Source organism: Nostoc sp., assembly GCF_036917275.1.
Taxonomy (GTDB): Bacteria; Cyanobacteriota; Cyanobacteriia; order Cyanobacteriales; family Nostocaceae; genus Nostoc.
This window is the reverse complement of the sequence record NZ_JBALDF010000006.1, coordinates 1-230,686: the sequence shown is the minus strand read 5'-3', so window position 1 is coordinate 230,686 and position 230,686 is coordinate 1. Positions and strand designations below refer to the sequence as shown.

The 230,686-nt window shown below is 41.8% G+C and carries 192 protein-coding genes, 1 tRNA gene and 8 pseudogenes; 93 read left to right on the top strand and 108 right to left on the bottom strand.

Annotation, left to right across the window (positions count from 1 at the left end; genetic code table 11):
- Positions 1-64 precede the first annotated feature (64 nt).
- Positions 65-1,234, top strand: a complete 1,170-nt coding sequence (locus tag V7K35_RS02595) for an EcsC family protein (protein WP_335076117.1) — start codon at positions 65-67, stop codon at positions 1,232-1,234.
- A 137-nt stretch (positions 1,235-1,371) separates the two neighbouring features.
- Here the strand turns inward: V7K35_RS02595 and V7K35_RS02590 are convergent, their stop codons facing one another.
- Both V7K35_RS02590 and V7K35_RS02585 read right to left on the bottom strand, forming a co-directional pair.
- The gene (locus V7K35_RS02590; protein WP_335076115.1) at positions 1,372-1,557 is read right to left on the bottom strand and encodes a hypothetical protein; all 186 of its coding nucleotides are present in this window, start codon (positions 1,555-1,557) and stop codon (positions 1,372-1,374) included.
- A 59-nt stretch (positions 1,558-1,616) separates the two neighbouring features.
- Positions 1,617-1,922 carry a type II toxin-antitoxin system RelE/ParE family toxin gene (locus tag V7K35_RS02585; RefSeq protein ID WP_335076113.1) on the bottom strand — a complete coding sequence of 102 codons (306 nt, stop codon included), beginning with the start codon at positions 1,920-1,922 and terminating at the stop codon, positions 1,617-1,619.
- Positions 1,923-2,095: 173 nt separating this feature from the next.
- Here V7K35_RS02585 and V7K35_RS02580 point away from each other — a divergent pair, with 173 nt between their 5' ends.
- The 4 genes from V7K35_RS02580 (at position 2,096) to fabD (ending at position 7,007) form a co-directional block, all read left to right on the top strand.
- Positions 2,096-3,577 carry a leucyl aminopeptidase gene (locus V7K35_RS02580; protein WP_335076111.1) on the top strand — a complete coding sequence of 494 codons (1,482 nt, stop codon included), beginning with the start codon at positions 2,096-2,098 and terminating at the stop codon, positions 3,575-3,577.
- 237 nt (positions 3,578-3,814) lie between these two features.
- Positions 3,815-4,837, top strand: a complete 1,023-nt coding sequence (gene plsX / locus V7K35_RS02575) for a phosphate acyltransferase PlsX (protein ID WP_335076109.1) — start codon at positions 3,815-3,817, stop codon at positions 4,835-4,837.
- 106 nt (positions 4,838-4,943) lie between these two features.
- Entirely contained in the window at positions 4,944-5,936 is a 993-nt protein-coding gene (locus V7K35_RS02570) for a beta-ketoacyl-ACP synthase 3 (protein WP_335076107.1), read from the top strand.
- Positions 5,937-6,125: 189 nt separating this feature from the next.
- The gene (gene fabD, locus V7K35_RS02565; protein ID WP_335076104.1) at positions 6,126-7,007 is read left to right on the top strand and encodes an ACP S-malonyltransferase; all 882 of its coding nucleotides are present in this window, start codon (positions 6,126-6,128) and stop codon (positions 7,005-7,007) included.
- 5 nt (positions 7,008-7,012) lie between these two features.
- Here the strand turns inward: fabD and V7K35_RS02560 are convergent, their stop codons facing one another.
- Positions 7,013-12,460, bottom strand: coding sequence for an ATP-binding sensor histidine kinase (locus V7K35_RS02560; protein WP_335076102.1), 5,448 nt, complete (start codon positions 12,458-12,460; stop codon positions 7,013-7,015).
- A 362-nt stretch (positions 12,461-12,822) separates the two neighbouring features.
- On the opposite strand from V7K35_RS02560, the gene V7K35_RS02555 reads away from it, so the two are divergent.
- The 6 genes and pseudogenes from V7K35_RS02555 (at position 12,823) to V7K35_RS02530 (ending at position 19,362) form a co-directional block, all read left to right on the top strand.
- Entirely contained in the window at positions 12,823-13,461 is a 639-nt protein-coding gene (locus tag V7K35_RS02555; RefSeq protein WP_335076101.1) for a lysophospholipid acyltransferase family protein, read from the top strand.
- A 171-nt stretch (positions 13,462-13,632) separates the two neighbouring features.
- Positions 13,633-14,669, top strand: a pseudogene (locus V7K35_RS02550) (AI-2E family transporter).
- Between the two features lie 101 nt (positions 14,670-14,770).
- On the top strand, positions 14,771-15,067 hold the full coding sequence (locus V7K35_RS02545; protein WP_273766399.1) for a DUF2288 domain-containing protein: 297 nt from the start codon (positions 14,771-14,773) through the stop codon (positions 15,065-15,067).
- Between the two features lie 197 nt (positions 15,068-15,264).
- Positions 15,265-17,667: an endonuclease MutS2 gene (locus V7K35_RS02540; protein ID WP_335076099.1), complete on the top strand. Its 2,403-nt coding sequence runs from the start codon at positions 15,265-15,267 to the stop codon at positions 17,665-17,667.
- 394 nt (positions 17,668-18,061) lie between these two features.
- A complete protein-coding gene (locus V7K35_RS02535) occupies positions 18,062-18,526 on the top strand; it encodes a hypothetical protein (RefSeq protein WP_335076097.1) in 465 nt (154 codons plus the stop codon).
- 185 nt (positions 18,527-18,711) lie between these two features.
- On the top strand, positions 18,712-19,362 hold the full coding sequence (locus tag V7K35_RS02530; protein ID WP_335076095.1) for a Uma2 family endonuclease: 651 nt from the start codon (positions 18,712-18,714) through the stop codon (positions 19,360-19,362).
- Between the two features lie 116 nt (positions 19,363-19,478).
- On the opposite strand, the gene V7K35_RS02525 is transcribed toward V7K35_RS02530, so the two are convergent.
- On the bottom strand, positions 19,479-20,426 hold the full coding sequence (locus V7K35_RS02525; RefSeq protein WP_335076094.1) for a molybdate ABC transporter substrate-binding protein: 948 nt from the start codon (positions 20,424-20,426) through the stop codon (positions 19,479-19,481).
- 925 nt (positions 20,427-21,351) lie between these two features.
- On the opposite strand from V7K35_RS02525, the gene V7K35_RS02520 reads away from it, so the two are divergent.
- From V7K35_RS02520 to V7K35_RS02510, 3 genes are all read left to right on the top strand, one after another.
- The gene (locus V7K35_RS02520) at positions 21,352-21,957 is read left to right on the top strand and encodes a DUF3038 domain-containing protein (protein WP_334800976.1); all 606 of its coding nucleotides are present in this window, start codon (positions 21,352-21,354) and stop codon (positions 21,955-21,957) included.
- A 249-nt stretch (positions 21,958-22,206) separates the two neighbouring features.
- Positions 22,207-23,886, top strand: coding sequence for a DUF4335 domain-containing protein (locus tag V7K35_RS02515; RefSeq protein ID WP_335076092.1), 1,680 nt, complete (start codon positions 22,207-22,209; stop codon positions 23,884-23,886).
- 637 nt (positions 23,887-24,523) lie between these two features.
- Entirely contained in the window at positions 24,524-24,808 is a 285-nt protein-coding gene (locus V7K35_RS02510) for a YiaA/YiaB family inner membrane protein (RefSeq protein ID WP_335076090.1), read from the top strand.
- A gap of 183 nt (positions 24,809-24,991) precedes the next feature.
- Here the strand turns inward: V7K35_RS02510 and V7K35_RS02505 are convergent, their stop codons facing one another.
- The 5 genes from V7K35_RS02505 to V7K35_RS02485 form a co-directional block, all read right to left on the bottom strand.
- Positions 24,992-25,453 (bottom strand): ferredoxin, encoded by a 462-nt coding sequence (locus V7K35_RS02505; RefSeq protein WP_335076089.1) that lies wholly within the window; start codon positions 25,451-25,453, stop codon positions 24,992-24,994.
- Positions 25,453-25,839: a DUF1257 domain-containing protein gene (locus V7K35_RS02500; protein WP_334794066.1), complete on the bottom strand. Its 387-nt coding sequence runs from the start codon at positions 25,837-25,839 to the stop codon at positions 25,453-25,455. The genes V7K35_RS02505 and V7K35_RS02500 overlap by 1 nt, the downstream gene beginning before the upstream one ends.
- Before the next feature lie 39 nt (positions 25,840-25,878).
- Positions 25,879-26,088 (bottom strand): DUF2997 domain-containing protein, encoded by a 210-nt coding sequence (locus tag V7K35_RS02495; protein ID WP_273766383.1) that lies wholly within the window; start codon positions 26,086-26,088, stop codon positions 25,879-25,881.
- A gap of 742 nt (positions 26,089-26,830) precedes the next feature.
- A complete protein-coding gene (locus tag V7K35_RS02490; protein WP_335076087.1) occupies positions 26,831-27,019 on the bottom strand; it encodes a DUF5615 family PIN-like protein in 189 nt (62 codons plus the stop codon).
- A complete protein-coding gene (locus V7K35_RS02485) occupies positions 27,003-27,227 on the bottom strand; it encodes a DUF433 domain-containing protein (protein WP_335076199.1) in 225 nt (74 codons plus the stop codon). The genes V7K35_RS02490 and V7K35_RS02485 overlap by 17 nt, the downstream gene beginning before the upstream one ends.
- Before the next feature lie 536 nt (positions 27,228-27,763).
- Here V7K35_RS02485 and bioU point away from each other — a divergent pair.
- Positions 27,764-28,768, top strand: coding sequence for a (S)-8-amino-7-oxononanoate synthase BioU (bioU, locus tag V7K35_RS02480; RefSeq protein WP_335076085.1), 1,005 nt, complete (start codon positions 27,764-27,766; stop codon positions 28,766-28,768).
- 104 nt (positions 28,769-28,872) lie between these two features.
- On the opposite strand, the gene V7K35_RS02475 is transcribed toward bioU, so the two are convergent.
- The 4 genes and pseudogenes from V7K35_RS02475 to V7K35_RS02460 all read right to left on the bottom strand — a co-directional run bounded on the left by V7K35_RS02475 (position 28,873) and on the right by V7K35_RS02460 (position 34,114).
- Entirely contained in the window at positions 28,873-29,433 is a 561-nt protein-coding gene (locus tag V7K35_RS02475; protein WP_335076082.1) for a hypothetical protein, read from the bottom strand.
- A gap of 113 nt (positions 29,434-29,546) precedes the next feature.
- Positions 29,547-30,773, bottom strand: a complete 1,227-nt coding sequence (locus V7K35_RS02470) for a type II secretion system F family protein (protein ID WP_335076080.1) — start codon at positions 30,771-30,773, stop codon at positions 29,547-29,549.
- Between the two features lie 75 nt (positions 30,774-30,848).
- Positions 30,849-31,976: pseudogene (locus tag V7K35_RS02465) on the bottom strand (type IV pilus twitching motility protein PilT); the annotation flags it as partial.
- Positions 31,977-32,101: 125 nt separating this feature from the next.
- Positions 32,102-34,114 (bottom strand): GspE/PulE family protein, encoded by a 2,013-nt coding sequence (locus V7K35_RS02460; protein ID WP_335076078.1) that lies wholly within the window; start codon positions 34,112-34,114, stop codon positions 32,102-32,104.
- 812 nt (positions 34,115-34,926) lie between these two features.
- Here V7K35_RS02460 and grpE point away from each other — a divergent pair.
- From grpE to V7K35_RS29585, 8 genes are all read left to right on the top strand, one after another.
- Positions 34,927-35,676: a nucleotide exchange factor GrpE gene (gene grpE, locus V7K35_RS02455; protein ID WP_335076076.1), complete on the top strand. Its 750-nt coding sequence runs from the start codon at positions 34,927-34,929 to the stop codon at positions 35,674-35,676.
- Between the two features lie 246 nt (positions 35,677-35,922).
- On the top strand, positions 35,923-37,881 hold the full coding sequence (gene dnaK / locus V7K35_RS02450; RefSeq protein ID WP_335076074.1) for a molecular chaperone DnaK: 1,959 nt from the start codon (positions 35,923-35,925) through the stop codon (positions 37,879-37,881).
- Between the two features lie 936 nt (positions 37,882-38,817).
- Positions 38,818-39,948 (top strand): molecular chaperone DnaJ, encoded by a 1,131-nt coding sequence (gene dnaJ, locus V7K35_RS02445; protein ID WP_335076072.1) that lies wholly within the window; start codon positions 38,818-38,820, stop codon positions 39,946-39,948.
- Positions 39,948-40,205, top strand: coding sequence for a sulfurtransferase TusA family protein (locus tag V7K35_RS02440; RefSeq protein ID WP_335076070.1), 258 nt, complete (start codon positions 39,948-39,950; stop codon positions 40,203-40,205). Before dnaJ ends, V7K35_RS02440 begins: the two co-directional genes overlap by 1 nt.
- Positions 40,202-41,302: a small ribosomal subunit biogenesis GTPase RsgA gene (gene rsgA, locus V7K35_RS02435; RefSeq protein ID WP_335076068.1), complete on the top strand. Its 1,101-nt coding sequence runs from the start codon at positions 40,202-40,204 to the stop codon at positions 41,300-41,302. Before V7K35_RS02440 ends, rsgA begins: the two co-directional genes overlap by 4 nt.
- 337 nt (positions 41,303-41,639) lie before the next feature.
- Positions 41,640-42,041 (top strand): VOC family protein, encoded by a 402-nt coding sequence (locus V7K35_RS02430; protein ID WP_335076197.1) that lies wholly within the window; start codon positions 41,640-41,642, stop codon positions 42,039-42,041.
- A gap of 357 nt (positions 42,042-42,398) precedes the next feature.
- Positions 42,399-43,988, top strand: coding sequence for a glycoside hydrolase family 57 protein (locus V7K35_RS02425; protein ID WP_335076066.1), 1,590 nt, complete (start codon positions 42,399-42,401; stop codon positions 43,986-43,988).
- 73 nt (positions 43,989-44,061) lie between these two features.
- Positions 44,062-44,169, top strand: a complete 108-nt coding sequence (locus tag V7K35_RS29585; protein ID WP_416211867.1) for a DUF6888 family protein — start codon at positions 44,062-44,064, stop codon at positions 44,167-44,169.
- A gap of 78 nt (positions 44,170-44,247) precedes the next feature.
- On the opposite strand, the gene V7K35_RS02420 is transcribed toward V7K35_RS29585, so the two are convergent.
- The 5 genes from V7K35_RS02420 to petC form a co-directional block, all read right to left on the bottom strand.
- Positions 44,248-44,451, bottom strand: a complete 204-nt coding sequence (locus V7K35_RS02420; RefSeq protein WP_335076064.1) for a hypothetical protein — start codon at positions 44,449-44,451, stop codon at positions 44,248-44,250.
- A 94-nt stretch (positions 44,452-44,545) separates the two neighbouring features.
- Positions 44,546-44,962 (bottom strand): hypothetical protein, encoded by a 417-nt coding sequence (locus V7K35_RS02415; RefSeq protein ID WP_335076062.1) that lies wholly within the window; start codon positions 44,960-44,962, stop codon positions 44,546-44,548.
- A gap of 646 nt (positions 44,963-45,608) precedes the next feature.
- Positions 45,609-46,676, bottom strand: a complete 1,068-nt coding sequence (locus V7K35_RS02410; RefSeq protein ID WP_335076060.1) for an SDR family oxidoreductase — start codon at positions 46,674-46,676, stop codon at positions 45,609-45,611.
- 121 nt (positions 46,677-46,797) lie between these two features.
- Complete coding sequence (petA, locus tag V7K35_RS02405) at positions 46,798-47,799, bottom strand: cytochrome f (protein WP_335076058.1); 1,002 nt, start codon at positions 47,797-47,799, stop codon at positions 46,798-46,800.
- Positions 47,800-47,958: 159 nt separating this feature from the next.
- A complete protein-coding gene (gene petC, locus V7K35_RS02400) occupies positions 47,959-48,498 on the bottom strand; it encodes a cytochrome b6-f complex iron-sulfur subunit (protein ID WP_335076057.1) in 540 nt (179 codons plus the stop codon).
- A gap of 229 nt (positions 48,499-48,727) precedes the next feature.
- On the opposite strand from petC, the gene V7K35_RS02395 reads away from it, so the two are divergent.
- The gene (locus V7K35_RS02395) at positions 48,728-49,036 is read left to right on the top strand and encodes a DUF3067 family protein (protein WP_334794086.1); all 309 of its coding nucleotides are present in this window, start codon (positions 48,728-48,730) and stop codon (positions 49,034-49,036) included.
- Positions 49,037-49,581: 545 nt separating this feature from the next.
- Here V7K35_RS02395 and tatC read toward each other — a convergent pair.
- A complete protein-coding gene (gene tatC / locus V7K35_RS02390; RefSeq protein WP_335076055.1) occupies positions 49,582-50,376 on the bottom strand; it encodes a twin-arginine translocase subunit TatC in 795 nt (264 codons plus the stop codon).
- A 502-nt stretch (positions 50,377-50,878) separates the two neighbouring features.
- Between tatC and V7K35_RS02385 the strand changes: the two genes are divergently transcribed.
- From V7K35_RS02385 to V7K35_RS02360, 6 genes are all read left to right on the top strand, one after another.
- The gene (locus V7K35_RS02385) at positions 50,879-51,109 is read left to right on the top strand and encodes a hypothetical protein (RefSeq protein WP_334724643.1); all 231 of its coding nucleotides are present in this window, start codon (positions 50,879-50,881) and stop codon (positions 51,107-51,109) included.
- 53 nt (positions 51,110-51,162) lie between these two features.
- Positions 51,163-52,020: an SDR family oxidoreductase gene (locus V7K35_RS02380; protein WP_335076053.1), complete on the top strand. Its 858-nt coding sequence runs from the start codon at positions 51,163-51,165 to the stop codon at positions 52,018-52,020.
- Positions 52,021-52,733: 713 nt separating this feature from the next.
- A complete protein-coding gene (locus V7K35_RS02375; RefSeq protein ID WP_335076051.1) occupies positions 52,734-54,071 on the top strand; it encodes a P-loop NTPase fold protein in 1,338 nt (445 codons plus the stop codon).
- Positions 54,041-59,320 (top strand): nSTAND1 domain-containing NTPase, encoded by a 5,280-nt coding sequence (locus V7K35_RS02370; RefSeq protein WP_335076049.1) that lies wholly within the window; start codon positions 54,041-54,043, stop codon positions 59,318-59,320. The genes V7K35_RS02375 and V7K35_RS02370 overlap by 31 nt, the downstream gene beginning before the upstream one ends.
- Positions 59,321-59,484: 164 nt before the next feature.
- Entirely contained in the window at positions 59,485-59,715 is a 231-nt protein-coding gene (locus V7K35_RS02365) for a DUF433 domain-containing protein (RefSeq protein WP_196515002.1), read from the top strand.
- A complete protein-coding gene (locus V7K35_RS02360; protein WP_335076047.1) occupies positions 59,712-59,954 on the top strand; it encodes a DUF5615 family PIN-like protein in 243 nt (80 codons plus the stop codon). The genes V7K35_RS02365 and V7K35_RS02360 overlap by 4 nt, the downstream gene beginning before the upstream one ends.
- Positions 59,955-60,164: 210 nt before the next feature.
- Here the strand turns inward: V7K35_RS02360 and V7K35_RS02355 are convergent.
- Both V7K35_RS02355 and V7K35_RS02350 read right to left on the bottom strand, forming a co-directional pair.
- Positions 60,165-60,238: transfer RNA gene (locus V7K35_RS02355), tRNA-Arg, on the bottom strand.
- Between the two features lie 33 nt (positions 60,239-60,271).
- Positions 60,272-61,369 (bottom strand): tocopherol cyclase family protein, encoded by a 1,098-nt coding sequence (locus V7K35_RS02350; protein ID WP_335076045.1) that lies wholly within the window; start codon positions 61,367-61,369, stop codon positions 60,272-60,274.
- Positions 61,370-61,398: 29 nt separating this feature from the next.
- Between V7K35_RS02350 and V7K35_RS02345 the strand changes: the two genes are divergently transcribed.
- The 3 genes from V7K35_RS02345 (at position 61,399) to V7K35_RS02335 (ending at position 64,678) form a co-directional block, all read left to right on the top strand.
- Positions 61,399-62,010 (top strand): J domain-containing protein, encoded by a 612-nt coding sequence (locus tag V7K35_RS02345; protein ID WP_335076043.1) that lies wholly within the window; start codon positions 61,399-61,401, stop codon positions 62,008-62,010.
- Between the two features lie 148 nt (positions 62,011-62,158).
- Complete coding sequence (locus tag V7K35_RS02340) at positions 62,159-63,616, top strand: DnaJ domain-containing protein (RefSeq protein ID WP_335076041.1); 1,458 nt, start codon at positions 62,159-62,161, stop codon at positions 63,614-63,616.
- Between the two features lie 288 nt (positions 63,617-63,904).
- Entirely contained in the window at positions 63,905-64,678 is a 774-nt protein-coding gene (locus V7K35_RS02335) for a hypothetical protein (protein WP_335076039.1), read from the top strand.
- Positions 64,679-65,330: 652 nt separating this feature from the next.
- Here the strand turns inward: V7K35_RS02335 and V7K35_RS02330 are convergent.
- Both V7K35_RS02330 and V7K35_RS02325 read right to left on the bottom strand, forming a co-directional pair.
- The gene (locus V7K35_RS02330; protein WP_335076037.1) at positions 65,331-66,164 is read right to left on the bottom strand and encodes a metallophosphoesterase; all 834 of its coding nucleotides are present in this window, start codon (positions 66,162-66,164) and stop codon (positions 65,331-65,333) included.
- A gap of 217 nt (positions 66,165-66,381) precedes the next feature.
- A complete protein-coding gene (locus tag V7K35_RS02325) occupies positions 66,382-67,212 on the bottom strand; it encodes a metallophosphoesterase (RefSeq protein WP_335076035.1) in 831 nt (276 codons plus the stop codon).
- A 431-nt stretch (positions 67,213-67,643) separates the two neighbouring features.
- Here V7K35_RS02325 and V7K35_RS02320 point away from each other — a divergent pair, with 431 nt between their 5' ends.
- Both V7K35_RS02320 and V7K35_RS29580 read left to right on the top strand, forming a co-directional pair.
- On the top strand, positions 67,644-68,033 hold the full coding sequence (locus V7K35_RS02320; RefSeq protein ID WP_335076033.1) for a hypothetical protein: 390 nt from the start codon (positions 67,644-67,646) through the stop codon (positions 68,031-68,033).
- Positions 67,958-68,125, top strand: a complete 168-nt coding sequence (locus V7K35_RS29580; RefSeq protein ID WP_442939668.1) for a hypothetical protein — start codon at positions 67,958-67,960, stop codon at positions 68,123-68,125. Before V7K35_RS02320 ends, V7K35_RS29580 begins: the two co-directional genes overlap by 76 nt.
- A gap of 65 nt (positions 68,126-68,190) precedes the next feature.
- On the opposite strand, the gene ccmS is transcribed toward V7K35_RS29580, so the two are convergent.
- Positions 68,191-68,619 (bottom strand): beta-carboxysome assembly chaperone CcmS, encoded by a 429-nt coding sequence (ccmS, locus tag V7K35_RS02315; RefSeq protein ID WP_335076031.1) that lies wholly within the window; start codon positions 68,617-68,619, stop codon positions 68,191-68,193.
- A 39-nt stretch (positions 68,620-68,658) separates the two neighbouring features.
- Positions 68,659-70,467, bottom strand: coding sequence for an ABC transporter ATP-binding protein (locus V7K35_RS02310; protein ID WP_335076030.1), 1,809 nt, complete (start codon positions 70,465-70,467; stop codon positions 68,659-68,661).
- Positions 70,468-70,918: 451 nt separating this feature from the next.
- On the opposite strand from V7K35_RS02310, the gene V7K35_RS02305 reads away from it, so the two are divergent.
- The 3 genes from V7K35_RS02305 to rbsK all read left to right on the top strand — a co-directional run bounded on the left by V7K35_RS02305 (position 70,919) and on the right by rbsK (position 75,285).
- Positions 70,919-72,601, top strand: a complete 1,683-nt coding sequence (locus V7K35_RS02305; protein WP_335076028.1) for a SulP family inorganic anion transporter — start codon at positions 70,919-70,921, stop codon at positions 72,599-72,601.
- A 255-nt stretch (positions 72,602-72,856) separates the two neighbouring features.
- On the top strand, positions 72,857-74,164 hold the full coding sequence (locus tag V7K35_RS02300; RefSeq protein ID WP_335076026.1) for an Nramp family divalent metal transporter: 1,308 nt from the start codon (positions 72,857-72,859) through the stop codon (positions 74,162-74,164).
- Positions 74,165-74,352: 188 nt separating this feature from the next.
- Positions 74,353-75,285 carry a ribokinase gene (rbsK, locus tag V7K35_RS02295; protein ID WP_335076024.1) on the top strand — a complete coding sequence of 311 codons (933 nt, stop codon included), beginning with the start codon at positions 74,353-74,355 and terminating at the stop codon, positions 75,283-75,285.
- Positions 75,286-75,422: 137 nt separating this feature from the next.
- Here rbsK and V7K35_RS02290 read toward each other — a convergent pair whose 3' ends face one another.
- The 3 genes from V7K35_RS02290 to V7K35_RS02280 form a co-directional block, all read right to left on the bottom strand.
- On the bottom strand, positions 75,423-76,544 hold the full coding sequence (locus V7K35_RS02290) for a hypothetical protein (RefSeq protein WP_335076023.1): 1,122 nt from the start codon (positions 76,542-76,544) through the stop codon (positions 75,423-75,425).
- A gap of 214 nt (positions 76,545-76,758) precedes the next feature.
- On the bottom strand, positions 76,759-78,246 hold the full coding sequence (locus V7K35_RS02285; RefSeq protein WP_335076021.1) for a galactose oxidase-like domain-containing protein: 1,488 nt from the start codon (positions 78,244-78,246) through the stop codon (positions 76,759-76,761).
- A gap of 492 nt (positions 78,247-78,738) precedes the next feature.
- Entirely contained in the window at positions 78,739-78,945 is a 207-nt protein-coding gene (locus tag V7K35_RS02280; RefSeq protein ID WP_335076019.1) for a hypothetical protein, read from the bottom strand.
- Between V7K35_RS02280 and V7K35_RS02275 the strand changes: the two genes are divergently transcribed.
- The 7 genes from V7K35_RS02275 to V7K35_RS02245 all read left to right on the top strand — a co-directional run bounded on the left by V7K35_RS02275 (position 78,944) and on the right by V7K35_RS02245 (position 85,785).
- Positions 78,944-79,993, top strand: coding sequence for a glutathione S-transferase family protein (locus V7K35_RS02275; RefSeq protein WP_335076017.1), 1,050 nt, complete (start codon positions 78,944-78,946; stop codon positions 79,991-79,993). The two genes, V7K35_RS02280 and V7K35_RS02275, sit on opposite strands and share 2 nt — an antisense overlap.
- A 114-nt stretch (positions 79,994-80,107) precedes the next feature.
- Complete coding sequence (locus V7K35_RS02270) at positions 80,108-80,998, top strand: aspartoacylase (RefSeq protein ID WP_335076015.1); 891 nt, start codon at positions 80,108-80,110, stop codon at positions 80,996-80,998.
- Between the two features lie 333 nt (positions 80,999-81,331).
- Positions 81,332-82,315, top strand: coding sequence for a polysaccharide deacetylase family protein (locus tag V7K35_RS02265; RefSeq protein WP_335076013.1), 984 nt, complete (start codon positions 81,332-81,334; stop codon positions 82,313-82,315).
- Positions 82,316-82,520: 205 nt separating this feature from the next.
- Positions 82,521-82,760, top strand: coding sequence for a hypothetical protein (locus V7K35_RS02260; RefSeq protein ID WP_273766307.1), 240 nt, complete (start codon positions 82,521-82,523; stop codon positions 82,758-82,760).
- A gap of 438 nt (positions 82,761-83,198) precedes the next feature.
- The gene (locus V7K35_RS02255) at positions 83,199-83,450 is read left to right on the top strand and encodes a hypothetical protein (protein WP_335076011.1); all 252 of its coding nucleotides are present in this window, start codon (positions 83,199-83,201) and stop codon (positions 83,448-83,450) included.
- Entirely contained in the window at positions 83,447-83,869 is a 423-nt protein-coding gene (locus V7K35_RS02250) for a type II toxin-antitoxin system VapC family toxin (protein WP_335076009.1), read from the top strand. Before V7K35_RS02255 ends, V7K35_RS02250 begins: the two co-directional genes overlap by 4 nt.
- Positions 83,870-84,186: 317 nt before the next feature.
- Positions 84,187-85,785, top strand: coding sequence for an Hsp70 family protein (locus V7K35_RS02245; protein WP_335076007.1), 1,599 nt, complete (start codon positions 84,187-84,189; stop codon positions 85,783-85,785).
- A gap of 185 nt (positions 85,786-85,970) precedes the next feature.
- Here the strand turns inward: V7K35_RS02245 and V7K35_RS02240 are convergent, their stop codons facing one another.
- The 5 genes from V7K35_RS02240 to V7K35_RS02220 all read right to left on the bottom strand — a co-directional run bounded on the left by V7K35_RS02240 (position 85,971) and on the right by V7K35_RS02220 (position 91,354).
- Positions 85,971-86,534: a Uma2 family endonuclease gene (locus V7K35_RS02240; protein ID WP_335076005.1), complete on the bottom strand. Its 564-nt coding sequence runs from the start codon at positions 86,532-86,534 to the stop codon at positions 85,971-85,973.
- Between the two features lie 110 nt (positions 86,535-86,644).
- On the bottom strand, positions 86,645-87,187 hold the full coding sequence (locus tag V7K35_RS02235; RefSeq protein ID WP_335076003.1) for a L,D-transpeptidase: 543 nt from the start codon (positions 87,185-87,187) through the stop codon (positions 86,645-86,647).
- Positions 87,188-87,935: 748 nt separating this feature from the next.
- Positions 87,936-88,451, bottom strand: a complete 516-nt coding sequence (locus V7K35_RS02230; protein WP_335076001.1) for a L,D-transpeptidase — start codon at positions 88,449-88,451, stop codon at positions 87,936-87,938.
- A gap of 113 nt (positions 88,452-88,564) precedes the next feature.
- Complete coding sequence (locus V7K35_RS02225) at positions 88,565-89,197, bottom strand: bifunctional 4-hydroxy-2-oxoglutarate aldolase/2-dehydro-3-deoxy-phosphogluconate aldolase (protein ID WP_335076000.1); 633 nt, start codon at positions 89,195-89,197, stop codon at positions 88,565-88,567.
- Between the two features lie 774 nt (positions 89,198-89,971).
- Positions 89,972-91,354 (bottom strand): cytochrome P450, encoded by a 1,383-nt coding sequence (locus V7K35_RS02220; RefSeq protein ID WP_335075998.1) that lies wholly within the window; start codon positions 91,352-91,354, stop codon positions 89,972-89,974.
- 258 nt (positions 91,355-91,612) lie between these two features.
- On the opposite strand from V7K35_RS02220, the gene V7K35_RS02215 reads away from it, so the two are divergent.
- Positions 91,613-92,245, top strand: a complete 633-nt coding sequence (locus V7K35_RS02215; RefSeq protein WP_334792718.1) for a ParA family protein — start codon at positions 91,613-91,615, stop codon at positions 92,243-92,245.
- Positions 92,245-92,985: a hypothetical protein gene (locus tag V7K35_RS02210; RefSeq protein ID WP_335075996.1), complete on the top strand. Its 741-nt coding sequence runs from the start codon at positions 92,245-92,247 to the stop codon at positions 92,983-92,985. The genes V7K35_RS02215 and V7K35_RS02210 overlap by 1 nt, the downstream gene beginning before the upstream one ends.
- 590 nt (positions 92,986-93,575) lie before the next feature.
- Here the strand turns inward: V7K35_RS02210 and V7K35_RS02205 are convergent.
- A pseudogene (locus V7K35_RS02205) lies at positions 93,576-94,159 on the bottom strand (alpha/beta fold hydrolase); the annotation flags it as partial.
- A gap of 295 nt (positions 94,160-94,454) precedes the next feature.
- Here V7K35_RS02205 and V7K35_RS02200 point away from each other — a divergent pair.
- The 4 genes from V7K35_RS02200 (at position 94,455) to V7K35_RS02185 (ending at position 98,757) form a co-directional block, all read left to right on the top strand.
- On the top strand, positions 94,455-94,766 hold the full coding sequence (locus tag V7K35_RS02200; RefSeq protein ID WP_334792720.1) for a BMC domain-containing protein: 312 nt from the start codon (positions 94,455-94,457) through the stop codon (positions 94,764-94,766).
- An 85-nt stretch (positions 94,767-94,851) separates the two neighbouring features.
- Positions 94,852-95,202: a carbon dioxide-concentrating mechanism protein CcmK gene (locus tag V7K35_RS02195; protein WP_334792721.1), complete on the top strand. Its 351-nt coding sequence runs from the start codon at positions 94,852-94,854 to the stop codon at positions 95,200-95,202.
- Positions 95,203-96,169: 967 nt separating this feature from the next.
- On the top strand, positions 96,170-97,357 hold the full coding sequence (locus V7K35_RS02190; RefSeq protein WP_334792723.1) for a HetZ-related protein 2: 1,188 nt from the start codon (positions 96,170-96,172) through the stop codon (positions 97,355-97,357).
- Between the two features lie 716 nt (positions 97,358-98,073).
- The gene (locus V7K35_RS02185) at positions 98,074-98,757 is read left to right on the top strand and encodes a Crp/Fnr family transcriptional regulator (RefSeq protein WP_334792724.1); all 684 of its coding nucleotides are present in this window, start codon (positions 98,074-98,076) and stop codon (positions 98,755-98,757) included.
- A gap of 343 nt (positions 98,758-99,100) precedes the next feature.
- Here V7K35_RS02185 and bcsA read toward each other — a convergent pair whose 3' ends face one another.
- The 5 genes from bcsA to V7K35_RS02160 form a co-directional block, all read right to left on the bottom strand.
- Complete coding sequence (gene bcsA, locus V7K35_RS02180) at positions 99,101-101,713, bottom strand: UDP-forming cellulose synthase catalytic subunit (protein WP_335075994.1); 2,613 nt, start codon at positions 101,711-101,713, stop codon at positions 99,101-99,103.
- A 57-nt stretch (positions 101,714-101,770) separates the two neighbouring features.
- Positions 101,771-104,110, bottom strand: a complete 2,340-nt coding sequence (locus V7K35_RS02175) for a cellulose biosynthesis cyclic di-GMP-binding regulatory protein BcsB (protein WP_335075992.1) — start codon at positions 104,108-104,110, stop codon at positions 101,771-101,773.
- Positions 104,111-104,292: 182 nt separating this feature from the next.
- Positions 104,293-105,552, bottom strand: coding sequence for a glycosyl hydrolase family 8 (locus V7K35_RS02170; RefSeq protein WP_335075990.1), 1,260 nt, complete (start codon positions 105,550-105,552; stop codon positions 104,293-104,295).
- Positions 105,553-105,677: 125 nt separating this feature from the next.
- Positions 105,678-108,035 carry a tetratricopeptide repeat protein gene (locus tag V7K35_RS02165; protein WP_335075988.1) on the bottom strand — a complete coding sequence of 786 codons (2,358 nt, stop codon included), beginning with the start codon at positions 108,033-108,035 and terminating at the stop codon, positions 105,678-105,680.
- Positions 108,032-109,684 (bottom strand): porin, encoded by a 1,653-nt coding sequence (locus tag V7K35_RS02160; RefSeq protein WP_335075987.1) that lies wholly within the window; start codon positions 109,682-109,684, stop codon positions 108,032-108,034. Before V7K35_RS02160 ends, V7K35_RS02165 begins: the two co-directional genes overlap by 4 nt.
- A 321-nt stretch (positions 109,685-110,005) precedes the next feature.
- On the opposite strand from V7K35_RS02160, the gene V7K35_RS02155 reads away from it, so the two are divergent.
- Positions 110,006-110,800: a hypothetical protein gene (locus tag V7K35_RS02155; protein WP_335075985.1), complete on the top strand. Its 795-nt coding sequence runs from the start codon at positions 110,006-110,008 to the stop codon at positions 110,798-110,800.
- Between the two features lie 579 nt (positions 110,801-111,379).
- Here V7K35_RS02155 and V7K35_RS02150 read toward each other — a convergent pair.
- Positions 111,380-112,174, bottom strand: coding sequence for a hypothetical protein (locus V7K35_RS02150; protein WP_335075983.1), 795 nt, complete (start codon positions 112,172-112,174; stop codon positions 111,380-111,382).
- A 572-nt stretch (positions 112,175-112,746) separates the two neighbouring features.
- Between V7K35_RS02150 and V7K35_RS02145 the strand changes: the two genes are divergently transcribed.
- Together V7K35_RS02145 and V7K35_RS02140 are read left to right on the top strand one after the other, a co-directional pair.
- Entirely contained in the window at positions 112,747-114,345 is a 1,599-nt protein-coding gene (locus tag V7K35_RS02145; protein WP_335075982.1) for a cellulase family glycosylhydrolase, read from the top strand.
- An 83-nt stretch (positions 114,346-114,428) separates the two neighbouring features.
- Complete coding sequence (locus V7K35_RS02140; RefSeq protein ID WP_335075980.1) at positions 114,429-116,210, top strand: M61 family metallopeptidase; 1,782 nt, start codon at positions 114,429-114,431, stop codon at positions 116,208-116,210.
- A 50-nt stretch (positions 116,211-116,260) separates the two neighbouring features.
- On the opposite strand, the gene pyk is transcribed toward V7K35_RS02140, so the two are convergent.
- On the bottom strand, positions 116,261-118,030 hold the full coding sequence (gene pyk / locus V7K35_RS02135) for a pyruvate kinase (protein ID WP_335075978.1): 1,770 nt from the start codon (positions 118,028-118,030) through the stop codon (positions 116,261-116,263).
- Between the two features lie 379 nt (positions 118,031-118,409).
- Here pyk and crtR point away from each other — a divergent pair, with 379 nt between their 5' ends.
- Positions 118,410-119,300 (top strand): beta-carotene hydroxylase, encoded by an 891-nt coding sequence (gene crtR, locus V7K35_RS02130; RefSeq protein WP_335076195.1) that lies wholly within the window; start codon positions 118,410-118,412, stop codon positions 119,298-119,300.
- Positions 119,301-119,391: 91 nt separating this feature from the next.
- Here the strand turns inward: crtR and V7K35_RS02125 are convergent, their stop codons facing one another.
- The 6 genes from V7K35_RS02125 to V7K35_RS02100 form a co-directional block, all read right to left on the bottom strand.
- The gene (locus tag V7K35_RS02125) at positions 119,392-120,123 is read right to left on the bottom strand and encodes a DUF4352 domain-containing protein (protein ID WP_335075976.1); all 732 of its coding nucleotides are present in this window, start codon (positions 120,121-120,123) and stop codon (positions 119,392-119,394) included.
- A 91-nt stretch (positions 120,124-120,214) separates the two neighbouring features.
- Positions 120,215-120,622: a type II toxin-antitoxin system VapC family toxin gene (locus V7K35_RS02120; RefSeq protein ID WP_335075974.1), complete on the bottom strand. Its 408-nt coding sequence runs from the start codon at positions 120,620-120,622 to the stop codon at positions 120,215-120,217.
- On the bottom strand, positions 120,619-120,873 hold the full coding sequence (locus tag V7K35_RS02115; RefSeq protein ID WP_335075973.1) for a hypothetical protein: 255 nt from the start codon (positions 120,871-120,873) through the stop codon (positions 120,619-120,621). The genes V7K35_RS02120 and V7K35_RS02115 overlap by 4 nt, the downstream gene beginning before the upstream one ends.
- A 183-nt stretch (positions 120,874-121,056) precedes the next feature.
- Positions 121,057-121,470, bottom strand: a complete 414-nt coding sequence (gene aroH / locus V7K35_RS02110; protein WP_334792735.1) for a chorismate mutase — start codon at positions 121,468-121,470, stop codon at positions 121,057-121,059.
- A 102-nt stretch (positions 121,471-121,572) separates the two neighbouring features.
- On the bottom strand, positions 121,573-122,394 hold the full coding sequence (gene sppA / locus V7K35_RS02105) for a signal peptide peptidase SppA (RefSeq protein ID WP_334792736.1): 822 nt from the start codon (positions 122,392-122,394) through the stop codon (positions 121,573-121,575).
- A 544-nt stretch (positions 122,395-122,938) separates the two neighbouring features.
- Positions 122,939-123,235: a hypothetical protein gene (locus V7K35_RS02100; RefSeq protein ID WP_335075971.1), complete on the bottom strand. Its 297-nt coding sequence runs from the start codon at positions 123,233-123,235 to the stop codon at positions 122,939-122,941.
- Between the two features lie 418 nt (positions 123,236-123,653).
- On the opposite strand from V7K35_RS02100, the gene V7K35_RS02095 reads away from it, so the two are divergent.
- Together V7K35_RS02095 and V7K35_RS02090 are read left to right on the top strand one after the other, a co-directional pair.
- Positions 123,654-124,451 (top strand): MlaE family lipid ABC transporter permease subunit, encoded by a 798-nt coding sequence (locus tag V7K35_RS02095; protein WP_335075970.1) that lies wholly within the window; start codon positions 123,654-123,656, stop codon positions 124,449-124,451.
- 87 nt (positions 124,452-124,538) lie between these two features.
- Positions 124,539-124,955 carry a DUF3119 family protein gene (locus V7K35_RS02090; protein ID WP_334792739.1) on the top strand — a complete coding sequence of 139 codons (417 nt, stop codon included), beginning with the start codon at positions 124,539-124,541 and terminating at the stop codon, positions 124,953-124,955.
- Between the two features lie 8 nt (positions 124,956-124,963).
- Here V7K35_RS02090 and V7K35_RS02085 read toward each other — a convergent pair whose 3' ends face one another.
- Positions 124,964-125,092: a hypothetical protein gene (locus tag V7K35_RS02085; RefSeq protein ID WP_335075968.1), complete on the bottom strand. Its 129-nt coding sequence runs from the start codon at positions 125,090-125,092 to the stop codon at positions 124,964-124,966.
- 94 nt (positions 125,093-125,186) lie between these two features.
- Here V7K35_RS02085 and V7K35_RS02080 point away from each other — a divergent pair, with 94 nt between their 5' ends.
- Both V7K35_RS02080 and plsY read left to right on the top strand, forming a co-directional pair.
- Positions 125,187-126,461, top strand: a complete 1,275-nt coding sequence (locus tag V7K35_RS02080) for a DUF3086 domain-containing protein (RefSeq protein WP_335075966.1) — start codon at positions 125,187-125,189, stop codon at positions 126,459-126,461.
- 77 nt (positions 126,462-126,538) lie between these two features.
- Positions 126,539-127,216: a glycerol-3-phosphate 1-O-acyltransferase PlsY gene (plsY, locus tag V7K35_RS02075; protein WP_335075964.1), complete on the top strand. Its 678-nt coding sequence runs from the start codon at positions 126,539-126,541 to the stop codon at positions 127,214-127,216.
- A gap of 50 nt (positions 127,217-127,266) precedes the next feature.
- On the opposite strand, the gene V7K35_RS02070 is transcribed toward plsY, so the two are convergent.
- The 12 genes from V7K35_RS02070 to V7K35_RS02015 all read right to left on the bottom strand — a co-directional run bounded on the left by V7K35_RS02070 (position 127,267) and on the right by V7K35_RS02015 (position 140,516).
- Entirely contained in the window at positions 127,267-127,524 is a 258-nt protein-coding gene (locus tag V7K35_RS02070; RefSeq protein WP_335075962.1) for a hypothetical protein, read from the bottom strand.
- A gap of 63 nt (positions 127,525-127,587) precedes the next feature.
- Positions 127,588-127,827, bottom strand: coding sequence for a hypothetical protein (locus V7K35_RS02065; protein ID WP_334792744.1), 240 nt, complete (start codon positions 127,825-127,827; stop codon positions 127,588-127,590).
- 351 nt (positions 127,828-128,178) lie between these two features.
- Complete coding sequence (locus V7K35_RS02060) at positions 128,179-128,751, bottom strand: hypothetical protein (RefSeq protein WP_335075960.1); 573 nt, start codon at positions 128,749-128,751, stop codon at positions 128,179-128,181.
- A gap of 118 nt (positions 128,752-128,869) precedes the next feature.
- The gene (locus tag V7K35_RS02055) at positions 128,870-130,495 is read right to left on the bottom strand and encodes a hypothetical protein (protein WP_335075958.1); all 1,626 of its coding nucleotides are present in this window, start codon (positions 130,493-130,495) and stop codon (positions 128,870-128,872) included.
- A complete protein-coding gene (locus V7K35_RS02050; protein ID WP_335075956.1) occupies positions 130,492-131,196 on the bottom strand; it encodes a hypothetical protein in 705 nt (234 codons plus the stop codon). The genes V7K35_RS02055 and V7K35_RS02050 overlap by 4 nt, the downstream gene beginning before the upstream one ends.
- Positions 131,197-131,246: 50 nt before the next feature.
- The gene (locus V7K35_RS02045) at positions 131,247-132,071 is read right to left on the bottom strand and encodes a hypothetical protein (protein WP_335075954.1); all 825 of its coding nucleotides are present in this window, start codon (positions 132,069-132,071) and stop codon (positions 131,247-131,249) included.
- A 113-nt stretch (positions 132,072-132,184) separates the two neighbouring features.
- The gene (locus tag V7K35_RS02040) at positions 132,185-133,246 is read right to left on the bottom strand and encodes a hypothetical protein (protein WP_335075952.1); all 1,062 of its coding nucleotides are present in this window, start codon (positions 133,244-133,246) and stop codon (positions 132,185-132,187) included.
- Between the two features lie 137 nt (positions 133,247-133,383).
- Positions 133,384-134,256, bottom strand: a complete 873-nt coding sequence (locus tag V7K35_RS02035; RefSeq protein WP_335075950.1) for a hypothetical protein — start codon at positions 134,254-134,256, stop codon at positions 133,384-133,386.
- 110 nt (positions 134,257-134,366) lie between these two features.
- Complete coding sequence (locus tag V7K35_RS02030) at positions 134,367-137,114, bottom strand: hypothetical protein (protein WP_335075948.1); 2,748 nt, start codon at positions 137,112-137,114, stop codon at positions 134,367-134,369.
- Positions 137,068-137,439: a hypothetical protein gene (locus V7K35_RS02025; RefSeq protein ID WP_273766249.1), complete on the bottom strand. Its 372-nt coding sequence runs from the start codon at positions 137,437-137,439 to the stop codon at positions 137,068-137,070. Before V7K35_RS02025 ends, V7K35_RS02030 begins: the two co-directional genes overlap by 47 nt.
- Before the next feature lie 18 nt (positions 137,440-137,457).
- Positions 137,458-138,075 (bottom strand): hypothetical protein, encoded by a 618-nt coding sequence (locus V7K35_RS02020; RefSeq protein ID WP_335075946.1) that lies wholly within the window; start codon positions 138,073-138,075, stop codon positions 137,458-137,460.
- Between the two features lie 1,211 nt (positions 138,076-139,286).
- Complete coding sequence (locus V7K35_RS02015; RefSeq protein ID WP_335075944.1) at positions 139,287-140,516, bottom strand: choice-of-anchor tandem repeat GloVer-containing protein; 1,230 nt, start codon at positions 140,514-140,516, stop codon at positions 139,287-139,289.
- Between the two features lie 1,765 nt (positions 140,517-142,281).
- Between V7K35_RS02015 and V7K35_RS02010 the strand changes: the two genes are divergently transcribed.
- The 4 genes and pseudogenes from V7K35_RS02010 to V7K35_RS02000 all read left to right on the top strand — a co-directional run bounded on the left by V7K35_RS02010 (position 142,282) and on the right by V7K35_RS02000 (position 145,678).
- Positions 142,282-143,316, top strand: a complete 1,035-nt coding sequence (locus tag V7K35_RS02010) for a substrate-binding domain-containing protein (protein ID WP_335075943.1) — start codon at positions 142,282-142,284, stop codon at positions 143,314-143,316.
- Between the two features lie 724 nt (positions 143,317-144,040).
- Positions 144,041-144,121, top strand: a pseudogene (locus V7K35_RS29575) (DUF4114 domain-containing protein); the annotation flags it as partial.
- A gap of 692 nt (positions 144,122-144,813) precedes the next feature.
- Positions 144,814-145,242, top strand: coding sequence for a hypothetical protein (locus V7K35_RS02005; protein ID WP_335075941.1), 429 nt, complete (start codon positions 144,814-144,816; stop codon positions 145,240-145,242).
- 202 nt (positions 145,243-145,444) lie between these two features.
- Positions 145,445-145,678, top strand: a complete 234-nt coding sequence (locus V7K35_RS02000; protein ID WP_179074150.1) for a DUF3134 domain-containing protein — start codon at positions 145,445-145,447, stop codon at positions 145,676-145,678.
- A gap of 243 nt (positions 145,679-145,921) precedes the next feature.
- On the opposite strand, the gene mltA is transcribed toward V7K35_RS02000, so the two are convergent.
- A complete protein-coding gene (mltA, locus tag V7K35_RS01995) occupies positions 145,922-147,205 on the bottom strand; it encodes a murein transglycosylase A (RefSeq protein ID WP_335075939.1) in 1,284 nt (427 codons plus the stop codon).
- 380 nt (positions 147,206-147,585) lie between these two features.
- The gene (locus tag V7K35_RS01990) at positions 147,586-148,926 is read right to left on the bottom strand and encodes a proton extrusion protein PcxA (protein ID WP_442939663.1); all 1,341 of its coding nucleotides are present in this window, start codon (positions 148,924-148,926) and stop codon (positions 147,586-147,588) included.
- Between the two features lie 87 nt (positions 148,927-149,013).
- Here V7K35_RS01990 and V7K35_RS01985 point away from each other — a divergent pair, with 87 nt between their 5' ends.
- On the top strand, positions 149,014-151,191 hold the full coding sequence (locus V7K35_RS01985) for a recombinase family protein (RefSeq protein ID WP_335075935.1): 2,178 nt from the start codon (positions 149,014-149,016) through the stop codon (positions 151,189-151,191).
- 437 nt (positions 151,192-151,628) lie between these two features.
- Here V7K35_RS01985 and V7K35_RS01980 read toward each other — a convergent pair whose 3' ends face one another.
- Together V7K35_RS01980 and V7K35_RS01975 are read right to left on the bottom strand one after the other, a co-directional pair.
- Positions 151,629-152,534 carry a beta-1,6-N-acetylglucosaminyltransferase gene (locus V7K35_RS01980; protein WP_335075933.1) on the bottom strand — a complete coding sequence of 302 codons (906 nt, stop codon included), beginning with the start codon at positions 152,532-152,534 and terminating at the stop codon, positions 151,629-151,631.
- Between the two features lie 163 nt (positions 152,535-152,697).
- Positions 152,698-153,132: pseudogene (locus V7K35_RS01975) on the bottom strand (YidH family protein); the annotation flags it as partial.
- 168 nt (positions 153,133-153,300) lie between these two features.
- Here V7K35_RS01975 and msrA point away from each other — a divergent pair.
- Complete coding sequence (gene msrA / locus V7K35_RS01970; RefSeq protein ID WP_335075932.1) at positions 153,301-153,969, top strand: peptide-methionine (S)-S-oxide reductase MsrA; 669 nt, start codon at positions 153,301-153,303, stop codon at positions 153,967-153,969.
- 214 nt (positions 153,970-154,183) lie between these two features.
- Here the strand turns inward: msrA and V7K35_RS01965 are convergent, their stop codons facing one another.
- Complete coding sequence (locus V7K35_RS01965; RefSeq protein ID WP_335075930.1) at positions 154,184-155,377, bottom strand: serine/threonine protein kinase; 1,194 nt, start codon at positions 155,375-155,377, stop codon at positions 154,184-154,186.
- 325 nt (positions 155,378-155,702) lie between these two features.
- Between V7K35_RS01965 and V7K35_RS01960 the strand changes: the two genes are divergently transcribed.
- Complete coding sequence (locus tag V7K35_RS01960; protein ID WP_335075929.1) at positions 155,703-156,362, top strand: hypothetical protein; 660 nt, start codon at positions 155,703-155,705, stop codon at positions 156,360-156,362.
- A 340-nt stretch (positions 156,363-156,702) separates the two neighbouring features.
- On the opposite strand, the gene rfbB is transcribed toward V7K35_RS01960, so the two are convergent.
- The 4 genes from rfbB to V7K35_RS01940 all read right to left on the bottom strand — a co-directional run bounded on the left by rfbB (position 156,703) and on the right by V7K35_RS01940 (position 160,432).
- Positions 156,703-157,764 carry a dTDP-glucose 4,6-dehydratase gene (rfbB, locus tag V7K35_RS01955; RefSeq protein WP_335075927.1) on the bottom strand — a complete coding sequence of 354 codons (1,062 nt, stop codon included), beginning with the start codon at positions 157,762-157,764 and terminating at the stop codon, positions 156,703-156,705.
- A 49-nt stretch (positions 157,765-157,813) separates the two neighbouring features.
- Positions 157,814-158,812 (bottom strand): glycosyltransferase, encoded by a 999-nt coding sequence (locus V7K35_RS01950; RefSeq protein ID WP_335075925.1) that lies wholly within the window; start codon positions 158,810-158,812, stop codon positions 157,814-157,816.
- A gap of 194 nt (positions 158,813-159,006) precedes the next feature.
- Positions 159,007-159,708 carry a DUF6391 domain-containing protein gene (locus V7K35_RS01945; RefSeq protein ID WP_335075923.1) on the bottom strand — a complete coding sequence of 234 codons (702 nt, stop codon included), beginning with the start codon at positions 159,706-159,708 and terminating at the stop codon, positions 159,007-159,009.
- Between the two features lie 460 nt (positions 159,709-160,168).
- On the bottom strand, positions 160,169-160,432 hold the full coding sequence (locus tag V7K35_RS01940; protein WP_273766227.1) for a helix-turn-helix domain-containing protein: 264 nt from the start codon (positions 160,430-160,432) through the stop codon (positions 160,169-160,171).
- Positions 160,433-160,795: 363 nt separating this feature from the next.
- Here V7K35_RS01940 and V7K35_RS01935 point away from each other — a divergent pair, with 363 nt between their 5' ends.
- Positions 160,796-161,770, top strand: coding sequence for a carbohydrate kinase family protein (locus tag V7K35_RS01935; protein ID WP_335075921.1), 975 nt, complete (start codon positions 160,796-160,798; stop codon positions 161,768-161,770).
- Here V7K35_RS01935 and V7K35_RS01930 read toward each other — a convergent pair.
- The 3 genes from V7K35_RS01930 to V7K35_RS01920 all read right to left on the bottom strand — a co-directional run bounded on the left by V7K35_RS01930 (position 161,764) and on the right by V7K35_RS01920 (position 164,185).
- Complete coding sequence (locus V7K35_RS01930) at positions 161,764-162,531, bottom strand: HIRAN domain-containing protein (RefSeq protein ID WP_335075919.1); 768 nt, start codon at positions 162,529-162,531, stop codon at positions 161,764-161,766. The two genes, V7K35_RS01935 and V7K35_RS01930, sit on opposite strands and share 7 nt — an antisense overlap.
- Positions 162,528-163,439, bottom strand: coding sequence for a HipA-like protein (locus tag V7K35_RS01925; RefSeq protein ID WP_335075917.1), 912 nt, complete (start codon positions 163,437-163,439; stop codon positions 162,528-162,530). The genes V7K35_RS01930 and V7K35_RS01925 overlap by 4 nt, the downstream gene beginning before the upstream one ends.
- Positions 163,440-163,504: 65 nt before the next feature.
- A complete protein-coding gene (locus V7K35_RS01920; protein WP_335075915.1) occupies positions 163,505-164,185 on the bottom strand; it encodes a polysaccharide deacetylase family protein in 681 nt (226 codons plus the stop codon).
- A 388-nt stretch (positions 164,186-164,573) separates the two neighbouring features.
- Between V7K35_RS01920 and V7K35_RS01915 the strand changes: the two genes are divergently transcribed.
- The 8 genes and pseudogenes from V7K35_RS01915 to V7K35_RS01880 all read left to right on the top strand — a co-directional run bounded on the left by V7K35_RS01915 (position 164,574) and on the right by V7K35_RS01880 (position 176,678).
- Positions 164,574-165,449: an RnfABCDGE type electron transport complex subunit D gene (locus V7K35_RS01915; RefSeq protein ID WP_335075914.1), complete on the top strand. Its 876-nt coding sequence runs from the start codon at positions 164,574-164,576 to the stop codon at positions 165,447-165,449.
- 9 nt (positions 165,450-165,458) lie between these two features.
- Positions 165,459-166,835, top strand: coding sequence for a DUF2330 domain-containing protein (locus V7K35_RS01910; protein ID WP_335075912.1), 1,377 nt, complete (start codon positions 165,459-165,461; stop codon positions 166,833-166,835).
- Between the two features lie 100 nt (positions 166,836-166,935).
- On the top strand, positions 166,936-167,586 hold the full coding sequence (locus V7K35_RS01905) for a sigma-70 family RNA polymerase sigma factor (protein ID WP_335075910.1): 651 nt from the start codon (positions 166,936-166,938) through the stop codon (positions 167,584-167,586).
- Positions 167,587-168,084: 498 nt separating this feature from the next.
- A complete protein-coding gene (locus tag V7K35_RS01900; protein WP_335075908.1) occupies positions 168,085-168,702 on the top strand; it encodes a cytochrome C in 618 nt (205 codons plus the stop codon).
- 715 nt (positions 168,703-169,417) lie between these two features.
- Positions 169,418-172,210, top strand: a complete 2,793-nt coding sequence (secA, locus tag V7K35_RS01895; protein WP_335075906.1) for a preprotein translocase subunit SecA — start codon at positions 169,418-169,420, stop codon at positions 172,208-172,210.
- A 241-nt stretch (positions 172,211-172,451) separates the two neighbouring features.
- A pseudogene (locus V7K35_RS01890) lies at positions 172,452-173,488 on the top strand (IS630 family transposase); the annotation flags it as partial.
- Positions 173,489-173,681: 193 nt separating this feature from the next.
- A complete protein-coding gene (locus tag V7K35_RS01885) occupies positions 173,682-175,811 on the top strand; it encodes a pentapeptide repeat-containing protein (protein WP_335075904.1) in 2,130 nt (709 codons plus the stop codon).
- 387 nt (positions 175,812-176,198) lie between these two features.
- On the top strand, positions 176,199-176,678 hold the full coding sequence (locus V7K35_RS01880) for a class I SAM-dependent methyltransferase (RefSeq protein WP_335076193.1): 480 nt from the start codon (positions 176,199-176,201) through the stop codon (positions 176,676-176,678).
- Positions 176,679-176,878: 200 nt separating this feature from the next.
- Here the strand turns inward: V7K35_RS01880 and V7K35_RS01875 are convergent, their stop codons facing one another.
- The 8 genes from V7K35_RS01875 to bchM form a co-directional block, all read right to left on the bottom strand.
- On the bottom strand, positions 176,879-177,028 hold the full coding sequence (locus V7K35_RS01875) for a hypothetical protein (protein ID WP_335075902.1): 150 nt from the start codon (positions 177,026-177,028) through the stop codon (positions 176,879-176,881).
- Between the two features lie 15 nt (positions 177,029-177,043).
- Positions 177,044-177,580 (bottom strand): anthrone oxygenase family protein, encoded by a 537-nt coding sequence (locus V7K35_RS01870; RefSeq protein ID WP_335075900.1) that lies wholly within the window; start codon positions 177,578-177,580, stop codon positions 177,044-177,046.
- A 334-nt stretch (positions 177,581-177,914) separates the two neighbouring features.
- Complete coding sequence (gene argC / locus V7K35_RS01865) at positions 177,915-178,883, bottom strand: N-acetyl-gamma-glutamyl-phosphate reductase (RefSeq protein WP_335076191.1); 969 nt, start codon at positions 178,881-178,883, stop codon at positions 177,915-177,917.
- Positions 178,884-179,365: 482 nt separating this feature from the next.
- Complete coding sequence (gene glpK, locus V7K35_RS01860) at positions 179,366-180,880, bottom strand: glycerol kinase GlpK (protein WP_335075898.1); 1,515 nt, start codon at positions 180,878-180,880, stop codon at positions 179,366-179,368.
- Positions 180,881-181,331: 451 nt separating this feature from the next.
- Complete coding sequence (gene egtD / locus V7K35_RS01855) at positions 181,332-182,366, bottom strand: L-histidine N(alpha)-methyltransferase (RefSeq protein WP_335075896.1); 1,035 nt, start codon at positions 182,364-182,366, stop codon at positions 181,332-181,334.
- 622 nt (positions 182,367-182,988) lie between these two features.
- Positions 182,989-183,369 (bottom strand): DUF423 domain-containing protein, encoded by a 381-nt coding sequence (locus V7K35_RS01850; protein WP_335075894.1) that lies wholly within the window; start codon positions 183,367-183,369, stop codon positions 182,989-182,991.
- Positions 183,370-183,419: 50 nt separating this feature from the next.
- The gene (locus V7K35_RS01845; RefSeq protein ID WP_335075892.1) at positions 183,420-183,899 is read right to left on the bottom strand and encodes a hypothetical protein; all 480 of its coding nucleotides are present in this window, start codon (positions 183,897-183,899) and stop codon (positions 183,420-183,422) included.
- Between the two features lie 455 nt (positions 183,900-184,354).
- A complete protein-coding gene (bchM, locus tag V7K35_RS01840; protein ID WP_335075890.1) occupies positions 184,355-185,041 on the bottom strand; it encodes a magnesium protoporphyrin IX methyltransferase in 687 nt (228 codons plus the stop codon).
- A gap of 66 nt (positions 185,042-185,107) precedes the next feature.
- On the opposite strand from bchM, the gene V7K35_RS01835 reads away from it, so the two are divergent.
- Entirely contained in the window at positions 185,108-185,257 is a 150-nt protein-coding gene (locus tag V7K35_RS01835; RefSeq protein WP_335075888.1) for a hypothetical protein, read from the top strand.
- Positions 185,258-185,276: 19 nt separating this feature from the next.
- Here the strand turns inward: V7K35_RS01835 and V7K35_RS01830 are convergent, their stop codons facing one another.
- The 7 genes from V7K35_RS01830 to V7K35_RS01800 all read right to left on the bottom strand — a co-directional run bounded on the left by V7K35_RS01830 (position 185,277) and on the right by V7K35_RS01800 (position 191,011).
- A complete protein-coding gene (locus V7K35_RS01830; RefSeq protein WP_335075886.1) occupies positions 185,277-185,651 on the bottom strand; it encodes a DUF4288 domain-containing protein in 375 nt (124 codons plus the stop codon).
- A gap of 19 nt (positions 185,652-185,670) precedes the next feature.
- On the bottom strand, positions 185,671-185,958 hold the full coding sequence (locus V7K35_RS01825) for a DUF5615 family PIN-like protein (protein ID WP_335076189.1): 288 nt from the start codon (positions 185,956-185,958) through the stop codon (positions 185,671-185,673).
- 56 nt (positions 185,959-186,014) lie between these two features.
- The gene (locus V7K35_RS01820) at positions 186,015-186,335 is read right to left on the bottom strand and encodes a DUF433 domain-containing protein (RefSeq protein ID WP_335075884.1); all 321 of its coding nucleotides are present in this window, start codon (positions 186,333-186,335) and stop codon (positions 186,015-186,017) included.
- 100 nt (positions 186,336-186,435) lie between these two features.
- Positions 186,436-189,558, bottom strand: coding sequence for a tetratricopeptide repeat protein (locus V7K35_RS01815; RefSeq protein WP_335075882.1), 3,123 nt, complete (start codon positions 189,556-189,558; stop codon positions 186,436-186,438).
- Positions 189,533-189,667 (bottom strand): hypothetical protein, encoded by a 135-nt coding sequence (locus tag V7K35_RS01810; RefSeq protein ID WP_335075880.1) that lies wholly within the window; start codon positions 189,665-189,667, stop codon positions 189,533-189,535. Before V7K35_RS01810 ends, V7K35_RS01815 begins: the two co-directional genes overlap by 26 nt.
- Positions 189,668-190,052: 385 nt before the next feature.
- On the bottom strand, positions 190,053-190,460 hold the full coding sequence (locus V7K35_RS01805) for a hypothetical protein (RefSeq protein WP_335075878.1): 408 nt from the start codon (positions 190,458-190,460) through the stop codon (positions 190,053-190,055).
- A 158-nt stretch (positions 190,461-190,618) separates the two neighbouring features.
- On the bottom strand, positions 190,619-191,011 hold the full coding sequence (locus V7K35_RS01800) for a hypothetical protein (RefSeq protein ID WP_335075876.1): 393 nt from the start codon (positions 191,009-191,011) through the stop codon (positions 190,619-190,621).
- Between the two features lie 125 nt (positions 191,012-191,136).
- Between V7K35_RS01800 and V7K35_RS01795 the strand changes: the two genes are divergently transcribed.
- Positions 191,137-194,163 carry an SMC family ATPase gene (locus V7K35_RS01795; RefSeq protein WP_335075873.1) on the top strand — a complete coding sequence of 1,009 codons (3,027 nt, stop codon included), beginning with the start codon at positions 191,137-191,139 and terminating at the stop codon, positions 194,161-194,163.
- On the opposite strand, the gene V7K35_RS01790 is transcribed toward V7K35_RS01795, so the two are convergent.
- Positions 194,160-195,626, bottom strand: a complete 1,467-nt coding sequence (locus tag V7K35_RS01790) for a peptidoglycan-binding domain-containing protein (protein WP_335075871.1) — start codon at positions 195,624-195,626, stop codon at positions 194,160-194,162. The two genes, V7K35_RS01795 and V7K35_RS01790, sit on opposite strands and share 4 nt — an antisense overlap.
- A gap of 267 nt (positions 195,627-195,893) precedes the next feature.
- On the opposite strand from V7K35_RS01790, the gene V7K35_RS01785 reads away from it, so the two are divergent.
- Positions 195,894-197,681, top strand: coding sequence for an MHYT domain-containing protein (locus tag V7K35_RS01785; protein ID WP_335075869.1), 1,788 nt, complete (start codon positions 195,894-195,896; stop codon positions 197,679-197,681).
- Between the two features lie 76 nt (positions 197,682-197,757).
- Here the strand turns inward: V7K35_RS01785 and V7K35_RS01780 are convergent, their stop codons facing one another.
- The 9 genes from V7K35_RS01780 to V7K35_RS01740 form a co-directional block, all read right to left on the bottom strand.
- On the bottom strand, positions 197,758-198,261 hold the full coding sequence (locus tag V7K35_RS01780; protein ID WP_335075867.1) for an SH3 domain-containing protein: 504 nt from the start codon (positions 198,259-198,261) through the stop codon (positions 197,758-197,760).
- Between the two features lie 257 nt (positions 198,262-198,518).
- Entirely contained in the window at positions 198,519-200,030 is a 1,512-nt protein-coding gene (locus tag V7K35_RS01775) for an AAA family ATPase (RefSeq protein ID WP_335075865.1), read from the bottom strand.
- A 543-nt stretch (positions 200,031-200,573) separates the two neighbouring features.
- A complete protein-coding gene (locus V7K35_RS01770; protein ID WP_335075863.1) occupies positions 200,574-201,089 on the bottom strand; it encodes a YceD family protein in 516 nt (171 codons plus the stop codon).
- A 209-nt stretch (positions 201,090-201,298) separates the two neighbouring features.
- Entirely contained in the window at positions 201,299-201,826 is a 528-nt protein-coding gene (locus V7K35_RS01765) for a Jag family protein (protein ID WP_335075862.1), read from the bottom strand.
- A complete protein-coding gene (gene yidC, locus V7K35_RS01760; protein ID WP_298909319.1) occupies positions 201,823-202,974 on the bottom strand; it encodes a membrane protein insertase YidC in 1,152 nt (383 codons plus the stop codon). Before yidC ends, V7K35_RS01765 begins: the two co-directional genes overlap by 4 nt.
- Positions 202,975-203,194: 220 nt before the next feature.
- Positions 203,195-203,587, bottom strand: coding sequence for a PH domain-containing protein (locus tag V7K35_RS01755; protein WP_334797543.1), 393 nt, complete (start codon positions 203,585-203,587; stop codon positions 203,195-203,197).
- Complete coding sequence (gene rnpA, locus V7K35_RS01750; RefSeq protein WP_335075860.1) at positions 203,574-203,996, bottom strand: ribonuclease P protein component; 423 nt, start codon at positions 203,994-203,996, stop codon at positions 203,574-203,576. The genes V7K35_RS01755 and rnpA overlap by 14 nt, the downstream gene beginning before the upstream one ends.
- Positions 203,997-204,021: 25 nt before the next feature.
- Positions 204,022-204,156 (bottom strand): 50S ribosomal protein L34, encoded by a 135-nt coding sequence (gene rpmH / locus V7K35_RS01745; RefSeq protein WP_099102484.1) that lies wholly within the window; start codon positions 204,154-204,156, stop codon positions 204,022-204,024.
- A gap of 307 nt (positions 204,157-204,463) precedes the next feature.
- On the bottom strand, positions 204,464-204,976 hold the full coding sequence (locus V7K35_RS01740; protein WP_335075857.1) for a DUF2808 domain-containing protein: 513 nt from the start codon (positions 204,974-204,976) through the stop codon (positions 204,464-204,466).
- Positions 204,977-205,737: 761 nt separating this feature from the next.
- Here V7K35_RS01740 and V7K35_RS01735 point away from each other — a divergent pair.
- From V7K35_RS01735 to V7K35_RS01720, 4 genes are all read left to right on the top strand, one after another.
- Positions 205,738-206,910, top strand: coding sequence for a Re/Si-specific NAD(P)(+) transhydrogenase subunit alpha (locus V7K35_RS01735; RefSeq protein ID WP_334797539.1), 1,173 nt, complete (start codon positions 205,738-205,740; stop codon positions 206,908-206,910).
- Positions 206,911-207,055: 145 nt separating this feature from the next.
- Positions 207,056-207,349 (top strand): NAD(P) transhydrogenase subunit alpha, encoded by a 294-nt coding sequence (locus tag V7K35_RS01730; protein WP_273766159.1) that lies wholly within the window; start codon positions 207,056-207,058, stop codon positions 207,347-207,349.
- Entirely contained in the window at positions 207,346-208,752 is a 1,407-nt protein-coding gene (locus tag V7K35_RS01725; RefSeq protein WP_335075855.1) for an NAD(P)(+) transhydrogenase (Re/Si-specific) subunit beta, read from the top strand. The genes V7K35_RS01730 and V7K35_RS01725 overlap by 4 nt, the downstream gene beginning before the upstream one ends.
- Positions 208,753-208,961: 209 nt before the next feature.
- The gene (locus tag V7K35_RS01720; RefSeq protein WP_335075853.1) at positions 208,962-210,794 is read left to right on the top strand and encodes a pentapeptide repeat-containing protein; all 1,833 of its coding nucleotides are present in this window, start codon (positions 208,962-208,964) and stop codon (positions 210,792-210,794) included.
- A gap of 243 nt (positions 210,795-211,037) precedes the next feature.
- Here V7K35_RS01720 and V7K35_RS01715 read toward each other — a convergent pair whose 3' ends face one another.
- Entirely contained in the window at positions 211,038-211,811 is a 774-nt protein-coding gene (locus tag V7K35_RS01715; RefSeq protein WP_335076187.1) for a DUF3800 domain-containing protein, read from the bottom strand.
- An 89-nt stretch (positions 211,812-211,900) separates the two neighbouring features.
- On the opposite strand from V7K35_RS01715, the gene V7K35_RS01710 reads away from it, so the two are divergent.
- The 4 genes from V7K35_RS01710 to V7K35_RS01695 all read left to right on the top strand — a co-directional run bounded on the left by V7K35_RS01710 (position 211,901) and on the right by V7K35_RS01695 (position 212,932).
- On the top strand, positions 211,901-212,041 hold the full coding sequence (locus V7K35_RS01710; RefSeq protein WP_335075851.1) for a hypothetical protein: 141 nt from the start codon (positions 211,901-211,903) through the stop codon (positions 212,039-212,041).
- Positions 212,042-212,129: 88 nt separating this feature from the next.
- Complete coding sequence (locus V7K35_RS01705; protein WP_335075848.1) at positions 212,130-212,384, top strand: type II toxin-antitoxin system ParD family antitoxin; 255 nt, start codon at positions 212,130-212,132, stop codon at positions 212,382-212,384.
- Positions 212,381-212,680 (top strand): type II toxin-antitoxin system RelE/ParE family toxin, encoded by a 300-nt coding sequence (locus tag V7K35_RS01700; RefSeq protein WP_335075846.1) that lies wholly within the window; start codon positions 212,381-212,383, stop codon positions 212,678-212,680. Before V7K35_RS01705 ends, V7K35_RS01700 begins: the two co-directional genes overlap by 4 nt.
- Positions 212,681-212,779: 99 nt before the next feature.
- A complete protein-coding gene (locus V7K35_RS01695) occupies positions 212,780-212,932 on the top strand; it encodes a hypothetical protein (protein ID WP_335075844.1) in 153 nt (50 codons plus the stop codon).
- A 105-nt stretch (positions 212,933-213,037) separates the two neighbouring features.
- On the opposite strand, the gene V7K35_RS01690 is transcribed toward V7K35_RS01695, so the two are convergent.
- The 4 genes and pseudogenes from V7K35_RS01690 to petN form a co-directional block, all read right to left on the bottom strand.
- A complete protein-coding gene (locus V7K35_RS01690; RefSeq protein WP_335075842.1) occupies positions 213,038-213,793 on the bottom strand; it encodes a hypothetical protein in 756 nt (251 codons plus the stop codon).
- 242 nt (positions 213,794-214,035) lie between these two features.
- A pseudogene (locus tag V7K35_RS01685) lies at positions 214,036-214,422 on the bottom strand (GAF domain-containing protein); the annotation flags it as partial.
- Positions 214,423-214,641: 219 nt separating this feature from the next.
- On the bottom strand, positions 214,642-214,806 hold the full coding sequence (locus V7K35_RS01680; RefSeq protein ID WP_298909391.1) for a hypothetical protein: 165 nt from the start codon (positions 214,804-214,806) through the stop codon (positions 214,642-214,644).
- Positions 214,807-214,810: 4 nt separating this feature from the next.
- Positions 214,811-214,900, bottom strand: coding sequence for a cytochrome b6-f complex subunit PetN (gene petN / locus V7K35_RS01675; RefSeq protein WP_012408302.1), 90 nt, complete (start codon positions 214,898-214,900; stop codon positions 214,811-214,813).
- 278 nt (positions 214,901-215,178) lie between these two features.
- Here petN and V7K35_RS01670 point away from each other — a divergent pair, with 278 nt between their 5' ends.
- The 4 genes from V7K35_RS01670 to V7K35_RS01655 all read left to right on the top strand — a co-directional run bounded on the left by V7K35_RS01670 (position 215,179) and on the right by V7K35_RS01655 (position 220,686).
- The gene (locus tag V7K35_RS01670) at positions 215,179-217,065 is read left to right on the top strand and encodes an ATP-binding protein (RefSeq protein ID WP_335075840.1); all 1,887 of its coding nucleotides are present in this window, start codon (positions 215,179-215,181) and stop codon (positions 217,063-217,065) included.
- Between the two features lie 30 nt (positions 217,066-217,095).
- Positions 217,096-218,358 carry a sensor histidine kinase gene (locus tag V7K35_RS01665; protein WP_335075838.1) on the top strand — a complete coding sequence of 421 codons (1,263 nt, stop codon included), beginning with the start codon at positions 217,096-217,098 and terminating at the stop codon, positions 218,356-218,358.
- Positions 218,359-218,478: 120 nt separating this feature from the next.
- Positions 218,479-218,913, top strand: coding sequence for a hypothetical protein (locus V7K35_RS01660; protein WP_335076185.1), 435 nt, complete (start codon positions 218,479-218,481; stop codon positions 218,911-218,913).
- 993 nt (positions 218,914-219,906) lie between these two features.
- On the top strand, positions 219,907-220,686 hold the full coding sequence (locus V7K35_RS01655; RefSeq protein WP_335075837.1) for a superoxide dismutase: 780 nt from the start codon (positions 219,907-219,909) through the stop codon (positions 220,684-220,686).
- Positions 220,687-220,815: 129 nt separating this feature from the next.
- Here V7K35_RS01655 and V7K35_RS01650 read toward each other — a convergent pair whose 3' ends face one another.
- Both V7K35_RS01650 and V7K35_RS01645 read right to left on the bottom strand, forming a co-directional pair.
- A complete protein-coding gene (locus V7K35_RS01650) occupies positions 220,816-222,141 on the bottom strand; it encodes a hypothetical protein (RefSeq protein WP_335075835.1) in 1,326 nt (441 codons plus the stop codon).
- 244 nt (positions 222,142-222,385) lie between these two features.
- Positions 222,386-223,027: a hypothetical protein gene (locus V7K35_RS01645; protein ID WP_334793139.1), complete on the bottom strand. Its 642-nt coding sequence runs from the start codon at positions 223,025-223,027 to the stop codon at positions 222,386-222,388.
- 1,024 nt (positions 223,028-224,051) lie between these two features.
- On the opposite strand from V7K35_RS01645, the pseudogene V7K35_RS01640 reads away from it, so the two are divergent.
- Positions 224,052-224,490: pseudogene (locus V7K35_RS01640) on the top strand (glycoside hydrolase 100 family protein); the annotation flags it as partial.
- A gap of 265 nt (positions 224,491-224,755) precedes the next feature.
- Positions 224,756-225,058, top strand: a complete 303-nt coding sequence (locus tag V7K35_RS01635) for a hypothetical protein (RefSeq protein WP_334793140.1) — start codon at positions 224,756-224,758, stop codon at positions 225,056-225,058.
- A gap of 911 nt (positions 225,059-225,969) precedes the next feature.
- Here V7K35_RS01635 and V7K35_RS01630 read toward each other — a convergent pair.
- Genes V7K35_RS01630 through V7K35_RS01620 form a run of 3 tightly spaced genes read right to left on the bottom strand, consistent with a single transcriptional unit; the run spans position 225,970 to position 229,449 of the window.
- Positions 225,970-228,984, bottom strand: coding sequence for a UPF0182 family protein (locus V7K35_RS01630; protein WP_335075833.1), 3,015 nt, complete (start codon positions 228,982-228,984; stop codon positions 225,970-225,972).
- Positions 228,985-229,004: 20 nt separating this feature from the next.
- A complete protein-coding gene (locus tag V7K35_RS01625) occupies positions 229,005-229,169 on the bottom strand; it encodes a type II toxin-antitoxin system HicA family toxin (protein ID WP_335075831.1) in 165 nt (54 codons plus the stop codon).
- A 34-nt stretch (positions 229,170-229,203) separates the two neighbouring features.
- A complete protein-coding gene (locus V7K35_RS01620; RefSeq protein WP_335075830.1) occupies positions 229,204-229,449 on the bottom strand; it encodes a DUF1902 domain-containing protein in 246 nt (81 codons plus the stop codon).
- A gap of 412 nt (positions 229,450-229,861) precedes the next feature.
- On the opposite strand from V7K35_RS01620, the gene V7K35_RS01615 reads away from it, so the two are divergent.
- Positions 229,862-229,996, top strand: coding sequence for a hypothetical protein (locus V7K35_RS01615; RefSeq protein WP_335075828.1), 135 nt, complete (start codon positions 229,862-229,864; stop codon positions 229,994-229,996).
- Between the two features lie 102 nt (positions 229,997-230,098).
- Here V7K35_RS01615 and V7K35_RS01610 read toward each other — a convergent pair.
- Positions 230,099-230,686, bottom strand: a 588-nt coding sequence (locus tag V7K35_RS01610) for a WD40 repeat domain-containing protein (RefSeq protein ID WP_335075826.1), incomplete at its 5' end; no start/stop codon positions are given.

Sequence of the window (230,686 nt, the reverse complement as noted above, 5' to 3'; positions counted from 1 at the left end):
TGTCAAGCCGCTCATACTTCGCTACAACTTTAAAGAGAGAGGCTTTACAGGATAGGATCAAGCAATGGCAGACAAACCTCAACAGGAAATAGAGGCGAACAAATTAGTTAATTTACCCAAAGAAAGTTCACAAGTAAAAATCCAGGCTCAATCATCGGTAGAAAATGAACCGTCTGGATTAGAGTCTTTTGTTGAAACTGTTGCTCAGACTGGCAAAGTAGTTTTTGACACAGCAGTAGGGGTGGGAGAAGCGACAGCGAAACAAACACACAAGTTTATTGAGCAAACAACTCAAACCAGTGGTGAGGTTGTGAATCGCCTCAGCGAAAATTGGCTGGTTAGAAAACTATCTGGAGTGTTAAATCTAAATTGGCTAATTAGTGATACTAATCTTGTTGATTTGGAAAAAGCAGAAATTACGGTAAACAAGCTCAAACAAAAGTATCCAAATGAATCACCTAGCCAGATTGCTCACCGAATCATGGTGGAGAAAGCAACTCAAGCAGGCACAGTTGGACTAGCCACTAGTATTTTACCAGGAATAGCAGTGGCGCTGTTGGCAATTGATTTAACAGCCACAACCAAATTGCAGTCAGAAATGCTTTATCAAATTGCATCTGTCTACGGGCTAGATTTAAAAAATCCTGCCCGTAAAGGTGAAATTTTGGCAATTTTTGGGTTGGCTTTGGGTGGAGGACGTTTGTTGAAAGCTGCGGGATTAGGCTTGTTGCGAAATGTACCCTTGGCGGGTGCAGCGATCGCAGCTAGTTCAAATGCGACGATGATCTATTCATTGGGCTATGCTGCTTGTCGATTTTACGAAGCCAAGCTGGATGAATCAACTTCCCTGGAATCGCCACAGACATTGGCAACATTAAAAGCAGAGAGTGAAAAGTATCTTCAAAGTGCGATCGCTCAAGAAGCCGTCATGGATCAAATATTAGTTCACATGATCCTAGCTAGCCATCCAGACAAGACTTTGAAAGAAATTTTGCCAGAATTACAAGCTGTAAACCTCAGTCATAACTCGTTAGATACCATTGCCCAAAATATCAAATCACTTAAGTCTTTAGATATACTGATCAATCAGCTAAATCGTGATTTTGCTATCCCCTTGTTGGCTCAGTGTTACAAAATTGCCCAGCTTGACAATCAGATTACACCATCTGAGCAAGGAATAATAGAGGCGATCGCTAAGAAATTTGACATTGACACAAATGGAATTGGGGCATAGGCATTAGGCAGAGGAGGTAAAAAAGTGGAGTTATCAGCGGAGTTCACTAGTATTAGACACAAAACTAGCCATTTTTAATAACTTTAAAGCCTGCCAAACTCCAACGGCTTGGCAGGCTTTTCTAGTGTTTTACTAAATTAATGTTCTATCATTAATTTTTTTCCAAATATAACTACTTCTCTTTTTTTAAACCTTTTCCTTTTATCTAATCTAAGTTTTTGCCTAGTTAATTCCTGAGCTATTAATTCCTGAGCGCGGCTTTCAATTTTTATTTGGCTTTCTATTGGCTGTTCTTTAATTTTTTCTCTTAGGCTTTTACCCATTCTTCTTATCCTTCCTCTTTTAATTTTTTAAGATGACTCTTATAGCGTGCATCAGCCTTTTAAATTAAGTGTTTGTAAAAAAGTTTTTGGCTAATACCGGATTTGTCACCTGCAACCAATAAAATGGCTTGTCTCAATGGATCAAAAGCAAACGCCACACGCCAAACACCACCAAAAGCTGAAAATATTAACTCTTTCATGTTTCCGTACTTCGACCCTTTGAGCGTATCAAGATGAGGACGTTTTGCTTGTGGGCCTAACATTTCTAATACCTGAACCGTAGCAAGCAACTCATTTTTTACTTCTTGAGGTAGAGCATCGAACTCAGACTCGAAATCATCATGAAACTCAATTTGCCATTCCACTAATTTATTATGGTTAAAATATCATGCATTTTCAAGAAGATTATCGATTGACACTCTCAGCACTAACATTATAGCTACTGGCCCCTGCTCCCTCACTCCCCACTTCCCTTATACTGAAACAAGAATTTTGAGCAATACTGGTACAAGAAGGAATATTTACACAAAATCCCAAAATGAAAATTCAACCTAGTGATAAGCCTTTGCTAGAGTGGGCAGGCGATAGTTTGGCAATTGGATTATTTGAAGATGCAGTAGAGTTAACCGGAGAACTAGCTACTTTAGATCAAAAGTTTTCCGGTGTCTTAAAAGAACTGATTGCTGAAGAAGAATTTAAAGGTAAAGCCAACAGTACCATCTTCACTCGTGTAAATGCTGGTAGCCCAGTGCGGAAATTGATTTTGGTAGGTTTAGGAAAACCAGATGCACTACAACCAGATACTCTGCGCCGCGCTGCTGCTGCTGTAGCCAGGGTAGGAAAAAAGCAAAAAAGCAAAATTCTGGGATTTAGTTTTCCATTGTGGAATAACGATCCAGCAGCCAGCGCCCAAGCGATCGCAGAAGGCATCGAATTGGCGCTTTACCAAGATATTCGCTTTAAATCAGAACCAGAAGAAAAAGGATCACAAATAGAAACCGTAGATTTACTAGGTTTCGGTGGACAAGAAGCAGCCATCACCCGCGCCAATCAAATCGTTGCCGGGGTAAATTTGGCACGCCAGTTAGTAGCCGCACCAGCCAATGCAGTAACACCGCTTACTTTGGCAGAAACTGCTCAAGCGATCGCTAACGATCACGGTTTACAAGTGGAAATTCTGGAACGAGAAGACTGTGAAAAGTTAGGCATGGGTGCATTTTTGGGAGTATCGCAAGGTTCCGAGTTGCCACCTAAATTCATTCACTTAACTTACAAGCCAGAAGGTACACCCAAAAAGAAACTAGCAATTATTGGCAAAGGTGTAACCTTCGATTCCGGGGGACTCAACATTAAAGGTGCTGGTAGCGGCATCGAAACCATGAAAATGGATATGGGCGGTGCAGCTGCTACCTTGGGCGCGGCAAAAGCAATTGCTCAAATTAAGCCAGATGTTGAGGTTCACTTTATCTCGGCGGTGGCTGAAAACATGATTAGCGGTCACGCCATGCACCCTGGAGACATTCTCACAGCATCAAATGGCAAAACAATCGAAGTGAACAACACCGACGCTGAAGGACGTTTGACCCTAGCAGATGCTTTGGTGTATGCCGACAAATTGGGATTAGATGCGATCGTGGATTTAGCCACCCTGACTGGTGCCAACGTCATTGCCTTGGGTGACGATATTGCTGGTTTGTACACTCCCGATGATGCTGTAGCTTCCCAGCTAGAGAAAGCTGCCCAAACATCAGGCGAAAAGATTTGGCGGATGCCAATGGAAGAAAAATATTTTGAAGGGTTAAAGTCTGGTATCGCGGACATGAAGAATACAGGCCCGCGTCCGGGTGGTGCAATTACCGCCGCCCTTTTCCTCAAGCAATTCGTCAAAGAAACCCCTTGGGCGCACTTAGATATTGCAGGTCCAGTGTGGACAGATAAAGAAAATGGCTACAACGGCGCGGGGGCAACTGGCTACGGCGTTCGGGCGCTAGTTGACTGGGTAGTAGGGAGTGGGGAGTAAGAATTTTGATTTTAGATTTTGGAGTTGAGATTAAATTTCAATCTAAAATCAAAAATCTAAAATCCAAAATTGAATTGCCTAATGCCCAATGCCCAGTCACAAACAATTCGTGCTATCTTGAGCTTGCCAGCAAAAATTGTTGCAATAGTAACAGAAATAATTTGGCGGTCAGAAAGTTAAGCTTTTTCGGGCATTGCCATCTGGTAAAATTTATAAGGTTTCTAAAAGCTCTGAGCAATGGGATCGACTCGTGTAAGGATCGCAATTGACGCAATGGGAGGGGATCACGCACCCGGTGAAATTGTTGCTGGCGCACTGCGAGCACGAGAAGAATTGGGTGTAAATATATTGTTGGTAGGTGATCCCCAACAAATAGAAGCTGCCTTGCCGCCAAAAACGAATTTAGGGCAGGTAGAGATCGTCACTGCTGAGGAAGCGATCGCTATGGATGAGGAGCCTTTAAACGCAGTTAGACGCAAACGCAAGGCTTCGATCAATGTGGCGATGGATTTAGTCAAGCAGCAGCAGGCAGATGCCGTATTTTCTGCCGGTCACTCTGGGGCAGCTATGGCATCCGCTTTGCTCCGCTTAGGACGATTGCCAGGAATCGACCGCCCAGCCATAGGGACAGTTTTTCCCACGATTATTGCTGGGAAGCCAGTATTAGTACTTGATGTCGGCGCGAATGTAGATTGCCGTCCCAAGTTTTTAGAGCAGTTTGGTGTCATGGGTTCGGCCTACAGTCAATATGTCTTGGGTACAACCGAACCGAAAGTGGGTTTATTGAATATCGGTGAAGAAGACTCTAAGGGCAATGATGCAGCCGTCCGCGCCCACCAAATGCTCCGCGAAAATTCCCAAATTAATTTTATTGGCAATGCCGAAGGGCGTGATGTGCTTTCCGGTCGCTTTGATGTAATTGTCTGTGATGGCTTTGTCGGTAATGTATTGTTAAAATTTGCTGAAGCCGTCGGAGAAGTGATTTTGCAAATTCTGCGGGAAGAATTACCCCAAGGATTGCACGGTCAAGTTGGTTCAGCACTCTTAAAACCCAACCTGAAGCGGGTAAAGCAACGGATGGATCACGCAGAACATGGCGGCGCTTTGCTGTTAGGCGTGGCAGGAGTCTGTTTTATCGGTCACGGTAGCTCACAAGCTCCTTCAATTTTTAATGCAATTCGGATGGCCAAAGAAGCTGTTGACAACCAGGTGCTACAGCGAATTCAGTCCCAATATATCCTAGAGCGCGAGAGCGGTTAGCGATTCAGTTATAAGTCATGAGCCGTTTGTCATTTGTCATTTGCCAGGACAAAGGACAAAAGACAAGGGAAAAAAGGCAAAAAGCTGATAGCTGGGGAGATTAGGTGTGCAAAATTTAGGCGTAGCAATTACCGGAAGTGGCTCGGCAGTACCAGCAACTTCCTTACACAACCAGACATTGAGTGAAGTAGTTGAAACATCAGACGAATGGATTACCACAAGAACGGGAATTCGTCAACGGCGATTAGCGCAGCCATCTGAGTCCTTGAGTATACTCGCTACTGCCGCCAGTAGTCAGGCGATCGCAGCTTCGGGAATTAAACCAGAAGACCTAGACCTGATTCTACTAGCCACTTCCACCCCTGATGATTTGTTTGGTAGTGCTTGTCAAGTACAGGCTCAATTGGGAGCCACCAACGCAGTAGCCTTTGACTTGACCGCTGCCTGTTCCGGCTTTGTGTTTGGTTTAGTCACAGCAGCCCAATACATTAGAACCGGTGTTTACCGAAATGTACTTTTGATCGGGGCAGATATCCTCTCTCGCTGGGTAGATTGGGAAGATCGGCGCACTTGTGTATTGTTCGGTGATGGTGCCGGGGCAGTAGTTTTGCAGGCTGACAAAAGCGATCGCTTGTTGGGATTTGCACTTAAAAGTGATGGCACTCAAAACCATCACCTCAACCTTGCCTATGCAGGCGTTTCCCAAGAACTACTGTCAGGTGTAAATGTCACTAAAGGCACTTACCAACCCATTACTATGAATGGTAAAGAAGTCTACCGCTTTGCTGTCCAAAAAGTGCCAGAAATCATTGACAAAGCCTTGTTTCAAGCCAACCTCAGCGTTGACCAAATAGATTGGCTGCTTTTACATCAAGCCAATCAGCGGATTATCGATGCCGTTGCCCAACGCCTAAATGTCCCAGAACATAAAGTTATAAGTAATCTCGCCGAGTACGGCAATACCTCTGCTGCTTCCATTCCCTTAGCTTTGGATGAAGCAGTGCGACAAGGTAAAATTAAACCCAATGACATCGTTGCTGCATCCGGCTTTGGTGCCGGTCTTACCTGGGGTGCGGCAATTTTTCAGTGGGGAAGGTAACTTAATTTTAGATTTTAGATTGATTCCATGCATGAATGCTCTTTCTTCCCTACGGGACGCTGCGCGTAGCAAGATCCCCGTAGGGGTACGGTGTGAACGCTTAGTCGAACGCTTTTGAATTATTCAATTCCATTATTCAAAACTTAAAATATAAAATTCGGTGAATATTTTGTCCTTTGTTAATGACCAATGATAAAAACTGCATGGGTGTTTCCCGGACAAGGTTCCCAAGCACTGGGAATGGGAATGGACTTATTAGATATACCCGCCGCTAAAGACAAATTTGCTCAGGCTGAGGAAATTTTGGGCTGGTCTGTAACCGAAATCTGTCAAACTCAAGAAGAGAAGTTATCACAGACGCTATATACCCAGCCAATTCTTTATGTGGTGGAAAGCATTCTTGCTGACCTTCTCCGAGAACGAGGACATCACCCAGATTTAGTTGCTGGCCACAGTTTGGGAGAATATACTGCCCTTTACATAGCGGGTGTCTTTGAGTGGTCTGCTGGTTTATATCTAGTAAAGCGTCGTGCAGAACTCATGGATAATGCCGTCGGTGGGATGATGGCGGCTTTGATGAACTTTGACCGCGAACAGTTAGAAAAAGTCATTGCCCAAACGCCTGATGTAGTGCTGGCAAATGATAATAGTTCGACTCAGGTGGTAATTTCAGGCACAAGTGAGGCTGTACAAGCGGTGATGACTCAAGTAAAAGCAAAGCGTGCTATTCCCCTAAAAGTTTCTGGAGCATTTCACTCACATTTAATAGCACCAGCAGCTGCCCAATTCCAAGACATTCTAGAATCTGTGAAATTTCAGTCGGCTATTGTGCCAGTGTTGTCTAATGTAGAACCAATTCCGTCTATTGATGCCGAGATTTTAAAGCAACGCCTGAACAAACAAATGACTGGTTCTGTAAGATGGCGAGAAATTTCTCTGGAATTACCAGCCAACGGTATCCAGCGAGTAATGGAAATTGGCCCTGGTAAAGTCCTAACTGGCTTGATTAAACGTAGTAGCCCTGACTTAATATTAGAAAACATCCAGAGTGCTGGTGATTTACCTGTTTAATTTTTTTAGAACTTCATTTCAATTAAAAATTCTGTACCCTCACCTAAAACAGAGTTAAAACTCAATTTGCCATTGTGGGTTTCTTCAACGATTTGACGAGCGATCGCTAATCCTAATCCTGTCCCTTTACCTACATCTTTTGTAGTAAATAAGTGGTCAAAAATCTTTTGTTTCACTAATTCATTCATCCCCTTGCCATTATCAATAATAGCAATTTTCACACTTTCATTTTCCCGGTAAGTTTTAATTATAATTCGGTTGGGATTGGCCTTAATTTCCTTAAAACTCCGTCCTGTATTTGATTCATCTAGCGTATCAATGGCATTTGCTAGAAGATTCATAAATACCTGATTTAATTGCCCAGGAAAACATTCAACCTGGGGCAAATTCCCATAATCAGTTATTACTTCAATTGCTGGACGTTGTTCGTTAGCTTTCAGGCGATGTTTGAGAATTAAAATCGTACTGTCGATACCTTCGTGGATATTAAACGGCACTTTGTAATCTTTATCAGCACGGGAAAAAGTGCGGAGACTAGTGCTGATATTTTTGAGGCGATCGCACGCCATCACCATTGAATCAATAATCTTGGGTAAGTCTTCTAAGCTATAATCCAAGTCGATTTGTTCGGCATGATCGATAATTTCATCATCAGCATTTGGGAGACTTTTTTGATAGAGTTTCAAGTGTTCAACAATATCTGCAAGGCTGGGTTTAGCTTGTTGAAGGCTGGCAGAAATGAAGCCCAAAGGATTATTCATTTCATGAGCTACCCCGGCAACTAAATTACCCAATGCAGACATTTTCTCACTTTGGACAACTTGTAATTGGGCTTGTTGTAAGTCTTGTAATGCTTGCCCAGCTTGTTGATAAAGTTGAGCATTTTCTAGAGATATTGCTGCTTGGGAAGAAAGAAGATTAATAACGCTGAGGCGATCGCTGGTAAACACTCCTGGAGTCAATTTATTTTCTAAGTAAATAATACCTACCAAATGTCCTTGATTAATAATTGGGGTACATAATACACTCTGGGGTTTTGTTCGGTACATATATTCCCCAATTAAACCAGGAATATCTGTTTGCAAGTTATCGATCACAACTGTTTGTTGGGTATTTTTGACGTAATTGATAATTGTTGTAGGAATATCTTGACAAGTATCTAGTGGTTGTGAATTAAGAATGGTTTGTATCTCAATATGAGAATTTGATCCATGATTAATAAAGGTAATTGCCTTAACTTGCCAAGTATCACCGGACACTTGCTTCAACGGGGGGAACCCCCGCACAGCAGTGTCCTCTCCTTGAGGAAGAATTAGTGCAGATTTTTTCGCACCAGAGTTTTCTAAGATAATGCGGGTGAGACTGGTAATGAGTTGATCTATTTCCAGAGAACTGGAGATAGCTTGAGAGGCTTTGAGGACAGAGGTAAAATCTAGAACATTGGAAATATTGGTGCTACTAGTGCTATTAGTGCCAGAAGTGTGAGTAGATGAAAAAGTCCCACGAAACGCAATAGTTTCTAGGGGGTTGAGGTTAATTCTTTGCTGTTGCAGGATGGGTTGCAGCAATTGGGGATAGCGTTGTTCTAAGTCATCGGTTTTGGCTTTCGCACCCCAGCGAGCATAACAGTAGTATGCTTCTTGCATATATACTTGGGCAACTTTTTCTTTACCCCAGTCGAGGTAGAATTTGGCTGCGAGTTCGTTGCTAAGTCCTTCTTCTTGGATGTAGCCGTTTTCTTTAGCAAGAGAAATGGCGCGATCATATAATTCTATTGCTTCAGTTTTCTGTCCTGATATCCGAAAGCTTTCAGCTTCTACCAAGTTGGATTTGTGAGCATAATTCTTCGGCGCACTCTGTGCCCATTTTTTTAGCTTTTTATTAGTTTCGGTTACTCGTTCAAGAATTAATTTCTGCTCGACCATTGAGCAGTCTTTATATAAGGCTAAATTAGTCAAAGATTCATAAAAATAAAATGTTGGAATTAGCACTAATCCAGTTACACTGGTTAAATACTGCTCTACAATGCCTGCATTTTCTAGTGCTTCTTTATAGTTACCAAAAAGATAACATAAAAGTAATTTACAAAAATGAAGCTGACAAATAATACTAATTTGATTGGCAGCATGATGTAGAGGTAACATTGTGACTTCATCATAAATCTCCCCAGTTAAAAAACAAGGGTTGTCTGCCATTCCTAATAAATTCAAAACTGATTGATAATAGATGCTGTTGAAATTCAAATAGGTGGTTTGCTTAAGCTGATGCATAATTGTGCCATAGTTTCCCATAGCTTGGGCTAATTCGTGTAACCCGTGACCACTCAAATAGGCATATCTACCAAAAACATAGGCAGACATTACAGCATATTCAATATCTCCGGTTTCTAAACCAGTCGTATAAGCTTGCAAAAGAGGATTTAAAGTTTCTTTAACAGGCGATTTCCAATGTCGGATAAAACAATTCACTGCAAATAGAGTTTTTGATTTCAGTTTGAAAGCGTTTAAATGGTCAAGTAACAGTAATGCCATTTCCCCAAACTCATATCCTGTATCAATTTCTCCTAGAACACCGCAGAGTATAAATCCATAGCTAGCATAGGCATAGGTAGATTCTGGAGCATTACCATAGAGGATTGACAGTTGAACTTGTTTAAAGACAATTACTCGAAACAATCCTGGAGCGGCTTGATAGGCAGCTGACATAATACTCGATAAAATTTGCATTGCTGCCAGGATAGTCACATCAGTCATTTTTGGCAGTTCCAGTAAATCTGTCGCTGCTTTATCTGCCAAAAGACGTTTTGTTTGCTCCAGTTCACACTCGATATCAGTTTGATTGACTTGTTGAGGCAGTTCCACTCCTATTGATTGAAGAACAGTCAGTGCGATTTGCAAAGCTTTCTTATGCTGCGCCTGCGCCATGTAGGCTTGAATCTTGACATTGTAGATAGGAATTTGTTCAAGGAGGGTTTTTGCCTGCTGTAGAACGACGGTTGCATAGCTTTCCATGCGTTCAAAGTCACCACTAAGACAAAGTACTTCTGTAATGGATTGATATAGTACTAGTGTTAGCTCGTACTGGCTGCGCCAACTCTCCTGAGGTAAAAGTTGTAAACCTATTGTTAAATATTCAACTGCTAATGTATAAGCAGTTGCCAATTTTGCTTTCGTACCTGCTTTCAAATTTAAGTTGACGAGTTGTTTTCGTTCAATCGGATCAACAATTAGTATTAATGCAATGTTTAACTGATTAACAATTTCAAAAATTTTGTCTTCTTCCTCGATGTCAAGTGTGTTTTGAAGTAATAGTTTGCCTATTTGTAGATGAGTAGCTTTTTTTTCCTTTTCAGGGATAAGAGAGTATGCAGCTTGTTGGACGCGATCGTGCAAAAACTTGTATTTGACAGTTTGAGAAATTTCTTGAGTAACTGCTTGACTTTCTTGACCAACATAAAATTTATAAATATCATCAGTAGGCAAAATCAATCCTTCTTGTAAAGCTTTCCACAAACAAGCTGCTATTTCTATCTCTGATTTTTCCGAAACAATAGTCAAAGTTCCTAAATCAAACTGATTCCCAATACAAGCAGCTAACTGCAATACATTTTGAGTTAATGACGGCAGTCTTCGCAATTGAAATGCCATAAAAGCAACAACATCATCTGTCACCGCTTGCTGAGTAACTCGTGTAATATCACATTTCCAACAGCCTGACTTAAAGCTGAACTCAATCAGTTCATCTTGATGCAATGCTTTGAGAAATTGTGTAGTGAAAAACGGATTACCTTGAGTTTTTTGAGATACTAATAAAGAAAGAGGTAGAGCTAAATTTTCTGAACACTTAAGTGTGTCAGCAACTAAGTAATTTACTTGCACTTGACTCAGTGGTGCTAAAGTAATCGTATTAATCGTTCCTTGTGCTTTTTCGATTTCACTCAAGGTCAACATTAACGGATGTACTGCATTGACCTCATTATGACGATACGCACCAATAATAAAAAGATGCCTTGAATCAGTCATTAATAGTTGCATTAACTTTAATGATGCTGAATCTGCCCATTGCAAATCATCTAAAAATATTACTAATGGGTGTTCGGCAATAGTAAAGACTTGGGTAAACTTTTGGAACAATAAATTAAATCTATTTTGTGCGGCAGTTCCTGATAATTCTGGTGCAGGTGGTTGGATACCAATAATTATTGATAATTCGGGGATGACTTCAATAATTACCTGCCCATTTTCCCCCATAGCTTTTAAAAGCTTATTTTTCCATTCCTGGATTTGAGCATCGCTTTCTGTTAACAATTGCCCCATTAAATCTCGGAATGCTTGCACAAATGCTGAAAAGGGAATATTCCGTTGAAATTGGTCATATTTACCTTTAATAAAATAACCGTATTGACGTACAATCGGTTTATGAACTTCGTTGACAACCGCAGTTTTACCAACACCGGAAAAACCAGCTACCAGAATCATTTCAGTTGCACCAAGGCTAACTCTTTCAAATGCTTGGAGGAGGATTTCTACTTCTGTTTCTCGTCCATAGAGTTTATCGGGGATAATAAAGCGATCGCACACATCTCTTTGTGCAATTGGAAAACTCTCAATTTTGCCAGTTGACTGAAGTTGAGTTAAACAATTTTCTAAATCATATTTCAGTCCTAATGCACTCTGATAGCGTTCTTCGGGATTTTTCGCCATCAATTTCATGACAATATCTGAAATCGATTTAGAAATTTTGAATGGCTCCAAAGGAGCAGGAAGTTTGGCAATATGACAATGCACCAACTCCATCACATCCTTGGACTCAAAGGGTAACTTTCCTGTAAGTAATTCGTAAAAAGTGACACCTAGTGAATAAAAATCAGTCCGGTAGTCAATCCCCCGATTCATTCTTCCTGTTTGTTCTGGGGAAATATAAGCAAGTGTCCCTTCTAACACATTGGGACTGATCAACGTTTGAGTTTCTCGTGGTAGTAGAGATGCAATACTAAAGTCAATTAATTTAACTTCTTTTGTTTCTGGATTAATTAAAATATTGCTGGGTTTAATATCTTTATGAATAATGCGATCGCGGTACAGTATATCTAAGATATTGCATAGAGCGATCGCTATCTGTAAAAACTCCGTGATATTTCGTAGACTTGACCCTATTCCCCATTCTTTAAGAGAAATTCCCCCGAAATCTTCCATCACCAATACATAGCCATTTTGATAAGGTTCTAAGCTATAAGTTTGGATGATTAGAGGTGAGTTAAGATTTTTGGCAATGGTATACTGATTGCGAAACTGCACCAGTTCACTAAAACCAGGATATGGATTTTTCAGCAGTTTAATCACTACTCTTAAGGAGTCAGTTTCTCGATAACCGCGATAAACTAGGGTTTTTGAACCATTATAAAGTTGTTCCTTAACTTGATATCCGGGAATAGTAACTAGAGTAGTAACCATACTGCTAAATCCTGACGATTTCCACATTTAGTATTCCCAGATGGGTGAAGCAATTCATAATTTAAATGAATACCAAAAAAGAAATTATCCGATATTCGTAGAGTCTGTTACACTTCGTTAACGCACCATATCTTTCTCATTGCTCACGATGCATTACAGCGTTTTGCCTGATGCACCCTTGTATTTTAGAAAAAGTGGAAGTTCCTAAAATGATGTTTTAAAAGGTAGGGAATGTAGTAAAACTCACCAAGCATCAACTGAAATTGCCGAAATTAGTAGCTTGTGTTTCTACAGGTTTTTTGAGTTTGCTCTGCGCCTTGCGATCGCTTATGCTAAATTCAGTTTGATTTGCATTATCTTCTGTGGATAAAAACCGCGAACCGTTTATCAGTCTGGCACTTTACCACGCCTTTAAATGGTCGGTCGTCAGCCCCATGCTTCACGCTTACTTTCGGGGCCAGATTTATGGTACGGAAAATGTCCCCCAATCAGGGCCGCTACTGGTAGTGAGTAATCACGCTAGTTACTTTGACCCGCCAATTGTCTCTAATTGTGTACGTCGTCCGGTGGCGTACATGGCAAAGGAAGAGTTATTTAATATCCCAGTTTTGGCGCAAGCGATTAAATTGTACGGTGCTTACCCCGTGAGTCGGGGAAATACCGATCGCACTGCCATCCGTTCCGCTCTACAATATCTTAATAATGGTTGGGCTGTCGGTGTTTTCTTGCAAGGTACTCGCACCCCAGATGGTCGAATTACAGACCCCAAAAGAGGTGCACTACTGCTAGCGGCGAAAGCAAAAGCCCCAATATTGCCGGTGAGTGTGTGGGGTACTGAGAGGATTTTAGAAAAAGGATCGTCCCGACCTCGCGCAGTTCCCATAACTGTGAGAATTGGTAACTTGATTGATGCGCCTAATTCTACTAATAAAGAGGAATTGGAAGCGTTAACACAAAAGTGTGCCACGGTAATTAACCAGATGCATGATTTAGAAAGATGAGTTAGACAAGCAATAGATATATGCTTTAGGGAGGTAGCAATGCCTACGGCGGTAAACTACGCCCCTTAGTCTCTGTATGTTTAAGGTCAGCACGCTCTAGCAATGAAGTCAGACTTTGTGCTTAAATGCAGTTGCTAGGCAAATCTACCATCAATTTATCCTAAAGAGCATATGAGCGGCTTTGAAGCCAAGAATTTTTGGGAGCGATTAAATAATCTGGCGTTAGTCCGCTTTTTGCTTTTAGTTGCTTCTGGCTGGGCAATTGTACAACTTTTAGCTTACTTTGAAGCGGTCATTGTTATTTTTACATTTGCTGCAATTTTGGCTTTTTTACTCAGCTATCCTGTAGAATGGCTGCGGCGTTTTTTGCCCCACGGTGTAGCTGTTGGTGTCGTTTTCTTGCTGAGTATTGTAATTATTGGCAGTCTGATAATTACTGTGGGCTTAACGGTTTTATCTCAAGGACAACAATTAATTGACAGTGTAACTGGCTTTGTAAATTCTTTTATACCTGTATTAGAGCGACTAGAAGGATTTTTAAAAAACCAAAATTTGCAGATAGATTTAAGTTTTATCCGAGAACAATTACGAAACCAAGCTATATCTAGTCTTGTTACTAGTTTGGCTATTTTACAAGGATTCATGACGAATTTCCTTACTTTTATATTGATTGCTGTTGTAGCATTTTTTATGTTATCAGATGGAGAAAAACTTTGGGATTTTATCATCAAAATAGTACCAAAACAGCGCCGCGATAGATTTACAAATATAATTAGACGCTCATTTATGGGATTTTTTAGAGGTCAGCTGTTATTAAGTGCATTTCTCACAATTACGACTTTTCTAGTTTTTTTAATATTAAAAGTACCTTTTGCTTTGATATTGTCAGTGTTTATCGGAATTGTTGATATCATTCCTGGCATAGGAGCAACATTAGCAGTAAGCACAGTAACCTATTTGTATTGTCTCAAGGTGTTTGGTTAGCATTGAAAGTCTTGATAGCTTGTATTGTCCTTCAGCAAATACAAGACAACTTAATTGCGCCTCGAATTATGCAAAACGCGCTGAATCTTAATCCTGTAGTAGTATTTTTTGCTTTACTAGTAGGCGCTAGAGTAGCAGGATTATTAGGTGTTTTTATATCTATTCCAATCGCTGGAGTAATTGTATCTTTATTTGAAATTGATGAAATGAAATCAGAAGTTTAGTTAGGAATTTGGAGTAGAGACGCGATTAATCGCGTCTGTTAGAAGTTAAGAAGTAGTAATTAATGTAAAATAGTTGATTAGTCAATACAAATTAAGGAATGATGTCGGATTTAAGAGCAGAATTAACAGAAATTTTGGATGAGGCAGAGTGGGAGTGGCTAATTCCTCATGTACAACGAGATGCAGTAATTTTGGTGGCACCTGATTTAAACTTGCTGGATGTTGGAGTAGCGATCGCCAGTGATAACATTCCATCAGTGGAACAGTGGATTGACCAGCAATTAATTACCAAACCCACGACAGTACAAGTGGGAGAATGGAATGGCGATCGCAGTAAGCGATTTAATACCCTCATTGTTCAGCCTTACGTTTTGGTGAAGGAAATAGTCTCTGCTTAAATTGGTTCCTGTGTTGTTTTTGATAACAGTTAGTGTTGGGGTAGTTTCTAAAAAAAGGTAGCTTAATGTGTCAGTTATTACTTAAATATTCCTACGTACTAGCTGGTTAATTTGATTCAAGCAAAATTTTCTCCTTTAAGATTCATCCATCTAGGAGCTAGAATTGTTACGATAATTTCAGATTAGATGTTGAAACCTTGATCCAATCTGAAACCTTAGAACTATTAGAATGGCATCGCCTCTGCCAGCACCTTGCCACCTTTGCGGCAACTAAGCTGGGGGCGACAGCTGCGCGTCATCTTAAAATACCTGATTCTCAGTCCCAAAGCGAACAGTTATCAGAGCAAACCAAAGAAATTTACCAACTGGAAACTCGCCTCACCACGGGATTGTCATTTGAGGGAATTCAAGATATTGGCGATTCCCTAGAACGGGCAGAACGCAGCGGAATTTTGACAGGGGATGAACTGTTAGCGATCGCTACCACCCTCGCTGGTGTCAGAAATTTGCGCCGTGTCATTGACAATCAGGAAGATTTGCCGATACTGACTGAGTTAGTTGCCGATTTGCGGACTTATCCAGAACTAGAACAGGAAATTCACCGTTGTATTGATGAACGGGCCCAGGTAACTGACCGCGCTAGTCAAAAACTGGGAGAAATTCGCACAGACTTGCGGCGATTACGCAGCCAAATTACTCAAAAGCTGCAAAATATCTTACAAGCAAAATCTGGGGCAGTTCAAGAACAGCTAATTACCCAACGGAGCGATCGCTTTGTAATCCCGGTAAAAGCACCTCAAAAAGATGCTATACCCGGTATTGTCCACGATACCTCTACCAGTGGTGCCACCCTGTACGTGGAACCTAATTCAGTAGTGCCTCTGGGCAACCAACTGCGGCAGATCATCAGAAGAGAGCAAGCCGAAGAAGAAACGATTCGCCGCATTTTGACCGAACTTGTAGCCGCAGTAAAACCAGATTTGGAAAGGTTGTTAGCGATCGCTACCACTTTGGATCTGGCAACCGCTAGATCACGATATAGTTTCTGGCTGGGAGCAAATCCCCCGCGATTTATCCAGCGTGAAGCCAGTGAAATGATTACCTTACGCAATTTACGGCATCCTCTGTTAGTGTGGCAACAACAGCACGAACAAGGGCAACCAGTAGTTCCTGTAGATTTACTGATCAGTCCGCAAATTCGGGTAGTTACAATTACCGGGCCGAATACTGGCGGTAAAACTGTAACCTTAAAAACTTTGGGATTAGCAGCATTGATGGCCAAAGTGGGTTTATTTGTCCCCGCCCGCGAACCAGTGGAAATACCTTGGTTTGATCAGGTGTTGGCAGATATTGGCGATGAACAATCATTACAGCAAAGTTTATCCACATTCTCTGGGCACATCCGCCGGATTAGTCGGATTTTAGAAGCATTAGGCAATGGGGAAGCAGAAGGGGAAGTTTCTACTTCTAACTCAGCACTCATTTTACTTGATGAAGTCGGCGCAGGAACCGATCCAGTTGAAGGTAGTGCTTTAGCGATCGCGTTGTTGCAATATTTAGCCAACCATGCCCAGCTAACGATCGCCACCACTCACTTCGGCGAACTAAAAGCCCTGAAATACGAAGACGATCGGTTTGAAAATGCCTCTGTTGAATTTGACGAAAGCACTCTCTCGCCCACTTATCGTCTACTGTGGGGCATACCCGGACGTTCTAATGCCTTAACAATTGCCCTACGCTTGGGATTGAAGCCAGAAGTGGTAGAAGAGGCGAAAACTCAAGTGGGAGAGGCCACAGATGAAGTTAACCAGGTGATTGCTGGGTTAGAAGCGCAACGCCGCCGTCAGGAAACCAAAGCTGCGGAAGCCCAAAGTTTGTTGCAGCAAGCGGAACGTTTATACAAAGAAGTGTCCGCAAAAGCCGCAAGTTTGGAGGAGAGGGAAAGCAGTTTGCGGGCTTCACAGGAAGTAGCAGTAAAACAAGCGATCGCTCAAGCAAAAGGTGAAATTGCCCAAGTGATTCGCCGCTTACAGAAAGGTACGCCCACAGCCCAAGAAGCCCAGCAAGCCACCAATGCTTTGAATCAGATTGGCCAGCTTTATCAGCCAGCAACGCCAGCAAAACCAAAAGTTGGGTTTATGCCTAAACTAGGCGATCGCGTCCGTGTTCCAAAACTCGGACAGATAGCAGATGTAATCGCCGCCCCTAATGAAGATGGAGAGTTAAGCGTTCGCTTTGGGCTAATGAAGATGACTGTGAAGTTGCAAGATGTAGAATCTTTAGATGGTCAAAAAGCAGAACCAATCGTCAAACCCAAACCAGCCCCAGCAGTAGTAACCCCACCACCGCAAAGTGTCCCAGTTCGGACTTCCCAAAATACCATCGATTTGCGTGGTAAACGGGTGGCTGATGCCGAATACATTCTGGATAAAGCCATTTCGGAAGCGACGGGCCCAGTCTGGATTATTCACGGGTACGGCACTGGTAAGCTGCGACAAGGAGTTCACACCTTTTTGCAACAGCATTCCAGAGTGAACAACTACGAACCAGCAGAACAAGCAGATGGCGGCAGTGGTGTTACCGTCGCTCATATCAAATAAAGGGGCAATAAATGTAATTAGCGAAGGCTGCTAGTCCGTTCCATTTGTCCTTATAAAGCAATACGCTTGGGTTAAGGCTTGATCCTCCCTAACCGTCTTTAAAAAGACTTGTCGTTACCGACATTTTTGTAACAGTCAAAGTATAGCGCTGACCGACATCCCGCCTCGAACTAAAGTTCGGGGCTAATAGCTCAAGTCCACTAAGTGTGGACTGAAATTTTCGCTTTTACAGAAAATAGCTATTTACATCACTTAAAATCTTATATTTAGTCCTCTTAAGAGGACTTGAGCTATTAGCCTTGGAATCAATTCCAAGGCGGGACTAATATCAATTTTTTATTATTTTGCGTAAGTCCTGGTTAGGATGGAGCAGAAGTTACAGAAGAAAAATAGTATGAAAATCAAGATTTTACCTTTCATTGCAGCTTTTAGCTTTTTTACTAATAGCCCAGCTTGTGCTGAGTATATAGGTGCAGCAAATATCTCAGAGCAAACTGATAGGGTCTACTACATAATGGTGCAAGGTAAAAATCCAGTAACTCCAGCTAATAAAAGTGGAATACTAACATGGACAGACGTGGCTTTTGGTACTGGAATAGCCGCAGTAAGTTATAAATGTGCTGAAAAAAAGGTAGCAGCCGATACTGATTTTTATGTACTATACACAATAGGCAAACACAATGGGTGGTGGCAGGTCAATTGTGATTACGCACATAAGGTAGTAAGTGAATTCGGAAAGGATTCTGATGGAGTGCTGATGTTGCTAAATCAGGAAGGACGTAAAGAGTTCTTACATCCTTTATTAATTGTTACTAAACAGCAAGCTCAGAACTTCCAAAGATTAAGACAAAATTTTTAGGATAGCAGTATCTAGGGGCGTGAGTAATATGAAAGTAGCTGAGTTGTCGTTATGGGACAGCTTAACTCTACTAGATTATCCCTCTTTCTTCATCCTCTTTTTTTTACGAAGGTATTGTACTCTTACGGGGCAAAATATCACTAACACCAAGCGTATTGCCATTAATAAAGACGAGGAAATTTTCTATGTTACTTGAACTAAATCAACTAATTGTTAGAGCCGGTCATCAGTTGTTGATTAAAGATGTCTCCTGGTCGGCATATAAACGCATTTTAGCAGAATTGGGAGACAATCGCAGTTCTCGCATAGGTTACAGTCAAGGGGTGTTGGAAATAATGGCTCCATCACCAGAACATGAAGTAGCTAAAGTTATTATTGGCGACTTGGTAAAAGTTTTATTAGAAGAACTTGATCTGGAATTTTGGAGTTTGGGTTCTACGACTTTTGATAAGGAAAGTATGAATGCTGGGGTAGAACCCGATGATTGTTTCTATATCCAAAATGAAGCTAGAATTAGGGGCAAAGATAGAATCAATTTAGAAACCGATCCGCCTCCAGATTTGGCTATTGAAATTGATATTACCTCTCGCACTCGTTTCAATAATTATCAAGCTTTGAGAGTACCGGAACTATGGCGATGGAATGGAAGCAAGTTGGAAATCAACGTGCTGTTTGATGGTAAATATATAGGCTCAAATACCAGTTATATTTTCCCCAATCTTGCAATCTACCAAGTAATTCCTGAATATTTTATCCTGAGTAAAACCAATGGCAGAAATGCGACAATGAGAGCATTTCGTGCGTGGATAAGACAGCAAATTAGTAGCCCGATTTAATTGAATTGTCAGAACTGGCTACTCAAAAAGGAAATATATTGAGCTTATTCATATTCTGCTTCCTTATTGAATGTACTATCAGGTTGATTCAGAACAAGACAAGATTGGTAAGTTTTCTACCTGTGGTAGTCTAATTTGACTAATTGCTTTTTGACCAATGCCTGTTTTTTATTCAGGATTAAAACTATACCTACAGCCAGTAAAATTCCACCCGCACCCTCATGTTCGGGAACAGAAGTAGAGGGTGCGCTAAATCCATACTTTGTCAAAATTTCTTGCCCTTTTTGTGAGAGGATATATTCAGCTAATTTTTCCCCATCAGGATCGGCGTTTTTCAGTGTAGTCAATCCATAATCAGCTTTTGTTGCTAAATAGTCGGGTAACTCTACTATTTGCAGATTGTTACCACCTTTTGTTGCTTGGGCAGTCTTACCACTGGTGTAATAAGCTAAAAAGATATCTGCTTGTTTTGTTTCTTCTAGAAAGTAGACTAAATTATTTTTGCCATTAGGAACTATAGGAGCATTAGGATTACCACCTACTAACTGCAAAGCTTTATCTTTCAGAATTTGAGAGCTACCAGGTGTAATCTGATTAGCCTTGTCAAATATTTGCCATGCATAGGTACCAGATGGATCTGCCACAGGCGTCGAAGTTCCCAACTTGATTTCAGGTTTTAGCAAAAAGCTTAACAAATTATCTGATGTAATACCAAGTCCTGATCTGACAACAGCAGTCATGCGGTTGCTAGTGAAGTTCACTACAGGTTCACCTAAACCTTCTTCAAACAATGTCTGAGGGTTATCAATATCTGCACTAGCAAAAACATCTGCGGATTTTCCAGTTTTGGAGAATTCTTGTTCTATAAATTCTCGTGTTAAACCAGATGGGCCAAATCTCGTTTCTACTGGAATCCCATATTTATCCTTAAAAGATTCAGCTACTTCTGTAAGGCTATCTCGCAAACTACCAGCAGCGTATAGCTTAACCGCGAATGCTTGAGTTGGCAGAGTCACACCGACAGCACAAGCTATCAGTGAAAAGGCAAAAAAATGCTTTTTCATATTTGTTATATTATTGCGTTGCTATTATTACTCAGTGAATTATCTGTAACTCATACTTAAGTATGGGTTTTGGTAAATGTTTAAACTATCACCTCTGCTCATCAAGTTTATAAATGAGTTCTGATATGTGCGTGGTTTACGGTTAGAGCTATAGTACCAACTAAGTTGGACAAAATCAATTGGCCAATATCTTCAAACGCTGACTTTATCAAATTCAGGATTTAGGCATTGAAAACTTGAAACCTCGATCCTCTCTCACGCCCTCACCCTCAACCCTTCTGCCAATTTGGGTGGAGGGGAGCCTTTGATTAATTTCCCCTTCTCCCAATTTTGGGAGAAGGGTTAAGGGGATGAGAGCAAAACATTTTTTTTCACAAAGCGGGTTTCATCTTAAGTTGACACAGGTGCAAGTCCTTGCACCCCTATAAATGTACAAATAATTTTGGATAATTTATTTTTTGTCAGTCCATAACAGGCTGCATAAAAGCGGAACTGGGGTGGAATGCTAAAAAGCAGCAAGAAGCACTTTTAGCAAACAGGTAAAAGATTTGTATAGTAATTATGTATACATGAAAACCAAGTAATAAACATCAAGAAATTTCAAAATTTAAAATCACAAATAAATTAGGAGGTATTCTAGATAATTACTTAGCGATAATTCGCGGTTAGAATTTTTAATATTGTTTATTTATACTCTTGTACGGAGCTAGCAGCGAAAATCGGGTAAACCTTAACTAGAATTGATACTTTTCTACTTTGTCAAAAATAAATTTTCATCTAGAGTAGGACAAAGATACCTGTTGTTTACCACATAGAAAAAGCTACCTGAAGCCTCTGGCTCACAGCTATGGGAAACCAAGCTTGATGCTTGAGAGTCTGGTTTCAAAATGGGTAACAGCAACATCCCCTATCAGCTTGATCACCTATGCTAAAAGTTATGCACTCGGCCGCCAACTCAGCCACTCCAAATTCCCAGTGGGAGGATTTAATCAAGCTTCCAGCCCCAAACACAGTTCAATGGGACAATATCAAAACCCAATTAGACTTGGTGCTGTTGGCGCTAGAAACCTTAACTGGGATTGGTTCAGAGGCTATGCTTTCGGCGGCAACTGATCTGAATTTAGAGTCAAGAGTGCCAGACCGCGTAGCTTTATGGCGACTGCGCCAATCAAATCCTCTACGCAAAGGTCAAGGAGGGCGAAAAAAGCTAGATGTAGAAGAAGCGCGATCGCTTGTTCTGATCATCTGCTATTTAGCCAAACAGCACCAGGAATTGATTCGCCGCGCTGTCGGCCTGTTGGAACAAATGGCAGAAAATAACCGGGAACCTCACCAGGCTGCTTTACTTGGAGATTATATTGATGCTTTTTGCAACACCTACCAAGAGCGGATGGAAGAGGACGAGCAAATCTCAACAGATTTACTTACTAACCTGGCACTCAAACTGCTTGTAGATTTACTTTTTTACAGTGCTACTGGTGGGCATCGCCGTCTCTGGTTAGCACTTATAGACCGTTCTACAAAATTTTAGATTTTAAATTTGAAATTCTTCAACCAAAATTCGCTCATGAAAGTTTGCAAGATAAGAATTCCCTTTTGATAGTCGTTAGTTCTTGGGCAAGCCACTATCAGCACTGCTTCCTCCTTGCACACCAGTTGGCATAAGGCAAGGAACCTGACAAAGTTCTGAGTGGAGGAATCCGCTGTTTCAACTTTTCTTTGCAAGCAACTGGCTCAACTTTTTGCAAAATCCCAAATAGTCTTCCTCGCAGTTCCTGCTATGCCTCTATCAAATTCTGTCATTCGTCGCTACACACCTCCTACTTGCACGTTAGAAGTATTCGCACAAAGCTCACCTCTATCCCGTTGGATGGGGAAAAGTGTCCTCAAGCACCTAAGCTTTGAGCTACGTTTTGATGATCCCCGATTACCAGAAGAAAACAGAGTTCCAATTCGGGGCGATCGCGATCAACTCGAAGCCTTATGTGATGCAGTCACAACCTACGTACAGCAATTCCTCCAACAGTCTCCAGAAAGCTTTTGGGTCAGATTGTCCAGTACCCAGGAGTCAACCACAGCATTGGGTGAGCCGGAATTTAAGTCCTCAACAAAAACATTAAATTCCTTTAGTACCCAGATTCCAGGGGCAAATATCCACTTAGAACCAAGCAGCTATTTAACTCACAATTTATTTCTCGGTTCTCTCGCCAACCACTCATCTGGTCCCGTAATTCAACTCACTCTGCTGCAATTATTCGATTTGGCAAGTGCTTTAGATGAATACTTGAGTGATGTTATGGCACTCCCAACTCTCAACAGCACAAGTTCGACTCTGAGGTTCCCTACTTGGGCACCTGTTGCCGCAGTATTAGTATTAGGTGTAGGTTTTTTACCAGTTACTTGGCAATATGCTAACAATATAAGGGAAAAGCAACAGCAGCCAGTCAAAACAGCAGATTCAGCAGCGGTAAAGACTGCTTTAGAACCTTCATCCTCACTAAACTTCCCTACGCCTCAACCCGGACTTACCACTCCATCAGATAATTTGCTGGGTTCCACCCCTCCACTTCCCACATCTAGTTTGCCCCAAGCACCTCTAACAGCCCCTAGTTCCAGTTTCTCTACACCGCCACCTCTATCTCTATTTCCAAATAATGCACTGACTGAACCTCAGAGCAAGACTTCAAGCCTTCCTACCAATCGAGAGATCTCAACTCTACAAGACGCTACGCGAACGGCGAGCTTCTCTACGAGACGCTCCGCGAACGCTAACGCACCATCCAGCAAAATCCCAGGACAGGAAATTGCCATATTACCAAATCTTGGACAGAACCTTACAGGATCAAATACCCAAGCTGGTACTCTCGCTCTGCGGCGCAATTTGCCACCTAGACTATCTTCTAACGCAGCCAGCTTACCAACTAATATCTCACCAGTCCCACCCCCGTCTCTTGACATCATACCCAATAATAATCGTGGCAATACCTCTACTCAACCCTCCCCATTAAACTCACAACAACTAGACGAAAGAATCAATTCCTTACAACAACTTTCTCCTGGAGAAAAACCTGCTTCACAACTTCCCTCCTCTAAAACTGCCCAGAATAATCCCTTTATTGATCAATTAGGAGACGGACGCAAACCCCCTACATCCACACAAGTGGCTACTGGCACCTTATTTGATACACCTCAAGTAGCAGAAGCTAGAGAATATTTAAGAAAGCGTTGGCAACCACCTACTGGACTAGGACAAACATTAGAGTACAGTTTGATAGTCAGTGTTGACGGCACAGTGGAACGAATTTTTCCCCTCAATAAGGCAGCAAGAGAATTCGTTGACAACACTGGGATGCCTGAAGTTGGTAAACCTTTTGTTTCCGCCAATCCACGCGGACAAAATCTCAGAATTCGAGTTGTTCTCAGTCCTGATGGCAAGGTACAGACTTTTGCAGATGAATAAGTAAACTAATCTGTTTCATTTGAGATATTGCACTAGTCCTAATAACCGCCTAGTAACGAATAGACTAGGCTAATAAGCTAAAGTCATCTTTAGACGACTAGTAAACGGTTTTAGTCCACTTATAGCAGTTATCGTTTACGTGAGGTACACCCGTAGGGGCACGGCAATGCCGTGCCCCTACCCCTCGTGATGTAACGTTGTGCTGCATCTGAATGGGAACTGCTGTAAGTGGACTTGGGCTATTAGCCTTTCACAGAAATATTGCGGGACGTGTGGAATCCGAAGCAGGCTAGTTGGCTTACCCTGAATGCTGAAAGATTTCAGTTTAATGCCACTTGTAAAACTGGTACAAACCTAGTGCCAGTTTCTATTTACTTCAATTGCTCTTAAGCTTACTTTTGGAGTCCAGTTACCAAACTGGTCTTATTATTGATACCAGTAAACCTAGCAATCAATACAATTACTGTTAACACCAATTCTCCAAAATAAAACTACAGATACAAGTCTGGAAACCCAGATTAAATCTGACGTATCTTAATTCCGCTAGCGTAGCGGTAGCGAGTCCACGAACGCAAAGCGTCTCGTAGAGAGCGTCATTCTGAATTGGTATAAATTACCCAAATAAAAGGTAGGAAATATGCAAACAGCTGGTACTCAAAAAGATAGTGCAGGTTGGATTATTCAAACTTGGGCAGCTTTTATACTTTCTATTTCTATGACCACTTTCGGTATTATAAACTTGCCTGTAAATAGCTGGATGAAAGGCTTTATGGGCATGGGTTTAGCTTTTTCTCTTGGCTCAACTTTTACTTTGGCGAAAACTACTAGAGACTTGCATGAAACTAGAAGATTAACTGCTAGGTTAGACGAGGCGAAAGTAGAAAAATTGCTTTCACAACATGATCCTCTAAATTTAAAATAAAGGGAGTTAGACCAATTTTGGATTAAAAGACTTTACCATTTACCAAAAAGCTGTTTCAGGAATATCAAACAATACTACCTTTTGGCATTTGATGTAATATAGACATCAGAAATTAACTATATAGCGAAAAGCAAAAGGACTGGATATACCAGTCCTTTATTATATTGATTTAATGTTTTTATCTTAATAACGGGATTTTTTGATCTTTAACTTTTGCTTTTTACGCCGACGTTCGCTAGCAACAACTGCTTGTTCTACTGGATAACCCACTAGAGGAATTACCTGATATTTGCGCTCTTCTTCTAATTTTTTCAGTTCAGTGTAATCAACCCAGTGAATGCAATCAACCGGACAAGTGTCAATTGCTTCTTGAATAATTTCCTCATTATCCCCATCTTGCCGAACCACGCGCGATCGCCCGTAATCTGGTTCAATGTAAAAGGTGTTACGCGCAACATGAGCGCAATGTTTGCAACCAATACAGGTGATTTCGTCAACATAAACACCATTTTGCCGCAGTACACCACCTAATTCCGGTTCCAAACCAGAGCGTTCTGGAGCATCCCGTAAAAAACCCCCTAATTCTGGTTCCAAACCGGAACGGTTGTCTTCTTGTTCTTCCGACGACGGCAGAAAATCAGCCATTACGCACTCCAGCGCTGTACTACCAGGCGAATTGAACCATCTTCATTTTTTTGTTGTTCAGAGACTTGAAAACCAACACGAGCGGTTTCTTTCACAACTGTTTGATAAGCATAGCGCTGCGTTACCTGGCGTAAAAATCCGTCCACAGATAGGTCTTGCTGCCAATATTGCAAGTCAGCCACCAGTTCATATTCCAAGCCATTCCATTTAAAGCCGATGTCATAGCCATTTTCCTGTTCAATACTAACTTCGGCAGGATGGGTTTGACCGCGATAGCCACGAACTTCGCGTGGACCGGGTTTCCAGTCTACGCCCAATTCGGTCAAAGCATCTTTCAAAGAATCAAGGTTACGGATTTGAGTCTTAATTTGGCTAAAGTGTGACATGATGGTTTTGAATTAATAACACTAAACTACTGTAAAAACTTACCAATCGCTGTAAGTGGTGTGTGTATTCGCCATATTAGATTGCTGCACCTTAGCGGCGAAATATTCTGAGGTTGGCTCATGATTAAGTACTTGCCCCAGCTGTGCCTCTATTGCTGCTGTAACTTCAGCGCAAGAAGCACCCACAATGCCAGTGACTTTCTCTTGTACCCGACCGTCTGGATAGATTATGAACTCTAATGTCTCCATGCTCTTGGCCAACCACGATAAGTACGCTTAAATTGTACTGCCTTAGCAGAAGGCTAAAAATATAGCCGTAGGAACATTTTTACTTAGATACAAACTTGCCATTTGTTAAATAATGTTCCATCTTTCAACATATATATCTCAGAATGTTTACAAAAATTATTAATTTTGTGAGTAGGCACATCAACTGTAGTTAGTCTCTCTTAACCTCATCGATTAGTCAAGGTAACTACTGAAGTTCGCTAAGTAAGCTGTAAAAGCCCTAAAAATAAGCATTAGAGGCAGTATAGGCAGCAAGTCAATTCACAAAAATAGAAAATTTATTGAAAAACTTTATTATTACTATTCGATTTACGTTATTCTCTTCTAAGTAGGTTAAATATAGTAGAGTATAAAGTTGCACTAAGATAGTGGGGTGCATTAGGTCTTGAAATATAGTAAATTTACCTGGCATCGGGTGTAAACGGATTTTTAGACTGCGATCGCCAGAAAATAAAAATAGTATAAATTTTAAGTATAAGCAAATTTGGGGTTTTCTTGTATCAACCCAACCTATGGGGAGGCGATCGCCTGATGGTAGATGTGTAATATGCGTAGGCGTAGACTATTTAAGAAAGCCCTACTTCTATTACCTCACCCGGAACGATGACATTTATCACTTTTCGTGCTTGTGGTATCAGCGGCATTAAATCAGGAAGACGATTTTTGGAGGCGATCAGCACAATAACCGCAACTCCTGCTTGTTCTAAGTTTTGTTATATCGCAAATTTTGATCTGTGGTCAGTAGAATGCTAAAACCTTGTTGTTTCATGAGTTGCAAAAGTTCACCATTCTTTTTCCCTGACCATCCCATCTCGACAACTGTGCGTACTTCGTAATCTTTGAGTTCACGTTTGAGAGGACGTGGAACACATTCATCAAGCAGGATTCGCATAAGCAGTCAGCATTTCTCTTGCTAATTCCAGTGCTGCGATCGCTTGCTCACGGCTAACACTGGGAAAATGATCTAAAAACTCATTTAGCGAATCACCTGCTTCTAGATAATCAAGCAAGGTCTTAATTGGTACACGAGTTCCAACAAAGACAGTAGTTCCCCCTAATATATCGGGGTCACTATGAACAATATGCGATGTTGGTACCATAACAACTTTAGGCATTTATTTATCAATATTTCGCTATGATCCTAACTCGGAATTACTACTACTGGAAGCGTAGGCGGATCATCGTCGTAGATATGGCACGCTACTCTATTAGGACTTACGCACACTCTACGAATTCTTGGCGTTCTTGGCGTCTTGGCGGTTCGACAAATTAAGCTTTTGGGCGATTTTTGCGTAAGTCCTATCTATATTTATTAAACTATCGCTATAGTAAACCAAAAAGTTTTTTCCAAAGAATAATCGCTGCTCTCAGTTACATAATTTTATGTATTATTAAAATACATATATAATAAGTCTTACTTATTGTAGTCCTTTGGATTTTAGATGCTATTTCGCGTGAAAATTTGCTCAAGCCTAAATCACTCAGCAAGAATTTCTGGTGAAAAAACTGATTTGATTGGGTAAGAAACCAGGATAATGAAGCATAATTAACCTTTATAGCTAAAAGCTGTCAGCCATCAGCCACAAGCTGAGATGGTAAAGTTTGAGGGATTGTGATTCAACTTAAGTAATTAACTATGAGTACAGCAAATATTTCGCCAGCGATACGCATAGGAGTACTAGGTTTCGGCGGACTCGGACAAGCCGCCGCCAAGGTACTTGCTGCTAAACAGGAAATGATTTTAGTCGCAGCAGCAGATCATAAAGGCTACGCTTACGCTGCTGATGGTTTAAATACTCAAGAATGCATCGCCACCTACCAGTCCCAAGATTCGGTAGGTCATTTAGAGCCAGTTGGCACTTTAACAAATCAAAGTATTCAGGATGTAATTGAAATAGCTCAATCTGTGGATGGGTATTTTCTGGCTTTACCCAACCTACCAAATGATTTTATTCCCTCTGTAGCCAAGCAGTTTATCAAATCTGGTTGGCGTGGAGTGCTAGTGGATGCGATTAAGCGCACTACTGCTGTAGAACAACTACTGGCGATGAAAGAAGAACTGCAAGCAGCCGGGATTACCTACATGACAGGCTGTGGTGCAACACCTGGATTGTTAACCGCCGCCGCCGCTTTAGCCGCCCAAAGCTACGCCGAAATTCATCAAGTCGAAATTACCTTTGGGGTGGGAATTGCCAACTGGGAAGCTTACCGCGCCACTGTTCGGGAAGATATTGGCCATATGCCTGGTTACACGGTGGAAACTGCTAAGGCGATGACTGATGCCGAAGTAGAAGCATTATTAGATAAAACTAATGGCGTGCTTACCTTGACGAATATGGAACACGCTGATGATGTGATGCTAGAGGTAGCAGGAATAGTGGGGCGCGATCGCGTTACTGTTGGTGGTGTAGTCGATACTCGCAATTCCAAAAAGCCTCTCAGCACCAACGTTAAGGTAACAGGACGCACCTTTGAAGGGAAGATTTCTACCCATACCTTTACTCTGGGAGATGAAACCAGTATGGCAGCTAATGTCTGCGGCCCTGCTTTTGGCTATCTCAAAGCTGGTAAGCAATTGCACCAACGCGGCATCTATGGAATATTCACTGCTGCTGAAATTATGCCCCAATTTGTTAGGTAATAATTAGGAGTTAAGAGTTAAAAATATAAAATTGTAAATTTGGAGCATATTCAGAGACTCCAAATTTGCGATTTAAAACTTCAAAATCCTCACTCCTAATTTTTCTAAGCTGGTGGAATTTGTGGAGAGAAAATATCCGTGAAATTATCCTCAAGCAGCAAATCTGGCGTTTGCATAATAAATGGAAGTTCGGCTCCTACGAGTCCTCGTTGGATGCGTTCTAAAGTATCACTAAAAACTATAAACAGAGGATATATACTATTAGCTCCCTCACTCAAAATATGACTGTGACGGAGAGGCATTAGCCACTCATAATCATTGTCAAGCCAAACTTGGGTTTGTCGCCAACGTCCTAACAAATCAGAAAAGTCTTCGTGAGCACGATGAATAAAGACTAAAATTTCTGCTCCTGTTTTGATTTTCCACTCTGGATCACACATCAAAATTGCCACATCACAGGGTAAACAAATCGTTTGTGGGGGTGTTGTAGGAGTGTTGCGAAGACGGACAATTGGTAAGGGGATAGTAATGACACTTTCGTCTGGACGGCGCAGACTGGGAATCATCTCTAAGTATGGCCGATATTGCTTTAGTAAAGCGATCGCAGCTAGATGATTGCTGTATTCTGCCAAACTTGCTTCATAGTGAGATTTTTGCACAGTCATAGTTGATTAAATAGTTAGGAGTGAGGAGTTAGAAATAAAATTAAGTAGTTAAGAGTTAAGAATGAGGATAAAAAATAAAGAGTTTAAACTCTTAACTCCTAACTTTTAATCCTCTATCCCAACGTTTCAAATACCTTAAACATAGGCAGATACATCGCTAGTAAAATGGTTCCAACCATTCCCCCTAGAACTACAATCATTACTGGTTCCAAAATACTGGTCATTGCTTTTACTGCTTGCTCAACTTCATCTTCATAGAAATCGGCAACTTTCATCAACATTGCATCTAATTCTCCAGTTTCTTCTCCGATACTAATCATCTGAATTGCCATAGTTGGAAAAACGCCATCATTTTCTTGTAAAGCAATGCTAATCATACCTCCTTGTTGAATCTCAAGGCGGGCTGCATCTATAGCATTGGCAATCACTTGGTTTCCTGATGTATCTCGGACAATTTCTAAGCAAGTTAAAATTGGCACACCTGAACGAGTCAAAGAACCAAAAGTTCTGCTGAAGCGGGCGACCGAAGATTTTTGAATTAAGTCGCCAAACAAGGGCACTTTTAGGGAAAGACGATCAATTGTTAGGCGACCACCAGGAGTTTTACCGAATTGTGAATAGGCAATTTTCAGTCCGACAATAATAAAGAGAAGGATGACAGCCTTCGGACTTCTCAAAAATTTGCTAGCATCCATCAAGAATTGCGTTAGAGGTGGTAATGTAATTCCAATTTGTTCAAAAATCGTGGCAAAAATGGGAATAAGAAAAATGGTCATGCCGAGAAAGATAGCAACTGCGATAAAACCCACGACTATTGGATAAGACAATGCTGATTTAATTTGGTTTTGTAAGCGGGCAACATCTTCTAACAACTTGGCTAAACGATTCAATACTTCGTCTAAAACACCACCAACTTCGCCAGCTTGAATCATACTCACATATAATCCATCAAAGCAGTCAGGATGCTTCCGCATTGACTCTGAAAGATTCATTCCGCTTTGAACATCGATGCTAATCTCCACAAGGGCTTGTTTAAGTTTAGGGTTACTACACTGTTCAGAAAGTACCCCCAGACTTCTAACGATCGCAACTCCCGCATTCATCAAAACGGCAAATTGACGAGAAAAAACGGCTTTGTCTTTCACAGAAACCTTAACTAAGGAAGTCTGGAATTTTTTTAAGTCAAAATTTAGCTGAAATCCTTGAGATTGTTTGAGTTCTTGGACTACAAAACCTTGTTCTCTAAGATTAGTACGAGCTTGTACCAAGGATTTGGCAATAACTTTTTCTGTTCGGGATTTTCCTTGAGAATCTCGAACACGGGCAACGTAGTTTGGCATAAATAAATTCAAAATTCAAAATTCAAAATAGTTAAGGGTTTTTCATCCCTTTCATCTCCCCTAACCCCAGTTCCTTTAATGCGCTCTGGCAGCCGCACCGGGTTTTGCACCTGCTGCCTGCGGTGTAGCAGTACCGATGAGACGTTGGATTTCATCTGGCTTAGAAGTTTTAGACATCGCGGCTTCAAAGGAGATCGTTCCTGCTTTGTAAAAATCGGCTAAAACCTTCTCCAGAGTTTGCATCCCCAATTTGCCGCCAGTCTGAATAGCTGAGTAAATTTGAGATGTTTTGCCTTCTCGAATCAAGTTGGAAATAGCGGGAGTGACAATCAGAATTTCTTGAGCCATCACCCGACCATACTCACCGGGTTTAGGGTTTTTCTTAGACACCAAGGTTTGGCTAAATACCCCCACTAACGAGTTAGACAATTGCACCCGCACTTGAGTTTGTCTTTCATGGGGGAAAACGTCGATAATCCGGTCAACTGTCTGTGCAGCGGAACTGGTGTGTAGCGTGCCAAATACCAAGTGTCCTGTTTCTGCTGCGGAAATCGCCAAAGAAATCGTTTCCAAATCGCGCATTTCTCCCACCAGAATAATATCTGGATCTTCCCGCAGAGCTGCTTTCAAAGCATTAGCAAAGCTCTTGGTATCTTCACTCAGTTGTCGCTGGTGAACCAAGCTTTTAATTGGTTCGTAGACAAATTCAATTGGGTCTTCCACCGTTAAAATATGCTCCGCCTTGGTGCGGTTAATCAAATCGATCATTGCCGCTAGGGTAGTTGTCTTGCCAGAACCTGTAGGGCCTGTCACTAGAATTAGTCCTCTGGGCTTGTCGCACATTTCCCGCACAATATCTGGCAGACCTAATTTTTCAAAGTTAGGAATTTTAGAACTTAATGCCCGTAAGCAAGCAGCATAAGCACCACGTTCTTTATAAACATTGACCCGGAAGCGAGCTAAACCCTTAACACCATAAGAACAATCCAACTCCCAGGTCTGCTCTAAGGTTTTACGTTGGGTGTTGTTGAGCATACTAAAAATCAGCCTTTGACATTGATCAGCTGTTAATACATGCTCACCTATGGGGGTGAGTTTGCCACTGATGCGGAAGTAGGGTGGTAAACCTGCGGATAAATGCAAATCTGAGCCACCCATTTCAATCAACTGCTCCATCAGGTCTTCAATCATCATTTCCATAGTTCTGCTTCCTTTTGATGTTTGTTTAGTTCATAGTCCGAAGTAATAACTCTTGAACGCCAGATTCTCCCTACAGCCCTTCCCAAACGGGCATCCTACGGCAGGCGCTGGCTCCCCTTGACCAATGATTAGTCTTGAAAACGAGATGTCATACAGTAGGGACAATCCAGCCATTCTGGTTTCAATGTGGCATCGCAAGTCCGGCAGGTAAGACCAGTCTTGCGTTTGGCTTTTAACTCGGCTTCCAAACCAGTATCAGTAAACGTCACTCGTTCTACTTCTTCTAGGGTGGTAGCACCTTGGCGCACTAAGTCCAAACTGTAAGCCAGCAAGGTTTTCATGCCCTCTTCTATTGCCACTTCCTTAATCCGTTCTGTGGGTGCATCTTCGTTGATGAGAGTTTGCAGGTTTTCGGTAACTCGCATGACTTCATAAACACCACAACGCCCTTTGTAGCCGACACCATTACACGCTGGGCAAAGTTGATTTTTAGCTTTGGCTTCTGCGATCGCTTCTAATGTCAAACTGTTAGCTTTGTAGAAGGTGACTCCGACATCTGAAGAAGCTGATAGACCATAGCGAGCCAGTTCTTTGATCGTAGGAGTGTAGGGAATGCGACATTCAGAACATACACGCCGCACCAAACGTTGAGCTAAAACGCCAATTAGCGAACTAGAAACCATGAAAGGCTCAATACCCATTTCTCCCAAACGAGCGATCGCTCCTGGGGCATCATTGGTATGTAAGGTAGTTAATACTAAGTGACCCGTCAAGGCAGCCTCAATTGCTGTTTTTGCCGTTTCTTTATCCCGCGTTTCACCCACTAGCAGCACATCTGGATCTTGCCGCAAGAAAGCCCGCAATGCGGTAGCAAAATCCAGCCCTTTTTCCCGAATCACCTGTACTTGAGTAATTCCTGGAAGACTGTACTCAATTGGGTCTTCCACTGTACTGATATTAATACCGGGATCATTCTTTTCTGAGAGTGCAGAATAGAGCGAGGTTGTTTTCCCAGAACCAGTTGGCCCAGTCACCAAAATCAGACCAAAAGGACGGCCTACCATATCCTGGACAATTTGTAAAGTCTCTGGATCAGTAATTAACTTATTCAATCCTAGTTGGGTGGAGGAGTTATCCAAAATCCGCAGCACCACCTTTTCCCCGTAACGACTGGGTAAGGTACTCACGCGAAAGTCTACTTTACGTCCCTCAAACATCCGCCGGATACGTCCGTCTTGGGGTATACGTCGTTCAGCAATGTCTAGATTGGAAATGATTTTAAATCGGGCTGTCAGCGCCGGGATGATTTTTTTTGGTAGGGGGGGAAAAGCTTCACCCAGTACCCCATCTTTCCGAAAGCGAATGCGTAAGTTTTCCTCTTGCGGTTCGATGTGAATATCAGAAACCTTCTCGTGCAAAGCTTTAGCCAGGATTCTGTTGACTAGGTTGATGACTGGGGCATCCTCTGCACCCTTCATCGCCGCCCCTAGATCAGCCTCCATTTCTTCAGGAGCATCCTGAAGATCAAGATTTCCGAGGTTTTCTAAATCCTGATTAATATCTGTAAACTTTGCTTGTTCCAGGTGCTTTTGCTTAACAGCCATTTCATCCAAGTATTGGTTGATTAGCTGTTGGTAGTCTTCCTGTGTAATCACCATCCGCTGCAATGCCAAGCCTTGGGGGCGCAAGATGCGGTTCAGGTCATCGGAAGCCTCTAGATTATCTGGAGCGACCATTGCCACTAAAACTGAGGGCGGGGTTTGGTCTTCGTGTTTCGACAGTGGTACTAAACGATGGCGACGACAGATATCTACTGGAATGAGGGTTTCAATCAGGTTCCCGATCATCGTGTTGCCAAGCTGGTTGACTTCCGGATCGAGGAATTCAACACCGTATAGTATTTTAAGTTCAAATAGCTGCTGTTTTTTATATTGCCTGAGCAACTCAGGCGATAGTTGTTGCCCAGTGATTGACTCTAGTACTTCCGTTAAGGGTCTGCCAGATTTGCGGCTTTCAATTAGTGCCTGCCTCATCTGTTCGGTATTGGCATAGCCAGATTGCACTAGCTTGTTGCCGAAAGGCGAAAACTCTGTTCTGGTAGTTAGAGCGGTACTGCGCCGTTGTGGTGACAAGTAAGTCATAAATGAGCAATTGATTTGGGAAACCTCTGCTTAAAGTATTCCCCTACTGTGAGACAGAATTCTCATTTACTAAAAAGTCTTAGTGCAGGCAAAAGTTTGCCTACCTTTCACAAGGGGCTTAACAAGGGATTTTGCCCCAAGCCTTATTAATTGAGATGGTAAGTAAGTTGGCCTAAATAAAGCAAACTATATAAAAAAAATAAAGCTCTGTAATTTGCTTGTAGTAAGCGCTTCAACGCTAAAAGGCTTACTACAAGCGTTTAATTTTTTACACCAACTTACTTAGCTGGATTTGAGCCAAGCTCTACTAGTCACCAAACTTCTGATCTGCGGTTTCGGTTGTTCAGAGTTATCGCTAAGTGCTGAGTCAAAAAGAAGTAATAGTAGAGAAAATAGAAACTCCTGACTTGCTCAATCAACAAACCTTCAGTCATAGGGTAGAATCGAGGACTCAAAATATATGACTCAGCACTCAACACTTAGCACTTTTGAAGGAATGACAATATTTGATAAATGGTTAAATTTTAAGTAGTAATTCTTGAAAAAACTGACTCATGAATAAGATTAGGGGCGAATCACATTCAGCACCACTCTTCCAAATTACTTACTCCTAGAGGTACACTACTCGTTCGGGTTACCGCCTTAGTGGCGTCTACGCTAACGTGTTCACCATTTGTCACAATAAGAGGACGGTGACATCATTTCCAGGAACTTGTCGGCAACAAAATCAGCCTCAGTGGCAAGTCGTGGATAACGACGGTTGCAAGCTGTGGAGATACACTGCCATAAAAAGCATCTGGAATGAGTAGACAATGATGGATGAAAATAGACAGATAAACAATACAAGCCAGCAATTGGGTGAACCAACAGAGGTAAAGCAAGCAATGAAGAGTGACTCCGCAGCCCAAATTAATTTCAATGAATCTAGTAATGAGGTTACAGATCAAGTGGCAGCCCAAACCAATATACCGGGGGATACGGCTACTTTCAATCAAGATAATGGCGTCGCTGCAACTGAGAAAACTGAAGTGGAAACAGCAGCTTTGGCACAACTGACTCAACAAATCGAGTCTCTAAAAACGCAATTAGAAGAGCGTAGTACTCAATATATGCGGATTGCCGCTGATTTTGAGAATTACCGGAAACGCACTAGCAAAGAAAAAGAAGAGCTAGAAGTGCAGATGAAGCGGAACACGATTTTGGAATTGCTGCCAATAGTCGATAATTTTGAGCGGGCGCGATCGCACCTCAAACCGCAATCTGATGGCGAAATGACCATGCACAAAAGTTACCAAGGCGTCTACAAACAATTAGTGGATAGCTTGAAGCGCTTAGGTGTATCACCAATGCGTCCTGAAGCTCAAGAATTTGATCCCAACCTCCATGAAGCAGTAATGCGGGAACCTACGGATGAACATCCTGAAGGAACAGTGTTAGAAGAGTTAGTGCGCGGATATTACTTGGGCGATCGCGTGCTGCGCCATGCAATGGTCAAAGTAGCTGCTCCAAAAGAAGATACACCTGCTGCACAGGAGGATCAGTCTAGTTCAGCCAACAGTTAAGCTGTAGTTGCTCGCCTCGCTGATCAAAAGTGCCTGGTTTCTTGCAAGGACGAGCATTGTTACTGAGACATTGAGAGGATGAAGGAGATGAGGGAGTGAAATTATCAATCAGCTTCCTCATCTCCTCCTGATCCCCTATCTTCTCCATTTCTAGATGCTGTTGTTTGAGCTAGCCTTGATTCCTAGCTCAAAAAGTTAGTCCGCGACACAGTATAGCAGAAAGACTCAGTAAAAATATTTACAAATATGGGAAAAGTTATTGGGATCGACTTAGGCACTACTAACAGTTGCGTCGCAGTTCTGGAAGGCGGTCAACCACTTGTGATCGCTAGTTCTGAAGGTGGACGAACTACTCCAAGTATTGTGGGATTTGGGAAGAGTGGCGATCGCTTGGTCGGTCAATTGGCAAAGCGCCAAGCCGTAACTAATGCCGAAAACACAATTTACAGTATTAAACGATTCATCGGGCGGCGTTGGGAAGACACTGAAACAGAACGCGATCGCGTCCCTTACAACTGTGTCAAAGGTCGAGATGATACTGTTGATGTTCAAATTCGCTCAAAAAACTACACGCCACAAGAACTATCCGCCATGATCCTGCAAAAACTCAAGCAGGATGCGGAAAACTTCTTGGGTGAGGAAGTTACTCAGGCAGTGATTACGGTACCCGCATATTTCACAGATGCCCAAAGACAAGCAACTAAAGATGCTGGTACGATTGCTGGACTAGAAGTCCTGCGAATCATCAACGAACCAACAGCTGCGGCTTTAGCTTTCGGATTGGAAAAGCAAGACCAAGAGCAGCTAATTTTAGTATTCGACTTGGGAGGTGGCACCTTCGACGTATCTATCCTGCAACTAGGGGATGGAGTTTTTGAAGTTAAGGCGACTTGTGGTAACAACCACTTAGGTGGAGACGACTTTGATAATGCGATCGTGCTTTGGATGATGGAACGCTTCCAGCAACAAGAGAAAATCGATCTTTCCCAAGATAAAATGGCGCTACAACGCCTGCGGGAAGCAGCAGAAAAGGCAAAAATTGAACTCTCAAGCATGGTGAATACCTCTATCAACTTGCCGTTTATCACTGCTGATGACACCGGTCCAAAGCATCTGGAGATGGAACTCAGCCGCTCTAAATTTGAAGAACTCGCACTTGATTTAATTGAAGCTACCATCGAACCAATGATCCAAGCGCTCAAAGATGCGGATCTCAAACCACAAGCGATAGATCGGATTATTTTGGTAGGTGGTTCTACCCGTATTCCCGCAGTCCAAAACGCGCTAATTAAATTTTTTAATGGCAAAGCTCCCGATCGCTCTGTCAACCCTGATGAAGCCGTAGCATTGGGAGCTGCTATCCAAGCAGCGGTGTTGGGTGGCGAAGTCGATAACCTCTTACTATTGGATATCACCCCTCTCTCTTTGGGAATTGAAACTTTGGGTGAAGTGTTCACTAAAATCATTGAACGCAACACCACAATTCCTACTAGTAAGTCACAAGTTTTTTCCACAGCAGTTGATGGGCAAACCTCAGTAGAAATTCACATCCTCCAAGGTGAACGGGCGATGTCACGAGATAACAAGAGTCTCGGTAAGTTTCTGTTAGCAGGAATCCCCCCATCTCCCCGGGGCGTACCTCAAATTGAAGTATCCTTTGAAATCGATGTTAACGGTATCCTTAAGGTTTCTGCCCAAGACAAAGGTACAGGTCGAGAACAGAGTATCAGGATTACCAATACAGGTGGCTTGAGTACCAACGAAGTCGAACGGATGCGCCAAGAAGCCGAACTGTTTGCCGAAGAAGATAGAAGACGTAAAGAATTGGTAGAACTCAAAAACCAAGCAGATAATCTGTTGTTCAGTTACGAATCCACAATTAAGGATAATAGCAACTTTATCGGCGACCAGATGAAAACTTTGGCCAGTGAAAAAGTTTCACAACTCCAAGCTGCAATGATTGACTCCAGCATCTCCACAATGGAATTTAAGCAGCGTTTAGAGGACTTCCAACAAACCCTGTTTGCAATTGGTGCCGATGTCTACAATCGAGCTAACAGTCAAAGTGATGACATTGAGGAGGCTTCAACTAGTCTCTTTACCCCAGAAATAGACTCACCCATAAATGGCACACTCATACCACAATTCAACTTTGATTTTGACGAAGAAAGTACTGCCCAGGTTGATTATGAGGCGATAGATTAGGGGTTGGGCATTGGGCACTTGTACTGAGCATCTCGACAACTCTTAGAGACGCTACGCGATCGCTCGATAGAGCCAGCGTCGTAAAGCCTGCGGCATAGCTACGCCCTAAGCGCCAGCCTCTCCAAGAGTTGTATTGGGGAGCCAGTGCTCTCCAGCGGGTTTATTGCCGGAGGCGACTAGCTTTACCGTTGGGAGACGACTGGCTACCGCAACTCTTAAAGACGCTCTTGCGTTCGCTATCCGTTGTTCGCGTTGCCGGAGCCTCTCCTACAGAAACGTCTTTGAACAGGAGAAGCAACTGGCGTCATTGGGCATTATTATTCTTTCCCTGCACCTCTGCCCCTCTGCTCCTCTGCCTCTTCCCCACTCCCCTAACTTGCAGATTTTTATTAAGACACTTTAATATATCTAAATATATTGATTATAAATTTAGCGAAGTTTCACAAGACCCCAGCCGTTTGCTAGATTGTAGAAGCAAATTACTGTGAGCTAGGCAGTATGCTAGTTCAGATGCACTTCCATTGCATCTGGGTGGTTTTCCACACCTAATAGTGCGGCTAGCCCCTGTGGTTGATGGGCGGGGTTTTCCTCTGCTACGTAGCACAATTGTAAAAGAGACAGCCGACTCGGCAGTGAGAAGTCTGAGCAGAGGCTTGCCCTACTCCTAACTTCTGTAGCTTTTGTCGTCTCCCACGAGGAAAGCAGCTGTTGCTCAAGATTTGTCGGTGATTTTTGTAAAAGGTAAAGGGTAAAATTCAGTTATTAACAAAAATTAATTTTATCTTCTGCCTGGCCTTTGGCAAGCCACCCTCTGAAGGACACTGCATTGCTCTTCCAGAGCTATAGGTAATAACGCCTTCCCGTAGGGTAGCAAGTGGCCTTTTGTGACGTTCTACTGCCTTCTGCTTTCTTCCTTCTAACTTTTACCTTTGCTATATGGCCCGCGACTATTATGAAATCCTGGGTGTCTCTCGTGACACCGACAAAGAAGAAATCAAACAAGCCTATCGCCGTTTAGCCCGGAAATATCACCCAGATGTGAACAAAGAACCCGGAGCGGAGGATCGCTTTAAAGAAATTAACCGCGCTTATGAGGTGCTCTCGGAACCAGAAACCCGCGCTCGTTACGATCGCTTTGGTCCAGAGGGCGTGTCAGGTGCTGCTGGTGCTGGCTTCCAAGATGTCGGCGATATGGGCGGTTTTGCCGATATTTTTGAAAGCATTTTTAGTGGCTTTGCTGGCGGTATGGGTAGTCCCACCCAACAAAGACGGCGCAGTGGGCCTGCCAGAGGTGATGACCTGCGGCTAGACTTGAAATTAGACTTTCGGGAAGCGGTATTTGGCGGTGAAAAAGAAATTCGCATTTCACATCTAGAAAATTGTGAAGTCTGTAGCGGTTCTGGTGCTAAACCTGGAACCCGCCCTCGGACTTGTTCTACTTGTAGCGGATCGGCTCAAGTCCGCCGTGTCACTAGAACACCCTTTGGCAGTTTCACCCAAGTCTCGACTTGTCCCACCTGTAATGGAACAGGGATGGTAATTGAAGATAAGTGCGATGCCTGTGATGGGAAGGGCGCAAATCAAGTAACGAAGAAACTCAAAATTACCATTCCAGCTGGGGTGGATAATGGCACACGCTTGCGGATTTCTAGTGAAGGAGATGCAGGACAACGTAATGGTCCTGCTGGGGATTTGTACGTTTACTTGTTCGTGAATGAGGACGAGGAATTCCAAAGGGATGGCATTAATATTCTCTCGGAAATCAAAGTTAGCTACCTGCAAGCGATTTTAGGTTGTCGGTTAGAGGTAGATACAGTAGATGGACTGGTAGAATTAATCATTCCAGCCGGTACTCAACCGAATACAGTGATGAAGTTGGAAAATCGCGGTGTACCCCGCTTGGGTAATCCCGTAAGTCGTGGGGATCACATGCTGAACGTATTAATTGATATTCCTAATAAAATCACCCCAGAGGAGAGAGAACTGCTGGAAAAGCTAGCTAAAATTAAGGGGGATCGGACTGGTAAAGGCGGTCTAGAAGGATTCTTGGGAAATTTATTTAAGTGATGATGCCCTCTTCTGTTTCAACTCCCGATGCTCAACTTGATTTACGCGGCACTCCTTGCCCAATTAATTTCGTGCGGACAAAACTACGTCTGGAAAAAATGCCATTGGGAGGTTTGCTAGAAGTCTGGCTAGATCCTGGTGAACCGATTGAGCAGGTTCCCGATAGTCTGACAATGGCAGGTTATCAGGTGGAACAAATTACAGACTGCACTGGTTATTTTTCTCTGTTAGTGCGCCGTCCAATTACTGGGCAATGACAGGGGAAAATTTTGCCGCAACTGGACAGTTATTGGGTACGGTGCTGGCTGTACAGGCTAATTTTTACCAAGTACATCTGGATCAAGAGGATGGGGAGATGAGGGAGATGGGGGAACAAGATCCTCATCTTCCTTATCCCCCTCTCCTACTTTGTACCCGGAGAACACGCTTGAAAAAAATCGGGCAACAGGTAATGGTAGGCGATCGCGTTGTGGTAGAAGAGCCAGATTGGGCTGGGGGGCGAGGAGCGATCGCTGATGTTTTACCTCGCCAAAGCGAATTAGATCGTCCAGCGATCGCCAATGTCAACCAAATTCTCTTGGTATTTGCCGTAGCTGATCCACCTTTGGAACCTTATCAACTGAGTCGGTTTTTAATTAAAGCTGAGTCTACCGGCTTGGATGTGCTTTTATGCTTGAATAAAAGTGATTTAATTTCACAACATGAACAGCAGCAAGTTAGCGATCGCCTCCTTGGTTGGGGCTATGAACCAATATTTATCAGCGTCAAAGATGGTATAAATACCGACCAAGCATCCAGATATTTGAGCAATAAAATTACTGTCATTGCTGGGCCTTCCGGCGTGGGTAAATCCAGCTTGATTAATTCGCTGATTGATTTTGCCAAGCTGCGAGTGGGAGAAGTTTCTGGGAAACTGGCTCGTGGTCGTCATACGACTCGCCATATAGAATTATTTGAGTTACCTAGCGGTGGAATGCTTGCAGATACCCCCGGCTTTAATCAGCCGGACATGGATTGTATCCCAGAAGAATTAATCCATTATTTCCCTGAAGCAAGAAAGAGGTTAGCAGTTGCTAGCTGTCGGTTTAGTGATTGTTCGCATCGAGACGAGCCTGAGTGTGCGGTGCGGGGAGACTGGGAACGATATGAACATTATTTAGAATTTTTGTCCGATGCGATCGCCCGTCAAACTCAGCTGCACCAACAAGCTGATCCAGAATCTACTATGAAGTTAAAAAGCAAAGGCAAAGGGCAGAGTCAATACGAACCCAAGCTAGAAAGTAAAAAATATCGTCGGATTTCCCGCAAGACTCAGTTACAGGACTTGCAGGAGTTATATCGGGATGAGGAATAAGAAGTGCCATGTCTACGACGGTCACTGAGCTTTGTCGTAAAGCCTACGGCATAGCTACGTTTAAAGCGCAGCCTCTCGTAGAGAAGTGCGAGCTGCGCCTACGCATTCCTATGCAAAAGTTTCTCACGATAGCATGGATACAAACAGAAAAACTATCTTGTATGTCTCAATCCCTTGCTGCCACTCCTAGTTTACAAGATGTCACTGAGAGTATAATTTTCCTACCAGGCAACATCTATAGTAACGAACCCCCCTTGAAATCTGACTTATCTTAATCAATATTTAGTGATAGTTTTTTAGAAGTCCCCAAGCCTTTTGCTCAAAAATAACTCTCGTGATGTTTCGTCCAATCTTTCATCTTGCCTTCCCTGTCCGAGACTTAGAAGAATCTAAGAACTTTTATGTCACCACCTTCGGTGCCAAGGTAGGTCGTGTCCGTGACAAGTGGCTCGACATATTTCTGTTTGAAGCTCAGATTACTTTGCATGAACGACCTTCTGAGGTTTTACCGATGAGAGAACATGGCGTGCGTCACTTCGGTGCGGTTTTGACGTGGAGTGATTGGGAGACGCTTGCAAATCGCCTTGATGAAATGAGGGTTCAGTTCAAGGTAAAGCCAAATATTTCTGGTGTGGGTACCGACGCAGAGCAAGCGAAGATGCTATTAAATGATCCGAGTGGAAATGCGATTGAAGTAAAGGCATACAGAAATCTATCTGTCGCCTTGGAAATAAAATGACTTGCAAGAGTGTTCTGTAAACGAGGTCTAACTCAACTTAAGAAGGAAGAATGATTCAAGGAATTAGTTATATCACATTCATGAAAAATTGGCAGAACGCTTACGAGCCGCAAGAATTAAACCTGAGTAAATATTTTAAGTGCAGGATTATACAATAAACAAATAGGCAGATTTTACAGAGATTTAAAACTAGTTAACAACAATACGCGGTGGGGGCACAACATTGTTGTGCCTCTACAAACACTGTGTTTAACTCAATTGAAAACTATTCTTACGATCCCCATAAAGTCTTAAAATATTGTTAATTTCTGCCAAACCTCTCGACCTTCAACTTACAAGTATCACCCCAAAATCACTATGGCTATCGGCTACGTCGCGCTTGTACTCCATGCACATCTGCCCTTCGTTCGTCACCCCGAAAGTGACTACGTGCTGGAGGAAGAATGGCTCTATGAAGCCATCACAGAAACCTACATCCCCTTATTGAAAGTATTTGAAGGCTTAAAGCGAGACGGTATCGACTTTAAAATCACGATGAGTATGACACCACCTCTAGTGTCGATGCTCCGTGATCCTCTGCTGCAAGAACGCTATGACGCACACTTAGCTCAACTAGAAGAACTTATACAACTAGAAGCAGAACATAATATCAATAACGGGCATCTTCGTTATTTAGCCGAATATTACGTTACTGAGTTTAAGGAAGCGCGTCAGCTATGGGAAAGCTACAAGGGTGACTTAGTTACAGCTTTTAAGAAGTTCCAAGACAGTAACAACCTGGAAATCATTACTTGCGGCGCTACCCACGGGTATTTACCGTTGATGAAAATGTATCCAGAAGCAGTGTGGGCGCAAATTCAGGTAGCCTGCGAACATTACGAACAAACCTTTGGACAAGCACCTAGAGGCATTTGGTTGCCTGAATGCGCCTACTATGAAGGTTTAGAGCGGATGCTAGCCGATGCTGGGTTACGCTACTTCCTGACTGATGGGCATGGCATCCTTTACGCCCGTCCCCGTCCGCGCTTTGGCACTTATGCCCCAATTTATACAGAAACTGGTGTTGCTGTCTTTGGTCGAGATCATGAATCGTCCCAACAGGTATGGTCTTCTGAGGTGGGCTATCCTGGGGCGGCAGAATATCGAGAATTTTACAAAGATTTGGGCTGGGAAGCAGAATATGAGTATATCAAGCCCTACATCATGCCCAATGGTCAGCGGAAAAATACGGGCATTAAGTATCACAAAATTACGGGGCGTGGCTTAGGTCTATCAGATAAGGCACTCTACGATCCGTATTGGGCGCGAGAAAAGGCGGCAGAACATGCTGATAATTTTATGTATAACCGAGAGAGGCAATCTGAACATCTCTATGCTATGATGCAGCGCCCACCAATTATCGTTTCGCCCTACGACGCGGAGTTATTTGGACATTGGTGGTATGAAGGCCCCTGGTTCATCGATTACCTATTCCGCAAGTCATGGTATGACCAAGGAACCTATACAATGACCCATTTAGCAGACTATTTGCGGGATCAGCCAAATCAGCAAGTCTGTCGTCCTTCGCAGTCAAGTTGGGGTTTCAAGGGTTTCCACGAGTATTGGTTGAATGAAACGAATGCGTGGATTTATCCGCATTTGCACAAAGCCGCGGAACGGATGATTGAAATCTCGCATTTGGAACCAGAGGATGAATTGGGGTGCAAAGCGCTCAACCAAGCGGCGCGGGAACTGCTATTAGCACAATCTTCTGACTGGGCATTTATTATGCGGACGGGAACAATGGTACCCTATGCAGTTAGACGGACGCGATCGCACCTGATGCGGTTCAATAAGCTCTACGAAGACGTTAAAATCGGCAAAGTTGACAGTGGTTGGCTGGAAAAAGTCGAGTTAATGGATAATATCTTCCCCGAAATCAACTATCGCGTCTACCGCCCGCTATAGTCTCACGAAAAATAATCAACAGCAGTAGGGTGGGCATTGCTCACCCTATATTAGTTAGTAGTGAGGAGCGTTTATTTTACCAACAACAGAGCAAGCCTTAGCCTGTGTAAGGGTTTGTCAAATGCTGTCAAATCTTTACAAAGACATCCGCTTATTTCGATTTGATGACAAAATCGGATAAATTTACATTTTATCTGTGGATGAACTGTAAATCATTGTTTATCGCAATGGCGAATGGGAGTTTGTCAATGAACCCGAATTATGAACAAATGAGTTTTACAGAGTAGTAAATAAATAGATTACCAGCGACGTATACATCTGGGTGATTTTGAAAATATATTTCCAGCACAGTGGTAGCGTATACGAGACACTTGCGCTGTAAATCACCTTCAGCCATCGGCTTACCATCCTCATCTGGGTACTCAATTGGGGTAACGGGGATGTACTCTACTGAGGCTGTCATGGGTTAATACCTCAATTCAACTAGGGCTAGATTTAATTTAACCTTGTTTTAGGTTGTAGGTACCTGCACATCAATTTAATTATCAGACTTTAACTTATGCATTAAACCAGAAAATTATTCTTATCTCATGAGGAGATCCTAATTCGAGAAGTTCTTCAATGAACTGTTCAGAACAACCTACATATTCTTTATAATTTGTCACCCAAGATACTTCAGTTGTTTCAGATTCTTGTTTCCAGTTTGGCAGCACAAAATAGAGCTTTTCTCCTGCTGGAAACTCAGCCGGAAACGAAGCACCATCCTGAAATAAGTGTGCATACTGATGTTTTACGTATGCCCATTGAGTTACATACTGATTGTCCCAATCATAATCTATAATCTCTTGAAGCAATAACCAAGAATGTCCAAAACAATAACCACATTGGTTTTCTGAAAAATACTTCTTGTAGAAATCATTCATATTTTTAGGAAAACCTCGTGGTTCTGAAATCGGCTCTACGACAGCGTACATTGTCCGGCGTAGATTATCTTGGCAAACGCCAGCAAGTGCCGCAAATAATTCATAGGGGCGTCCAATTTCAGTAGATTCTATAGGTACAGTTTTTCCTTTAGAGGTTGTTTGAAAAGTGGTTAACTGTGATTTTAATTGCGTTGTTACCCCCTTTAGTCCCCCCTTAGAAAGGGGGGAAACAAGAAAAATCCGGTTCCTTCCGCTTATAAAGGGAGGGTTAGGGAGGGGTAAAAAAATATTTTATACATCATTATGGACTTTTCAAACATCCTCTTAGACCATTCTTTTTTTGCAGGTTCAGGAATCGGTTCCGACTTCCTATTTCTATGAATCTCTGCGTAAAGAGTTATATCTGTCCCCATATTTATAACTTTAAATACAGCTAATAATCATTTAGAATAGTAGGTTGGGTAGAAGGTAAGCGTTACCCAACAAAGTTTTGATCATGTCGAGTTTCGTTCCTCAACCCAACCTACGCCTAGATTCAATAATATTGCTCAAAATGCGATCGCCCTAACTGGGAGGCTGTGAAATAACCAAAAATTCCAGATTGCGTAGGCGTAGCCCGTCGTAGACATCGCTGCTTAGTCCGAGTTCCTGTCTGTTCGGCACCTATAAAACGCTACCAGTGCCATCCACCGAGGTTCTACGGAATCAACCGATCTGCGCGTAGTTGCTCGAACAGGTCAAAAAACGACTCGTCCGTTTTCTGATATATGGAGAAGCCGAGTTTGCGGCTCTTCGACATATCGGTCATGACTTCAATCGGACGCCCAAGATCGAGATCAGTGTGCCATGCAGACGATAGACGGCTCAGATCCGACTCGGCGAGGCTATGCTGCTTTGCGATCTCGCGCCAGACAGCATTTTCATTCGCCATTTCGGCTTCGAGCGGGTGGGTTGTGCCGTCGAAGCCAATAGGATCAATGCCGAACCAGTCAGCCAGCCGCCCCCACAACCATATCCAGCGGAAGATGTCGCCATTGACGACGTTAAACGCCTCGTTGTGGGCCGCTTCGGTCTTCGCCGCCCAGACTAGGTGTTTCGCCAGCACCCGTACGTCGGTCATGTCGGAGATGCCCTTCCACTGCGCTTCAGAACCTGGCCAGCGGAACGGGCGCCCGGTTTCCTTGCAGATCGCAGCATACACGGCTAGCGTCGTGCCGAGGTTCATCAAATTGCCGACCGCCTTTCCAATGACAGTGTGAGGGCGATGAATGCTCCAGGTGAAACCGTCACGGGCGGCGGCGGCATAGACCTCATCTTCCTGAGCATAATAGAAATTTTCGACGTCGAGCCGGGGCTGCTCCTCGCGCAATGGAGTTTCTGGCAGCGATCCACCCCTGGCGTATGCATCGAATGGCCCGAGATAGTGCTTGAGGCCGGTGACGAGGGCGACGTGCTGCACTGAGTCCTTCGGTGACAGAACATCCAGTATATTACGAACCATCGTGCCGTTGACCCTGACGTTCTCGGCCTCGGTCGGATTACGCATCCACGTTGTGATGAAGATGTGCGTCGGGGCGATGTTTGAGAGCGCAGTTTTTAGGCTAGCTGGATCGAGCAGATCGGCAGCAACAGGGCGTAACCCTTCCACCCCTTTTTTAAGATTTCGGGCTAACCCATAGGTTGTCCATCCATTCGCAATCAGTTCTCTCGCAAGATTGCTGCCGATGATGCCGCTCGCGCCCACAATTAAGGCTGTCTCATCCATGTAGTGTCTCCGGAAATTTTCTATAGCAATCCTAAGCCCCAAATTTCCAGGCTTAGTATAAATAACATATAAAAAAGACAGGCAAAATGCCTGTCCTATAAGTAATGATTTAGCAAAGAATTTAGAAATTCATTTCAGCAGCTTGGACTTTCTCAACCTGCTTCTTCTTCAGCACAAGCATAACTTGAGCTAACATCACAAGAGCAACGAACGCAATCATCCCTTTGACTCTAGAAACGTCTTGCAGTACGATTTCTGTATCTGATTGACCGAATCCACCAACATTCGGGTTGCTGGTCAAAGCATCACCAGTCTTAACTGCTTGCCCTTCGGAAACAAGTAGTTCTGGCCCTACAGGAATCGGATCAACGACAACATCACCAGATTCAGGCTGGATGCTGACTAGATATTTAACGTTACCGTCTCCATCTTCCTCTTTGGCAATCTTGGTAATTGTGCCAGTAGCGGAAGCGTTGTAAACAGTATTATTGCTCTTTTCACCAGTGGGATAAACTTGTCCGCGTCCCCGGTTAGCACCTAAGTGAACTGAATATTTACCGAAGTGGATGTTTTTATCGGTTGCGGGGTTGGGAGAAAGAACCGGGAAGACGATTTCCTGATACTGTTCACCCGGTAAGGGGCCGACGATGACGACGTTATCTTTGTCTTCGCTGTAGGGTTGGAAGGGAGTGTCGCCAATTTCTGCTTTAAGTTCTTCAGAAATCCGGTCTTCAGGAGCAATCTTAAAGCCTTCAGGTAGCATCAGTACAGCTCCAACGTTCAAGCCAACCTTAGAACCATCGGCACCAACTTGCTGGGCGCTAAGATCGTAAGGGATTTTCACCACAGCTTTGAATACAGTATCAGGTAGCACCGATTGAGGAACTTCCACAACTGTCGGCTTGGCCGCTAGGTGACAGTTGGCACAAACAATCCGTCCGGTTGGTTCGCGGGGAGTTTCGGGATAGGTTTGCTGTGCCCAAAAGGGGTAGGCGGCAGCAGATTGGGGAAGAGCTAGATCGCTGGTGAAGTAAAATGTCAGGGTAGCGATCGCTATGAGCAATGTTTTTACAATCGCTCTAGCACTGCGAGTTAACCTCGCTGTTATGAAAACATTTCTCATCTCTAATAAGGGCAACGATTCTCTGATTGATTGGTCAACAGTCGAGGTTCAAAAGTTGCGAGCTAGGAGTTAGGAGTCTAAAATTTAGACTTTTGACTCTAGACTTTTAACTCAGCACTCAGTACGGGCTAAACCATAGCTATTTGTTAACAGCACTGATTAAGCCCACCAAGGTGCATCACCTGAGCGGAAGTCGGTTTCAGTCCAAGGGGTCAAAACGATTTTGTCGTCGTTTACATTGGTATGCGCCAAAGGCAGAGACAGAGGTGCTGGACCCCGGACAACCTTGCCAGTTTCGTCATACTGGGAACCATGACAAGGGCATTTAAACTTGTTCTCAGCAACGTTCCAGGGAACGACACAACCTAAGTGGGTGCAGATGGCGTTAATGCCATAATCTTTGATTGCCTCTTTGCTGTCTACCACAATATAGGTGGGATCTCCCTTTAGTCCTTGGACTAAGTTGCGATCGCCTGCATTCCGGTTTTCTAGAAATTTAGCGACGCTAACATCGTTACCTAGCTCGTCTTTTGCCGTTACACCGCCACCAGCACCACCACTAACGGGTGGAATAAAGTACTTGACAACGGGATACAATGCACCCAGAGCCACTCCAGTGACAGTCCCGAAAGTGAGCAGATTCATGAACTGACGACGCCCCATATCGGGCACGTCTGCTGATTCAGAAAATTGAGCCATAATCTACGCGCTCTTTGTGTATTTTGTTAAGCATTTTGACAAAAGTACTAGTACCTGAGGAACTCTTGTCTAAGTCGAAATGCTAGCGCTCACAACGATGCCATACTTCTCTGTTCCAAGATATATTTAGCATCTTTTCTGTTAGCATTACATTTCTTTATATCCTTATCATACTGGAGTCACGGAACTTAACATCATAACTAAATGTAAAATCTGATTGAGAAAAGCTATGACAGGACAGGAATTACATCAGATATTGCTTGATAAGTGGGGATACTCTTACGATGTCCAGTTCCGGCGGGTACAGGGAAAGATATTTTTGCAAGTAATGTGGAAATACCTGGAGCAAGCTTCTTTTCCCTTGAGCGAGGCGGAGTACCAAGAGCATCTTGATAGCATTGCTAATTATCTTCATGCCTTGGGTGGGTCAATACAAGTACAAAAATTTATTGCCCAAACACGCGATCGCCCCCGGCTCGGCAAAGCTGTTAGCATTCCTTTAGATTTGGGTGAACGCGCTTCGGAATGGATATTATGACCTACTATTCCACTAATATTAATAATTTCCTGAGTAATCACAGTATTTTTGTATAAAAAACACTGCATTGTTACTAGAGTATCAGTCCAATGAAACAGGAGTCATAATTCAGAATTCCGAATTGGTGAACACTTTACCCATAAAAGTATAGAGTTTTAATAAAAAAGAATATTTAATAGTTATTTTGTCACAAGTTACTCGCGCAGAAGTCTTCTGAATTCTGGTTCCTGACTACTTCTTCGTAAAATATATTGACAAATTGGAGGAAACTCAAATGAGCCGCCAACCATTGCTAGACCCAAATCGTTCGTATACTTTTAGTAATTACTTTGAGCTAGGGTTTGCGGTTGACGATTTAGTGGCTGAATTTGGCTGGTAATGTTTGGCAATTTGGCAAGTTATATCCACAGACACAGTGTATTGAGCAAGGAATCAACCTGTATCGTGTTACTGAAGAGTTGGAAATAGTGGTTAGAATCTTACTAACTGCCCTTCTCAACTAAATTGAGATTTTTTGGAATTTGAATTGAAGCAATGCGATCGCATTATTTACCTGTAAGTTTCACCAGTCCAACACCACCGAAATAAAGCCCTAAAACTGCTCCCGCTAAAAGACTTTGAGTCAGGGGGTCAGTAGAAGGTGTAAGGACGGCTCCTAAAACCACTGCTCCCATAATCACGTAACGCCAACCAGAAACCATCTGTTCAGACGAGACAATATTTAAATTACCAAGCAACAATTGGATAATGGGAATTTGAAATGCTAAACCAGTGCTGAATAACAGTAGCAGCACAAATTCAAAATATTTATCAATTGACCAAAGTTGTTCAACTACATCTGCTCCGTAGCTGATGAAAAATTTCAACGCTGCGGGGATAAGCAGTAAATAGGCAAATACTAACCCAGCCCCAAACAGCACACTCGAACCCAAAACCACAGGCCCCAGTAAACGGCGTTCGCGGCGAGTCATTCCTGGAAGCACAAACTGGATAATTTGGTAAAGAATGAAAGGACTAGTAAGTACGAAGCCAGTGTAGGCTGCAACTTTGAGGGAGACAAAGAAATATTCTCCAGGTGCAAGTTGGAGAAATTTTACTCCTTGTGCTGGAACCTCAAGTAGCTGAACAATCGGCTTAACGGCAAAGAAACAGCCAATAATACCCACCGCTACGGCAATCAGCGAATAGAAAATCCGCAGTCGCAACTCTTCTAGGTGGTCGAAAAGGGACATTTCGACTTCACCTGGCAACTCATCAAGAGGATCAGTGTCTGAATTGCCATATTCTTCTGAGTCGATGTTGGGAAGGTTTATACTATCTACGTCTTGTGAAGGCGTCATGGGTCAGCTAGTAGGCAACATTTGGAACTGAGTGCTGTTGGGCGTTTAACCCGTGTTGTTAGCGGATAGCTATGCTTTAGCCCGTGCTGAGTAATGAGCAAGATTTTTCACTTAGCACTTGGAACTTAGAACTAACTTATAATTAGTACTTATGCACTTGATATATGTCCTGTCCTTTGTGAGCAGTCTTTTAACTCAGCCCTCTTCATTATTTTATCCGGGGAATGCAGCTACCAAGATATGTTTTTGGGTGCTATGGGTTTTTTGTCCTGTTTTTTGCGGTTGCATCTGCATAAGTTAGTAGGAAGCCATCTTGTAGGCAATGCCTAACCTAAAAAAAGGGTGGAACCGATAATTTATAAATCACGTCTCGGCAGCTAGTAGCGCTGGATAAATTCACACAACATCAACATAATATAATACTCAGTTTTAAAAATCCGGTTCATCAAGGTGGCATCTATACATACATAGCGTAATCGGAAATTTTTAGCTGAGGTTGGGTATGAACCGGACAATTTGCATTGCCCTAATGGCATTGCCTGTTTATTTATACAATGTTGAGCTAGGCAATACTTGTAGCAGTGACGTGCCAATTGTCAAAGACCAGTTTCCCATAACACCTGCTCTAATTGCTTACAGTACAAATGCTCAGTCACGTATATTACCGTGGCAAATATCAGCTAGAGATGACCAAACCGAAGATTGCCTTCGGGCTGGTACTTGCAAGGATTGATACTAATTCGTAATTCGTAATTACGGCAGTCCCATAATCAAAACAGGAAATTAATGGTTGTAGAAAATCAAGGGACAGTTGTGGTTACAGGAGCATCAACAGGAATTGGTCAGGCGTGTGCTTTGCTTTTAGACCTGTTGGGCTTCTCTGTTTTTGCTGGCGTGCGTCAAGATATTGATGCTCAAACACTTAAACAGAAAGGGTCACAAAGGCTCATTCCAATTTTTTTAGATGTTACTGATGCTGAATCGATCGCATCTGCGGTTGATCAAGTAACAAATGCAGTCGGTGGTGGGGGAATTTTAGGTTTAGTGAATAATGCCGGAATTGCTGTCCCTGGCCCCTTAGAATTATTACCGATCGCAGAATTTCAATACCAGATGCAGGTTAATGTCAGCGGACAATTAGCAGTAACACAAGCATTTCTTCCTCTCTTACGCCAAAGTCGGGGTCGAATTGTGAATATGGGTTCCATTGCTGGTAGAAGTCCGACGCCGTTCCTAGGAGCTTACAATGCTTCCAAATTTGCGATGGTTGCCCTCACTGATGTCATGCGGATGGAGTTACGTCCTTGGGGAATCTCGGTTTCAATTATTGAGCCTGGTGCGATCGCTACCCCAATCTGGGAAAAGTCTCTAAGTCAATCTGAAATGGCACAACAAAATCTACCACAATCGGCACAAAATCTCTACGGTAAGGCGATGAATATTGTCCGCAAGAAAATGCAGATTATCGCATCTGGGGGAATTTCTGCGGATATTGTTGCTCAGACTGTTGTCCAGGCGCTGACTGCAAAACAACCCAAGACACGCTATCTCGTTGGACAAGATGCCAAAATCGGATCTGTGCTGAAGCATATTTTGCCTGACAAGCTGCATGACAAGATAATTTTATACTCAATGGGGTTGTAGATTATTTTGTTCTCAGTTCACCGATTCTCACTACTTCAGGGGTAGTCACCCTAAATGCAAAAGCTGTCGTGAACAAAATTATGATTTTTATGAACAAAATCGTGATTTTTGTCACCAGCGTTATGTTGATTTAGGAACGAGATTAAAATTTAGTGAAAGAGCCACCACAGTAGGGTTTAATTACCTGAAAATTGCTGTAACAGAACTCTATATTCAAAAAAACTTAAAAATTGTACTCAACAGTACCTTTTTTTGTGTTGGATATTTTTAATATTCATAAGAGTACCTTATTTATAATTGGCAATTTTTGCTAATTATACTTATATTAATATTTATGCTTACTTAAAATAAAATATCAGCATTCCCATGTGTTACATCCAACCTATATACAGCAGATTTCAAATTGGTACAGCTTGGCAAAAATCTAGCTACCATTTCAATTAACAAGACTTGGGGCAAAATCCTGTTGTTAAAAGCGCTTTAGGTTAAAAGTAGGCAAACTGACGTTACAGTGTACTAACTTTCAAAACCATATAGAAAGCCTGTTTTACTCCTGACTGCTGCTGTATATGAACAATTAACCGGAATGCTGCTAGTTTAGTTAGTAGTTTAAGTGAGATGTACTTAAATTAAGGGAAAAATTCCCTACAACCAATAATATTTATTATTCAGCAGATTTTGTCATCCCCATTCCTGAGTGAACTCGATTAGTTATGCTCCTAGATTTGGAAAGATTTTATCAGGCTTGCAATCCGAGCAGACCTCTAATCATAGGAAATGCCAGCGATCGCAGGTACTATATCGATTTTGCTGCGGTGCGGGGTGGTAAAATCATTGAGGCTTTGCAGCGCACGATCGCTCGAATATCGCCGGATGTACCAACTTGTCAGCTATTTACAGGACATCTCGGTTGTGGAAAATCAACGGAGTTGTTACGGCTCAAAGCTGAATTAGAAGCGCAGCAATTTCATGTAGTTTACTTTGAGTCTACCCATGTCTTAGAAATGGCAGATGTGGATGTGACTGATATTCTCTTGGCGATCGCCGGCCAAGTGAGTGAAAGCCTAGAAGCAATGAAAATTAGGCTCAAACCTACCTACTTTAGCAAGTTGTTTGGTGAACTTGTGGATTTCTTGCAGACGCCAATTGACCTTGGGGTAGAAGCAGAGTTGTCTGTGGGAATTGCCAAAATTACAGCTAAAACTAAAGAAAGCCCCCAGTTGCGGCGACGGTTAAGGGATTATCTCGAACCAAGAACAGCAAATATTTTACAGTCAATTAATCAAGAATTATTAGAACGTGCCAACAAGGAACTGAAAGCCAGGGGTAAAAAAGGACTGGTGGTGATTGTTGATAACCTAGATCGAGTCGCAATTCGACCTTTACCATCGGGGCGATCGCTACCAGAATACTTATTTATTCAACGCGGTGAACAGTTACGCAAACTGAATTGTCATGTAGTCTACACTATTCCCTTAGCACTGACTTTCTCTAACGATAGCGCCGAACTTCAACATCGTTTGGGGGGTGGAGTCGCACCAAAAGTGTTACCGATGATCCCTGTACGTCTGCGCTCTGGAGAGATTTTCCTTCAAGGGCTAACGATGTTGCGGCAAATGGTTCTAGCTAGAGCTTTTCCAGACATTTTGGCTAGCGATCGGTTAAGCTTAATTACAGAGGTGTTTGATAATCTGGAAACCTTAGATCGGTTGTGCCTGATTAGTGGTGGTCATGTCCGCGACTTGCTAGGGTTATTGTTTGACTGTCTACGAGAACAAGATCCACCCTTTGATCGGGAGTGTGTCGAATTGGTGATTCAAAGACAGCGCGATTACCGAGCCAATGCCATCGACCCCCATGAGTGGGAACTAATCTTTCAGGTAGTGCAACAGCAGAGAGTTAGAGGTGATATAGAATACCACATTCTATTGCGAAGTTTATTTGTATTTGAATACCGCGATCATCAGGGAGCTTGGTTTGCCGTCAACCCAGTTTTAGCAGAGACGGAAAAATTTAAATCATGGTTGAACGACACCCACAAGCAGATATAAGAGCCGCTAACGAGCGGGCTTTACGAAGTTTGAAAAGAGCAATTGACCTCTCTAAGGGTCAATTCTCCCTGGTTTTAGTGGGCTGCAACTATCGAGTTTTGCAAGAGCAAATGCTGCAACGACTCGAACAACTCTCTTCAGGAGTACACCAAATTCAAAAGGTAGTTCTGCCGCATAATGCTAGAAGCCTTTACACAAGTATTCATTTACAACTGCTAACCGAAAATAATCCGCCATCGGCATTGATGATATTGGGTTTAGAGTCAGTAGATGGACTTGATGATCTACTTAGGTCGATCAATCATATTCGTGATGAATTTCGCAAACGCCACCCATTTCCGATGATTTTGTGGGTGAATGAGGAAGTATTGCAAAAGGTGGTGCGTTTAGCACCAGATTTCGCTAGTTGGGCGGCTACACCAATTCAGTTTGGAATGAGAACTCAGTCATTGCTGCAATTTTTGCAACAGGAAACTGACTCTTTGTTTGCCACGGTGTTACCAAATGCGGCACCTGATAATTCAGGTGATGTGGAAAAGTTAACGCCAAACCTTGGAGGATTGGGGGAGAATTCAAAGTCTGTCAAAAAGCAGGAGAGAGGTTTTCCAGATGCTGTGAAAAGTCAGAATGCTTTCCAACATCAACCTCCTGAAGTTGCAAAGCATTATTCCACTGTGGAGCAAGTCTGGGAACATAGCTATGAACTCCAGTTTGCCATTAGAGAGTTGCACAATCGGGGTATTACCTTAGAGCCAGAATTACACGCTAGTTTAGAATTTGTTTTTGGTTTAGATAATTATATTAGCGATCGCATCAATACAGCTTTAACCCATTTTCAGCAAAGCTTGCAAGTTTGGCAAAAGTTAGTAGAGAGAGGGGATGAGGGAACACAGGGAGTAAGCGGAGATGATGAAGTATTTTCTTCGCCATATCCTCCATCTCCCCCATCTCCCCTACTTCTGCGACAGGGAGTCTTGCTGTTTTATATTGGGCTGTGTTATTGCCGTTTTGCAGAGCAAAATCAAATAGAAAACCGCCGCCATTGGTACACAGCTAAATCTTATTTTCAGCAGTGCTTGAATGTCTTGCAAGTGGCTGGGCGTTCAGACATAGTTGCTGGATTTATTGGTAAACTTGCAGAAGTTTTGCAATATCTGCAAGAGTGGGAGGAATTGCAGACGGTTGCTCAGAAGTCTCTGGAGTTGCATCAAACTTATGGTAGTCAAATCCAATTAGCTTGTGACTACGGTTTTCTGGCGCAAGTGGCTGTGCAGCAGTCGCGCTGGGTACAGGCGAGTATATTAGCACACGTATCACTGCTGAAATTAGCTGAGGCGCAAAAGCATAATGACCCTTATAACTGCTTATTTCCATTATTATTAGGGCAAATTTACTATTTAGTTTTAGCGAAAGCACAGCGAAATTTAGGTGAGTTAGAAGTAGCTCGTGAATACCTGGACAAGGCGACAAAAGAACTGCCAGCAGCCCTAGAAACCAGTGCCCATCAATACGATGCCCATCATTATATTCGCCTATTGCGGAGACTGCGATCGCTTTACTTTGAAGAAGGGCGCTATTTGGAAGCCTATTACATTCGACAAAAACGGCGTTCTATTGAGCAGCAGTACGGTTTTCGAGCTTTTATCGGTGCAGGGCGCTTGCAACCGCAAAGACAGGCGACAAATCCAGCATTAATGTCATCTTCTGGGAGTAGCAGCGTTGCTTTAGAAATTGCTGCTTCTGGTCGGGAGCGTGATATTAATAACTTAATTGGCAGAATTAGCCGCGCCGATAAAAAATTGACGGTGATTCACGGTCAATCAGGGGTAGGTAAGAGTTCTATTGTAACTGCGGGCTTAGTACCAGCACTGCAAAATCGAGCTATTGGCGATCAAATAGCCGTGCCTGTGGTACTGCAAGTTTACACCGATTGGGCGCGGGAACTAGGAAAATCTTTAAGTGAGGCGATGTCTAGTGATGCATCCCTTGCCATTTACGCTGATATTAAGCCAGAAGTAGCCATTGAACCGGAAGCTTTGCCCTACTCTGGCACACCCATCACGATCATGAGAATTTTACAACAACTCCAAGAAAATGCTGATAACCATTTGATCACAGTTTTAATTTTTGACCAGTTTGAAGAATTTTTCTTTGGTTATAGCGATCGCAATCAAAAGCAAGAATTTGATAAATTTATTAGTGACTGCCTGAATATACCCTTTGTCAAAGTTATCCTTTCCTTACGAGAAGATTATTTACATCGGTTATTAGACTTTAAACATCTTTCCGCATTGGAAGCGATTAATAATAATATTCTCGACAAGCATATTCGCTACCAGTTAAACAATTTTTCACCAGAATATGCAAAAGCGATTATCCAAAAATTGACAGAGCGATCGCAGTTTAATTTAGAACCGGCTTTAATTGATGCCTTAATCGAAGATTTATCAACAGAATTTGGTGAAGTTCGCCCCATTGAATTGCAAGTTGTCGGAGCGCAAATCCAAGATGAGCGGATTACTACACTAGAAGAATATCAGCCATATAGACCCAACAAACTTATTGAGCGATATATTAAGGAACTGATTAAAGACTGCGGCCCAGAAAATGAACGAGCCGCCTTACTCGTCTTATACTTATTAACAGATGAAAGTAACAACCGACCTTTTAAAACTCGTGCTGAGTTAGCGGCGCAGCTAGCAGAGGTAGAAGATGCTGGCAAATTAGAGTTAGTATTAGAAATTTTAGTTAGCTCCGGGTTAGTAGTACTATTCCCTGATGTACCAGAACGTTATCAACTGATTCACGATTATTTAGTAGACTTGATTCGCTACCTACAACAACAGGAATCGAGCTTACAGGTACAACTTAACCAGCTGCGCTATAAAGTAGAACAGAGTCAAGCTGAGATTGAGCGACTTAAAAGTGAACTTAGCCAAAATAAGCAGCGAACTAAATTAGTAGATACTCATCCCCAACCGGGTTTAGACTTATTAACAGAATTGCGAGAGTTACACAAGCGGGAAGAATTGAGTCAGTTAGAAATTGAGCAGTTGCGAGCTGAACTTAAAGAAAAAGAATTAACATCTCAACTAGCAGAAAGTCAAAAGAAACAAAGGCTCAGTGAAGCTCAATTAAATCGTTCGTTGAAAATTGCACTGACTGCTTGTGTTCTCGCCATACTAGGATTAAGTGTTTCTATTGTGACAGCAATAGATAGCGAAATTAAAACCCTCAGTGCATCAAGTGATGCCCTCTTTGCCTCCCAAAAAGGTATTGATGCCTTAAAAGAAGGTTTAAAGGCGGGGAGAAAATTACAACAAACAGTCTGGGTAGATTCCTATACAAGAGAGGAAGTACAGACAGCGCTTTATCAAGCAGTTTCTGGGTTAAGAGAATATAACCGCTTGGAGGGGCATATATCTGGGGTAAATAGTGCTACATTTAGCCCCGATCGCTCTTTAATTGCTTCAGCTAGTGCCGATACTACAATTAAACTTTGGCGTCCTGATGGTAGCTTGGTCAAAACCTTATCAGGGCATAAAGATGTAGTTAATAGCGTCAGTTTCAGCCCCGATGGTCAAATCATAGCTTCCGCCAGTCAAGACAAGACGGTGAAACTGTGGAGTCGAGAGGGTCAACTGCTTGCTACCTTATTCGGTCATCAGGGTGTGGTGAATAGTGTCAGTTTCAGCCCAGATGGTCAGATTATTGCCTCGGCGAGTAGCGACAAGACAGTAAAACTGTGGAGTCGGGATAACAAGCTGCTTAAAACCTTGCAGGGACATGATGGTGCAGTGTTAAGTGTCGCTTGGTCACCTGATGGGCAGATCATTGCTTCCGCGAGTGCTGACAAGACGGTAAAATTGTGGAGTCGCGATGGTAAGCTGCTTAAAACCATGCTCTTACATGATGATGCAGTCAAAAGTGTAGCTTGGTCACCCGATGGAAAAGCGATCGCTTCTGCTAGTTTAGACCAGACAATCAAACTGTGGAATCTGGAGGGTAAACTACTGAGAACCTTATCAGGGCATAGTGCTGGAGTTACTAGTGTCAGCTTTAGCCGCGATGGTAACACGATCGCTTCTGCAAGTACCGACGAGACAATTAAACTGTGGAGTTCTGAAGGTGTGTTGCTTGGCACACTGAAGGGACATAATAATTGGGTTAACAGCGTCAGTTTCAGCCCAGACGGTCGCACCCTCGCTTCTGCTAGTCGGGACAAAACTATTAAACTCTGGCATTGGGACGCTGTGTTACTGCGAAAGCCCAAAGCTGATAATGATGACTGGGTAACTAGCATCAGTTTTAGCCCTGATGGTCGCACCTTAGCAGCAGCGAGTCGAGACAAAACTGTAAAACTTTTCAGTCGAGACGGGAAAATAATCCGTACATTCACGGGGCATGAAGGTGAAGTTTGGGGAGTCAGTTTCAGCCCCGATGGCCAGGCGATCGCTTCCGCTAGTAAAGATAAAACGGTGAAGCTTTGGAGTCGTGACGGTAAACTGTTCAATACCTTACAGGGTCATAATGATGCCGTTTTGGGTGTTGCTTGGTCGCCGAATGGTCAAATAATTGCCTCGGCTAGTAAAGATAAAACAGTAAAGCTTTGGAGTCGTAACGGCAAACTGCTCAACACCTTGCAAGGGCATCAAGATGCGGTAAATTGGGTAAGTTTTAGCCCAGATGGTAAGTTGCTAGCCTCAGCCAGTGATGACAAAACAGTGAAAATATGGAGTATAGGTGGTAAATTACTATACACTTTAACTGGTCATAGCCGCCGCGTAAATGGGGTTGCTTGGTCACCTGATGGTCAGGCGGTAAGCGAAGCCATGCCCAAAGGGCTTATCGCTTCAGTTAGTATTGATAGTACGGTGAAACTTTGGAGCCGGGACGGGAACTTGCTAAATAATCTCACGGGGGATGGCGATAGTTTCATTAGTGTGAGTTTTAGCCCCGATGGTAAGACTTTAGCAGCTAGCAGTGATGACAAAGTGAGAATTTGGAACCGAGAAGGGACGTTGTTGATTGCTTTGAAAGGTGATAAGCAAGAGTTAACCAGCGTCAGTTTCAGCCCTGACGGCAAGACTTTGGCTGCGGGTAGTGGTAATGGCACAGTAATTTTCCAGAATTTAGCAGATATCAAACTCGAAAATTTACTCACGCGGGGTTGCCATTTGCTACATGATTATTTGCAGACTAATCAGAAAGTGATGAACAGCGATCGGGCCTTATGTCCTAGTAGGTGATTGAGAAGAATGTTGAAAGGCGTTATATACAGCGCTTCCGGCTATTATGCAATATAGTTTTCCTTTTGCTCATCTCCTATAATAGTTTTCAGCTTTGGGGATGTACTTTATAGCCGCGGGAAGTGCTGTATTAAATTAATTATTTATCCAAATAATCCTAACTCATGCAAAAAATCGTATCCGATCCAAAAATAATGATGGGCAAACCTGTCATTTCAGGAACTCGTATTACGGTTGAATTAATTCTCGAAAAGCTTGCTGCTGGTGAAACACCTCAGCAAATATTAGAAGCGCATCCGCGACTTAGTGATGAAGGAATTAAAGCAGCTTTGGCATTTGCGGCTCAAGCTTTGCGTTACGATGTGGTTTATCCAACGATTGAGAAAGCTTCTTGAAGTTTTTAGGAGACGAAAATTTAGATTGGCAAATTGTTGAACGTCTGCGGCTAGATGGTCACGAAGTTTTGTATGTTGTGGAAATGCAACCAGGAATTCCTGACGATCAAGTTTTGAACTTGGCTAATAATGAAAGTGCAATTTTGTTGACATCAGATAAAGATTTTGGTGAGTTAGTTTTCCGTTTGCGTCGAATTGCGGCAGGTGTGGTGTTAATTCGGTTATTCGGTTTATCTTGAAATGATAGAGCAGAAATTATTGCTAATGCCATTAATGAACATGCAAATGAATTATTAGGAGCTTTTACTGTTATTTCATCTAAAAGTATTCGCATTCGTAAAATAAGGTGATCTAAAAAAATTAAAAAAGGCGTTTTCCAGGGACTATGGTAAAAAATAAAATCCCTATGACCGACTATTAGTCAAGGTCTTAGGGATTTTTTCTGCTTACGGGACTGGTGCGGCTCGAACGCACGACCTGACGCTTAGGAGGCGTCCGCTCTATCCAACTGAGCTACAACCCCAACTATGAAGCATATATAATCATAGCAGTAATTTTAGCGAGACTGCCAAAAATTATCCCAAGAGCCGCCGCCTACTTCTAAACCACAGAGAAAACTTTCTGCTTTCAGGATTATTTTAGATTTACTGCCATTTAATTCTCGTAACTCTAAATTTAGCTTTCCTTGCATGGTGTCTCGGCAACAGTATTTTAAACCTTCCTCTGTAGGGGCACGCAGAGGTGTACCAGGCAAATCCGTAGTTCCTGTTAATTCAATTTCATAGTTAGAGTTGGTAGCTTTCATTTGCCATCTACCCCAAGGCTGAATTTTCCAGTCTACTTGTGAATTCCAGGGAACAAATTCATAAAACTTGCCTTGATAGTGCAACCCAATCATCGCTACAGATTCCATCCACCACAGCACACCCCGCCGTCCACCGCCAGCAGTTAATGCTAAGTCGGGTTCGCCTTCAAAGTAATTACAATTTATCCAAAACCATTTTTGGGGAAAAGCACCACCCCAATTTTTCTCACCGTAGGCTGGGGCGTTGGTGAATTCGTAGATTTTGCCATTCCAGTCAATCTTCCCACTGGCTAAACCGTGAGCCATTAAAATTTGCCATCCGGGTTCAAAAATCTGAGAGAATGAGAGCCAGCCTGCGGTTGATTGCTGAATGCTATTTTTATTACCCCAAGCATATACTGGTTGAATTTCATATTCCCAACGGCAATAATTATTGGTGGCGCGATCGCGAATAATTCCCTGATTCAAGGTAGCTGTGGCTTGATATCCTTCCTGAACATGATGCTCAAACTCTGCTGGTAAAAGGTATAGGGGAGAAACTTGCAAATCCGTTTTACCCCAATGACCTAAACCCAGGACATCTCGACTACCCCAAAATTTGTTCACATCAGGAAAAGTCCGGCATAAATACTCATCATCCGGGCCGAGGATTTGGGCTGCACCGCCACTATAGGGTTTACCGCCGATGGGGTCTTCGATGGAGTACATAAAGGCGAATGTTTGCCCAATTTCCGGTAACGTGATGCGGTAATACCAGCCTTCAAAGAAGCGGCGACTACTGCCATCCCAGTGATAGCCAGAATGCGGTGTTTGGTTTGATTGAAAGAGATTTAGGGGAATAGTTAACATAGATTTATATAGTTGCCGATTTTTTCAGTATGCGCGATGACTTCGATCTCAATCATGCTTATGAAATTCTTGGGCTGAAAACTGGTGCATCACAAGCACAAGTGAAGCGAGCTTACCGTCAACTGGTAAAAATTTGGCATCCCGATCGCTTTCTTGAGCAAAAGCAAAAACAGGAAGCTGAGGAAAAAATCAAATCAATCAACGCAGCTTACAACAAGCTCAAATCTGAAAGTTCATCCGAGCCTCCTACTCCTGAAAACCCATCTTCATCTTCGCCTACAAATCCCACAAAAATATCTGTCAATCGTTGGGATGCAGAAACTTTTTATAGTTGGGGAGTAGAGAATGCTACAGAAGGAAGATATGAAGATGCGATCGCAGATTTTACCCACGCGATTCGTCTCAATCCTCACTATATTGACGCATATAAATATCGTGGGCTAGTTTGCTCTCAACTAGGATACGAATATAGAGCCGCTTCAGATTTAAATAAAGCTGCACAAATAGAACAAGAGTTAACAAATCCGGGGGCTGCACGTACATCACGCTCACCTATACCTGTATCAAAGCCTAGACCTCTAGTAAAAAGATTTTGTCAAGGGATAAAAAGTTTACTGCGGCTAAATCGGCGTTCGAGATAAAAAGCGGAATATATATCATTCGTAGGGGCACAGCAATGCTGTGCCCAAGAGTGCGTGTTGCTTCAGACGGCGACACCATAACTTGAGTTAGATAATACTTATGCTTGGGAATACTAAGTAAAGTTTGATTTGCTGCTGATTTCTTAGTATGAGCGATCGCTTTGATATAAATCATGTTTACAATATTCTGGGGTTAAAACCAGGTGCATCTGTCGATGAGGTCAAGCAAGCTTACCGTCAGATGGCTAAGACTTGGCATCCAGATTGTTTTCTCGAACCGCAGCAAAAGCTAGAAGCAGAAGAAAAAATCAAAGAAATTAATCAAGCTTATGCAAGGTTAAAATCTTCTCAGCCAAATGATATAAATCAATCTGCTTCTACTTCTACCAAAATTGATTTCACTACATTCAATGCTGAAAGTTTCTATAAACGGGGCATGGAGAAAGCTCAAAGAGGAAAATATACTGAAGCAATTGAAGACTTTAGCCAAGCGATTCGTCTCAGCCCTAACTACGTTGAAGCTTACAAATACCGAGGGCTTGCTTGCTCAAAACTAGGATATGAAAATAGAGCTTGGTCTGATTTTAAAAATGCCGCAGAACTGGAACTGAAACAAAAAAAAGTATCGCCTAAACCTTCATCACCACCACCAAAGCCACCAACGCCGCCCAAACCTGCATCACCACCGCCAAAGCCACCTGAACCACAACCTCAACCTTCACCGTGGAAATGTGTACACACTCTGAGTCATCTAAACTGGGTTTTTACTACTGTAATTAGTCCAGATGGGCAAACTCTGGCTAGTGGAAGTACTGATAAGACTATCAAAATTTGGCATCTCGGCACAGGGAAATTGCTACATACTCTCACTGGTCATACAAAATGGGTAAGATGCCTCGCCTACAGCCCAGATAGCCAAACTCTGGTTAGTGGAAGTGATGACAACAGCATGATGATTTGGCAAGTATCTACAGGTAAGTTACTCAGCACCCTCAAAGTACATTCAACCCCAGTTTTTTCTGTAATCATTAGTCCGGATGGTCAAACTGTCCTCAGTGGCGGTAGAGACACTACTATCAAGATTTCCCATATAGGCATGGGACAATTGTTGCACGTCCTCAAAAGTCATTCCTACTTGGTCTACTCCCTTGCTATTTGCCCAAAGCGGCAGATTTTAATTAGTGGTAGTGCAGACAATACCATTAAGTTGTGGAATTTGAAGAGTAGAAAACTGCTGCAAACTCTCAACGGGCATTCAGGTTGGGTAACTTGTGTTGCCATTAGCCCTGATGGGCAAATTTTAGCTAGTGGTAGTTATGACCAGACTATCAAGTTATGGAACATCAGTACAGGTAAGCTAATTAACACAGTTGCGGGACATCATAGTTATGTTTGGTCTGTAGCTTTTAGCCCTGATGGTCAGCATCTTGCAAGTGGTAGTGCAGATTATACTGTGAAGCTATGGAATGTTAGCACTGGACAAAATCTTTACACTTTGGATAACCATTCGGATTGGGTTAACTCTGTCGCTTTCAGTCCCGATGGCAAAACCCTAGCTAGTGGTAGTCGAGACATGACAATTAAAATTTGGCGCTGCGATGTCTAACGACAAATTAAAAATTTAGATGATTTTAGTAAATTTTTTATCAATGAATCACCTGACAATTTAATAACATCTATCTCTGGAGGTACTCTTTCTTTTGATTGAGTATTAACTCCCTAGAGATAGAGCCACTTGCTAATCACAGAGGTTATCCTGAGAATTACCAACAGTTGGGTAGCAAATAAAACTCAATATTTATCAGCAACATACATTTTTCAACTCATAAAAACCTCTTGTTATTACAAAGCTTTAGTTTGTCAATATCTTATCTGAGGAGTTAAATCAACAGCTATGTCCATTCCCAATGAACACGAAAGGAAAAACAGTGAAGTTAAACAAGAATCTTACACTGATATAAATGGTAATACTCACACTGACTTGACGCGAACTACTGAAACAGTCAAGAACAGCACAGACAATCCCAACTCTTATAGTAAGGGTTACGTAGAAGGTCGAAATACTGAGCGTAGCAATCAGCAAGCTGATTTAGCCGAGCGTGACAATAACAATGCTAGTGGTGGTTTGCTGTTGGGTGTTATTATTACTTCCTTGCTTAGTTTGGTTATAGGTGGGGTCTGGTACTTCAACCAGCAGAATAACGCAGCCGTTAACAATACTGTGCCGGTCGTGGTTCCTGTACCAAGTAAGAGCAGTCCAACCCCCAGTGTTGCTCCTCGACCACAAACGACGATAATCGAAAGAACTAGGGAAGTACCTGTGCCTGTTGCTGTTCCTGTTCCTGTTCCACAACAGCAGGTTATACCTCCATCTGCACCTCGCCAACCAGATATTAACATTACTATTCCACCCCAGCAGCCTGCGGCACAAAAAGCACCTTCTGCAACCCAGCCAACCCCCAAAGCCACACAAAGCCCAACGAGTTCAACGAGTAATACTCCGACTTCGCAGAACAAGGGCGATACTTCTACTACTACTGTCGCTCCAGGTACAAAAAGTGATACCTCTAAAACTACTCCACCTGAAGGAGTAGACAAGTCAAACAATAAATCTAATAGCGGTTCTTCTACCGTAGATGATCCTACTACACGCGGTTCTGCTCAATAACGGCTTCTGAATTTTTAGCCCACTTGATAATGCTGGCATTAACGCCAACATATAGCAAGTGGGACAATTTTTAAGCAATATTTATAAATTGTTGCAATAAATTAATGGTATTCAAGTTTAGTAAACGTGTCTTATAGCTGAACAAACAGAATGCTAAATTAAGAGCAACGTACAAAAGGTACAAACAGGTTAAAAGTTAAACAAAAACCTTCAAGTTAGAGCTTGTGCCTCCTGCTCTAATGATATTGCGATCGCTCCGAAGTTGTGGCATCCATTAAATGTGTTTTTGCCTTAAGTTCAATGAGTTGTTTTGGAGGTTCTTACAAAGCACAGCCAGAAAATACCTGCTTAGTTGGAATATAAGGATGTGCAATTCTGAGTAAAGCGATGTCTACGACGGGCTACGCCAACACCAATACTATCCACCAAAGTTTAAGTTATGCAACAGCCAAGGTGGTTAGGACATTAACAGATGATAAAACTTAGACACAAAAAGGCTTTTCACCCAGTCCCCAGTCCCTAGTCCCCAGTCCCTTGCTATAGTTACTTCTGAATTATCCAATCTTCAAGAAACCGCCCCAGGCTGCTAATATTTATCCATCGTAGCTTCAGGCGGTTTCTGCTTTGAATTAGCTAAACAAGTTCAGAATTATTAATGACTAATTAAGGTAATTACAGTCACTTCTGGCGGACAAAATAAACGTCCTGGTTTATAAGTTCCTAAACCACGATTGACATATAGTTGATTTTCTTGCACCCTGTGAAACCCTTGCGCCCACTCCCAATATCGCACTACTTTAGAACAGTCTCCCAGGAAAAATATTACCCAACGCCGTAATTTTTTGGGAATTTGTTTGAGGAGCTTTTTATAATAGAATACTACAGGGCCGATGCCCGGAATAACGATGTGACCGCCGTGGGTATGACCAGAGAGTTGCAAATCTACGCGCCATTGTTGCAATATCTTCGCTGTATCTGGGTTATGGGATAAAACGATACGGGGTGTAACGGAGTTTAGTTGATTCATGACTGGTGCAGGGTGGAATTCCCGTGACCAATAATCAGCTAGTCCTACTAATGGTAATTCTTTTCCTAGTGGATAGGCGATTTCATTCCAAAGCACATGTACCCCTATGCTAGTTAACGCCTGTGTAACTTCTGCTTTGGAGTGGCTGTAATAGATATCGTGATTACCAAGTACGGCGTAGATACCACAGCGACTTTGCAAATGTTTGAGTCGAAGCACCAGTTGGTGAATCGGCGTCGGATCGTCAGTTACGTAATCACCAGTTAATAGAATTAAATCTGGTTCAGCTTCGTTAGTAAATGCGATCGCTTTTTCTAACATATCTTCCGACAGCCGCAAACCATCGTAGTGAAAATCTGACAACTGCACTAACGTTGTTCCTTGTAAAGATGCAGGAAGTTCTGCAATCTTAACCGTGATTTTATCTACTCTTAAATGTCCTGTAAACAACCAATGCATAAGACAACCGATACCCCTCATACCAGCGCTTACAGCTTACCAAAAATCAAAATGTAACTTGAGAAACTGCAATAATTTATGTCTTATACCCCAGATACAATTAACTAATTGATTTATTTGAAATCACTGAATTTAGTTCGGGGTTTTCCCTGCTGCACTTCTCTACGAGACGCTCTTGCGTTCCCTCAGTACAAGTCAGTGACCACCTCCTGCCTTCTCATTCACATTGTAGGGTGATTATAGTAACTTCTGGGCGGCAAAATAAGCGTCCTGGGAGGTAAGTTCCCAAACCACGATTCACATATAACTGATTTTTTCCTAGCCGATGCAAACCCTGTGCCCATTCCCAATGGCTGACTACAGAAACATTTACTTCTAAAAATGGGACTAGACGCCGCACTTTTCTAGGTATTTTTTTTACAACCTTTTCGTAAAACAAGGTTGCAGGGCCAATTCCGGGAATCACTATTTGACCACCATGAGTATGACCAGATAATTGTAAATCAACTCGCCATGCTTGCAGTATCTCCGCAGTATCAGGGTTGTGGGATAAAACGATGCAGGGTATATCGGGGTTTAGTTGATTCATGACTAGTGCGGGGTGGAATTCCCGTGACCAACTATCCGCCAGTCCCACGAGTGGCAATTCTTTTCCTAATGGATAGGCAATTTCGTTCCAAAGGACATGAATTCCAATGCTAGTAAGGGCATCTGTAACTTCTGCTTTTGCGTGTTTGTAATATATATCGTGATTGCCAAGAATAGCATAGATACCACTGCGACTTTGGAGATGTTTCAGTCGAAGTACCAGTTGGTGAATCGGCGTCGGCTCGTCAGTTACGTAGTCACCAGTTAATAGAATTAAATCTGGTTCAGCTTCGTTAGTAGCTGCGATCGCTTTTTCTAACATGTCTTCCGACAGCCGCAAACCATCGTAGTGAAAATCTGACAACTGCACCAGCTTCTTACCTTGTAACGATGCAGGCAACCCTGCAATCTTAACCGTCAATTTCTCTGTACTCAACGGTCCAGATAACAACCAATGCATAAGACGTTCAATAAAGCTCAATCATAGCGCTTACAGCTTAACTAAAAATTATCGGATTGTAAGTAGTAACCAATGCAACTTCTTGAAAATTTCATGAAAGCCGTATATTTTAGCGTATTTATACTTATTTAAATGATTTATCACTTTGCTGTTGATTTATGTCAGAGTATAGTGTCTTTCTCTTAAGAGGGGAGATATAGATTCAACCCTGCGATTATGAACAAGAGTGATTGATATTACGTATCTAAATAAACTCTACAGTGAGGGTTTGTTCACGGAGTTTTTTCACATTTCGCTAGCTGCTTTTTTTGAATTATAAGGGAGAAAACTTTACAGATACTCATCACATGTAGACTTGACAAAAAGCCAACTGATGTAGCAATATTCATTTAAGTCCCTTCCGTCCCATATCTCGAAGTGGGTAGGAGGCAATGCATGATTGGCAGTATTTCTTTAACCACGATCGCAGCAATCTAAATCAAGGCACTTACCGCATCTTTGAGCCGGAGTGGAAAGCAGAGATTCTCCACTGGTTCAGCCAAAAGGATGTAGATAAGCAGCAAAAAGAAGATTTTATCCAAGCTTTAATAGATTTTGATGACGGCTGCGGCGATTCTTATCAGTATCGCGCCTATTTTTTGACGGCTGAGGCTTTATCCCAGTTCCCAGAATGTAGTTTGGGTGATGCAATTGTAGAACAACTACTCAAATGGAGTTATGCCTATTTTCGGCAAGATAAACGAGATTGGCAGATACTACCAAAACCATTGGTGAAGACAGCCAGAAAAACTTTGGAATTAACCCACAGAAGTTTTACATAAACAATACATATCGCTACGAAGCCGTATTTAACATTATCTGGCATTGTGCCAAAAATCTAACTTATCCAGATTTCCACAAAGCAATCAACTAAACAACAAGCGCAGAATTCTTATCTTCCTTTGCGTACCTCTGCGCTTCCCTCCGCGTCCCTTTGCGTTAAAAAACAATCCCCTCCCTCATCCTCTCCTCCAACACATCCAATAACCCATCCACATCCTTCACAGCTTTCTCAAAACAAATCGGTGGTGCTGGTTCCGGTACAAACTGAATTAACTTAATTTCCCCCTTCCCAATCCCAATCATCACAACTTCCACTTCCGGCTTGTGATTCTCGACAATTCCCAAAATTTCCTGAAGCCGATTATCAACCTTATTATTTAAATTCTCTATCTGCTCTTTCGGACAATAAACAAAATGCGGCGTTGGTTGCAAATCAATACCAACAGTACCTTGACTGTCACCATTTGCTAACCACAATCCCCAAAAAAGCGCCGCCAATTCTTGCTGATTTGCTTTCACAAACCTATCCAACTGGTGACGCCACTTAGTATCACCTGATTCTGGTTGACTATTACCAAAAAACATAAATAATTCGTAATGAAGACACAAAAGTTTGGGCAAAAGTTATCTCAAACCTGACTGTACACGCCAGAGGCCGGAATAAATCCCATCTTTCTCCAGCAATTGCTCATGGGTTCCCGACTCTACTAATTTCCCATGTTCCATGACATAAATGCAATCGGCATTGCGAATGGTTGAAAGACGATGAGCTATCGCAATTGTAGTTCTATCAACTGTAATCCGATCGAGCGATCGCTGGATTGCCGCTTCTGTCTCATTATCCACTGCCGAGGTAGCTTCATCTAAAATCAGAATCGGAGGATTTTTGAGAACTGCACGAGCGATCGCAATCCGTTGTCTTTGTCCACCAGATAACTTTTGTCCTCTTTCCCCCACAATTGTCTCATAACCTTGGGGCAGGTTAATAATAAATTCGTGCGCCTCGGCTATCTTCGCCGCCGTGATAATTTCTTGCTCTGTAGTCTCAAAGCTGCCATAAGCAATATTCTCTGCTATAGTGCCATGAAATAGAAAGACATCTTGACTCACCAAACCAATACAGCGGCGTAAATCTTGTAAATTCAAACTTTGTAAGTCAATGCCATCGAGAGTAATGCTTCCAGTTTGCACTTCGTATAACCGCAACAAAAGTTTGACTAAAGTGCTTTTACCAGAACCCGTTGAACCTACAATTGCAATGGTTTTCCCCGCCGGAATATCCAAAGACAGATTTTTAATAACTGGAAATCTATCTTTATAGGCAAAATGAACATCTTTAAATTGCACTTCACCACGCACTTTATCCACAGGTAACGATACATCACCTGTATGAATAGTGATGGGAGTATCTAACAAATTCATGACTCGATTAGTCGAAGCCATTGCCCTTTGATATTGGTCAAAAGTTTCCCCTAATCTTGTTAAAGGCCACAGCAAACGCTGGATTAAAAACACTAATACGCTGTAAGTACCTACAGACATTCTTCCAGAAACTGCTGCCATCCCGCCATATAACAGTAATGCCGTGAACCCCACCAAAATCAGCATCCGAATTAACGGTACAAAAGCAGCAGAAAGAATAATTGCCTTGCTATTACTGCGGCGATAAGCGTCACTATCTAATTCCAAACGAGAGGCTTCATAAGTTTCGGCGGTGAAACTTTTAATAGTAGTAATTCCGCTGATATTGTTTGACAAACGCGAATTTAGGAAACCTACCTTTTCCCGGACATCAGCGTAGCGAGGTGCAAGTAGTCGTTGGTAGGCAAAGGAACCCCAGAGGATAAATGGCATTGGTGACAAAGCCATCCACGCCACATCAGGAGCCAAAATGAAAAAAGCAGCGCCAATAATTACAACAGTTGCGGAAACTTGGATAATATCATTTGCTCCCCCATCCAAAAACCGCTCTAATTGGTTAATATCATCACTGAGAATAGACATTAAACCGCCAGTGCTGCGTTCTTCAAAATAAGCCAATTCCAACTCTTGCAAATGTTTGTATGCATCCAAACGCAAGTCATGCTGGATATTCTGAGCCAAATTCCGCCAAAGTCGAGCGTAGGCGTACTCAAAAACAGATTCTAGTATCCAAATGATCACAGTCAGGAAGGAAATAATCAAAAATTGTCCAAAGACATCGCGTACCCCTAACTGGGCAATTATAGAATCCTGCTGCTTGACTACCACATCCACCGCGACGCCAATTAAGCCGGGTGGTGCCAAGTCGAAAAATTTATTGAGGGTAGAATAAGTAATCGCCAGCCAAATTTGTTTACGATACTGGTGTCCATACTCCAGCAAACGCTGGAGAGGATACTTTGAATGTTTACGCCTTCTTGATACCCGATGAGATTTTAATACGGTAGCCACGGCTTTTTGCGGTTTCGTGCAGTTGATATTACCACAGAACAAAGTCCTGAGTCCTGAGTCTGAAGATTAAAGACTTAGAGGATGTTTTAAAAAAGTCTTTAATCTTATAGTTAGCACAGCGAAGTATCTCAGTATATGACTAAAACCTTAATTTTTCGTCGTGCTTAATCCCGTGAAGAACAACAAAATTATACCTTCCGGGACTTTTAAAACATTTTCTCATTAACCACTGCCAAGGTAGCTTCATCTGAAATTAAAACGGGCGGATTCTTCAAGACAGCACGATACAAGTTAATAACAATATAATTTTGACTTTTTTCAGAGATATCTATAATAAAGGAACTTTTCCCTCCAGGCTCTTTGAGGTTCCGGGTATTATGCTTAATTGCCCAGATATCATATGACATCTATCTGTCTATCAATAAATTGTCTATAAGAGTTGAAATGGAATATGGCAATATCTGATATCCTCCAAGAACCACAGCGTCTGGGTAGCTTATTTAGTGGACTGCGTGGGGATTTGACAGGAGGACTGACGGCAGCAGTGGTAGCCTTGCCTTTAGCTTTAGCCTTTGCGGTGGCAAGTGGAGTAGAACCAAAAGCTGGACTTTACACGGCTATCGTGGCGGGAATTGTCGCGGCAATTTTTGGTGGTTCCTCAGTCCAGATTACAGGCCCAACAGGTGCAATGGCTGTGATTTTGGTGGCAATTGTCGCCAAGTACGGCATTGAGAAAGTTTGGATTGCTGGGGTGATGGCTGGGATTATCCAGATTGCCTTGGGGGTTGCCAAACTGGGACAGCTAGTGAAGTTTATTCCCTATCCAGTGACGGCAGGCTTTACCAATGGTACTGCCGTGATTATATTTTGTGGTCAATTAAATAATTTTTTTGGTTTACAACTACCGCGTAGCGAACATTTTTTACCAGGAGTTTGGCAAAGTCTAAGTCATGTAGAAGCTCTAAACTGGGCTGCTGTTGGGTTGGCAATGGTGGTGATTGCAACCACAGTTTTGTGGCCCAATATAAATTCTACAATCCCAGGTTCTTTAATGGGATTGGTGTTGGCAACAGCGATCACTGCTTATTTCCATCTGGCTGTACCCACAATTGGCAGCATTCCCCAATCTTTACCGATGCCCCACGGTATCCCCCACTGGAATAATTTTAGGTTGATTCGGGAACTGATTAATCCCGCTTTGGCTTTAGCAGCACTAGGAAGTATTGAATCGTTGCTATCGGCAGTAGTGGCTGATGGGATGACGGTGAGCGAAAAACACAATAGCGATCGCGAATTAATTGGTCAAGGATTGGCAAATATTATTGTGCCATTTTTTGGTGGCATCCCCGCAACAGGTGCGATCGCTCGGACTGTTATCAATGTCCGTTCTGGCGCTAAAACCCGACTATCTGGGGTAATTCACGGCGTTGCCTTAGCCATTTTTATTTTAACTTTAGCACCCCTAGCAGCACAGATTCCTTTAGCAGCACTTGCTGGGATTTTGATGGTAGTTAGCGTGCGGATGATTGAGTGGAAAGCCATTGGTTTATTGATGCGTGCTACCTACTCCGACTTTGCGGTGATGATTCTCACCTGGCTAGTGACAATCTTGTTTGACTTAGTTCTGGCTGTAGAAGTGGGATTGATTGCAGCCGGAGCCTTGTTCATCAAACAGATGAGTGATTTAAGCCTAGTCAAAATACCTGAAACCGAAGTATTTCCCCCTGGTACGCCTCTAGAATTAGGTAGGGAAATTGCCGTTTATCGGGTAGATGGCCCCGTATTTTTTGGTGCTGCGGAACGTTTTGTTACCTTCGTCCGCCATCAACCGGAAGTGAAGTATTTAATTCTCAGGTTGCGGTATGTGCCAAATATGGACACAACTGGGTTAGTAGCCTTAGAGGATATTTACCACGACTTGGAACGGCACGATTGCCGCTTAATTCTCACAGGTTTACAACTCGAAGTAAAACAACTACTAGAACGTTCAGGATTGTTAAAAACAATTGGGTTATCAAATTGTTTTGAAACAACGACAGATGCAATTTGCTCTATCTCTCCTCAGATTGAAGGATGTTCTCAACCTGTCGCAGCTGATTTGAAAACCAAAGAATTGATGGAATTAAATGAATGACAATATTTTGCCATCAAAAGAGCAAAATAGATACCTGTAATCACAACTAAAACCTAATACTTATGATTGTTTTTAGATTAGGGTGTGTGATTAGATTACCCAATCAGAACCGTTAGGCTGACACATTGTGCTGTTGGGAGTATTGATAATAATGTACTGAGGTAATACAACATCCATACTTGCCTAAAGGTTGATGTTTATTCTATATTTTATGACATTATGAAAACAATATGAGAAGATTTAACGGTAAAGTAAATGACTCCCCCAGAAAACAAACCTAGCTTACCAGAGGTTCACCGCAGTATTAGAGTGCCTAACAGCAGCGGCTTTTGGCGCAAGATGTTTGCTTATGCAGGGCCAGGGTATTTGGTTTCAGTCGGATACATAGACCCTGGAAACTGGGCAACAGACATTGCTGGTGGGTCAAAGTTTGGTTATACTCTGTTAACAGTGATCCTGCTGTCTAACTTGATGGCGATATTACTGCAAGCTTTGTGTGTACGTTTGGGAGTTGCTACGGGGCGAGATTTGGCACAGGCTTGTCGGGACTATTTCAGTCGAAGGGTAAGCTTTTGTTTGTGGGTACTGTGTGAGATTGCGATCGCCGCTTGTGACTTAGCAGAACTATTGGGAAGTGCGATCGCACTGCAACTTTTATTCGGTATTCCCTTGATATGGGGTGTTTGCATCACAGCGCTGGATGTCCTGGTATTGCTATTTCTGCAACATAAAGGCTTTCGCTATACAGAAGCCCTGGTAATAATGCTGGTGGCAACAGTAGGTATCTGTTTTACAGCAGAAATTCTGTTTTCCCGCCCTGATATCGGGGGGATTTTGTTGGGATATCTGCCCAATAGAGAAATTTTGCAAAATCCAGAAATGCTCTACATTGCTATCGGCATTTTGGGGGCAACAGTCATGCCTCACAATTTATATTTACACTCCTCAATTGTGCAAACCCGTGATTGGCAACCTAATAGTGAAAAAAGATGGGAAGCTATTAAGTTTAGCACAATTGATTCAACTTTTGCTTTGTCATTAGCACTGTTTATCAACTCAGCGATTTTAATTATATCTGCTGCAACATTTCATTTTTCTGGTAATCAGAATGTGGCAGAAATTCAAGATGCTTATAAATTACTTTCACCATTATTAGGAGTTAGTGCTGCTAGTGCTATTTTTGGCATCGCTTTACTTGCTTCTGGGCAAAGTTCAACGCTGACTGCAACTCTGGCAGGACAAATTGTTATGGAAGGCTTTTTACAATTTCGCTTTCCGTCTTGGTTACGCCGTTTAATAACCCGTTTGCTTGCCATTATTCCAGCGTTAATTACAATCATTCTTTTTGGTGAAAAGAGTACAAGTAGGCTCATAGTTCTCAGTCAAGTTATTCTCAGCTTACAGTTACCGTTTGCAGTGATTCCATTGGTGATATTTACAAGTAATCGCCGCTTGATGGGTGAGTTTGTGAATCCCTTGTGGTTAAAATCTTTAGCCTGGTTAGTTGCTATTGTGATCGTAGGTTTAAATGTTTGGTTGCTATTACAAAGTATTTTGGGATGACTATTCCAAGTTCCCAGTAAAGCGTTAACAAACCCGCTTTCCTTGCAAATCAGGTTCAGAGAAATTTAATTGCTCCAAGTGATTTAGATTTAACTCAGTAACAAAATTATTTTTTTATCATACCAAATAATATTCCCGTCAAAATCAAAAAATGGGATCGCAAATATTCCACCTCTACTATTGCCATTATGAGCATTATCGTCTTCGGCAGCATAAATATAGACTTGGTAGCTACAGCACCCCGGTTGCCAGTCGCAGGAGAAACGTTGCTAGGAAAAGACTTTTTTCAAGTTTCAGGAGGTAAAGGAGCTAATCAAGCCGTAGCATTAGCAAGATTGGGAATTCCTACCCAAATGGTGGGGCGTGTAGGTGCAGACAGTTTTGGTGTGGAACTTGTCAACAATTTGCAAGCATCTGGTGTGCAGATTGACAATATTTTCGTGGATAAGACTGTTAGTTCTGGAGTTGCCATCATCGCCGTAAATTATGCTGGGGAAAATCAAATTATTGTAATTCCTGGTGCAAATAAGTGTGTCAATCAAGAAGATGTAGAACGATTGTCCCATTTATTACCAGAAGCTACAGCACTGCTTTTACAATTAGAAATTCCGATTCCTGCCGTGGTTGCAGCCGCTAAAGCCGCAAGAAAAACCAAAATAACCGTAATTCTCGACCCTGCACCCGCACAATTTGATTTCCCAGATGAACTTTACCCGTTAGTGGACATTATCACACCGAATGAAGTTGAAGCCGCGCAGTTAGTGGGTTTTCGTGTGGATGGAGAAGAACTTGCAGCCAAAGCAGCTGGAGTTTTATTAGAACGGGGTGTGAAATGTGTGATCGTTAAACTGGGTGCTAAAGGTGTTTTTTGTGCCACTGCTGAGGAAAAGTTTTTTGTACCAGCGTTTCCAGTTCATGCGATTGACACAGTAGCTGCTGGCGATGCTTTTAATGGCGGCTTAACGGCAGCACTTTTTGAAGGACTTTCTTTACATCAGGCAGTTGTTTGGGGTGCAGCAGCAGGTGCTTTGGCGACAACAAAACCAGGCGCACAAACTTCGCTACCGGATAGGTTTACATTTGATGCGTTTCTTAAGGAAAGGGCATCTGTGAAAAGTTAGAATCAAGCGTCTTTTGTCAATCAATTAAAATATTCAAATCTTTTTAATAATAAGGTGTACCAATTAATGCCAATAAAAAGCCCTCAAGGCAAGATGAGGGCTTGGCACTTTTTTGCTAGATATCGGCTCAATCTTTTCTACCCACGAGCAAGCGTAATCTGAGCAGCGTTAAAGTCTTGTAGCCGAGTCATGTTTCCACTGTTTTTATCTACGCTATACACAACATTAGGTGTCTCATACCTCAGCGCTCCAAAAGCGATCAGTTGACCTGTTGCAGAGCAAACTAAGCTTTGTAAGCCGTTATTCCATGCTTTACCATTAAGTTTCAATTGTGCCAGTCTGATCGGATTTTTTTGATTTGAATCTAGCTGCACCAGAGTTGTTTCACCACCTGCTCCAACTAAAGACGTATAAAGTTTTCCATCTGGGGATTCAGCTAGATTGCTGACTCGCTCATCATTCAGGAATTTTACTTTACTAATAACACTGATCTCTCCTGTTTGAAGGTCAATATCTACCAATTTGATCGGCGGTGTACCGTTCTTCTTATTTACTAGACCGATGAGTCGCCCATCATTAGTGCCTACCAGGCTCCCAAGCTGTTGACTCTGTTTAAGTCCTGAGACTATCAAAGTTTTTACAGGCGTACTCAAAAATGTAATGCGAGTCGGTGTCCTCTCTCTTCTACTAGCGCTAACAGGAGTAACGGCTACAACAAGTGTGCCATCGCTTAAAGAAGTGAAACCACTCAATGTCTCGTTAGCCTCTACTAAAGGTTTAATGCGATCGCTAAGTGTGCCATTACTTGAAGGAGCGATGCCACTTAATATCCCGTTAGTCAAATCTGTAATGCGATCGGTAAGTGTGCCATCGCTTATAGAAGTCAAGACATTCAATGCATCATTAGACTTTACTAAAGTTGTACCGTGCTGGGCAAGTATCTGAGAGATTAGTGGACTTACAAGCTGAACCTTTCCTGTATTTAAGGATTGCAAACCAAAGGATTCTAAAACTAGTCCTAGCCCTACAGGCTTAACATCTGTGACTACATCGTCTGAGGCAGTGCTGTCTAATTCAGTGGTGTTTACCTCTGGAATAGCCGTTTGGTCAGTGCTGATGATAGAGCCAGAACCTATACCTATAATTTTAAAACTTGGTGTTTGCGCCAAGGCTTTATTAGTTAGATAACTCAGTCCAGAGACTATAGTTCCAGCAAGTGCCAACTGGCCAAACTTTCGACGTGATACCTTGTAATTCATATTTCTACTCCTAGAATTAATGACTTTTATTGAGTAAAATGCAGTGGATTGAACATTAACGTGTTAGAGGATATTTTAAAAGTCCTAAAAGCTATAATTTTGCTGTTCTCACTTGGGTTAACTTCGATGATAAATCAAGGTTTTAGCCATGTACTGAGATACCTTGCCGTGTTAACTAGGAGAGCAAAAGACCCTTTTAAAATATCCTCTAAGGCTAAAATAATCGCGTCCAGGTTGCTACTGATGGTGTTCCATTATTGTCAGTAATAAAAAGCATATACCAGCCTGGTGGCGCTATGTTTCGATTGTTTGTTACCGTGACATTGAGAGAAGTGGCGTTCCGAGAATTAATCGGTAGATCCACTAACCTTTGTTCTGTATCGCAGGAATGAGTGTTTGCCGTTGGTCTAATCAGACTAACCCATTTAATATTCCCAGCCTGGGGTGTCTGAATCGTAAATTGCAGCCCGTAGCTCAATGTTTGAGGAGCGCTCTGAATGATTGGTCGTGACCGCGACATATACGCAGGACTGTAAATTTCTAATCGCAGTTCATTGACAGTCCGCGCGGGGTTACCTCCAGCTGTGGCTACCCTACCATCTGGCAGGAGCAAGGCCACTGAGTGATATACGCGGGGGATATTTTGTTTAGCTACTACTGTCCAGGTATTTGTGGCTGGATTGTAGATTTCTGCTGGCAGCATTGATTGTTTTGTGTCTTCACTCATTTTGCTACCATTACAAACAAACACTGTGCGATCGGGCAACAAAACTGCGTTCAGATGCATCCGAGCATAGTTTAAAGACTTAGCTGCTACGTAAGTTGGGTTAGTAGCTTTTAAATCTACAATATTTACCCTGTTTGTTGCTGTAGTATTATCACCCCCACCGATAATCATGACTTTTTGGTCTTGTGCTGGTGGTAAAAGCACACTGGTAGCTTGGTTACAGGAACCTGAGTTTTGCAGTCCTGTCACCACTTTTTCTGTCATGGTTTGCGTAAATGTTCCTGGCACGGTTAGTATCGTTGGCGCTACTCCATAGTTGCCGCCCATCTGAGCACCTGAATAAAAAATGTTTCCATTACTTAGTAAAAATAGATTTGCGTATTGGGGGAAGGAACTAGTTACTGGAAAAGCGTTCCAACCATTTGGAAATGTAACAGAATAAATTTCTGGTTGTCTGTTGAGCTTGCCATCTTTATCCGGTCCAGACAGTGCAAAGATCCGACCGCTGCCTAGTGTTAACACAGTAGGATACCAGCGGCCATTATTCATTGATGGCTTCTTGACCCATTTTTCGGTAATGGGATCAAACATCAGAGCAGAGGGTGAACCACAAAATGGGTCATAGCGCAGAGTTCCACCCGCAACCATTAACAGACCCTCAGAACGGAAGGACTGACCAGCGCAAAAAAGGTCAATGGGTTGATTATTATCATCCAATGGAGGCGCTTGACGGGAAAAGGTTCCTTTAGTCACATCCCAAACCACACTGTCATAAGGAGTATTTAACCGAGCCGGATCATTACCCGAACCGCAGAAAAAGAATACTTTACCTGTACGAAGTAGAGCGGCATGCATAGGTAGGATTGGAGAACTGTACGACAATACTTGCCATTTGTCTGTGGTAGTAGCCTGAGCGATGAAAGTCCCTACATCCGTTTTCTCTTGAAGGTCAGTCTTCTTATTAGGTTGAGTCACTTTATTTACAATTATTCCTATGTAAGTTTGATGTTTTTGTTATTTCTTTCAGTAATTTTACTATTATACTTATCCTTTTTTAGGCTCATTTAATGTTAAGATGTGATGTGTTTTATAACAAGATAGTGTTAAATCTGTTTAATCAATAGTAATTACACTGTCAATCATCCATGCTATCGAGTATCTGATTAACCTTTGTCCTGGGTTTTGAGGTAAGACTGAACGATGCTTTTAAATACGATGCGCTCGCTGGCTTAAAAATTGTGTTTCCGACCTCGATTTATTACTAGGTTTTAAACACTATCACTTATTGATAAATGGTTAATAATCTTAAATTTGAATACTGATATATTGTTATACACAAAATTTAAAATAATTAAGAGGCTCACGACATCCGCATTAAGACCTTTGCTAAATTAATTGATAATTCTTTACAGCAGATACATGAATTAAATTGGGGAAAGTAGGTTTTTTAGGAAGTAATGCTTAGACTCAGTTTGAGATGTGGCGATCGCTTTTGGCTGCGATCGCTCCTTTGAGACGATTAGCTAAGAAATTTTTCGCAATCAGCATGATACAAAGTCCAGGCAAAGCGTAGTAAAGTAAAGTAGTAAAACTCAGAGTGGGTTGTAAGCATGGAAACCTACTTAGGAGAAACACTGGTAACGTCAATCGCTCCCAAAGCAAGATTGTTGCCATGAGCAACTCAACTCCAATGGATAACGAGAAAAATCTCCCGAAGAAAAAGGGCAAGACACTCCCTCCCAAGCTGATCATCTGGCTGGGAAAGTTTGTTTGGACGAGTATGTGGCAGATCATGATGTCAAAGCTTGCTCCTAGCAATCAGTCGGGAGCGTATATTCGTCCTCATAGCCAGTTTCGGAAGTTCATCGGTAAAGAAGAGGGAAATCTACACCCACCAGCAGAAGGACGCTACAAACTCTATGTTGGGCTGGGCTGTCCTTGGGCGCACCGAACCTTGGTAGTGCGATCGCTCAAAAAACTCGAAGCGGTAATATCAATATGTATCGTCTCTCCTTCTCCCATTGAAGGCGGTTGGATATTCAACGAGGAAGAAGAAGGTTGTAACACACTGGCTGAATTTTATCAGCTGGCAGAACCTGGTTACAGTGGACGCTCTACAGTTCCAATTTTATGGGATAACCAAACAAAAACTATCGTCAATAATGAGAGTTCAGAGATTATCATCATGCTGAACTCTCAGTTTAACGAGTTTGCCAATAATCCTCCACTCGATCTCTACCCAGAAGCACTTAAAGAAAAGATTGACTGGTGGAATGAAAAGATTTATCACGCGGTAAATAACGGTGTGTATCGCTGCGGTTTTGCCCAAACCCAGTCAGCATACAATCAAGCCTGTAATGAACTGTTCGCAACTCTTGATGAGATTGACATAGCATTGCAGAATAATCGATATCTGTGTGGGGACAATCTCACACTTGCAGATGTTCGTTTATTCACCACGTTATTTCGGTTTGATAGTGCCTACTATGGGTTGTTTAAGTGCAATAGGCAGCGAATTCGAGACTATCAGAATCTTGGAGCTTACTTACGTGATCTATATCAGCTTCCAGGTGTAGCTGACACCTGCGATGTAGAGAGTGTGAAGCGGGACTACTACGGTAACTTATTCCCACTCAATCCAGGCGGGATCATTCCTGATGGGCCTGATATGTCTTATCTTGATCAACCACATGGTCGCGATCGCATTGGCAATATTCAGTAGGGCTGAGTAAGTAGTACTTATGAATCTTCCCACTTAGCGCTGTTTCGGTGAATGCCTCATAAGGTAGATTGAAAACTGATACCTCAATGGCTGCATTCCAAAGTTGGTGTAATCGTGAACCAGATTAATCGAGTTGCAATTGTCGGTGGAACTCATGGCAATGAGTTTACGGGGGCCTACTTAATCCAAAAATTTGCCCAGTTTCCCGACTTGATTACTAGACCAAGTTTTGAGACAGTTACTCTGTTAGCAAATCCTAACGCTTTTGGGGTGGGGAGGCGATATATAGAGAAGGATTTAAATCGCTGTTTTCTCAAACAAGATTTACAAGATCCGACTCTGAGCAGTTATGAAGAATTGCAAGCTAAATCAATCCAAAATAGACTAGCATCAACTGTAGATAAAGCAGATTTCATTTTAGACTTGCACAGCACTACAGCTAATATGGGTCTGACAATTATTTTGGTAAACAGTCATCCCTTAAACTTGAAATTGGCTGCTTATTTGAGCCAGATTAATCCTTTGGTTAGGGTTTATCGCTGCTCTTTCAAATCAGTTGAAGAAAACCCATTTGTAAACTCTCTGTGTGAACTAGGCTTTGCGATCGAGGTTGGCCCCATTGCCCAAGGTATCTTAAAAGCGACGCTATTCCAACAAACGCAGGAACTTGTTTATAGGATTCTCGACTATCTAGAAAGGTTTAATCTGGGTGAAATTCCATCAACTAAGGAAACGTTAATTCTTTATGACCATTTATCAGTTGTGGACTATCCAAAAAAACCGGATGGAACAATCTTTGGGATGATTCATCCAGAACTTCAGGACAAAGATTATCAAGCCTTGAACCCAAGAGAGCCAATATTTTTAACTTTTGATGATAAAACAATTGTTTATGAAGGGACATCTACCGTTTGGCCGATTTTTATTAATGAGGCAGCTTACTACGAAAAGGGAATTGCAATGTGTTTGACTCAAAGGCAGCAAATCAATATTTTAGAATGTTGAGAAAATTTTTTGTATAATCGCTTTTTATTGAAAGTGATGATATAAATTGAACATCGTAATGTAGAAAATATGCTGATCCTAATTTATAAGTCCTGTAGCTGGTGCGCCGCCCAATAGCCTGTCATAGACATTGCTAAAGAATGTGGATTAAACAAAATCCAAAATTTCTTTTTAGTATGGTGCGTTAGTCTAATATATAACGCACCATCTCAATACTTTCGGTGTCGGACTCCCCGTAATAACACATTTTACTAAACTTGCTGAAGATTAAATCCGTGTTCCTAAGACTTACTTAAATTTACGCTTAAAATCGTCCAAATACTTAAACTCATAATGAAAACGAAGCGACCAAGAAACAAACCAATAGCCAGTCTTTCTTTAGACTTAGATAATATTTGGTCTTATCTAAAAAATCAGGGCGCTTTGGGTTGGGAGACTTTTCCCTCTTACTTAGATATTGCAGTCCCTCGTTTCTTAGATATTCTCCAGCAATGGGATTTGACAATCACAGTATTCATTGTGGGTCAGGATGCAGCGTTGGAAAAGAACACCAAGGCATTAGAAGCGATCGCTAGCGCTGGTCATGAAATTGGCAATCATTCATTTTATCATGATCCTTGGCTACATCTGTATTCAGAGGATGAGATTGAACAAGAGGTGGCTTTGGCTGAAGAACATATCAAGCGCGTCACTCATCAACATCCTATTGGCTTCCGAGGGCCTGGATACAGTTTTTCTCCTGCCGTATTGAGAGTTTTAGCACGACGGGGATACGAATATGATGCTTCGACTTTTCCCACATTTTTGGGGCCCATAGCACGAGCGTATTATTTGATGACTTGTAAACTGAGCAAGGAAGAACGCAAGAAAAGGGAAGCCTTATTTGGTGGTTTCAAAGACGGTTTGCAGCCTTTGAAAGCTTACCAGTGGCACATGGGTAAGTATAAACTGACTGAGATTCCCGTTACCACAATGCCAATTTTTAAGGTGCCAATTCACTTCAGTTACATAATGTATCTAAGTACATTTTCTTCGGAAGTGGCGTTGCTCTACCTGCGAATTGCCCTGTGGCTGTGTAAAATAACACGCGTCCAGCCTTCTTTGCTACTCCATCCTACAGACTTTTTAAGTCAAGAGGATGTGCCAGAACTATCATTCTTCCCTGGAATGAGCGTTCCCACCTACAAAAAGCTAGCAGTAGTAAACAAAAGTTTGGAACTGATATCCAGTCAGTTCAATGTTTTGACTGTTGGACAACACGCCAAATTCGTAGCAGGCGTCCGTCAACTACCTGTATTAGTACCTCAAAAGAGGTAAAAATATGACCTATACGATTTACCAGTGTAATTTATATCCTTAATTACAGGCAAAATTAACTTTTGCGATGTCCAATCAGATTTTTAAGACTTGTCAAGGTTTTAAATAGCAACCAGTTCTCTTTAAAGCAGCTGACATTTGCTAGCAAGAGTGTGTAAAGTAATTGAGAGTTGCTCACTATTTTTAATATTTGACACATCTATCTATGGTTAGAAAAACCCAGCGTCTTTTGCTGCTAGTTATTTCCTGTAGTATAACTGGTGTAATTTTAGGAGGTACTGCCGGTTGGGCAGAAAGTAGTCTCTGCTTGGAAGACAGTAAGGTTACAAGTGACTGTTTAATCCAAGATCCAATCCAAAAAACTATCCAAGGAATGAGTACCGGATTATTAGCAGGGGCTGGGGCGGCTTGCGGTGCAGCATGGCAGTTACGGCGTGAAGATTGAGCATGAACTACCTATCACTAACTCGGCGTACTGGGTTAGACCAAATTTATGTACTAATACTCATTAGCCAGTGCATCCACTTAGACCCAGCGACAAAACTCCTTCAGGGATCGCTCAGGAAGTTTAACAATATAATCTATGTAAGTAGGTTTGCTATGTGTCTTATTCATAAGTCTGGGTTAATCGCCTGGATTGGTGAACGAAATAATCAGTTTTTTGGTCACTTACGTTGTTTTATTTAGGACTTACGCAAAAATTACTAAAAAGCTTAATTTATCGAACCGCCAAGACGCCAAGAGCGCCGAGAATTCGTAGAGTGTGCGTAAGTCTTATTATTGACAAAAGCTAGTCATCTCAAAATTTTCAACGCTCTGTTAGTTTCTGTGTGACTGAGGCAGTTGGATTAGACTTGAAGTGATGGGACTGGAGGAAAGACTGGTGACGAGAGCAATTGGTCTAGAGCAAATTATTGCCCAAAAGGTTCTTACTTTATCAAGAGAACAGCAGCAGCAAGTACTTCACTTTGTAGAATTTCTGCAATTGAAATCACCAACAGTGGAGTTTAAGCACCATGATGGCACGCCAATGTCTGCTTTAGAAGCAGCAGGAGACTTAGTTGGCTGCGTGGATTCTGGCCCTGGGGATCTCTCGACAAACAAGGAGTACCTTAAAAGACCATTAACAGAATGAAGCAATCGGTACTGCTAGATACAGGCCCATTAGTAGCTTTAGTCAATCGGAGAGAGCAGTTTCATAAATGGGTGACAAATCAGTTTGGACAGATTGAACCACCTTTGTTAACTTGTGAAGCGGTAGTTACAGAGGCTTGTTTTCTCTTACAGAATGTTTATGGAGGAGAAGCAGCAGTAATTTCTTTTGTACAAAAGGGAATTATCCATCTCCCGTTGAGCTTGAGTGAAGAAGCTGGAGCGGTTTATGAGTTGATGCTGCGTTATCAGTCTGTACCGATGTCGTTAGCGGATGCCTGTTTGGTGAGGATGGCAGAACTGTATCCTCCTCGTGAATTGCTCACATTTGATAGTGATTTTAGGATTTATAGGAAGAATCGGAATCAATTAATTTCTGTGATTATGCCAGAAGAACTGTGAGCCTACAAGTTTCAATCCTTAATAGGGATTTTGGTTAATTGCAAGGCATTGTTTGGATTAAAGCTTGCTGTAGAAGCATTCTAGTAGGGTTTTTAGTTAAAAGTGATCGCACCTAAACTGGTTTTGGTAGCGTGGTGACTGTGGCCAAGCCAATTGTCTAACTATGCTAACACTTCGCTGCAACGGACTGAATCGATATCTGGCTTTGGATGCAAAGAAGTTAGCGTCTGGGCGCATTTGCATTCTTGGTGGGTTATAGAGAATAATCAAAAATAAAGTAACTTTAGCGTCTTCGTGCGAGAGAATAAATATAAAATATGGCGATCGCAATCGATTTTGGTACTAGCAACACAGTCATTGCTCGTTGGAACCCCGTAACCCAGCAGCCAGAAACCCTGAATCTACCAGGTTTATCAATTAAACAAAGTCTCAATCCGCCACTGATTCCCAGCTTGGTTTATGTTGAAGATGCAACCCAAAATAAAGTATTAGTCGGGCAACAAGTACGCGATCGCGGTCTTGACCTCAAGGGCGAAACGCGATTTTTTCGCAGCTTTAAGCGGGGTATCGGTGCAGATATCCAAGGTTTCTTACCCGAATTAGATGGGCAAATTGTCACCTTTGAACAAGTAGGGCGATGGTTCCTCACCCAGGTGATTGAACAACTAGCGCCCCTGGAAGGAGGGTTAGATTCTTTAGTGTTAACGGTACCTGTAGACAGTTTTGAAGCTTATCGTCATTGGTTGGGGAACGTGTGTCAAGCCCTTCCCGTCGAACAAGTGCGAATGCTGGATGAACCCACAGCCGCAGCCTTGGGTTATGGTTTGGCAGATCAAGAAATTCTTTTGGTGATTGACTTTGGTGGCGGTACTTTAGATTTATCCCTTGTCCGGTTGGATCAAGGCGGGCAAGTAGCCACAAAGCCACTGGGATTTATCCTCAAGTGGGGTAATAAGTCCCTGGCTGAAGATTCAAAACAAAAAGTCAAAACTGCCCGTGTCTTGGCGAAAGCTGGGCAAAATTTGGGTGGTACTGATATTGATAATTGGTTGGTAGATTACTTTGCCAAAACTCAAGAACTGAGGATAAGTCCTTTGACAACACGATTGGCGGAACGGGTAAAAATTCAGCTATCAACCCAAAACCAAGCTAGTGAAGTTTACTTTGATGATGAGACATTTGAAAGCTATGAACTGGAACTAAACCGCGACACTTTTGAAAATATCCTCAAAGAACACGCATTTTTTGAGTTACTGGATGAGTCGATGACGACACTATTGCAGCAAGCAAAACGCCAAGGGATAGAACTTCCTGATATTAATGCAGTTTTGTTAGTTGGTGGGACAGTGCAATTGCCGGCAGTGCAGACATGGATAAAACAGTATTTTGAGCCAGAAAAAATCCGTTGTGAACGTCCCTTTGAAGCGATCGCTCAAGGTGCATTACAACTAACTCAAGGGATACAAATCAAAGACTTTCTGTATCATAGTTATGGTATCCGCTACTGGGATCGCCGCAACCAGCGTCACAAATGGCATTCTCTGATTAAAGCTGGGCAAGCATACCCGATGAATCAGCCAGTAGAATTAGTCTTAGGCGCTTCTGTGGAAAATCAGCCTAGTATTGAATTAATTATGGGAGAATTGGGAACAGATACAGGTAATACCGAAGTTTATTTTGATGGCGATCGCCTAATTACTCGCCGTCTGGAAAATAGTGAAACCAGCGTCAAATCCCTCAACGATCAAGAAGGCGCGAGAACAATTGCCCAACTCACACCAGTTGGATATCCGGGAAGCGACAGGATCAAAATTTTCTTTCAAGTTGATGAGCAAGGCTTTTTGCGAATCACCGTTGAAGACTTGTTAACGAATGATACGCTTTTGGAGAATCAACTCGTGGCACAGTTGAGCTAGATCTAATGCACATCATCAGTCGTAAAAAGCAGCGCGAATTTTGTCAAAAGTATGCTGACTCCTGTGATGCGCTTAACAACTGGTACAAAGCTGTTAATAAAAGTGTATGGAATAATCATTGCCCAAGCGCAAAGAGAAGTGCAGGCTATTCGGCGTCGCACCTTCTGATTCCAGGCGAGTTATTTTTAGCCGCCCATTTTTAACCATCCAAAAACTTGATTGACGGTTAGTGCAAGTTCAATTTCTGGTAATATAGGCAAAAAATCTTCTCCCTGGAGTAGCACTGGCTGTTGCTCTGGTAGAAATACTAAAATACTGAAGTCATCAGGATCAAGAAACCATCCCAGGCGGCTACCATACTTTAGACAGTAAAGAATGTTCCCAATTACTTTGTTGGGTTTTTGTTCTGGCGAAAGAATCTCAATCGTCCAGTCTGGTGTAAGTTCAAAATTATCAGGTACTTCATCATCAAGGGTAAACGGTATGCGTCCCCATTGAAATACAGCCACATCGGGTACTATTGAGCGTTCTCCAAAACTACACCGTAATTCGGGAAATGCATAGGCAATCTTCTGATTTTCCGTGACTTCATTAACAACAGCACAAAGTTTACCTTGTAAGCGGCTGTGTCTCCCTTTCGGCATTGGCTTAGGAATAATCTTACCGTTAATATATTCACTCGCAGGCTTTGTTTCTGGAAGCTTCAGAAACTCTTCCAGGCTAAGTCGTTGAGTAGTTGTGGCGCTCATAGCTCCGGAATTTCTCGAAAATGTATGTGTTTTTAGTCTAGCAGTATATATGGACAGGCACTTTCACGGAGTGTAACGCACCTGTCCATACATCAAGGTAAGAATTGCAATTATTTCCGCACGACTACTAAAGTTCCCATTGTAGTCCAGTTGTAAAGATTGCGAGCTTGCTTAACAGGTAAATTTACGCAACCGTGGCTGACTGGAGTCCCAAAACGGTTATGCCAGTATGCACCATGAATGGCATAGCCTCTGTAGAAATACATTGTGTAAGGAACGTCAGGAATGTTGTAGCCATTGCCTCGCATTCGGTGAGTGCGATACTTAGAATTAATCCGAAATCTACCTATGGGTGTGGGGGTCGATCGCTTACCTCCAGAAATGCGGTATGAATAAACAAGTTTATTACCTTTCCATGCACGTAGGCGTTGCTCTGACAGGTCAATTTCAATCCAGCGAGGTTGGGATGTTTGCCTGATATTATTAAATACAGTGATGCCGTTTTCATCAACTGACGTGGCTGTTGCTGTAGTCGAGTTGGGTGTACCTACTAACGGTGATGACCAAGAGAATAAAGTCACTATCATCAGCGCCACGCCTGTACAAAAAGTTCCTGAAGAACGAATTCCACCACTGCGAATCCAGGTTTGCATTATGCTTCATCTTCTAAACTACGCAAAAATCATGAAGTGAAGTAGTTTTCTGGAAAACTACAATTTTCCAGAGCGACTTCTAGCTTCCTGTAGAGGATTTACGCAATTCATCCGCTAATGCTTCTCAAGACAAGTCCTAAGCTAATCTGTGTCCAATTTGCACATTTGTCATTTGTGCTTTGTTATTCACTAATACCAATTCTCTGTGAAGCTGCACATTATTTTGACCCCTCCCAACCTCCCCTTGCCAAGGGGAGGTGCCGTAGGCGGTGGGGTTCTTTCTATGCGTCTTCATAAAAAATTGGTATAAGGAACACGGATTAAATAAAGAGCAAAGAGCAACTTTCGTAGTGTTACGGCTTCGGTAACGCACCGAAAATATTGGGATGGTGCGTTAACTAAGGGCATAACGCACCCTATGAAAAAGAAGTTTTGCATTTTATTTAATCTGCATTCCTAATGATTAATTACAAAGGACAACCTTTACAAAAAATCTGTCATTTAATATGCCTAAATGCAAATTTTCTCCGAATTCATATTTGCATTTGTAATTTCACCCAGGAATTGTCAGGATTTACGCTTATTTCTTTGGGCAAATCGTTGAATGCCCTCTTCTATATTTTATTTCAAGTTCAGTAATTCCGACTCCGAAGATTCCCAGCATAAAATCTTGCTGGGAATTACTTAATTGTCTTGATTTGTTGTTATTTATGATTTTACCTAAATTGCCTTCTGGCTGCTTAACCTATTATTTCTGAATGACTATTGGTGTACCGACTGATGCCCACTCGAATAGCCATTTTGCATGTTTAGGTGCGATATTCACACAGCCGTGGCTCACTGGAGTACCAAAACTTTTATGCCAATAAGCTCCGTGAATAGCGTAACTACCTTGGTAAAACATCGCATAAGGAACATTGGGAACATTGTAGTTTTCTCCCCGCATCTGCGTAGTTTTGAACTTGGATTGAATTTTAAAAGTACCAACAAGAGTGGGAGTAGCTTTTTTGCCAGAGGAGATAGCGCTTCCGTAAACAACTCTGTCACCTTGCCAAGCTATTAATCGTTGCTTTGAAAGATTAATTTGAATCCAGCGCTGATCCGATTGTTGTAATGTCTGGATTGTTTGTGCAATCACTTGATTTTTGGAATTTGCCCAAACTTCACTCGTTCCAGTAGTAGTAAAAACACTTAAGGACAGTGCTGTACCAGTGAGGAGTATTTGTAGGCAACGCACCCAGTCAGATGAAATCAGTTTTTTCATTTTAGATACACTCACACTCAAATCATGAAGTCTTGAGAAACTTATCAGTTTTCACCTTTATTTCCCTATCTATTACTTTAATAGACGTGAACTTTTGATGGTTTGATTCTAAGTTAACCTAACTGTCGCATCAGCTTTCTTGCTCCAAATGCGATCGCCTCCCAATTTCCTTCTGTGACAAGCTTTTTGGGAAATAATTCACTGCTCAAACCTACAGCGATCGCTCCCGCTTGTAAAAATTCTTTAGCATTTTCTAGAGTGACGCCGCCAGTAGGAATTAAGGGAATCTGACCGAGTGGCCCTTGCAAACTTTTGATGTAATCAGCCCCTCCCACTGCTTGCACGGGAAACACTTTTACACAACTAGCGCCCTGATTCCAGGCGGTAACAATTTCTGTTGGAGTCAGCGCTCCTGGGATAATGGGTACATTTTTTTCTTGTGCTGCTTGAACCATTGCGGAGTCAAAGTGGGGTGTAAAGAGGAATTGCGCCCCCGATGCGATCGCTTCTTGTAGCTGTTGCACATTGAATAGTGTACCAGTGCCAATAGTACAATCTGGTAATTCTAAGCGTAGTTGACTGATTAATTCCCCAGCGCGATCGCTATTCCAGGTAATCTCAATCAACTGTATTCCCCCAGATGCTATAGCCATTGCCATTTGCTGTCCCACTTCGATTTTAGGGGCGCGGATCACTGCGATCGCTCGATGTTTTTGTAACTGTGATAACCAAATTTGATTAAGCATTTTTACTGGCAATTAGGAATTGGGGGCTAGGAACTGGAGACGGGGTACTAGAGAATAGTTATGCTAATACCTAGTTTTCAATAACTACGCCCGTCGTAGATATCGCCTGATTTTAAATAAGATTGCGGACAATAAGCCAGGAAAATTTAGTAAATTAATTTAAATATTTTTAACTGTAAATTAAATCAATAAACCAGCGCTAGTTTAATAACAGGCTGGCGCTATATTTTTTAATTATTGATAAATAAAATAATAATTGGTGGTAATCTAAGAGATTGTTTGAAAAGTCGTGATTGATGTATTAAATATTTTTTTACCCCTCCCTAACCCTCCCCTTATAAAGGTGAGGGGACTGGATTTTCTGGTTTCCCCCCAATATATCGGGGGGACTAAGGGGGGTAACAACGCAATTAAAATCACAGTTAACCACTTTTCAAACAACCTCTAATCCCGTGCGATCACTGTTAATAAACTTCAATTAAAAAAATATCCATTAATCGTAGAGTGTGTTAGTACGGCATCGTTACAGATCAAGATGATGGATGGTGCGTTACAAGGTTTCGTCTAATGCAATAGCAGTTACAGCATTTTGCATCTAAATGAACTACATCCTTACCCCCCTTAATCCCCCCGATGTATTGGGGGGAAATTCCCAATCTAGTTCCCTCCCCTTTCTAAGGGGAGGGTTAGGGAGGGGTATTTTTGTACTTCATTAACTTGCAATCTGCTGTATCAGCGGCGGCTTCCACGCTGATAACTGCCTCCCCTACTTATCTAAACTAGGGCTGGTGTATTTGCACGCTTAACTTGAGGTGTTGCAACCATCTTCATTCCAGCAGGTGCAGCTAGAGTTAAACCACGGCGCACAGGACGCACAGAATGTTTGTTCACCAGCGAAAGTTGAAAATCTGACAAAACAGTTGCTAAGACGATTTTCATTTCATACTGGGCAAATGCCATCCCAATACAGCGACGATTACCGCCACCAAACGGTAAATATTCGTATGGTGAATATTGCCTTTGTAAAAAGCGTTCTGGTTTGAACTGTTTGGATTGTGGATACACTTCTTCCCGATGATGCGCTAAATAAATACTGGGGACTACTGCCGTTCCCTCTGGCAGTTCATAGCCCATAATTTCAATTGGGGTCTTCACAATCCGCACAAAAGCATTCATGACAATTGGATAAATTCGCAATGTTTCTTGGCAAACTGCTGTCAAATAGGGCAATTTACCAATACTACTCAAATCAGGGTTAACTTCAATGGTGTTAAGTTCCTGTAGCAACTTCTGACGCACCTCTGGTAAATGGTCAATCCAGTAAAAAGCCCATGTCAATGCAGAAGCGGTAGTTTCATGTCCTGCAACTAGCAGCGTCATTAACTCGTCGTGTAATTCTTCATCTGACATCCCTTGACCATCGTTGTAACGAGCAGCCATCATCAAACTCAGGATATCTTGGCGATTTTGATCAGATTCAGCCCGACGTTCCCGAAGCAAAGCATAAATCAGTTGCTCAATTTTTTGCCGTTGTTGCAAAATCCAACCCCACGGACTCCACGCACCGAAATCTTTTTGCATGAACCTGAAAAAGAAGGCGCTGGACATTACGGGCGAAGTGATGAAGTCTAGCAAGTCACTTAGCGATCGCCTCAGTTCCTCAAAAAGCTGTCCTTCATTCAAACCAAATACAACCCGTAGGATAACACGCAAGGTGATTTCTTGCATCGACTCACGGATATTAAAAGGCTTGCCAATTTGCCATTCATTACTCACCTGTCGGGTTATTTTACGGATTTCTTGACCATAAGCCCGCATCCTTTCGCCATGAAAAGGAGGAGCTAATAGTTGCCGTTGCCGCTGGTGGCGATCGCCATCTGATAACATAAAGGAGCGATCGCCAAGTAAAAATTTTAGTCCTATGTTCCCCCTCCCAACCTCAAAATGGCTGGAATCAGCAGTAAAAATCTGCTCAAGTGCTTGGGGTTGACTAAAGTACACAAGATGGTTATCGCCGCGACTACTCCTAATAGTAAAGGTGTCACCATAGATTTTGGCAAAATCATCCATATATTTCACTGGCTGACTAATAAACTTGATCATCCGCAGCCAGCGCGGCATTTGAGGCCCATCAGGCAAATTGTAAGTTGCTATCATAGAGTTTTGTGGAGTTGATGGCTTCTAAATTTTATTGTTACGAGTTTTCATGTTCTTGAGGGTCACATAAAGCGGTATATTCTTGTAAGCCAGTCTTAATAAAAAAGTTCACCAGGAACTAGGGACTAGAGACTAAGGGGACAAAAAGGAGAATAATAACTCCTAACTCCTCTACAGACGCGATTAATCGCGTCTCAGCACGGGCTAAACGCCCCGCTACCGCTAACAGCACTCAAGAGGCAGAATCGGAAGCAAGCAGTGCCAAAAATCATCGCTATTCTTAACGGTAAAGGAGGAGTCGGTAAAACGACTACCGCAGTCAATCTGGCTGCAAACTTTGCGAAGAAAAAAAAGGTGTTGCTGATTGATGCAGATATTCAAGGTTCTGCCAGTTGGTGGTTTGGGCGCAGTCAGCAAGGAATGGGGTTTGATTTATCTCAAGAAACCGATCCCACACTTTTAGGTGATTTAGGAAAGATAACAGGGTACGATTTAGTAGTGGTGGATACGCCTCCCGCACTGCGCTCTGAAGCATTAGTGGCGGTAGTTGCGATCGCAGATTATCTAGTTTTGCCTACACCCCCAGCCGCAATGGATTTAGCTATCCTCGTGGAAACAGTCAAGGAAGCCGTGATCCCCTTGGGAACCCCCCATCGGGTATTGCTCACCAAAGTTGATACGCGCAGTATCGGGGAAGCACTAGAAGCGAAAAACACTCTCACTCGGCTAGGTATTCCTGCTTTTAATACCTTCATCCGTGCCTATAAAGCTCACGAGAGAGCGGCGCTTGAAGGTGTAGCAATTACTCAATGGCGAGGAGGAAACGCACGGGAGGCGGAGTTAGACTATCGCCACGCAGCTGATGAACTACAGCGTGATTGGAGAAAATAATGGTTAAGAAACAAAGTCTCTCTGACTTATTACAAGAAGAGGCGCAAAAATTTACACCCCCAGAAGGTGAATCTGCGATCGAAGTTACAGCAGAAAAAATTGCCGAAGAACAGGCTTCATTTGATGAAGAATCCTCAGCACAGACTGCTGAGTCAACTTCTATTAAGCGCACAAGTCCCACTAAGGCTGATTTAGAAGCAACTGTCAAAGAGTTGACAAGTAATTTGGAGAAAAGCCACGAAAATGAAGTATCTCTTGGAGAGGAAATTGCTGATTTGCAATCAAAATTATCTAAACAAAAAACATTAGCATCTGAACACAAATTATTAGTACAACACGTAGCAAAAGAACTTGACGAAACAAAAAAAACAGCACTGCAACTTGCAGAAGCAAATTCCCGTCTGATAGAAGAAATCAATGCTTTAAAACAAACAGCAGAAGATAATTCTAAACTTGTTGTAAAACAAACTAGTGCTATAAAACCAGTAAAAGAACAATACAATCCATATAACTACAAAAAATCACATCGCCCATCGGAAAGACTAGCTCCAAATCAACCAGGTGAGTATGCTGATAATGTTGTAAAAGAAAGTAGTGCTATACAACCAGTAAAAGACCACTACAATCCACTTAACTACAAAAAATCACATCGCTCATCGGAAACACTAGCTCAAGATCAACCTCAAAATCAACCAAATGAGTATCCTGAGAGTTCTAATGAGATGTGGTTACTTGACTAGAGTCAGTTAATCTTTGCTCCCCTAACCTTTGTAGGGTTAGGGGGTTAGGTTTTTGATTGCTGAATCGATGCTCTAAGCAACAAATTGCTTTAAACGAGTTAACCTGAATAAATTGATAAAACAGTAAAAAATACAACAAAAAATCCTTCAATTACAAATATTTTATTCAAAGGACTTCCAAGAATTCCTGTATTTATGGCAACTTGATAATGTTTAACTAGCCAGAAGAATAAGTATTGCCAGTATTTATGTAATGAAAATAAACCAAGAGAGTATTTAGATAATTTTTGTACTAAGAAATTCTCTTTCAATTGCTTCAGAGAATGAAAATAACAGAAAATAGTTATTCGGCTGTTAAAGATAATTGCAGTTCAAAATTCCTTATAATTTTAGCAAGAATAAGTACAATAACATGAGTAGAATCATTTATAATAAATTGAAATGGTCGTAAATGCCAGATGAAAACAAAAGCAATGCTTAATGCTTTTAAGGCATCAAGACTATTATTTCTTTCTATTCTCATAGCTATTTATTTATAAACTGACTTTTTAGTAAATTTTCAAATTTACCCTAATGATCTGCTGTCTGTTTGAAAGAGAATCACGCACTTTAAGATTACTTAAAAATTGAGTTGCTAAATAATCCAACGGAGGAAACATTAATTTACTTAATGGTGAACCACCTGTTAAACCAGCACTGTCAATTAACACCAGCTTTTTTGCCACTTCCGTGTAATGTTAGCATAAAATCAATCGCCGTCGCACCCCCCATCGAAGCGCCCACCAAAATTACAGGTTGGTTAATCAGGCTTTTCCAGAAATAATAAAAGATGGGTTTTAATTGCAGTTGGGCTATAAGCAATTCCTGAGAGTCTATCTGTAAACCCAAAACCCAACGAATCCACTACCCAAGTTTCATTATCTCCAGAGAGTAGTGGCAAAAGCCGGCGAAATTTTAATACGGAACTGTCAAAGCCGTGAATTAATAAAATAGGAGTTCCACCACTCTCTTGCTTGACATAGGTTGTGGTAACTGGTTGATTAGTTAAGGGAGTAGCGATGTCTGACGACAAGCCGCTTCACGTCTACGCAGTTGTTTGAATACTCCGAGCTATTGCGATCGAGGCAGATTCTATCAGTTGCCCAACAGATGTAGGAAGAAAATTCGGAAACATAAATTTCAGTTTATCGTACTAGCTTACTTCCACGTATCGCTGATTTTATTAAACAACAAAATTACATAAACTAACACGCTGAGATATTACAAGTAATATCTAAAACATAGACGAGCGGCTATCAAAACATTCTAACTGCCAACTCATAACCGGAGGCGGAGCGTCTCCGACTTTGCTCCTCACTCCCCACTCCACAGAATCCCTGGTATCAAAGAAAGTTTTCCAAAATGTCCAAATTGGGACTAAAGCCACGTACAATTAAAATCGCCTATCCCTTAATTCAGGAGCTAATGCCATGCCAATGGCGGTTGGCGTAATTGAAACTTTAGGTTTTCCTAGTGTCTTAGCAGCGGCAGATGCAATGGTTAAAGCTGCCGAAGTCACAATTGTGTACTATGGTCAAGCTGAAAGCGCTCGTTTGTTAGTCGCCGTCCGGGGACACGTTGCTGAGGTAAAAAGAGCTGTTGAAGCCGGAATCGCAGCTGGAGAGCAAGTCAAGGTTGGTGCAGTAATTACACATTACATTGTTCCTAATCCTCCGAAAAATGTCGAAACTATATTACCAATCCATTTCACTGAAGAATCAGAACCTTTCCGCATGTTCTAAGCAATTTTGCTATAAAAATCTGTAGCGAAGCTTCGTACAATTAACTTGTAGCCCCCATATCGTTTATTTATACAGGAGATTAATAATGTCATTACAGGCAGTTGGAGCACTCGAAACTAAAGGTTTTCCTGCGGTGTTAGCAGCAGCAGATGCTATGCTAAAAGCTGGTCGAGTCACCCTGGTTGGTTATATCAGAGTAGGTAGTGCCCGCTTTACAGTTAATATTCGTGGTGATGTTTCTGAAGTAAAGACAGCTATGGCTGCTGGTATTGAAGCGGCAGAAAATGTTTTTGGCGGTACACTGGAATCCTGGGTGATTATTGCTCGTCCCCATGAAAACGTTGAAGCTGTTCTGCCAATTGCTTACACAGAACAAGTCCAACAGTATCGAGAATCTGTAGAAAGTCCCATTGTTAGATCATCGAACGGGCGATAAAGTCAACCCCTTCTCCTACAAAGGCGCTACGCGAACAGAGAATTCAAAATTACCTAAGTTCATCTCGCTGGAAGCCAGCGCTCCAACTTCTCTCAAAATTCAAAACGAAGAATCTCCATCAATGAATTTAAAGAGAAGTCTCTTGCGAGGCTTATGACTATCAAAACTTTAGAGGATTGCATTCATTACAGTTTTTAGATTTTGCATAAGTTAAATTTTGAACCAGAAGGGAAAACAACAATCAGAGTCAATAGTCAAAATAAATATTGACTGTTGACTATTTCTTTTTGGGAATGTAAAGGTTTTAAGAATAACTTGCCAATTTTAGAAGCACTGTTGTGGCTGAAGCTAGTTTAGAGAGGAGAAATAAGCGATAGTTTAATCCCTACTACTAGAATAGCGTAGGCGTAGCCCGTCGTAGACATCGCTATGTGACATACTGGGGCTAATTCCAAGCTATAGCGATCGGATTTATCCAAAATTTATTATCGAAAAAGAATTTAGGAGCAGATATGGAGACTCTGCTTCTAAATTCTTATTTAAAATAGTATAGTATAAAATAAAACTAAAGATATAACTACGTAAAAAATTACAGAGGGTTAAAACTTATACTTGTGAAATAACGTCTGACATAGAGTTAAATTAGATTCGTTCCTCGGCTCGGTTACAAAATATCAGATTTCCCCAACCCATCTTCTGTAAAGGTGTATCCTCACCACTCTAGGAGGCAGATTTCTGTTCTCAGTTAAAAAACATAACTTAACAAAAAATTTAAATTAATAGAATTGGCAGAAATGCTTGATTTTCATGGATTTAGAGCACTTTGAAATTGAAAGTAAAATACCAATACAAAAATTTTTGCATAATTTTCGTGAATTAAGACGTAATAAAAGTGGAATCACTGAAATGTTTTCATGAGTTTCATGAAATCCGGGGCAGCTGCCAGTTAAACAATTAGGTGGGACAAATGGGGGTTGTGATGCAAACTTCAAAATTGAGTTTCGAGGAGCGCAATCTCGCTATGACAAAGGATGTGGAAAAACTAGCTCTAGATTGGCGAAAACGCTTGGCTGCGGAATGTCCAGAACAAAGTGAAGCTGCTAGACAAAGTATTATTTTCTGGCTATTTGGATCTGACTCAAAACGGTTTGATCTGTTTAACCCTAAGGAACTAGATATCGCCAAGCAAGCGATGGAATATCGCTGGAGGATTTTACGTCAACGCTACTTGGGGCTGGGGCGAGAGCGTGCTTATCGCAACTTGATAACGCGACTGGGAAGTTTGGTGACATTACGGAATAAAATTCAGACTTGGGTTGCCCTTAGCCGCGATCGCCAGCGTAGTGTGATCGATGTGTTGCAAGAAGTACTCCAAGAATTACTGCAAAGCGATAGCCACATGCAACAGCAAATGGCTGATATTGCTAAATACACAACGGATCGACGATTGGGGGATGCTCTGCTATTTGCCAGTGTAGAAGAATATTGTCTGCGGCCAGTACGCAATCAACCCCTATTAGCTTATCGATTTGTAAATTACTTGCGTCGCACTCAGCGCGGTGGCTTAACTCAAGTGCCAAGCCGTGACTTAATTAGACTGGTGTCGGAAGAAGTTCTCACAGACGACAGTGAGAATCGAGTTAACTTAGTGGATAGTCAGGCGATCGCAGAATATCAACAAGCACAACAACTAGAGGAACAACTTGCGCTGCGTCAGTCAGTACAAAAAGAATTTGAAAATTATTTACAAGAAAATCTGGGGACAGATGCAGTGGAGTGGCTACGACTGTATCTGCAAGGTAAGTCCCAGGAAGAGATCGCCCACAGATTAAATAAGCAGACTAAAGAGGTATACCGTCTGCGAGAAAAAATTAGTTACCACGCCGTGCGGGTTTTTGCTCTTAAAGGTAAACCAGAACTCGTAGACAGCTGGCTCTCAATTTCCTTACAAGAACATAACTTGGGATTAACACAAAATCAATGGCAGCAACTTTATGAAAAATTGACTCCTCTGGAGCGGCAGATCCTAGATTTGCAAAGAGCGGGTAACTCAATAGAAGCAATAGCCCAAAATTTAAAACTCAAAACCCATCAAGTGCTAGGCGAATGGACAAAAGTCTATCTTGCTGCCCAAGCTTTAAGAGCTCAGGAGTAGGCTTATGAGGCATCTAGTTGATCAATTTAAACCGTGGGATACAAGGAGCAGGAGAGCAAAGGGGAATTTATCACAAGTTCCTCCCCTCTGCTTCTGGAGACTCTTCATCTCCTCATCCCTCACTTACTACAGCAGATCGGAACTCAATATTGTTTCTAATCCACATCTGAAATTCATCTTCTACTTAGGTATATATAATTTAAATTTTAACAATCGAACAAAGTCTAATTTATTAACTACTTACTAAAATAAGGTAGAAATTGTATAAATAAACACTAAATAATTGAATCTATGTTGTCTTCAGAGGGTGAATTAAATGATTCGCCATGCCTGAGGAATTTCTCAACAACTAAGCTTCAAGTTACATGAACTACAAAAAGGGCTTTTACTGAATCCTAGCATTGAATTTCAGCAATTAAAGGCTTTGGTTGCCCTGAATGAATTAGTAAAAAATTTAGATGAACAGATCAAAATACTGGCACTAGATAGCAATCCATCAACAAACATCAAATCATAAATCTGTCAGTAAAACTGCTGATTTCGATCACATAGATAATTGTTATGTTGTAATGGAACCTTAGACCGATCAACCTTACAGGTTCATCTCAAATAAATACAAATTTTGCGATCATATTCTGAGTAAGATTACGGTTTAAACAAACTTATAGTAGCAAAGTTAGTTTCCCACTCTTGAATCCATTTTTTGCAAATATTTCATGCTAACTGAGGTTTTTAGTGAACTTTTCCCCTTAATGAGTACAGCCAATCCACAGACTTTGGAATGGCTGCTCAACGTTGCAATTGAACATGAATACCCATCTGGGCGAGCTGTTGTGATGGAAGATGCCTGGGGTAACGCCGTTTACTTCGTCGTTTCTGGTTGGGTGAAAGTCCGGCGTACGGTCGGGGAAGATTCAGTAGCTCTGGCAATTTTTGGCCGTGGCGATTTTTTTGGAGAAATGGCAATTTTGGATGAATCTCCACGCTCAACCGATGTCATTGCCCTTTCACCCGTGAAGTTGCTTAGTATCTCTAGAGAGCGTTTTATTCAAATATTGTTTAAAGACCCGCAGTTACATCACCGCATGTTGCAACTGATGGTGCGGCGATTGCGGCAAATTAACCTGCGCTTACAAATGCGGTCTTCACCACCAGCAGTCAAACTCGCCCATACCCTAGTGACTTTAGGCGAAAACTATGGTCAGGAATCAGACTCAGGAAGAGAAATTTTTAACATTCCCTTTAAAGATTTAGCAGAGGTGACAGAAATAGGTGTTGAAGAAACCACCAAAATCATGGAAAAGCTGCATGAAAAAGGGTGGATTAACATTGACAGTGCCAACAACACCACTTATCTTCTGAACTTCAAACAGTTGATGAACTTGGCTGGCAAAGTGTGATTGCTATGGTATGGGGCAAGCCAAATTTTAAATTGAGAATTTTTGATTTGTTCCGCCCACGTTAGCGCCGCCGGACAAAGTTCCGGGGCGGGGCATGAACCAAAAAATCTTTTATCTAAAATTCGTAGTCAAGTACAACCCTTAGCCCTGCACGATTATCATTTTCAATAAGATTTGAATAAGACGATTTTGGGTATTTTAACTGATTGACAAAATGTGCTTTATTTTGACCTCTCACGGATGACCTTGAAAGGGCTAGTTCTGTTTAAAACACTCTCAAGCGCAAGCAACATCTGGACTGAAATGGAGCTTGCGCTAATCAAAATTTAGTCAAATACTTCTGCTACAGAACCTGCAACAGTTGTTTAATTTTGGTGTCTTGGCGTTCTTTGAATTTTTCTGGAAAAATTAACTCGATCGCAATCTTGCCATCCACCTCTTCTTCTACTACATAAATTTCCGCAACGAATCGGTTAGATGAGACATTATTCCTATCCTCATTCAACAGTAAACCAACCAATGGTTTAACAGTTCGCATCGTGTGCAAATCCTGTTGTCCTAGCATTTTGTGAGAAGACACGGCTTTTTTATCTTCTATTTCCAAACGCAAACCTGTTGTTCCTAGTTCTGTGGCTACTCCAAAAAAGAAGTTACCATCCCAGTACAGTTGGCTATTGCTATTTACCTGCTTGCGTACCTTTTTACGGCTAGTTTGTTTGATGTCACGCAAGGCCCGAGTCAGACTCGTAGCGAGGAATCCAAGGGAAGCTATGGGTCGGTCTACATACTGACCCTTTTGAGAATACCATTCCTGCACATCAGAATACAAAACTAGAGTTAAAGCATCGCGTTGGGCGTTGTTGAGCTTTACAAAATCAACAGCTAAAAGCGTTTCTGTATCATTAATAGGGGAGACTCGGACAATTTGCGCCGTTAAAGAAGCCGTAGCAGTATAATCTCCCATCACCTCAACTTCCACTTCATCCAGTAAATTGGGCCAGGTTTCCAAGGAAATTAATGCCCCAGTTTCCGAGATATTCACCGTTTTGCCCATGATTGTTTGACTGTTACTGGTAATTAAGATGGGGAGACGACGCTGTAAACGGTGGGCAGAACGTACTTGCGGTTGTTCAAAGCCAACCAACAAAGCAGCTATCAGTAAAACCAGGTTAAAAATAGACCACATGGTGTTAACTAAGACTGCTTGCCAATCTTCAGGACGTAGCAGCAGCCAATAGGGAACAGCCAGCAAGGAAGAGACAACAAGTCCTGTTACCACTAAAAGACCACGCATCGATTCCCAATCAAAGGTGCGTTTGGTTATAGACGTTCCTTTGTCGGTAACGTTAAATGAACCCAGCTTGGGATTAAACAGTGCTAACATGGTCACCCACCCAGCCTGGAAAGCCATTGCAAATTCAAAAATTTCGTTCCAGAACGAGAACCTGACGTTTTTGTAAATGATGTAGTTAGTAAAAAGCGAGAGAAGAATATGAGGTAGGGCGTAGGCTAGAGTTTCTAAACCCAAACCTTGGACAGAGTTAATGCCAAATAATAAAAATAGTGGGGGAGCGATCGCATATATTAGACGGGGATAGCCATACAAAAAGTGTGAAGTTGCACTGAAATAACAAATCCTCTGGGCAACTGTCAGGTTCAGCTTCGGATTAAAAACGGGATTTTCCAATCGCAGAATCTGCGCCATCCCCCTTGCCCAACGCACTTGTTGCCCTACATAAGAAGAAAACGTTTCTGGTGCTAAACCAGCCACCATAATTTTGTCGTAGTAGACAGATTTGTAACCCAGCGAATGCAATCGCAAGGCAGTGTGGCAATCTTCCGTCACTGTTTCCACCGCAATTCCCCCAACTTCTAAAGCGTGGGATTTGCGGATTAATGCTGCGGAACCGCAGAAAAAGGCGGCATTCCAAAAATCGTTACCCTTTTGCAGCACCTTATAAAACAGTTCATTACCTGCGGGTATTCTACCTTTGGTAACCAAATTACGCTCGAAGGGGTCGGGGTTATAAAACCAGTGGGGAGTTTGGACAAAAGATACTTTGGGATCGAAGAAAAAACCCATTGTATGCAGGAGAATTTGCCGTGATGGGATGTGGTCGCAGTCCAAAATCAACACTAAATCGCCGCCAGTTTTATAAAAGGCAGTATTAATATTACCCGCCTTAGCATGGTCGTTATTGTCCCGCGTCATGTGTATACAGCCGAGTTCTTGGCACATTTGCCGTAGCTGTTCCCGTCTGGCGCTAAACTGTTCTCGACGTGGGTCGTTCTCTTTATACTTTTCTGGACGACCATCATCAAGGACATAAACCTGTTTTTTATCAGGAGCATAATCACAGGCCAAGGCTGCCACGGCAGTCTTACGAACAATCTCCACGTCTTCGTTGTAAGTGGGAATGTAGATATCAACTTTGTACCATTCCTCAACAGGAATGGTTGTGAGATTAACTGGTTGGCGTTCTTGAATTTTCAGGGTTTGAAAGTACGCTAGTACTAAGGTAAGGATGGCATAAAGTTCAGCAGCGAACAAAAATAGGCAAGCAATGCTGTTGAGCCAACCATCAAAGTTGAGGGTATAGCTTGTGCGGTAGTATAAATAACGCAGCGTTGTTACCATACTCAGCCACAGTAGAAACAGGTGATAATACTGGCTGATTTCTGAAGAGTCCTCTTGAAACTCTGCGTGTATGACCAGTTGACCAAGTAGCACAAGAAACACTGCTACCAATCCCTGTTGCCAAACTTCTATTGGGGTAACAATCAGTGGCACCGAAAGCAACAATAGCAGCAGGATAAACCATTTAAAGTGTTTCACACCCACCCTTTGGAGAGTGCGGTCAAAAAATCGGGGGGTAATATCAATCAGCCAACTGCTCAATTTGAAGCGCTGGCGATCGCGTGATTTCCGAGGCGATGTATCTGGGGAAGAAGACATTTTGGATCTAAATTTTGAAATTTAAATTTAAAATTGGCGATACGTAACCGAAAGTGTCTACTTTTTGTCAACAGTTAGCCGCTTGAGATACAACTGAACAATGCCGTAAAGAATTAGAGAGACACTCAAAATGCCTACAGGTAGCAATAGCCAATTTTCTTGTAAAAAGCGTGATGCCTTACTGAGAAGACTGGTATTTTCCCAACGACGAGTGTTCGGGGCGCTTTGGAAAAACTGTAGTTGATAGGCATCAGCATCGTAGGAAACTGGGTCTTTTTGATCACTACTAATTAGCACCGTATCCTTTTTGAGTTGGAAGAACCACGGATCTTGATTGAGGACTTGTCGCACTCGCTCTAAACCAGTTTCAGTTTGAGATGTTAAAGCCAGAACGACGCGATCGCTGTTCCAAGGAGAGATAATTTGCTTAATCATGCCTTGTGTGTCCTGTGGGGTCTGAACCACAGCATAGGCAGAAGAGCGGGAAAATGCCTGACTCAAGTTAAAGCCACTGGAATTAAACACTTCAGGAAAAGGAAACTCTTCTCGCGTTCCAATTCCTACCAAATGGTCATTTTTGCGGACTTTTGTCGGCAAAGCATCCGGCGTGTAAACTTCTAGTTTAACGGCATCTGCTTGACTGAGCCTTCCTAAGCGTTCGCTAAAGGCTAACAAGGTTAAAACATCTGTCTTCGAGGGGATTTGTGGTACTACAATCGCCGTCTGGGACAAATCCTGTGGTGCAGCAAAGGGAAAACCGAATTTCAGTAGGTTCAAGTCTGGTAGTTGTGTAGAGATTTCCCGTTTCAGGTCGAAGCTAGTATCAGAATGCACCGTCCCTGTAAGTTGTTGATCTGGTGGCTGAAGACAGTTCTGTTTGTCAAACGGTTCTCTAGGATTCATCCGGAAAAAAACTTGCAGTTTCGAGTTAGGTTTGACCAAGTTTTCCGGCAAATTCACTTTGAGGTTTTTGTGAGTTTCTCCCGACTCAGAATCAAGACGGGCCCCACCAATGAAAACTCCATCCAGTAAAACTTCGATCGCAGAAGTTCTAGGATTAACCTGCGGCCCGTAGCTGTACACCAGATTCATGGAACTACCCCGAACAAACCGATCATCTGGTAAAGCGCGAAAATCAACTTCAATTGGCGGTGCTCCCATTCCCCGTACAGTGACATCACTAAACGGCTCACCATTTACCTGGGTTTTGATGTCGCCCAGTTTAAAAGAATTTTGCTCTGGTAAATAACGAGGCCACTGGCGGAGTCCTGGTGTCAAACCTTCTTTAAGGGTATTGACGAAAACTACCTGACCAGTGCCTATTTTCCGCAAGTCTGGCTGTGATAAAAATTGGGTTGCCTTTTCTACAGCTTTTGTGCTGTTGCCAGTGGCAATTAAAACTGGAACCCCGCTCTTTTCAGTTTTAGTGATCATTAACACCCCTGTTTCATCTGGTACAGGGTTATTATCACGATCAATAATTTGATTACTGATGATTTTCAGGGGCAAATTTTTCCAAGTATTTAGAGATGGTTGCTCATTTGGAGTACCAATGATTACCAAGCGATCGTTTGCCTTCACACTTGCAACATCAGACACCAAGCTCGTCTGAATCGGGCGAAAATCTGCGATTCTCCCCAATGCCGCTTGTAAGCGAGCTGCTGCTGTCAACCAGTATTGATTAACTTGACTCGGTTGCAAGTAAGCAATTTGGTTAGTTTCTAAGCCGAGTTCGTCAAAGAAAGGATAAGGATAGCGGCTGAAATTCAGAGGAGTCGGCTGCCGTTCATAGTTTAAGATTAATTTGGAATCTGGCAGAATCTCTGTCCACAAGTCGGGGCTACTAGGGTCGCTACATTCGAGGGTGTTATTCTGCTGTGCCACCAATATAAGTTCGTTATAGTCTTGAACCAGCTTTGGTGGGATATTAAACAGTACTTGACCTACTTGGGACTCTTTGCGGTTGAGTGGTACGCTACCGACACTGGTGCCATTGACTACCACGGTCAGGTTGGAGCGATTGGCATACAGTGCTGGTGAGTGTTGAAAACGGATTAAAGCTTGTACCTTACCCCGATCTAGTTTCCAGCCACGAGGACGAGTAAAGGCAAGACGACCTTCTGAGTAGACCCCGCGCAAGCGCATCCGGTTGCCCACAATCGGACTACGATTAAATTCTAGGATGTAAGTTGCCAGGTTCTTGGCACTAGGAGCTTTTAAGTCTGCTTTACTACTATTTTCTGATGTCGTTGCTTGAGCTAATAAAGTTACTTGCTGTTGCAGATCGCCTTTGGTTTGAGCTTGAGCGCTGAATAATGAACTAGGAAACAAAAAAAAGCACGAAGTAACAATAATTGCTTTTTTACTAATTTGGGAAAGATGAAACAACTGCTTCATGGTAGAGCGTGATTTTAGTGTCAATTTACTCAAAATATTTACGTACAAAGCACAACTAATTAGTTGCTTTTAGAACTTAAAAATCATCCCATCGGATTTTTTAAACGAAATCAACCAGAGTCAGTCTGCTGGGAGTAAAGGGTATTTGGGAAGCCTGTGCTCTAACTGAGTGTCAGGGAATGTCATTTAAGCAGTCGCTGGGGAATTGTCTTTGGAGGTAGCAATCCTAACCAAGCCAAATTCTGGGTATAATAAGCCGATTGGTCTCCCCAAATTCCCTGCTTGTATTCAGGCAGTATTTTTTTCACAAGCAGTTCTTGAGCTATTCCTGGTTCCACCAACTGCATGGCGGCATACAACATGGCGTATTGGGATGTAGCTTCGTAATCCACTAATGCTTTCCCTTGGAGATCAATGCGTGCTGGTAGACTCGATTGTTTACTCCACAGTTTTTGCAGGTGCTGAGTGGATGTCACTAGATAGCGTTGCGCTTGGGGTGAGTTGAACCAGGCAGCATCCAACGACAAACGCCACCAGACTCGATAGGCATCAAAGCCATACAAACTCTTCAAAGTACTAGATGCTGGGAGGATTTGGCATTGTCCTGTTTTGGTATTTAGAGCTACCCAGTCACTGGGCAAACCCACGCTAGAAAGCTTTGCTGAATTTTCTAGCACTTGATAGCTGCTGTCTACCAAACTCAACCAATCATGTTGGGGATCAACTTGTGCAAAGATGCGAAAAGCATAAGGAGCAAAATAAGAGGGATTCAGGTAAAAAGTAGATGCATTCGGGACAAATGCAGCCACAGGCCCTGGTAACAGGTAGCGCTTACCTTGTGGTTCTGAGATGGTGGACAGGTTCCATAAATCTTGCAGTTTAAGTTTTGCCAGTTCCAAGTATTCGGGTCGATGCCAACGCCGTGATGCCAAAATTAGGGCAGTAATCGCATCTATATCTCCATCACTGGCAAAGTTGGTGTCGATGATACCCCAGTTACCATCTTTCTTTCGTCCCCATTTCCAAGCCCACAAACTATCTGTGCCTTTACCACCCGCTTGGCGCTGGAGGTTATTTTCTGACCAGTTTAAAGTCCGGGCAAAAGTTGCCGGATCATTAATAAGTACTGCTCGTAGTAAAGCATAGGCTTGACCTTCACTAGTTGAGCGATCGCTTGCTTCGTAATCAATCACCCGTCCGTCTGACTGAATAAATCTTTGGCGGTAGTTATCCCAGCTTTGAGCTAGTAATTCCCGGTTGGGGGTGGATTCAGGAAGATCAGCTAACAATCCAGTGAGATTTTGACTACTACCTTCAGTAGGGACATTTGCTACCGGAGTTCGATCATCCGGTGTTTTGGGTTTTGCTGCCCAGTAACTAGAGACACAGGCAGATAAACCAATCAGGCTGGCAATAGCTGCCACTCTTGGGAAGTGCCACATCCTAAGAACAGTTTGATTTGTAAAATATTAGCCGATGGGGAGAGTGTGAGAGTACCATTTTCCTGCCCTTATTGTTCCCTTGTAGTTGTTCAAAATTAACTTTCATGAAGAAATTTAAGCGATCGCTAATTCCTGTTTCGACGTTGATAGTCTTGCCAAGGGGGTTGAAATCCTCGTCGGAGCAAAAAGTCTGTTTGGATTTGCTGTATTTGCCGGGATGCATCACTATCGGTTCCTCCTTCGGCGGCTGTTTCTAGTTGCAATCGTTCTAGCTGTGCTAGTGCTGTCAAAGGCTGATCTAAAATCGCATTCAATCCAGCCAGGGCGCGGCGTGCGTCTTTGTCTTCCGGTTTTTGTGCCAACACTTGAGCATAAATCTCTTGTGCCGATTCAAAGCGGCGCTGTTCAAAGCGAATTCCGCCCAAAGCCGCTAGAGCATCAATGTTATCTGGTTGCTGCGCCAAAATATTCTGATAGGTACTGCTAGCCAAATTCAAATCACCTACAGATCGAGCCAACTCTGCCTGCAACTGGGATGAGTTTGGAGTGTTGGGAATGCGAGCAATCAACTGCTTCATCCGTGCTTGTGCTTGGGCTGGATTACGTTTTGCTATCACTTGTAACAAGCGCAGTTGTAGTGGTATAGAAGTAGGGTCAGTTTCTAGTAGGTAACTATATAAAGCTTCTCTTTGTGGATCAGCAGGCAACGCTTCTAACAAACTGTATAGTTCTGGAGGAGTATTGGTTGCAGGTTGTGTAGCTAACCAATTGTTGAGAACTGCCTCTGCTTCTGGTTGGGAGATTCGCTTGGCTTGATAGGCGATACTAGCACGCCCTAGTTGAATCGACAAATTTTGAGGATTCCGAGCTATCAATTGGTCATAAACTGTCACAGCCTCATCAAAACGCTTTTGTTGCAGTCGCACTCCAGCCAGTCCGCCCAAAGCAGCATTAATAATATCGCTACTATTTGGCTTGCTAGCAAGCACAGCTTGGTAACGCTGGGCACTAGCTTCCAGACTACCCTCACGACGCTCAATTTCTGCTGCTAACAACTGGGGTGCGAGGTCTTTAGCACCTGCCTTGGTAGCTGTGTAAGCTGCCAAGGCAAGCCTTGCGCCATTCAAGTCTTGGCGCTGCACATACATTTGTGCCACCCGGAAATTCAAAAACGGTACGTTAACCCCCATTTGTAAAAGATTTTGGTACACAGGTAAAAATTCCGGATCGGGAAGATCAATGTTCACTAAGGCATTAGCTAGCTGTTGCAACTGTACGCGATCGCTCGGCAATGATTGCATTACAGTCGCTAAACGCTGTCTCAAGTCATTTTTACCGAGTAAACCTAATTGATTTTCCAAAGCTAATTGCTGGACTAACAAACTTTGATCGTTGGGAAATTCTGACGCCACCCGTTGATATAATTGCAGCGCTGTTTGTCGTCCTTCAGGAAACCCACTAAAGACATCAGCGACTTCGCGCAGTAGTTTGGGGGAAGGGTTGGGATCGGTTTGGAGGGCTTGACGATAGAGATTAAAAACTTGCTGGGTGAGGGTGGGATTATTCGTGTACTTGCGAATTTCATTGAGCGATCGCGCTAAGGGCAAAATCGCATCTGGTCTTCCCTGTAATACATCTAAGACTGCCAACGCTTGGGCTTGTTGTTGATTGACAAGGTATGCTACAGCCAGTTCTTTACGAGTTTCAATCCCCATTGAGTCAAGTTTATTGGAGCGCTGTAACTGCGCTTCTAACACTTGTACTGCCCCTCCAGGATTGCCTGTTTCTCGTAAGCTGCGACCGTAGGCTACTGCTGCATACCCTGTAATGGCTTTGCCAGTGGAGCGATAGCGGTTAAATAACTCCAGTGCTTTCGGAAAATCCCCACTGTAACTATAAGTTTGAGCCGCACCAACGACTGCCTCTGGTGTGGGGTTGTTGTTCAGCGCGATTTCGTAGTCTGCCAGGGACTCGGTTAATCGTCCTTGATATGAGTAGAGTAGAGCACGGTAACCACGACCTTCTGAGTCATTAGGATTTAACTCTAATAAAGTTGTTAGAGCCTCAATTCCTTTTAAGTTCCACTCAGAACGATAAGTAGCTAGTAGACCAACTGTCTTTAAAGCTAGTTGGTTGTTGGGGTCTACGGCCAGTACTTGTTGATAAGCACTCCAAGCTTCAGGAATACGTCCGGCCTTGCGATAAGCGATCGCTAGTCCTAACCTAACAGGCGAAGATTGCGGTTGACTTTTGAGGGCTTGCTGGAAGGCTGCGATCGCATCATTAATCCAGCCTTTTTTTAATAATGCAAAACCTTTTTGTGCCGATGCTGATAAGTTCTGTGCTTGAGCAGGGGCAATGCTGCCCAAAGGCGGCACAGTTAATAAGTAAGTAAAAAGGAAAAATGAACAAATAAAAAGAGAACGATATTTAATTTTTTTAGCTTTTGCCTTTTGCCTTTTATCTATATTGTTTTGACTCATTGAGCAATTCTCCCTCTGGGAGTGACATCAAAATCTGATTTCACCCTGATCCCGAAGACTGTTTCGGAGAAATCATCACGTGCCTGAACTGAAAAGCCTAGCCGGAAATTGGAAATAAATTTAAAATCATAGAACATTTCTAATACATCTGGACGGTCTCCACGACGCAGGCGATCATTAGAGAGAGGAAGTCCATAAGCTATTCCTAGTTTGTCATCTGGGGTAAACAGATCCAAAAAACTAGCTCCCAAAACGTAAGTATTTGCACCCTCTCCTAAAGTGCGGTTTTCGTAGCGACCATAGCGCCCAAACAAACCTAATTTCAGATTGGGAATAAAGACTTCGGCGTTGACACCATATGCTTCTTCGCGATCGTTTGCTTCAGGGCCAAATTGATTGTTACCTCTGGGAATGCTAAAGCTTTCGAGGAAACTATCACGAACACCAGCGTCGCGATCGCTGGCATAAGTGCCACGAATAATCGCATTGCCATAACGGATGCCGATTTCTCCAGCAAATCCATCTAAAGAAAATTCACCGATTTTGTTTGCTGATGAAAATACTGCTGCTTTGGCTTCAATATTGTCGGTGACACTCCAATCGGCTAACAAACCAGTGCGTGAACTAATCCCTGTCGCCGCCAGTGCTGGGTTGGTTTGAAACACCGGATTAAAGAATTGACTGGCCCCATCTTTAGCAAAACTGTTGTTATCAAAATAAGACGTTAAATCTAGTTGACCGATCACTAACCGCAGATTAGGTACTCCTGCTAATGAAGTCGCTAAATAAAGCTCGTTGATGTTCAAACCCTCATTTCGGGAGTCATCCAAGCTGCTGCCTTGGCTGGTTAAGTCCAGGGTTGCCCCAACCAAAGCTTGGGGAGAAAGTGGGTAGACTCCCGTGACTCTCGCCCGGGCTGAGGTGTCGCTGCCTTGGGTGATATAAACTCCTTGGAATTGTAAAGAGGGTTCCCTTAAACTACTGCTACTGAGTTGGCGGCGTTGTTGAGTAGTTACTGATACTGCTGTATTTGGTGTGGGAGTTGGACTAGGGACTGATGGTGTTGTCTGTGGATTGAGTAATTGTTGATTAAAAGTTGGTGCTGTTGGTGCAGTGAATTCTTGCGTTGCAGGCAAGTTGGGAAGTGGCGGCAAGGGGGCTGTTTGGGAACTGAGTAGTTGATTAAAAGTTGGTGCTGCTGGTGCGGTGAATTCTTGTGTTGCAGACGAGTTGGCGAGTGGTGGCAATGGAGTTACAACTGAGCTAATTGCTGGCTCAGACTCGTTTATCTGTCCCTGCAATCCTAAATTAAGGTCAGAAGTGTCCCCACCTGCTGCCACTCGTGGTGCAACAGAAGTATGTGCTGCTGCCGGGGCTTTTCCAGTTACCTGCTGCTGGATGAAGACACTCTCCAGTTGTTGGAGATCGTTGACTGGTTTGGGTTGCACAACTTTGTCCACTGGATTGGCGATCGGTGCAACTGCGACACCAGTCGTTACGGGTGCAGGAGTCAATGTTTGCGACCCTGACTGCGATTGACTCTTCTTGACAGGTAATTTAGGCACTGATAGTGGTTCTGTTAAGCCTAATTGGTAGTCGCTACTCTGTAGCTGAGATGGGTTGACCTGAGCTGAAGACTTTTCGCTCACTGCCAGTACCCAGCAAATCGAGACGGCGACAGTGCAAAGCAGTGGATAAACCTTGTAGTACTGACTTGAAAAAGTAAATTTATAACAATCGAATAGTGTTTGCCTCATCACCTTAGTTGGGTAACAACTACATATTTAAGTTATTGAATGTCGCAACTTTAGCAAATTAAATGAGTAGTAACCACTATATAGAATAAATTTTGTAATTTTCGATTAATTCGATTAAAAATCGATAAAACTTGTTATTTATGAAAATAAATTGGGCATAATAGATAAAAACCTGATTTATTGGGAAATAAACCCAAGAAAATACCTATTATCATGAAAAACCTTGATTTAAAGACTATTTTTCCCAGATTTAAAGTTTTATCTACTGCTAATCTCCAGCCAGCCATCTGCCTTATGCTTTTAGCTGCCAGTTATGGCTGTGTTCAAAAAGCACAAGAAAAGGTGGTGATGGAAATGGGAAATATACAACCTATATCAAGTAAAGGTATATACAACGTCGTTGGTAGTACTAATCTGCCTGAGTCTAGCAAGATTACAGTGGTTGCTGTGCGTTTTTTGCGTCCAGTATCAGGACAAGCAGAAGCTTTGTTGAATTCAGATACGAATACTAACCGTTCAATTCTGGCTCGTCAAATTGTGGAAGTGAAACAGGGACAATGGGAGGCTGCACTGAATCTGTGGCAAGTTTCACCCAATGGTAGTTTCCAAGAAGTCTGGCAAGCAAATCCAGCACAAATACAACTGTTTCCAGAAGGTGACGTTACATTTGTAGCTATTTACGATCCTGCTAGTCAGTGGGAACAGCCAGATAATCAAAACTCTCAAAAGTTAAAGTCAGAAAATCAACAGCTTGAAAAGCTTGAAAGCAAGTTGATTCGTTTTACTAATGAAGGTGAAAAATATTTACAAGTTAGCCAAACTTTAACAATACCCCTACCTATGGGAAAAACAATACCACCTCGTCCGCAACCGGAAGACTTGAATGGTGGTTGGGGAAGCCGATACCAAATCCCACCGCAATCCATAGCTTCTAAAACTACCCTACTTCCATCAGTTAAAAATAGGCAAACGAATGCCTATGTCACTCCTTCAGAGTTTCTCAGGTGAGAATTAAGATGGGCATCAAACCTATAAAATAATCCTGTCTATATCTATTAGGACTTACGCAAAAATTACCAAAAAGCTTAATTTATCGAACCGCCAAGACGAGGCAGTGCGTTGGGCGGCTCTGCCGACTTGAAGCAACTGCCGTGCCAAGAGCGCCGAGAATTCGTAGAGTGTGCGTAAGTCCTATCTATGTACCCCTACTCTACTTTCTACTTGATTAAGGACGGGGTACTGTAACCCTCCATCGCTCTCTTTTTGTTAGATAAAAACTAGAATACCAGCCTCAATATGAGCGCTGGCATCCAGATATTAATTACCCAATAACCACCAATTTAGTGGGCATTGTCTGTAGATAAAAGTGCTTGTCCTCATTAAGAGAGTTGTGGCAATTTTGAAAGATTCACAAAATAGACAGAGAGGAAATTTATACCTAAAGGCACTTGCTCTATACTTTTATGCTATTGAGTGATTTAAACTTTCTCCTCTGCTTCTCTAATCCCTTGTTTGTTTTATTTGTCTATGACGCAAAGATGTATGTAATGAATATTAAACCTGTTTATCTTCAGATTTCAGGAGATTTTAAAGAACAGTATTATAGTAAATCTGAAATTTGGCTGTAGAATCTACTTCAGTATTTGTTGCTTGAGGCGTTAGTTGTAAATTGTCCTGCATTACCTGCATCTGTAACATCATCTCTTTAATTTGTTTTTGCAACTCTTCAAATTCTGATGGCATGATTACTGTTTGATTTATTTCACGAGCAGCAACAACTTCTTTGCCACTGTTCGGATTTTCTTGAGCATAGCCAAGGAAAGTTTGGGCAGATGTAAACGCAGAAGTAGCAGCAACATTTGTGATGGTGGTAGTATTTTGTTTAGTTGCAACCTCTGGCACAGGATTTGTCAGCTGTATGTGCATCGGCATTTGCGCTTCAATAGGTTGAGATGCAGTTATTGCGCTTTTTGAACTGAAAGCTTGATCAAAAGGCATTTCGTCATCTAAAAAAGCGCTCAATCCAGAAACTTGCAACCGAGGCTCGGAAACTTGCCATTCTTTTAGTAATGCTTCCTTTTGCTGTAAGTGCAAATCTAGATTAGATAATTCCTGCTGAATTTTTGCTGATTTGGAAGAAGAATTTCGCCAACCACAAAAAGCAAGTGCTGAAATTCCAGATCCTACACTAAGTACAGTTGCAAAAACTACGTAAGGAATAGCAATATCTCTAAGTTTCCCGTCAAAAATAGGTTCTTCCTGAAATTTGATGGCTATTTGCTTATCACCTAGTGTAGCAAGGGGAAATGACATTAAAGAAAATACACTTAGAGAAGCGATCGCAGGTAGTACTAAGAATTTTTGCAGTGCAGAAAGTGTCATATTTAGAAAACTTTTGTTAAATAAAAGGCTATGGACAGATTGCAGAAGATTTAATTACCGCTTATAACATCTAACTTATATAGAGTTTTTACGGTCAGTCAATATCTGTACTGCCTTAATATCTAAGTTATTCTCGATCCGAGATGTTTTCAATAGACAACTCATGAAGAAGTCAGTAAATTACGTAAACTTTCTGTAAATTAAGTAACTACCGCAGATTGTATAAAGGGAAATGCAAAACATAGATAGAAATTTATCCGTATTACCAGTTAAAGATTTTAGCGTTTTTGATTTCCACTATCCAATTTTTGCAGATACAGAAACAATAGTAGCTAAATATTGCTCTAATACTATTAGGATGGTTAAACGTATGGAAGGTTAATTAAGTACTACAAAAAGCTGGAAAATAAATGCATTCTAATCAAACTAGGAACATTTATCGTCAGCTAAAAATCAGATTTACACAAATACTTTTTACGTAAAGATAGTGTAAAAATTCTTTTTTTGTCCAAACTATTACATATTTTTCTGTTAATTTGACTTAGATATTGTCCTTAAATAAAAGTAATAGTATGAAAGTTATCCATAAAAATAAACCAAGAAGATTGAGGTTACATAAGCAATTCCTGATATTTTTGCTAAGTTTAATAGTATTTCTGATAATTATTTTTACTAAAGCACCTGCTACTATTCAGCTAGATGCTTCTATGGCTGCAACGCCAATAGAGCTACCACTTTCAACAATTGGTAGAACAATTGTGGATGCGAAAGGCAAGGTTGTATTGCCCAGAGGTGTTAACTGGTTTGGCATGGAGACTGATACGCACGCCCCTGACGGTTTATGGAAACGAGATTATAAAGAAATGCTGGCGCAGATTAAAAGCTTGGGATATAACCTCATTCGGTTACCTTATTCTGTGGCAGGATTGCGATCGCTTAATGTAAGTGGCATTGACTTTGGAATTGGCAGCAACAAAGAACTTCAAGGTAAAACCCCCTTGGAGATAATGGACTTACTTATTCAGGAAGCAGAACGTCAAGGATTGCTAATTCTGCTTGACAACCACCGCCTTAACGACCAGCAAATTCCAGAATTGTGGTATGGAGACGGTTTTACGGAAGCAGACTGGATCGATACTTGGAAAATGTTAGCCATCAGATACAAAAATCAAGCTAACGTTATTGGCGCAGACTTAAAAAATGAACCTCACGGCCAAGCTAGCTGGGGTGATAACAACATCAATACTGACTGGCGATTAGCAGCAGAACGCGCAGGCAATGCGATTCTCAGTGTTAATCCTAATTGGCTGATTGTCGTTGAAGGAGTGGAAAAGAATGTCCCCGGTCAAAAACTGCCACAGCATTGGCATGGTGGAAATTTAGAAGGTGTGAAACGCTACCCAGTGCGTTTATCTCGTTCTCATAAGCTAGTCTATTCTCCTCATGAGTACGGCGCTGGGGTATACAATCAGCCTTACTTCTCTGCCTCTAACTTCCCTCAAAATCTAATTGATCGCTGGCAAATAGGATTTAACTATATCGCTAGTGAGAATATTGCTCCCATCTTGATTGGGGAGTTTGGGGGACGGAAAGTAGATTTAAATTCCCAAGAAGGAATTTGGCAAAATGAGTTTGTGAAATACATTCAAAAAAATAACTTGAGCTTTACTTACTGGAGTTGGAATCCTAATAGTAATGATACAGGCGGAATTTTACTAGATGATTGGCAAAGTGTTGATCTACCCAAGCAGCAATTACTGTCCCAATTGCTTCCATCTGTACAACTTCAACAGCCAGACCAACCGAGTAATCCTCCTGTTTCCCCAACTCCTACTCCTTCTGTCTCTTCATCTCCTACTGATCCTGGTCAACTAAAAGTTACTACTGACATCTATTCCAACTGGGAAACCGGATTTTGTGTCAAGTTCAAAATTACAAATCAGGGCAATATCAAGGTTAACAACTGGCAACTGGCGTTTCAGATGAATCAGGCTAAGATTAATAACTCTTGGAACGCAGATTTTAAGCAGCAAAGAGCAATACAGTATCTAGTGGCTCCTTTGGACTGGGGAAAAACAATTGAACCAAATCAAGTACGGGATACTGGGTTTTGTGCCAGCAAACTTGGTTCTGACTACCAACCACAGCAAATAGCCGCCGTTTCAATTTGAAGTTAAAAGTTAAGAGGCGAATTTGTCATGATAGGAGAAATCACCAATCCCATTAACTATTGAATATTAACTCAGAACACAAGATGACTGAAGCAACAGCAACTCGTCCCAATATCTATGTTCAGGAAACTGGGCCAACGATTCATTACCTGGTGGCAATGTCTCAACCAGAAACCCATCTGTTTGAGGTGACTTTACGCCTTGTGGATTACCACTCGCCGATTCTCGATTTAAAGCTACCAGTGTGGACACCTGGTTCCTACTTAGTCCGCGAATACGCCAAGAATTTACAGGATTTTGGGGCTTTTGCAGAGGGTAAACCTTTACCTTGGCGGAAGATCAGTAAAAATCACTGGCAGGTAGATAAAAAGGCTATTTCAGAATTAACTGTACGTTACCGCATTTTTGGGAATGAGCTATCGGTGCGGACAAATCACTTAGATGCTACCCACGGTTATTTTAACGGTGCGGCACTATTTTTTAGAATAACGGGCTGGGAGAACCAACCCATTCGCGTTACCATCGTACCACCACGCCCGGAATGGCAGATAACTACTGCCTTGCCACTAATTGGTGAGGAAACGAATACTTTCTTGGCTGGCGATTTTGATACTCTTGTTGATACTCCCTTTGAGATTGGTCGCCACCAATTGTATAATTTTGAGGTTTTGGGAAAACCCCATGAACTGGCAATCTGGGGGCAAGGAAATTTCCAAGCCCAGCAGATGATTGCTGATATTCAAAAAATTATTCAGGTAGAAGCGCAGATGTTCGGCGGTTTGCCTTATGAACGATACGTGTTTCTACTACATTTATTTAGCCAGGCTTTTGGCGGTTTAGAGCATAAAAACTCTTGCTCCTTAATTTACCAGCGTTTTGGGTTTCGCGTTCAGGATAAGTACGATCGCTTTATCCAATTAGTTGCACACGAGTTCTTTCACTTGTGGAATGTCAAGCGAATTCGCCCCAAAGCATTAGAGGTTTTTGATTATGACCAGGAAAACTACACACCATCATTGTGGTTTTGTGAGGGTACTACTAGTTACTACGATTTGTTAATTCCTTTGCGGGCAGGAATTTTTGATGTTCAGTCGTATTTGAATAATTTAGGCAAGGAAATTACTAGATATGAAACGACACCAGGGCGCAAGGTACAACCCGTTTCTGAGTCGAGTTTTGATGCCTGGATAAAACTCTATCGCCCGGATGCCAATAGCGGTAATTCCCAAATTTCCTACTATTTAAAAGGAGAAATGGTATCCCTATTGCTGGATTTACTGATTCGCTCTACTCACGATAATCAGCGCTCCCTCGATGACGTGATGCTGCAAATGTGGCAGCAATTTGGGCAAGCTGAAATTGGCTATACCCCAGAACAGTTGCAGGAAGTTATAGAATCTGTTGCAGGAATCGATTTGACTGATTTCTTTAAACGCTACATTGATGGCACTGACGATTTGCCCTTGAATCAGTACTTAGAACCATTTGGCTTGGAGTTGGTAGCTGAACAGCAGGAAGAGCCTTACTTGGGTGTGAGAATAAATACAGAGAATGGGCGGGAGATCATTAAGTTTGTGGAGGCCGGTTCACCTGCACAAATAGGGGGAATTGATGCAGGTGATGAGTTATTAGCAATTGATGGGATTAAGGTCACGGGGAATAGTTTAAGCGATCGCCTGAAAGATTACCAACCAAACGATAAAATTGAAGTCGCAGTTTTCCACCAAGACGAACTGCGTACCTATTCCATCACCCTCGCGTCACCACATCCCACTCGATATCAAGTAAAACCTGTTGAGCATCCTGACTCCACACAGCAGCAAAACTTTGCTGGATGGCTTGGGGTAGCGATCGCAACTGTTTGATCAAGGATTAGGGATTAGGAAAATTTTTTCCCAATCCCCAGTCCCCAGTGCTAAGGCGTTCTCACTGCCCCAGAATAAATCAAACCCCGTTGCAGATCCAGCGTTATAATCGCTCCATCCCGAATCACCTGCGCTGCCTGCTTCACGCCGACAATCACTGGCACACCGAGACGCAAGCCAATGACTGCTGCGTGACTTGTGAGACTTTCATCTTCGGTAATAATCCCGGCAGCTTTCCGAATTGCCTCGACAAAATCGGCATTAGTGCGGGGTGCAACTAATATGTCTCCCGGATTAAAGTTACTAACATCCATGCCAGTATTAGCCACCCGGGCACGACCACTCACTGAACCTTGTCCCAGTCCAATTCCGTGACCTAGTATTGCCGTCACCACCTCAACCTTAATCAAATCTGTGGAGCCGGAAATTCCCTGGAGTGTGCCAGCGGTCATTACTACTAAATCTCCCTCAGACAGTAACTTAAGCTCCTGAGCCACGTTGATCGCAGCTTGAAATGTCTGACCAGTGGAAGGTAATCCTAGCACCAATAGCGGTTTTACTCCCCACACCATCTGTAGCTGCCGCGCCACATTCACATGGGGTGTCACTGCCAAAATCGGTGTCTGGGGGCGGAACTTAGAGACATTGCGAGCTGTTGCCCCAGTTTGCGTTAGCGTCATGATTGCCGCTGCACCTAGTTGTTCGGCAATTTGACCGACAGCTTGACTAATCGCATTGGGAATAGAGCGTCGGGCATCTCTCAAAGAACGTAAGTTTAAGTGTTGCGCTTCCTCCTGCTCCATGCGCTCGGCAATCCGCGCCATCGTCGCCACGGCTTCTACTGGATAGTCGCCGACAGCAGTTTCATTAGAGAGCATTACAGCATCTGTGCCATCTAGAATCGCATTTGCCACATCCGACACTTCCGCGCGAGTGGGACGGGGATTGCTCACCATGCTGTCTAACATCTGGGTGGCGGTGATGATAGGAATCCCCAAGCGATTTGCTGTAGCAATTAACCGCTTTTGGAGTACAGGGACATCTTCCGCTGGCAATTCCACGCCCAAATCGCCTCTGGCAACCATGACGCCATCACACAAAGCCAGAACCGCCTCCATTTGTTCGATGGCTTCATGCTTTTCAATTTTGGCAACCACTGGCACTTGCTTGCCTGTACTGGAAATTAGCTCTTTAATTTCGATCATGTCCTGTGGATTGCGGACAAAAGAAAGTGCCACCCAATCTACACCCTGATCTAGACCAAACATCAGATCCTCTCGGTCTTTGTCGGTCATTGCTTTAATTGACAGGTAAACGCCGGGAAAGTTTACGCCTTTATTATTAGAAAGTTTACCAGGCACGGTGATCCGACAATGCAAATCACCTTTGTCCCGGTTAATCTCCTCCACTACCATTTCTACTCGTCCATCATCGAGGAGAATTTTTGCACCAACTGGGACTTCTTCGGCTAAATAATCGTAGGTGACACAGCTAATTTCATGCGTACCGACCACCGGACGATTTGTTAAGGTGAAGCGATCGCCTTTTGCCACAACTATAGACCCGTTGTCAAACTTCCCCAAGCGAATTTTTGGACCCTGCAAGTCTTGGAGAATAGCCACTGGCTGATTTAGTTCAAAGGCGGTTTGCCGAATTAAGCGAATACTACGCTGATGGTCGGCATGAGTTCCGTGGGAGAAGTTTAGCCGCAGTGTCGTGGCTCCCGCTTCAATAATCGCCTTGAGCATTTCAGGACTGCTAGTGGCGGGGCCAATAGTAGCGACAATTTTTGTCCGGCGCAGAGAATCTCTTAATTGCATAGGGGCTGAAGTTAGGGAGCTATCTGGGAAGTCATCGTAACTTGAGTGGCATCTCCTTTTCAGTCACTGCTATATCAATAAATATAAGCAGTTAGAGAGGGTTTATGGGAGAGTGGGGGTTGTGGGATAGACTAGATATAGTACATCAATCTTGTATCCATCCTCCCGACAAAGGAGTTTATCCGAGCAACTTCTTGCGAATTTTCATCCCCTACTTGTCAGTAAAGACTAGGCTTTGTCTGAAATCATAGCGTTATTCATCTGCTGATATGCAAAGCTGTAGATAAATCTTGCTATACAAAACTTTACAAAAATTTATTCTTCCCTCATCTTTATCGTATATTTGTAATGTTTGGTTAAGAAGGAGTCAATGTTAGAGATAATCGCATCGGAGGCACAAAAGCCACTGACAATCCCACCCAAGGAATTTTTAGCGCCTCCTGGTGATTTTAATCGCACGCTACTGCTGTTTTTCGTAGCTGTGGCAATGCTGGTGTTATCTGGCTTTGGTTATTGGCTTTGGGAATGGCCGCACTGGTTGTGCTTTTGTGTTAATACTATTGCCTTGCATTGTGCTGGGACTGTAATTCACGACGCTTGTCACCAATCTGCCCATCGCAACCGGGTAATGAATGCGATGTTAGGGCATGGCAGTGCATTGATGCTAGCTTTTGCTTTTCCAGTGTTTACGCGGGTGCATTTGCAGCATCATGGCCATGTCAACCATCCCAAGGACGACCCAGATCATTATGTCTCTACGGGTGGCCCGCTATGGCTGATTGCGGTGCGGTTTTTGTACCACGAGGTGTTTTTCTTTCAACGGCGACTGTGGCGTAAATATGAGCTACTAGAATGGTTTATCAGCCGCTTGATTGTCGGTGTAATTGTTTATATATCGGTGCAATATCACTTTTTGGGTTATATTCTCAATTTTTGGTTTATACCAGCTTTCGTAGTGGGAATAGCACTGGGATTATTTTTTGACTATTTGCCCCATCGTCCTTTTGCGGAGCGCGATCGCTGGAAAAATGCTCGCGTTTATCCTAACCCAATTCTGAATATACTGATTATGGGACAGAATTACCACTTAATTCACCATTTGTGGCCTTCTATTCCCTGGTATAATTACCAGCCTGCATACTATGTGATGAAGCCACTTTTAGATAAAAAAGGATGTTATCAAACTTCAGGATTGTTACAAAAAAAAGACTTTTTTGAGTTTGTTTATGACATTTTTTTAGGAATTCGGTTTCATCATCATAAAGAATAGATAATTTTGGATTACATAGTCAACGACGGTAGATAACACCCCAGTACCTCATAATAGAAACACTGGGGTAGATAGTTGTCAGCCCTATTCTCTAGCTAATGCTAATCAGCTTGCCGTTGACTACTAACTTAAAATCAGACGCATCAGAAGCAACACGATATATCTTGGCAGTCTTAATCGTTTCACCCGGAAACATTTGGCTTCCAGCTTCCTCTACATCATTTTCCTTGAGCCACGCATTGACGCTAATGCTCTCCTCAAAACTATTAATTTCATTGTATTTGCGTCCTTGGCTGTCAATAAGCTGGAACTTTGTCCACATCATGTCTCCAGACTCTTCCCCTGTATTTTTAACCTTCATACCAACAATTACTAGCTGACCACCTTTCGCTTCTACAGGCTTCATAAACTTATTGTTCAGAACAATCCGATTTATTGCTTGAACACCAACAACTTTAACTGCCCGATCACTTTTCACGTTAGTCCATGTCTCGGTTAGATCAGGTTCTGAGTATGATGCTGTTTCACCAACAACAGGTGTAGAGACAGACGCTGTTTCAATCGAAGGTACAGAATAAGTTGTTGCAGCGTAAACACTCTTTTCAGTCGGCAAAGACGAGAACGCACTAAAACCCATCAAAGCTAAGAGAATAACAGTTGAAATACCATAGATATTCAGGACTCGAGATCGAGTCTGTGGTTCTTTGCTGGAAAGAACGGCACTCGGCTTGAAAAGCCCAATAACCAGCATAAAAGGAGAAAAGATCAAATAAATGGCAATCCCACCAAGGAAGATGTAAAACATCCATTTTACGATTTCCATAACATCTACCTCAATTCTATTAATGTTATGGTTCCCACTTTGGATACTCTTTGTAGTAAACTGCGATCGCTATTTTCTACCGATTTATCCCTCAAGGTACAACTTCAAAAGACTGATTACCCCGAAATCGATAGATGTGGAAATCTCGATCGAGAGTAAAAACTCGTCTCTGATTTAAGGTTTCAGCAGTGGCTACCAATGAAGCATCTGCCAAATCCATTGGGATATCTCGATATTGCTCCATTAGCGATCGCATTCTTTCCTGTTCTTCTACATTATTGTGGTGCAACACAAGAATCTGATCAGCAACATAGCCCCATAGCTCCTGCTGTGCAAACCATCCACCATAGCGACCTAACAAATACATGGCTTCTGTAAAACAAGACCAAGTTGTTAGTAAAGGGGCTAGTAGCTGAGGTAATATATCAACACAACGTTGGTGATTGGCATCGCTTTGATTAATTAAAGCAATCAGGGCAGAAGCATCGCAGACCGTCACTGGTTTAACCTTGAAGGGTCATACTTAGCTTCCAAAATATCTGCAAAAGCTTCCCTTGTACGTTCAGACAAGTTTGATGGCTGGAAATTCACTTGCCCTACTCTTCCTTGCAACGACTTATCTAAGGTATCTGTAGATGGGTAACTTGGGGTTTCATTAGTCAGGATTATTAATTTTACTCGTCGTCCAGTCAGTTCAGAAGCACGCAGGAGAATCTCCTCCCATGTTCCTTCAAAAGTTTGCTGTTCCATAATTACCCTTTACTCATCGTTATAATAATAGTTGCCTAAAAGCATGAGCTATGCCAGATAATCCTCACGCACATACCAGTTCCACCTTAGGGAAGATTCTTCCACCAGCATTAGGTTGAGCAGCCGCGTCAGCACACGATTATATTCTTGTGCTGTTTGTTAAATATATTTGATTTAAGTAATTTACACTTTTGATTTAACAGCTTGCTGTGATGCTTGTAATGATTGGGGCAAACTCCAGTCGGGACGCAAGTTAGCGGCGTTGCGTAAATAGATATGGTGAATTGAGGCGGAGGCTGGCAGATAGGCGTGGATTAGGAACCGAATGCAGCGCTGTAAGCTGCCTTCCACGTGCATTTGCTGCACATCCAACATGGCCACATTATCCCAACCAGGACGCGCTCTAGCGATCGCAGCTGGAAAAACTACGTCTAAATCACGTGTCACAGAGAAAGTCACACTAATCATGTCCCTCGGCTGGAATTGGTTCCGGTTTTCCAGCTCATCTAGTAGTTCTGTCACCACCTCTCGGATTGCCTCAACAGTATTTTCTGAAGCAGTTGTTGCTCCGCGAATAGCCCGCATTTGCCAGTCCACGCCAAAATCCTCCTTAAAACACAAACGTGAGGAGTTAGGAGTTAAGAATGAGAAGTTAAGATTTTTAACTCATAACTCCTCACTCATAACTCCTAACTCATACTAGGGTCGATATAACCATAACGGTAAACCACTGGTAGACATTTCAAATTCGAGCCAATCAATACCAGCCCCAATTCCTGATGAAACCTGACGACTCCCTGGTAAAAGGCGACTTAATAAAGGTTTACGTTCTTCTAGGGTATAGCAGAGAGTTTTTTCCGGATCAAGACCGACCAGTTCTGCTGTCCAGCGACGGGCATCTTCTTCTGTACCCAGGCGGTCTACAACACCCAACTCTAGGGCTTGCTGTCCAGTAAAAATCCGACCATCAGCGAAACTTTTTACAGTTTCTACTGTTAAAGAACGGCCATCAGCTACCGTTTGGACAAACTGCTGATAACTTGTGTCAATCAACTCTTGCAGGATGTTTGCTTCTGGTTGAGTTAGTTGCCGGTCAAAAGCCAAAATGTCTTTGTAAGGACCAGACTTAATTACCTGGAAGGAAACACCGATTTTTTCTAGCAAGCGTTCCAAGTTATTCCCACGCAAAATCACACCAATACTACCGGTAATCGTACCTGGGTTAGCTACGATGTGTTCGGCTCCCATGCCGATGTAGACTCCTCCAGAAGCCGAAATATTGCCAAAGCTAGCGACGATTTTAATTTTTTCGCGCAAACGCTTCAGGGCGCTGTAAATTTCTTGGGAATCTCCGACTGTACCGCCAGGACTATCAATACGTAGCAATAATGCTGGAAACTTTTTTTCTTCTATAGTTTTCAGGGCTTCTAGGACGCGTTTGCGAGTAGCACCGGCGATCGCACCAGTAATTTCAATCCGCGCAATTTGTTTTCTAAACTTGGGCTTAAACGGCCAAATCATGAGTTGTCAACATACCTCGTAATATAATTCAATATAAGATGCCAAGAGGTCACACGACTTGCTTTGCTCTGTTAAGAAACATGAGTAGGCACTGTGCTGGTCAGGATTTTAAGGAAATTTTTATATTTTGCAGTGCTTTTTATTTGATATTCTCGATAAATACTAATCAAGTCCTTAAAGATTGTAGCTAACACAAAATGCCAAACTCTAGTTTAACCTCAAACGTCGTGATTTAGCACATACTTTTCTAGCGGTTTGGCAGAATTCAAAATTCTAAAACCCTTGAAAATTCATCTTTTTGACCTCTTGATAATTACTTGGCTACGGTCGCGCATCTTTACTAGTCGTCAGTAATTAATAACTAATAACTAATGAATAATAAGTATTTAATCAAGAATTTTGGTAGTCAATTTAATCAATAAAAATTCATTCAGCAACACTAATCCCTATTTAGGTTAAGACCAGTAGTACTTTCGCTTTTGAAAATATCACTTTTTCCTTTGTTGTACAGCCTATGAGCACCTGACGAAGGTATTTACACCACTTATGAATCAATTCGTAAAATTTGACACCGATAATAAGCGTACATATCAAACAGTGCCCCGACGAAACTCCAGGTCAAGCTAATCACAAATAATCCCCGGAGAGGAGTTCCACTGCCAAAGGTGGCGAGAAAATGCATAATCTCAGTAGCGATCGCCTCAGTTAACTCTTGTAAACCGGGGAAGTGACCGATGAGGGATAAAAGGAACAATCCGCCGCCAACGAGTAACATAGGAGCGACAAAACTAAAAATGATCGTCAGTAGTAAAGAGCGGAGAAAGTTAATGAAAATAGTCATTTAGGACAAACTCCGTGAGTAGAGGTGACAATAGCTTGATAGCGGTTTGTCATTTTCTACAATACGTGCGATCGCTTCAGAGCAGACAATCTGTCAAAAATCTTAAGTTTTCATTAAAAGAAAGGGCTACCAGTTACAGCACATGCTGTGGATATAAAAAATGACTTAAATCTACGAAAACCTTGTAAAATCAAGGTTATAGCTAAGGCTAGTACCTATTTATTGGTTTACAGTATGTTTAACAACAGCTTCATTTTATGAGAGCATCTTTAATCTAAGTTAATATTCAGCCCCGTTGGGGGTATGGGAAGATCAGGGAGATGGGGGAAATAACCAATGCCCCAGTCGGCAGTCCCCATTCCCTATTCTCAACGACTTCCGCTATTCTTAAGGCAGTTACCGAGTTAGCTAAAGAACATTGAACGAGACTACATCCAAATCCAGTTTAGGAGAATGGAGTCAGCGGCTGCTGGCAGCGATTTTTCTGGGTGGACAAGTACTAGTTCACCTATTGAAGGGCAAAATCCATCGGCGCAACACCTTGCAACAAATGGCAGCAGTTGGGCCAGATTCCCTATTTATTGCTCTATTGACGGCTATTTTCGTTGGCGCAGTGTTTACCATTCAGGTGGCGCGGGAATTTATCAACTTTGGCGCAGGAAATATTATCGGCGGAGTGCTTTCTGTCGCGTTGACACGAGAACTCGCTCCTGTGTTGACAGCAGTGGTTTTGGCTGGGCGAGTTGGTTCTGCCTTTGCAGCCGAAATCGGTACCATGCGGGTAACAGAACAAATCGATGCCATGTTGATGTTAAGAACAGATCCAATCGATTACCTGGTTATTCCCCGCGTCCTTGCTTGCTGTTTAATGCTACCAATTTTAACCCTCTTATCTTTGGTAACAGGGATGTTCGGGGGATTAATAATTGCGACAAATATCTACAGCCTGTCTGATACGGTATTTCTAGACTCAGCCCGTAACTTTCTTGGTATCTGGGATATTTTGAGCGCCATGATTAAGGCGTGTTGCTTTGGCATTTTAATCGCCGTAATTGGTTGCAGTTGGGGGTTAACGACAACAGGAGGAGCCAAAGGTGTAGGACAGTCAACCACAACTGCTGTTGTGACTGCCTTACTGATTATATTTGTTAGCAACTTCTTTCTTTCTTGGTTAATGTTTCAAGGGACTGGCAGTGCATTCTTGCAAGGCCTATAAAAGTTAGGAGTAAAGCCGGAGACGCTCCGCCTCCTGTTAGGAATTATGAGTTAAAACTCCTTACTCCTAACTCTTAAAATAGGAGAGATGCCTAGTAATAAAGCAGGATTTAAGACTGTGACCAGTTCATTTGCTCCTAACTCCACATCAACTGTGGAACTCAAGCCTAGTTACAATATACCTATAGTGTTGGTGATTGCCGCCATTCCACTACTGTTGGTACAACCGTTGGTAGGTTCCGTTTTCACACTGTTTGGTTTGTTTCTCATGTTTCAGGCGTTAACGCTGCGTTTACAATTTACCGCCACCGACTTAGATATTTACAGAGGCGAAAAATTGATTCGGCGCTTCCCATACCAGGAATGGCAAAACTGGCGGATATTTTGGAGTGGAGTCCCGATCCTGTTTTACTTTAAAGAAATTAAAAGCATTCACTTTTTGCCGATTTTATTTGACCCCAATACCTTAAAAAATTGCTTAGAACAACGTTGTCCACGTATTTAATACTGACATTAATTACCGATAAGCTTGCTCCAGAACTTAGGCCAAAATCCCCAGTTTGACCAAGCTTGATTTTGTGCAGCTTCACAAATAATTGGTATGAGTACCATCTGTGCTGAGTCGTTTTGCTCTAGACTCATAACTCAGCACTCATGACTCAGGACTTTTATGGCAGGTCAATTGTAATATTTCTGAAAGCTATTTATTTGCGTAATAGGAATTACACTATTGTTTATGAACCCAGAGGAATCTCAAACCCCAGAACCAATTGATGAGCGGTTGGCAGAAAAACAAGAACAGAACAGTGCAGTAGAACATCCAGTAAATCCATCTGTTGAGTTAGTGGTAGAAACAGCAGCTACTAGCTCATCACCAGACTACGCAACTTTTGAGCCACTCATCTCCAATGCAGAAGTGGTAGATTCTACAGTAGAGCTAACAGAAAATTCAAATGGCGAGTTTGTAGCGCAGTTAGAAGCGGGAAATGTCGGACTGGGGTCAAAAATCGGATCAGGAAATAATTCATTATATGCAGAGGCAGAGCAGCGAGTGGCAGAGTTGCAGAGCGCTGAAGCTGCTCTCAAGGAAGAAATAGCCAAGCTGGAAGCTTCTTATAAAAACCTTCAGTCACTTGTGACTGAAACTCAAACCTCACTGGGACGGCTCGTGCAAGAGTCACTGGTGCAATTAGAACAACGCAAACAAGCGCTGCAAATTTCTGTAGAACAGCTAGAACGCCGTCAAGAACGTATCCGCAACGAGATGCGAACCACTTTTGCCGGAGCATCCCAAGACTTAGCAATTCGGGTGCAGGGTTTTAAAGACTATCTCACAGGTAGCTTACAGGATTTGGCCGCAGCCGCTGAACAGTTGCAACTGACACCAAGTGTGGTGGAACGAGAAAAACCATCTGTAAAAGAGGCTAAACCAGTTGAACCCCAACCTGGAATACCCCAATTTGCCCAACAGCAATTTCAAGATACTACAAAGCAAATTCGCCGCCTAATTGACCAATACCGCAACAAACCAGATTACTATGGACCAGCGTGGCAACTACGCCGAACCTTTGAACCAATCCACGCAGAACGAGTCTCCAACTGGTTTTTTACCCAAGGGGGACGGGGTGGTTTGCGGACAATGGGTAGCCGCTTACAGAATATCTTAATTGCCTCAGCCGCAATTTCGATATTACACAAGCTGTATGGCGATCGCGTCCGTACTTTAGTTTTAGCTAATACACCGGAGCGATTAGGTGAATGGCGGCGCGGCTTGCAAGACTGTCTGGGAATCGGTCGTCCAGATTTTGGCCCAGACCGAGGTGTGGTATTATTTGAGGCGTCTGATGCTCTGGCTCAGAAAGCAGACCGATTGACGAAGGCCAATCAACTGCCCTTAATTATAATTGACGATTCAGAGGAGCAAATCAGTTTGTCACTACTGCAATTTCCTCTGTGGTTAGCCTTTGCCCCTGACCCCAAAACCGTGAGAAACTATGATGATGACTTTTAATTAGTCAATAGTCCAGAGTTAAAAGCTATTTCTCTGGACTTGTTTGAATTTTGCATGAGTGAATTTTAAATTTTATTATGGCTATTTGGTTAACCGGATGTGGGGCAATTGTGGTCATAGCCTACCTGCTGGGTTCTTTTCCCACTGGGTATATTGCTGTGAAGCAGTTAAAAGGTATTGATATTCGGGAAGTTGGTTCAGGTTCCACTGGTGCAACTAATGTACTAAGAACCTTGGGTAAAGGCCCAGGAGCATTGGTTTTAGTACTTGATTCCTTAAAGGGAGTATTAGCCATCGCTCTGGTTTATTGGTTGTTCAATTTTGCACCCAGTCAGAATTTTATCCCCCCAACGGTAGATGCACAAGTGTGGCAACCCTGGTTGGTAACAATAGTAGGGTTAGCTGCCATTCTGGGACATAGTAAATCGATTTTTTTGGGCTTTACGGGTGGTAAATCTGTTGCTATCAGCTTGGGAATTTTGTTGACAATGAGTTGGCAGGTAGGTTTAGCAACAGCGGGTGTGTTTGCCGTCGTTGTGGCGATATCGCGGCTTGTCTCTTTGAGTTCAATTGCAGCTGCGATCGCTGTTTCCATTTTCATGATCCTTTTGCATCAACCGTTACCCTATGTTCTATTTGGGATTGCCGGTGGATTATATGTGATTTTGCGCCATCGCACTAATATTGAACGACTGCTTGCGGGAACGGAGCCAAAAATTGGGCAAAATGTAGAGACACCAGAACAAACTGCATAATTAACCAGCCGCAAATAGATATATTGCCCCATGCTTCAGCTGGGTTAGGCTTATGAATGAACGTTGCCTTTAATTAAACGGTGGAAAAGGCGGCAAGGCCACAAAAAGGCTCCACAGATACTTACTGAGGCGATGGCGGCCACAACTCGCCAGATCGAACTAGGCGGAGTGGCAGAATCTGAAGGATGAGCTTGTGTACTTTTAGCTAGTTCTGGCACTGAATGAGATAACTGACTGGCTGTACTCACCCCTTCAATCGCTGCTCCAATTAGATAAGCTACCAGGGCAATTACTAGCCAGTGATTCATAATATTCCACTGTTTGAACTATGAGCGTATGCTTGGCAGTGAGCAATTATTTGATTTCTCGTGCTAATCATTGCCGCCTTGCCCGAAGGATAATCTACCTTCGGCTGTATCGCGAATCAGGGGCAGTTTAGATTCTATATAAGTATTGAGGGTGCTATCTGCCTGGGCATCAATCCCCTGCTTAACTTTTAACTGCTGGAGGAGCAATTGTACTAAAGCAGCATCGTCAAACTGGAGCAGGGTGCTGACCTGAGTAGATTCGATTACAGCCCAGAGCTGTTGCATCATTTTAGCAGTCACCATGAGTCTGTAACCTCTTAAGCTTTTCTTTATATTTGCACGGATTTAGAATTTGCAGTTAGTTTTTATCTAAAGATTTATAAAGATGTAGACTGAAAACGCCTGAGTCAGTTAAGAGGGTTAAGTTATAGCATTTTTTAATTGATTGAACTACATTATTCTCTACTTTCTATTTTAAACCCTACTCTATAAAGAAAAAACTGCTGAAAGACTTAGATCCTCCCTAACCCACCTTCCTAAGGAGGGAATTAGAGCAAGGCTTTTAGAAAAGCCATAAAGCAGATATACGTAAGCATCAGCGCTTTTCGTGGAGGGAAATTTCAGTCGTTGTCGTCTGGTACTTTTGCTAGAAATTTATTGTGAAACTCTCGCACAAGCTCCTTCCTGACCAGAAGGATCGGAAAAAACTGCTAAAGTGTGATATTCAGGGTTATCTGTTCCATATAACACTCGAAAAGTATACAACTTATTTTTACCTTGCGCTTCGGTAACAACTGTTAAGAGTGTATTGCTAGTGGGAGGAAATCCACGAATGTCCAGTTTTTTAATTCGTCTGAGTTGAATGACATTCGCTGCTGAGTTTTTACAATCTGCTCCACTAGTATTAGGATCTTGACCAAACTGCATACATACCGGGCCATCAAAATCCATAGTTACCTGTGATGGATCGTTTAACCAAACTTTTTTAATTACTTCTCCAGCCGGAATAAAGCTTAAGTTTGTTCCTTGTTGATACCAAACCTTGATTGTAGGTATTAGTCCCCCTAAACCCTGTGCTTGGCAAGAAAATACGGAACGCAGAACGGCATTATTAGCTACAGCACGACCTACTAACAAGAACATAGCAACCGAGAAAATCAAGGAAGCTATAAGTAGGAAATAAGAGTTATTTAGCGTATTTCCTGACAAGTTAGTATTATTTTTCATGGTTGCAAATGGGAAGATCGGTAGAGAGAACAAAGGGAGATTGAAAAGATGGAAATAAAACTAATTACCAATTACCATTACCCAATCCAAAATCTAAAATTAGTATAAATCCTACCTTTTAAAACTGGGTTGCTTGATTAACGTATATTTCAATATTTGTACCCGCTGGCAAAAACCAAACACCACCTTGTTGAGACATTTGGGCGATCGCTTGTTGATTACGTTGGGCAATTTGGGGAACTATAGAGTTAAAACCGCCTTCCAGAAGCCCAGCTGCAAGGTTGCGTCTGGGTTCAGTGACAGTAGTAATAGTTGTGCTGCTAGTGGTTGTGCTGCCAGTGGGGGTGCTGCCAGTGGTGCTGCCCTCAGCGGTGGTGTTGTTGGGGGTGGTGCTGCTAGTAGTAAGTGGTACGAATCGAGTATCAGGGAGATTTATTAACTCTGCCGCTTTACCAAGACCTCCCAAAACGAATAGTCCTGCATCCATCGAAGCTATAGACGAACTTTGACTGGGATATTTATTTGCGATTAAAGGTTTCCCTTGGGTACCGCGAAGAATAATTGTATTGTTGGGTAAGCTTCGTTCTGTAAGGTTGCCATCATTATGCGAGATAACTTTGACTACATTCATGGACAAAAGACCTTGTTCGGAAAGGGAACCAATTTCAGCAAGGAATTCGGTGTTTGCAGGTAGAGCGATCGAACCATCGGTAGATTTTAGTGGTTCTTTCAATCGGATCACAAATACGTTTTTCTGTTCACCTGCTTCATCACCACCGCCTGATTTAGTATTAGTTTCCCCAAATATCGCTGTTGCTAACACAGCTTTAGCACTACTTCCTACTGCTACAGATTTCTCTCCCTTCTCTTGCGCTTGGCTGACCACAGGAGCAGGAGTTTCCTGTTGTGGTGTCTGTTCCTGCGGCTGCGTATTGTTTGCAGGTTCAGGAGCAGCTGCGATGTTATTAGGTTGATCAGTGAGACTTACTTGACCGTAGCTACCTAACTTTGCTAACCTTGCCCACTCTTGCAATGGGCTTGGTGGAGATGGTGGAGTTATACTGACTACGGGTTGAGTGTTTGGCTGCACAACTGGTATCTGGGGCGATCGCACAGGTTGATAAGCAGGTACTTTAACGATGCGCTCAACTGTCACTGTTCGGGGTACGTAAGGTGTTAGTGGTGGGGGTGTTGGGATCATCTCTCTACCTCTGGGAGATACTGACGGTTCTTTTAAGACTACTGTCGGCGTTGATTTGGCAGTTCTGAGCTGTTGTTGAGCGGCTTTCACCATCTCTGCTTGTTCAGTCAGAGCTAATTTCGTTTTTAGAGTATCTACTTCGCCTGCTAGCTGTTGAGAGGTAGATTCATCAGTTGGCTGCTCACGCACTTGTGGAGGAACAATATTTTTTGGCTTGGGATTGCTACTCATCAACTGCGACAAAAACACACCACCCACCAAAACGATTACTAAGGTAGCAGCCCCTACCAAGCCTAATTTTGCAAAGGGATTAGATGAGAGGGGTTGCTTAGTCTGAGCTTCTTGTGGAAGAGATAGCGACTCTTGGGGCGTTGCAGAGTCTTCTGATTCTTGGGCATCGGTAGAAGATTCTTCTTCAAAGCCGACTAACCTTGACATCCGCGATTCCCAATCAAAAGATTCTACATCTTGTTGGTGAGCATCGGTGGTTAGAGTAAATCCATTTTGAGGAGGTGTTGGCGCAGGAATTGAGTATTTAGTCATGGTAAAGCTTTGTTGGGATTTCCAGAACAATTTTTATCTTTGATTTCACATACATTATAAATTTCTAGTCTGGCTTCACCAAGGCGGTAAGCTGCGAAGTGCAATGGTAGTGCTGCATTTGGTAGGGAAGTTGCTGGTTCATCTATTGCTCTAACTAAAATTTGTTTATTAAAGGAAATTGATTTTCCCAACCTATCATAACCGCTAAAAACTAGTTGATTAGCAAACATCTCCACTTTCCACTGTCCATCACCTATTTTTGTAGGTTGAGATATTTTTTGGATTACTAATACATTCTCTGCTCCTCTATTAACATTTTCAAATTGGCTATCTTGATTTAAATTGGTAATTTCTGACTTAAGTTTTTGTTTAAAATTATCAGCTACCAGTTGGGAGGTAATTTCCCAGACTTGTGTTGGCGGCTGTTGATCTGACCAGGTAAGCATTAAGCTCATAGTTTCACCCACAAACCGCCGAATAGCTTCTGGCTGCCGCTCTAAATTGGGTTCGGGGTCTACGGTTATAGTGCGACCATCAACAAGTTGCACTAAACTTTGAGGTGTGAGTTGACGACCTAACTGCTGTAACATTGACCCGTTAAATAGTAGTAAAAGCAGGGTAAATACATTTAACCCAAATGTTCCTACTGCTAACAGTGGCAATGGGTTATTTTTCCTATTTTCTGGTTTGAGTATTTGCATTAATAATTGATTATATAAATTGAACTATGAGCCAGTGAATGAAAATTATATTATTTGATAAAGCTATCAGATGTTTGTCCAGCCCCGCATTGCGTTAATTTATTTTGATTAAGGTTGTTGTTGCCATCTAGCAAACATAAGTTACGAACTTCATAGATTTCTAATCTATCAGCGCGAACACTATAAATTGCTTTTTGCAGGTCTGTACCATTGTCGCCTTGGGGATTACCAAAATAATCTACTGCACGTACAAGTAAATCTTTGTTAAAAGGAGTTATGAGTTTTGCACCACCAACTCGGTTTTTTTGAATTAAGTCGGCTACCATACCCACTCGCCACTTACCTGGTGCAATTTGTTTTGGCGGATAAACCCGCTTAATAACTAATTGTGATGTCATAACTAGGCTGGGATTTTCAGAGAAAACTTCTAGCGGTGTCATTTCTGCAACTGTGCTTAAGAAACCTTTGCGAAAGTCTTCGGATAAGGCGAAACTAGCTATCCAACTGCTGGTACTAACTTTTTGGCTACTCGCTTGAGGTGTTTGAATAAGAACTCCTAAATCTGGTTTGGGGTTTGCAACTTCTTCAATATTTTGTGGTGGTAAGGTTCCAGACCAGCTAAACATTGATATCATCGTTTTGCTGATGAATTGGCGAATTGCTTCTGGATCTCTTGCTAAATCATCAATATTAGCTACTGGTTTACCGTCGATTAATTGCACAAAGTTGGGAGGTTTTCTCAGACTGAGTTGGCGAATATTTAGCCCTTGTAATAAGAAGAAAAATAAAACTAATATATGTAAACCGAAGGTTGCGATCGCAAAGAGTGTCAAAACACTTGCTATTGATTGTCTTTTTTCCAGTAAACGCACCATTTACTCACCTCTTCTGCAAAAAACTTCAGCTATTCTATATAAATTATTATTTGCATATAATTCAGCAATTACGACACTTGCCAAAATTTTATTCATTTGGAATTTGGAATTTCCTATATCCTCTCCTTTACTAAAGAAGCCGTATTACTAATAGCACTGAAGACTGCAAAACCGCCAGCAGCAGCCACAAGTAATGATAAAATTGGTGCTAAAATCCCCAGAAAAATTATGAACCACATTAAGTCTGGATCAGCATTAGCATTTTGGCCTGGCCCATTTACAATAACTGCGGCAGTCAGCACAGCAATAATATTAAATGAAATTTTGGCGATTCCAATAGATAAAAATCCTGTCACCCATGCGAAAATTGGTTTACCAGCTACAGGCAATAAAGACCCACCTACGGCTATTGGCCCTAAAACCGCTATCAGCAACATAGTAGCTTCTATCAAATTCTGGAAGGCATATTGTAAGGAAACTAAAAAGTTTTTGATGCTTGTTTGGACTGTAGAACCTAACAAAGAATTAAATGAGGTTTCTGATATAAAGCCTTTGTTATATCTAATATTATCTAACTTAGTTTGTAGCCTATATATCCAAATTTTACTTCCGTATGTATTTTTATATTTCTGCAAGAGAATATTGACCTTATCGGCAGCGCTGACAAAGCATTGACTTTGTTGAGCGCCAGTTAGCGATTGACAAGGACGCAGAAAAGAACCAGTTACTTCTTCAGCAACACTCATATTCAGTGCTTGTTGGTACATTTTACCCGCATCTGCTGATACCACTACTTGCTGATTCACAGTGTTTAAAAAATCCCTGACTCCCAGTGTCAGATTAGAAAGGATACTTCCCTTCCCTGAATTACTTAAAAGGATCACCACCACAAAAGGCCAAATTAAAGCTGATATTGGACGACTATATTCGTAGGATATTAAGTCTTTGAGGAATTGTATCATAAAAAATAACAGGGTTCCTACCGCAAAAAAAATACCCAGATTTGTCAGCGCTCCATACAAGTTATTACTGGTATTATTTTGTAATAAATCCAGCCATTGTTTATTCCAACCTTCGGCAATACTTAGAGAAGTTGCGGCACCATTATTGAGAACCTCATCAATGCCTACTTGGGCACCTACTTGGGCAAAAATTAGTTGAATAGCAAGTTGCATTTTGAGTTGATGGGCTGTTTTTTTATATTTCGTAGGGTACGTTAGCGACAGCGTAATGCACCCTACCAAACTGTTTTTTAGATTTGCTGTTGGTTTGTCAGAAGTTTAAGGATTTTAAAAATTGATTGTATGGGGAATTATAATTTTTTTATCTTCAAATCCGACTTATCAACTTCTTTTTTACTCGGACTCCGAAATAAATCTAGTTGAGAAGTAGCTTGTAAAAGTCGCGCCGCTTCTGTAGATGTATCTATTCTTCGAGCGCGATTCGCCTCTTCTGCCTGCTGAGAAATATTTGCTAAATTCAAATTAGAATATTGCAAAGACTGATTTGTTTGTATTGTCTGAGCAAATGTTTCACCTATAATTGCTGATTGTGCCCGTTGAATCTTAATAGTTTCAAATTGATTATCACTTAGTAATTCTGCTATATTTGATAAACCAGAAATCTGATCCTTAGCCAAATTAGCTGCGTTTTGTCCTAATCTGCCAAATTTGCTCATATATAGGTTCTTCTGTGCCCCCGCCGTATCGCTAATTGCGTCAATATCTTTTAGTGTATTTTCAGTATTTTCTAACTTTACTTGTGTCCGATTTTGTCCATCTTTACCAAGAATAGCTTCTGCTGCCCCACGAGTAATAAAACGATTGAGTTCATTACTAACTCCATTTGCCCGTACTGCTACATTATTTTCAAAGCGGCTTGCATTAGATTGTGAACGATAAGATTCGTTGATAATGTTATCACGAACCTTTTGTCCCGCAGCTACGGGGTTAGGTATTTTCAATTCTGTATTTCCCTTGGCACTATCAAGAGCATTTTGGCTCTGTGTTTCTACAGGGTTTAAGTTTTCGCTCAAATTATTTTGAAAGTATTTTCCCATATCTGTGGAATACAATTTAAAATTAGTCCAAACCTCGCCTAATCCAGATCCCAGTTGAACTTGTGCCATTGCTGGTAGGATTGCAAGGGATAGCAACGTAAGAGTAAAAATGGTATTTTTTCGCATACATTTGTGCTTAAAAAAAGTAGACGAGATTAAGTAGCGACTCATAAATTTAGCTTTTTAACTATGATTTATAACTTTTAGAATCACTGTTAACTGCTTACATAACCCGATTAGCTACTACGTAGAGTAGCCACTAACTGACGTGCAAATGCGGAAATTGCTTCATATTTATTGCTGTGAAGTTGCATCATTTTACTGCGTGCAGTTTGTTCAGAGGGGTTATTCGCAACTGCTGCCAATTGTTCGTAACCTGGATAGTAACGACAGAATGTATAAATACCGTTATCATCTAGCAGCCATTGGCTATAAACGGCTTCTTTGCGGGGAAAAAAGCTTTCCGACGCATTACGAGAAATAATTTGGCGGGGATACTTTAAGATGTCTGCAAAACTATCGACTGCAACTGGCTGAATGCGTCCAATCAATCGTGTTGTCAGGTTTTGCAAAATTTTAGATGCAGCTTTAGATTTGGCAATAGTATCAGGATCTTGTCCTGATAAGATGACTCTGATGCCGGCTTTAGCACCGTTCGCACAAATTCTGCCAACTAAGTCAGAAATTTGCTCGAATTCAAATAAAATTGGTGCTTCATCAATGAAGAATATAGAAGCTGGGCTGCTAAGTGCGCGTCGTAATGCTGCTGAATAGGCACTCAAAGATAATACGGCTGCATCTTCACTATCTGATAGGTTTCTGAGAGCAAAAACTAATAGTTGTGCATCGGTAGGAAAGCTGGATGGTGCAGAAATAGCTTGTCCCACGCGGCTAGAAAGCCAAAACCGCAAGCGCAGCTGAATTTGACTGAGGGCGTCTTCTACTCTGCCAGTTAAAGAACTTAGCTGCAAGTGTTCTGATGAACAGAAAAACAGAAAATCTTTTAAGGTAGGAGTTTTCAGCCAAGCCTGAGTGCCAAATCCCCCTGCCATTGCCTGTATATATCGCTCTTTTATGCCCTCATCAGCAAAGAAGGCTTCTAATGCTAAGTTAAGCAGCGATCGCACGGTTTGCGATAAAATTTGACTTTCAGTAGATGATCCTAAAACCATTGTCATTAAAGCTGATTCTAGGAAGGCGGTATAATCGTTAAAGCGATCGCGCTGTTGTTCTGGTTCTAGCGATCGTAAGTCTGGCTGTTCAAATAAGTTATTTGATTGTTTAGAGATATCAAAATAGGCTCCATTCCCCTCCATAAACTCTGTATAGTCAGTGAAAGTTGATGTGCCATCGGGTTTAGGGAAATCTAACGCCACTACTGGAATGCCATGCGCCAAAGCCTGAGTTAAAATCCCTGATACCAACACCGATTTACCAGCACGAGTTGTGGCAAACAAAGCTAAATTTTTGTGTTGATTAAATAAATCTAAATGTACCGGTGTTCCGCCTTCTTCAGCAATCAACTCAAAGCCTTGTCTATCACCCTGTTTAGTTAAAACTAAAGGCATTAATCCAGAAACTTCACTTGTTAAATATAGTTGGCGACGGTTGAAGGGTGTTGCCAACAAACCTTCCCAAACTATTGGTAGAGTTTGCAGCCAGATTTTCCAGGCATACTCAGTTTCCCTAATTACCCTTGCTGGACGTTGAAAACAGTTTTCAATATATCTTGTTGCCTCATCTAATTTTTCTACAGTTGGACGATGCACCAAAATAGCTATGCTCGTATAAATTGGTACTGCACCTTCAAATAATTGTTCTTGTGCTGCTACCGATTTCTTTAACTTTAATTGAGCGTTGACATCAATAGTTTTACTTTTTTCTTGAGCCATGATTGTCGTCATGTTTGACTGTTTCAAGACTCGTTGCAAAGTAGTTTTCACCAATGCTGGATTTGCTGCCGTCAACTCACAAAAAATCTCTGTATCTACTACTCTTTCTCTGGCCAACAGTTCCCATAAATAGCGCAGTTGAGTAGACTTATTTGGCCAACCTCCGGGTTTTTCCAGAAATGACAGTGCGCCAATATAACGATTGTTAACATTAACCCAACGGCGATCGGCACAAGGTACGCTAGACTCCATCAGCAAAGTTGTGCCGTGGATATTGTCTATTAGCAATTTAGTACTAGCTAAATCTGAATTAACTTGCTCATGCAGTCCTTGTTCATCTAAAGTCATCAACTGGGGAATCTCTATTGGCTCTGTATCATTAAACCTTTTCCATATTTCCTTCCAGAGTTCATCAGCTCTCAAAGGCTTGACATCCAATCCCATTTGGTTAGATAAAATTTGTTCCCAACGGAGAAAACCCTGTTTGTAAGCATTCGTGATCAGTGTTTCAATGCGTTGGTTTTCTACTTCTGAGAGATCCCCTTTGAATTTCAACCACCATGATTCAGCTTTGACTAAAAGTTTCTCTATCCAATCGTCTGCATGTTGCGAGTTAGATTCAATCGTGTAAGTGACGTAAATTCGTAAAAATTTTGGCTTCCGAACACCAGAAATAGTAAGTTCTTTGACTCTAGCTCTTTCCGCCATCAACAAATATTTGATATCTCGTGATGGCGCATTCCTAATTAATGTTGCTAATTCTTTTTGGCGCTCTTTATCGGAACTAAAAGATCCCAAATGCAGTGTCATTCTTTCACCGCTAGGGATATCTTTCAATCCGGCTTCAATGTTATTAAAAAGTGTATCGATTTGTTCCGGTCTTAAAGTGGTATGAATTCCCTTACAGTCAAAACCAAAAACAAAACAAAACCTATCTTTTTGAGTACCTTTTGTTAACAGGTAAGCGCCAATATCACGTCCATTCATTGCAACACGCAGCATTGTCGCCAAGTGTAAAGCATCTTCAAATGGTGTTAATCTACTTTCATTTCCGGCGACGCTGACGCTTTGTTTTCCGATTTTTTGCTTCATGGTTAACTTCCAGTAAGCTTTGATAACGAGCAAAGCCTCTTGTCCAAGCGGGAACACCAATAAATTTACTTAAAAAACTCCAACTCCTACCACCAGTTAAGATCCACCAAGTTCCTATTCCCCAACCAGTCATGAGTATTGTCCACAACCATTTTTGAAACTCTTCTTGGAAAATCCCCCCAAAAATTCCATTAATAATAAAGTAGGAGGCTAAGGCAATTACCGTCCAAGGAAGAATTTGATCAGCAGGGATTGGTCCTAATGAAGGTTGGCTTCCCAGAACCTGATTGACTGGACGAAATTCTTGTTCCCGCTCTTGAGACATTCTAAATATCTGAATTATTTACTGCCCTTGTGGACCAATTACAAAGCGTGTGAGTACATCAGCAATGGTAACAGCAACAACGACTAATAGGGGAGTTCTGGCAATGCTTTGCCAATCTTCATCTTTACGCACTGCATTAATCACACCAACCAGAGAAATTGCAATATAGAGTAAGTAAATCGCCCGCAACACATTAAATATCAAACTTATTGCTGTCTCACTACCACCACCAGATGCTTGTGCTCCACCCAAGTTTCTTTTGAAAAACTTTTCAGCTTCTCCAAAAAACTGTGCTTGTGCAGGGGCTGCAAACCAGTCTAACCAATACAAACTCAGAATGATAGCTGCTGCTAAAATTTGTAATAATATTAGCGATCGCCTTGGTAAATTCACCTGCTGCCCAATTTGCTGGGTAATGACTGCAATTAAACTACCAACTAGTAAACAAAAAAGCAGGATAGGACTTTTTAGGCTGATAACGCTTATAAATACAGCACAAGCAATCAAAAAAGGTATAGATTCAACCAGAATAATCAAGCTGGATTGCAGTCCCAGTCTTAACTTCTGAGATCCTTTTACAGCGTTACCAGTTAAAGCTTTGAAAAAGTTTCTCTCGTGAGAACTTTGTCTAGACATTTGCTAATTTTCCTATAATGTACTTAAGTGTTGGTTGTCTAAAGTTTTACAATTATTTCCAATTTAACATGATTGAATACTCATTTTTCCTCAACTTATAAAGTTTAGCAAAGTTCTATACTATACATAAATTCGTATTAGATTAAGTTAAGAAAGCATTAATATTTATTTAATAAGTATGAAGGTACGAGCGTCACCCGTAGGGCTTGCCGCCAGGTATCCCTACTTCCCTGACAAATCTGACTTCATCGTTTAAGCTCGTTTAAACTCGTTATTATCTCATCAGAGTCATACAATAGCGATAGTTACAGGTTATACAGAAAAACCTTCTATTCCTCCAAGCAACCGTTTTGTAAGGTATTATCCTAATAACCCAAGTTGCTAGTTATTTGAGAAAGCGATCGCAACGAGATTATTTAACGAGCGAGATCATTTAAGGAATAAGATCCCCTCCAGAGAAAAATTAGAAGGGATTTATGTTGAATTAAATTATTACCATCTATGCTATCACTGATGACCTCTTAAAGCTGATTGGGCATTATTAGGCATTTCATCTGATGTCTGGCAAATTACTTATGATTTGTGCGTGACTTCTTAAGAGCAGCCTTTCCCTTAGTATGGAAACTCGGTGCCCCTACGAAGTGGGGATTAGAGGCATGGAGCCTGTAGCTTTAGTTAGAGGCGGGATGAGGTTCTCTTAATTATGGGCAATTAGACGGAGATAATCTCAGAGAAATTATGTATAAATTATTATAACGTCATTGATTGCAGCAATTTTATTTACTAGGAAATTTAGTTTCTCCCACTGTCCATAATTACTTTCAGATAGCCACGCTTCCTGACTATCTGAAAGTAATAAATCAACATTTTTCAAATCTACGTTCTACTATTTATTTTGCACGTAGATTATAGCGGTTCTCAATTGCATGGAATACAGACCTAAGCCCCAACCCTTGTCGCGTTGGGGAGTAAGCCTCAAAGCCTCTTAAAGGCTACGGTCTACACACAAGTCGTATCACCTCCCTTTATAAGGGGGGAAATGAGATTTCCGGTTCCCTCCCCAACACATCAGGGAGGGTTAGGGTGGGGTAAAACCTGTCTTCTTCAGCTATTTTCAGACTTATGTGTACACCGTAGCTCCTTAAAGGAGAGAGAAATAGAAGTGAGGTCAGAGTGTATTGCATCCAAACGAGAAGCGCTATATCTTCAGGCTATGGTGTAAATTTAAATACAGTTCCTTTACCAGAAGTGCCACCAGCAGAGGCAGTACCGTAATAATCAGTACCGACCGGAATTAGCGTGGACTCTGGCGTTGCCCCATTAGTGGTATTAAAACTAATCAACTGGGTGATAGTTGAAGTAGTTCCAACATTTAATCGATAGACAACTCCTTTGTTATTTGCCCCGCCAGTAGAAGCTGTGCCATAGAAGATACCACTGCTTGCTCCTGGTGTAAGCGCAGCCTTTGGGTTGGCCCCATTAACGCCACTAAAACTGGCAACTAAAACGGGTGCACCGATAGGATTGGTGGCTGTTCCAATTGGAACTTTGAATATAGCACCTACATTGCTGGCTCCGCCTAACCTAGTAGTGCCGTAGATAAATCCGCTAGATACAGTTAATCCAGCCTCTGGACTTGCCCCATTAGCGCCAGTAAAGCTAGAAAAACTATACCTAGTAGCAATAGGATTAGCAGGAGTGTACTTGAATACAACTCCCTTATTACTTGCTCCACCTAAAGAGGCAGTGCCATAGTAGCTTCCATTGGTAGTCACTAGTTGCAATCTTGCTAATGGGGTTGCTCCATTAGTACCGGTGAAGCTGATTACAGTGGTAACTGGACTGCCACTCAGCGGAACATTGAATATAGTTCCTTTATTACTGGCCCCACCTGCCGAGGCTGTCCCCCACAAAACCTTGCCAGTGCTATCCGCAATCAGTCGGCCTGCTGGGTTAGCTCCATTACTGATGCCAGTAAAATTCACAAGAGTTGTCAGACCTGTAAAAGCTGGTGATGCCAAGCTAAACAATGTACCGAGGTTACTTGCGCCACCTGTAAAGGTCGCCCCATATAAATTGCCATTGCTTGCCTGGAATAATCTAGCAATTGGATTAATTCCTCTGTTAGGTAGGGCTGTTCCCGTAAAGTTTATCAGTGTGGTCAGAGTATTGAAACCGGCACCACTCAACTTGAATGCACTTCCGTTGTTAGATAAGCCACCAGCAGAAGTGGTTCCATAAAGATTGAGATCCTTACCCTGAAATACACCAGATCTTGGCGCAGATCCATTAGCACCGTTGAAATTTGCAACAGTAGTCAATGATGCAGCAACAGCTTGATGTAAAGGCAATACCAATGGAGAAGCCAAAACAGCCAGGGAAGTTAAAATTGATACCTTCTTTTTGTTTTGACGTTGTTTGTACAAATTAGTCTTATTCATTTAAAACCTAGAAAAAATTTGATGAGACTGGATATAGCGCTTAAGTCAATAACGTAAAATTGACCTCGTTAATGACTTCGTTTAGTAGCATAAATAACTATTTTTTTTTTAGATGTCGTGATAAACACAAAAAATTGGAAAAAACCCTAAATTTTGACAAAATAAAGCTTTTTTATTAGTTTGATAGAGGATAATCTCAAATGCTTTTAAAACAATACTTTTACGAAAGATATTTAATGATTACTCCAATTGGTATAATAGCCAGGCGATCGCTTGGTTATTAAATTAACCCCTCGTTAAATTAAAGGTGTCAAAGAGAGACATCCAACCCATCCAGCCCCAATACGCTTGGGTTAAGCTCGAAATCTTTTGTAGAGAGGTTGCCTTGCAACCTCTCTACATACCTAAAATCAATACCAAAAATCCTTAACCCAAAAGTATTGCATTCAGCCCTGTTTACTGCTAGGACACAAAAGCATCTTATTTAACCACATCAAGAGCTTAAAGAGGAGTTTCTTGAGCAAAATTTTTTAGGACTTACGCAAAAATTGCTAAAAAGCTTAATTTATCGAACCGCCAAGACGCCAAGAGCGCCGAGAATTCGTAGAGTGTGCGTAAGTCCTATTTTTATCCCCTTTGAAGGGGCTAATACTATGACTTACCCATTGACATAAAACACTAAATATGAAATGTGGGTTTCTGGTATGATAACTAGATTTTTCAGCTATTTTTTTGCGACATCTGGGTTGGGCTACGCCTATGCAACTAATAAAAGGATGATTGATAAAATGCTAAAACAACGTATTTTTGTTAATACACGCGCTGATTAATTTGTCAACTGCGTAAAATTTATTAAATACTTATTAACACTTTTAAAAAAAGCTTAATTAAGGAAAACTATATATAAGCCAATACGGTTCACTTAAGAAAATTGTAGGTTGGGTAGAACTTTAGTGTTACCCAACAAAGTCACGGAAGTGTTAGGTTTCGTTCCTTAACCCAACTTACGCAGAAGTTGAGTTTTAAGCTTAACTGATCTGTATTGATATATAAGCGAAAATTTTAGATTTTACTTTCCAGAGAGAATAAAAAACTGCGGCAAAAACCACTTTTCAAACACCTTTAAATTCCACAAATATATTTAAGTTTTTTAATCATTCCATAATGCAATCATTACTTGAACTTTACCTTGAGATTATACTGTTGATTTCGTTGGCAAATTTTAACAGCTATTAGCTACCTAAAAGATTTTTGAAATACTGACTTTCTTTACTTAGCACTTTAGCGGTAGCTTGTGGCAAACTGCTGGGGATATATATTTAAAGATAGTGATTTTCATAATCTAAGATAAAATTGCCATCCCAAATAAGTAAGTAGGTAGAATTAAACATGGCTTTTTAAAAGGGAATAAGAGACTGAGAAGGGAATTGAGATATGACTCATAGTACCTAGTAACCACACTCCCTGATAGTAAAGCCACTCAAAATTTATTTCTACAAATTTACTTAGAAATGGAGAGTTTTTAAGTAGTAAATAATCATGCAATAGGGTCAATTAGCAATAGCTAAATGCCCTCTACATCTTTGAAAACTTTACCTTGAGTTTAGTCTACATTCTTCAGAGCTTTGTGAAAACTTTTGATTTACTGATAACCTTTCTAATGAATATTCTTGTCATTATATAAGGTTATTTATAATCGCCAGTTTGACACTTGATTTTGATTTGATATGGTGTTGAACCGGAAATTAATTTGAAGGAGTTTGACATGGCTTTTTATCGCGATCGTCCATTGACCCATTTGGCAGGTTCAGTTTCTGTATTTGCCATCACAATTGGTTTAGTAGTAGGTCAATCTGCTACTTTGATATCTCTAGCTGCGCCCAATATAGGTAATGGTGTAGGTGCAAGTACTGTAAGTGCTTTATTTACAGCTCTAAAATCGAAGTTCACATTCACATATACTGCAAATGGTAGTGGCGCAGGGTTAAAAGCTTTTTTCACTCAAACCCCACCAGCTGGTACTCCTCGCCCACTCGCTTTTGCAGCTAGTGACGACCCTGTAGCAGGAACAGAAAAAGTTACTGGCGGTCGTGGTTACGTCCAAGTGCCTCTGGTAGGTGTCGGAATCACATTAGCTTTTAACACTAATGGTCTTACTATACCACCAAGTGGACTTAAGCTTTCACGAGCTAGTTACTGTGGTATTTTGAACGGTAACATCAAAAATTGGAGCGATAAGAGCATTAGTGCAGATAACGGTAGCCAAATAGCACTCAATGTACCCATCAAAGTTGTACATCGTGCTGACTCAAGTGGTAGCACTTTTATTTTAAGCAGTCATCTCAATACTGTATGTAAGACTCCAGGTGTTCCAGCAGCTGATGTATGGAATAGAGGAGTGGGTACAACTGTTAGTTGGCCAGGCGCTTTCATTGGTGCTACTGGTGGCGGAGGTGTAGCCACCACGATCACAAGTAATAAAGGTGCAATTGGTTATGTGGATAATGCTACCCGTTTAACTAAAAAGCTACCTGCTGCACTCTTACTTAACAAGGCAGGTAAGTATATTGCTGTCTCACCAGCTTCAATTACAGCGGCTATTAAAGATGGGACTGTTGTAACATACGGTACTAATAAGAAGCTGACTAGAATTGATAATTTGACCGATCCCAAGAGTGCAGGTGCTTATCCCATTTCCGGAGCAACTTATTTCTTGTATTACTCAGACTTGGACTTTAAAGGGTTCATTACAGGTGCAAAAGCTTTAGCTCCATCTATCGGATATGGTTCTGTTCCTTAGGTTTATAAATTAACCTAGCAGACTACCATAAAATAGCTGTTAATTCTGTTGAGAGACTTTAACAGCTATTAGCTATAGCAGTCCTAAAAGATTCGTGAAATTCTGACTTTTCACGGTAAGTCCTCAAGCTGCGAAAAAGTTTGGCTTTTTCCATAGTCTCATTGTCAATAGCTCTGAGTTTATGAAAATAGCTAACGCAAAAATCAAGGCTTGGGAAACCCTCAAAATGACCTTTTCCATATCTCGTAAAAAGTCAGGATGATTCCCCAGGATTATATTTACAATCCTGGGGATTTATTTAGGCGATTATTTATGTCAATAACTCGTAAAGATGCTCTTAATTTTTAGGAAATATAAGGCAATAAATGGGTATAAATAAATATCAGAAAGTTTGTGATTGCGATCGCTCTTAAAGGATTGAAAAGTATCGTTATCAAGAAGAACTCAGGAGTCAGGAGTCAGGAGTCAGAAAACATTCGTCAGAAGTCAGAATTCAGAAAGATAGAACGCTCATATTTTTTTGACTCCTGGCTTCTGAGTAGAAGGGTCTAAAACCCCTCCCTTTGCACTCGTCTTTAATTGGAAGGGGTCAGAATCCTCAACCAATTTCTTATTCTGACCGGAGGCGGAGCGTCTCCGGCTCCGCTCCTGTATTCTGAGGAATGTATTCTTCTTCAATAACATCAAAACCCTCGAAACCTAACCCACCTAACCATTAGGGAATAGCACCTTTGGCTTTGAGGATTTAGCAAGTGGTGGTGACAAAGATTTTAACGATATGATATTATTGTGCGAGCTAATTTGAGTGCTGTGTAGTAATTTTAGGAGTTTATAACCACCAAAAAAGGTGAATAAGGCAGTCTGAGGATAACCGAATGGATGAATCTCCTAACTGGCGTGGGCTTGTACTCCTTTGGAGAACCCGCATGGTAATCTGGGGTTGGGCACTGACTACAATCTAAAAATAAGGATTTGAGCAAACCGAAAGCAGTGCTTAGTTTACTTTATGAGATGAGGCGATTAAACTAAATATTTATTCTAATTTTCAATTTATTTTAGTAATAATTAAAACTAGTTAATATACGTATATAATTATCCAAAAGTCGGAATTGAATACAACCTTACTGTTGTTGGTGGCCTAATATCTATGGGTCAGAGTAGTTGAAAAAAGTTCAACCGTCAACTATGTTATAATGTTATAATTAGATAGTTGAGAAATATTTTCGGTCATGTAACTGACTATAATTGACGCCTCTCCGAATCTAAATCTCTACACCCTTAGATTGTGGAGGTGTTTTATGTCAGTTCATATTGACAATCTATCCTTTAGAGATAAGAGTCTTTAGCATTGCAAAAATTAAAATTTTTAGCTAGCCAAACTATATTGGAATACCTCGTGTAAAACTGGTATATCTCACTGTCCAAAAATGTGCTAACAAGAACGGACAAGTTTAATGTGTCACAAGCCCAGATAATATACGGTTAGTACTTGAACTTATGGCAACGGATATAATTACCCGTCCTGAATCCCTTACAGAAGATTGTTTCTTTACTTACGCCCTTGGGACTGATTTACACGATGCTAATTCGACAGCTCAATATTTACGCAGAATCAGGAAAGAAGATAAACCGTATATTGACATAGCTGTTTCTCCCAGGCCTGGCTATCGGTTTGAGGTTTGCCTTATCCCTGTTGAAGGGTTCGCTAAAGAAACAATATTGACAAAAGATGGGTTCGCCAAAGCTTTAGCGATTATTTGTGCTGTATCTAACAAAGCTAGGAAGCGATTCCCCTCAGGAAATGGGCAAGAGATTGTCCGGTGTCAATTTAGCAACTTAGCCGATGCAGTCGCTGTTGCGAACAGATTGTCTGCATTACCCTCTAATATGTATGAAACTCTCGCCAAGCTACCAAATGTCTTGTGATATCACGTCCACTTGAATATTTATTATTTAGGACTGACACAAAGACATTTTAATGGTAAGTAACTAGACGGACTAGAGATAAAAAACTCAATAGTTCATATTTCATCTATTTAGAAAAGTCTTGTACAATAAGTCTTTTAACCTTAATGTACAATTTTTCTGTTTTTCTAGAGTGACCCATAATTCAAAGTGAGTTTTTTTTATGCCTATAAGTCCCTTACGTGAAGAACCTCGGAACCAGCGAGCGCCTGTAATTCGTACAAGTAATGAGTTTATTCTCTTGGAATGGCTAAAGTCAACTGGTCGTCTAATCGAGCGTGAACATCAAGAATCTGAGTATCTAAATGAAGTAGAAGAAATTTCAGAAATGATCGACCTAGACGATATCCCTTACGATCATGACGATGATGATGCTGATATGGATATTGAAGCCTAGCCCTGGTGAATGAAATTTGTGGCTATCCAAACGAAAGCTACACCGACCTGGGCTAATGGAAAATCAAGAGTTTGAAACCCGCGCAGGCGGGTTTTGACTGTGTAGATGCGGCTATAAGGGACTTCCAGTTAAAAAATATCCGATCGTTGGGGCGCAAGGCCTTGCGCCCTGACAAATGTACAAATAATTTTAGATAATTTATTTTTTGTCAGTCCCTAAACCGCAGATTTCAGGTTAAGTTAACTATTTAAGTAATAGATAAAATAATTGTCCATTGCTGACTGTAACACCAGCGCGATCGCCTGCTAATTTCCCAGTACCTAAAAAATAATCTACCCTACCTGCGCCTTTAATTGCACCTCCGGTATCTTGGTCAAGAACATACCGACTAACGATGCGCTCCTCCATTTTTCCAGTAGGATTAACAAAGGGAATAGAAGTGTGAATCAACGCTAAAGCACCAGGAGGCATGAGGGATTTATCTGTAGCGATAGAACGCTCTGCTGTTAGTGGTACATTGATAAAACCTTGGGCTGGCTCACCGTGGTTTTCTTGAAAAAAAACAAAACTGCGATCGCGCGGAATATAAATATTTAATTCTTGAGGATACTTTTGGAAATAGTTGAGAATAATTGGCATAGTTATACCTTCTAGCGGTAATTTGCCATCATTCACTAATTCTCGCCCGATGCTTTTATAGTTATAAGCGTTATTACCAGCATAGCCGATTGTTGTTTGAGTTCCATCAGGAAGCTGAAGCCTCGCTGAACCTTCAATTTGAGCTAGATATGGTTCGAGGCGATCGCGAAACCAAAATAACTCTAATCCTCGCAATTTCCCTTTTGCACCTTGTAAACCATCTACTCCTTCTAATTCCTTGCGTGTAGGATGAGGCTTAGACCAGGAGTTTAAATCAGGAGGTAATCGATAAACAGGATAACGATATTCTGCTGTAGGGACGCGACTGGCTGCGTAAAGCGGTTCATAATAGGCGGTGAATAAAACGGAACCTTTAGTGTCTTTACCGACTGACTGGTAAAGAACAAATTCCCGCTCGATGGCTTGATGTAATTCGGTTGCAGAATTAGTTTTTAATAGGAGTTCGCGAAATCTTTTCAAGCTTTTGATGACGCGATCACGCTTAATCTCAGTCACTTGATAGTTTTGATAAGCAGCCACAGCATTAGTTGTTTGCAGATATTGGAGACTGCGAGCGATCGCACTCACCAGCGCCTTTTTGTCTGGTATTTCTCCATATAAAACTTCATCTAAACAAGAGGTATCACCCTGACAACAAGTAACTGGTAATCTCTGGATTAATACTGCTTTTTGCTTTTGTGTAAATACATTTTGATTTTCAGCAGTCAAGGAAACTGGTATATCCCACTTTTTCACCCGACATTCTGGCGGACTGAGTTCTCGATGTGCTAAAGATTGCATCCGCACCAGCAAAATCGACAAAACCACAGGTAAGCTGATGCAGATAATTTTGTTAAATTTTCTTAACCTAGTAAGGGTATTTTTCATCAAAATTCAAAATTTTTCCCTTCCTATACTCCACCAAATTGTGGTTTACGTCATTAGTGTTGATGGGTTGTGAAAGTTCGTACTCAGCAGGTATAGCTTTTAAAATTGAGCGATTTATCATTCAGTAGGAACCTGTGAAAATTAATCACACAGACTACTAATATAGCTGGCGCATAAATCCAGCTATCATCTCAATTAACCAGACTTAACAGGGGGAAAAACCCCTTGTTAAAGGTAGGCAAACTATTGCCCCACTCTACTTGGTAAACTGCAATAAAGCAAAACATTATCAAAGATTGTTTGTTGTTTGTTTTTGACGCCAGTTGCTACAAGCGAGAGAAATCAAGCCACTAGCTCAATAATTTCCAATTCCTAATACCTTATTCATTCATATTACGGTAAGTGGCAACTGCTGAAGGCGATATCCGGTTCAAATATCGGAATATCCAGTATTTGAAAATTGTATCTAAAATCACTGGAAATGTAGCAATAAATAAGAAGATAAAATCTCGATTGGCTGGTAATCCCCAATGACGCGATACACCTTCTAGAAGTACTTCCCACCCATGAGGAGAGTGGAATCCTACAAATATATCAGTAAACAAAATGATGATAAATGCCTTGGCACTATCACTAAGTCCATAGACAATATTATCGAAGAAATCTTTAAGTACAGCAATAGAAGACTTGCTGACAAGCAAAAGCCAGATAAAAGCACCCACCGAAAAAATATCTGCAAAAACATTTTTTATAGCATTAGAGCTTTCGTGACGAAATTCTTCAGCAAGCTCTACAGCCTTATGTGTCATTTCAATTTCCATCTGTTCAGACGACAGTGGAGGAGCATTTTTAATGAAATTTTCAAACTTGAGCTTTTCTTCAAATCTTTGTAATTCTGCAAGTGCTTCCTCTTCCATTTCGGAATTGAGGAATATCTGCATTTGCTCACTGCTTCTAAACCGCTCAACAGATGGTCCAACTACGAAAGTTTTTGCTATCTGATGCGTTAAAAGTGGTACGATAATTAATAGTAAAATAAATCTGATAGATATTATTGTTCTTCTTTGAGCCTGCCGAAAACTCTGAATTACTTCTTTTTCAGAATTAGGATCTAATTCAACTTGCAAACGAGTGATAGTACTTAAAATAGAGCGCGGTAAAACTCCTGTTGTATCGACTTTACTCAGTTTTGGTTTTTTATGCGAGTCTTGAATTGGTATTTTGGGTGGTAACGTTGGAGTATTAACAAGCAACGACTTGTTGTCCGATATTACATTAACTGGTGGATTTGCAGGTTTGACTACTAAAGCTTTAGAAGTTATTTGATCAGAAATTGTTGTGTATTTGGATATAACTTGATCGATAAAGTTTAGCTTTTCCAAAATTAAAGAAGGACTTGGATGCTCTATACCTGCTTTATGAGCAGCTTTTTTATTTTCTTCATTTAGAAACCAACGGCTTGCTCTAAACTCCGTCAGCCGCATTCTGACAATTTTTAATAGCTTCTTTAGGTCTGACTCAAAATAATCCATCACACTGTTACTGTACATGGCTGAGTCAGTGTCTATTTTATTACCATTGAAATGCTTATTTTCTATTTCCTGAATCTTTAATGCTGCATCGTAAGCTTCATGTAAAGAACGTTCAGGAGTTTGTAAGTACCGTCGATAAGCAACAAGTAAGAAGGAATAGATTTTTTGGCTAAAAATAGAGTTTTTCATTGCAGACAATCATCCAGCATTATTTGGTGATTCTTAACCTTAAGTTAACGCACAAGGTATACTAGCAAATCTACAAGGAGAAAGTTTGTGGTTTCTCATTCGGTTTGGATTGTTGGCACTAGCCGCAGTGGTAAGACAGCTCGCTTAGTAGAGCAATTTTGTAGTTGGGTACAACCGGAAAAACAGCTTACTGAATCATTTTATACTAAAAAGCCGGGACGAAAAAAAGGCGAACGCATACCTGAATTTTTATATCTTAAACAAACAGAGCCAGGAGTTTTAGTCTTAGCTGCCAATGATGATAATCGTCGAGTATTGGGAGATATAATTGTTACATCTACCTTAGGAAAATATCCAGTTCGTGCCAAGACACCGCTAGGTTTTTTCCAGGATGAAGTTATTTTATTTTGGCCGTTGCTAATTAACTCCTTGAGCCTAAAGGCACAGTTTCCGGTGAGATTGCGACCAGAAACAGAACAAGAGTTAGCAACCAAACTCTGGCGTCCCCAATTAGACGAAGAAATTTTACGGATTGCGGGAGTGAATGAGTCTCGATTAGTGCGTCGCATTCTAGACTTATTGCAATTAGCAGCTTACAGTGGTGTACGTTGCGAAGATATTGCCCAGATTTTGGCAAGGGGTCTGGGGGATAATACTACAACTTTAGAGCCGGAATTTCTAGCCTCTTTGCTCCTAGATTGGCGTAATTGGTGTTTAGAGAGGGGGTTACTAACTTATGGGATTATTACCGAACTTTATAGTCAATATTTGTTAAGCGATCGCAATTACCAGCAGCATTTAACTAAACGCTATCAGGCGGTACTTGCGGATGATGTAGATGATTATCCTAGCGTAGCGCGTCTTTTGTTTGAATTGTTGTTAGATAAAGGCGCAGTCGGGGCGTTTAGCTACAATCCCGATGGCGCAGTGCGATTGGGATTGGGAGCAGATCCCAACTATCTAGAAGGGCTAGCAGAGCGTTGTCGAGTAGAAATCTTAACCGGGCCGCCTTCAGAGTCCCTTGGTGAAAAACTTACTAAACAGATGGTGGAATTAGTCACAGAACCGATGGCACTGTTGAGTTTACCAAAAATGGTGCATTCAATTCAGACCACCTCCCGCGCCCAATTATTGCGGCAAACAGCAGAGGTAATTGCTAATACCATCCAATCACAGCAAGTGCAAGCAGAAGAAGTGGCAATTATTGCACCAGGTTTAGATGCGATCGCTCGTTATACTCTAGTAGAAATCCTGATCAAGCAAAACATCCGAGTAGAATCGCTTAATGACCAACGTCCCTTAGTTAGTTCGCCTGTCATTCGCGCCTTACTCACCATGTTGGCACTAGTTTATCCCGGCTTGGGACGCCTCGTAGATCGGGATGCCGTCGCAGAAATGCTAGTCGTATTGAGTAGAAAACAACAACCACCAGTAAACTCCTCACGCCTAACAGACGCAATTAATCCCGTCTCTAGTGATATTGACCCGGTACGGGCTGGTTTAATTGCAGATTACTGCTTTGTACCACATCCTGATCGCCCCAACTTGTTACCAGTGTCAACCTTCGAGCGCTGGGATAGAATCGGCTATGCAGCTACTACAGCCTATAATGAGATATTACAGTGGTTAGAACAGCAGCGATCGCAACAAGAACTGCGTTTAATTCCCAGTCCCATTTCCCTCTTAGATAGGGCAATTCAACGTTTTTTGTGGAATGGTAGCAATCTCCCCTACGAACAATTAGCAGCATTACGGGAATTATTAGAAACCGCCCAACACTACTGGGAAATTGACACCAGGTTACGGCAAATTGCCCCACATGAAACAACGCCTCACACAACTATTATCGAATTCATTCAACTACTGCGACGTGGTACAATTACCGCCAACCCTTACCCTATGCGCCCCATCGGTGGAGCTAGAAGGGCTGTCACCTTAGCAACTATATTTCAATATCGATCTAGTAGGCGATCGCACCGCTGGCATTTTTGGCTTGATGCTGGTTCACCCCTGTGGGCCAAAGGTGGCGCGGCGACTTTGTTTGGTGCGCCGTTTTTCCTGCGAGACAGGTTAGGCGAACCTTGGACAGCAGAAGATGAGAAATTAGCAGAAGAACAACGACTGCGAAGGATTTTGACAGATTTACTATCTCGTGTATCCGAGAGAGTTTATTTGTGTCACAGCGATTTAGCAGTGAATGGACAAGAACAACTAGGGCCGTTGTTACCTTTAGTGAATGCCTGTGTAACGCATTCCGTTATATAAAGCTTATCCAAAGTTCTTTAAATTCGTACAATAATTCATCCACTATTTTAGCAGTTTCGTCTCAATTATTATAAGTAATATCACTATTATTTTAGGTTGTCCAATTCTTGAATAATGATCATAAAAAATGAGGATAGAGGGCGACTCTCGCTCACTCTCTATCCTTCTCCAAAGTAGGGATTATCATTTTTTTGAGTATTTCAAATGATTGACAAAAGGCACTTTTTCTTCACCTCTCACGGATGCTGCTAGACTGTCCGTTCGCCGAAAAATGGCGGCTGGCTCAACGTCAACATTGAGCAATCATCTGAGTGTTCTTTAAATAACCTTTGGTTCGCGGATATTTTACGCGAACCACTCTTTTTTGTCCAAAGTTCAATAGTCGAGAACATTTATTATTTCTTCTCTACGACCAAAATTCAAAATTTATTTGCAAATTAAGATTGACTCAATATCATTTTATCAATCATATCTAATATATCCGGGTCTATAGTCATATCAAACTTCCTAGCAAATAATTTTTCGGATTCTCTAATTTTCTCAAAATCATTTTTTTCTAAAGTTTTGGGGTGACCGGAATAATCAATAGTCCACTCTAAATATGTTAAGGAAGTGTTAATAATTTTTTCCTGAAAAGGTGAATTTACAATTAGAATCTGGTAAAACAATTCATCTGGACAAAAAGTGGAATTAAAACGGTTAACAAACTTAGGGTTTTGCTTCACAAAATCATTTATCCATTTTATGCATTCTCCTGTTAAACACCAAAATGCTAAACCTCCATAAAGAGCAAAACCTTCAGGAAATTTACGTCTTTTCGGTACAAGCAAAAGCAACAATGAATACAAGAAAGAGTTAATACGAGATTTAAACTCACGCTTTTCAGGGATACGATAAATCTTATTGTTCCAACGGATATACCAACATTCTAATCTTGTTAAAACCCCATACCATAGAGCATAAGGTAGTGGGAAATACTTTATAAATTCTTTACCTTTATTCTCTTTAAAAAACTTTTTAATCTGTTCATTTGACTTAATTAAATAGTCTTGACCCGATAAGTGTATAACATAATCGAAGTTAGTACCTGTTTCAACTATTGATTTTATTCCTTCAAGACTAGCTCTGACAATATCAAAACTTACCCATGTTAAATGGTATCTCTTTATGAAAGAGACATTTGGAAAATTCTTGAGTTGAGTCAGTACCTGATGATAAATTTTATCATCAGCTTTTTTATCTATATGTATAAAAAATGAAACATCATCTGTGTTTAGTTTATAGATAAGACGTACTAATTGTTCTGGATATTTATGCGCCAAAATTACATATGCTATTTTCATAAAAACTGCCTTATTATATAAATAAGCTTTTTGAATATTATCTTCACTAAATTTACTATAATTTGCTAATAGTGAGCATAATAGCCTATTTAAAAGATAAAAATATTTGTTTATATATAGTAGTAATTGTCCCCTTTTTAATATTGAAATTTGGGGTTGATCTTTGCAACTTTCGGGACTGTGGTTGAATTGGAACAGGAGAATGAGAAGGGACTTGATCACGCCTTAAGAGCAAAGGAATACTGAGAAACCCCAAAATAATTACTACTCCAGTCATTATCCAAACCATTAACCTATTTGGTTTATAATCCCCTCGCTCAATTTGCCAGAAAACTTGGTTGTATCGCCACGCGGCTAAGGCAATAATCAAAATTCCAAAAATTACCAAAGCCAGACCCAAATTTTCTGAGTTGGATAATGGATTTACCGGAGGTTCTTGTTGAGTAAGAGCAGTATTAAGCTGGCGCAAAAATATGCCAAATCGCGCAATCGCAAAACCAAAGCCAATCAATGCAATAGAAGTGCGTAGCCAAGCGAGAAAAGTCCGTTCGTTCGCTTGATGCTCCCTTTGACGGTCAATTTTCGGTATTTTATCCATCTTGTGACATCAAGTTCCCCTTGATATAGCATTAATTAGTGAAACAAACACCCAGATGCATCTGTAAGGGTGAAGACAATCCAGCGAGGACTTTGAGAAAACCCCAAGCGATCGCTAGAATCTTTACAATAGTAAATAAGGTAAAGATGTATATCAGAGTCAAAATCAATGGCGTTATTTGGATTTGGCAAAAAGCAAGTTATACCCACGCCTGAGGAAGCTTTGTCAGGAAGGGCACAGTCTATGTCAGTACCCGCAGCTCATTATGTCAACAAGAATCCCCTGAAACCTCCTTATCCCGATGGATTAGAGAAAGCAATCTTTGGCCTGGGTTGTTTTTGGGGTGCAGAACGTAAATTCTGGCAACTTAAAGGAGTTTACACCACCGCCGCAGGTTACGCTGCTGGGTTAACACCCAACCCCACCTATGAAGAGGTATGTAGTGGGCGAACTGGTCACAATGAAGTGGTGTTGGTTGTGTTTGATCCCAAAGTGATTAGTTATTCAGAACTGCTGAAAGTATTTTGGGAAAGCCACAATCCTACCCAAGGGATGCGCCAAGGTAATGATGCTGGCACTCAGTATCGTTCGGGAATTTATGTATATTCTGAAAGTCAAAAGCAGCTAGCAGAAGCATCGCGGGAAGCTTATCAACAAGCTCTCAACGGTGCAGGTTATGGCAAGATTACTACAGAAATCCTGGATGCACCTGAATTCTACTACGCAGAAGCTTACCATCAGCAATACCTTGCTAAAAATCCCAACGGGTATTGTGGTTTAGGAGGGACAAACGTATCTTGTCCCGTGGGCGTAGTTGAATCGCAAGTGAGTGGATAGAAATGCACTAGTAAATTACAGATGTGTATTTGTGTCAATCTAGAATCAAAACCCTTTTAAAACCTCGTTTCCAGCCTTTGGCTGGAAATGCTTTTCAATTGCGGCTCTGCCGCTAGTAAGGGAGGCGGAGCCTCACAATAGGCATTCCCAGTCAGAGACTGGGAACGAGACAACCAGACAACGCGGTTTATAACCGCCGATTTCACTAAGTTGATTAAAGTGCAGCTTTGAGCAAAGCGATCGCACTCACCCACAATACAATACTAATAGGCGCTCCAATTAGTATACCAGCGATCGCCCAGCCTCTTTGATGGGCTTTGAATTGTTCAATACTGTGCCACCGTCTACTTTTCCAAGCCCATTCATTGCCTTTAGCGCCGAGTGCGATCGCCATGAACCCCGAAATCTGGGGTATAAAACAGAATAAGCCATACCACACTTGATTCGGCCACATCCACAACCAAGGCATAAGAAACGCGCCCCAGTTCCAACCAAGAATTTCCTCTGGGACTGTTTGATTGTGATTATTTATCCCGCACCCAGAATTATTGATTATTTCTTTTAGCGGTAAAAGCTGATTCTTATTTGCAGATTTGACAGCTAAACCAGATTTGAGAGAACTTAGCGCTTGGCTGGCACTAGTAAATCGTTGTTCTGGAGCGGGTTCTATCAACTTTTGCAGCCAACTGACAAAACTAGGACTGAGGTTAACTCGGTCTGTAAATTGCAGTCGTAAATCCTGCTGGGGTAAATCAGAAGGGGAAGTCCCAGTTAACAAATGAATTAAAGTTGCACCCAGTGCATAGAGGTCTGAAGCTGGAACCGCCCGACCACCAAATTGTTCCATTGGGGCATAACCATAAGTACCCACAACGGTAAAAGTAACGCCTTCTCTTGCCGCTTTATCCTGAACTGCGCCAAAATCAACTAAATAAATCCGATTATCTTCACCCCAGATTAAATTACTCGGTTTAATATCTCTATGTAACACTCCTGGATTCAACTCATGTAGATACATAAGAATATTTAAAATCTCATCGGCGATTTTTCTAGCTCGCTTTTCAGTAAACCTTTTGCCAAGAGCAAGTTTTTCCTTAAGCGACTCACCAGGAATATATTCTTGAATTAAGCCAAACCAGAGTGTGCGATCGTCGATACAAAAATAATCTATATATCGAGGAATGCGGGGATGATTTAGCTGTTTAAGAATTTGTGCTTCCCTCTCAAAAAGTTTCAGGTCATCCCACTGTACAGTACCGCCAAAGGCCAAAAGTTTGACCACAACGGTCGAATTTTCGCCATCAGAGGCTTGTAAATCCAATGCTTGCCAAGTTTGACGAATTCCATTGTTGCCGAGTTGGCGCTGGATTTGATAACGATCTTGTAATATCTGTTCTGGTTGCAGCATCTGACACCTGCTGGCAATTTACGCTGATCTTATTTCCTTATTATTTAAGGATAGTCATTATCTAAGAAAACTGTGTGAACCATCAATGAAATTATTCGGGGGAAGCAAGCAAATTACACCTAAAACAGCTATCGAACTCTCCCAAGCCTTGGGTAATTCTTTTGAGTTTTGGACAAACCTTGAAGCAAAGTATCAAGTTCATCTAGTGGTTTTCCCAAAAAACTTGATTTGATAGGCATTACAGTCTTTTGGTTTTACTCTCTTGTTTTACTAAAACTAGTATGATAAAGTACATTTGTTTAATATCAAGCTAAGGAGATACTTTATGCTTAGTAATGGATCTTGGGGTAAAGTTTTTAAAACTTTTGGTAGTTTGGCTGTTGGTATTGCAAGTATTAGTGCAGTTAACTACTTAAGCAGTGACCATCTAGCTTTAGCGACATCAAATTCTTCTAAACTCCAGAACAGCAATCATTTAACTATTAGCAAAGGCAAAAGTAGCTCAGAAAATCTACTAATTGCTCAGGTTCCTTCTATTACTCGAACAATTAATGGTGCAGTAGTTACGGCATACCCACTTTACCGTTACTATAATTCATCAATTCTTGACCACTTTTATACGGTTGATTTTGGTGAACTAGGAAATGGTAAGGGCGGATATATATCAGAAGGAATTGCCGCCTATATTTCTAAACTACCATACGCTGGAACTGCTCCTCTATATAGATATTACAGCTCCGCAGCTACAGACCACTTCTACACTACTAATTTTAGTGAGCTAGGTGGTGGTAAGAATGGGTATGTGTTTGAAGGTATTGCAGGTTATGTTTATCCTAGACCTATTACAAATACTCTTCCTGTATATCGATATTACAGTTCCGCAGCTACAGACCACTTCTACACTACTAATTTTAGTGAGCTAGGTGGTGGTAAGAATGGGTATGTGTTTGAAGGTATTGCAGGTTACGTTATTCCTACTAAGTAAGAGGTCATTATACCCAATATCGAATCCGACTGTGTAAATCACTGGCTTTGAAAAAAGCAAGCAGCACTATCTCAAATGTTGAATTAAAATTTTTATGCCAAAATTTTAATTCAACATTTTTAGTAGACCAAAAAGTTCTGCGATCGCACAAACTCCATCTATAATGCCTGTTAATCAATCATTAGTAAAAAAGCCTTTTCTCGGAAAGCGATTGAAGAATTTGCCCAAAATTAAAATAGACATCCAGGCATAATTCTTAGTCGCTTACATTATGATGAATTAGTTCACTATAAAAATTTGAGGAAGTTACTCATTAGAGTTAGCCCAATTTTAGATTATCCTATAGATAATTTTTGCGATAGTAGGCTTGATATTCCGCAGATAGCAGAGGTTCCCACCAATTACGATGATTGAGATACCATTCAACAGTTAAACGTAAACCCTCAACAATCGTTACTGAAGGTGTCCAACCAAGCTGAGTTTTAATTTTGTTGGCATTAATTGCATATCTTCTGTCATGTCCCTGTCTATCTTTGACAAAAGTAATCAATTGCTCTGCTGGACGTACTGATAAATCAGGTGCTAATTCATCCATCATCTGACACAAAAGTTGCACGAGGTTGATATTTTCTACCTCATTGTTGCCACCAATATTGTATGTTTCGCCTGGTTTACCATGATTAATTACCGCATCCAGAGCCAGACAATGATCGCCCACATAAAGCCAATCCCGCACATTTTTACCATCGCCATAAACAGGTAATTGTTTCCCTATCAAGGTGTTGATGCACATCAGAGGAATTAGTTTTTCGGGAAACTGATAAGGACCGTAATTATTAGAGCAATTTGTGATAATGGTTGGAAATTTATAAGTATGATAATAAGCACGCACTAAATGGTCACTACCAGCTTTCGAGGCTGAATAGGGACTATTAGGAGCGTAGGGTGTAGTTTCACAAAAAGCCGCATCATCTGCGCCCAGACTACCGTAGACTTCATCCGTAGAAACGTGCAGGAAACGATAATCAGATGGCTGTGCTTTTGCCTCCCAATGTTGCCGAAAAGCTTCCAGTAGCGTGAAAGTTCCCACCACATTAGTTTGCACAAAAGCTGCTGGCCCAAGAATTGAACGATCAACATGAGATTCAGCGGCAAAATGGGCGATGGTATCTATATTTTCAGATGCTAGTAATTGATTTACAATGGTGCGATCGCAAATATCTCCTTGGACAAATCGAAAATTTTCTCCTCCCTCAACCAGCGCCAAATTCAGACGATTTCCCGCATAGGTAAGAGCATCCAACACCACCACCCGGTCATTTGGATAAACTCGACACCAGTGATGCACAAAATTCGCCCCAATAAACCCCGCACCCCCCGTAACTAGTAACCGCCGACTCATCCAATTGCCTCTCTTCTCTCTATATTCTCAGCGCCTCTGCGGTTCTTTTTTATTGCTTAAAATATTTCTTCCTCAGCTTCCCATATATCCTCTGAGCCAGTAATTTCGCCATTCGTATTTTCGTCAAATCCTTAATATTAGATGGCTGCTGTATAGTGTGATCAAAGAATTCATTTAACTCATCCAAAATAACTTGGGAACGCTTAATAATATTTTCAGTTCGATACTCAGCCAAAAACTCTTCAGATAAACTAAAAGCTACTGAAATATCAATCACCTTTAGAATCCGCTGGACATCATATTCTTGTGAATATCCAGCAATCTTATAGCAATTAAATCCAGGATCTAAGTAATCTGCCAGTCCACCGTTGACACTAGAAAATACTTGACAACCACAGGCAAGAGCTTCCATTGGTTGCAGACCAAATCCTTCACTAACACCCTGTTGTGCCCAGTACTCAGCCGAATCATAGAGGTAAACCTTAGCTCGGTTGAATAGTCCAGGTAAATCCTCTACATAAGAGTCAACAACCAATACTTTACAACGTTTTTGCAAAGCTGGAATTAATTCTTTAATTAAATACTCAGAAGATTTACGAGCCTGAACTAAAACATCAATATCCCGTTCAAGACCTAAATTTTGAAACTCATCAGAAATTTGATTAGGCAAATAATAAATAAGAGAATTGGGTGATTTTTCTCCCCAATATCCCATTGTATAGCGGCTAACAGTAATGATCGGAATACTCGCAGGCAGTCTAAATGGATAACCTGCACTATGTGCATGGTAAACGACATTGCATTGCTTAAGTTTAGCCACGAGTTGAGCTATATCAAATCCCCAACTGATGACAAAAATTACATCACTTAAATTTTTCTCTTTTAGCAAATCATCAATAAAAAGCTTACCTTTTTCCCGTTGACGGTAAGTTACAACATCAGCACTACAGAACTGCTGAACTAGATTAAGTGCTTTTAACTCAGCCCAAAGGCCACCACAAGCAAATTTGCCATCTGTACCGGGGAGTAAGAAGTAAAGTTTTCTCATAATTTTATAAAGGGAGTGAGTACTTGTACTGAGCAGTTCAACAGGCTCACTGTGAGACGTTGCCCTACTACGGCATTGCTACGCCCTAAGCGTAGCCTCTGGTAGAGTTGTATCGGGCATTGTGCAAGAGGAAGAAAAATTACTTCTTTCCCTTCTGCTCTTAGCAAGAACTGCCCCTCTGCCTCTTGCTCTCTTCAGTCTTGCCAGCCCACTTTAACAAAATGTGCCTGACGCCCCCAAACGTCGCGTGTACGGGTAATATTTTCAATTGCTAGGTTAAAAGGAATGGCAGTTGTTAGGTAACGCTGTGCCATAGAACCTAAATTAGGTGCGAGTTCAGCGGCTGTTATCGCTGCTAACCCCAAACCTATAATTTGCTCGATTGGTCGAAATGGTAGTAATAAATGTACGCCGACAGCTAGTCCAGCTGTTAAGAGCATTGCTACTGATAAATTTGTGCTGCAACGGGGATGTACAGCCAAATCCCATTCCCCACTGGTGAGGCGATGTCGAGCAATTGTAACCGCACGCCGCAAATCACTAATATTTACTTCACCATAGAGGTAGAATCCCTGCTCAGTAGATAAACCGCCTAATAATTCGTTATCTAGTTGAACGTTACTAGGTTCTCTTTTGGCAGGATAGGCACTTTTTAATTCGCCAAGAACCCAAACAGTAGCGTGTTCTAAGGCGTGAACCTGCCGGATAATCAAAATTTCTTTCAACCCTGGAATAAACGATAGCTGCCTGAGTAAGTCGGCATCTTGTGTGGGTTGTGGAAAGTCTAAGGGTCGGTATTCTAGGGTCGAAACTTTCTCAGATACAGGTGTCGTAAGATCAAACTTAAAAAATTCAAAGGGAGACAAGCCACTCTGAAAAGAAGCAGAAGTATTCATTGGAACACTGCTCTCCAAGCCGATGGAGCAACATAGATTTCTTTCAAATGTAACGCTTGCACCACTGAATTGTTGCTAATTTTTGTGGATGATTGTTGAGTTTAGGCATTGACACGCATGAGTAATACTGTGCCCCTACGACAGATGTAATTTTCAGATTATCCATATTTGGTCTTTCCTGTCAATGCTTAAGTCCTATAATTATTCTCCTGTGCCCCTGTGTGTAAGTTCTAAATCTGTTCTGCTGAATTTGGAAAGGAATTCTGATCTTTATAGTTTCCGAGTCCGAGGGTCAGCTGGCTCCAGTAACATAAACTCCGGCTGAGTGAAGGACTCGGAACTTTTGGTAGAGTGTTCACACTGAAAACTTAGGCGTGAGGAGGGGAAAAATCAGTAAACCTGAAAATTGGCTTGTCAGTATACCAGACCAGAGCAATTACGTTGCTACCAAATAAATTGTTTATTCGATCTGGTTAGGCAGAAGACAACAATTAACATCATTCAAACACACTTTCCCCCACTGTAAAGCCCAGCGGACAAGAGCTACTCGATTTTCTGTCTGGGTCTTAGTGAGAATATTACTGATATGGTTATCAACTGTACGCTTGCTAATCTCCAGTTTTCCTGCAATCTCTTGGTTAGTTAAGCCAGTGGCCACTAAGTCGATAATTTGCAGTTCTCTGTCTGACAGACTAACGGGGGTCTCAGACTTGCCACCAGCCATGACTATTTCTATCCTCGCTTGGTATATGTACTTAATCGCTCTTTCTAATTCTAGAAGATTCTTTTCTTGGTAGGGGTTTCAAGTGTTAGCAGTAATACCATTGTCAATATTTTCTTTGGATTTCAAGTTGGCAAGAATATAAACCATGACAATAGATAAGTAATATATAACACTTATTTATTTTTAAAAGTTAGTAAAAATGTTTAGATAATCTAGGCGATGCTCAGAAGCATATAGATGTTATGGAGTAGTAAAAATTGCTATTTAATTCTATGAAGGACTGGCGACAGATTAGCAAAAATCATTGTAGATTTTATACTGTAAATTCCTAATTCCAAATCGAAATCTAAAATTAAAAATGAGATGAGCAATCCCCGTGTTTTGTGCCTTGGTGAAATTTTGTTTGATTGTTTAGCCGATCAATTGGGGCTAAAGCTGGAAGAAGTGAAATCTTGGACTCCCTACCCAGGAGGGGCACCAGCTAATGTAGCCTGTGCTTTAGTCAAGCTGGGGACATCAGCCGGCTTTATCGGAGCCGTTGGCGAAGATGAAGTAGGGAATGCACTGGTCAAGCTATTACAAGATGTAGGTGTAGAGACGACGGGGGTACAACGCCATCCCACAGCGCCAACGCGGCAAGTTTATGTTACACGCGATCAGGCTGGCGATCGCACCTTCGCCGGATTTGGTCAGTATGATACCGCAGAATTTGCCGATACTCGCCTGCAAGCTAAACAATTGCCAAATTCGTTGTTTCAAGAGGCAGATTTTCTGGTTTTGGGTACTTTGGAATTAGCCTATCCAGAAAGTGAACAGGCAATTTACCGCGCCCTAGAGTTAGCAGAACATTACGACTTGAAGATTGTGCTGGATGTCAACTGGCGTCCTGTATTTTGGGACGAGCCAAACATCGCTCATCAAAAAATTCCAGAATTATTTAAGCGAGTCGATTTCCTCAAACTCTCCAAAGAAGAAGCTGAATGGCTATTTGAAAGCGCAGATCCCGGAGCCATCACTTACCGTCTGGGTTCAATTGAAGGAGTATTAGTAACAGATGGTGAAAACGGTTGCACCTACTGTCTGGGTGAGAACGAAGGCAAATTATCTGCGTTTTCCATCCCCGTAGTTGATACAACTGGTGCAGGTGATAGCTTTTTGGCAGGATTCATCCACCAATTGAGTCAGCACGGCATCCACAGCTTGCGAGATCCAGAAACAGCAAAACGCATTGTCACATATGCCAGTGCTGTTGGAGCGCTGACTACCATTAAAGCAGGTGCGATCGCATCTCAACCGACTGCTGCTGAAGTCGAAGCTTTTCTAGCCGCACATCAATAGGAACTAGCATAAGTCATCGGGATATCAGCCACCAAAGGCTGATACTCCCAACTAGAAAATGGACGAAAATCCTCATGCCATTCTGCGGTCATATTGCACAATAAACGTAGTTGGAGAGCTGTCGGTACTGGGTTAACGCGCTCAACTTTAACTTTTAGCAGTTCTGAATTTTTGTTCTTGAGTTTAAAAACATCATCCACAATATACCGAGGGCAATAACCTACGATGTAATGATCCTCAGTACATAAGAGCAATGCACGCGGGTCATGGGTATTTTGAAATTCGTGAGCTAAATATAACAGTTCACCCGTTTGTAATTGATTAATTCGTTCAGTTGCACAAGCCGGAAGGTGTCGCAGTCCATGTACAAAAAAATGGATGTAGTATAAACCATTTTCATCTGGTTCTGGACAGGGGAAAACTTCAAAATAATCTGTTACCTTGCGTCCACCACTCCGAGAAAGAATGCTAACTGGATCATCTTCACCTTCGGGAATATTTAGTGATTCAATATAACCTTTATAGTCAGGGCGAGAGCGTCGCATTAATCGATTAGAAAACAAGGGGAATAGTTCAACTGATGTGTATACATTGTTCAAGTCTGGAAAGGAATACAATAGCTGAAAATTATGTTCAGCTTGAGCTTTAACAGCACCTTGCGTATATACAAATTGATATTTTTTTCCGTCAAATGTTAATCGACCAATGGGAAGCCAAGCGCGACTTTTAGAATCTTGCCAAGCTAAAAAAAGTGTTTTCATAGTAGGGTGTCCAGCAGCTTACTTTGATTTAACTCCAATATTTTTTGTGCAAATTCAATTGCTGTTTGCGATATGCGATTAGATGGAATACGCTCAAAAAGCTCTAACGTATCATTGCTTGACACCCTTGCTAGATTATTTAACCATACCCTGGCTGCATCTGGATACCGTTGTTGCGCTTCACAAAATGCATTAAAAGTCTTAAGGGTTTTTTTATCACCAACTCTAGCATACAACGCAGAATTGCATTTTTCTACATATGTTTGGACAGAAAAGCCAGCGTCTTTTGTGGTTAGTCTGTTTTTTCTTTTAGAATCAGACTCGTTCCTACCGAGAGAGGAGGCGTGATCGTAAGTTGGTGCTAGATAAATCTTCTCTTGTAAACTGATGAATGCCCAATTTTCATGGTGTCGATCACTATTCCCGATCCAAGCATCCAAAAGTAAATACCCAACAAAAGTTTCTGTCGCATAACTAATTCCCTCTGGTGGTGTCCAGTCGATAGGTAAATTAACTGAAGCATCTCCCATAGCATTGAATACATTATCTATTGTGTGTTGAGATAGGTCTTTAGAATCTTGTGGATAATTGGATACTATCCGAGCCAGAATTTCATTACCAAGGGTGAGAATTGCACCTTCTTGAGGCGGCAAAAATGAGGGTGAAACAATGCCATTCTCGCCATTGAACATTGCCAGTTGATAATCAGCATGGGGTAAACCCAGCAACTCGGATAACTGGGCTGCAATCTTTTCTGCCCAATCTTCTCCTGTGTTTGGTCTAGCTTTCTTGAATAGGCAACGACCTAGATCCTGATGACGAAACCAGAACTTTGGTTTTGTTCCCAAATCTTCATCGGCCTCCGAGGCATCTAGGGGAACCTGAATGATAAAAAACTGCTCTGGCATAATTTATAGGAAAGCCTGATTTAAAACAAATTATTAACTTCACCTATTTTTAAAATATGTAACAGTTAATGGTTTGCCTTAGCTTGCGGCCACAGAGTATCAACAGTCACAAACTTATAACCTTGTTGTAGCAGTTGCGGAATCAGGATTTGAATTGTAGCAGCAACATCTTCTCCACCACAAGCACCATCATGCAAAACAATAAGCGAACCATTTTTGACCTGCTGCATAATTCGCTTTACCACGGTGGTGACACCTGGCCGCACCCAGTCTTCTGGTACAACACTCCACATAACTGGGCGGTAATTCCACTGAAAGAATAATTTTAAAGTCGCAGGTGTAAATAAACCATTGGGGGGACGGACATCGCGCACTTGTTCAGGTTGCAGGTTGCAGGCATTGTAAATGGCAGCTTGGGTTTTTTCTAAACTGTCCTTCAGGTCATTTGGGGAAAGCATGGCAAAAGAGCGATGATCGTAGCCATGCAATCCGATCCAGTGTCCGCGATCGCTCACGGCTTTAGCAATGGCTGGTGAACGGTTGACGCAAACACCCAACCAAAAAAAACTAGCTGTAATGTTGTAACGATCTAACACTGCCAAAACTTCGGGTGTGTATTGCGGATGGGGTCCATCATCGAATGTGAGTGCGATCGCTTTAGAATAGGGATTTCCAGCCCAAAGGCAGTTGGGAAAACTTGGCTGGAGAATGCGGTATAAAATTGGGAACAGGGGAGCTAGCTGCATTTGCGTTTATCTGCTGCTGACAACTTTTTGTAGGTGTTGCTTGTGAAACTGCGATGTCTGCGACGGGCGTAGCTGCAACTTCTGGCGATGAAGCATGTTTGCTTAAATGGTAATCTACATCTGGTAGGTCAGTGGGTAAGATTTACGCAAAAAGATTTTTTGTTGAGCCAGGGTATAAGGGTCAACAAAGGAAAAAACAAAGCTAATACCAAGCCTCTCTTTCTTCTACTCCCATACCCTCAATACATTTCTATATCTGACTATATCCTCAGGGGTTTTTAGATTTACTGCTTTATTTTGTAACAAAATTTGTAACAGTAACATTGTTTTAGCTTGTACTCGTCTAGATTGATGAAAAATCTACGGGGAATCCCTGAATGAAAGGGTAATGTTGCTCAAAGATATACGAGATTATCAAATTCTATTTTTAGGCTTGTTCCTAGTTGTGGGAATCGGTACACGAGATTGGACGCTGCGGCCAGAGTTGATTGGAGTAGCGATCGCCACAAGTCTTGCAACTCAATGGATATTGTCATTAGTTACTGGCAAAGAACAAATGACGAATCTTCGGAGTGCTTTAATTACATCTTTAGGACTGTCCCTGCTGTTGCGGGCTGATCACTGGATAACAATGGCAATAGCCGCAGCAATTGCGATCGCCAGCAAATTTATCTTCCAAGTCGGTGATAAGCATTTCTTTAATCCCGCCAATTTTGGGATCATTTCTGCCTTGATTCTCACCCCAGATGCTTGGGTTTCGCCGGGACAATGGGGTGAAGAGTGGTGGTATGGACTATTATTTGCCGGAACTGGTGGCATGATTTTGCAGCGCGTTGGTCGCTGGGACACCACAGCAGCTTTTTTGGGTAGCTATTCCTTGCTGGAGGCGATTCGCAATCTCTGGCTGGGTTGGACTTGGGATGTTTACTGGCATCGATTGATGAGCGGGTCTTTGCTGCTGTTTGCCCTATTTATGATTACAGATCCGCGATCTATCCCCAATTCGAGAATTGGGCGTGTAGTTTGGGCAGTTTGCATCGCCGGATTAACTTTTATCCTGCGGAATTATTTCTTTGTTTCCACAGCAGTTTTCTGGGCGCTGTTTGCCCTTGCGCCATTGACCATTCTGCTAGATGTTCTCTGGGTAGCTCCACGGTTTGCTTGGCAAGAGGGGGATGAGGGAGCAGGAGGAGAACTTCTTACTCACCCCTCCTGTACAGACGCAATTAATCGCGTCTCTCTTAATTCAGCACTAAAAAAGTAGAGGTATAAAATGAAGTTTTTTCGACTCTTAACACCATTATTGTTGACAATTGTAGCTATTTTATGCTTTGCACCCGCAGCTTGGGCATTTTGTGGATTTTATGTAGCCAAGGCTGATACAAAACTGTATAACAAAGCTTCTCAGGTGGTGATAGCACGGGATGATGAACACACTGTCCTAACAATGGCAAACGACTTTCAAGGCGAAGTCAAAGATTTTGCAATAGTAGTACCTGTGCCAACGGTGCTGCAAAAAGAGCAAGTTCGCGTAACTGAACCGAAAATTATCGAGCGCTTGGATGCTTTTAGTGCGCCGCGATTGGTAGAATATTTTGACTCAGATCCTTGTGCTGTTACTGATTCGGTAAATCTACCTGCTGCGGCACCTAGAAGCAGGGCAGTCAGTCAGGAAGCTGAAAAAACAAGCGATCGCAGTTTGGGTGTAACAGTCGAAGCACGTTTTAATGTCGGCGAATACGACATCGTGATCCTTAGTGCCAAAGAATCTGGGGGATTAGAAACTTGGCTCAAACGCAATGGCTACAAAATCCCTAGAGGTGCGAAACAGTTACTAAAGCCCTACATCCGCTCCTCAATGAAATTCTTTGTTGCCAAAGTCAACTTGGATAAATTCGAGAAATCTGGCTACCAGTTCCTTCGTCCGCTACAAATTTCCTACCAGTCACCCAAATTCATGCTGCCAATTCGTTTAGGCATGATCAATGCTACGACAGAGCAGGATTTGATTGTCTACATCCTCTCGCCCCAAGGACAGGCAGAGATCACTAACTACCGGACGGTGAAAATCCCTTCTAACACGAACATTCCTTTATTTGTCAAAGATGAATTTGGTGAATTCTATAAATCCATGTTTCAAACTGTCTACACCAAAGAAGACAGGAAAGTTGGTTTTTTGGAATACGCTTGGGACATGAGTAGTTGCGATCCCTGTTCTGCTGATCCCCTAACCCAAGAGGAACTAAAGCAAGCAGGCGTATTTTGGCTAGATGATAATTCTGGAAGTAATCTGCCAGCATCCCCCAGCTTTCGTCGTCCTTCTCCTAGAAGTAACGTCTTCATCTCCCGGCTGCATGTCCGCTACAGCCGCGACAAATTCCCTGAAGACCTGATATTCCAACAAACTGCTAACAGTGAATCTTTCCAAGGGCGTTATGTTTTGCAACATCCGTTCCAAGGGGAACTCAAATGTCAGGCAGGTAGAGAATATAAGCAGTCTTTGCCCAAGCGTTTTGAACAAGAGGCGCAAACTCTAGCTAAACTAACCAACTGGAATATCCAAGACATTCGCAACAAAATGAAGCTGAGTGTTGGTAATCTGACATATTCCTGGTGGGAAAATTTATTGTCCTGGGTAAGATTATATTGAGAGGATTTGAAAAAAATACCGCATCTTGACCAAAGGTAATTTTTTCGGGGGTTGTTATAGGCAATACTAAGATATTCTTGCTTTCTGCCCCAAGATTGTCATGGTTCAATTCGATGAACAGCTACGCTGCTTAGTTAGCGAAGCCTGTGGACACCCACCTGGAAGCCCTCAGCGTCAGAAGCTGCTCACGCAAATTATTCGCTTGACAGCAAGTAGACTCTGGAGGGAAAATACTCCCTATTATCAAGATGCACTACAACAAACTTGGTTGTATTTCTGCCGCAATGTTTGTGAAGGTTTGACAGGTCAAATCTATGACCCCACCTATGGCAGTGTCATCACTTGGCTAAATGCTTACCTAAGACGGAGACTACAAGACTTTTACACTAACCAGAACCGAGAACAAGCCACAACAGTTCCTCTTTGGGTTCGTCAGTCTACATCGGGTGGAATCAGGGAAACCATTGATCCTGTAGATAACCTCCCAGCTGCCCCCCAAACACCTCCCATTCTGGAAGACTTGGAGACATGGGCTAATACAGATTCTGAAGGAGAACTGCGCCGTACTTACATTAAAGGGCGTCCAGATGTGAATTGTCAGGTTTTAATTCTCCAACGCCTACCCCCGGAAGTTAGCTGGAGAGAATTATCCGAGGAATTTGGGCTGTCAATTCCGACATTAAGCAGTTTTTATCAGCGCCAATGTCTACCACGTTTGCGTAAATTCGCTGAATTGGAGGGATTGTTATAAATAAGGAACAAGAGGAGAGGTTGATTGAATCCGTCAGCATATTCTCACCATTACAGTAAGTCATTGGCAACTGAAGTAATTTTCGCCATCCGTTACCTGGTTATCCAGATATTTTGTCTTAGCTGACTACTGCCAGTGTTCGACCTCTTTGAGAGTAATTGGTTGGGTTACTTCGTTCTTCATAACGATTTGTTGGTTCCGTTAGGATGTGATCTTTTTACCGAGGTTTTGGGTGACATAGGTATGTTAAATCAAAATTTCATACCACTTAGCTGATTTTTCTAGTGAGTCAGGTTAAAACTGTCAGAATATTTTTCCTTGTATAGTCAGTAATGCGCTGAATAGACATTTTTATTACTGTTATGCATGGAGAGCGGCTTGCCAATAAACATCGCCACATTACTAAAAGTACTTACGCGAAATGTGAAACACTGCCAAGACTGCGTAAGTCCTATGATTAGCACTAGCGCCACTTCTAAATATCTGGGAATGTGAGGAATGTCAATTTTTGTTAAGCGCAAAACCCACAATGGCGAAAAGCGCATGCGTAACAGCAATGGGCTACGTCCCGCCCGAAGCGATCGCCAAGTGCTACAGCAAAGCGCCGAACGCCAATTTAAGCGCCAATTTTTCGGTTTACTTTTGGTAATTGTAACGTGGAGCCTAGCTATGGGCTGGCTTCTAGCCTTGGCAACTAATGCCCACAGTGCTACTCCTCCCGCCGAAATTGGCACAGTTGACGTAGTTCCTGCACAGTACCAACTAGGGCAAGAACTCTATTTGGAAAACTGCTCCACATGCCACATCGCCTTACCACCAGCCGTTTTACCCACCCAAACTTGGAAAAATCTCCTGCAAGACTCGCAGCACTACGGCGCACAACTTAAGCCTTTAGTCGATCCGCCGCGTATTTTAGTGTGGAAATATCTTTCGACTTTCTCCCGTGTCCAGTTAGACGACGAAGAAACACCCTATCGCCTCAACAACTCGCGTTATTTCAAAGCTCTACATCCAGGAGTTAAGTTACCACGTCCCATCCAGCTAGGCAGTTGTGTCAGTTGTCATCCCAGTGCTAATGATTACAATTTCCGCCGCCTGACACCAGAGTGGAAGTGAAGAGTTAGGAATTATAGCATTTCACGGAAACCCTGATGCATATAGATTTATCGTAGGGGCACGGCATTGCCCATTGGTGTCAACTTAAGTTCAAATGCATGACCCACATGCGTTTTACCCCCCTTAATCCCCCAATGGATTGGCGGGAAACAGGAAATCTAGTTCCCTCCCCAATACATCGGGGAGGGCTAGGGTGGGGTGACGCGGATCGTGATGAGAAGCCAGAGAACTGAATATCACGTCTTGACAAGGGTTTCACGTTAAGTTGACACGCATAGACATTGCCGTGCTCCTACTAACGTACTTATATCATTAATTAGGACTTACGCGAAAACCGCCCAAAAGCTTAATTTATGGAACTGCCAACGCGCAGCGTCTCGTAGAGAAGAATTTGTGGAGTGTGCGTAAGTCCTAATTATTAAAGTGAAACGGTATTAGGAGTTAAAAAATTCATAATTCATATCTTATAAGTCTATTCCCCCACTCCCTCTCTGGCCCTATCTGGGGGCAAAATGATACTATGAAGAAAGACTAAATATAAGATAAGAGTTAAAACCAATCAATTTACTAGATGATTGGCTAGTTTTTCTCCTGTTTTTGAGTTAATTCTCGGTTACACCCATCCACGACCAAGACGGTTGGGTTGGGTTAAATGTTTATAATCAATGCCGAACCTTTAATTCCCATCCCCCTTGATTCAGTTCTATAACCTGCCATGTTAAAACTTTTGTTGGGCGACCCCAACGCTCGTAAGCTTAAAAAATACCAACCTTCTGTTACTGAAATTAACCTTTTAGAGGAAGAAATTAAGGTTCTTTCCGATGAGGAGTTAAAAGGTAAAACCGCCGAATTTAAACAACGGCTTGCCAAAGGTGAACCTCTAGATGACATCTTGCCAGAAGCTTACGCCGTTGTCCGGGAAGCAGGACGGCGAGTCTTAGGCTTGCGGCACTTTGATGTCCAACTCCTTGGCGGGATCATTTTGCACATAGGGCAAATTGCCGAAATGAAAACCGGCGAGGGTAAAACATTGGTAGCCACCTTGCCGAGTTATTTGAATGCCCTCACTGGTAAAGGTGTACACGTGATCACCGTGAACGATTACCTGGCTCGTCGGGATGCGGAATGGATGGGACAGGTGCATCGATTTTTGGGGCTGAGTGTGGGGTTAATTCAGGCAAGCATGACTCCCAGCGAACGCCAGAAAAATTACGATTGCGATATTACCTATGTCACCAACAGTGAGATCGGGTTTGACTACTTGCGGGATAACATGGCGACATCAATGGCAGATGTGGTGCAACGCCCGTTCAATTATTGCGTGATTGACGAGGTAGACTCGATTTTAGTTGATGAGGCGCGGACACCACTGATTATTTCTGGGCAGGTGGAAAGACCGACAGAAAAATATCTGCAAGCCGCTGAAATAGCCTTTACACTCAAAAAAGACGAGCATTACGATGTGGATGAAAAAGCTCGTAACGTGCTATTGACAGATGAAGGCTTTGCTGAAGCCGAAAATCTTTTGGGAGTCACAGATTTATTTGACCCTGAAGATCCTTGGGCGCACTTCGTTTTCAATGCGATTAAAGCCAAAGAACTTTTTCTCAAGGACGTAAATTACATCGTCCGCAATGGGGAAGTGGTAATTGTCGATGAATTTACCGGTCGGGTGCTACCCGGACGGCGTTGGAGTGATGGATTACACCAGGCTATTGAAGCTAAAGAACACGAAGAAATTCAGCCAGAAACTCAAACTCTAGCGACAATTACTTATCAAAATATGTTTTTGCTGTATCCAAAACTTGGTGGAATGACCGGAACAGCAAAAACGGAAGAACCAGAATTTGAAAAAATTTACAAACTGGAAGTCGCGGTAATTCCCACCAATCAAGCCAGAAGACGCGAAGACTTGTCTGATATGGTCTTTAAGACAGAACCAGGCAAGTGGGGTGCGATCGCTAAAGAATGTGCCGAAATGCACGAACTCGGCAGACCTGTATTAGTGGGAACCACTAGTGTAGAAAAATCCGAACTTCTCAGCCGACTGCTGAAGCAGCTGGAGATTCCCCACGAATTACTCAACGCCCGACCGGAAAACGTCGAGCGTGAGGCAGAAATCGTCGCCCAAGCCGGACGCAAAGGTGCTGTTACCATTGCTACTAACATGGCTGGTAGAGGTACAGACATCATCCTGGGTGGAAACTCCGAATATATGGCACGTTTGAAGCTGCGGGAATACTTCATGCCCCGGATCGTCATGCCAGAAGATGAAGACACCTTTGGCGTTCAAAGGCCAGCCGGATTGCCTACAGGCCATGGTGGTGGTCAAGGCTTTGTCCCTGGCAAAAAAGTCAAAACTTGGCGGGCTTCACCAGAAATTTTCCCGACCCAATTGACAAAAGAAACAGAAAAACTGCTCAAAGAAGCAGTAGAAATTGCGGTGCGTGAGTATGGCGATCGCAGTTTACCGGAACTAGAAGCAGAAGACAAGGTAGCTATAGCAGCAGAAAAAGCTCCCATCGATGACCCTGTGATTCAGAAATTGCGGGAAGCATATAACCGCGTTAAGCAGGAATACGAACAATTTACTACCCGCGAACACAATGAAGTCGTGGAAATCGGCGGTTTACACGTAATTGGTACAGAACGCCATGAATCGCGGCGGATTGATAACCAGTTGCGCGGACGTGCAGGAAGACAAGGTGACCCAGGAACCACGAGATTCTTCCTCAGTTTAGAGGATAACCTACTGCGGATTTTTGGTGGCGATCGCGTTGCTGGGTTAATGAATGCCTTCCAAGTGGAAGAAGATATGCCCATCGAATCTGGGATGCTAACCCGCAGTTTAGAAGGCGCACAGAAAAAAGTTGAAACCTACTACTACGACATCCGTAAGCAGGTATTTGAGTATGACGAGGTGATGAATAATCAACGTCGTGCTATTTATGCTGAACGTCGCCGGGTGTTAGAAGGTCAAGACTTGAAAGAACAGGTAATCAAGTACGCTGAAAAAACGATGGATGACATCGTTGACTACTATATCAACGTAGACTTACCCTCCGAAGAGTGGGAGTTAGAAAAGTTGGTTGAGAAAGTCAAAGAATTCGTTTATCTGTTAGCGGATTTGCAGCCAAGTCAATTAGAGGATATGTCAGTCAGTGAGATTAAAGCCTTCCTCCATGAACAGGTGCGAATTGCTTACGATCTCAAAGAAGCACAGATTGACCAAGTTCAACCCGGACTGATGCGCCAAGCTGAACGCTTTTTTATCTTGCAACGTATTGATACTCTGTGGCGGGAACACCTGCAACAAATGGATGCCTTACGCGAATCAGTAGGATTACGTGGTTATGGTCAAAAAGACCCGCTGATTGAGTATAAGAGCGAGGGTTACGAACTCTTCTTGGATATGATGGTTAACATTCGCCGAGATGTGGTTTATTCATTGTTCATGTTCCAACCGCAGCCTCAGCAGATGATGCAGGCAGAATCAGAGATGGTGTAGATAGGGAATATCTTATGCAGAGACGCAAAGGCGCAGAGGCGTTTTTGCGTCTTTGTGTTTTAACTGGAGTTTAGACTAGTTCCCGGTGCGAAACTACTGAAAAAATCAGATATAAAAATTTGTTAATAATCAATAGTTGGTACATATATAGGAATCATATTTGATTTCTGAAAAAGACTACGAGATAATACGGAGGAATATATCTGTCAAACAAAGAACAATGACAAAGCAGTATCAGCAAGCTGCGATCGCAGAACTACAAGAATTTATAGATAATCGTCCAGATGCCCGTGAGGTGAGGAAAGCTTTGGCAGTGAAGCTGGTTTATCAAGGCTATAAGTATGAGGAAATTCAAACGATTTTAGATGTGTCCCTTGGTTCGATAACAAGCTGGAAGCAGTCCTACAAGGAATATGGAATTTCGGGACTGCGATTAAATCATAAAGGAAGAAAAGGTTACTTGAGCGATGAACAGTTCCAAGAAGTATTAAGTTGGTTGCAAACGAAAGATACCTGCGAGCTTGGTGAACTGGAGTACAAATTGGCATTTGAATATGAAGTAATCTACGAATCGAAACGAAGCTATTACGACTTATTTGACGCGGCAGGAATTAGTTGGAAGAAAACTACATCTTTGAATCCAAAGGCTGACAAGGAGGCTGTTGCGGTAAAAAAAAACAGATTGAAACATTGTTGGCAAGCAACAGAGAAGAAATAGAAGCAGGAAGGCTGAGAGTATTACTAATAGATGAGTGTCATCTGCTATGGGGAGACTTAATTGGTTATGTTTGGGGAAAAACTGACCAGGAAATAGCAGTTGAAGTAGTTAACGAACGAGATAAACAGACATACTACGGTGCGGTTGACTATCTCACTGGCAAATTACTTCTTAAAGCTTACAATGCTGGTAATTCAGACAATACAATTGATTATTTACGTTATTTATTAGACCAGTCTCCCAACCAACGATTACTTCTTTTTTGGGATGGTGCTTCTTACCATCGTTCACATCTGATTCAAAACTTTTTAGGCGAAATAAATCAAGGTTTATCTCAAGAGCAATGGAAAATTCACTGTGTGCGCTTTGCTCCTAATTGCCCATCACAAAATCCGATAGAAGATATTTGGTTGCAAGCGAAAACCTGGGTTAGACGTTTTTGCGCTTTAATTCCAACATTCTCTCACTTAAAGTGGATGTTTGAGTGGTTTATCCGAAACACTACCTTTGATTTTCTATCTCTCCAGATGTACGGAGTTTTTTCAGAAATCAAATACTAATCCTATAAATATTGATTATTAACAAGGGCAGATTTAACTATTTATCCTGCAAAATTTGCTCATTTTTGCAGCGGTTATTGAGAAGTTACAAAACTTTATCTAGAAAATTACGTACAAACACGCGGAATATCTCATAATTCTAGTGTATCTGAGTATCAAGCTCAGTTCAATTTATAAAGTTATACCAAAAGTTATGCAAGCCAATATTTCTAGTAAAAACCTGCGCGGACTTTCACTCAAGGACGAGAACCTTAAAGGCATTAACCTTTCTAAAGAAGATATCCGTGGACTTGATTTTACTGAAGCAGATTTGACTGGCGCAATATTAAATGGAGCTACGTGTGGGGTCGAAACATGGTGGACTATTCCTATTCTGATAATATCTTTATTTATAATGTCATTGTCTGGATTTAGTGCAAGTATTATTGTTAACTGTAATTTATATTATTTTTCACGCATTCATGGCGTTATTAAAAATATTTTTACTAGTTTAATATCTATTATTTATATTACTTGGCTTCATGCTTATTTTTTGAAAAAATTGCCAAAATATCTCATGAATATCGGATTAATGAAAAAGGAGGACATAATTGAACAAGGATCGTCAATTGACCAAAGTGCTTTGATATTTGTAGGAATTATTATTATTATTATCGTTGGAATTTTAATTCCATTTATAATAAATATGGATGAATCGAACGATAAAGATGTGAACGGATACTATGTTGTTATTTCTATGTCTGTATTTGTAATTCTTGTAAATTTACTTTTATTAGCATACTTTGGTGAATCAAGATACGATATAACTAGACGTGCTGCTGGAGCATTCATTGGCTCAATTTTAGGAATTATAATAAGTAATCAAGCAATTTTAAAAAAGGAAAAAAAGTATGTTTGGATTTGGAATTTATTTGTATATCTGATTTCTGCTAAAGGTACTAAATTTCATGGTTCAACTTTAGATGATGCTAGTTTTGCTAATGTAAACATTAAAGGTAGTAGTTTTATTAACTGTACGGTAAATCGAACAAGTTGGGAGGGAGTCAAAAGGATTGATTGCTCAAGAATCCAAGGAAATTATTTAGATAATCCCAAGATTAGAGATTTAGTTATCAAAAAAAGAACTGGAAAAGTAAAAGATTATCGAGACATGAATTTACAAGGATTAAATCTTTTTGGTGCAAACCTAGAGAAAATTGATTTATCTGAAGCAGATTTGAGTAATTCTCAATTAACAAAAGCTGAATTACAAGATTCTACTCTTAGTCAAACACGACTAGATAATGTAGATTTAAGGGATGCGAACATTACTGGAACTACAATTGAAATGAGAAGTATTCCAGCTACAGCAAAGTTAGATGGATTGATTTGTGATTTTTTTTACCCACAATCAAATCCAAAACAGCGTTACCCAATCATCGGAAAATTAACTTCACTAGAGGCTATTAAACTATTACAGAAACCATCTGAAATTAAGATTATTTTTAAAAAAGATGGTATCGATTGGCAAGCATTTTTACAGGCATTTGAAAAATGTTTGAAAGAATTAAAAATTTCTTCTGATAATTCAGAAAAATTAATACAAGGTTTTAAAAGAGAATTAAACGGTGATTTTGTTATCCGATTAAATGTTCCAGATAATGTAGATGAAGTAGAATTTAAAGATAAATTAATACAAGCATATGATCAAGATATAGAATACTTAAAGACAAAATATAAAGATACTTTAAGTAAAACTGATATTGATTTTCAAGAGAATACAAGTATGCTAAAAATTATTCGGCAACTTGCTTATCCTGAAAGTCTTATCATCCAGAATATAGTTACAATTAATGGAAAAACAGTCATGACTAACGATATGAGTGGATCATCTGTAGGTGGTTCTGTAGGTGGCAACTTTAACAACGCCCCGGGTGACCACAACTCCACAAATCAAGGCGATAATAACCAAGGTGTACTTGGTGATAATAATCAAGTAACTCAACAAAATCAAGTGGGTGTAGATGCTGAAACACCACTAACTAAAGAGGATGTTGTCAAGTTATTCGCAGAACTTGAAGCTCTAGTTAAAGGAGCAGAAATACCAGCAGAAACTAAAGAAGAAGTAGTTGAAGATTTGAGTTCGGCTTCTAAAGCAACCGATAAAGAGGAGCCAAATAAAAACCTAGCATTAAAACGTTTGGGAAACGTTGTGGATACTCTTGAAAAAACAAGCAAGAGTGTAGATGCGGGACAGAAAATCTGGACAACAGCCAAGCCAATTATTGTTAAAATTGCAACTTGGTTAGGTGCTGCGGCTAGTTCTCACATACTAGGGTTGTAGTACAGTCCTAATCTTTATTGTAAGATTGTTTGACTTTAATGTCGTTTAATATGAGTTAACCGACATTCACCCACAATCGGCTAAAACATCTACTACACAAGGCTAGTTCCATCTGGCACGATTGCGGCTAAGTCAATCTCATCATTTATCTTCCGCCCTGGCTTGCGGTTGTCCATCTCATCATTTATCTTCCGCCCTGGCTTGCGGTTGTCCTAAGGGTTTAGCTCATGCTTGCTGTTGTAGTCATCAAGTCTGGTTTGATATCGCTCTAAAATCGCCTTAATGGTAGTTGGTTTGCTACCTGTAAACGATTGAATAGCAGTCTGGGTAATCATCCATTTTTGGCTTTTCTCGGTGCAATTATTATTGTGCATTTCAAGGGCATAGATAGCGCGTCTGGTTAGTTCTTCAGCCCTGCAAGAGAAAGCTAAGTTTAGATTTAGCCAAATGGGTAAATCTCCCAAAATTTTAGTTGGTGATTACATTGAGACTGATTTAGGTGGTTCCTATGACCTTATAATCTCTGCTTTATCAATTCATCATCTGTCAAATTTTGACAAAGAACTTCTTTATCAACGGATTTATAATGTTCTCAATCCTGGAGGGATATTTGTCAACGCCGATCAAGTTCTCGGCAAAACCCCTGATTTAGAAAAACTTTACCGTCAACACTGGCTAGATTCTGTCTGCGCTAAGAATATCTCAGAGGAGGATCTAAAAGCTGCACAAAAACGCATGGAATACGATCGCATGGCAACTCTTGATATTCAACTTCACTGGCTAGAAGCGGCTGGGTTTCAAAATGTAGATTGCTGGTACAAAAATTTTAGCTTTGCTGTTTTTGGTGGTTATCGACCGACTATTTAACTAAGTAATACCAATTCTCTATGAAGATGCACTTAATTATTAAACGAATCGCCAAGTACGCCAAGTACGCCAAGACAGAAGGAGTAATCATTAAGTGCAAGCTCACGGATAATTGGTATAAGTAGGCACAACTAATTAGAAGAGGGCATCAATTGTTATGCTATCACCTTCTTGTATAAGAGTGATCGCACCCCTGACTGCTACTTCTGGTCTTGTATAAAATAATTTCCACCTAAGTCGATAGTGATCGCCACTAAACAAACCGTATAATTTGTCTCAAAAATATGCCTATTGATCAGGGTAAGGTGAGATGAGCGATCGCACCATTCAACTTTAGAAATCAGCCGCATCAAGTTTTACTTTCTTTAACTAACCGTATTATCGAGTCCCCCTACAATTCTTGAACCCAAACAAAGCGCGATGGTGAGTGATGTTGCTGCTGCTAGCGCCGCTACCGCCCGAATGTGATTCCAGATTGTCCAGTTTGCAAGGTAGTTAGACCATAGACTCGCAGCGTCAGTGCTGTCCGACTCGACTTTCGCCAGGGCTTCGTTAAGCGGCACATTAAACACGATTGTCACGCCTAATGTACCAACAAGGTAAAGCAAGCTGCCGAGGAGCAAGTAGGCGGCACCGGGTTGATGCCACCTTAATAGCGAGGAGATTAAAAGAAAGATACAAGCCGCAGCCGTTCCCAAAAACGCTGCCATAAACAAGGGATTGATCACCGTGATATTGATGGATTGCATGGCAGCAATACCCTGCGTCGGCTTCAGCCGAGCAAGGGCGTTCATTACGAAGGTCGAGAAGGCAAAGAAGACTCCAGCTATCAGCCCGCAGCCCAGTGCCGAGAAAAGCTTCAATGCAAAATAATGTTGTTGAGTTATCAGATGTTGCAGCATCGCCTTACCTTCCTACTAGTTAGTTATTGTCTTCCACAACGACGATTCAGAAGCTACAAGCAACCCATATTTGACCGATTAGAATAATGAACTCAGAGAAATCAAAGCATATTTAATCTGAAATCAAAACACGATTGAGAAAGATAATTAGTATCTTGCCGATGGACTCACTGGGTATTCAAATCAGTAATTTATGCACTCATAAAAGTTATTGCTGTGTCGCACAAGCCATTAAGCATTAGGTAGATGAGGCAAATTAGAATTGTTCGCTTGCTTCCTCAGTCCTTATTTCCAAACTAGTATCTTCCAACAAGTCGGGAATCTGAGCTTTTGACTACAATCCTAACTCTTCTGGAAAGCCGAGCATGATGTTTAAGTTTTGGATTGCGGCTCCCGATGCGCCTTTGCCCAAATTGTCGAGACGAGCAACTAGCAACACTTCTTTGCTAGCGTCATTGGCGAATACAAAAACCTGAACAATATTGGTGCCGTTGATTGCGTAGGCATCCAGGAATATTCCGTTTCGCAGCAGAGTAGAATCTTGGAATGGAGCAACCTGCACAAATTTTTCACTTTGGTAGTAGTTAGCAATTGCTTGATGAATAACTTCACCTGATGGTGGATTATCCAAAGTCCCCAGTGGCAAAGGTACCTGCACCAGCATTCCTTGCTCAAAATCCCCTACTGCCGGTACGAACAACGGCGGCAATGCTAACCCTGAGTAATGATGCATTTCCTTAACGTGCTTATGCCCAAATTGCAAACCATAGATGCCATAAGGGTAGAGTGACTCTGCCTCGGCTTGCTGTTCATGGAAGGTATGGTATTGTTTGATTAGACTCTTTCCGCCACCAGAGTAACCTGATACTGCGTTAACGGTGATGGGAAAGCTATTCTTCAAAAGTCCCTTAGCAATCAACGGACGGATACAGGCTAAAAATCCTGTAGGATAACAGCCTGGATTGCTAATAAACTGGGCGCTGGCGATTTTCTCTCGCTGTCCTGGATTTAGTTCAGGGAAGCCATATACCCAGCCTTTAGCTGTACGATGGGCACTACTAGCATCTAGGATCTTAACCGTATTACTACTGACCAAGCTAACAGCTTCGCGGGCTGCATCATCCGGTAGGCAGAGAATAACAACATCGACGGCATTGATTAGTTTGGTTCGCTCAGTTGCATCCTTACGTTTAGATGCCTCAATGCTAACTAACTCGATATCATCCCGTTGATTGAGGCGTGAGTAAATTTGTAAGCCTGTGGTTCCTGATTCCCCATCAATAAAAATTTTAGGTTTAGTAATCATGCGTCCAGCATCTTTATATATAAGTGGTATTTTGACCGATTAATCGAGTTATCATATCAAGTCTGATAAATTAAGCTCTCCCCGCTTACGGTTTACGCCAAAGCTTCCCTCCCTTACTAAGGCTACCGTGTACATACAAGTCGAGTTGGTAATTAAATAGACAGAAAAGAACGGAAAATTATTTTTAAAATCCTTGATTTTCTGTTAAAAATATATCAATAAGCTGACACTATTGATAATTAGTTTGCTCAACTCAAAACCTTGCCAATATCCGGCTTGTATCTTACCAAGCAAGGATTTTAGGGCTTGTGTGTACACCGTCGCCTACTAGGGGAGGGGTTGGGGGAGAGGTCTTGCAAGAATTAACAGTAATTTACCGAATATAATATCAATTTTTTATTGCACTGTTATCAAAAGGTCGCTAATCCTATTATTTAATAATAATTGAGCAATTTTTAATTAAGTTTTTGATCCCTTAACTACTCCACCCAAGCCAGAGTGCGTTTCACTGCCTTTTGCCAAGTAGCAAAATTGGACAATGGGCCATTGCTTCCCGGCTCAAACACGCACTCAATCTGCCGTTGCTGCACCAGTGCTTCATAGCTCTTCCAAAATCCTACAGCTAAACCTGCTGCAAATGCTGCACCTTGAACAGTTGTATCGCGCATTATCGGACGTTCAACTGGAATACCTAATACATCAGCCTGGAACTGCATCAGGAAATTATTTTCGCAAGCACCACCATCTACGCTTAATCGCCCAACTGGAGTACTGCTAGATGCATTTATTGCCTGCACTACCTCCAGAACTTGGTAAGCGATCGCTTCCAAGACAGCGCGGACTAGATGCTCTGGTTGTACACTGGCGGTAATGCCGAAAAAGGCTCCCCTAGCGCTCATATCCCAATAGGGTGCGCCCAGTCCACTAAATGCAGGCACAAAGTAGACTCCGCCATTATCTTTTACCTGATTTGCCATCGCTTCAGTTTCAGCAGCAGTTTTAATTAGCTTCAGGCGATCGCGTAACCATTGAATACAAGCTCCACTAGTAAACATACTGCCTTCAAGAGCATAGCCTACATCTAAAGTCTCCCTTGGATTTGCTTGTGTCCATGCCACTGTAGAAATGATTTGATGGTGCGATCGCACAATTTCAGAGCCAGTGTGAGCTACCAAAAAGCTACCAGTCCCGTAAGTGCATTTCATTAAGCCGGGGCGATCGCAGCCATGACCAAATAGAGCAGCTTGTTGATCTCCCAAGATGGCAGTGATAGGAATTTCAGCGCTCAACAAAGTAGCATCAGTAACTCCAAATATTCCTAAACTAGGCTGAATCTGAGGCAAAATATGAGCCGGGATTTGAAACAGATCCAGTAAATTCTCATCCCATTCACAGGTTTTGAGATTCATCAACATTGTCCGACTGGCATTGCTGTGGTCAGTAGCATGGACTTTTCTACCTGTGAGATTCCACAGCAGCCAAGTATCAATAGTGCCTGCTAAGACATTGTTCAAGTCAACATCTCTAAACTTATCTAATAGCCACCTGAGTTTAGTAGCAGAAAAATAGGCATCAATAATTAATCCGGTGCGATCGTAAATGTCTTGAGCATAGCCTTGCTCTTGTAACTGGTGACAAAGGGGAGCAGTGCGGCGATCTTGCCAGACGATCGCTCTTTGGAGTGGTTTACCAGTAATTTTATCCCAAATCAAACAGGTTTCACGCTGTACAGTCAGTCCTAGCGCTGCGATCGCTGATGGAACAATCTGGGCATTCCCAATTGCGGTTTGCATTACCCAACAGGTATCATGCCAGATTTGTTCAGGGTCATGTTCTAACCATCCCGGCTGAGGATAATACTGAGTTAGTTCTTTGTATGCCTGCCCAACAATCTTGCCGTCTGCGTTAAACACAAAGGCGCGGTTGCCTGTTGTACCTAAGTCCAGTGCTAATATGTAGCCCAATGATGGAGTTGTGTTGCCAAGTATGTGCATAGCCGCTTTAACATCCTGGGTAGGTGTAGCCCGCCATAGGCATCGCAATTGTAGCAATTCACGTCAAATCATATATAGATTATTTATTGTACATTTAAGTCACATTTTCTCACCGGATACCCATAAGTAATTAATGGAAATCTCTCAAGCTCGACTTTATCCATTTTTCCTAGGACTTACGCAAAATACTTCTCAAACTCCGCTAAAACCCAATAGTCAAAATATTAATAATATTAATTCCCTATCTTAAAATTCACCTTTCGCTATCCAATTGAGTGATTTTACCAATTCTACTAATAGCAAACAACCTATCCTCTCTGAAACAGCTAATAACTCTTCTGTTCCTGATGCCAATTTGAAGAAGAATTCATAAGTCAGAATTCTTCTTCAATAGGTCTATATTGGACTCAACTGAGAACCACTATATATGTGAGGGATACCCTGATTTGCTTTATGCTTGCAGCTGAGTGAGCAGTAAACCAAACCATTGCTTTGGATCTGTCCACACATGAATAGGTAATAAACCCTGTGCAGTCAACTGCTGCTTGATAGTATCCAAGTCAAATTTACGCGAAATTTCGGTGAGGATAGTCTCACCTAGTGCAAAATTAACCTTGAGGTTAAGAGCGCGTAATTCTACAATTTGCGATCGCAGACTGCGTAAATGCATTTCTATTTGATACTCACTTTCATTGTAAAACGCCCAGTGTTCAAACTGCGTGGTGTCAAAATTCCCCTCAAACCGCTGATTTAAATGTTCCAGCATATTCAGGTTAAATGCTGCTGTCACTCCTTGGTTGTCGTTATAAGCTGGTTCCAAAATCTGTTTTGCCTTTCGTAAATCTATCCCCAACAAGAAATACTCACCTACTTGTAGGGCTTCTGTAATTTGAGAGAAGAACACATCACACTCACCAGGTGTCAGATTACCTAAACTGCTACCAATAAAACAAATCATCCTGCTGGGTAATTGCGTCGGTAGGAGTTGTGCAAGGGCTAATTCATAAGTTCCCGCTAGTGCATAAACTTGCAGTAAAGGATAATCACTTAATAACTGCTTGGCGCTACTTTCCAAAATACCTGTAGATACATCAATTGGTAGGTAGTGCAGGGGATAGCCTAGCTGCTGGTAGGCATCTAGTAAAATGCGGGTTTTGCTAGAACTGCCACTACCAAGTTCTACCAATTCACAAGCGCCAGTTATCTTGGCAATTTCGCCAGCATACTGTTGTAAAATCGTTGTTTCTGTGCGTGTAAGATAATATTCTGGTAAATCACAGATTTGCTCAAATAGCTCAGAACCACGGTCATCATAAAAGTAACAGGGAGGTAAAGATTTGGGTGTTTGAGTTAATCCCTTCACTACATCACTCCCAGCACTAGGTGCAACTATTTTAGTTGCGCCTAGCAAACGCTGTATCTGCAAGCGTTCTTCGATATTGTCTGGAGAAGTAATCTTGCTGGTAACAGCTTTAGATATTGACATTGATCCTCGTGTTAAAGTTATGTGGGGTTCTATGTAAAAAGTCTACTTTCCAAAGAGCATTATGAGCGCATTTTGTGGCGTTTATTGGAAAATTCATTATCCAAAACGCCCTCAATCAAATGGGATACCAGGTGATTGAGCTATTCTCTTTATAAAAAAATATTCCAAGTATTGCAACCATTGCCATTTCGCAAGATTCCTTCTGGCAAGTCTTTTTTGAAGTTGAACAGACCAAACAACGCTACCACCCTTTAGACGAGGCTAATATTCTTTCTTCAGTACCCTACAGCTAAAACATCTAGTCAGGCAGCCAATACAAGAAAGATACAGCAGATTGCGAGTTGGTGAGGTACAAAAATACCCCACCCTAACCCTCCCCGATATATTGGGGAGGGAACTAGATTTATTTCTCCCCCCAATAAACAGGGAGATTAAGAGGGGTAATTCACCGCAGCCACAAGCAAGAGAAGGGTGTACTTCATTTACTTGCAAAGTGCTGTATAGTTTGATAAAAAAACATTTTTATATCTTGGCAAATTGTAAAGAGGAGGGAATTAAGCCTCCAATAAATAAAGTTAGAGTTAAAAGCTCTTAACTTTTAACTCCCCATTTATAACTTTTATTACAACTTCAAAGTCCATGCAGCAAAAGCTAAAGCGCCCCAACCAGCAAGAAAGGCTGTGCCGCCTAGTGGTGTGATCGCTCCTAAAGATTTAATACCAGTTAAGCTAAGGGCGTACAAGCTTCCTGAGAAAATAGCAATACCAATGATAAACAGCCATCCACTAGCTACGAGAGTGGGTTGAGGAAATTCGGTGCGACTAATTAGTATTGCTACTAGAAAAAGTGCTAGAGCATGATACATTTGGTAACGAGCGGCAGTCTCAAAAACTTCTAGCGATCGCTCACTAATTTTTTCTTGTAAAGCATGGGAAGCAAAGGCACCAGCAGCAACTGACAAACCGCCTAAAATGGCAGCTATGCTCAAAAAAATCTGCGTCATTAGACCTAGCCGTAAGTTGGTGTGGAATTTAACGAGCCATTAGATATCAATTAGACATCAAAATGATATGATATAGCCCCTTCTTCGTTCACCTTAAAGTTTGCATTGAATTCTTTAGCTTTTTCATCTAAATATTGTCTGGCGTTGGCTGGGGGTAGTTGTGACTGCATTGCAAAGCCTAAAACAGTTACGCGTCCATGATTTTCTTGTAGCATCTCATAAAAAATAGATTGCAAGCGATCGCTAACTTGTTGATTAAGCGCCTTTTTCTCCTGTCGGCTTTGACGGTACAATCCCAATGCTAACCATCCCCCCAATGTTAAGCTAGGGACGCCAAAAATTATACCACCTACAGCAGTATTATTATCTTCATAAATAGCATTTGGTGCGGTAAAAGTGTCCGCATCTTGTACTGGTATGTACACCTCACGTGCGGCAAACTTTTCCCATGTCGCTGTTGCTGATAGCGTTAAAAACATGAATCCGAGTGTCAATAGCCAACCAGCAGCCAATTTTTCAGCAGTTTTCATAATTTCACTTCAGATTTACACTTTGCTAGCGATTTTAACCTGACTTTCGCAAAGGTTCTAGTATATCAATGTACTCCTGACAATAGTTTTGTAAGCGCTTCTTCTGTATTATTCAGCGTTTTATCGATAGCATCCAGGCGTTTACGGCTCGGTTTTCCTACTTTTTATCCTATACTCCGTACTTTAAACTGTCACAGTCGTAGTAAGCGAAGGTTTACGCAAGCATTAAATGTCAAAAATATAGTATGATTTTTGCCGATATTACATAAAATAAGACTGTGCGATCGCGATGATAATTATTCATCCTCCCAATTAGAGCGATGTCTAAGGGCGGGCTACGCCTACGCTAAGATAAAAAGCATAACTGATATCAAGTGCAATACCTACCAGTGTTAAACTTTGAGATTGTCAAATCGCAGCAAAGGTATAGGATTCATCTTGCTGCGATTTTAACTTTATTTACGTGTAGCTTCAAGTAGGCGAGAAAAATAGAAACGAGTTTTTGTCATCGCTTTTCGTTGCAATGAAAAGCCATTACTTTCCAAAATTCTCACCACATCAGCCTCACGATGCAAATATGCACGAGTTGCTTTACTTGGGCCAGGAAAGAAACTACCAATTTTCTTGAGTATACTGAGGGCGCAAGTCTTCGGCGCAAAACTGAGAATAATCCGCGACTGTGCCAAAGAACAGAGGTGAGATATCATCTCATCGGCTTTTTCTTGGGGATAGTGGATGAGGACATCCAAACAAATAACAGTATGGTAACTACCACTCAACGATTCCAAATCCTGCACCGCAAAAGTGGGATTTTCGGCATTTGGCAAGGTAAACTTTGCTCTATGCTTGCCTTCTTCCACCATTTTTTCAGAAATATCGGTGGCATAGATTTTGGCACCATCTACCGCCAGAGGGATGCTAAGACTACCGACACCACACCCAGCATCGCAGATTGATAGCTCTGGTAAATTGTTATCAGCCTTTAACCAGCCGAGAACTGTATCCACGGTTTGTTGGTGTCCATTGCGGATGTCTAGCTGGATTTTGTTGACTTCGCCATCGCCGTAGATTCGCCTCCAACGGTCAAACCCAGTAGAATTGAAATACTCACGAACAATCGTTTTATCGTCGGCTACGTTCATAAACTTTGATTTTTAAGGGTTCCCAATGCTTAAAATTATCATTGATGGGAACCCAGAGGAGCGCTCTTGCAGATTTTTCCAGATATAGTTTGCGGCTATGGGTTTGGAGCAAGTTTTTTCTTTAGCATCAGAACACCTATTTCAGTTTCCCGCCGCATTGGTCAATTGCGATCGCTGTTGGGTCAGGTGATGAGTGTATCATTACATGGAAATTGACAAGAGCGATCGCATGGTTTTATAACTCTTCACCAAATTCCTCTTGAGATAATAATGGCTCAAATGATTGGTAAGCCTCATAGTTGCGAAAATGTCGAGCATATAAATCAACAATATCCTCAGATGAATCAAAGTCATTATCCAAAACTGAATTCACGTCTACTACTTGCTGCAAAGACCAAGTAATAGTTTCTCCATTTTCATTTGTATAGCTGACGCTTTCATTTTTACCATGATTCAAAGCCTTTACTTTTGCTTCCTCTAAAGAAGTAGCTTTAATCAAAACAAAGCTTTCTTGGTACAAGGGTTGATAATCCGGTTTATCTGAAGATGATTTATAGAGAATTATAGCAATGTAGAAGGATTCTGCTTTATTTACATTTTCAGTTTCCATCTCATGTTATCCACGAGTCTTACAAAGGTAAGTATTGAACACGATTACTTAATTCTTCAAGATAGGCTGTTTTAGCAATAATTTCTAAATCACGAACACAATCGCCAACAGTAACTCTGAGTTTATGAGCATAAATAACACCAGCAAAATTTATTTGTTTGTCTTGACGATGGTTGGCTTCAGCTAGAAAATCGTCATCTTGGGAAAACAAAACACGCTCAAGTTCTGTCGCACGATCAAGTATAAGAGGATCAGGAAAGCTAGTCCGCCCATCTTCTTGTACTGTTAATACATCTACATCCCGAATTCATAATCCATCTGTAATTCCTCGATGCACATTCTCATCAATATAAAGAGCAACACTCATTTAATTAATCCTTCTGCACGGAGTCTTTTTGCTAATGGAGATTCTCCTGTTTCTAAACGTAATCTTTCCGCATACTCAAAACGTTGCTGCATATCAGCATCAATTTCTTCTTTATGTTCCCAATAATAAGCTAAAGCAGAATAAATCTGGCTCATGCTCAAATGTGAATATTGAAAATGTAATTCTTCTGGACTCCAACCATAAGCATGAATGGAAGTAATTAATTCCACAACTTTCATCGATGTTCCTTTCATTAAAGGAACATTGCTTTCATTAACTAGAATATGTTTATATTCAGTGGTTGTTGTTTGAGTCATAATTTTTACGTTAAAGGTTTTGTAGTTGTTTTAATTCCTTACCAATTAGAAAGCTAATCCAAACTTAAATTTATGTTCATCACTATTCCTACACCTTATTTTACTGCCGAAACCAACTGCGTACCCAACGCCACAACCGACGCAACCACACCCAAAACCCACGACGGGAGACTACAGGCATGTTTAGTTGCGAAAGACGCTCAATTGTATTGTTGCAATCTTGCACATTAGCATCAAGTCCCATTGCTTGATATAGTTCACGGGCATTGTGATAAGCACCCAGCGCGTCTGATTCTCGGTTGAGGTTTTCTAATGACAGACCTAAATTAAACCATGCGATCGCTTCCCCTCGAATATCGCCTATCTCCCTTTTGATTTCCAAAGACTGCTGGTAGAACTCAATCGCCCGTTGGTACTGTCCCAGGGAGTTGTAAGCATTGCCTAAATTGTTTAAGGAAGTACCTTCGCCATTGCGCTCGCCTATTTCCCTAGCGATATCCAAAGACTGCTGTAAGAACTCTATTGCATGTTGGTACTGCCCCAGAGAATTGTAAGCAACACCCAAGTTCATTAAAGATAAGCCTTCAGCATACCGATCGCCTATTTCTTTAGCTGTTTCTAAAGACTGCTGTAAGAACTCTATTGCATGTTGGTACTGCCCCAGAGAATTGTAAGCAACACCCAAATTAGCTAAGGATTTGCCTTCAGAATTGCGATCGCCTATTTCCCTAGCGATATCCAAAGACTGCTGCAAGAACTCTATTGCATGTTGGTATTGCCCCTGATAATTGTAAGCATTACCCAAATTAGCTAAGGATTTGCCTTCAGAATTGCGATCGCCTATTTCCCTAGCAATGTCTAAAGACTGCTGGTAGAAATCTATCGCCCGTTGGTACTGCCCCAAAGATAAGTAAGCAATACCTAAATTCATTAAGGATTTGCCTTCAGAATTGCGATCGCCAATTTCCCTAGCTATCTCCAAAGACTGCTGTAAGAACTCTATTGCATGTTGGTACTGCCCCAAAGATAAGTAAGCAATACCTAAATTCATTAAGGATTTGCCTTCAGAATTGCGATCGCCTATTTCCCTAGCAATGTCTAAAGACTGCTGGTAGAAATCTATCGCCTGTTGGTACTGCCCCAGAGATAAGTAAGCATTACCCAAATTCATTAAAGATAAGCCTTCTGCATAGCGATCACCTATTTCCTTAGCAATGTCTAAAGACTGCTGGTAGAAAGCTATCGCCTGTTGGTACTGCCCCAGAGATAAGTAAGCATTACCCAAATTCATTAAAGATAAGCCTTCTGCATAGCGATCACCTATTTCTCTAGCTATATCTAAAGACTGGTGTAAGAAATCTATCGCCTGTTGGTACTGCCCTAGATCATTGTAAGCATTACCCAAATTAGCTAATGATTTGCCTTCAGAATTGCGATCGCCTATTTCTCTAGCTATATCTAAAGACTGCTGTAATAACTCTATCGCCTGTTGGTACTGCCCTAGATCATTGTGAACATTACCCAAATTAGCTAATGATTTGCCTTCAGAATTGCGATCACCTATTTCTCTAGCTATATCTAAAGACTGCTGTAATAACTCTATCGCCTGTTGGTACTGCCCCAGATCATTGTAAGCATTACCCAAATTCATTAAGGATAAGCCTTCAGAATTGCGATCGCCTATTTCCCTAGCTATATCTAAAGACTGCTGTAATAACTCTATCGCCTGTTGGTACTGCCCCAGGTAGTTGTAAGCATTACCTAAATTAGTGAGAGCAGCCCAATAATTCCAGTTTTCTGTCTTGCCAAGTTTTTCCCAGGCTTCTATTAATTGCCCGTGTAAGTCAACTTGATCTGTGTAATAGCCCCGCAAGGTCAAAAAATCATTGCAGAACATAATGCTATCAAAAGCCAAATCATATTTTTCTAGTTGAAACCAGTGATAAAAAACCTCTAGATATCCCTTAATATCTACTTTAGTCTGCCAAGGTTTTTGTTTAACATTCAAAAGATAGTAATTGATAGATCGTTGATGCGCCTCTGTCTGATTACCAGCCTTATACCGCACATACTCCAACACAACTGGCTGAAACTCAAACTGTCGCTTACCATTGAGCTTTTCTGACAACAAAGAACGCTTAACCAGATTCCTCAATTCTCCCTCAATCTCGGCTGCTGAACTTCCCGGCAACATAGCCACTGCTGCTGCACTGTCAACCGCACCACGATAAACACTAATATTCAGCAATAACGCCTTTTGTAACTCATTCAACCGATTAAAACTGGCATCCAACACCAACACCATCCCCACATTTTCCCGGCGATGGATACCTACCACTTGGGAATCTGTCAACAATTGCCGCAAATTTTCTAAGCCTAAATCTGCTAACCTACTTAAGTCAGGGTCTTGTGAATATTCTTCCTTTAATAAGTCTGCTACCAATCTCAACAGTAGAGGATGCCCATCTACTAATTCCACAAACTGCGTTAAATCTCCCTGAATGCCTAATGCAGTTAACAGTGCTACCCCTTCATCTACTTGCAAACCTTTCAGGGGTAGCCACTCAAAGCCTTTTAATTCTGGTCTTTCCCTGGTGGTGACTATTACCTTACTATCACCGCCATGTTCCACCCATGCTTGGAAAAAGTCGCCGTAAAATAGACTTCCCCACTGTCTATCAGGTTGTAATAAACTCTCCAGGTTGTCAATGATCAGTAAAAATTGCCCAGAACGTAAACACCCAACTAGCGCCTCTACTAACTGCGCTTCTTGTTCTGGAACCGGAAAGCCAAATTCACTGAGGACTTGGCGGGCTAAATCGCTAAAACCTGCCCCATTACTGACATCAGCCCAAAATCGCTTGGGGAAACCTTCAATTTCGTTATAAATTTTAGCTGCTAGCATCGATTTACCTGTGCCACCGATGCCTTCTATGCCAATTAAAAAAGTATTTTTATCAGTTAACCATTGTTGTATCTGAGCAATTTCTGTTTTCCGTCCTTGCCAGTAAGCCAAACTTTTGTTAGGGTTGCCTGCTTTGAGAACCCCCGGCGATTCTGGTTTATTAATGCTTTCTAGCTGAACAATAATTTGCAACTGTTGAGTGGTTAAATTAAAATTCTTTGCTTCAATAGAACCAACTTGAGTTAGTTTGCTCTCATCTTTAGCAGTTCCCTCCATCTTGATGATTTTTTGACTACTGGGGTTTGGTTCTTCCGCCATAGTTAATCAGCACAGGTAAAAATTTTGCTGCGTGTTGTTGTTGTGAACTCGGCAGTTGGTGTTCGGAACTCGGAACATCAAAATTTTTAGGGTGGGCAGTATTCTGCATAGGTGTCAATTTAAACTAAAACTCTGTCAAAACCTCGTTTACAGCCTCTGGCTGGAAATGCTGATCATTGCGGCTCTGCCGCAAGTCAGAAGGCGGAGCCTTCGATAGGCATTCCCAGTCAGAGACTGGGAACGATACAAGTTTGTATTCGGAACTCGGAACATCAAAATTTTTAGGGTGGGCATCATTACTAGTCCTCGAATTACCCCACCCTAACCCTCCCCTTATAAAGGGGAGGGAACTAGATTTTTCTTTTTCCCCCCTTTCTAAGGGGGGATTAAGGGGGGTAATTCAACTTGTGTGTACACGGTAGGCTTTTAAGGGGGTCGCCACAAGCAAGGGGATCTTATCCAAACCATATTGGTACTCTACCCACTCTATTTAATTAAAAACTTACTTGGTTTGCGTCAATCTTCCCAACTTGCTTGACCGTACTTTGGTCATAAGCATTAGCACTCACCTGAATATTGTCTCCGGGTTTGTCAGTCGATGTTTGCCAAATCTTAGCTATTTCCTCTGCAAGTGCTGTATCCGCTTCTAAAATCTTCTTGAGTTGCACCCGCAAACTTGCTTGTAAATCTTCATCCTCTGGCTTTTGTGCCACATCCGTTGCTGCTTCTTTCGCTGCTTCCTTCGCCTCTACCTTGGGATGTAACTTAGCCCAAATTGCTTTGGCTTTATTCCAAACATCCTCACCTACTTTTTTAGATGCCTCTTCTACAGCTTTATTACCCACATTTAACAAAAATGGCAGACAGGGAGCGAGAAATTTAACGAGTAGAGCTATATCCATTGGTTTATAATATCTATCTGAGAAATATACATACATTTTTACTAAGTATATTAACGCTTTTCCCGTATCACCTTGATTCTTTTACCTTGAGGCGAAATTTAGCCCAATCATCTCAATACTGCGTAAGTTTTGAAGATTTGTAGCGACTGTTTTAAAAGTCAAGCGTAGGCATAGCCCGCACCTGTGTACTTGAGGTGCGATAAAGTTTGGAGTACCTCAAAACGACTTTGAAGTACCTCAAAACGACTTTGAAGTACCTCAAAACGACTTTGAAGTACCTCAAAACGACTTTGAAGTACCTCAAAACGACTTTGGAGTACCTCAAAACGACTTTGAAGTACCTCAAAACGACTTTGAAGTACCTCAAAACGACTTTGGAGTACCTCAAAACGATTTTGAAGTACCTCAAAACGATTTTCAAAGTATTGCCACTCTTCTATGAATGTTTTTCTCTCAGATAAGAGGCAGAAATAACAAGAAACCTCTACATAAGTTTTATTTTTCTCCAAAGACAGCAAAACTTTTTTATGCAACAAGAGAAATTTGCTCATCCTATTGTTAAATTTTGTAAAATTGATGTCTTCAAGACTAGAAACCTGATAACCAGATAGCTAAACTAACAAACAGTGCATCTGTACTGTTATTTATTAAAAGTAGATGTGGCGCTATAGCGTGAATGATCCCAGTACAACTTATCCTCAAAAACTTTCTTAGTTACCGTGATGCAACTTTAGATTTTGGCGGTTTGCATACGGCTTGTATTTGTGGTTCCAATGGTGCGGGTAAATCTTCACTTTTGGAAGCAATCACTTGGGCAATTTGGGGTGAAAGCCGTGCCACTGTTGAAGATGATGTCATCTATTCTGGCGCCAAGGAAGTTCGAGTTGATTTTACTTTCCAAAGCAACCAGCAAAAATATCGGGTGATTCGTACCCGAATTCGGGGAGGTACTAGCGTTCTGGAATTTCAAATTGAAATACCAACTGGGTTTCGCTCACTCACTGGCAAAGGTGTAAGAGCAACCCAAGATTTGATTTTAGAACATATCAAGCTTGATTATGATACATTTATTAATTCTGCATACTTACGTCAAGGGCGTGCCGATGAATTCATGCTCAAGCGCCCCACGGAACGCAAAGAAATTTTAGCGGAGTTGTTGAAACTCAATCAGTATGATGATTTGGAAGAACGGGCAAAGGAATCTTCTCGTCAGTTCAAAGCACAGGCAGTAGAGTTAGAGCGTTCTTTGGAGTCGATCAAAATTCAGCTGCAACAACGCCAGACAACCGAAGCGCAAAGAGTGGAGTTAGAAGCCGAACTCAATCAACTGCAACAGGTGCAAGCCTTTGATAATATTCAATTACAAAGTTTGCAAGTTGTCCAGCACCAGCGCCAAAATTGGGAACAACAACTCAATTTTATTAAGCAGCAATACCAAAATCTTACCCAAGATTGCGATCGCCTCCAACAAGAACAATCAGCTATTGGCTCTCAGTTATCAGATTTAGAAAAAATATTACACCAAGAAGCTGAGATTAAAGCTGGATATGCTCAATATCAAAGTTTCCAATCTCAAGAAGAAGCCTTTGCTGCCAAATTTGAAGAATACACCCGCGCTGGGCAGACTCGCCAACAAAAGCAACAACAGCTTACCAAACAAATTCACGAAATCGAACGGCAACTGCAACAAGCCCAAGCCCAAATCGAAGCTTTGCAGCAACAAGAGCGAGAAATTCAGCAAACTCTGACTAAATCAGGTGAAGTAGAAGCTGCTTTGTCACAACTAACCGCAGCCCGTCACCATGTTGCTCGTTTAGATCAACTGCAAATGCAAGTTACTCCCTTGTTGCAACAACGAGCAACTTTACAAAGTCAACTCGATCGCACTCATGCTGGTTTATTAGCGCGACTCGAACAACTGCAAAGTACTGAGAATCAATTGCAACGCCAGCACCGCCGCCAACCGCAACTGCAACAAGCGGTGATGGATGTGGCAATCCAAATTGAGGAACTGGAGAAAAAGCGGGTTTATTTGCAACGAGTGCAAGAAAAAGGACAAGAAAGGCGGCACTTTATCGAACGTCTGCAAGCTCACCAACGGGATTATGAAAAACTGCTGGGAGAATTAGAGCAAAAATTGCAAATGCTCCAAAATCCTGAAGCACTTTGTCCATTATGTGAGCGTCCCCTGAATGAACATCACTGGAGTCGGGTGGTGGAAAAAACCCAGAGTGAGATAGAAGATACTCAAGGGCAGTTTTGGGTAGTTCGGGAACAAATGGCTGTGTCTGATAGAGAAATTCAGGTATTGAGGCAAGAATATCGAGAAATTTCTCAACAATTGGCGAGTTACGATGGTTTACGTGAACAACGGGGACAGTTGGCAGCACAGTTAGAAGCTACAACTGATGTCCAACAACAGTTACAACAAATTGCTGCTGAAAAACAACATTTAGAGCGATCGCTCCAAGCTGGTGATTACGCTCCTGATAAACAAGCCGAACTTCGGCAAATAGACCAATATCTGCAACAAGTTAATTATAATGAACAAGACCACGCCCTCGCCCGGAGTGAAGTTGAACGGTGGCGATGGGCAGACATTAAACTCCAGCAAATAAAAGATGCAAATAAGCGACAAGCGCAACTATTAGCCCGAAAACCAGAACTGCAAACCACAATTGCTCAATTACAAGCCAGAATCCAGCAAGATCAGATTGATTCTGAATGTGCTAAACAAATCGCGGCTCTTGAGCGTCACATTACCGAAATTGGCTACAGTTCCGAGCAGCACAACAATCTGCGTCTAGCTGTGCGCCAAGCTCAATCTTGGCATTTGCGGTATCAACAACTGCTATCAGCCCAGCAGCAGTATCCCCAACTCCAGACGAGATTGCAAGAGTTAGAAGACTCCAGAAGCGCCAGAGTAACGGAGCGGCAAAAACTCGGTGGGCAAATCGAAAGCATTATCCAGCAATTACAAGCAACAGCTAACCCATCTGCCCAAATTCAAGCTTTAGAGCAGCAGTTAGCAATCCGCAGACGGCAACTCGATGAGCAAATTGCCAAGTTGGGGCGTTTAGAACAACTGGCGCATCAATTAGAAACGTTGCAAATTCAGTATGAAGAACAGCAGCAGCAACTACAAGCTTGCAAGCAAGAATATCGTGTTTATCAGGAATTAGCGCAAGCTTTTGGTAAAAATGGCATCCAAACACTGATGATTGAGAATGTGTTACCGCAGCTTGAAGCTGAGACAAATCAACTACTTTCGCGGCTGAGTGGTAATCAGTTTCATGTACAATTTATTACTCAAAAAGCTGGGCGCAGTGCTAAATCAACTAAGAAAAATGCCAAGCTGATAGATACTTTGGATATTTTAATCGCTGATTCTAGAGGAACGCGAGCTTATGAAACTTACTCTGGTGGGGAAGCCTTTAGAATTAACTTTGCCATCCGTTTGGCTTTGGCGAAATTATTAGCGCAACGGGCGGGGGCGGCGTTGCAATTGTTGATTGTGGATGAAGGTTTTGGTACACAGGATGCCGAAGGATGCGATCGCTTGATTGCAGCGATTAATGCGATCGCCTCTGATTTCGCCTGCATCCTCACTGTTACCCATATGCCCCACCTCAAAGAAGCTTTCCAAGCCAGGATTGAAGTGAATAAAACTCAAGAAGGTTCGCAGTTGAGTTTGTCAATTTAATTGTATTTTACCCGTGCATCAAGACCTAATGAGCGAAGCTTTTTTGTTAGTGTCTCTGCCTGGGTGCGATCGCTAAATGCCCCAGCATTCACATAATCCCCTAGATGTGATTGTTCAGCGACAGCACTGGGTATATATTGTTGCACTTTACTCAGAGTATCATTATTGGAAATTGGCACTATTACTCTGTAAGGATTATTAGCAACTAATGTGTTGCCATTAGTCCCAGGTACTACATAGCCATTAGTAGGAGGTAATGCATAGGGATTAGTCTGAGGTACTAAATAGTCATTAGTAGGAGGTAATACATAGCCATTAGTCTCAGCTAATACATAACCATTACTCTCAGCATTGCCCACAGTTGAGCTATTCAACCCTAATGCTTGCCAAGTTTGCCAATCTACATTTCCAGTAGAATTTAGTCGAGAAGATTGCTGAAATGCAATCACAGATTGTCTGGTGTAATCGTTGAAAAAGCCATCAGGATTGGTATTAGAGAAGCCCAATTGCCCCAAACGCTCTTGAACTAATCTCACATTCTCTCCGCGATCGCCTACAGTTAGATAACTTCTACCTGGTTGTTGAGTAGTATATCCACCTGTCGAGGTTCTACGCACTGACTCCAAGACTTGGGCATTGACAATACCATTAACAGGTAGGCGATTATTTCGCTGGTATTGAATGACAGCTTTTCTAGTAATTGGGCCAGTATTCCCAGTAGGATTAGTCTTAAAATAACCTAGCTGCTGCAAACGCACTTGTAGTTCTCTAACTTGTTGAGTAGAGAGACTTGATCTGGCTGGAGTCGGAGAGTAACCCAGTAGTGTGTTCCAAGTTTGTCGATTTACAATCCCGTTAGCAGCTATGCGATAATTTCGCTGGAATCTAGTTACAGCATCTCTGGTCCGTGGGCCAAAATTCCCATTGGGCTTAGCATTCAAATAGCCTAACTGTCGTAGACGCTGTTGCAACCTTGTCACGGCTGCCCCAGTTTTGCCTTGAGAGAGAACAGGATATTGACCACTTGGCGAGCGCAATGTGCCACTGGTATCCCTCCTAGAAATCTTACATGCTCGTTGTAAGGCTCGTTGAGTATTAGTACCCACAACCCCATCAGCAGGTATTCTATTGGCTCGCTGGAATTTGATCACAGCATTCTGAGTCAAGCCAGCAAACTTACCTGTCACCGGGCCGTTAAAGTAGCCTAACTTTTTTAAACACCTCTGGCTATTGGTAACTTCAGGCCGATTACTTCCTATTTTCTGAAGTGCTAAAGCTTGCCCAGCTATACTCGGAAGCCCCATAATCAGTGCCACAGACAAAACACGTATCACCGCACCGCTAGATAAATTTTTCCAATTCAAAAATTTGAAATTCGCTACGGTAGGAACAACCTTGATGCTTTCGGATGCCTCATAGACTGAGGCAAGCTTGGTTAAATAGCTATTTACCCCTGTTTTCACTTGCTTTTTTCAAGTTATGGCTACACGGGATTATACCACTTTATCTGTATTATATTTTTTTTAGTATGATTCTTTACAAAGAATTCCCCACGCTGATCTGATACACAAGTTTCTGTAGGGGGAATAATAAGCAATGTAAAGCTTTGGAGGCTTGTTTTCTATTTGCTTGACAAAATCTTTGCTATACCCACTTTGGTTTAGAGCATGAGCAACGCAGACAAGTAGTAGGTCTAGTCTTCCATTGAATTGCGGATAATATTCAACCTAATGCTCTACGGAATCTACGATATTCGTTTAACTTTATTCTCCGTTGCCATTGCCATACTTACGGCATACACCACACTCGATCTAGCTATAAGAGTTACAGACGCTAAATCGCAGTCAAAGTGGTTGTGGCTGCTAGGGGGAGCGATGTCTACGACGGGCTACGCCTACGCTATGGGAATCGGCATTTGGGCAATGCATTTTATTGCGATGCTGGCGTTCAGTCTGCCGATTCCGATTGACTATGACTGGTTAACAGTTTTGATTTCGGTGCTACCTGCAATTTTCGCCTCTGGATTAGCCCTGTATTTAGTTAGCCAGCCAGAATTTGGTGTTTTGCGGTTGTTGAGTGGTAGCGTCCTGATGGGCACAGGGATTAGTGCAATGCACTACATCGGTATGGCTGCGATTCGTTTACCAGTCAAAATGTCTTATGACTTGAATGTGGTTGCACTCTCGATTGCGGTCGCTATTCTCATCTCACTGGTTGCTCTCTGGCTGGGGTTTAACCTCAAAGCTAATAGTACAGTAACAGGACACATTTTGAGGATTTGCAGTGCAATTATTATGGGTGCTGCCATTCCCTCAATGCACTACACAGGGATGATGGCTACCCATTTTTCAGTCGTCGAATTGGTCGAGTTTTCAGCAGTTGATACCGCTGCAACTTATTGGATGGCTGCGATTATTGGCTTATTCACATTACTCCTTCTAGGATGGACACTGATCACATCTTTTTTTAACGAACAATTGAGTGTTCAACTAGTCAAAACAGCTGATCTTAAAGAAAACGAAGAACGTCTCAAACAAGCCCTACTAAACCAAGAAGCGCTGGCTACTCTAGCTGAGTCTCGGTCTGAAGAATTAGAGACAGCTATGTTGGCACTTCAGAAAACTCAATTGCAATTTCTTCAAGCAGAAAAAATGTCATCTTTGGGACAAATAGTAGCAGGAGTTGCTCATGAGATTAATAATCCTGCTAACTTCATTTATGGAAACCTTTTTCATACGAAAATTTATCTGGGCGAACTCTTAGAATTAATCAACACTTATCAGCAACATTATCCGCAACCAGAGCTTGCGGTTCAAGCGAAATTAGAGTCTATTGATTTACCATTTTTGCTAGAAGATTTACCTAAACTACTGAACTCAATGCAAGCCGGAGCCGAACGTATTAAGCATATTGTGGAATCACTGCGTAACTTCTCTCGTTTAGACGAGGCACAATTAAAAGCTGTGGACATCCACGAAGGACTTAATTCGACACTCCTCATTCTTCAGAACCGTATTATTTATGCGCCGAACAATCGACCAGAAATTATTGTAATTAAAGAATATGGTAATTTACCCTTAGTAAATTGCTATCCTGGACAGTTAAACCAAGTATTTTTCAACCTCCTTGCAAATGCTATTGATGTGTTAGAAGAAAAGCTGATTAACTTAAAACCAAAGTCTAGCTTTACACCTTTAATTCGGATTAAAACAACCGTTAATCAAGTCGGTTGGGTCAACATTCAAATTTTCGACAATGGATCTGGCATTAGTGAAGACGTACAAAATAAAATCTATGATCCCTTTTTCACAACTAAACCAGTTGGACAAGGAACTGGATTAGGATTATCAATTAGCTATCAGATTGTCGTTCAAAAACATGGTGGTAGGCTCAATTGTATTTCTGCCAAGGGGCAAGGAACTACTTTTCAAATTGAGCTTCCAATTGATACATTGATAGATACTTCCTGTTTTTTGGGAAAGCAATCTCAACTAATTCCAGATGAAGATATTGAGTAGATGCATCTTATTTTTAGTCTTGTTTTCCTGTTTGTGATAAATGTTGTGGTTATTCTATTGGCTCTGATTTTTTAAGCTATTGTTCATTAACTTTTTCAGTATTACCTGCTTTTACCCAACCTTCTTGTTCGCTACCTTCCAAACGGATCTTTTGCCAAGATTTATCTTGGTTTTCTTCCAAGATAATAATTTTTTGATTAAAAGCAACCCCACCAATCTTTTCAGCTTCTTGATTTGGTTGCGATCGCAAACTCAAGCCTTCAGCCCAATTAACACGCCCTCGGTAAGCTCCCGATGGCAATGGTTTTGGTGACGGGGTAGCTTTTGGTGATTCTGTGGGAGTGGAGGTTGGAGACGATTGAGCCTGATTTCCAGGTTTAAGGCTGGGTTTACCTCCTCCAGGCTCAGTTGCTTTTGGAGCTTGGGCTTTCACCGAGGGACTATCATTAGAAAAAACGGGTTTGGCAGGGGGTATGCCGGTGCGATTCACGAAATATAATCCAATTGCAACACCGCCACCTACTAGCACAGCGATCGCTAAGAAAAACCCAAGTAGAAATTTTGTTACGCTAGACAACATAGTTAAAACCCTGATTATTAAGAGTCAAGTGGCGTTCAAGGGAAGCCAGCCATGTGTGTATTTCCCCGTTGAGGAGCCACCCCTGTGGGGAGGTTTGCTCCATTGAGGGGAGTGGCGTTGAACTGGCTCTCAAGGGTTACGAGTAGAGAAGTAATGTAACCTATCCATACAAGAATCAATAGTCCATAATAATTGATCATTAACTATTGACTATGATCTTTTGACTAACTCATTATTGTAGCTACTGCTGAATGCGTTCACGTAGTGCGCCGGAGGCGTTCGCTCAAAGGACTGTGTTTAGATGCTAAACGCGCTCTCCCAGCAGCAGCCCATTCTTGGAGTTGCTGAATTTGCTCTACGGCAGTTCGCGCCAAGGGTATGATCTGACTTGCTGCTTCTAAAATGTCGTCAGTAGCAAAGTCGCGATTTTGGCTAAATCCAATATGCATCGCTTCAATTAAAGTTTGCTCAATCTCTGCCCCAGAAAAATCGGGCGTTTCGTATGCTAGCCTGTCCATGTCATAACTTTTTAAGTTATGGGGGCGCAATCGGGATAAATGAACATCATAAATTGCTTTTCTCTCTTCTTGGGTGGGCAAACCCACAAAGAAAATTTCATCAAATCGCCCTTTGCGGAGCATTTCCGGCGGTAGGGCTTGGATGTCGTTGGCGGTGGCGACGACAAAAACGGGTGAGGTTTTTTCGGCTAGCCAGGTAATAAAAGTGCCAAACACACGGCTGGTTGTTCCTGCATCACCTTTGCTACCAAGTCCGGCAAAGGCTTTATCTATTTCATCAATCCACAAAATACAGGGAGCTAGGGCTTCAGCTACTTGGATCATTTGCCGAGTCCGAGATTCTGATTCACCCACCAAACCACCAAATAACCTTCCCACATCCAGACGTAGCAAGGGTAAATGCCAGTGATGAGCGATCGCTTTTGCCGTTAACGATTTACCAGTTCCCTGAATACCTACCAACATTAAACCACGGGGGTGCGGTAATCCGTACTGTCGCGCCCGATCAGTAAATGAACCTCCCCGGCGGATCAGCCAGTCTTTTAAGTTATCCAATCCGCCAATATCAGAAATTTGCTCAGTGGCGGGGTAGAAGTCCAGGATTTGGGTTTGGCGGATAGTTTGGCGCTTTTCTTCCAAAACGAGATCCACGTCTTCTGGTTGCAATTCACCGTGGGTAGCGATCGCTTTTGCCAAAACCCGCCGAATCCGTTCCATTGAAAGTCCTTGACAAGAGCGCACCAAGTCATCTAGAACTTTGCCAGAAAGGGAGTTCCTAGTACTTTGTAGTAAGCGTTCCACCTCAGTTTTAATTTCTGGAGCGGCGGGTAAGGGAAACTCGATGACTGTCAGCACTTCGGTTAAATCGTCAGGAATGGCGATGCGCGGCGACAGTAGGACAATATTTTTTGGTTGCGACTTCAGGAGTCTGGACAGATTGCGGAGTTTGCGGGCGATCGCTACATCATCTAAAAAGCGATGATAGTCTCGTAGGATCAATACCGCAGGTGCGGAAGCTGGTAATTTTTCGATAAATTCCAAAGCTTGCAGGGGGTTACGTCGCCCAAACCCAACATCATTGGGGTTTCCCTGGTAGCCATCGACAAAATCCCAAGTATACACTGGGCGATTACCCTGTTTGGTTGCTTCTTCTCGGATAGCTGCTTCTACCCGTTCTTCCTCATAGGTGGGAATATAAATTAAAGGGTAGCGGGCGCGTAGCAGCAGTTTAAACTCTTCACGGAAGTTCATATCTAGCTGTGGTTATTAGTTCTTCTCTCATTGTTCAGGTTTGTATCACCTCTAACAACTAAAAAACCAACATCTACCAGTTTACGGCGGTTGCTAGTGCGATCGCTCTATGTGAGATATTCTTCAAGGGTGAGCATGATTAGATAATCAGTATAAAAATAACTACTGACTTTTATTTAAGGAATTTCCTAATTCTTCAGCCAGTTCAGACAAGAAATCAGGTTTATTTTCAACTAGCCATTTTGTAATCTTATAAAAGTGTGTAGTTTTTCTAAATTTTAATTTATTGTCATATAATTCTTGAAACATCCTTTCAAGTATATTTGCATCGTAAATCTTAGATAACAAATTATTATCTGAAACTTCTTCTCTTTTTATACATTCTATTATTAGCAATTTAACTTATTTTACCAAGTAAAACCGAAGAAACCCGGTCTCTTAGAGAAGCCGGGTTTCTATGGAAATGTCATAGATTAGCTTAGTAAACTATTACATAATTTATAAAACTTAAAGTGAACAAGTGATGCGCCGTAACGCGTCTTACTATCCTGGAAGTTGCTTTTTCAAAGCTTCTAAAGAAGCCCAACGGTGATCAACTGGAGTTTCAGGACTATCAGAACTATCAGCAGTAATTGCAGGAATACCTGGACAATTGCGATCGCATAACTGGCGCTGGGGTATTGCCAAGCACATCTGCTCATACAGCCATTCGTTGGGATAAAAATAACCATCGGGTGGTAGAGTTTCAAGCAAATCTTCCATAACCACTTCCCGCTCTAAGGGCAAGTCATTTGGCTGATTTGCAGTTTCGTCCAACCAGATAATTTCTTTCGTATCAAGCCTTAAACGTCGATTGTATTGCTGCAAACAGCGATTGCAGGTACAAGTAATAATTGTTTCTGCCTGACCGGATACTTCCAGGTAATTGCCATGATGCTGCACGCGCACATGACCGCGAACTGGTGTCAACGTTTCCAAACCAGGCAGAAATTCCTGAACCTGAACTTCCTCTGTCCGCTCCGATGCTCTAGTTAGCTGCGGAATATAAATTGCGTCCATAGGATTTGTGAGATATCCTCACGAAAATTAATGGTCATTATCAGCAATTATACTGATACTACATCTTTATTTTAGCTTTTAGGAACAAGAGAAATTTTGAAATTATATAGTTATGAGCTTTCAATTGACTCCTAACTCTGCCAATTTTAGATTTTGAATTTTGGATTGAAGGAAAAATCTAAAATCTAAAATCCAAAATTGAACAACTCCTAACCCCTAACTTCTTCCAACGAAGCTGGACGGACAACCAGATGACGATGCGGCTCTTTACCGCGACTGAAGGTTTCCAAATCTCCAAATTCCTTCAAGAAGGTATGGATTTGACGCCTTTCAGCAGAACTAAGGGATTTAATTTCCACTTCTCTACCAGAAAAGCGCACTTCATCGGCTGCTGCTTCTGCTAATGCGCGAATTTCGGCTTCTCTTTTCACCCGGTAGCCATTCAACTCAATGGTGTAAGAGGCTTGGTCTTCCGGGGGTTGACTCAGGTTTAAAACCGAATTTGCTAGATACTGAATCGCATCTAACACAGAACCATCGGCACCAATTAATACCTGGATTTGTTCTGTCGTCAAATTAGTTTGATCAATTGTCAACCAGTAGTTATCTAGTTCTGGGGAATCACCCTCTTGAGATTGGGTAGTTTCTAAATGACCCTGAATTTCAGCAGGTACTCCAGTGAGTTCCAGCAGGGTTTTTAACCACTGCTGACCTCGCTGCATCGGAATGTTGCTCATGATCCGCCTGTCGCCTTTTTCTTAGAACTTTTCGGTTCAAATGGCAATGCCTTTTGTTCGGTGACTGCTGCTTCCTTCTCCTGAGTTTCTACGATTTTTTGCAGTTCTTCTGATAGAGGTTCGCGGGAAAGAAGATAAGTTTGTGCGGTTTGGAAAATATTACCAATCACCATATACATCAGCACCCCGGCTGGTAGGGGAAAAAACAAAAACATCCCAGAAAAGATGACCGGGGTGATTTTGTTAACTGTATCCTGCTGCGGATTGCCACCGCTGGAATTTTGCCCAGAAAGCATTTGGCTAACATAAAGGCTGATTCCAAAGAAGACGATCATCCCAACAATATCCCAGTGGATTGTGCCATCTGGATCAGTTGCACCAACCCTGCCTAAAGCATCAATGAATAAAAAGCCTTTTTCTGCTGCTAGTCCAGGAATTGTTCCTTGAATGGTGACCTCTCCGGGCTGCAAGGCTTCTACATTCCCTTGTGTATCAATTTTTATCCGATCTTCACCTTTGGTGACTTTCCAATCAGGAATCAGCTTATTTTCTGGGTGTTCTGCTAAGAGTACCTGAAATGGTTTGCCCTGAATAGTCTGATATTGGATCTTAGTTTGTTCTCCCACCGTTAGTTTGTTACCGCTGGGAAGGATTGCAGCTACTTTAACGTGTTCCCCATCTGCTACGTAAATATTTTGAGCAGCAGTGGCAAAGGCTTGAGGTTGAATTTGTTCGATTTGTTCTGCGGGAAAGATTTGCAAGTTAACGCTGTAGTTCGCACTTGAAAAAGGCGAACCCCGTAAAGTGGCAAACAGCGCTAATAAGACCGGCATTTGCACTAGTAATGGAAAACAGCCTGCCAAGGGGTTGCCAAATTCTTTTTGGACATTGACCATTTCCTCCTGCTGCTTTTGGGGTTCATCCTTATAGCGCTCTTTGATTGCTGCCATCCGCTTCTGCATCAAAGGTTGTACAATCCGCATCTTTCGCATGTTGCGAATTGAGCCAGCACTCAGGGGATAGAGCGCGAAGCGGACTATCAATGTCAAAGCAACGATCGCTAATCCGTAGCTAGGCACAATACCATAGAAAAAATCTATGATTGGCAGCATCACGTTGTTCGAGAGAAAGCCGATACCAAAATCCATTATTCTGAATTCAACCTGAGGTACTGTAAACTGACTGAATCTAATTTATCTAAATCATCATTTGTCGGCGACTATCCTTGACTACGGATAGCCGCACATTTGAATGGGGCATGGGGATTGTGTATTGGTTCTTCTCTTTTATTTTTTCCTGCCTCACGGCAGTTGCTACAACGCGGGGAACCCGCGCAACGCACAGCCTCCCCTGCTTCCCCTAATCCCATCACTTATTGGCAGTGCTGCTATATTCAGGATTCTTCGCAGCTATTCTTTCATTGATATAGTCATAGACTTCCCGAAATTTCGGAATTGCACGCAATTCGAGACGACTCCCATTTCTTAGGGTTAGCACCATATCTCCCCATAAGCCAATGCCACGGGGGATTGTGACAACTTTGACAATTTCTGAGTAAATTATGTCAGTGCGATCGCGCCCCTGCCAACCTCCTGTCACGGTAATTCGGCGATCGGTGATGCGGAAACGCAGCCACAATGCCCTGACAATTGCCCCAACTGTTAATGGTATGCCAACGACAGTTAGCCCAATCAGCAGGTTGATAATCAAATCCCCAATATGGGGTCCACCTTCATAATAAATATCTTCACGAATTCCCATCGAACACCTCCGCTTGTGCCAACAACTGCTCTAATTCTTGCAGAAATTGTGGGCTTACGCACTTAGATTCTGCTGCTGTGGGTTTCACAATAAACACTAGCCGCCATCCTGGTGAGAGTTTGGGCAGCAAGTTATGCAAAGCAGCAGTAATTTGCCGTTTGATTCGGTTGCGAACTACCGCCCTTTTGCTGACTTTTGTGCTTATGGAAATGCCAATTCTCGTGCTGGCAAGATCTGCTGAGTCAGTTGCTTGTGTAGTCTGGGTGGCAATGTCCAAAGAAGGTTTTGTTAAACACAACGGCTTTAAGGCTCTCAATGTTAAATAAGAGCCATGACGCCGAATCCCTTCCCGGAAAACTGCCTGGAAATCCTTGCGGGATTTTAGCCGATTTGCTTTGGGCAAAGCCACAGATGCTCTTTTAGATTGATCTACTCTAAACGCTCAGACGGTGACGTCCCTTTTTTCTTCTGGCGCTAATCACGTTTCTGCCGTCTGGTGTCCGCATTCTGGCGCGAAAACCAGAGGTTCTTTTTCTCTTACGGCTAGTGCCGCCCAGTGTTCTTTTCATACTGTTCTCCTATTAGGTGATTTTTATAAAAAACTCACAATCTATAATTATACCACTTTATTAGAAAATTGGGAATTAGGCAATTCAATTTTGAATTGACGATAGCGTAGCGTAAAGCCATGCCGTTGGCGAACGCGGACAGCGTGTTGCAGATAAGCCCAAGGGACGCGAACGCCTGCCGTAGGATGCCTGGCTGTAGGGAGAAGAGAAGGCTTTACGCTACGCTATTGAGCGGATGATTAGATTAAATTTCAATTCTTTAATCCAAAATCTAAAATCTAAAATTCTTACTCGCCAGTCCCCATACTTAATTGATGCTCAAAATCCATGTTCCCATGTAACGTAGTAGTGGCACATCGCCAGGAGAGAGTACTTGACAGTTAAAATAGTAAACTCCGCCGAAGGATGGGTTTTTCACGTTAGATAAGACTACCTCAACTGCGCTACCTGCTGGCACCGGGTCTTGGGGAAAAATATTAATCAGCTTACCTTCTTTGTCCCACTTCACCTCAGAAAGGGGAACTGCTTTGCCTTTGACTCTGACTTCAATTTCTTTCTGGTCAAAAGTTCCTTTGTAATAATCAGGGTAGGTAATGGCAAATTGACCAACTGCCAATTTCATTCTTTTGGCTGGAATCCTCAATATGTAACGATCCCAACCATTAGCTTGTCCACCAAAATCTAACCGAAAGGGCAGTTGATTTTCGCTTTTGACGCCGCTAAACAGCGTAAATCCAGGTAAACTTTGCGCCCAAGTCAGGGCTGGAAATCCAGTCACTAAACAGCTAGTCACGGCTAAAGCGGAAAGTAAACGTCGCATAATTAGGCTTCCTCTACCAAAATATAAATCTGTTATCTAAATAACCGTGTGTTAGTATTCGTTACTAAAGTTTACTACTCACTTGCTCACAATTGACGTTCAGTAACAACAAAAAGTGCCATCCTCCCTGAGGTTTGGGTGGCAGAGAAACTACTTAGTTAAAAAACCAACATATAATTAATTTACTTGATTACCCTTACAGAGTGCTGATTTGATGACTAGGTTGGTCAAATTTTGAACTAGATAAAAACACAGTTGGGATTGGATTGTGTTTCTAAATATGTATAAGTGTATCTAAATTTGATAATTTTGTGATAAAAATTGAGGCGTGCCATCAGCGATCGCCAGTTAACTTGGGCTAAATTGATTAAAATAAGTTGGAATCAAAGTCGTAATCATTAAAATTTGATTTGGAAATTATAAAGCTTTCAAAATTGGGTCAATATTACTCTATAAGAAAGGAATACCAAAATTTCTCAATCCCGAAAATAAGCTGAAGATAAAGATGCAAAATTTGGGAATCAATCTAGGATGTGCAATACGTAACCCTGTTTGCAACTATCTGAAAATATGACATCTGCGAGCGGCAAAGTCAGGCTTTGCCTGGACAGCTAAGAGCGGGAGAGGAAAGTTTCAAGGTTCAATCTACAAGTAAAAGTCATAGCTGATGTTCCTGCCTAAGTACCATAGAGTGCGGGATATCCCTCATCTAGACAATCGTTTACTTGGCAAAGATTAGGTATTTATCTTCAGGAGATTTCATGAGAATAGCAGTTGCTAAAGAAATTGAAGTTTGTGAACGTCGTGTGGCATTAATTCCTGACACCGTTGCTCGATTGGTAAAACAAGGTTTGGAAGTGTGGGTAGAAGCGGGTGCAGGAGAACGAGCCTTTTTCAACGATACTGACTATGAAGCAGCAGGAGCCACAATAATCAGCGATACTGCCAAATTATGGGGCGAAACAGATATTCTGCTGAAAGTCAGCCCACCGCAAGAGCGAGAAGATGGACGCTCAGAAATTGACTTGTTAAAAGAAGGGGCTGTATTAGTCAGTTTCCTCAATCCTTTGGGAAATCCTGTTGTAGCACAGCAACTAGCAAATCGGAAAGTCACAGCCTTGAGTATGGAAATGATTCCCCGTACTACCAGGGCGCAAAGTATGGATGCTTTGTCCTCGCAAGCTTCATTAGCAGGTTATAAGGCAGTATTAATTGCCGCAGCTGCATTACCGAAATATTTCCCGATGTTAACCACAGCCGCAGGTACGATCGCTCCAGCGAAAGTATTTATTATGGGCGCTGGTGTAGCCGGATTGCAAGCGATCGCCACCGCTAGACGTTTAGGAGCAGTGGTAGAAGCCTTTGATATTCGTCCCGCCGTCAAAGAAGAAGTGCAAAGCTTAGGGGCAAAATTCGTTGAAGTCAAATTAGATGAAGAAACCGTCGCCGCAGGTGGTTACGCCAAGGAAATTTCTGAGGCTAGTAAACAACGTACCCAAGAAGTTGTCGCCGAACACGTTAAAAATTCTGACGTTGTAATTACCACTGCCCAAGTACCTGGGAGACAAGCACCACGGCTGGTTACAGAAGAAATGGTGGCACAAATGAAACCAGGTTCAGTGATTGTGGATTTGGCTGCTGATCAGGGTGGTAACTGCGCCTGCACCGAACCCGGCAAAGATATTGTGTGGAACGGCGTGACAATTATCGGCCCCATAAATCTCCCGTCATCGATGCCAATTCACGCCAGCCAATTGTATGCCAAGAACGTAACATCGTTGATGCAACTGCTAATTAAAGACAAAGCTTTGCAGGTTGACTTTAGTGACGACATCGTTGATGCAGCTTGCGTTACCCACGCTGGTGAAATTCGCAATCAACGCGTGCGGGATGCACTACAAGCATCGAATACTCAACAACCAGCGGTTAATTAGGGACTGGGGATTAGGGACTAGGGACTAGTGACTGGGGAAAATAGATACTTAGCAATACTTTCTCAGTACCCAATACACCAATACCCAATCCCCAGTAACCAATCCCCAGTACCCAATCCCCATTCCTAAAAGGAGTTTTGATTTCATGACAGAGGCATTACTTGCTGCTTTGTTTGTATTTGTTTTGGCATCTTTTATCGGCTTTGAAGTCATCAACAAAATACCACCGACTCTACACACGCCCTTAATGTCAGGCTCAAACGCGATTTCTGGCATTTCGGTACTTGGGGCAATAGTAGCTTCAGGTGCTAGAGAAACAAGTGTCTCAGTGATTCTCGGTTTGATTGCTGTGGTATTGGCAACTGTCAACGTTATAGGTGGCTTTCTCGTCACAGACAGAATGCTGCAAATGTTCAAGAAGAAGGAGATTAAGGCGTGAGCGACTTTTTACCAACTGGCATTCAGCTGACATATTTAGTCGCTGCATCGTTATTCATTCTCGGCTTGAAAAAGCTGGGATCACCTGCTACAGCGAGGAACGGTAATCTCGTTGCCTCTGTGGGGATGCTGCTGGCGATCGCAGCAACAATGCTAGATCAGCATGTGTTGAACTACGAGATGATATTGTTGGGCTTGGCGATTGGATCAGGAATTGGGGCGATCGTAGCCTACAAAGTCCAAATGACCGAAATGCCCCAAATGGTGGGTTTACTCAACGGCTTGGGCGGTGCAGCTTCGGCTTTAGTAGCTGTTGCCGAATTTTGGCGGTTGTTAGATAGTTCTCAGCCAATACCCTTAGATGTCAACATTTCCATACTTTTGGACGTGTTAATCGGTGGTATTACCTTCACAGGTAGTTTTCTAGCCTTTGCCAAATTGCAAGGTTTAATCAGCGGTTCCCCGATTACATTTCCTTTCCAGCAACCATTTAATCTCTTGCTTCTGGCTGCTTATGTAGTGGGCAGTGTATATTTAATCATTACACCAGATAGCTTACCTATATTCTTGGGAGTGGTTGGCGTTTCATTGGTGTTGGGCGTGATGTTCGTTATCCCCATTGGTGGCGGCGATATGCCAGTGGTAATCTCGCTGTTGAACTCGTTGTCAGGTGTGGCGGCGGCGGCGGCGGGGTTCGTGGTGATGAACAATATGTTAATCATCGCTGGGGCTTTGGTGGGAGCATCTGGCTTAATCCTCACCGAAATTATGTGTAAGGCGATGAACCGCTCCTTATTTAGTGTGCTGTTCAGCGCTTTTGGTACAGGATCTACTTCTGGTGGTGGTGCTGCTAGTGGTGATGCGATCGATCAAACCGTCCGTAGTATCGATCCCGAAGAAGGGGCGATGATGTTGGGTTATGCCCGTTCTGTAGTAATTGTGCCTGGTTATGGTATGGCAGTTGCCCAAGCGCAACATAGCGTCCGGGAATTGTCAGATCAGCTAGAACGGATGGGCGTTGATGTCAAGTACGCTATTCACCCCGTTGCTGGGAGAATGCCGGGGCATATGAATGTGTTGCTGGCGGAGGCAAATGTGCCTTATACGCAGTTGTACGACATGGAAGATATTAATCCCCAGTTTGAGCAAGCGGATGTGGCTTTAGTAATTGGGGCAAATGATGTCGTAAATCCGGCGGCGCGGAGTGATACAAATAGCCCGATTTATGGTATGCCGATTTTGGAAGTAGATCGGGCGAAGCAGACGATTGTGATTAAGCGCGGGATGAGTACAGGTTTTGCCGGTGTAGATAATGAGTTGTTCTACAAGGATAAAACTACGATGCTTTTTGGTAGCGCTAAGGATATGGTGGCGAAGTTGGTTTCTGAAGTGAAGCAACTTTAACGAACCGCCAAGTCCCCAAGGGCGTGAAGTAAAGAAATAATTTAGAGAGTTAGCTTGCCTTGGGGGTGTGATGCTTCTGAGGCAAGTTTTTTTGTTGGGGAATTAGCCAACGCAAAGAAACCCGTAAAAACTGTGAGTGTTAATTGTTAATTTAAGCTTGAAATTGGGCAATTTATAAATATAAACGCAATATAGTTAGCGATAAATTTATGAATAGCCCTAACTCAGAACTAACTTTAGAATCTTTGGCATCACGGATTTCACACTTAGAACTGGAACAGGATCTCCGACGAAAAAATATTGCTTGGCTAAAACAGTATTTTGATGACTTTAAACAAGAATTTAACAATAGGACTGAATTACAGCAAATTGAAATTATACAACAAGATATCGCACAATTAAATGTACATTTCGCCGAATTACAAAAGTCCCTCAATCATCTGTCTAATATTAGTGAAGATTTGGATAATAGTGACGTATCAATTAACAAAGCGAATTTAGATGATACTGAAGTAGTAAATCAGTTTCTTGAAAGGGTTGAGCAGCAAGAAAGTCAAACGAATTTGGAAAACCCAATTACTAATCCTGGAAATGTTGATATTGCTGAAAGTGAGCAAGAAAATGAAATTGATGTAGTTGAGCAAGAGACAGAAAATAGCACTGTTCTCAATGATTTAGAATTTCAGATTGACAGAATAATGTGGTTAGTTAGCAAAATTTATGCAGCAGAGGAAGACAGCCCTAACTTCCCTATTGATGCAGAAGAATTTTGGAGACTGTATAATGCAGGACAAAAGGACTTTAACGGAATTAATCTGGCTGGAGTCAATTTGAGTGGAACATCGTTGTATAGCGAAGTCAATCTGAGCCAAGCCAACCTGAGTGGAGCTAATCTCAGTAGTGTGAAATGGCGATCACTCAATCTAAAAGGTGCAAAATTGACGGAAGCGCATCTATGTGGTTTAAATCTTAAGGACTCCGGAGGATACCTAAAAGAAGCAAATCTTGATGATACAGACCTAAGCAGAGCAAATTTACATGCTGTCAATCTACAACAGGCAACTTTAAAAAATGCCAATCTTACCAGAGCAAATCTAAAGTATACAGACTTTACTCAAGCCAACTTAAGCGGAGCAAATCTCAGTTACGTTGATTTATCCCAACAGACAAAGCTTGATGGAGCAAATTTAAGTAAAGCCTACCTCCGTAGAGCGAATTTGGAGAATGTTCAATTGTTAAGCGTAGACTTGAGTAATGCCGATTTAAGATATGCAAATTTATTGGGTGCGAATCTTGAAGAAGCAAATATTGAGGGATTAAATCTTCAACATAGCTATTATGACCTGAGAACTATATTCCCCAAAGGATTTGACCCGTCTAAAACTGGCGCTTATTTGATTATTTCTGGTGCATCACTACAGAATGCTGACTTGGCTGGTGCTAAGTTGAGTAATGTGAATTTAACTGGGGCAAATTTAGAAGGTGCAAACTTGAGTGAGGCAAATTTAGAAGGTACAAACTTGAGTGTAGCTAACTTGCAAGGAGCAATATTAGCTAAGGCAAACTTGACCAAAACAAAATTAATTCAAGCGAATATGATTGGAGTAAATTTAACACAGGCAAATCTTTCTACTGCTAACTTAACTGCTGCAAACCTGAATACTGCAAACTTGGTACTGGCAAACTTAGAAAATACGAATTTAAGTGCTGCTGAATTGAGTAAATCAAATTTGACACAAGCCAAATTGAAATACACAATTCTCATTGATGCTGACTTAAGTTGTGTGAATTTTATGGGTGCAATTTTTGAGTATGCAAAGCTTAATAATGCAAATTTGAGTGAAGCTAATCTTTGTGCAGCTGGACTAGCCGAAGAAAATTTAACTGAGGCAAATCTATCATCAGCAGATTTGAGGGGGGCTAATTTCAATAAAGCCAATTTAGAAAAAGCCAACCTTAAAGACGCAAATCTCAGTGGTGCAAATTTAAAAGATGCAAATCTCACAGGTGCTATTATGCCAGATGGTACAACTCACGATTAGACTTTGATGCATTTGATCAAAAGAGCGATCGCTAAATCTCACAGTGCGATCGCTCTCTTCTTCCTTTATTTTCTCTGAACCTCTGTGGTTCGTTAAAAAGAGCGATCGCACCTCCAAATTTCCATTAAGTGATTCTGAGTTGACAATCAGCAAGTTAGAAGATATTATACTAATTAGGCACAGCCTAGGGGTAGTCGTATGACTGCCGCATCACAAACCGCTAACAAGGCGGTTTTGTTGTTTTTATGGGTTGTCAAAGCAATAGTACTTAATTCCTAATGTATTAATCTGATTCTGTGTCAAGCGACAATCGACAAGTAGATTAGCATTCTTGAGGGACAAAAATGCTTGGTTGTCAGGATTGTCTTTGCTACGAACGATGGGATACAAACATAAATCAGCAATCTGCATAATTGCGTTTGCCTTCCTCTTACTGTCTATTCCACGTAGTGTGTTTGATAAATCTTCAGCAGATAAAGGTGAATATTTATCCGATCTATTAGTATCAAAAGGATGTCCTTTTGCTCTTAAATCATGAAAGTATTGCTTAAGTAAAGTATCTTCGTTTCTTCCTGCGGCTTCAAAATAAACCATTAGACTACCATTATTCATCCCAGCATACTTGGCACTACGTTCAATTACAATAGAGAATGCACTTCTCATCATCTCCCAGGTTTCCTCACCATACTTTTCAAGATAACGATTGAGATATCCTTGACGAGACACTATGCAGGCATGAACAATTATTGGACAACTAATAATAGTAAGTGTCAAGTCTTCCAAAAATCTATCTTGCTCTGGTTTTTGAAGCTTACCTAACCAAGCAAAGCCTTTTTTGCGAGATCGTATTTCATTACCATGCAAGGGTTGTTCTTGAGGAATAAACCAGCGACTTTTAAACTCTGATACTAATTGTTTAATTATTTGCTCATCGTTCCTTTTGATTAAAACGCCACCCATAGCAAAGAAGGGATATTGGTCTTTAGGGTCTGGCTTTGGACTTCCAGAATCATCAATGTATATAGCAAATTCACCTTCATCTATTTTATCCCTTGGCAGAATATTTTATTTAAATAAATTAAATTTTCTCTTAGCATTACATATTTATGTTACTAAATTATAAAAAAGCAATCGCCTCTTCTATTCTTCCTTGGCGTTCTTGGCGTCTTGGCGGTTCGTTAAAAAAGGCGATCGCCTGCAAAACTCCACCGTGCGATCGCCTGCAAAATCTCCTGCGATCGCATTAATCTTTCAGTTGAAAACAGAGCCGTATTCGTTCGTCAAGTCAATTAGCGATAAAATTTGAATACAGTGAAGTTAGTAAGGTTATTTACAATGGATATTTCCCTCAAACCTGAGCATGAGCAGTTTATTCAATCCCAAATTCAAGCTGGGAGATATGCTAATGCAGAAGAAGTGATGAACGAAGCATTCAAATTGCTACAAGTACGAGAACAACGTTTGGAAGAACTCCGGCAAAAAATAGTGATTGGAAAAGAACAAATTGCTAGAGAAGATGTTACAGATGGTGAGATAGTATTTGCTCAACTACAAGAAAAAATAAATCAAATTGCTAAGTCTCAAAAATGAGTAACTACTCTTTTTCTGATGAAGCCGTCAAAGATTTAAATACTATTTGTGAGTATATTGCCCAGGATAGTCCCAGTGCTGCTAGTAAACTTTTTGATACAATTCGCCAGAAATGCAAATTAGTTGCTGGATTTCCCAACATGGGGAAAAGTTATGAGCAATTATCTGCGAATCTACGGGGATTTAATATTGAAGAATATATCATCTTCTACTATCCCAGAGAAGATGGAATTGATATTGCCCGTGTCATCAGTGGATATAGAGATTTGGAATCACTGTTTTTAGAATTAGAGTAGAAATAGCTATAATCTAACTGTACTGGCTTCTCTGCGCCTCTGGAGTTCTTTAAAAAAAGCGTAGGCAGTTCGCGCAGCGTTCCGCAGGAAAGCCTGCCGTTGGCGTTCGCGCAGCGTGTCGCAGACAAGCCTCTCGTAGAGAAGGCATCGCCAGCAAAAGACCACCGTGCGATCGCCTCTTCTTCCTTTGTGTCTCAGTCTGTTTATGGTTCGTTAATAAATAATCAGGTAACTGAGATAAACCAGTTGTAAGACGCGAAAACGTAGTGATGTTATACAAAACACCCCACTTCACATTAGCCTCAGCCAAAGTGAAATGAGGTGCTTTTATTATCGGTAATTAAACAGACTTTAAAATTAATCCAATGACTTGCCAGCCTTACTTAAAAGCTTACCCAATCTTTGAATTGGCCCCTTAAATCCCCTTGGGGCTTCAGTTGCAGCTTGTTGAGTTTGTTCGCCCAATTTTGTCAGCACCTCGGCAAAGTCAGCACCTTTGGCGGTTTTGCGCTTCAAGAGTTGCTTAAGTTCCTTAAGTCCATTAGCAACTTCTTGGAGATTCTCGTTTTCAGACTTATGCAATAAGGTGTACCACGTATCAATCGCACCTTGCGCCGCCTCCGGTTCAATTTTAGTCAAGTCTGCTTCAAGGGTTTCTATTACTGATTCTATGTGTTCAATCTGTTCGCGGTCTTCCCCCTTACCTAGTGAAACACCTATATTGCGAAGTTGCTTACCCAACTTCTGTAGCGGAGTTTTTAGTTCCTTATCAGTATCAGAAGCAACATTACCTGTTTGCTCACCAATTTCAGTTAGCACTTCACCAATTTCATGACCTGTGGCTTTACCACTTTTCACTAGTTGCTTGAGTTGCTTGAGGTTATCGGCAATTTCTTTAATTTCTGGCTCTTTAGCTTTGTGTAAATAAGTATACCACTCATCGATTAAGCCAGTAGCAGTTTCGCTATCAAGAGCAGTCAAGTCTCCTTCTAGTGCAGAAAGAAGTGAATCTAAATCCAAGTTATCAGCTTTATCAACTTTTTTAGCTGCTGTGCTTTCTTTCTTGGCAGCAGTCTCCCCTTGTTTACTACTGGATTTTTGTTGAGAACTCATGGTGTAATTTCCGTAACAAAATTAAATAGATGTACAGGTATCACTTTATAAAGACTCTGCGGAATTGCCCTCATTCTTAAGTAAGACTTATGCACTATGTAAATCTATCTAAAATTGTGTATATTAATAGGAATCAAACCTTTCATACCTTTAGTGAAAGCCCAACAACAAGTAGTATTCATTTTTTCTGTAAGCTTTCCTACAAGAGTAGCTGTTCTCGAAGCTAGGGGCTGATTGTAGCATAAGTGTACAGCTATATTGGCACGTACTTGGAATCTTTCTAGCATCTGGATGTGACAATCAATGATACTAGCTTGATATATATCAGCCATTGCTTTAATCCGACCTTGCTGATATAGTCCAGTAAACTCAGTAGCAAAGCAGTGGTCACGCAGTTTGGCTGCTAGTGCCGAGCCCCATTCTGCTCCCACATCTTCATGGATAAATTCCCCTTCCCATCCTAAATCAGGATAAAAACGAAATACACTAACCCGATCAGTTTTCAGAAGTTGGCGCACTTCAGTGACTGTAATTTTAAAGATGGCGTCTATGTCTAGAGACTCGCGAATGCGGGCAATAACTCCAGACAAGGCTTTTTGTTGCTCATTCTGATGCAGGGAGAATGTCATATCTGAATGAGATTCTTACTGTTCTGAATTTGGTTCTATGGGTTGAGTAGTAGAGGAGTTTTCCATTCCCAGTAGGACTTTAAATATTGAAAGTCTTCTATATCATGATTCCCCTAGCGATCGCAAAGGTAACAGTTATTTCTTCTGAATCCTATAAAAAACAGTGTAGGGACACGATAATATCGTGTCCCTACAAAACATTTTTCAACCACGAGAAAATTATCGCCGCTTGGGAGTGGCGCTGCGGCTGGTGCGTTTTTCTTCATCTCGGCGACGGCGATCGCGCCAATCTGCCAGGGTTAAATAACCAATACCACCAGTGACTACTACGAGCAGCACTACAGCAAATAAAGCCAAAATACTCAAAAATGGACTTTCTACCATGCCTCTACAGTCCGTTACGTCCCCAGACTACCATTGCAATTGACCAAGTAAACACAACTAAAAGTGATACCCAACCTAGTGTCAAAATCTCCATAGTCCCACTTTTCAAATAATTACAAAAAGTTTCTAATATTTATCATACTGGTAAAGGGCAGGCTGAGATTTTTTTATCAATGACATTGTAAGTTTTGCGGGCGATGTCTGCGACGAGCGTAGCTGCCGCAAACCAGACACCATCTTTTATTTATACGCTAGGACTTTACGTAATCAGAAAAACTAATATAAAAAAGTAGCGATCGCGCTTTTGTCCTTAATGGTTTGGGAATACTAAGGTTATGGGTCTATATTTCAAATCCAGCAACCCCTAGTATTATGCCGACATTTTTCAACTATCTTTTCCAGTCTAACGGTTTTATTCCCCACGGACATTGTTATCTTTGGCAAACTGGATTAGTTTGGCTCCACATTATTTCTGATGCCACGATCGCTCTTGCCTATTATTCTATTCCCTTCCTACTAATTTACTTTATTTCCAAGCGCAAAGACGTTCCTTTCAATGGAGTCTTTTTGTTATTTGGTGCTTTTATCATTGCCTGCGGTACTGGACACTTGATGGACATTTGGACGCTTTGGCATCCAGACTATTGGATTGCAGGTGCTTTAAAAGCTTTAACTGCCATTATTTCGATATATACGGCATTTGCGCTATTTTATCTCATACCTCAAGCTTTGACACTACCCAGCCCAGCCCAGTTAGAAGCTATCAATCGAGTGCTTTCAACTGAAATTGTCGAACGTAAGCGCATCGAGAAACAACTACGCTTTGCAGAGGAAGTCGCTCAAAACTCCAGTCAAGCCAAGAGTGAATTTCTTGCCAATATGAGTCATGAACTACGCACACCCCTGAATGGTATCCTGGGCTTTACACAAATTCTCCAACGCACAGAATCTTTGACCGAAAAAGGACGCAAAGGAGTTGGCATTATTTATCAATGCGGTTCCCATTTACTAACTCTAATTAATGATGTTTTGGATCTCTCCAAGATAGAAGCCCGCAAACTAGAATTGCATCCTGTTGATTTTTATTTGCCTGCCTTTATAGATAGCGTGACTGAAATTTGCCGCATCCGGGCAGAACAAAAGGTGATCGCATTTCACGTCGAACTCGATCCTGATTTGCCAACGGGCATTCATGCTGATGAAAAACGTTTACGACAAGTACTGATTAACTTGCTTGGTAATGCCATTAAATTTACTCATCAAGGTAGTGTCACCTTCAAAGTTCAGGTCGTTAGCCAAGAATCAAATGCCAATGGACAGACTAACTACAAAATTCGCTTTCAAATAATAGATACCGGCACGGGTATAACCCCTGAACAAGCCGAGAAAATCTTCCAGCCCTTTGAGCAAGTGGGAAATCAAAAACAACAATCTGAAGGTACAGGCTTGGGATTAGCAATCAGCCAAAAAATTGTTTTGTTGCTCGGTGGTAAAATTCAGGTAGAAAGTGAATTTGGTAAAGGTAGCACTTTCTGGTTTGAGGCAAAATTACCAGAATCTAAAGACTGGGCAAAGGTTTCCAGAGTGGTTGAACAGGGAACCATTATTGATTATCAAGGACAAAGGCGCACCATTTTGATTGCGGATGACAGATGGGAAAACCGATCAGTAATTGTAAATTTACTAGAGCCAGTTGGGTTTACTGTCGTAGAAGCTAGTCAGGGCGAGGAAGGATGGGAACAGGCTCTAACCCACAAACCAGACTTGATTATCACTGACCTAGTGATGCCTATATTAAATGGATTTGAGTTGATAAATCGTTTGCGTGAGTCTGAGCAATTTAAAGAGATTGCGATCATCGCTTCGTCAGCAAGTGTGTTTGCAATCGACCAGCATAAGAGTATTGATGTAGGTGCAAATGTATTTCTACCAAAGCCTGTAGAAGCCGAAACGCTTCTAGAAATGTTGCGGCAATTTTTGCAAATAGAATGGATTTTTGACGGTAAGGTAGACGCAATTAAAAAAATCTATACAGCTAGTTCGGATCAACCTAATGAGATAATTTGTCCTGCCAAAGAGGTTTTACAACAGTTACTCGAACTGGCACAAGACGGTGATATTCAAAGCATTTTAGAAATAACTCAACAACTTTCGGTAGCTGATGAGCAATTAAGCATTTTTACCCAGCAAATCGTCCAGCTTGCTAGTAATTTTCAACTAAAACGTTTGGAAAGTTTTATTCAACAATATCTCAACTAATTGGAGTCGAAATTTACTTTTAAATCAATCATGAAAAAAACCCAAAATAACGGATTTATTTTAATTGTGGATGATAATCCGACAAATTTATCTGTCCTGTGTGAAGCGCTCAATAGTGAGGGTTTTCGTTTCCGTGTTGCAGTCGATGGAGAAAGTGCGATCGCCCAAGCTGAACGCAATCAACCAGAGTTAATTTTGCTGGATGTACAAATGCCGGGTATTGACGGATTTGAAACTTGTTGTCGCCTCAAAGCAAATCCTATTACCCAAAATATCCCAATTATTTTCACCACTGCCTTAGCGGATACGGAGAGTAAAACGAAGGGATTTTCCCTTGGTGCAGTAGACTATATACCCAAACCGTTTGCACAAGAGGAAGTCATTTCTAGAGTGCGCGTGCATTTACAACTCAAACAATTGACTGAATCTTTGGAACAACAAGTCAGCGATCGCACCAAGGCTTTGCAAAAAGCCCAAGTCAAGCTGGTTCAGCAAGAGAAGTTATCGACACTTGGAGAGTTAATTGCTGGTATTGGACATGAAATCAACAACCCCATCAACTTTATTTCTAGTAATATTTCACCCTTGCAAGGATACATTGCAGCAGTAACCGAGTTGCTCCTACTGTATGAACAAGAGTATCCAAACCCAACAGCCAAAATTACTACTGCTATTGAGGACTTGGATCTGAACTTCGTTCTCGAAGATATGGGAAAAATCTTGAACTCACTCCAGCTAGGAAGTGAACGAATTCGGAACATTTCTAATTCACTTCGCAACTTCTGTCGCTCGGATAGGGATACCAAAATATCTGCTGATTTGCACCAAGGACTAGATAGTACGCTAATGATTTTGCAACACCGCTTCAAGGCTAATGGCGCTCGTCCCCGCATTGAAGTTATTAAAAATTATGGAGTATTACCACAGGTAAAGTGCTATATTGGGCTGATGAATCAAGTATTTATGAATATTCTGGCAAATGCAGTTGATGCTGTTGATGAAGCTATAACACAAGGCAAAATGAGCAATCTAATTCCTCAGATTAACATTGCAACAGAAATAGATTTTGAAGAATTGATTGTAATTCGGATTGCTGACAATGGGATTGGTATTCCTGAACGACTTAAAAAACGCTTGTTTGAACCGTTGTTTACCACAAAACCCGTTGGTAAAGGTACTGGACTTGGCTTGGCGATCGCCTATGAAATAGTTGTAGAGAAACACGAAGGTATATTAGATGTGAATTCTCAACCTGGTGTGGGAACCGAGTTTATTATCAAAATTCCCACATGAGAGCAGCATTTAATTAAAAAACTGCTCTAGCATTTATTATACGAAGACTGGGAAAGAATTTTCCCAATAGCCAATCCCTAATTTCTATATAGAGTGAACGCAATTTTAAATTCTCAATTAATGGCAGAACGCCTAGAATCCCTCAAAGCTGGAATAATTGGGGGATTATCTGTGTGTTTCGCTTTTGCAATTGCTAGTCTGTTGAATACTTTAGTACTGGTAAAGTATTTTCAGACACTCGCATCTCTGCAAAGTGATCTTAACTGGCACTTGTGGGTGAGTGGTGCAGTTGCAAGTTTTACTGGTTTCCTATTTGGTGTCACCTACCGCTATATCATTCGCTCTGATAAAAATCCCCAACTCAAAGCCGGTGGTGTGCTGGCCTTTGGCTTGGTGCGGGGATTAACTCAGATAGAACTTGGGTGGAATTATAAGAGCACAATTTGGCCTTTTTTTGTATTGGCTTTTGAAAGTGTATTGTGGTTTGGAATAGCTGCGATCGCTGTTAATATCGCTATTCAACTCCGTTGGGTTAAACCTTTTTCATCAATCTAAATTCTCTTTCCTTAAGTTATTATTTAGTGAAGTAAAAACATGGCTAGAAAATTTGTCTTGTCAGCATAATAGGAGCGCACAAATGTGCGTCACTACAGGAGGTTGTGGTTCAAATAGATTGAAAAAAACTATAAGCATTGCAACTTTGTAGCATGTATATTATAACTGATTTGCAAATACTCATTGTGTAAGGTTAAAAAATACGTAAAAATAATTATTGATACTACTTTTGAATCTCTATTATTTAATATGAAAACGAAAATATCCCACTATTATCTGATAGTCGATTTGGAGGCTACGTGCTGTGCTATTGTGTTGACAAAACTCTTTATTTTTAAATATAATCTTAAAAAAATAAAATTTAGCATAAATTTATAAATAAAACTTGATTATATATGAGTCTTTAAAATTTTAAAATCGCCCTTATTAGAAATATAAATATCAAAAAGTATGGAAAATTAAAGGTATTTATAGATTAGGTTTATCTGTACTTTAATTAAATAAAAATCACAATCCAGTTGTCAGGATCTCAATTTTTCATGTTGACAAGGTTTCAATTATAGGTTTAGCAAAATAAAACTTCAGCTATATCTATCAAGAGCTTTGCTTGTAATTTTAAGTTATATACCTAAGAAAATAAATTAGATAATGGACTTATAACTAGATATTTGCATGTTGTTACAGTGTATTTAGAGATATTCTTAAAAGTTTCTAGGCATTAAAGCTATGTCATTTTTAAGTTATATTTATTACAAAAGTTGTGAATGCAATTATTTTGTTGCATTTAGTAGAGCTTTTTCGCTGAAGATGGGGCTTTTGAAGTGCGTTAAGTGACCCCATGCATTGGCTGTGATTAATTCTATTATCTTGAGTATTTTCGCTGGAATTACTTGACAACTAAGGTAAGATATATAATTGGCTTGATTGGGCTGTAAAACAACAGTACATGATTAGATTACAAGCCAAATAATATTGATTTTGAGGCTACAATTTATGATCAGGTTTTGGCGAGAAACGATAGTTTTTTTCTTCACAACAATTGTGCTGACAATTTTGGTAATTTATTATAAGCCAGTACTAATAGCTGAGGCACAATCTTCTATACCAACACCAACGGTTGCTAGGTCATTTTCCTCTGTAGCTTATCCTAATAGGGCACTAAGTGCTTTCCCCGCACAGCTACCACCATTGCCTTATGCTTACGGGGCACTAGGAAAAGCTATTGATGCTGAAACAATGAAATTGCATCATGACGCGCACCATGCTAGCTACGTCAAGAACTTAAATGATGCATTGAAGCAGTATCCAGATTTGCAAAAAAGAAGTGTTGAAGCTTTACTATTGGATTTGAACAGCGTACCTGAAGATATTCGGACAAAGGTACGTAATAACGGTGGTGGTCACCTCAACCACACGATTTTTTGGCAACTTATGAGTCCCGAAGGTGGTGGACAACCATCGGGAGCGATCGCTCAAGAAATTAACCAAACTTTTGGCAGTTTTGATGCTTTTAAAAAACAGTTTAACGCAGCGGGTACGGCTCGCTTTGGTAGTGGTTGGGTTTGGTTAGTACGCAATCCTCAAAATCAACTCCAGATCGTGACCACAGCAAATCAGGATAACCCGATTACGGACGGTTTATATCCGATTATGGGTAATGATCTATGGGAGCACGCTTATTACCTGAAATATCGCAACCGTCGGGCTGAGTATTTGACTAATTGGTGGAATGTGGTGAATTGGCCACAGATTAACAGGCGATACCTTCGGTAAGCTTTGCTAACGCAACTTTTATCACAACAACCTCGTTAGCAACACTATCAAGAACATCAAACCGCTTATAGAAATCTGTACAAAGCTACCTATAGAGGTAGCTTTGTTTGAGGTGGGGTATAAATCCCCTTATGTAACATAATTACGGATTTTTAAAGAGCGGTGTTTGTAACGGACTATGCATAGTAGAACAATTAGCAATACAAGCGCTTTGATCATTGATGGCTCCACTACCTTCTTCACTTCCGTAGGGGTTTTAGGAGTAACATTACATGGAACTTCAATGATCTGTGTGTGATCAGAACCATTACCACTGGGAGTCAAATCACATTCGCCTTTGCTCGTGAGAGACAAAGGTGTAGGTGTATTTCCTGAAGAAACAGATGCTTGAGCTGAAGAACTATCCCCATTTAGTAGTATAAGCAGAATTAAAGCAAGACCGCCAATTCCGATTATTGGCCAGAGTGGAAAGGAATTAGAACTGTCTTGTACCAAAACATCTCCCATAGCGTCAGGGAAAGTATCGAGTCCCATAGCTTCTCCCTCCAACGCTAGTGGATTGTCACTTAGTAAAATATCTCCTGGGACATCTTCTCCCAAAATCTGACTAAATTCTTGTGGAATCGCGTTATTGGGGCGTCCGAGTTCCCCACCATCTTCGGAGTATGGAAAGGATAGTACTTCAAAAATCTTCTGTTGGAGTTGGTTTGAATTTCCAGAACTCAATGCATCCAAGCCTGTTGAGATTTTATTTAAATAGAAATTCGTCATCTCTGGCGACAGACCTAGAGACTGAATCTGTTCCTTAATGTTGGAAATTTTTGAGGCTTCCTCAAAGAGCAGTCGGCCGTATGACAACTTCAAGTCTAGTAATCCACTACGGAGGCTGACCGAGTTATTGGCTCCTGAGTATGGGGACCAGTAGAACTGCTTGGTTACAAGTCCGAGTCCTTCTACTGGATTGCGACCAACAGGTTGTCCAAGAAGGTATTGAGAACTATCCATGATTGCGGGGGATTGGTTTCTCCAAAATGAGGCGTAAGGCACCGCAGAGAGATTAGGATTGTTACCGTAAAAGCTAGCGAAATTCTGAAAGTTTTTCTCCCCACCAGCTGCTCGGATCAAGAGGTTTTGATAGCTAGTCCCGTCGTTTAACTCTACTAATCGTTGGATTACCGATCCAGTTTTATTGCAGGTCAGACCAAATCCCACATCACATCCAGGAATAACTCGCATCTGGCTCAGATTCTGGTTATTGATTTGGTACTGGAGATACTCAGACTCCAGTCCTTGTTGGATACCATAGCGTCCAATATTGAGCTGTGCAAAAGCAGACTGACACGTAGTGAGTACTACTGCAACAGATGAGAATGCGATGGTCGCCAAGCGAACCGTCTTCTCTACGAGACGCTCCGCGAACAGCATCTCAATTCTCTGAACAATTGATTTAGACATAGATGCACCTCCACTAAATGACAGCAATTTCATTGGTTGTTCACGTCCCTCTTTCAGTCCGTGAGAAGTCGATATAAATAGCTCCGTAAATTCAACGGGTCACACCAATACCGCAGACTCATCAAGTCTGTGAACAGCGTTCTTATCCTTGGTAACTAAAGATTAGGGATTGAGGATTGGGAGAAAATTTTTTCCGAGTTGGGTGAGGTTTGAATCCCCATCTATACCCATTTCACTCCCCAGTTCAACTCTTAGGTAAAGAAATATTGAGCGTGATTCCGGTACCTTTGAGATTTCCTGATGAGAGTGTGTGATATAAGACCAATCCCCGGTTTGGTTGATCGAAAAGAAACCCACGACGTGTGGGTTTGATCTTCCCTTGCTTTACTAAGGAAACGAAGGCTTCTAAATACCTACGTATACCTTGACGGTTCTCTTGAGTAGTATTCATATGACGCTCAATCAGCATCATAAAGAAGTTCAAGCTACGATTTTCCTGCCCCTGAATCAGACTACCCTCATCTAGGAAAGAACTTGCTATGAGCCTGCCATCAACTTGTTTAACTTTAAACAGAGTAAAGTAACGCCCTTCTTTTTTAGGATCGTTCGCATAACAGACCCAAGAACCCTCTTGATTCTGTGTAAAACCCTGTTCAGCAAGGTAAGAAAGCAAAGAATTACTTGCTTTGGTTTGTGGTGGAGGTAATAAATCCTCAATGGGATCTAAAGAGCAAATCCTCTGCGTTGTTTTCCGTTGAGAAACAGCAGGAGCCTCCTGGGTATAGATAGGCAGGGGCTTGTTATCAGACATTGCCATACTAGACATCGCAGTAAACGCAGATATTTGGAGAGCGATCGCTCCAAATAAACGAACAATGATATTCATATTTTTCCTGTTACTCTTTTACGTTGTTAATAATCGAGTTGTTACTAAATCAGAATTGATCTAGCAGTCCTAAATCATTTGCTGAATTTAAGGTTTTCCTCATTTGGTCGAGGGTAGCTTAAGTTTTCACCAATCAAATAGAACTTTTATATATAGGTGACTAAGCACAAAGAGAATAAATATCTAAATAAAACACACAATATTAATGTCTTATTGTTAAGACAAATTGGGCTTTTTGATATTTTTACATATACAAAAAACAATTGACATTGTGTCAAAATTTTTTATTTCTTCTTGTTAATTTGTTGCCATTGTTAAGAGGCTTTTATACCTTCTTAGCCGGCTATCATGATTCCTAAACAAGGGCTTTGTTAGCTATTTAGTGCCTTATCTAAGCAGATTTCCAAAAGCTCTGTGCCTTGTGCTTTGGCGCTTTTGGTGGTTTCCTGGGTGGATTGAATAATTTTTTGTTTTCTGGAGGTAGCACACCTAACTAGCTGTTTCAGCATGGTTATAACTTGATGTATAAAATAATATCTCCTGATAATAAAATAATATTACCATGAGCTTGAGACATGCAACACTATTGTGGACAGTTGTCAAAGTTGTACACCGTAAATTGTAACCACCTCTTCATTAAATTTCATGGCAAATAGCTGAAATTCAAAATCAATTTACTTATACATCACTAGTGTTTAAAAATTTAGTACTCTTGATCTTAAATGAGGAATCTACTGTATTAAATAATTTTTTTTTTAATAATTATACGGATAAATAATATATTCTTATTGCTGGATAAGTCTGATTGTCTGAACTTTAGAGGCTCTTTCATGCTTAGAGTCTTTGTTTCGTTGCTTATTTGCAATTATTTTCTCAAGAAAGTGAAAAAAGAGGATTGGCTCCGTGTACCTCTAAAGAAGCAATGCCATAACTAAGGGAAAATAGTTTGCTAACGTAAGCTGTCAATAACTGATGCACCCAAGGCACATCGCCAATTACTAGCGTTCTTTTGCCCGTGCGAGCCAATAGCATTATGAATTTATTTGCCCAACGTTGGCAAGACTTGATTGGCTACATGCCTGTTAAAATTTGCTTTCCAGCTTTGGAAGGTTTAGAGTGGAGGATTGTTACAGGATGTGACTCTAAAAATAGCGCTTGGTCTGATCACAACGGCGGTAACTGGGCTGTTTTACTGTGGTTTTTTGCTGCTGCGACACAGAAAACAGATCGAACAGAACTTGCCCAAGCTGCGATCGCTATTGCCGAAAGGCGTTTATTTAAGCGATAAATTCCCAGAATGCTACGATGGCCACAATGGTCGTTTGATTGGCAAAGAAGCCAGAATTTATCAAACTTGGAGCATTGCCCAATTGCTGGCTGCTAAAAAGTTCCTAGAAAATCCAGAGTATTTGGAATTAATCAGCTTTGCAGAGGGTCTTGAAGGTCCAGGCTGTAGCCTGTAGGTACTGAATGCCCCACAGGCAGGGCTTCTACCCCGAATATGATCTAGCCGTTGTAGTTATACAGGATGCCTCTGCTAACTAGTACCGCAACTCTTGGAGACGCTACGCGTAGCTTGCTTTTCCAAAGGAGTACGTAAAAGTAACTTAAAATTCTCAAATACCGGATAACTGATACACTATATTGTAAGAGGTATCTGAAGTGTCATACTTACTAATATCATCAGATAGTCTTTGCATAATTAACACGTTTTAACGTGTATCAACCATGAAAATTACTTCAGATTTAATTCCAGAATTTGAAAAACTATTCCGAGAAAAATTACAACTAAATAATTGTAAACTCAGAAAGAAAAGACAGGAGAATAATTATGAAATTATTACTCCAGCTAAAGACATTTTTTTGATGTATTGGTCTGAATTCCCAGAAGTTAATTTAATATATCAAGCTGTAGGGGTACGCACTCAGCAGACTGGAGTTTATGAGCGAGCTATCCGCTCCCACATTAATTTTTGTATAAGTAGTATCAAGGATAATCCTAGCTCGGAATTACCATTATTGGTGAAATAACTAATACTTAGATAACACAGAAAATATTTACTAATCTCTCGCCAGTTTTATTATATAACTGACGAGAGTTTCTCACAGAAAATCTGAATCAAGTCATTTTTGGATTTTAACCCCGCTAAGATTTGGGTGTAAGCCGAGATTTCTAGTCATTGATGTGCTTCGGCGATCGCCCTGTGGGATGGCTTGTCCAAATCACTGACTTACTAAGTTCAAAGCTTGTGTGATAGTTCTATTAGACGATGCTTTTGGCAACCCCTCTGGCAACCCCTCTGGTGTATGCAATTGGTAGTTTTTACTTAATCGCGATACCTACGGTAAGCTACGCTAACGCCTAAAAGTGGATGAAGAACAAGCGCGATTACAGCAAGCGATCGCAAGAATTGAACCAGTACAGAGCGATATCTACGGTAAGCTACGCTAACGCTTAAAAGTATAGAACCGCACGCCCAGCAGCAGCTTCAAATTTTCAGCAAGTGTTATCTGGTCTTGAACGAATGGCACTAAGATAAGTCCAAAGTCTTGTGTTGCCTCGTTAAGAGCCTCCAGGCTGGGAAACCATTGTGAGAGGCTCCGCCTCCTCTTTGTTAACGAGAGGCAGAGCCTCTTGGAACTCGTTCCCAGTCTGAAGAGTGGGAACAAGGTTACACAAGCTTTTCGGCTTTTCTTAGTGCCATTCGGTCTTGAACATTCCGCCGTGGTGTACTAGTTATAATAAGACTTACGCAAAAATTGCCAAAAAGCTTAATTTATCGAACCGCCAAGACGCCAAGAACGCCAAGAATCGTAGAGTGTGCGTAAGTCCTATATAAATAAGTGCATCTACACTCCGATCGCAAAACCCGCAGATGTCACTACCCAAAAGTTAATTAGTTTTGCACCCGATAACTGGGTGAAATGAGTAATTATTTAGATCACTGACCTGACGGGGCTGCTTCCTCTACTGGACGGATAATCGCAGGGGCTGATGTAACTTCTGGTTTAAAAATTCCCTGCAATGCTTGTTCTAATGTTTGTGCCATGACAATCCGGTTTTCGTAAGCCACGACTACCCGCACCAAAGTTGGCAGACTGTTCTGTTTGGCTTCTAGATAGATTGGCTCGACATACAGCAGCGATTGCTCAATGGGAATTACTAGTAGATTACCTTGAATGGCTCTCGACCCCTGGCGATTCCAGAGGGAAATTTGCTGGGAAATTACTGGGTCTTGGTTAATCCGCGCCTCGATTTGCTCTGGCCCGTAAATCAGGCGTTCCTTAGGAAAGACATATAGCACCAGCCTACCGTAGTTATTGCCATCCGATCGCGCCGCTAACCAAGCGATTAAATTAGTCCGTTGTTTGGGAGTATAGGGTAGAAGCAGGATAAATTCTTCTCTACGAGAGGCTGCACCAACAAAGGTTACATTCGGTAGACTAGTAATCAAATAGTACGGCTCTACTGGACGGGGTTCACTGCCATAGATTTCGTTGGGAATTTGCCACTGGTCTTCCCGATTGTAAAATACCTGGGGATCGGTCATGTGGTAGGTCATCAACCGCTCAGATTGAATTTTGAAAAAGTCCACTGGATACCGGGTATGACTGCGGAGATTGACTGGCATTGTACTGAGCGGTTTGAACATTTTGGGAAATATCGCTGACCAAGTGGCAATGATCGGATCGCTTGGATCGGCAATGTAAAACTTAACAGTGCCGTGATAAGCATCAATCACTACTTTGATAGAATTGCGAATGTAATTGATCCCATCGCTACCTGTGTCTGAGTAAGGATAGCGATCGCTCGTCGTGTAGGCATCAACAATCCAGTAAAGATAACTGGGATTACTTGGGAAATCTTGATTAGCAGTAGCAGCTACTAAATAGGGGTCGCTGTCAAATTTCAAAAACGGGGCGATCGCTTCAATTCTTTGCTTGACATTTCGTCGAAGTAGCACCTTTGTATTTGGCAAAAAGTCCTGCGTCAGCACCATCTGCCAATCTTTCAAATACATCGCAAATAGCCAGCGTCGCCATGCTGAACCGATTTCAACGCCACCCAGACCATCGTAATAGTTATAAACATTGTCGCTACCACTAGGGTAGTCTAGCTCTCTAGCTCTTGTGCCTGTCATCACATAAGTATTAGTAATCTCCCCGTAATAAATCCGGGGTTGACCAATGGGAATACTGTCACGAATGGCTTGATTAGAAGTTGTGAGGGCGCTACTATCACCGCTAATATCTTTGACAAAATATTCTGGAAGCCCACCTGGCCCAACTATATTAACTGGGTTAATAGTAAATCCAAAACCGTGGGTATAAATTAAACGGCGGTTAACCCATGTTTGAGCTTCCTGTGGTACAGCACTGTAGTCTAATTCTCGTGCAGCAATCAGTACCTGCTGCCGTTCTGCTGGTTCAACTGGTTCTGGTAGCTTTTGGGAGGCTGATGGTTGGCTGACATCGGTTTTGAGAATGTAGCGGTCAATATCGGCATCGGGGAACCGATAGTAGGGGCGAATTTGTTGCAGCTGACGGTTGGTTTCTAACAGTGGCCGCTCATCCCACAGGCGAATATTGCGAATTGTCAAGTCATTCTTTTGAATATCAGCTTCAGTCAATGTTCCTTGCGGGTTGAAGGTTCTAGCATCGATCGCTTCTAAATCGAATGCTTGGCGAGTCAAGGCGATAGTCCGCTGAATGTAGGGTTGCTCTCGTTGCAACTCATTAGGTTGGACAATTAAATATTGCACCACAGTCGGTAGAACAACCTCAGCTGCTACAACTAGAACTAAATATACCCCTAACCCGTAAAACACCAAGGGACGATACTGAGATTTAGGTTTCCAGAAAAACGTTCGCCAAAGGAGGTAAAAGGCGATCGCTACTGCCAGGATGCACAAGACGGTGTAAGCTGGCAACTGGGCTGTCACATCCGTATAGCTGGCACCATAACTGACTCCACGGGTAGAATACACCAGTTCATAGCGACTTTGCCAATAACTCAGAGCTGCTACCAGCATTAATAAGCCACCCATACCGGATAAATGACGCTGCTGCTGGGGTGAAAAACCAGGGAAAATTCCCTGACTCAAACTGTCCCCTGACAGGAGATAAGTGAGAGTAACGGCGACAAAGCCATACAAACATAATCCCATCAGCCAGAGTTCTAGCAGTTCCCAAAAGGGTAAGGAAAATATGTAAAAGCTGATATCTTGACCAAATAAAGGCTCAGTGCTGTTGAAAAGGGTGGGGTGGAAATATTGCAGCACCTTTGGCCAGTGTTGAAACAGGATGAAGGCAAAAATGGGACTGAACAAAACTGCGATCGCAGTGAGTAAAAATTGGGGATAAATTAAGATTGCGATCGCTACTCCCACAATTAAACCGAGATACCAGACTTGAGAGACAATTTGCCTCAAGAGTTGCCAGATTATCTCTGGTCGAAATAGGGCGGGAATGGCTAGACTAGCGTTATTAACTGGAGAATGCCAGTAGAAAAGAGCAATTTTACTATAGTGAGCCAGGATCAACCCGATCAACAAGCTCAATACCAGAGTTAGGGGTAATAACCAGCGCAATCTCAATGGTTGAAAAAGTTGTGGCGCAAGTGTCCGGGTTTGGTTGCGTCTTGGATAATCAGGACTGAGAAAATTTGTTAATGCACTGCCCAGTTCTGCTTCCTTACGCCTGACTTCCTCAATCTTCAAAGACTGAGGATATTTTAGCCGTTGTGCTAGAGCCAGATTTAGCAGTAGATAGGCAGCAGTTATCCCAGCCACCACTACCCACAAAATACCACGAGTCACCACCCTTAGCAGAAATACTTGGAGATAGCCGACTTCCTGAAACCAAAAAATCTCTGCTCCCAGTCGGGAACCCAGATCCAAGAGTAGCCACAGCCCCAAGAATATAATTAATAGTCTAAAGCTCCATTTCCAATACATTGATATGTAATTTTACCCCCCTAAAAGGCTTTGGGAAGTCCAGCTTGTTTCAAAACTCCGTTGGCGGTATGGCGTGATTTGATGGTTCCGTCTATAACAAACCGACGATCTGTAATTGGACTGTACCAAATTTCATGATCTCCTTTGCCTTGCTGTTCAAAGTAGCACCTAACTTCTGAAAGCATCTTTATTCAACTCAAGATTTAACGACGCACCCATCTATGAAGCCACCTTAATCAACTCTTGTCGATGGCTGGTTAACTCAAAGGTGATAGAACCCACATCAGGAGGGACAATTTTGTTAAGAATGATCAGGTCTGGAATTATTTCTCGCAGCTTTTGCGTTAGAACCTCAATCGTAGAAGCTTTTGTTATCAATCCAGGTACGTCATCACTAGTTGCTACCCAAACTTCTGCATCTGAATCCCAAAATGCTTCAACTTTAAATGTGATTTGTGCCATCATCGAGTGCTTACAACGTAGTTCCAGTTTAGAATATTCGAGTTCTCAGGGTAAACGTAGACGTATTATTAGATATTAAGCTATGTCAATGACGGGCTACGCTATAGCAATTATCGTTTACCTGAGTACACCCGTAGGGGCACGGCATTGCCGTGCCCCTACACCTCGTGATGTAACGTTGTACTGCATCTGAATGGGAACCGCTATAACGCGAATTCATATTTATGACGTAGTTCGTGCTTAGAACTCGGAAGTTTGTGCTTAGAACTTGGCTGTTCGTGCTTAGAACTCGGCCGTTTATGCTCGAAACTCGGAAGTTCGTGTTCAGAACTTAGAAGTTCGTGCTCGGAATTCGGAAGTTTGTGCTCGGAACTCGGAAGTTTGTGCTCGGAATTCGGAAGTTCATGCTCGGAACTTGGCTGTTCATGCTCAGAACTCGGCCGTTCATGCTCAGAACTCGGAAGTTCATGCTCCGAACTTGGATCGCATTTCTAATTTACCAAGCGATGTCTACGACGGGCTATGCCTACGCCTTACCCTCTACATTTAAGCTTAGTATTATAGCAAGCGATGTTAACGACGGGCGTAGCTGCGGCATTCATCACCTACACCCCTGCTCCTCTGCTCCTGTGCCCCCCTGCTTCCCCTCTCCCTACTGCCTTGGACACACCTTAACCGCATTCGGATGGCTAGCCAAATAATCCTTAAGCCAACTGCAACCCTGCGCTAATAAATCATCAAGATTCAGATTCCACAATTTGATTGTCTTGTCACTACTGGCGGAAGCTAAAGTTTTGCCATCCGGGCTGAAGACGACGCTGTTGACATAATTGCTATGCCCACTCAGAGTGGTAATTTCTTTGCGCGTGTCGAGATTCCACAATTTGATTGTGTTGTCACCACTGGCGGAAGCTAAAGTTTTGCCATCCGGGCTGAAGACGACGCTGTTGACATAATTGCTATGCCCACTCAGAGTGGTAATTTCTTTGCGCGTGTCGAGATTCCACAATTTGATTGTGTTGTCACCACTGGCGGAAGCTAAAGTTTTGCCATCCGGGCTGAAGACGACGCTGTTGACATAATTGCTATGCCCACTCAGAGTGGTAATTTCTTTGCGCGTGTCGAGATTCCACAATTTGATTGTCTTGTCAGCACTGGCGGAAGCTAAAGTTTTGCCATCCGGGCTGAAGACGACGCTGAAGACCGTATTACTATGCCCACTCAGAGTGGTAATTTCTTT

Coding starts and splice junctions, on each gene's coding strand:
- V7K35_RS02595 (WP_335076117.1), top strand. CDS start 65: ATGGCAGACAAACCTCAACAGGAAATAGAGGCGAACAAATTAGTTAAT.
- V7K35_RS02590 (WP_335076115.1), bottom strand. CDS start 1,557: ATGGGTAAAAGCCTAAGAGAAAAAATTAAAGAACAGCCAATAGAAAGC.
- V7K35_RS02580 (WP_335076111.1), top strand. CDS start 2,096: ATGAAAATTCAACCTAGTGATAAGCCTTTGCTAGAGTGGGCAGGCGAT.
- plsX (WP_335076109.1), top strand. CDS start 3,815: ATGGGATCGACTCGTGTAAGGATCGCAATTGACGCAATGGGAGGGGAT.
- fabD (WP_335076104.1), top strand. CDS start 6,126: ATGATAAAAACTGCATGGGTGTTTCCCGGACAAGGTTCCCAAGCACTG.
- V7K35_RS02560 (WP_335076102.1), bottom strand. CDS start 12,460: ATGGTTACTACTCTAGTTACTATTCCCGGATATCAAGTTAAGGAACAA.
- V7K35_RS02545 (WP_273766399.1), top strand. CDS start 14,771: ATGTCGGATTTAAGAGCAGAATTAACAGAAATTTTGGATGAGGCAGAG.
- V7K35_RS02535 (WP_335076097.1), top strand. CDS start 18,062: ATGAAAATCAAGATTTTACCTTTCATTGCAGCTTTTAGCTTTTTTACT.
- V7K35_RS02530 (WP_335076095.1), top strand. CDS start 18,712: ATGTTACTTGAACTAAATCAACTAATTGTTAGAGCCGGTCATCAGTTG.
- V7K35_RS02525 (WP_335076094.1), bottom strand. CDS start 20,426: ATGAAAAAGCATTTTTTTGCCTTTTCACTGATAGCTTGTGCTGTCGGT.
- V7K35_RS02520 (WP_334800976.1), top strand. CDS start 21,352: ATGCTAAAAGTTATGCACTCGGCCGCCAACTCAGCCACTCCAAATTCC.
- V7K35_RS02515 (WP_335076092.1), top strand. CDS start 22,207: ATGCCTCTATCAAATTCTGTCATTCGTCGCTACACACCTCCTACTTGC.
- V7K35_RS02510 (WP_335076090.1), top strand. CDS start 24,524: ATGCAAACAGCTGGTACTCAAAAAGATAGTGCAGGTTGGATTATTCAA.
- V7K35_RS02505 (WP_335076089.1), bottom strand. CDS start 25,453: ATGGCTGATTTTCTGCCGTCGTCGGAAGAACAAGAAGACAACCGTTCC.
- V7K35_RS02500 (WP_334794066.1), bottom strand. CDS start 25,839: ATGTCACACTTTAGCCAAATTAAGACTCAAATCCGTAACCTTGATTCT.
- V7K35_RS02495 (WP_273766383.1), bottom strand. CDS start 26,088: ATGGAGACATTAGAGTTCATAATCTATCCAGACGGTCGGGTACAAGAG.
- V7K35_RS02490 (WP_335076087.1), bottom strand. CDS start 27,019: ATGCGAATCCTGCTTGATGAATGTGTTCCACGTCCTCTCAAACGTGAA.
- V7K35_RS02485 (WP_335076199.1), bottom strand. CDS start 27,227: ATGGTACCAACATCGCATATTGTTCATAGTGACCCCGATATATTAGGG.
- bioU (WP_335076085.1), top strand. CDS start 27,764: ATGAGTACAGCAAATATTTCGCCAGCGATACGCATAGGAGTACTAGGT.
- V7K35_RS02475 (WP_335076082.1), bottom strand. CDS start 29,433: ATGACTGTGCAAAAATCTCACTATGAAGCAAGTTTGGCAGAATACAGC.
- V7K35_RS02470 (WP_335076080.1), bottom strand. CDS start 30,773: ATGCCAAACTACGTTGCCCGTGTTCGAGATTCTCAAGGAAAATCCCGA.
- V7K35_RS02460 (WP_335076078.1), bottom strand. CDS start 34,114: ATGACTTACTTGTCACCACAACGGCGCAGTACCGCTCTAACTACCAGA.
- grpE (WP_335076076.1), top strand. CDS start 34,927: ATGATGGATGAAAATAGACAGATAAACAATACAAGCCAGCAATTGGGT.
- dnaK (WP_335076074.1), top strand. CDS start 35,923: ATGGGAAAAGTTATTGGGATCGACTTAGGCACTACTAACAGTTGCGTC.
- dnaJ (WP_335076072.1), top strand. CDS start 38,818: ATGGCCCGCGACTATTATGAAATCCTGGGTGTCTCTCGTGACACCGAC.
- V7K35_RS02440 (WP_335076070.1), top strand. CDS start 39,948: ATGATGCCCTCTTCTGTTTCAACTCCCGATGCTCAACTTGATTTACGC.
- rsgA (WP_335076068.1), top strand. CDS start 40,202: ATGACAGGGGAAAATTTTGCCGCAACTGGACAGTTATTGGGTACGGTG.
- V7K35_RS02430 (WP_335076197.1), top strand. CDS start 41,640: ATGTTTCGTCCAATCTTTCATCTTGCCTTCCCTGTCCGAGACTTAGAA.
- V7K35_RS02425 (WP_335076066.1), top strand. CDS start 42,399: ATGGCTATCGGCTACGTCGCGCTTGTACTCCATGCACATCTGCCCTTC.
- V7K35_RS02420 (WP_335076064.1), bottom strand. CDS start 44,451: ATGACAGCCTCAGTAGAGTACATCCCCGTTACCCCAATTGAGTACCCA.
- V7K35_RS02415 (WP_335076062.1), bottom strand. CDS start 44,962: ATGTACGCTGTCGTAGAGCCGATTTCAGAACCACGAGGTTTTCCTAAA.
- V7K35_RS02410 (WP_335076060.1), bottom strand. CDS start 46,676: ATGGATGAGACAGCCTTAATTGTGGGCGCGAGCGGCATCATCGGCAGC.
- petA (WP_335076058.1), bottom strand. CDS start 47,799: ATGAGAAATGTTTTCATAACAGCGAGGTTAACTCGCAGTGCTAGAGCG.
- petC (WP_335076057.1), bottom strand. CDS start 48,498: ATGGCTCAATTTTCTGAATCAGCAGACGTGCCCGATATGGGGCGTCGT.
- V7K35_RS02395 (WP_334794086.1), top strand. CDS start 48,728: ATGACAGGACAGGAATTACATCAGATATTGCTTGATAAGTGGGGATAC.
- tatC (WP_335076055.1), bottom strand. CDS start 50,376: ATGACGCCTTCACAAGACGTAGATAGTATAAACCTTCCCAACATCGAC.
- V7K35_RS02385 (WP_334724643.1), top strand. CDS start 50,879: ATGAACCGGACAATTTGCATTGCCCTAATGGCATTGCCTGTTTATTTA.
- V7K35_RS02380 (WP_335076053.1), top strand. CDS start 51,163: ATGGTTGTAGAAAATCAAGGGACAGTTGTGGTTACAGGAGCATCAACA.
- V7K35_RS02375 (WP_335076051.1), top strand. CDS start 52,734: ATGCTCCTAGATTTGGAAAGATTTTATCAGGCTTGCAATCCGAGCAGA.
- V7K35_RS02370 (WP_335076049.1), top strand. CDS start 54,041: ATGGTTGAACGACACCCACAAGCAGATATAAGAGCCGCTAACGAGCGG.
- V7K35_RS02365 (WP_196515002.1), top strand. CDS start 59,485: ATGCAAAAAATCGTATCCGATCCAAAAATAATGATGGGCAAACCTGTC.
- V7K35_RS02350 (WP_335076045.1), bottom strand. CDS start 61,369: ATGTTAACTATTCCCCTAAATCTCTTTCAATCAAACCAAACACCGCAT.
- V7K35_RS02345 (WP_335076043.1), top strand. CDS start 61,399: ATGCGCGATGACTTCGATCTCAATCATGCTTATGAAATTCTTGGGCTG.
- V7K35_RS02340 (WP_335076041.1), top strand. CDS start 62,159: ATGAGCGATCGCTTTGATATAAATCATGTTTACAATATTCTGGGGTTA.
- V7K35_RS02335 (WP_335076039.1), top strand. CDS start 63,905: ATGTCCATTCCCAATGAACACGAAAGGAAAAACAGTGAAGTTAAACAA.
- V7K35_RS02330 (WP_335076037.1), bottom strand. CDS start 66,164: ATGCATTGGTTGTTTACAGGACATTTAAGAGTAGATAAAATCACGGTT.
- V7K35_RS02325 (WP_335076035.1), bottom strand. CDS start 67,212: ATGCATTGGTTGTTATCTGGACCGTTGAGTACAGAGAAATTGACGGTT.
- V7K35_RS02320 (WP_335076033.1), top strand. CDS start 67,644: ATGCATGATTGGCAGTATTTCTTTAACCACGATCGCAGCAATCTAAAT.
- ccmS (WP_335076031.1), bottom strand. CDS start 68,619: ATGTTTTTTGGTAATAGTCAACCAGAATCAGGTGATACTAAGTGGCGT.
- V7K35_RS02305 (WP_335076028.1), top strand. CDS start 70,919: ATGGCAATATCTGATATCCTCCAAGAACCACAGCGTCTGGGTAGCTTA.
- V7K35_RS02300 (WP_335076026.1), top strand. CDS start 72,857: ATGACTCCCCCAGAAAACAAACCTAGCTTACCAGAGGTTCACCGCAGT.
- rbsK (WP_335076024.1), top strand. CDS start 74,353: ATGAGCATTATCGTCTTCGGCAGCATAAATATAGACTTGGTAGCTACA.
- V7K35_RS02290 (WP_335076023.1), bottom strand. CDS start 76,544: ATGAATTACAAGGTATCACGTCGAAAGTTTGGCCAGTTGGCACTTGCT.
- V7K35_RS02275 (WP_335076017.1), top strand. CDS start 78,944: ATGAGCAACTCAACTCCAATGGATAACGAGAAAAATCTCCCGAAGAAA.
- V7K35_RS02280 (WP_335076019.1), bottom strand. CDS start 78,945: ATGGCAACAATCTTGCTTTGGGAGCGATTGACGTTACCAGTGTTTCTC.
- V7K35_RS02265 (WP_335076013.1), top strand. CDS start 81,332: ATGAAAACGAAGCGACCAAGAAACAAACCAATAGCCAGTCTTTCTTTA.
- V7K35_RS02260 (WP_273766307.1), top strand. CDS start 82,521: ATGGTTAGAAAAACCCAGCGTCTTTTGCTGCTAGTTATTTCCTGTAGT.
- V7K35_RS02250 (WP_335076009.1), top strand. CDS start 83,447: ATGAAGCAATCGGTACTGCTAGATACAGGCCCATTAGTAGCTTTAGTC.
- V7K35_RS02245 (WP_335076007.1), top strand. CDS start 84,187: ATGGCGATCGCAATCGATTTTGGTACTAGCAACACAGTCATTGCTCGT.
- V7K35_RS02240 (WP_335076005.1), bottom strand. CDS start 86,534: ATGAGCGCCACAACTACTCAACGACTTAGCCTGGAAGAGTTTCTGAAG.
- V7K35_RS02235 (WP_335076003.1), bottom strand. CDS start 87,187: ATGCAAACCTGGATTCGCAGTGGTGGAATTCGTTCTTCAGGAACTTTT.
- V7K35_RS02230 (WP_335076001.1), bottom strand. CDS start 88,451: ATGAAAAAACTGATTTCATCTGACTGGGTGCGTTGCCTACAAATACTC.
- V7K35_RS02225 (WP_335076000.1), bottom strand. CDS start 89,197: ATGCTTAATCAAATTTGGTTATCACAGTTACAAAAACATCGAGCGATC.
- V7K35_RS02220 (WP_335075998.1), bottom strand. CDS start 91,354: ATGATAGCAACTTACAATTTGCCTGATGGGCCTCAAATGCCGCGCTGG.
- V7K35_RS02210 (WP_335075996.1), top strand. CDS start 92,245: ATGGTTAAGAAACAAAGTCTCTCTGACTTATTACAAGAAGAGGCGCAA.
- V7K35_RS02200 (WP_334792720.1), top strand. CDS start 94,455: ATGCCAATGGCGGTTGGCGTAATTGAAACTTTAGGTTTTCCTAGTGTC.
- V7K35_RS02195 (WP_334792721.1), top strand. CDS start 94,852: ATGTCATTACAGGCAGTTGGAGCACTCGAAACTAAAGGTTTTCCTGCG.
- V7K35_RS02190 (WP_334792723.1), top strand. CDS start 96,170: ATGGGGGTTGTGATGCAAACTTCAAAATTGAGTTTCGAGGAGCGCAAT.
- V7K35_RS02185 (WP_334792724.1), top strand. CDS start 98,074: ATGCTAACTGAGGTTTTTAGTGAACTTTTCCCCTTAATGAGTACAGCC.
- bcsA (WP_335075994.1), bottom strand. CDS start 101,713: ATGTCTTCTTCCCCAGATACATCGCCTCGGAAATCACGCGATCGCCAG.
- V7K35_RS02175 (WP_335075992.1), bottom strand. CDS start 104,110: ATGAAGCAGTTGTTTCATCTTTCCCAAATTAGTAAAAAAGCAATTATT.
- V7K35_RS02170 (WP_335075990.1), bottom strand. CDS start 105,552: ATGTGGCACTTCCCAAGAGTGGCAGCTATTGCCAGCCTGATTGGTTTA.
- V7K35_RS02165 (WP_335075988.1), bottom strand. CDS start 108,035: ATGAGTCAAAACAATATAGATAAAAGGCAAAAGGCAAAAGCTAAAAAA.
- V7K35_RS02155 (WP_335075985.1), top strand. CDS start 110,006: ATGAAAAACCTTGATTTAAAGACTATTTTTCCCAGATTTAAAGTTTTA.
- V7K35_RS02150 (WP_335075983.1), bottom strand. CDS start 112,174: ATGACACTTTCTGCACTGCAAAAATTCTTAGTACTACCTGCGATCGCT.
- V7K35_RS02145 (WP_335075982.1), top strand. CDS start 112,747: ATGAAAGTTATCCATAAAAATAAACCAAGAAGATTGAGGTTACATAAG.
- V7K35_RS02140 (WP_335075980.1), top strand. CDS start 114,429: ATGACTGAAGCAACAGCAACTCGTCCCAATATCTATGTTCAGGAAACT.
- pyk (WP_335075978.1), bottom strand. CDS start 118,030: ATGCAATTAAGAGATTCTCTGCGCCGGACAAAAATTGTCGCTACTATT.
- V7K35_RS02125 (WP_335075976.1), bottom strand. CDS start 120,123: ATGGAAATCGTAAAATGGATGTTTTACATCTTCCTTGGTGGGATTGCC.
- V7K35_RS02115 (WP_335075973.1), bottom strand. CDS start 120,873: ATGGAACAGCAAACTTTTGAAGGAACATGGGAGGAGATTCTCCTGCGT.
- sppA (WP_334792736.1), bottom strand. CDS start 122,394: ATGATTTGGCCGTTTAAGCCCAAGTTTAGAAAACAAATTGCGCGGATT.
- V7K35_RS02100 (WP_335075971.1), bottom strand. CDS start 123,235: ATGACTATTTTCATTAACTTTCTCCGCTCTTTACTACTGACGATCATT.
- V7K35_RS02090 (WP_334792739.1), top strand. CDS start 124,539: ATGCCTAGTAATAAAGCAGGATTTAAGACTGTGACCAGTTCATTTGCT.
- V7K35_RS02085 (WP_335075968.1), bottom strand. CDS start 125,092: ATGAGTCTAGAGCAAAACGACTCAGCACAGATGGTACTCATACCAATT.
- V7K35_RS02080 (WP_335075966.1), top strand. CDS start 125,187: ATGAACCCAGAGGAATCTCAAACCCCAGAACCAATTGATGAGCGGTTG.
- plsY (WP_335075964.1), top strand. CDS start 126,539: ATGGCTATTTGGTTAACCGGATGTGGGGCAATTGTGGTCATAGCCTAC.
- V7K35_RS02070 (WP_335075962.1), bottom strand. CDS start 127,524: ATGAATCACTGGCTAGTAATTGCCCTGGTAGCTTATCTAATTGGAGCA.
- V7K35_RS02065 (WP_334792744.1), bottom strand. CDS start 127,827: ATGGTGACTGCTAAAATGATGCAACAGCTCTGGGCTGTAATCGAATCT.
- V7K35_RS02060 (WP_335075960.1), bottom strand. CDS start 128,751: ATGAAAAATAATACTAACTTGTCAGGAAATACGCTAAATAACTCTTAT.
- V7K35_RS02055 (WP_335075958.1), bottom strand. CDS start 130,495: ATGACTAAATACTCAATTCCTGCGCCAACACCTCCTCAAAATGGATTT.
- V7K35_RS02050 (WP_335075956.1), bottom strand. CDS start 131,196: ATGCAAATACTCAAACCAGAAAATAGGAAAAATAACCCATTGCCACTG.
- V7K35_RS02045 (WP_335075954.1), bottom strand. CDS start 132,071: ATGGTGCGTTTACTGGAAAAAAGACAATCAATAGCAAGTGTTTTGACA.
- V7K35_RS02040 (WP_335075952.1), bottom strand. CDS start 133,246: ATGCAACTTGCTATTCAACTAATTTTTGCCCAAGTAGGTGCCCAAGTA.
- V7K35_RS02035 (WP_335075950.1), bottom strand. CDS start 134,256: ATGCGAAAAAATACCATTTTTACTCTTACGTTGCTATCCCTTGCAATC.
- V7K35_RS02030 (WP_335075948.1), bottom strand. CDS start 137,114: ATGAAGCAAAAAATCGGAAAACAAAGCGTCAGCGTCGCCGGAAATGAA.
- V7K35_RS02025 (WP_273766249.1), bottom strand. CDS start 137,439: ATGTCTCAAGAGCGGGAACAAGAATTTCGTCCAGTCAATCAGGTTCTG.
- V7K35_RS02020 (WP_335075946.1), bottom strand. CDS start 138,075: ATGTCTAGACAAAGTTCTCACGAGAGAAACTTTTTCAAAGCTTTAACT.
- V7K35_RS02015 (WP_335075944.1), bottom strand. CDS start 140,516: ATGAATAAGACTAATTTGTACAAACAACGTCAAAACAAAAAGAAGGTA.
- V7K35_RS02010 (WP_335075943.1), top strand. CDS start 142,282: ATGGCTTTTTATCGCGATCGTCCATTGACCCATTTGGCAGGTTCAGTT.
- V7K35_RS02005 (WP_335075941.1), top strand. CDS start 144,814: ATGGCAACGGATATAATTACCCGTCCTGAATCCCTTACAGAAGATTGT.
- V7K35_RS02000 (WP_179074150.1), top strand. CDS start 145,445: ATGCCTATAAGTCCCTTACGTGAAGAACCTCGGAACCAGCGAGCGCCT.
- mltA (WP_335075939.1), bottom strand. CDS start 147,205: ATGAAAAATACCCTTACTAGGTTAAGAAAATTTAACAAAATTATCTGC.
- V7K35_RS01990 (WP_442939663.1), bottom strand. CDS start 148,926: ATGAAAAACTCTATTTTTAGCCAAAAAATCTATTCCTTCTTACTTGTT.
- V7K35_RS01980 (WP_335075933.1), bottom strand. CDS start 152,534: ATGAAAATAGCATATGTAATTTTGGCGCATAAATATCCAGAACAATTA.
- msrA (WP_335075932.1), top strand. CDS start 153,301: ATGGCGTTATTTGGATTTGGCAAAAAGCAAGTTATACCCACGCCTGAG.
- V7K35_RS01965 (WP_335075930.1), bottom strand. CDS start 155,377: ATGCTGCAACCAGAACAGATATTACAAGATCGTTATCAAATCCAGCGC.
- V7K35_RS01960 (WP_335075929.1), top strand. CDS start 155,703: ATGCTTAGTAATGGATCTTGGGGTAAAGTTTTTAAAACTTTTGGTAGT.
- rfbB (WP_335075927.1), bottom strand. CDS start 157,764: ATGAGTCGGCGGTTACTAGTTACGGGGGGTGCGGGGTTTATTGGGGCG.
- V7K35_RS01950 (WP_335075925.1), bottom strand. CDS start 158,812: ATGAGAAAACTTTACTTCTTACTCCCCGGTACAGATGGCAAATTTGCT.
- V7K35_RS01945 (WP_335075923.1), bottom strand. CDS start 159,708: ATGAATACTTCTGCTTCTTTTCAGAGTGGCTTGTCTCCCTTTGAATTT.
- V7K35_RS01940 (WP_273766227.1), bottom strand. CDS start 160,432: ATGGCTGGTGGCAAGTCTGAGACCCCCGTTAGTCTGTCAGACAGAGAA.
- V7K35_RS01935 (WP_335075921.1), top strand. CDS start 160,796: ATGAGCAATCCCCGTGTTTTGTGCCTTGGTGAAATTTTGTTTGATTGT.
- V7K35_RS01930 (WP_335075919.1), bottom strand. CDS start 162,531: ATGAAAACACTTTTTTTAGCTTGGCAAGATTCTAAAAGTCGCGCTTGG.
- V7K35_RS01925 (WP_335075917.1), bottom strand. CDS start 163,439: ATGCCAGAGCAGTTTTTTATCATTCAGGTTCCCCTAGATGCCTCGGAG.
- V7K35_RS01920 (WP_335075915.1), bottom strand. CDS start 164,185: ATGCAGCTAGCTCCCCTGTTCCCAATTTTATACCGCATTCTCCAGCCA.
- V7K35_RS01915 (WP_335075914.1), top strand. CDS start 164,574: ATGTTGCTCAAAGATATACGAGATTATCAAATTCTATTTTTAGGCTTG.
- V7K35_RS01910 (WP_335075912.1), top strand. CDS start 165,459: ATGAAGTTTTTTCGACTCTTAACACCATTATTGTTGACAATTGTAGCT.
- V7K35_RS01905 (WP_335075910.1), top strand. CDS start 166,936: ATGGTTCAATTCGATGAACAGCTACGCTGCTTAGTTAGCGAAGCCTGT.
- V7K35_RS01900 (WP_335075908.1), top strand. CDS start 168,085: ATGTCAATTTTTGTTAAGCGCAAAACCCACAATGGCGAAAAGCGCATG.
- secA (WP_335075906.1), top strand. CDS start 169,418: ATGTTAAAACTTTTGTTGGGCGACCCCAACGCTCGTAAGCTTAAAAAA.
- V7K35_RS01885 (WP_335075904.1), top strand. CDS start 173,682: ATGCAAGCCAATATTTCTAGTAAAAACCTGCGCGGACTTTCACTCAAG.
- V7K35_RS01875 (WP_335075902.1), bottom strand. CDS start 177,028: ATGCGGCTGATTTCTAAAGTTGAATGGTGCGATCGCTCATCTCACCTT.
- V7K35_RS01870 (WP_335075900.1), bottom strand. CDS start 177,580: ATGCTGCAACATCTGATAACTCAACAACATTATTTTGCATTGAAGCTT.
- glpK (WP_335075898.1), bottom strand. CDS start 180,880: ATGCACATACTTGGCAACACAACTCCATCATTGGGCTACATATTAGCA.
- egtD (WP_335075896.1), bottom strand. CDS start 182,366: ATGTCAATATCTAAAGCTGTTACCAGCAAGATTACTTCTCCAGACAAT.
- V7K35_RS01850 (WP_335075894.1), bottom strand. CDS start 183,369: ATGACGCAGATTTTTTTGAGCATAGCTGCCATTTTAGGCGGTTTGTCA.
- V7K35_RS01845 (WP_335075892.1), bottom strand. CDS start 183,899: ATGAAAACTGCTGAAAAATTGGCTGCTGGTTGGCTATTGACACTCGGA.
- bchM (WP_335075890.1), bottom strand. CDS start 185,041: ATGAACGTAGCCGACGATAAAACGATTGTTCGTGAGTATTTCAATTCT.
- V7K35_RS01830 (WP_335075886.1), bottom strand. CDS start 185,651: ATGGAAACTGAAAATGTAAATAAAGCAGAATCCTTCTACATTGCTATA.
- V7K35_RS01820 (WP_335075884.1), bottom strand. CDS start 186,335: ATGACTCAAACAACAACCACTGAATATAAACATATTCTAGTTAATGAA.
- V7K35_RS01815 (WP_335075882.1), bottom strand. CDS start 189,558: ATGGCGGAAGAACCAAACCCCAGTAGTCAAAAAATCATCAAGATGGAG.
- V7K35_RS01810 (WP_335075880.1), bottom strand. CDS start 189,667: ATGCAGAATACTGCCCACCCTAAAAATTTTGATGTTCCGAGTTCCGAA.
- V7K35_RS01805 (WP_335075878.1), bottom strand. CDS start 190,460: ATGGATATAGCTCTACTCGTTAAATTTCTCGCTCCCTGTCTGCCATTT.
- V7K35_RS01800 (WP_335075876.1), bottom strand. CDS start 191,011: ATGAGCAAATTTCTCTTGTTGCATAAAAAAGTTTTGCTGTCTTTGGAG.
- V7K35_RS01795 (WP_335075873.1), top strand. CDS start 191,137: ATGATCCCAGTACAACTTATCCTCAAAAACTTTCTTAGTTACCGTGAT.
- V7K35_RS01785 (WP_335075869.1), top strand. CDS start 195,894: ATGCTCTACGGAATCTACGATATTCGTTTAACTTTATTCTCCGTTGCC.
- V7K35_RS01780 (WP_335075867.1), bottom strand. CDS start 198,261: ATGTTGTCTAGCGTAACAAAATTTCTACTTGGGTTTTTCTTAGCGATC.
- V7K35_RS01775 (WP_335075865.1), bottom strand. CDS start 200,030: ATGAACTTCCGTGAAGAGTTTAAACTGCTGCTACGCGCCCGCTACCCT.
- V7K35_RS01770 (WP_335075863.1), bottom strand. CDS start 201,089: ATGGACGCAATTTATATTCCGCAGCTAACTAGAGCATCGGAGCGGACA.
- V7K35_RS01765 (WP_335075862.1), bottom strand. CDS start 201,826: ATGAGCAACATTCCGATGCAGCGAGGTCAGCAGTGGTTAAAAACCCTG.
- yidC (WP_298909319.1), bottom strand. CDS start 202,974: ATGGATTTTGGTATCGGCTTTCTCTCGAACAACGTGATGCTGCCAATC.
- V7K35_RS01755 (WP_334797543.1), bottom strand. CDS start 203,587: ATGGGAATTCGTGAAGATATTTATTATGAAGGTGGACCCCATATTGGG.
- rpmH (WP_099102484.1), bottom strand. CDS start 204,156: ATGAAAAGAACACTGGGCGGCACTAGCCGTAAGAGAAAAAGAACCTCT.
- V7K35_RS01740 (WP_335075857.1), bottom strand. CDS start 204,976: ATGCGACGTTTACTTTCCGCTTTAGCCGTGACTAGCTGTTTAGTGACT.
- V7K35_RS01735 (WP_334797539.1), top strand. CDS start 205,738: ATGAGAATAGCAGTTGCTAAAGAAATTGAAGTTTGTGAACGTCGTGTG.
- V7K35_RS01730 (WP_273766159.1), top strand. CDS start 207,056: ATGACAGAGGCATTACTTGCTGCTTTGTTTGTATTTGTTTTGGCATCT.
- V7K35_RS01720 (WP_335075853.1), top strand. CDS start 208,962: ATGAATAGCCCTAACTCAGAACTAACTTTAGAATCTTTGGCATCACGG.
- V7K35_RS01710 (WP_335075851.1), top strand. CDS start 211,901: ATGTTACTAAATTATAAAAAAGCAATCGCCTCTTCTATTCTTCCTTGG.
- V7K35_RS01705 (WP_335075848.1), top strand. CDS start 212,130: ATGGATATTTCCCTCAAACCTGAGCATGAGCAGTTTATTCAATCCCAA.
- V7K35_RS01700 (WP_335075846.1), top strand. CDS start 212,381: ATGAGTAACTACTCTTTTTCTGATGAAGCCGTCAAAGATTTAAATACT.
- V7K35_RS01690 (WP_335075842.1), bottom strand. CDS start 213,793: ATGAGTTCTCAACAAAAATCCAGTAGTAAACAAGGGGAGACTGCTGCC.
- V7K35_RS01680 (WP_298909391.1), bottom strand. CDS start 214,806: ATGGTAGAAAGTCCATTTTTGAGTATTTTGGCTTTATTTGCTGTAGTG.
- petN (WP_012408302.1), bottom strand. CDS start 214,900: ATGGAGATTTTGACACTAGGTTGGGTATCACTTTTAGTTGTGTTTACT.
- V7K35_RS01670 (WP_335075840.1), top strand. CDS start 215,179: ATGCCGACATTTTTCAACTATCTTTTCCAGTCTAACGGTTTTATTCCC.
- V7K35_RS01665 (WP_335075838.1), top strand. CDS start 217,096: ATGAAAAAAACCCAAAATAACGGATTTATTTTAATTGTGGATGATAAT.
- V7K35_RS01660 (WP_335076185.1), top strand. CDS start 218,479: ATGGCAGAACGCCTAGAATCCCTCAAAGCTGGAATAATTGGGGGATTA.
- V7K35_RS01655 (WP_335075837.1), top strand. CDS start 219,907: ATGATCAGGTTTTGGCGAGAAACGATAGTTTTTTTCTTCACAACAATT.
- V7K35_RS01650 (WP_335075835.1), bottom strand. CDS start 222,141: ATGTCTAAATCAATTGTTCAGAGAATTGAGATGCTGTTCGCGGAGCGT.
- V7K35_RS01645 (WP_334793139.1), bottom strand. CDS start 223,027: ATGAATATCATTGTTCGTTTATTTGGAGCGATCGCTCTCCAAATATCT.
- V7K35_RS01635 (WP_334793140.1), top strand. CDS start 224,756: ATGAAAATTACTTCAGATTTAATTCCAGAATTTGAAAAACTATTCCGA.
- V7K35_RS01630 (WP_335075833.1), bottom strand. CDS start 228,984: ATGTATTGGAAATGGAGCTTTAGACTATTAATTATATTCTTGGGGCTG.
- V7K35_RS01625 (WP_335075831.1), bottom strand. CDS start 229,169: ATGCTTTCAGAAGTTAGGTGCTACTTTGAACAGCAAGGCAAAGGAGAT.
- V7K35_RS01620 (WP_335075830.1), bottom strand. CDS start 229,449: ATGATGGCACAAATCACATTTAAAGTTGAAGCATTTTGGGATTCAGAT.